This window comes from Dyadobacter sp. CY347 (genome assembly GCF_021502655.1).
Taxonomy (GTDB): Bacteria; Bacteroidota; Bacteroidia; order Cytophagales; family Spirosomataceae; genus Dyadobacter.
In genome coordinates this window covers 230,687-461,372 of the sequence record NZ_JAKFFT010000004.1, presented here as the reverse complement: position 1 = coordinate 461,372, position 230,686 = coordinate 230,687, and the positions used below count along the sequence as shown (strand labels likewise).

Annotated in this window: 191 protein-coding genes (2 of these 191 cut by a window edge); 87 read left to right on the top strand and 104 right to left on the bottom strand. The window is 45.4% G+C overall.

What is annotated here, in order from left to right:
• A protein-coding gene (locus L0659_RS10055) for a DUF5615 family PIN-like protein (protein ID WP_235125811.1) crosses the window boundary here: on the top strand, positions 1-3 show its end. It extends 354 nt beyond the left edge of the window; the window shows 3 of its 357 coding nt (coding positions 355-357); its start codon lies beyond the left edge, outside the window; its stop codon occupies positions 1-3.
• A 5-nt stretch (positions 4-8) separates the two neighbouring features.
• Here L0659_RS10055 and feoB read toward each other — a convergent pair whose 3' ends face one another.
• Complete coding sequence (feoB, locus tag L0659_RS10050; protein WP_235125810.1) at positions 9-2,144, bottom strand: ferrous iron transport protein B; 2,136 nt, start codon at positions 2,142-2,144, stop codon at positions 9-11.
• Positions 2,145-2,173: 29 nt separating this feature from the next.
• Complete coding sequence (locus L0659_RS10045) at positions 2,174-2,401, bottom strand: FeoA family protein (protein ID WP_026630930.1); 228 nt, start codon at positions 2,399-2,401, stop codon at positions 2,174-2,176.
• 171 nt (positions 2,402-2,572) lie between these two features.
• On the opposite strand from L0659_RS10045, the gene L0659_RS10040 reads away from it, so the two are divergent.
• From L0659_RS10040 to ccsA (L0659_RS10020), 5 genes are all read left to right on the top strand, one after another.
• Complete coding sequence (locus tag L0659_RS10040; RefSeq protein ID WP_233795774.1) at positions 2,573-3,250, top strand: heme exporter protein CcmB; 678 nt, start codon at positions 2,573-2,575, stop codon at positions 3,248-3,250.
• Between the two features lie 39 nt (positions 3,251-3,289).
• The gene (gene ccsA / locus L0659_RS10035) at positions 3,290-3,976 is read left to right on the top strand and encodes a cytochrome c biogenesis protein CcsA (protein WP_235125809.1); all 687 of its coding nucleotides are present in this window, start codon (positions 3,290-3,292) and stop codon (positions 3,974-3,976) included.
• A gap of 75 nt (positions 3,977-4,051) precedes the next feature.
• Complete coding sequence (locus L0659_RS10030; RefSeq protein ID WP_235125808.1) at positions 4,052-4,276, top strand: CcmD family protein; 225 nt, start codon at positions 4,052-4,054, stop codon at positions 4,274-4,276.
• 6 nt (positions 4,277-4,282) lie between these two features.
• Positions 4,283-4,717, top strand: a complete 435-nt coding sequence (locus L0659_RS10025) for a cytochrome c maturation protein CcmE (protein ID WP_026630926.1) — start codon at positions 4,283-4,285, stop codon at positions 4,715-4,717.
• Positions 4,714-7,308 carry a cytochrome c biogenesis protein CcsA gene (gene ccsA, locus L0659_RS10020; RefSeq protein WP_235125807.1) on the top strand — a complete coding sequence of 865 codons (2,595 nt, stop codon included), beginning with the start codon at positions 4,714-4,716 and terminating at the stop codon, positions 7,306-7,308. The genes L0659_RS10025 and ccsA (L0659_RS10020) overlap by 4 nt, the downstream gene beginning before the upstream one ends.
• A 94-nt stretch (positions 7,309-7,402) precedes the next feature.
• Here ccsA (L0659_RS10020) and L0659_RS10015 read toward each other — a convergent pair whose 3' ends face one another.
• Complete coding sequence (locus L0659_RS10015; RefSeq protein WP_235125806.1) at positions 7,403-9,955, bottom strand: TonB-dependent receptor; 2,553 nt, start codon at positions 9,953-9,955, stop codon at positions 7,403-7,405.
• 96 nt (positions 9,956-10,051) lie between these two features.
• On the opposite strand from L0659_RS10015, the gene L0659_RS10010 reads away from it, so the two are divergent.
• Both L0659_RS10010 and L0659_RS10005 read left to right on the top strand, forming a co-directional pair.
• Complete coding sequence (locus L0659_RS10010; RefSeq protein WP_235125805.1) at positions 10,052-10,351, top strand: DUF3817 domain-containing protein; 300 nt, start codon at positions 10,052-10,054, stop codon at positions 10,349-10,351.
• A gap of 44 nt (positions 10,352-10,395) precedes the next feature.
• Positions 10,396-12,573 (top strand): DUF5916 domain-containing protein, encoded by a 2,178-nt coding sequence (locus L0659_RS10005; RefSeq protein WP_235125804.1) that lies wholly within the window; start codon positions 10,396-10,398, stop codon positions 12,571-12,573.
• 1 nt (position 12,574) lies between these two features.
• Here L0659_RS10005 and L0659_RS10000 read toward each other — a convergent pair whose 3' ends face one another.
• Together L0659_RS10000 and L0659_RS09995 are read right to left on the bottom strand one after the other, a co-directional pair.
• Complete coding sequence (locus L0659_RS10000) at positions 12,575-13,948, bottom strand: leucine-rich repeat domain-containing protein (protein WP_235125803.1); 1,374 nt, start codon at positions 13,946-13,948, stop codon at positions 12,575-12,577.
• A gap of 117 nt (positions 13,949-14,065) precedes the next feature.
• Positions 14,066-15,040 carry a polyprenyl synthetase family protein gene (locus tag L0659_RS09995; RefSeq protein WP_235125802.1) on the bottom strand — a complete coding sequence of 325 codons (975 nt, stop codon included), beginning with the start codon at positions 15,038-15,040 and terminating at the stop codon, positions 14,066-14,068.
• A gap of 230 nt (positions 15,041-15,270) precedes the next feature.
• On the opposite strand from L0659_RS09995, the gene L0659_RS09990 reads away from it, so the two are divergent.
• Positions 15,271-16,182: a patatin-like phospholipase family protein gene (locus tag L0659_RS09990; RefSeq protein ID WP_235125801.1), complete on the top strand. Its 912-nt coding sequence runs from the start codon at positions 15,271-15,273 to the stop codon at positions 16,180-16,182.
• A gap of 88 nt (positions 16,183-16,270) precedes the next feature.
• On the opposite strand, the gene L0659_RS09985 is transcribed toward L0659_RS09990, so the two are convergent.
• Positions 16,271-19,621, bottom strand: coding sequence for a carboxypeptidase regulatory-like domain-containing protein (locus L0659_RS09985; RefSeq protein WP_235125800.1), 3,351 nt, complete (start codon positions 19,619-19,621; stop codon positions 16,271-16,273).
• A gap of 410 nt (positions 19,622-20,031) precedes the next feature.
• On the opposite strand from L0659_RS09985, the gene L0659_RS09980 reads away from it, so the two are divergent.
• Positions 20,032-20,808 (top strand): alpha/beta fold hydrolase, encoded by a 777-nt coding sequence (locus tag L0659_RS09980; RefSeq protein WP_235125799.1) that lies wholly within the window; start codon positions 20,032-20,034, stop codon positions 20,806-20,808.
• On the opposite strand, the gene L0659_RS09975 is transcribed toward L0659_RS09980, so the two are convergent.
• Positions 20,801-21,169 (bottom strand): hypothetical protein, encoded by a 369-nt coding sequence (locus tag L0659_RS09975; RefSeq protein ID WP_235125798.1) that lies wholly within the window; start codon positions 21,167-21,169, stop codon positions 20,801-20,803. The two genes, L0659_RS09980 and L0659_RS09975, sit on opposite strands and share 8 nt — an antisense overlap.
• A 143-nt stretch (positions 21,170-21,312) precedes the next feature.
• On the opposite strand from L0659_RS09975, the gene L0659_RS09970 reads away from it, so the two are divergent.
• The 5 genes from L0659_RS09970 to L0659_RS09950 all read left to right on the top strand — a co-directional run bounded on the left by L0659_RS09970 (position 21,313) and on the right by L0659_RS09950 (position 25,309).
• Positions 21,313-22,017, top strand: coding sequence for an SAM-dependent methyltransferase (locus L0659_RS09970; protein ID WP_235125797.1), 705 nt, complete (start codon positions 21,313-21,315; stop codon positions 22,015-22,017).
• Positions 22,018-22,112: 95 nt separating this feature from the next.
• Positions 22,113-22,814 carry a hypothetical protein gene (locus L0659_RS09965; protein ID WP_235125796.1) on the top strand — a complete coding sequence of 234 codons (702 nt, stop codon included), beginning with the start codon at positions 22,113-22,115 and terminating at the stop codon, positions 22,812-22,814.
• A 76-nt stretch (positions 22,815-22,890) separates the two neighbouring features.
• Positions 22,891-23,529: an MBL fold metallo-hydrolase gene (locus L0659_RS09960; protein ID WP_235125795.1), complete on the top strand. Its 639-nt coding sequence runs from the start codon at positions 22,891-22,893 to the stop codon at positions 23,527-23,529.
• A 3-nt stretch (positions 23,530-23,532) separates the two neighbouring features.
• Positions 23,533-24,252, top strand: a complete 720-nt coding sequence (pssA, locus tag L0659_RS09955; RefSeq protein WP_235125794.1) for a CDP-diacylglycerol--serine O-phosphatidyltransferase — start codon at positions 23,533-23,535, stop codon at positions 24,250-24,252.
• 55 nt (positions 24,253-24,307) lie between these two features.
• Entirely contained in the window at positions 24,308-25,309 is a 1,002-nt protein-coding gene (locus L0659_RS09950; RefSeq protein WP_235125793.1) for a 3-oxoacyl-ACP synthase III family protein, read from the top strand.
• A 5-nt stretch (positions 25,310-25,314) separates the two neighbouring features.
• Here the strand turns inward: L0659_RS09950 and L0659_RS09945 are convergent, their stop codons facing one another.
• Entirely contained in the window at positions 25,315-25,674 is a 360-nt protein-coding gene (locus tag L0659_RS09945) for a CoA-binding protein (RefSeq protein ID WP_235125791.1), read from the bottom strand.
• Positions 25,675-25,818: 144 nt separating this feature from the next.
• On the opposite strand from L0659_RS09945, the gene L0659_RS09940 reads away from it, so the two are divergent.
• Positions 25,819-26,391, top strand: a complete 573-nt coding sequence (locus L0659_RS09940; protein WP_235125790.1) for an NUMOD4 domain-containing protein — start codon at positions 25,819-25,821, stop codon at positions 26,389-26,391.
• 13 nt (positions 26,392-26,404) lie between these two features.
• Here L0659_RS09940 and L0659_RS09935 read toward each other — a convergent pair whose 3' ends face one another.
• Positions 26,405-26,701 (bottom strand): iron-sulfur cluster assembly accessory protein, encoded by a 297-nt coding sequence (locus tag L0659_RS09935; RefSeq protein ID WP_235125789.1) that lies wholly within the window; start codon positions 26,699-26,701, stop codon positions 26,405-26,407.
• A 145-nt stretch (positions 26,702-26,846) separates the two neighbouring features.
• Here L0659_RS09935 and L0659_RS09930 point away from each other — a divergent pair, with 145 nt between their 5' ends.
• Together L0659_RS09930 and L0659_RS09925 are read left to right on the top strand one after the other, a co-directional pair.
• Positions 26,847-27,365, top strand: coding sequence for a hypothetical protein (locus tag L0659_RS09930; protein ID WP_235125788.1), 519 nt, complete (start codon positions 26,847-26,849; stop codon positions 27,363-27,365).
• 53 nt (positions 27,366-27,418) lie between these two features.
• Complete coding sequence (locus L0659_RS09925) at positions 27,419-29,827, top strand: endonuclease MutS2 (protein WP_235125787.1); 2,409 nt, start codon at positions 27,419-27,421, stop codon at positions 29,825-29,827.
• 75 nt (positions 29,828-29,902) lie between these two features.
• Here L0659_RS09925 and L0659_RS09920 read toward each other — a convergent pair whose 3' ends face one another.
• On the bottom strand, positions 29,903-31,138 hold the full coding sequence (locus L0659_RS09920; RefSeq protein WP_235125786.1) for a sugar MFS transporter: 1,236 nt from the start codon (positions 31,136-31,138) through the stop codon (positions 29,903-29,905).
• A 243-nt stretch (positions 31,139-31,381) separates the two neighbouring features.
• On the opposite strand from L0659_RS09920, the gene L0659_RS09915 reads away from it, so the two are divergent.
• The 4 genes from L0659_RS09915 to L0659_RS09900 all read left to right on the top strand — a co-directional run bounded on the left by L0659_RS09915 (position 31,382) and on the right by L0659_RS09900 (position 38,264).
• On the top strand, positions 31,382-32,509 hold the full coding sequence (locus L0659_RS09915; protein WP_235126837.1) for a Gfo/Idh/MocA family protein: 1,128 nt from the start codon (positions 31,382-31,384) through the stop codon (positions 32,507-32,509).
• 39 nt (positions 32,510-32,548) lie between these two features.
• Complete coding sequence (locus L0659_RS09910) at positions 32,549-33,694, top strand: Gfo/Idh/MocA family protein (protein WP_235125784.1); 1,146 nt, start codon at positions 32,549-32,551, stop codon at positions 33,692-33,694.
• Between the two features lie 18 nt (positions 33,695-33,712).
• Positions 33,713-34,765, top strand: coding sequence for a sugar phosphate isomerase/epimerase (locus L0659_RS09905; RefSeq protein ID WP_235125783.1), 1,053 nt, complete (start codon positions 33,713-33,715; stop codon positions 34,763-34,765).
• A gap of 91 nt (positions 34,766-34,856) precedes the next feature.
• Positions 34,857-38,264, top strand: a complete 3,408-nt coding sequence (locus L0659_RS09900; RefSeq protein WP_235125781.1) for a ThuA domain-containing protein — start codon at positions 34,857-34,859, stop codon at positions 38,262-38,264.
• A gap of 71 nt (positions 38,265-38,335) precedes the next feature.
• Here L0659_RS09900 and L0659_RS09895 read toward each other — a convergent pair whose 3' ends face one another.
• From L0659_RS09895 to L0659_RS09880, 4 genes are read right to left on the bottom strand one after another with little or no spacing between them, the layout of a single operon-like run.
• Positions 38,336-39,139, bottom strand: a complete 804-nt coding sequence (locus L0659_RS09895; RefSeq protein ID WP_235125780.1) for a TIGR02757 family protein — start codon at positions 39,137-39,139, stop codon at positions 38,336-38,338.
• The gene (locus L0659_RS09890) at positions 39,126-39,338 is read right to left on the bottom strand and encodes a hypothetical protein (protein WP_035361453.1); all 213 of its coding nucleotides are present in this window, start codon (positions 39,336-39,338) and stop codon (positions 39,126-39,128) included. Before L0659_RS09890 ends, L0659_RS09895 begins: the two co-directional genes overlap by 14 nt.
• An 18-nt stretch (positions 39,339-39,356) precedes the next feature.
• Positions 39,357-40,403: a LysM peptidoglycan-binding domain-containing protein gene (locus L0659_RS09885; RefSeq protein WP_235125779.1), complete on the bottom strand. Its 1,047-nt coding sequence runs from the start codon at positions 40,401-40,403 to the stop codon at positions 39,357-39,359.
• 3 nt (positions 40,404-40,406) lie between these two features.
• Positions 40,407-41,195 carry a DUF4905 domain-containing protein gene (locus L0659_RS09880; RefSeq protein ID WP_235125778.1) on the bottom strand — a complete coding sequence of 263 codons (789 nt, stop codon included), beginning with the start codon at positions 41,193-41,195 and terminating at the stop codon, positions 40,407-40,409.
• 55 nt (positions 41,196-41,250) lie between these two features.
• Between L0659_RS09880 and kdsB the strand changes: the two genes are divergently transcribed.
• Positions 41,251-41,991 (top strand): 3-deoxy-manno-octulosonate cytidylyltransferase, encoded by a 741-nt coding sequence (gene kdsB / locus L0659_RS09875; protein WP_235125777.1) that lies wholly within the window; start codon positions 41,251-41,253, stop codon positions 41,989-41,991.
• Between the two features lie 157 nt (positions 41,992-42,148).
• Positions 42,149-43,717 carry a bifunctional response regulator/alkaline phosphatase family protein gene (locus tag L0659_RS09870; RefSeq protein WP_235125776.1) on the top strand — a complete coding sequence of 523 codons (1,569 nt, stop codon included), beginning with the start codon at positions 42,149-42,151 and terminating at the stop codon, positions 43,715-43,717.
• A 74-nt stretch (positions 43,718-43,791) separates the two neighbouring features.
• Here L0659_RS09870 and L0659_RS09865 read toward each other — a convergent pair whose 3' ends face one another.
• Positions 43,792-44,469 (bottom strand): cell division ATP-binding protein FtsE, encoded by a 678-nt coding sequence (locus tag L0659_RS09865; protein WP_235125775.1) that lies wholly within the window; start codon positions 44,467-44,469, stop codon positions 43,792-43,794.
• Positions 44,470-44,475: 6 nt separating this feature from the next.
• Entirely contained in the window at positions 44,476-45,138 is a 663-nt protein-coding gene (gene fsa, locus L0659_RS09860; RefSeq protein WP_235125773.1) for a fructose-6-phosphate aldolase, read from the bottom strand.
• A 282-nt stretch (positions 45,139-45,420) separates the two neighbouring features.
• On the opposite strand from fsa, the gene L0659_RS09855 reads away from it, so the two are divergent.
• Positions 45,421-46,122 (top strand): tetratricopeptide repeat protein, encoded by a 702-nt coding sequence (locus tag L0659_RS09855; protein ID WP_255727115.1) that lies wholly within the window; start codon positions 45,421-45,423, stop codon positions 46,120-46,122.
• Between the two features lie 24 nt (positions 46,123-46,146).
• Positions 46,147-46,476, top strand: coding sequence for a transmembrane 220 family protein (locus L0659_RS09850; RefSeq protein ID WP_235125768.1), 330 nt, complete (start codon positions 46,147-46,149; stop codon positions 46,474-46,476).
• Position 46,477: 1 nt separating this feature from the next.
• On the opposite strand, the gene L0659_RS09845 is transcribed toward L0659_RS09850, so the two are convergent.
• Positions 46,478-47,245 (bottom strand): biotin--[acetyl-CoA-carboxylase] ligase, encoded by a 768-nt coding sequence (locus tag L0659_RS09845; RefSeq protein ID WP_255727114.1) that lies wholly within the window; start codon positions 47,243-47,245, stop codon positions 46,478-46,480.
• A gap of 44 nt (positions 47,246-47,289) precedes the next feature.
• On the opposite strand from L0659_RS09845, the gene rsfS reads away from it, so the two are divergent.
• The 3 genes from rsfS (at position 47,290) to L0659_RS09830 (ending at position 50,845) form a co-directional block, all read left to right on the top strand.
• Positions 47,290-47,673, top strand: coding sequence for a ribosome silencing factor (rsfS, locus tag L0659_RS09840; protein ID WP_026630890.1), 384 nt, complete (start codon positions 47,290-47,292; stop codon positions 47,671-47,673).
• A 72-nt stretch (positions 47,674-47,745) separates the two neighbouring features.
• Positions 47,746-49,803 (top strand): ATP-dependent zinc metalloprotease FtsH, encoded by a 2,058-nt coding sequence (ftsH, locus tag L0659_RS09835; RefSeq protein WP_235125765.1) that lies wholly within the window; start codon positions 47,746-47,748, stop codon positions 49,801-49,803.
• 94 nt (positions 49,804-49,897) lie between these two features.
• On the top strand, positions 49,898-50,845 hold the full coding sequence (locus L0659_RS09830) for an aldose 1-epimerase (RefSeq protein WP_235125763.1): 948 nt from the start codon (positions 49,898-49,900) through the stop codon (positions 50,843-50,845).
• Here the strand turns inward: L0659_RS09830 and L0659_RS09825 are convergent.
• The 6 genes from L0659_RS09825 to L0659_RS09800 are packed head-to-tail and all read right to left on the bottom strand — an operon-like array spanning position 50,842 to position 56,308.
• On the bottom strand, positions 50,842-52,008 hold the full coding sequence (locus tag L0659_RS09825; protein WP_235125762.1) for a nucleotidyltransferase family protein: 1,167 nt from the start codon (positions 52,006-52,008) through the stop codon (positions 50,842-50,844). The two genes, L0659_RS09830 and L0659_RS09825, sit on opposite strands and share 4 nt — an antisense overlap.
• Positions 51,978-52,895 (bottom strand): serine kinase, encoded by a 918-nt coding sequence (locus L0659_RS09820; RefSeq protein ID WP_235125761.1) that lies wholly within the window; start codon positions 52,893-52,895, stop codon positions 51,978-51,980. The genes L0659_RS09825 and L0659_RS09820 overlap by 31 nt, the downstream gene beginning before the upstream one ends.
• 16 nt (positions 52,896-52,911) lie before the next feature.
• The gene (locus L0659_RS09815; protein ID WP_235125760.1) at positions 52,912-53,352 is read right to left on the bottom strand and encodes a lasso peptide biosynthesis B2 protein; all 441 of its coding nucleotides are present in this window, start codon (positions 53,350-53,352) and stop codon (positions 52,912-52,914) included.
• A gap of 6 nt (positions 53,353-53,358) precedes the next feature.
• Entirely contained in the window at positions 53,359-53,628 is a 270-nt protein-coding gene (locus L0659_RS09810) for a PqqD family protein (protein ID WP_235125759.1), read from the bottom strand.
• Positions 53,629-53,687: 59 nt separating this feature from the next.
• Complete coding sequence (locus L0659_RS09805) at positions 53,688-55,217, bottom strand: aldehyde dehydrogenase family protein (RefSeq protein WP_409019069.1); 1,530 nt, start codon at positions 55,215-55,217, stop codon at positions 53,688-53,690.
• Between the two features lie 38 nt (positions 55,218-55,255).
• Entirely contained in the window at positions 55,256-56,308 is a 1,053-nt protein-coding gene (locus L0659_RS09800) for a saccharopine dehydrogenase family protein (protein ID WP_235125757.1), read from the bottom strand.
• Between the two features lie 110 nt (positions 56,309-56,418).
• Here L0659_RS09800 and L0659_RS09795 point away from each other — a divergent pair, with 110 nt between their 5' ends.
• Complete coding sequence (locus L0659_RS09795) at positions 56,419-57,675, top strand: NAD(P)/FAD-dependent oxidoreductase (protein WP_235125756.1); 1,257 nt, start codon at positions 56,419-56,421, stop codon at positions 57,673-57,675.
• Here the strand turns inward: L0659_RS09795 and uvrC are convergent.
• The 4 genes from uvrC to L0659_RS09775 are packed head-to-tail and all read right to left on the bottom strand — an operon-like array spanning position 57,642 to position 65,188.
• A complete protein-coding gene (gene uvrC, locus L0659_RS09790; RefSeq protein WP_235125755.1) occupies positions 57,642-59,459 on the bottom strand; it encodes an excinuclease ABC subunit UvrC in 1,818 nt (605 codons plus the stop codon). The two genes, L0659_RS09795 and uvrC, sit on opposite strands and share 34 nt — an antisense overlap.
• Positions 59,460-59,485: 26 nt before the next feature.
• Complete coding sequence (locus L0659_RS09785) at positions 59,486-60,619, bottom strand: glycerate kinase (protein WP_235125752.1); 1,134 nt, start codon at positions 60,617-60,619, stop codon at positions 59,486-59,488.
• 18 nt (positions 60,620-60,637) lie between these two features.
• Complete coding sequence (locus L0659_RS09780) at positions 60,638-62,935, bottom strand: penicillin-binding protein 1A (protein WP_235125751.1); 2,298 nt, start codon at positions 62,933-62,935, stop codon at positions 60,638-60,640.
• A 51-nt stretch (positions 62,936-62,986) separates the two neighbouring features.
• On the bottom strand, positions 62,987-65,188 hold the full coding sequence (locus tag L0659_RS09775) for a tetratricopeptide repeat protein (protein ID WP_235125750.1): 2,202 nt from the start codon (positions 65,186-65,188) through the stop codon (positions 62,987-62,989).
• 133 nt (positions 65,189-65,321) lie between these two features.
• Here L0659_RS09775 and L0659_RS09770 point away from each other — a divergent pair, with 133 nt between their 5' ends.
• The 5 genes from L0659_RS09770 (at position 65,322) to atpH (ending at position 68,576) form a co-directional block, all read left to right on the top strand.
• Positions 65,322-65,570: an AtpZ/AtpI family protein gene (locus L0659_RS09770; RefSeq protein WP_235125749.1), complete on the top strand. Its 249-nt coding sequence runs from the start codon at positions 65,322-65,324 to the stop codon at positions 65,568-65,570.
• Positions 65,571-65,975: 405 nt separating this feature from the next.
• On the top strand, positions 65,976-67,070 hold the full coding sequence (atpB, locus tag L0659_RS09765) for a F0F1 ATP synthase subunit A (RefSeq protein ID WP_235125748.1): 1,095 nt from the start codon (positions 65,976-65,978) through the stop codon (positions 67,068-67,070).
• A 46-nt stretch (positions 67,071-67,116) separates the two neighbouring features.
• Entirely contained in the window at positions 67,117-67,380 is a 264-nt protein-coding gene (gene atpE, locus L0659_RS09760; RefSeq protein WP_234608106.1) for an ATP synthase F0 subunit C, read from the top strand.
• Positions 67,381-67,522: 142 nt separating this feature from the next.
• Entirely contained in the window at positions 67,523-68,017 is a 495-nt protein-coding gene (gene atpF / locus L0659_RS09755) for a F0F1 ATP synthase subunit B (RefSeq protein WP_235125747.1), read from the top strand.
• A gap of 22 nt (positions 68,018-68,039) precedes the next feature.
• A complete protein-coding gene (gene atpH, locus L0659_RS09750) occupies positions 68,040-68,576 on the top strand; it encodes an ATP synthase F1 subunit delta (RefSeq protein WP_235125746.1) in 537 nt (178 codons plus the stop codon).
• Positions 68,577-68,646: 70 nt separating this feature from the next.
• Here the strand turns inward: atpH and L0659_RS09745 are convergent, their stop codons facing one another.
• From L0659_RS09745 to L0659_RS09700, 10 genes are all read right to left on the bottom strand, one after another.
• A complete protein-coding gene (locus tag L0659_RS09745; RefSeq protein ID WP_235125744.1) occupies positions 68,647-69,531 on the bottom strand; it encodes a sugar phosphate isomerase/epimerase in 885 nt (294 codons plus the stop codon).
• Between the two features lie 33 nt (positions 69,532-69,564).
• On the bottom strand, positions 69,565-71,247 hold the full coding sequence (locus tag L0659_RS09740; RefSeq protein WP_235125743.1) for an alpha/beta hydrolase-fold protein: 1,683 nt from the start codon (positions 71,245-71,247) through the stop codon (positions 69,565-69,567).
• A 156-nt stretch (positions 71,248-71,403) separates the two neighbouring features.
• On the bottom strand, positions 71,404-73,944 hold the full coding sequence (locus tag L0659_RS09735; protein WP_026630868.1) for an ATP-dependent Clp protease ATP-binding subunit: 2,541 nt from the start codon (positions 73,942-73,944) through the stop codon (positions 71,404-71,406).
• 68 nt (positions 73,945-74,012) lie between these two features.
• Positions 74,013-74,669, bottom strand: coding sequence for a WbqC family protein (locus L0659_RS09730; RefSeq protein ID WP_235125741.1), 657 nt, complete (start codon positions 74,667-74,669; stop codon positions 74,013-74,015).
• 103 nt (positions 74,670-74,772) lie between these two features.
• Positions 74,773-75,399 (bottom strand): L-threonylcarbamoyladenylate synthase, encoded by a 627-nt coding sequence (locus L0659_RS09725; RefSeq protein ID WP_235125739.1) that lies wholly within the window; start codon positions 75,397-75,399, stop codon positions 74,773-74,775.
• Between the two features lie 30 nt (positions 75,400-75,429).
• A complete protein-coding gene (locus L0659_RS09720; protein WP_235125738.1) occupies positions 75,430-76,422 on the bottom strand; it encodes a glycosyltransferase in 993 nt (330 codons plus the stop codon).
• A gap of 118 nt (positions 76,423-76,540) precedes the next feature.
• Entirely contained in the window at positions 76,541-77,464 is a 924-nt protein-coding gene (locus L0659_RS09715; protein WP_235125737.1) for a YihY/virulence factor BrkB family protein, read from the bottom strand.
• Positions 77,465-77,475: 11 nt separating this feature from the next.
• Positions 77,476-77,889 (bottom strand): thioesterase family protein, encoded by a 414-nt coding sequence (locus L0659_RS09710; RefSeq protein WP_235125736.1) that lies wholly within the window; start codon positions 77,887-77,889, stop codon positions 77,476-77,478.
• Complete coding sequence (mltG, locus tag L0659_RS09705; protein WP_235125735.1) at positions 77,889-78,926, bottom strand: endolytic transglycosylase MltG; 1,038 nt, start codon at positions 78,924-78,926, stop codon at positions 77,889-77,891. The genes L0659_RS09710 and mltG overlap by 1 nt, the downstream gene beginning before the upstream one ends.
• A 55-nt stretch (positions 78,927-78,981) precedes the next feature.
• Positions 78,982-80,061 carry an Ldh family oxidoreductase gene (locus L0659_RS09700; protein WP_235125734.1) on the bottom strand — a complete coding sequence of 360 codons (1,080 nt, stop codon included), beginning with the start codon at positions 80,059-80,061 and terminating at the stop codon, positions 78,982-78,984.
• A 210-nt stretch (positions 80,062-80,271) separates the two neighbouring features.
• Between L0659_RS09700 and L0659_RS09695 the strand changes: the two genes are divergently transcribed.
• Genes L0659_RS09695 through L0659_RS09680 form a run of 4 tightly spaced genes read left to right on the top strand, consistent with a single transcriptional unit; the run spans position 80,272 to position 85,477 of the window.
• Positions 80,272-80,886, top strand: coding sequence for a hypothetical protein (locus tag L0659_RS09695; RefSeq protein WP_235125733.1), 615 nt, complete (start codon positions 80,272-80,274; stop codon positions 80,884-80,886).
• A gap of 59 nt (positions 80,887-80,945) precedes the next feature.
• Positions 80,946-82,181 (top strand): 3-phosphoshikimate 1-carboxyvinyltransferase, encoded by a 1,236-nt coding sequence (locus tag L0659_RS09690; protein WP_235125731.1) that lies wholly within the window; start codon positions 80,946-80,948, stop codon positions 82,179-82,181.
• Positions 82,182-82,208: 27 nt separating this feature from the next.
• The gene (locus tag L0659_RS09685) at positions 82,209-83,801 is read left to right on the top strand and encodes an FMN-binding glutamate synthase family protein (RefSeq protein WP_235125729.1); all 1,593 of its coding nucleotides are present in this window, start codon (positions 82,209-82,211) and stop codon (positions 83,799-83,801) included.
• A gap of 11 nt (positions 83,802-83,812) precedes the next feature.
• Entirely contained in the window at positions 83,813-85,477 is a 1,665-nt protein-coding gene (locus L0659_RS09680; protein WP_235125727.1) for a S8 family peptidase, read from the top strand.
• Here the strand turns inward: L0659_RS09680 and L0659_RS09675 are convergent.
• Positions 85,467-86,003: an NUDIX hydrolase gene (locus tag L0659_RS09675; protein WP_235125725.1), complete on the bottom strand. Its 537-nt coding sequence runs from the start codon at positions 86,001-86,003 to the stop codon at positions 85,467-85,469. The two genes, L0659_RS09680 and L0659_RS09675, sit on opposite strands and share 11 nt — an antisense overlap.
• A gap of 75 nt (positions 86,004-86,078) precedes the next feature.
• Here L0659_RS09675 and L0659_RS09670 point away from each other — a divergent pair, with 75 nt between their 5' ends.
• Entirely contained in the window at positions 86,079-86,993 is a 915-nt protein-coding gene (locus L0659_RS09670) for a DUF2911 domain-containing protein (RefSeq protein ID WP_235125723.1), read from the top strand.
• A 3-nt stretch (positions 86,994-86,996) separates the two neighbouring features.
• Here L0659_RS09670 and L0659_RS09665 read toward each other — a convergent pair whose 3' ends face one another.
• From L0659_RS09665 to L0659_RS09655, 3 genes are read right to left on the bottom strand one after another with little or no spacing between them, the layout of a single operon-like run.
• Positions 86,997-87,605 (bottom strand): trimeric intracellular cation channel family protein, encoded by a 609-nt coding sequence (locus tag L0659_RS09665; RefSeq protein ID WP_235125721.1) that lies wholly within the window; start codon positions 87,603-87,605, stop codon positions 86,997-86,999.
• 12 nt (positions 87,606-87,617) lie between these two features.
• Positions 87,618-88,439 (bottom strand): thymidylate synthase, encoded by an 822-nt coding sequence (locus L0659_RS09660; RefSeq protein WP_235125720.1) that lies wholly within the window; start codon positions 88,437-88,439, stop codon positions 87,618-87,620.
• A 41-nt stretch (positions 88,440-88,480) separates the two neighbouring features.
• Positions 88,481-88,909 carry an OsmC family protein gene (locus L0659_RS09655; RefSeq protein ID WP_235125719.1) on the bottom strand — a complete coding sequence of 143 codons (429 nt, stop codon included), beginning with the start codon at positions 88,907-88,909 and terminating at the stop codon, positions 88,481-88,483.
• Between the two features lie 262 nt (positions 88,910-89,171).
• Here L0659_RS09655 and L0659_RS09650 point away from each other — a divergent pair, with 262 nt between their 5' ends.
• From L0659_RS09650 to L0659_RS09625, 6 genes are read left to right on the top strand one after another with little or no spacing between them, the layout of a single operon-like run.
• Positions 89,172-89,417 (top strand): 4a-hydroxytetrahydrobiopterin dehydratase, encoded by a 246-nt coding sequence (locus L0659_RS09650; RefSeq protein WP_235125718.1) that lies wholly within the window; start codon positions 89,172-89,174, stop codon positions 89,415-89,417.
• 36 nt (positions 89,418-89,453) lie between these two features.
• Positions 89,454-90,155 carry a 16S rRNA (cytidine(1402)-2'-O)-methyltransferase gene (gene rsmI / locus L0659_RS09645; RefSeq protein ID WP_235125717.1) on the top strand — a complete coding sequence of 234 codons (702 nt, stop codon included), beginning with the start codon at positions 89,454-89,456 and terminating at the stop codon, positions 90,153-90,155.
• A complete protein-coding gene (locus L0659_RS09640; RefSeq protein WP_235125716.1) occupies positions 90,145-91,332 on the top strand; it encodes a DUF4105 domain-containing protein in 1,188 nt (395 codons plus the stop codon). The genes rsmI and L0659_RS09640 overlap by 11 nt, the downstream gene beginning before the upstream one ends.
• A gap of 7 nt (positions 91,333-91,339) precedes the next feature.
• Entirely contained in the window at positions 91,340-92,131 is a 792-nt protein-coding gene (locus tag L0659_RS09635; protein WP_235125715.1) for an inositol monophosphatase family protein, read from the top strand.
• A 23-nt stretch (positions 92,132-92,154) separates the two neighbouring features.
• On the top strand, positions 92,155-92,688 hold the full coding sequence (locus tag L0659_RS09630) for a YfiT family bacillithiol transferase (RefSeq protein ID WP_235125713.1): 534 nt from the start codon (positions 92,155-92,157) through the stop codon (positions 92,686-92,688).
• A gap of 20 nt (positions 92,689-92,708) precedes the next feature.
• Complete coding sequence (locus tag L0659_RS09625) at positions 92,709-92,864, top strand: FeoB-associated Cys-rich membrane protein (protein ID WP_235125711.1); 156 nt, start codon at positions 92,709-92,711, stop codon at positions 92,862-92,864.
• 75 nt (positions 92,865-92,939) lie between these two features.
• Here the strand turns inward: L0659_RS09625 and acs are convergent, their stop codons facing one another.
• The gene (gene acs / locus L0659_RS09620) at positions 92,940-94,829 is read right to left on the bottom strand and encodes an acetate--CoA ligase (protein WP_235125709.1); all 1,890 of its coding nucleotides are present in this window, start codon (positions 94,827-94,829) and stop codon (positions 92,940-92,942) included.
• Positions 94,830-95,066: 237 nt separating this feature from the next.
• Here acs and L0659_RS09615 point away from each other — a divergent pair, with 237 nt between their 5' ends.
• Entirely contained in the window at positions 95,067-96,290 is a 1,224-nt protein-coding gene (locus tag L0659_RS09615) for a THUMP-like domain-containing protein (RefSeq protein ID WP_235125708.1), read from the top strand.
• Here the strand turns inward: L0659_RS09615 and L0659_RS09610 are convergent.
• On the bottom strand, positions 96,287-96,640 hold the full coding sequence (locus L0659_RS09610) for an ArsC family reductase (protein WP_235125706.1): 354 nt from the start codon (positions 96,638-96,640) through the stop codon (positions 96,287-96,289). The two genes, L0659_RS09615 and L0659_RS09610, sit on opposite strands and share 4 nt — an antisense overlap.
• A 24-nt stretch (positions 96,641-96,664) precedes the next feature.
• A complete protein-coding gene (locus L0659_RS09605; protein WP_235125705.1) occupies positions 96,665-98,065 on the bottom strand; it encodes a dicarboxylate/amino acid:cation symporter in 1,401 nt (466 codons plus the stop codon).
• Between the two features lie 352 nt (positions 98,066-98,417).
• Here L0659_RS09605 and L0659_RS09600 point away from each other — a divergent pair, with 352 nt between their 5' ends.
• From L0659_RS09600 to L0659_RS09590, 3 genes are read left to right on the top strand one after another with little or no spacing between them, the layout of a single operon-like run.
• Positions 98,418-99,269, top strand: a complete 852-nt coding sequence (locus tag L0659_RS09600; RefSeq protein WP_235125703.1) for a universal stress protein — start codon at positions 98,418-98,420, stop codon at positions 99,267-99,269.
• Between the two features lie 6 nt (positions 99,270-99,275).
• A complete protein-coding gene (gene corA / locus L0659_RS09595) occupies positions 99,276-100,403 on the top strand; it encodes a magnesium/cobalt transporter CorA (RefSeq protein ID WP_235125702.1) in 1,128 nt (375 codons plus the stop codon).
• A gap of 36 nt (positions 100,404-100,439) precedes the next feature.
• Positions 100,440-102,914: a bifunctional UDP-N-acetylmuramoyl-tripeptide:D-alanyl-D-alanine ligase/alanine racemase gene (locus tag L0659_RS09590; protein WP_235125701.1), complete on the top strand. Its 2,475-nt coding sequence runs from the start codon at positions 100,440-100,442 to the stop codon at positions 102,912-102,914.
• Here L0659_RS09590 and ppk1 read toward each other — a convergent pair whose 3' ends face one another.
• The 16 genes from ppk1 to queG all read right to left on the bottom strand — a co-directional run bounded on the left by ppk1 (position 102,915) and on the right by queG (position 136,759).
• Positions 102,915-105,233, bottom strand: coding sequence for a polyphosphate kinase 1 (gene ppk1 / locus L0659_RS09585; protein ID WP_235125700.1), 2,319 nt, complete (start codon positions 105,231-105,233; stop codon positions 102,915-102,917).
• A 169-nt stretch (positions 105,234-105,402) separates the two neighbouring features.
• Positions 105,403-107,358, bottom strand: a complete 1,956-nt coding sequence (gene gyrB, locus L0659_RS09580; protein ID WP_235125699.1) for a DNA topoisomerase (ATP-hydrolyzing) subunit B — start codon at positions 107,356-107,358, stop codon at positions 105,403-105,405.
• Positions 107,359-107,475: 117 nt separating this feature from the next.
• Positions 107,476-109,176 (bottom strand): hypothetical protein, encoded by a 1,701-nt coding sequence (locus tag L0659_RS09575; RefSeq protein WP_235125698.1) that lies wholly within the window; start codon positions 109,174-109,176, stop codon positions 107,476-107,478.
• 204 nt (positions 109,177-109,380) lie between these two features.
• On the bottom strand, positions 109,381-111,933 hold the full coding sequence (locus L0659_RS09570; RefSeq protein ID WP_235125697.1) for a beta-galactosidase: 2,553 nt from the start codon (positions 111,931-111,933) through the stop codon (positions 109,381-109,383).
• Positions 111,934-112,144: 211 nt separating this feature from the next.
• Positions 112,145-115,318 carry a PVC-type heme-binding CxxCH protein gene (locus L0659_RS09565; protein WP_235125695.1) on the bottom strand — a complete coding sequence of 1,058 codons (3,174 nt, stop codon included), beginning with the start codon at positions 115,316-115,318 and terminating at the stop codon, positions 112,145-112,147.
• A gap of 45 nt (positions 115,319-115,363) precedes the next feature.
• Positions 115,364-116,239: a ThuA domain-containing protein gene (locus L0659_RS09560; RefSeq protein ID WP_235125693.1), complete on the bottom strand. Its 876-nt coding sequence runs from the start codon at positions 116,237-116,239 to the stop codon at positions 115,364-115,366.
• Between the two features lie 120 nt (positions 116,240-116,359).
• Entirely contained in the window at positions 116,360-117,031 is a 672-nt protein-coding gene (locus tag L0659_RS09555) for an outer membrane beta-barrel protein (RefSeq protein ID WP_235125691.1), read from the bottom strand.
• 80 nt (positions 117,032-117,111) lie between these two features.
• Positions 117,112-118,431 carry a vanadium-dependent haloperoxidase gene (locus L0659_RS09550; protein ID WP_310590695.1) on the bottom strand — a complete coding sequence of 440 codons (1,320 nt, stop codon included), beginning with the start codon at positions 118,429-118,431 and terminating at the stop codon, positions 117,112-117,114.
• Positions 118,428-121,742: a VCBS repeat-containing protein gene (locus tag L0659_RS09545; RefSeq protein WP_235125689.1), complete on the bottom strand. Its 3,315-nt coding sequence runs from the start codon at positions 121,740-121,742 to the stop codon at positions 118,428-118,430. The genes L0659_RS09550 and L0659_RS09545 overlap by 4 nt, the downstream gene beginning before the upstream one ends.
• A gap of 141 nt (positions 121,743-121,883) precedes the next feature.
• Positions 121,884-123,488 (bottom strand): SusD/RagB family nutrient-binding outer membrane lipoprotein, encoded by a 1,605-nt coding sequence (locus L0659_RS09540; RefSeq protein ID WP_235125688.1) that lies wholly within the window; start codon positions 123,486-123,488, stop codon positions 121,884-121,886.
• An 8-nt stretch (positions 123,489-123,496) separates the two neighbouring features.
• Positions 123,497-126,601 (bottom strand): SusC/RagA family TonB-linked outer membrane protein, encoded by a 3,105-nt coding sequence (locus L0659_RS09535; RefSeq protein WP_235125687.1) that lies wholly within the window; start codon positions 126,599-126,601, stop codon positions 123,497-123,499.
• Positions 126,602-126,841: 240 nt separating this feature from the next.
• On the bottom strand, positions 126,842-130,147 hold the full coding sequence (locus tag L0659_RS09530; protein ID WP_235125686.1) for a VCBS repeat-containing protein: 3,306 nt from the start codon (positions 130,145-130,147) through the stop codon (positions 126,842-126,844).
• 104 nt (positions 130,148-130,251) lie between these two features.
• Positions 130,252-131,823 carry a SusD/RagB family nutrient-binding outer membrane lipoprotein gene (locus L0659_RS09525; protein ID WP_235125685.1) on the bottom strand — a complete coding sequence of 524 codons (1,572 nt, stop codon included), beginning with the start codon at positions 131,821-131,823 and terminating at the stop codon, positions 130,252-130,254.
• A 26-nt stretch (positions 131,824-131,849) separates the two neighbouring features.
• Positions 131,850-134,912 (bottom strand): SusC/RagA family TonB-linked outer membrane protein, encoded by a 3,063-nt coding sequence (locus tag L0659_RS09520; protein ID WP_235125684.1) that lies wholly within the window; start codon positions 134,910-134,912, stop codon positions 131,850-131,852.
• A 381-nt stretch (positions 134,913-135,293) separates the two neighbouring features.
• A complete protein-coding gene (locus L0659_RS09515; RefSeq protein ID WP_235125683.1) occupies positions 135,294-135,707 on the bottom strand; it encodes a DUF1761 domain-containing protein in 414 nt (137 codons plus the stop codon).
• A 104-nt stretch (positions 135,708-135,811) separates the two neighbouring features.
• Positions 135,812-136,759 carry a tRNA epoxyqueuosine(34) reductase QueG gene (gene queG, locus L0659_RS09510; protein ID WP_235125682.1) on the bottom strand — a complete coding sequence of 316 codons (948 nt, stop codon included), beginning with the start codon at positions 136,757-136,759 and terminating at the stop codon, positions 135,812-135,814.
• Positions 136,760-136,871: 112 nt separating this feature from the next.
• Here queG and L0659_RS09505 point away from each other — a divergent pair, with 112 nt between their 5' ends.
• The 3 genes from L0659_RS09505 to L0659_RS09495 all read left to right on the top strand — a co-directional run bounded on the left by L0659_RS09505 (position 136,872) and on the right by L0659_RS09495 (position 140,037).
• Positions 136,872-137,522, top strand: coding sequence for a nucleotide exchange factor GrpE (locus L0659_RS09505; protein WP_235125681.1), 651 nt, complete (start codon positions 136,872-136,874; stop codon positions 137,520-137,522).
• Positions 137,523-137,538: 16 nt separating this feature from the next.
• Positions 137,539-138,702, top strand: coding sequence for a molecular chaperone DnaJ (gene dnaJ / locus L0659_RS09500; protein ID WP_235125680.1), 1,164 nt, complete (start codon positions 137,539-137,541; stop codon positions 138,700-138,702).
• Between the two features lie 156 nt (positions 138,703-138,858).
• Positions 138,859-140,037 carry an endonuclease/exonuclease/phosphatase family protein gene (locus tag L0659_RS09495; protein ID WP_235125679.1) on the top strand — a complete coding sequence of 393 codons (1,179 nt, stop codon included), beginning with the start codon at positions 138,859-138,861 and terminating at the stop codon, positions 140,035-140,037.
• A gap of 92 nt (positions 140,038-140,129) precedes the next feature.
• On the opposite strand, the gene L0659_RS09490 is transcribed toward L0659_RS09495, so the two are convergent.
• The 7 genes from L0659_RS09490 to tsaE form a co-directional block, all read right to left on the bottom strand.
• Positions 140,130-143,102 carry a DUF2723 domain-containing protein gene (locus L0659_RS09490; RefSeq protein ID WP_235125678.1) on the bottom strand — a complete coding sequence of 991 codons (2,973 nt, stop codon included), beginning with the start codon at positions 143,100-143,102 and terminating at the stop codon, positions 140,130-140,132.
• 156 nt (positions 143,103-143,258) lie between these two features.
• Positions 143,259-144,587: an ABC transporter permease gene (locus L0659_RS09485; RefSeq protein ID WP_235125676.1), complete on the bottom strand. Its 1,329-nt coding sequence runs from the start codon at positions 144,585-144,587 to the stop codon at positions 143,259-143,261.
• A 32-nt stretch (positions 144,588-144,619) separates the two neighbouring features.
• A complete protein-coding gene (locus L0659_RS09480) occupies positions 144,620-145,534 on the bottom strand; it encodes an ABC transporter ATP-binding protein (RefSeq protein WP_235125674.1) in 915 nt (304 codons plus the stop codon).
• Between the two features lie 174 nt (positions 145,535-145,708).
• Positions 145,709-146,143 (bottom strand): hypothetical protein, encoded by a 435-nt coding sequence (locus L0659_RS09475; protein WP_235125673.1) that lies wholly within the window; start codon positions 146,141-146,143, stop codon positions 145,709-145,711.
• Positions 146,144-146,273: 130 nt separating this feature from the next.
• On the bottom strand, positions 146,274-146,678 hold the full coding sequence (locus L0659_RS09470; RefSeq protein WP_235125672.1) for a hypothetical protein: 405 nt from the start codon (positions 146,676-146,678) through the stop codon (positions 146,274-146,276).
• 33 nt (positions 146,679-146,711) lie between these two features.
• Positions 146,712-147,938 carry an alanine dehydrogenase gene (locus tag L0659_RS09465; RefSeq protein ID WP_235125671.1) on the bottom strand — a complete coding sequence of 409 codons (1,227 nt, stop codon included), beginning with the start codon at positions 147,936-147,938 and terminating at the stop codon, positions 146,712-146,714.
• 37 nt (positions 147,939-147,975) lie between these two features.
• Complete coding sequence (gene tsaE / locus L0659_RS09460; protein ID WP_235125670.1) at positions 147,976-148,407, bottom strand: tRNA (adenosine(37)-N6)-threonylcarbamoyltransferase complex ATPase subunit type 1 TsaE; 432 nt, start codon at positions 148,405-148,407, stop codon at positions 147,976-147,978.
• Between the two features lie 172 nt (positions 148,408-148,579).
• Between tsaE and L0659_RS09455 the strand changes: the two genes are divergently transcribed.
• Both L0659_RS09455 and L0659_RS09450 read left to right on the top strand, forming a co-directional pair.
• Complete coding sequence (locus L0659_RS09455; protein WP_235125669.1) at positions 148,580-149,533, top strand: sugar phosphate isomerase/epimerase; 954 nt, start codon at positions 148,580-148,582, stop codon at positions 149,531-149,533.
• A gap of 62 nt (positions 149,534-149,595) precedes the next feature.
• Positions 149,596-150,633 (top strand): Gfo/Idh/MocA family oxidoreductase, encoded by a 1,038-nt coding sequence (locus tag L0659_RS09450; RefSeq protein ID WP_235125668.1) that lies wholly within the window; start codon positions 149,596-149,598, stop codon positions 150,631-150,633.
• Between the two features lie 76 nt (positions 150,634-150,709).
• Here the strand turns inward: L0659_RS09450 and L0659_RS09445 are convergent, their stop codons facing one another.
• Entirely contained in the window at positions 150,710-151,075 is a 366-nt protein-coding gene (locus L0659_RS09445) for a hypothetical protein (RefSeq protein ID WP_235125667.1), read from the bottom strand.
• 417 nt (positions 151,076-151,492) lie between these two features.
• Here L0659_RS09445 and L0659_RS09440 point away from each other — a divergent pair, with 417 nt between their 5' ends.
• From L0659_RS09440 to L0659_RS09420, 5 genes are all read left to right on the top strand, one after another.
• Positions 151,493-152,041 (top strand): RNA polymerase sigma factor, encoded by a 549-nt coding sequence (locus L0659_RS09440; RefSeq protein WP_235125666.1) that lies wholly within the window; start codon positions 151,493-151,495, stop codon positions 152,039-152,041.
• A gap of 11 nt (positions 152,042-152,052) precedes the next feature.
• On the top strand, positions 152,053-152,424 hold the full coding sequence (locus L0659_RS09435; RefSeq protein WP_235125665.1) for a poly-gamma-glutamate biosynthesis protein PgsC/CapC: 372 nt from the start codon (positions 152,053-152,055) through the stop codon (positions 152,422-152,424).
• 130 nt (positions 152,425-152,554) lie between these two features.
• Entirely contained in the window at positions 152,555-152,815 is a 261-nt protein-coding gene (locus L0659_RS09430) for a hypothetical protein (RefSeq protein WP_235125664.1), read from the top strand.
• A 3-nt stretch (positions 152,816-152,818) separates the two neighbouring features.
• A complete protein-coding gene (locus L0659_RS09425) occupies positions 152,819-153,028 on the top strand; it encodes a hypothetical protein (RefSeq protein WP_235125663.1) in 210 nt (69 codons plus the stop codon).
• Positions 153,018-153,422, top strand: a complete 405-nt coding sequence (locus tag L0659_RS09420) for an Hsp20/alpha crystallin family protein (protein WP_235125662.1) — start codon at positions 153,018-153,020, stop codon at positions 153,420-153,422. Before L0659_RS09425 ends, L0659_RS09420 begins: the two co-directional genes overlap by 11 nt.
• A gap of 57 nt (positions 153,423-153,479) precedes the next feature.
• On the opposite strand, the gene L0659_RS09415 is transcribed toward L0659_RS09420, so the two are convergent.
• From L0659_RS09415 to L0659_RS09405, 3 genes are all read right to left on the bottom strand, one after another.
• Positions 153,480-157,049, bottom strand: a complete 3,570-nt coding sequence (locus L0659_RS09415; RefSeq protein WP_235125661.1) for a VCBS repeat-containing protein — start codon at positions 157,047-157,049, stop codon at positions 153,480-153,482.
• A 92-nt stretch (positions 157,050-157,141) separates the two neighbouring features.
• Entirely contained in the window at positions 157,142-158,887 is a 1,746-nt protein-coding gene (locus L0659_RS09410) for a RagB/SusD family nutrient uptake outer membrane protein (RefSeq protein ID WP_235125660.1), read from the bottom strand.
• Positions 158,888-158,953: 66 nt separating this feature from the next.
• Entirely contained in the window at positions 158,954-162,199 is a 3,246-nt protein-coding gene (locus tag L0659_RS09405; protein ID WP_409018896.1) for a SusC/RagA family TonB-linked outer membrane protein, read from the bottom strand.
• Between the two features lie 234 nt (positions 162,200-162,433).
• On the opposite strand from L0659_RS09405, the gene L0659_RS09400 reads away from it, so the two are divergent.
• A complete protein-coding gene (locus L0659_RS09400; protein WP_235125659.1) occupies positions 162,434-163,987 on the top strand; it encodes a VCBS repeat-containing protein in 1,554 nt (517 codons plus the stop codon).
• A 1-nt stretch (position 163,988) separates the two neighbouring features.
• Here the strand turns inward: L0659_RS09400 and L0659_RS09395 are convergent, their stop codons facing one another.
• From L0659_RS09395 to L0659_RS09350, 10 genes are all read right to left on the bottom strand, one after another.
• Entirely contained in the window at positions 163,989-165,140 is a 1,152-nt protein-coding gene (locus tag L0659_RS09395) for a carboxypeptidase-like regulatory domain-containing protein (protein WP_235125658.1), read from the bottom strand.
• Between the two features lie 106 nt (positions 165,141-165,246).
• The gene (locus tag L0659_RS09390; protein ID WP_235125657.1) at positions 165,247-165,696 is read right to left on the bottom strand and encodes a hypothetical protein; all 450 of its coding nucleotides are present in this window, start codon (positions 165,694-165,696) and stop codon (positions 165,247-165,249) included.
• 65 nt (positions 165,697-165,761) lie between these two features.
• Positions 165,762-167,198, bottom strand: a complete 1,437-nt coding sequence (locus L0659_RS09385) for a SusD/RagB family nutrient-binding outer membrane lipoprotein (RefSeq protein ID WP_235125656.1) — start codon at positions 167,196-167,198, stop codon at positions 165,762-165,764.
• Between the two features lie 5 nt (positions 167,199-167,203).
• A complete protein-coding gene (locus tag L0659_RS09380) occupies positions 167,204-170,314 on the bottom strand; it encodes a SusC/RagA family TonB-linked outer membrane protein (RefSeq protein WP_235125655.1) in 3,111 nt (1,036 codons plus the stop codon).
• Between the two features lie 213 nt (positions 170,315-170,527).
• A complete protein-coding gene (locus L0659_RS09375) occupies positions 170,528-172,291 on the bottom strand; it encodes a phospho-sugar mutase (protein WP_235125654.1) in 1,764 nt (587 codons plus the stop codon).
• 51 nt (positions 172,292-172,342) lie between these two features.
• Positions 172,343-175,033 (bottom strand): MGH1-like glycoside hydrolase domain-containing protein, encoded by a 2,691-nt coding sequence (locus L0659_RS09370; RefSeq protein WP_235125652.1) that lies wholly within the window; start codon positions 175,031-175,033, stop codon positions 172,343-172,345.
• An 86-nt stretch (positions 175,034-175,119) separates the two neighbouring features.
• The gene (locus L0659_RS09365) at positions 175,120-176,829 is read right to left on the bottom strand and encodes a D-alanine--D-alanine ligase (protein ID WP_235125651.1); all 1,710 of its coding nucleotides are present in this window, start codon (positions 176,827-176,829) and stop codon (positions 175,120-175,122) included.
• 166 nt (positions 176,830-176,995) lie between these two features.
• A complete protein-coding gene (locus L0659_RS09360; RefSeq protein WP_026632669.1) occupies positions 176,996-177,253 on the bottom strand; it encodes a NifU family protein in 258 nt (85 codons plus the stop codon).
• A gap of 66 nt (positions 177,254-177,319) precedes the next feature.
• Positions 177,320-178,426, bottom strand: coding sequence for an Mrp/NBP35 family ATP-binding protein (locus L0659_RS09355; protein WP_235125649.1), 1,107 nt, complete (start codon positions 178,424-178,426; stop codon positions 177,320-177,322).
• A 108-nt stretch (positions 178,427-178,534) separates the two neighbouring features.
• A complete protein-coding gene (locus L0659_RS09350) occupies positions 178,535-179,539 on the bottom strand; it encodes a GSCFA domain-containing protein (RefSeq protein WP_235125647.1) in 1,005 nt (334 codons plus the stop codon).
• A 127-nt stretch (positions 179,540-179,666) separates the two neighbouring features.
• Between L0659_RS09350 and L0659_RS09345 the strand changes: the two genes are divergently transcribed.
• The 3 genes from L0659_RS09345 (at position 179,667) to L0659_RS09335 (ending at position 182,916) form a co-directional block, all read left to right on the top strand.
• Complete coding sequence (locus L0659_RS09345; protein WP_235125646.1) at positions 179,667-180,140, top strand: DUF6934 family protein; 474 nt, start codon at positions 179,667-179,669, stop codon at positions 180,138-180,140.
• Between the two features lie 116 nt (positions 180,141-180,256).
• On the top strand, positions 180,257-181,087 hold the full coding sequence (locus tag L0659_RS09340) for a family 16 glycosylhydrolase (protein WP_235125644.1): 831 nt from the start codon (positions 180,257-180,259) through the stop codon (positions 181,085-181,087).
• A gap of 35 nt (positions 181,088-181,122) precedes the next feature.
• Entirely contained in the window at positions 181,123-182,916 is a 1,794-nt protein-coding gene (locus L0659_RS09335; protein ID WP_235126834.1) for a DNA polymerase III subunit gamma/tau, read from the top strand.
• Here the strand turns inward: L0659_RS09335 and coaE are convergent.
• From coaE to nusB, 6 genes are all read right to left on the bottom strand, one after another.
• Positions 182,913-183,521 carry a dephospho-CoA kinase gene (gene coaE, locus L0659_RS09330; protein ID WP_235125642.1) on the bottom strand — a complete coding sequence of 203 codons (609 nt, stop codon included), beginning with the start codon at positions 183,519-183,521 and terminating at the stop codon, positions 182,913-182,915. The two genes, L0659_RS09335 and coaE, sit on opposite strands and share 4 nt — an antisense overlap.
• A gap of 27 nt (positions 183,522-183,548) precedes the next feature.
• Entirely contained in the window at positions 183,549-184,241 is a 693-nt protein-coding gene (locus tag L0659_RS09325; RefSeq protein WP_235125640.1) for a hypothetical protein, read from the bottom strand.
• A 9-nt stretch (positions 184,242-184,250) separates the two neighbouring features.
• On the bottom strand, positions 184,251-184,553 hold the full coding sequence (gene yajC, locus L0659_RS09320; protein ID WP_235125638.1) for a preprotein translocase subunit YajC: 303 nt from the start codon (positions 184,551-184,553) through the stop codon (positions 184,251-184,253).
• Between the two features lie 52 nt (positions 184,554-184,605).
• The gene (locus L0659_RS09315; RefSeq protein WP_310590694.1) at positions 184,606-184,944 is read right to left on the bottom strand and encodes a DUF1573 domain-containing protein; all 339 of its coding nucleotides are present in this window, start codon (positions 184,942-184,944) and stop codon (positions 184,606-184,608) included.
• A gap of 112 nt (positions 184,945-185,056) precedes the next feature.
• The gene (locus L0659_RS09310) at positions 185,057-185,359 is read right to left on the bottom strand and encodes a YtxH domain-containing protein (RefSeq protein WP_235125636.1); all 303 of its coding nucleotides are present in this window, start codon (positions 185,357-185,359) and stop codon (positions 185,057-185,059) included.
• A 36-nt stretch (positions 185,360-185,395) separates the two neighbouring features.
• Positions 185,396-186,562 (bottom strand): transcription antitermination factor NusB, encoded by a 1,167-nt coding sequence (nusB, locus tag L0659_RS09305; protein ID WP_235125635.1) that lies wholly within the window; start codon positions 186,560-186,562, stop codon positions 185,396-185,398.
• 243 nt (positions 186,563-186,805) lie between these two features.
• Between nusB and L0659_RS09300 the strand changes: the two genes are divergently transcribed.
• The 3 genes from L0659_RS09300 (at position 186,806) to L0659_RS26530 (ending at position 189,245) form a co-directional block, all read left to right on the top strand.
• Positions 186,806-188,587: an ABC transporter ATP-binding protein gene (locus tag L0659_RS09300; protein ID WP_235125634.1), complete on the top strand. Its 1,782-nt coding sequence runs from the start codon at positions 186,806-186,808 to the stop codon at positions 188,585-188,587.
• A gap of 62 nt (positions 188,588-188,649) precedes the next feature.
• The gene (locus L0659_RS09295) at positions 188,650-188,862 is read left to right on the top strand and encodes a hypothetical protein (protein WP_235125633.1); all 213 of its coding nucleotides are present in this window, start codon (positions 188,650-188,652) and stop codon (positions 188,860-188,862) included.
• On the top strand, positions 188,859-189,245 hold the full coding sequence (locus tag L0659_RS26530) for a type II toxin-antitoxin system VapC family toxin (RefSeq protein WP_409019067.1): 387 nt from the start codon (positions 188,859-188,861) through the stop codon (positions 189,243-189,245). Before L0659_RS09295 ends, L0659_RS26530 begins: the two co-directional genes overlap by 4 nt.
• Positions 189,246-189,254: 9 nt before the next feature.
• Here the strand turns inward: L0659_RS26530 and L0659_RS09290 are convergent, their stop codons facing one another.
• Positions 189,255-190,031 (bottom strand): LexA family transcriptional regulator, encoded by a 777-nt coding sequence (locus L0659_RS09290; RefSeq protein ID WP_235125632.1) that lies wholly within the window; start codon positions 190,029-190,031, stop codon positions 189,255-189,257.
• A 141-nt stretch (positions 190,032-190,172) separates the two neighbouring features.
• Between L0659_RS09290 and L0659_RS09285 the strand changes: the two genes are divergently transcribed.
• The 4 genes from L0659_RS09285 to L0659_RS09270 all read left to right on the top strand — a co-directional run bounded on the left by L0659_RS09285 (position 190,173) and on the right by L0659_RS09270 (position 197,869).
• Positions 190,173-191,402: a DNA polymerase IV gene (locus L0659_RS09285; protein ID WP_235125631.1), complete on the top strand. Its 1,230-nt coding sequence runs from the start codon at positions 190,173-190,175 to the stop codon at positions 191,400-191,402.
• A gap of 35 nt (positions 191,403-191,437) precedes the next feature.
• Positions 191,438-194,407, top strand: coding sequence for a DNA polymerase III subunit alpha (locus L0659_RS09280; protein WP_235125630.1), 2,970 nt, complete (start codon positions 191,438-191,440; stop codon positions 194,405-194,407).
• A 131-nt stretch (positions 194,408-194,538) separates the two neighbouring features.
• Positions 194,539-194,991, top strand: a complete 453-nt coding sequence (locus L0659_RS09275) for a hypothetical protein (protein WP_235125629.1) — start codon at positions 194,539-194,541, stop codon at positions 194,989-194,991.
• A gap of 67 nt (positions 194,992-195,058) precedes the next feature.
• Positions 195,059-197,869 carry a pitrilysin family protein gene (locus L0659_RS09270; protein WP_235125628.1) on the top strand — a complete coding sequence of 937 codons (2,811 nt, stop codon included), beginning with the start codon at positions 195,059-195,061 and terminating at the stop codon, positions 197,867-197,869.
• Between the two features lie 34 nt (positions 197,870-197,903).
• Here the strand turns inward: L0659_RS09270 and L0659_RS09265 are convergent, their stop codons facing one another.
• From L0659_RS09265 to L0659_RS09245, 5 genes are all read right to left on the bottom strand, one after another.
• Positions 197,904-198,137 (bottom strand): DUF3820 family protein, encoded by a 234-nt coding sequence (locus L0659_RS09265; protein ID WP_235125627.1) that lies wholly within the window; start codon positions 198,135-198,137, stop codon positions 197,904-197,906.
• Positions 198,138-198,149: 12 nt separating this feature from the next.
• Positions 198,150-199,619, bottom strand: coding sequence for a nicotinate phosphoribosyltransferase (locus tag L0659_RS09260; protein WP_235125626.1), 1,470 nt, complete (start codon positions 199,617-199,619; stop codon positions 198,150-198,152).
• Between the two features lie 39 nt (positions 199,620-199,658).
• Positions 199,659-201,923: a peptidase domain-containing ABC transporter gene (locus L0659_RS09255; RefSeq protein ID WP_235125625.1), complete on the bottom strand. Its 2,265-nt coding sequence runs from the start codon at positions 201,921-201,923 to the stop codon at positions 199,659-199,661.
• A 5-nt stretch (positions 201,924-201,928) separates the two neighbouring features.
• Positions 201,929-203,143, bottom strand: coding sequence for an HlyD family secretion protein (locus tag L0659_RS09250; protein WP_235125624.1), 1,215 nt, complete (start codon positions 203,141-203,143; stop codon positions 201,929-201,931).
• Positions 203,144-203,222: 79 nt separating this feature from the next.
• A complete protein-coding gene (locus tag L0659_RS09245; RefSeq protein ID WP_235125623.1) occupies positions 203,223-203,441 on the bottom strand; it encodes a hypothetical protein in 219 nt (72 codons plus the stop codon).
• Positions 203,442-204,088: 647 nt separating this feature from the next.
• On the opposite strand from L0659_RS09245, the gene L0659_RS09240 reads away from it, so the two are divergent.
• Positions 204,089-204,346, top strand: a complete 258-nt coding sequence (locus L0659_RS09240; protein WP_235125621.1) for a helix-turn-helix domain-containing protein — start codon at positions 204,089-204,091, stop codon at positions 204,344-204,346.
• Between the two features lie 67 nt (positions 204,347-204,413).
• Here L0659_RS09240 and L0659_RS09235 read toward each other — a convergent pair whose 3' ends face one another.
• Together L0659_RS09235 and L0659_RS09230 are read right to left on the bottom strand one after the other, a co-directional pair.
• Positions 204,414-205,898 (bottom strand): glycine--tRNA ligase, encoded by a 1,485-nt coding sequence (locus L0659_RS09235; RefSeq protein WP_235125619.1) that lies wholly within the window; start codon positions 205,896-205,898, stop codon positions 204,414-204,416.
• Positions 205,899-206,010: 112 nt separating this feature from the next.
• Positions 206,011-206,454: a hypothetical protein gene (locus L0659_RS09230; protein WP_235125617.1), complete on the bottom strand. Its 444-nt coding sequence runs from the start codon at positions 206,452-206,454 to the stop codon at positions 206,011-206,013.
• 327 nt (positions 206,455-206,781) lie between these two features.
• Here L0659_RS09230 and L0659_RS09225 point away from each other — a divergent pair, with 327 nt between their 5' ends.
• Together L0659_RS09225 and L0659_RS09220 are read left to right on the top strand one after the other, a co-directional pair.
• Positions 206,782-209,175, top strand: a complete 2,394-nt coding sequence (locus L0659_RS09225; protein ID WP_235125615.1) for an ABC transporter permease — start codon at positions 206,782-206,784, stop codon at positions 209,173-209,175.
• A gap of 94 nt (positions 209,176-209,269) precedes the next feature.
• On the top strand, positions 209,270-211,675 hold the full coding sequence (locus L0659_RS09220; protein ID WP_235125613.1) for an ABC transporter permease: 2,406 nt from the start codon (positions 209,270-209,272) through the stop codon (positions 211,673-211,675).
• A gap of 8 nt (positions 211,676-211,683) precedes the next feature.
• On the opposite strand, the gene L0659_RS09215 is transcribed toward L0659_RS09220, so the two are convergent.
• Genes L0659_RS09215 through L0659_RS09205 form a run of 3 tightly spaced genes read right to left on the bottom strand, consistent with a single transcriptional unit; the run spans position 211,684 to position 213,625 of the window.
• Positions 211,684-212,097, bottom strand: coding sequence for a putative toxin-antitoxin system toxin component, PIN family (locus L0659_RS09215; protein ID WP_235125610.1), 414 nt, complete (start codon positions 212,095-212,097; stop codon positions 211,684-211,686).
• Complete coding sequence (locus tag L0659_RS09210) at positions 212,094-212,333, bottom strand: hypothetical protein (RefSeq protein WP_235125608.1); 240 nt, start codon at positions 212,331-212,333, stop codon at positions 212,094-212,096. The genes L0659_RS09215 and L0659_RS09210 overlap by 4 nt, the downstream gene beginning before the upstream one ends.
• A 47-nt stretch (positions 212,334-212,380) precedes the next feature.
• Complete coding sequence (locus L0659_RS09205) at positions 212,381-213,625, bottom strand: MFS transporter (protein ID WP_235125606.1); 1,245 nt, start codon at positions 213,623-213,625, stop codon at positions 212,381-212,383.
• 260 nt (positions 213,626-213,885) lie between these two features.
• Here L0659_RS09205 and L0659_RS09200 point away from each other — a divergent pair, with 260 nt between their 5' ends.
• The 6 genes from L0659_RS09200 to L0659_RS09175 all read left to right on the top strand — a co-directional run bounded on the left by L0659_RS09200 (position 213,886) and on the right by L0659_RS09175 (position 219,640).
• Entirely contained in the window at positions 213,886-214,548 is a 663-nt protein-coding gene (locus L0659_RS09200) for an ABC transporter ATP-binding protein (protein ID WP_235125603.1), read from the top strand.
• A gap of 15 nt (positions 214,549-214,563) precedes the next feature.
• Positions 214,564-215,874 carry a TolC family protein gene (locus L0659_RS09195; RefSeq protein ID WP_235125601.1) on the top strand — a complete coding sequence of 437 codons (1,311 nt, stop codon included), beginning with the start codon at positions 214,564-214,566 and terminating at the stop codon, positions 215,872-215,874.
• A gap of 161 nt (positions 215,875-216,035) precedes the next feature.
• The gene (locus L0659_RS09190; protein ID WP_235125599.1) at positions 216,036-216,692 is read left to right on the top strand and encodes an outer membrane beta-barrel protein; all 657 of its coding nucleotides are present in this window, start codon (positions 216,036-216,038) and stop codon (positions 216,690-216,692) included.
• Between the two features lie 8 nt (positions 216,693-216,700).
• Positions 216,701-217,381 carry an outer membrane beta-barrel protein gene (locus L0659_RS09185; RefSeq protein ID WP_235125597.1) on the top strand — a complete coding sequence of 227 codons (681 nt, stop codon included), beginning with the start codon at positions 216,701-216,703 and terminating at the stop codon, positions 217,379-217,381.
• Between the two features lie 89 nt (positions 217,382-217,470).
• Complete coding sequence (locus L0659_RS09180; RefSeq protein ID WP_235125596.1) at positions 217,471-218,166, top strand: GDSL-type esterase/lipase family protein; 696 nt, start codon at positions 217,471-217,473, stop codon at positions 218,164-218,166.
• A 130-nt stretch (positions 218,167-218,296) separates the two neighbouring features.
• Positions 218,297-219,640, top strand: coding sequence for an FGGY-family carbohydrate kinase (locus L0659_RS09175; protein WP_235125594.1), 1,344 nt, complete (start codon positions 218,297-218,299; stop codon positions 219,638-219,640).
• A gap of 6 nt (positions 219,641-219,646) precedes the next feature.
• Here L0659_RS09175 and recG read toward each other — a convergent pair whose 3' ends face one another.
• Positions 219,647-221,767 carry an ATP-dependent DNA helicase RecG gene (gene recG, locus L0659_RS09170; protein WP_235125589.1) on the bottom strand — a complete coding sequence of 707 codons (2,121 nt, stop codon included), beginning with the start codon at positions 221,765-221,767 and terminating at the stop codon, positions 219,647-219,649.
• A gap of 179 nt (positions 221,768-221,946) precedes the next feature.
• Here recG and L0659_RS09165 point away from each other — a divergent pair, with 179 nt between their 5' ends.
• Entirely contained in the window at positions 221,947-222,447 is a 501-nt protein-coding gene (locus L0659_RS09165) for a DUF2911 domain-containing protein (RefSeq protein ID WP_235125587.1), read from the top strand.
• A 61-nt stretch (positions 222,448-222,508) separates the two neighbouring features.
• Here the strand turns inward: L0659_RS09165 and L0659_RS09160 are convergent, their stop codons facing one another.
• From L0659_RS09160 to L0659_RS09140, 5 genes are all read right to left on the bottom strand, one after another.
• On the bottom strand, positions 222,509-222,805 hold the full coding sequence (locus L0659_RS09160) for a transcriptional regulator (RefSeq protein WP_235125585.1): 297 nt from the start codon (positions 222,803-222,805) through the stop codon (positions 222,509-222,511).
• Between the two features lie 38 nt (positions 222,806-222,843).
• On the bottom strand, positions 222,844-223,956 hold the full coding sequence (locus L0659_RS26410; protein WP_310590693.1) for a hypothetical protein: 1,113 nt from the start codon (positions 223,954-223,956) through the stop codon (positions 222,844-222,846).
• 21 nt (positions 223,957-223,977) lie between these two features.
• On the bottom strand, positions 223,978-224,352 hold the full coding sequence (locus L0659_RS09150; protein ID WP_234611849.1) for a diacylglycerol kinase family protein: 375 nt from the start codon (positions 224,350-224,352) through the stop codon (positions 223,978-223,980).
• Between the two features lie 107 nt (positions 224,353-224,459).
• Positions 224,460-225,368: an SMP-30/gluconolactonase/LRE family protein gene (locus L0659_RS09145; RefSeq protein WP_235125583.1), complete on the bottom strand. Its 909-nt coding sequence runs from the start codon at positions 225,366-225,368 to the stop codon at positions 224,460-224,462.
• 19 nt (positions 225,369-225,387) lie between these two features.
• Positions 225,388-225,939: a thioredoxin family protein gene (locus L0659_RS09140; RefSeq protein WP_409019065.1), complete on the bottom strand. Its 552-nt coding sequence runs from the start codon at positions 225,937-225,939 to the stop codon at positions 225,388-225,390.
• A gap of 370 nt (positions 225,940-226,309) precedes the next feature.
• On the opposite strand from L0659_RS09140, the gene rplU reads away from it, so the two are divergent.
• From rplU to L0659_RS09110, 6 genes are all read left to right on the top strand, one after another.
• Positions 226,310-226,621, top strand: a complete 312-nt coding sequence (gene rplU / locus L0659_RS09135) for a 50S ribosomal protein L21 (RefSeq protein ID WP_026632321.1) — start codon at positions 226,310-226,312, stop codon at positions 226,619-226,621.
• 42 nt (positions 226,622-226,663) lie between these two features.
• A complete protein-coding gene (rpmA, locus tag L0659_RS09130; RefSeq protein ID WP_235125576.1) occupies positions 226,664-226,957 on the top strand; it encodes a 50S ribosomal protein L27 in 294 nt (97 codons plus the stop codon).
• A gap of 154 nt (positions 226,958-227,111) precedes the next feature.
• Positions 227,112-227,708, top strand: a complete 597-nt coding sequence (locus L0659_RS09125; RefSeq protein WP_235125571.1) for a NifU family protein — start codon at positions 227,112-227,114, stop codon at positions 227,706-227,708.
• Positions 227,709-227,790: 82 nt separating this feature from the next.
• On the top strand, positions 227,791-228,882 hold the full coding sequence (locus tag L0659_RS09120) for a hypothetical protein (protein WP_235125569.1): 1,092 nt from the start codon (positions 227,791-227,793) through the stop codon (positions 228,880-228,882).
• 30 nt (positions 228,883-228,912) lie between these two features.
• Entirely contained in the window at positions 228,913-229,959 is a 1,047-nt protein-coding gene (locus L0659_RS09115) for a ferredoxin--NADP reductase (protein ID WP_235125566.1), read from the top strand.
• A gap of 445 nt (positions 229,960-230,404) precedes the next feature.
• Positions 230,405-230,686, top strand: partial view of a LacI family DNA-binding transcriptional regulator gene (locus L0659_RS09110; protein WP_235125565.1) — the start only. It continues 780 nt past the right edge of the window; the window shows 282 of its 1,062 coding nt (coding positions 1-282); the start codon lies at positions 230,405-230,407; the stop codon falls past the right edge of the window.

The following is a 230,686-nucleotide window of genomic DNA, read 5'->3' as shown; positions in this document are numbered from 1 at the left end:
TAGATTTCTCAACTCATAACCTGATAAACCACAAACGCCGATACATACGCCAGCACCATTAAATAGGCGAGCTGGATTAAGGGCCATTTCCAGCCGTGGGTTTCGCGCTGGACTACGGCGATGGTGCTCATACACATCATTGCGAAAACGTAGAATATCAGGAGCGAGTAACATACTGCCGGCGTGAACATGGCTCCCCCGGTTTCCGGGTTCTTTTCCTTGATTAACCTTTCCTTAACCGTCGGGACGTCTTCAAAATCTCCGCTGATGCTGTAAATGGTGGCCATTGTTCCCACAAAAACCTCCCTGGCTGCAAAGGATGCGAGTAACGCAATGCCGATTTTCCAATCATAACCCAACGGTCTGATCGCCGGCTCGATGAAATGCCCGAAATGGCCTGCGTAAGAATTTTCAAGACGTGCAGATGAAATGGCAGCATTGACTTGTTCCTCCGAAGCTTGCGGCATGCTAGAAACAACTTCTGCTTCTGCTTTTTCCATCTTATCACCCGGCCCGTATGTTGATAAAACCCAGAGAATGATTGAAATCGCCATAATGACTTTCCCTGCTTCCAGCACAAACGATTTTACGCTGTCATACATGGTAAATGCTACATGGCCCCAGCGCGGCAGCTTGTAAGATGGCATTTCAAGCATGAAATAACCCGGTTCTTTTCTTGGCACAAACAATGATAAGATCCAGGCCGTCGCCAAAGCGCCTGCCAGTCCCAGGAAATACAATCCAAACAAAACCAGGCCCTGAATATTCAGGAAACCAAGCACTTTTGTCGGCGGCACAACCAAGGCGATGAGGATGGTGTAAATAGGCAAACGAGCTGAACAGCTCATTAATGGTGTTACCAAAATCGTCAATAAACGTTCGTAGCGGCTGCTGATGCTTCTTGTGGTCATGATCGCCGGCACTGCGCAGGCAACGCCCGAGATCAAAGGAACAACGCTACGCCCATTCAGGCCGAATTTTCGCATTAGTTTATCCATAATCACCATAACCCGCGCCATATAACCCGATTCTTCGAGAATAGAGACGAGTGCGAAGAGAATGGCAATCGGCGGAATAAATACCAGAATTCCGCCAAGTCCGGCCATAATGCCGTCGGTAAGGAGATCATTCAAAAACCCTTCGGGCAAAACTGCTTTTGTCCATTCAATAGTAGCCGCTATGCCTGCATCCAGCAAATCACTGGGATAGGTCGCCCACGAAAAAATGGCTTGAAATACAAGAATAAGAACGGCCGCAAAGGTGACATATCCCCAAAATGGATGCAAAAGAACGCTATCCAGCTTTCGGGTCCAGTAAGGTTGTTCGGTTACGCCCGCTGATTTGACCGATTTTGAAATAATCGGCTTTATTTTCTCATAACGTGCAACGGTTTCTGCTGCCAGGAAGCCATTTTCATCAAACTCATGCTTTTCAATCAGTTTGTCCAGGGCAACTTTTGCAGGTGTTTCAAGAAATGAGAAATTATCGTGCTGACAAACATATTGCAAGGCAACATAATCATTATCAAGCGCATATACGCGTTTTACGTCTGCAATGAGGTCGATCTCGTTGTCTTTCGGTTCGTAGAAATAGGCAAGCTCAGGTTTCTCAACCCGCTCGGCCATTTGCCGGATCGCGTCTTTCAAGCCATTTAAGCCCTCGCCCGTACGGGCATTGATCCGCACAACCGGCACATTCAATTTCATCGCAAGCTGCACCGCATTCACCGTTAGGTTCATACTTGTTGCAACATCAAGCATATTGAGTGCCAGGACGCAAGGCAGGCCAAGGTCACTGATTTCAGTAAATAACAGCAGGTTTCTTTGCAGGTTGGACGCATCGACCACGACTACAACAACATCCGGAAAATCAGGGTGTGAAGGGTTGGCAAGAATGTCCATGACAACAGTCTCATCCCTTGATTTTGGATAAATACTATATGTTCCGGGAAGATCTACAACAATGGCAGCAGCGTCGGGTTGGCCGGACTGTCCCGGGAGTTTGAATGTCCCGGATTTTTTTTCGACGGTGACGCCCGGAAAATTCCCGGTCTTTTGGCGTAAACCGGTTAATGCATTAAATAATGTAGACTTGCCGGCATTGGGGTTACCAACCAGCGCAACTTTTATATTCCCTTGTTTCAATGGAGAGGCTTATAATCGGAACGTATTGCTTATTCAAGCACAATCACGGCCGCCTCGTTCAATCTGAGCGAAAGGCAATAGGAACCGCCAACATTAATACAGATCGGATCACCAAACGGCGCAACTGCATCCAGGCGCACTTCACACCCGGGCAGACAACCCATTTCCAGTAATTTCAACGACATTGCCCGATCCGTAAAAGATTTTATGACCCCCTTTTCGCCCTTTCGAAGATGACTGACCGTACGAGCTGACATACACTCCTTATTTAGATTCATTTTATTTAAAGTGCAAATAAAGCACTATCACACCGTAATTCAAACATAACTTTTGCAATTGTGCCCACACCCATATAAATCATCGAAAATCATGACCGTTTTATTATTTCCCTCAGGCTTTATGTAGTACTTTTGCAGCGCAAAGAGTAAATGAGCAGCGGAATTTTGAACGAGATTAAAACCCTTATCTGGAAAGAAGTTACACTCGAATGGCGTCAAAAGTATGCGCTGAGCGGCATGTTACTTTACGTGATCAGCACCGTTTTCGTCTGCTATCTGAGCTTCAATCTCAGAAGAAATCAACTCACTCCTATTGTCTGGAACACACTATTCTGGATCATCATTCTGTTTACAGCGGTTAATGCGATTGCCAAAAGTTTCTCGCAAGAGCGCTATGGCCGGTTGCTATACTATTACAGCCTTTGCAGTCCGCAAGCGATTATTATTTCAAAAATAATTTACAACTCATTGATAATGTTGTTATTATCTGGGATGGGTTTTGTGTTTTATTCTTTTGTAATGGGCAATGCGATTGGTGATATGGGCCTTTTTATCCTGTGCCTTTTCCTTGCAGCGATCGGTTTCGCATCCGTGTTAACGCTTGTGGCAGGAATCGCCTCCAAAGCGGATAACAGCGCAACATTAATGGCTGTTTTGAGCTTCCCGATCATATTACCAATGCTGCTGATGACCATTAAGCTGGCCAAAAATGCGATGGATGGTTTGGACTGGTCGGTCAGCACGGACGAAATCAGCACACTGTTATCAATTGATCTCATAGTAATTACGCTTAGTTACCTGCTTTTTCCCTATCTGTGGAGAAGTTGATTTTGACTGGCGAGTAAGCATTAAAGTATAAGAGTAAAAATGAGAAAGTCCTGGTGGAAAATCCTCTGCATAGTAATCATATTCTATGTCATTTTTATGGGTCTGATGGGTCCGGTCCCGCGCCTTGCCATCATCAATGAGAGCATTCGTAACACTTATTTTCACGTAGCGCTCTGGCTTGCCATGACTACGCTGCTTTTTGCGTCCATGATTTTTTCAATCCGTTATTTGAACAAAGGACGAATAGGCGATGACGACATTGCGAGTGAGCTGGCCAAGTCTGCCATATTCTTCGGAATTTTGGGCTGCCTAACGGGCTCGGTTTGGGCCAATTACACCTGGGGCGATCCCTGGCCAAATGACCCAAAACTGAATGGTGCTGCGGTTGGCATCCTGATCTATCTTGCCTATTTATTGTTAAGAAGCTCATTTGAAGACGAGCAGCGCAGAGCCCGGATTTCTTCGGTTTACAACATTTTCGCATTCGCCGTTTTTATCCCGATCATTTACATCCTGCCCCGGCTGACAGATTCTTTGCACCCAGGCAGCGGCGGAAACAGCACATTCGGCTCTTACGATTTCAACAGCGACATCCGGAGAGTTTTCTATCCTGCTATCATTGGTTATATTCTGCTGGGTTTATGGCTGGCTGAGCTTCGGATCCGGATCAAAGTGATCAACCGGGTCAGGGATGAAGCATTGATCACTTCTGACAAAATATCCTGAAACATCCACTAATTTCTTTGATCACAAACATTTTAAATCAAATTTTCGTTAAGAATTCAGACCATTACTCATACAATGAAAAAAGTCTCCCTCTTACTACTCACCTTATTTTTGATTTCAGGAAACTTGTTTGCGCAAGCCGTTGATAATGGCGTGCCTATGGCCGACAAACTTCGCGAAGATGGTAAGATCTGGGTTGTTGTGGCTGTGATTGCTGTGGTTTTTGCAGGAATCGCAATTAATATGCTTCGGATTGATTCCAAAGTAAGCAAAATCGAAAAGGAATTAAATATCAAGTAAACTTTCATGAAAAAGATACAAATATTCGGTTTGATCATCATTGCTGTGGCCATTGGCATCATTGTCTCAACAGCCGGCGATGCAAGCACATATGTCGATTTTACAAAAGCCAAAGAAATGGCGCAGGACGGCGATGCAGAAAGCATTCACGTTGTCGGCACACTTAAAAAAGATGCATCAGGCCACATTATAGGCATGGAATATCAGCCTCAGGTTGATCCTAACTATTTCGCTTTCACATTGATCGACAATAACAAGGTAGAGCAAAGGGTCGTTTACAAAAACTCAAAACCACAGGACTTCGATAAATCTGAGCAAGTTGTGGTGGTGGGAAAAATGAAAGACGGCGCTTTTACCGCGGAAAAGATCCTGATGAAGTGCCCATCGAAATACGAGAACGGCAAAATGGAAACGACTGAACATACTGCAGAACAATCATGATTCACACCACCATTGGAAGTGCAGGTCACCTGCTTGTCATTATTGCTTTTGTAACCGCGCTCGTTGCCACATTCGCCTATTTCAAGGCAGGGATGTCGGGTATAGCCATTGAAGATGCCAAAATCTGGAAGAAATTCGGCCGCGCCGTTTTCTATTTCCACGTTGCGGCGGTTCTGGGTGTTGTTTTCTCCCTTTACTGGATCATTGGAAACCATTATTTTGAATATCATTACGCCTGGAAAAACTCTTCGTTGTCGCTGCCAACCGGTTACACGATTTCAAGTTTCTGGCAAGATCAGGAAGGAAGTTTTCTTTTATGGATCTTCTGGAATGTCGTCTTGGGCTGCGTACTTATCTTCACAAACCGTTCATGGGAAGCGCCGGTAATGACCGTTTTTGCATTGGTGCAGGCGTTTTTAACTTCTATGATTCTGGGCGTTGTCATTCCCGGGCTAGACCTGAAAATCGGTTCTACACCATTTTTGCTGCTTAAAGAAGTAATGCCGGACCTGCCTGTTTACCAGATGGACCCAAATTTCATCCCGAAAGACGGAAACGGCCTTAATCCCCTTTTGCAGAACTACTGGATGGTAATTCACCCTCCTACCCTGTTTTTGGGTTTTGCCACAACATTGATTCCATTCTCGTTTGCTATCGCAGGTTTGTGGACTAAAAAAATCCAGGAATGGATCCGTCCAGCATTGCCATGGGCACTGTTTTCGGCGATGATCCTTTGTATCGGAATTTTGATGGGCGCTTACTGGGCTTATGAAACGCTGAATTTTGGTGGTTACTGGAACTGGGACCCTGTCGAAAATTCATCCATCGTGCCCTGGCTGATCCTGGTTGCAGCGGTGCATACCATGATTATCGGACGTAAGAATGCAACAGCATTAAAAACATCGTTCATTCTTACCATTGCCACATTTATATTAATCCTATATTCCACATTCATGACCAGAAGTGGGGTTTTGGGTAATGCGTCGGTTCACTCATTTACGGATCTGGGACTTTCCGGACAGCTGCTGATTTACCTGCTGACCTTCACTGTTGTCGCTATCGGCTTGCTTATCTATCGTTGGAAAGATCTACCAAGCGACGAAGAGGAAGTTTCAACCTATTCGCAGGAATTCTGGATTTTCATTGGCGCAACATTGCTATGCTTATCAGGATTCCAGATTTTGGCAACCACTTCTATTCCGGTTTACAACAAGATCGCCGAAGCATTCGGGACGGTTTTAAACATGGCGCTTCCGGCAGATCAGATCGGACACTATAACAAATTCCAGCTTTGGTTCTTCTCGCTGATCGTCATTTTGACGGGTGTAGGGCAGTTTTTCTGGTGGAAAAGAGTGGGTCAAAACAGATTGCAGGCGCTTTATACGCCGTTACTTATCTCTCTGCTGATCAGCGCAGCCATTATTACGGTACAAGGCGTGAGAGAGATTCAATATATTGTTCTGCTGACGGCTGCTGTTTTCGCAATTGTTGCCAACGGGACCATTCTTTTGAACATCATACGCGGAAATTATAACCTGTCCGGCGGCGCGATCACGCACATTGGCGTTGCATTGATGCTGATCGGGATCTTGTTTTCGTCTGCTTATACCAAAGTCGTTTCGATCAACAACTCCGGCTTGATGATTTCAAGAAGCGAGGAATTTACGAATAACGACAATAAAGAAAACAAGGAGAATATTACGCTCTGGCTCAATAAGCCCGAGAAAATGGGCGACTACATGCTTACCTGGCGTGATGTGCGCGTAGAGCCGCGTAAGATCCCGGGATATATTCCAAAAAGCTGGGTTGATATAATCGAGGGTGATTTTCATGCCGTTGCTTTGAGAGACATTGTTGTGGATGGTAAAAAATACAATGTCAAAGGCGACACCATTGAGCTTTTCCCTGAAAACTTCTATTACGAGATCGAGTATAGGGAGCCTTCGGGCAGGATTTTCAGCCTTTTCCCAAGGGTGCAGATTAACCCAAGAATGGGTGGAATCGTATCGTCTCCTGACATTCAGAGGAAAGTTGACAAAGACCTTTATACCCACGTAAATATGGTGACCAACCCGACAGCAGAGCCGGTTTGGAGCCAGACGGAGAATTTCACGATCAGCATGCGCGATACATTCTTCGTGAATGACTATGTGGCGATCCTGGATAATGTCGTGCGTACAGAGCAGGTTGAAGGGGTTCAGTTGGGCGACGGCGATGCTGCGGTTAAGGCCGTGATCCGCGTGCTGGATAAAGACAAGGAATATGTCGTAACGCCTTCATTCGTGATCCGCGACCGCATGGTGGCGCGCAAGCCTGAGGTGAACAATGATCTGGGTATGCGTATTCAGTTTCAGGAAATCAACCCGCAAACTGGGCAGTTTTCGTTCGCGGTTAACACCACCCAGCGCGACTTTATCGTCATGAAAGCCATTGAAAAACCATTGATCAACATTCTCTGGCTGGGAACATTTGTGCTGGTAATCGGCTTCATTTTGGCCACGATCCGACGTTTCAAAGATTTCATCAAAATGCGGGATAAAGAAAATCAGTCCGCGGATAAGAAGCCGAAAATCAAGGTTCAGGCTGTATAAAAATTCAGGATCAATAAAAAGGGTGCATTGCTTCGGCAGTGCACCCTTTTTATTTACAGGCAAGATGGCAACTTAGGCTAATCTTCTATTTATATTAAAATCTGAAACCCAATCTAGTAAAGAAAAAGGCGCCGTTGGTTCCCATCTGGACTGGGTCCCAGCCTCCGCCTGATTCTGTCAGGTTCGGCAGTGACATATCCGGATACACATTCAGGATGTTGCTTCCGCCGATGGAAAGTGAAAAATTCTTGTTGAATTTGTAATTCACTGTCAGGTCGGTCTGCACTTTTGCTTTATACACATCCAGCTCATAATCCCAGTTTGCCAGCTTAACCTCGCCGAAACGGATGAGGCGCACCATAAAACTGAGTTTGTTAATGCCATAATCGAATGTTAGGTTAATTTTCGAAGGCGGAGCGGAAGCCAGCACGAAGCGGCGTTCTCTTTCATCAAAATAAAGATCTTCTTTTCCTTCCAATCTAGGCACCGTATTAATCGGCCCCAGGTCCATTTGATTGAAATTTGCAGCCAATGTCGTGCTTAATCTCCCGATCCCTAATGCTGTGGAATGCGCCACAACCAGGTCGATCCCTGTTGTCGTTGTGTAGGACAATGCATTTGTGAAAAACTGGGCTTTTCCAACTCGCAGCGCTTTCAATAAGCTGCCAATGTCCTCATCCTCATCACTGAATTGTCCTGTAAGCACCACGCGATCTTTGACCTTCACATAATATCCATCAACTGTTACCGACAAGCCGGGAGCCGGATTCAATGTCAGCCCGACACTTGCGTTTTGCGAAGTTTCCTGCTTCAATTTTGGAATGCCCAGCGCGCGCGTCACTTCACTATTGTTGTTGGCGAGCAAGACGTCCACAGCCTCGCCATTTACAAAATTGGTAAAAGTGGAATTGAAATATTTCTGAGCAAGTGAAGGCGCGCGGAAACCTGTGCTGACCGATCCGCGAAGTCCGATTGCGTTGGTAATTTTATATCGCAAGCCCACTTTACCATTGATTGTGGTTCCAAAATCGCTGTAACTCTCGAAACGCACGGCTGCATCGATCAGGAATTTTTTCGTCAAATCTGCTTCAATGTCCAGGTAAGCCCCCGCATTTGAGCGGCTTTTGTCCGTAACATCGGCCGGACTAAAACCTGGAAAACCTTGCGCTGCGCCGGGAAGCGTGGGATCATAATTGTAATATGAAGGACGGTCGCCAGCAAATATTTTGTAGCGCTCGGTCCTGAATTCTCCGCCGAATGCAATGTTAAGGCCTTGAAAAACAGTCTGATAGTAACGGGAAATATTCAGATTAGAGACATTTTGCGACAATTGAAAACCGCCTGCATCAAACTCCGTCGGCGAGCCCAGCCCCAGTGAAGTATTAATGGAATTCCGAACGTCAAAACGGAATTTATTGAAACCATATGTGTTGCTCAGATCAATGTTCCAGTTCCGCCAAACGCCCCGCACGCCACCGGTGACTGCCCTATCGTCGATAGCGCTTCCGATCACCGGGTCAAAACCATTGGGATACACTGCGGGCACATTGCGATCGTCGTCCGCAAACCTGGTCCATGCGTAAGCATCACCAATGCGCCGGTTAATCCCCCCGAAACTGTAAACCTGAATGTTTTGTCCGATCGGAATCTTTGCATTGTAATACAAGGCCGCATTATTGATTTTTGGATCGCCATACTGCCTTCTGGACAAATCGGCCTCATCTGAAACCGTGTTTGCACGATTGGTATGGTCGCGGAAATTATAGTCGGCCGTTACATTGACAAAGCCTTTTTCAGCCACTTTGAAGCCATAGTTCAAATTCACATTGTAATTGAGGCCGTCGAAAGTTCTGTTGTCAAAACGATATTTGGACTTATAAATCCCTGCATTTACATTGGCCGTAAGCTGGTTCACATTCTCCTTCAAAACAATGTTGATCACGCCTGCAATCGCGTCCGAACCGTATTGTGCGGCTGCGCCATCCCTCAAAATTTCGATGCGCTCAATGGCCGCGGCCGGAATCGCATTCAGATCCGTTCCCGTATTTCCACGCCCTCTTGATCCGAAAAGATTGACCAGCGCCGACTGGTGCCTGCGTTTTCCATTGATCAAAACCAATGTCTGGTCTGGCCCAAGGCCCCGCAGCGACGCAGGATCCACGTGGTCCGCGCCATCGGAACCGGTTTGCCTGTTGGAATTAAACGAAGGCGCAGCAAATTGCAGCAATTGATTGACATCAAGCTGGCCTTGTTTGGTAGTAATCTCCCGGATATCAATTACATCCACCGGCGACGGCGTGTCTGTGGACGAACGGTTTCCATTTCTCGAACCCACAATGGTTACCTGATTAAGAATGGACGCGTCGGTCATTGTGAAATCCAGATTAGCATTGGCCGAAACCGCGCGTTCAACAACATTATAACCGACAAATGTCGCAACAAGAATAGCATCCGACTTTCCTACCGACAGCGTATAGGCGCCGCTGCCGTTCGTACTGGTGCCATTATTGGTTCCTTTTTCCAGCACTGATGCGCCAACGAGCGGCTCTCCGCGCTCATCGCGCACATTTCCCGAAACTCTAATGCTTTGCGCCGTTGCATAAACTCCTGCAAGCGCAAGCAGACATGTAAAAATTGATTTTCTCACGAACGTTGGTGTTTGATTTTTGGTTATTCCTGCCTTCTAAATCTTCCTATTGCGTATCTTTACACTTAATAATCTTACGCTTACAGTTCTTTTTTTATGATCTCCACGCTTGTTAAATCTGCCCTTGGCCGTCTTCGCATCATTGCATTTCTTGAAGGCATTTCTTACCTCGTTTTGCTCGGCATTGCTATGCCATTGAAATATCTTGCCGGTCTTCCGCAGGCTGTCCGCATTGTTGGCATGGCACACGGCGTTTTGTTCGTGCTTTTTGTCGTGTTGCTAGTACAGGTTGCGACTGAACGAAGCTGGTCTTTTAAGAAATCACTTCTGGCTTTCATTTCTTCGCTCGTTCCTTTCGGGACTTTTTATGCGGATGCAAAGTGGTTCAGAAGTTAGAAAAGCAATAACCTTCATTGTCATATATTCCTACACCCGATCAAGTGCAAAAAACTTCTATCCTAAACCTTCTGTTTTTCTGTTTAATCATTTCAAAAAGCATTGCGCAGAAACCCAATGAAAAATATCAATACAATATTCATTCCGCAACGTCTTCCCTGAACATTGACGGTGTTGCAGATGACATTGCTTGGGAATCGGCTGAGGTTGCCAACAACTTTTTCATGATCACACCCATGGACACCAGTTTTTCCAGGGCGCTTACGGATGTGAAAATGTGTTACGATAAGGACAACCTTTACATTCTCGTCGTTAATTACAAGCCCATAAAAGGCTCTATTATTGTGGAATCATTGAAAAGGGATTTTTCTTTCGGGAAAAATGACAACTTTCTCCTTTTCATGGACACATTTGATGACAAAACCAATGGCTTTTCATTCGGTGCCAATGCGGCCGGTGCGCCGTGGGATGGCCAGCAGGGCGATGGCGGAACGGTTGATTTAAGTTGGGATAACAAATGGGTGAGCGCGGTCAAAAATGATGATGACAAATGGGTTTGGGAAGCCGCGATTCCTTTCAAAAGCATTCGCTATAAGCCCGGGATCACAAAATGGGGCATTAATTTCAGCCGCCAGGATCTGACTATTTCCGAAAAATCGGCCTGGGCACCCGTTCCCCGCCAGTTTCCATCGGCCTCGCTTGCCTATACGGGTGTGCTTGCCTGGGACGTTCCACCACCAAATCCCGGCCCGAACATTTCCATCATTCCCTACGCGGCCACACGTCTGACGAAAGATTACCAGAAAGACACGCCAAATAAATACAAACCAGCCGTCGGCGGTGACGTGAAAATCGGCCTCACTCCTTCCCTAAACCTCGACTTAACTGTTAACCCGGATTTCTCGCAAGTGGATGTGGATGTCCAGCAGACGAATCTGGATCGCTTTGAGTTGTTTTTTCCGGAGCGTCGTCAGTTTTTCCTCGAAAATGCTGACCTTTTTGCCAATTTCGGGTACGCTACCATTCGTCCGTTTTTCTCCCGGCGCATTGGTTTGGGCGTTCCGATCCAATTTGGTGCGCGGATGAGTGGGAAAATTAACAAGAACTGGCGGATCGGTGTCCTGGACGTGCAGACAGGCTCGTCTGACAGCCTGACGCCCAGAAATAATTACGCGGTTTTTGCACTTCAAAGGCAATTATTAGCCCGGTCCAATGTCCGTTTTATATTTGTAAATAAAGATGCGACGAATTACTCGCCGGAGCAGCATCAGGCCACAAACCGCTATAACCGGAACATTGGAGCTGAATTTAATCTCGCCAGTGCTAAAAATCTCTGGACAGGAAAAGTAATGGTGCTCAAATCCTTTACGCCCGGAAAATCCACGGACGATTTTACGCACGCGGCCGATCTGAAATTCAATAAAGCCAATTTCTTCTGGCAATGGCAGCACGAATATGTGGGTAAGAATTTCAATGCAGAAGTGGGTTACGTGCCTAACGCGGTCAGAATGGGTTATTACAAGATCAGTCCGAACATTGGTTACCTGTTTTTTGTAAAAAATCCAAGGATCATCAGTCACGGCCCCAAGCTGATCAGCAATGTATTTTGGGACAAAAAATTTGACCTCAGCGATCGTGAATTTATCCTTTCCTACAACCTTAATTTCATTAACCGCGCAACGGTTGCAGTATGGGGATCAAGCAATTACGTGCGTTTGCTAAGACCATTTGACCCAACAAATTTGGGCGTAGGAACACTGGTAACCGGCAGCGAACACAATTGGAAAGCCACCGGTTTTGACATTGTCTCCGGCCCTCAGAATCGCCTCACTTATGCCGCATCGGGGATTTTTGGCGGTTATTACCAAAACGGCCACCGCAACAATTTACGCGCCGAGCTCGGCTATCGTGTGCAGCCTTACGTAGCAATTACAATGGCCGGAAACTATAATGACATTCGCCTGCCTGAGCCTTGGAAAAGAACGCAATTGTGGCTTGTAGGCCCGCGGGTGGACTTTACATTTACCAACAACCTGTTCTTCACCACATTCATGCAGTATAACAATCAGGCGGATAACATTAACCTGAATGCGCGTCTGCAATGGCGTTATAAGCCCGCTTCGGATTTATTCATCGTTTACACGGATAACTATTTACCCGAAAATTTCAGGGTTAAGAACCGCGCCGTTGTCTTGAAATTTACGTATTGGTGGAATTTGTAAATCAATAAAACACTTCAATGTTCTTGCTTTTCAACTGGCCGAGCTGCCTGCTGTATTTGGTCTCCGCATCGTCCTTGACAAACGGATTACCACGGAGATAGAGCTTTTCCAGCTGTTTTATTTCCAAAAGCTGCTCCGGGAAATCCGGGAAGTTGTTTGACGAAAGGTCCAGCTCCTGTAATTTTACAAATGCGGTCAGTTCAGGTGGGAAATTTGTAAACCAGTTGAACCCCAGATCGAGGATTTTCAGGTTTTGCATTTTGGTAATGCTTGCCGGAAGTTTGCTCAGGCGGTTGTGATGCGCATATAATGTATGAATGCGGCCCAGCTTGTCAATCCGTTCAGGCAATGCTTTGATCTGGTTGTAGGAAACAGCCAGATGCGTCAGCTTTTTCAGTTTGGTGATAGAGGTTGGCAGCGTTTCAAGGTTATTGTAATACAAATCCAAAACTTCCAAGTTCTTCATTTTTTTAATTCCCCTGGGCAAAATGGCAATGTCCGATTTGTAAAAATTCAGGTCTTGCACTTGCTTCAATTTGCGGAAACTCCTATTCGATAATGCGGTAAGCTCATTGCCGCCCAGCCACAATATGGCCAGCCTTTTGGATTTACGGATTGTATTCGGAATGTCTGTAAACTTATTTTCTTTCAGGTTCAGTAATTTCAGCGACTTGTTTGCCGAAAGCTCAAAACCGTTATTACTCAATTGATTTTTCTGTAAATGCAGCTGGGTCAGTTTAGGAAGCCGCTTCATGTCAATGTTCAATGTTTGCAGCTCATTATCACCTGCATACAACTCTTCCAGATTTGGAAAACGATAAATGACATCCGGCAATGTCTTTAATTCCAACTGATTGAGATAGAGCCTTTTGATTTTTAATGTATCCTGGAAAACCAATGCTGTTTTTAAATCAACCACCGAACTATCCCCGCGCCTGACCTCCCGGATCACGGCTTGCTTTCCAATGGTTTTCAGCGCGACAACGGAGAATTTCTTCCCTGGTTTGGAAACTTTCCATCCGTCAAATCCGGTCAAAAAAGCATATCTGGCATGCGCGTCGAGCGAATCTTTGTTATAACCTTCCCCCGTGCTAATGTCAAAAATGACGTAATCCAGGCTACCGGATTCGTTGATGTACATTTGGGTAAATACGGAAATGCCTGGATCAGGATTTTCAGGAAATGCTGACGCGATGATGAGGCTTGTCTTATTCATGACCTCCGTGATAAAAGCACGTTCGCCGCCTTCGTAATCATTGGCCAACCTCATGTTGTCAATGCCTTCTTTTTCAACATTTTTTAAAGATACCACCTTCATTTGTGCATAGGCAGAGTGTATGCACAAGCAGATCAATGCAGAGAATATAGCTTTCATGACATAAAGGTTTTTATGGAAGTGCTAACATAACTAAAAGTTTAGTCATATTATTATAGTTACTTACATATTTTCCTTTAAAAGCTTCAAATTAATCCGCAGTTGGCAGATTACCAGCTACTTACTTCTTTCTATGGTATATTGAACGAGCTGTTCCAGGGAATGGCGGTATGGTGATTCGGCAAATTCATACAAAAGCGCCCTCGCTTCCTCGACGTAACGCTGCATCACTTCCTGCGCATAACCCAGGCCGCCGGAATCTTTTACGAACGCGATTACTTCACTTACTTTTTTAGGTTTGTGGCTTTCGTTGCGGATAATGTTGATGATTCTCCGTTTTTCAAGCCAGGTTGCCTTGTTAAGGGCATAAATAAGCGGAAGCGTCATTTTTTTCTCCTTAATGTCAATCCCAAGCGGTTTACCGATCTCATCTTCACCGTAATCAAAAAGGTCGTCTTTGATCTGGAAGGCCATTCCTACTTTTTCGCCAAACGCGTGCATACGCTTCACAATGTCGGCCGTTGCACCCACAGAACTGGCGCCTACTGCGCAGCAGGACGCAATGAGGGAAGCTGTTTTTTGTTTAATGATCTGATAGTAAACCTCTTCGTTAATGTCGAGCCTGCGTGCTTTTTCAATTTGAAGCAATTCCCCTTCACTCAACTCACGAACCGCAGTAGAAACGATTTTAAGGATATCAAATTCCCCGTGATCCACGGATAGCAAAAGTCCGCGTGAAAGCAGATAATCACCTACAAGGACGGCTATCTTATTCTTCCACAATGCATTAACAGAGAAAAATCCACGGCGGTAATTGGAATCGTCCACAACATCGTCGTGCACGAGCGTGGCCGTATGGAGCAGTTCGATCAATGCGCCGCCCCGGTAAGTAGACTCCGAGATTTGTCCGCAAACACCAGCGGAAAGAAACACGAACATAGGCCGGAGCTGCTTGCCTTTGCGGCGGACAATGTAATTCATGATCTGGTCCAGCAGCATTACGTCACTTTTCATAAACTGACGAAATTTGTGCTCAAAGGCCTTCATTTCATCTGCAATCGGGACCTGGATTTCCTTTATTGAAAGGGTCATATTAATGGACGAGGGCTTCAAAAATCCCTCCTGATATAATAGGCGCTGAAAAAACCGGGATTAGTTTTCAAGGTTTTTCCGCTCCTGAACTCTGATCTTCAAATTTGGAATAAAATCTTCTGTTTATATCAATTTTATTATGAAAATGTTTAGAATTGAAAAAATTAGGATAGGGATCTGTCGTTCTACCATTCAATCACTGCGCCGGCACCCCGGTCAAACAACATTACATGAAAGCATTAGTGCTGGGAGGAGGATCAATGAAAGGCGCCTTTCAGGTCGGCGTAATACAGGCTGTGCTGGAAAATGGGTTTGAGCCCGAAATGGTTTACGGCATTTCGGTAGGCGCGTTAAATGCAACATTCCTCGCCAACGAAGCTGGGAAGCAAATGCATGAGAAGAAAGCCGTTCAATGGCCGCTTGTCAGCAGGAAACTGCTCGAATTCTGGATCAAAAACATTACGCAGCCACAGGACATTTCCATGCTCCGCTCCCGGGTAATGCTGGGTATGGCCACGCTGATGAGCCGCTTTGACGGGATCGTGGACCCTATGCCATTGCATTCAATGATCCGGAAGCACGTGAACGATCAGTTTCTGCGCAACAACCCTGTTAAGCTAAAAGTAGGAGCAGTCAACATCGGCAGTGGGGAAATTAAATATGCCTCGCCGGAGAACCCGCACTTTCTGAGCTATGTATACGCCAGCTCGTCCATCCCGATGCTGATGCCTGCGGTTGAGATTGAGCAGCAGCTTTATCTGGATGGCGGTCTGCGCGAAGTGGCGCCTATTCGTCAGGCCATTGAAGACGGCGCAACGGAAATTGTGCTCATCTCCTGCCATTCACCGCTTTTGTACCAGCCGGAAGACATGAATTCCAGGAATCTCATCACATTAATTGAGCGCGTAAGGGACATTACGGTCAATCAGATCGTGAACAGCAACATTGCCTGGGCGGAGTCATTTGTTGACCGTTCCAACCTGCGGGGAAAACCCATGAAACTAACCGTAATCCGCCCCACCGCACCGCTTTTTCTCGACCTGCAACATTTCACATCCGAAGACATTTCCCGATTGATTGTAGAAGGTTACCGGGCTGGAATGGAGGTTGTTATGGCAGGTGCGGAGAAAGTTCAGAAATAATAAATCGGCATTATATAAGCAAAAAAAGAGTCTGTCCCATATCGGAACAGACTCTTTTTGTCATTCAACCAGTGGCCTCAGCCGGTTATTAGTTGAAAATGTAACGGATACCGATTTGGGCTTGCCAAACGTCGTTGATCGTACGACCTTTTACGAAAGCGTCGCGAACCAAAACCGTCTCACCGGCAATCACTTGTGTTCCCATTCTATATGAAGGAACGCCGTCGGCTGAAACGCTTGCGAAGTTCAGCGGGTTAGACTGTGTAGCGTTTGATGAAACCGTAACCTGGTTTCCTACACCCCATTTGTTGTTGATCATGTTTCCAATATTGAACACGTCAGCACGCAGACGGATAATGTTCTTTTTGTCTTTTGCGCCAACTTTCACGTAGAAATCCTGCTCAACTGTCAGGTCAAAACGTGTCAGCCAGGGATAAGCACCGCCGTTACGCTCGGTGTATTGTCCTTTTCTTTTTGACAAATAAGGATGGCTGTCGATGTAGCTTTGGAAGGCTTCTCTTTGCTGCTCAGGTGAAAACGTGTAAGTTTTTCCGTTTACAGTTGTCGTAGAAGTTACGAAATTGATTTCGGAAGCGCTTTTTGGCACATATAGCAAGTCATTGTTCTGACCGTCACCATTCATATCCGTTGAGCTGATGTAAGAAAGCTTCGTTCCGCTGTTGGAAACACCGCCTAATGTGATCATCGTTGCTCCACCGATTTTACCGCCATATTCTTTTCTATAAGAAACGTAACCTACAAAACGGTGACGCAAGTCGTTACCAGACCATGCCAGATCCAGGTTGTTCAAACCATTGATACCCGGCACGTTACCTTCAACTGTACTCGAAACGGATGCAATGTCTTTTGCCTGTCCGTAAGTATAACCCACCATTCCACCAAAGCCGCGGGTTGCCGCTTTTTCCAGTTTTCCTGTGATCGAGTAAGAGTAACCTTTGTTAGTGTTGGTCAACACATAAACATTGGAAATGTCTCCGTTGATCAAACGTGCCGTTGTTGCAGCTTGTCCGGATAGTCCGGATGCCGGGAAGCGGTCACGCGTGTCGCTGCCTACGAAGTCTGCACTTGCAGGTTTCAGGTTCACGTCAATGTAGCGCAATGCATTGTAGTTTTTATTGAAAATACCTTCTACGGTTGCAATTACACCCCAGCCCAGCTGCTGATCGATACCAATGTTGCTTTTCCAAACCTGTGGGAATTTCAGATCTTCATCTGAGGCATTAACCTGGTAACCAGTCAATTTCTTGGATTGTTGGGGATTGTATCTGGAAGGGTCCAGGGTGAAAGGAAAGTCCACAGTGTTGCTTCCTTGAACCGTTGCAGAGTTCACACCATTGTTACCCAGTTGGTTGGAGATCAATACATAAGGAATTCTAGATAAGAATAGCCCCGTTCCACCGCGAACCTGCGTGGTTCTGTTTCCTTTCACGTCCCAGTTGAAACCAAGGCGAGGCGAAAGATAAATCCGTGCTTTTGGAACATTACCTGTATTTACTTTATAATCAGCACCTTCATTATCTTTAAATGTTAATGCGGCTACATCTGGATTATAATATTGTTTCGAAGTGTTCGGGATGGTGATATAATCTCCGCGAAGACCGGCTGTAACCTTGAAGTTTGGCGCAACCTGATATTCGTCCTGAACATACAAACTAAACGTCTGTGTCTTGAATTCCTGCCAAGGTGCAGAACCGTCCGGAAGCAATGAATAACGATAGTTGAAACGAACCAATGTGTCCGGCGCAACCGTCAAATTTGGGTTAGCCAGATATGCATTGGCTGCATTTTTAAAATCCTGGATCGATTTGAACACGTAAACCCCGTTCGAAGTTGGGAAGAACAAGTTGTTCGATTTGAAATATTCGAAAGAAGCACCCGCTGTTAACGTGTGTTTTCCGGCGAAGTAAGTCAGGTTATCCGTAATGTTCAATGTGGAGTAATCCAGACGGTTATTAGGCGTAAAAGGATCGGAACCGATTGTCGTGTAAGTTGATCCGTCTTTCTGGATTTCCACGGTTGGGAAAATCGGCGCTTTGTACTTTCTATCCTCGATCTGCTTGTTGAATGTTCCGATCAGGTTGTTGGCGAATTTACCTCCGAAGTTGGAGTTCAGTTCCGCTACGAAAGAGCGCGTATTATCCTGGATGATGTAACCAGTATTCTGAGGAGAAATTGCGGATAGTGAGTTCGTACGGTTACCAAAACCTGCCGTGTTACTGCTATTGCTTTGGCTGATCAAAACGTCCGAATCAGAATCATGGTGCGAGTAACGCAATGTCAGTTTATGTGCGTCGCTGATGTTGTAGTCGATGCGCGCAAGGAATTTGTTACTCTTGTTCTCGTTGTTGAAACCATCGATAGCACCGATATCATATTTAAATTTATCCTTCATAAATGCGCCAAGATCTTCAAGATCAGCAGCCGTTGTGCGGGAAACATTGTCTCCCGACTGTCCGCGGTTCAGCACAAAATCCAATGCCGGGCTTGAACGTTTTACAAACTCACCATTAACGAAGAAAAAAAGTTTATTCTTGATGATCGGCCCGCCCAGACGGAAACCTGTCGTTTTCTCACTGAACTCGGTAACATTGATCTTGTTGCCATCGGCTTTGTCACCCGCAAGGCTTTTGTTTTTGAAAAAATGGAAAACCGAACCTGATAATTCGTTTGTTCCTGAGCGCGTCACGGCATTAATACCAGCTCCTGCAAAACCGGACTGGCGAATGTCGTAAGGGGCAATGTTGATCTGAACCTCTTCAATCGCATCCAGGGATATCGCCGAAGAACCTGTGCGGCCACCGGCTGCTGCCTCGTTACCCAATCCAAAACCGTTGTTAAAAACAGAACCGTCGATGGTAAAGTTGTTATAGCGGCTGTCCTGGCCTCCAAATGAGCGGCCATTGCCATATGCATTGTATTTTGTAATGTCGTTCAGTGTCCTTCCCAATGTTGGCAGGCTGGTCAGCAAGCCTTTATTGAATGTAGTTGCTGCTCCTGTGCGGTCTGAACTGAAAATGTCGCTTCCGGCGCCTGTTACAACCACTTCGCTGAGTTCGGTAGAACCGTCTTGCAGGTCGAAGTTAACATTGGCGGCAGTTCCGAGGTTAGCAAAAATGTTTTCCTGCGATTTGTCGCTGAACCCTACAAATGAAACCGTTACGGTGTAAGGACCTCCAACGCGGACAGCCGGAATCGTGTAAAGTCCCTGATCATTAGTCACGGAACCATACTTACTTCCTGATGGAACGTGAATGGCTACGACAGTCGCGCCCGGAAGCACCTCTCCTTTGCTGTCTGCCACACGGCCTGTAATTGCTGACGAAGTTACCTGCGCCCGGACTTCGGGACTGAACAGGGACATTAGGAAGACAACCAGGCCAAAGCCTGCTGCCCTGAAAAGTAAACTTTTCACGTTCATAAAATTAGTTGATTTGGTTTTTAATATTAGTAGCTTCATCGAAGGCGATGAGTAATATTTACCGTAAAATAAATTCTTTTTTATTTGAATAACAAAATCGCAAATCCTACTAAAATACAATACTAATCCGCGTAACTGCTTGATTTATTGAAATAATGCAGAATTCTGTAACAATTATTCAATATTAAAAACATTATCAAATTGTTAAGAAATCGGCCAGTGCGCTCCATTGCTTTTTAAAGCAATTATTGGCCTGCTAACCAGTTTTTTGGGCTAAAAAATAAATTTTTGCAACACCCGCAAAATGATCTTAGAAAATCAATGTTGAATTAAAGCTGGCCTGGTTTTGTCCTTCTTATAAATAGGCCGACTTTTGCATTTCGACCATTAAAAACATTGACATCAGCATAATGCAACTCAACTATAAACAGATCGGTGAGAGCGGAAGGCCCATGATTATTCTTCATGGCGTTTTCGGTTTCCTCGACAACTGGCTTACAATTGGCAAGACGATTTCCGAACACGGCTTCAAAGTCTATCTCGTGGACCAGCGCCACCACGGACGTTCCCCGCACGAGGGGCCTCTGGATTTCGCGACATTAGCAGCCGATCTGAAAGGTTTTTTAGAAGAACACCAAATTACTGATCCTATCCTGATCGGACATTCGATGGGGGGCAAGACGGTGATGGAATATGCCGTGACTTACCCGGAAAGCCTCAAACAGCTCGTGATCGTAGACATAGGCCCGAAAGCCTACCCGATCCATCACAAAAAGATATTGGAAGGGCTCAATGCAATTCCTGTCAGCGAGATAGAAAGCAGGAACCAGGCGGACGAAATACTCAGCGAATACGAGCCTATTTTACCGGTGCGTCAGTTTTTGCTTAAAAATTTATACAGAAAAGACGAAGGCGGTTTCGGATGGCGGTTCAATCTGCCCATTCTGACATCCGATATGGGCAAGGTAGGATCGGAGATTGTTTCCAAACAAAAAATTGAAGCCCCCACCCTTTTTATCAAGGGTGAGAACTCCAAATACATCGTTGATGAAGACTGGGAAGGGATACTGAAAATCTTTCCGAATGCCCGGCTTGAAAACATTGCCGATGCCGGACATTGGGTGCAGGCTGAGCAACCGAAAGCCTTTGTTGCCGCGCTGCTAAAATTCCTGGAAGAGACTACCTGACATATTTAAGCCGCTGATTATTGCAGGGCGTAACGATCATTTCGCTGCCAGACAGTTCTATTTCCCAACTGGGACAACTGATACAATTGACAACTGCGCATAATGGATTCGGCGGAAGTGCAACCTGCGGCTTGACCGGCATTACATTGCCATTGATAATGAGCGTTCCGGGGGCGCAGCAACGTGGTTTACCATCGGTGTCCAGGATCACACCGTCGGAACGGAAGATCAATGTATCCGCTTTGCCGGGTACGATGGCCTCCCAAACATTTTTGGTGCCATCAATCGCATTTTTCTCAACCGCTGTGAGAATCCATTTGCCCTGAACCGATACCAGGTCCGGAGAGTCCATGGCCTCCATTGTGTCTTTTTTACATGACAACAACAGGGCAATACAGAAGGGTATGTATAGTAACCGTTTCATTGTTTTTAACTTTGTTCTTTCATATATGATGCAAATCAGGTGAATAAGGTTGGAAGAGAATTTAAATTTCAGATTAACTTATGAATCAGGCCCATTTAAAGCTTTATCTTATTCCTACCGTCCTTGCAGATGATACTCAGCAGAAAGTGCTAAGTCCCCAGATTCTTAGTACGATCCAAAATCTGAATGTATTCTTTGTAGAGAATGTCCGGACCGCCAGGCGCTTTATCAGCAGCCTCAGGCTGGGTAAGGTAATTGACGAACTCACATTTATCGAGCTGCACAAGGATACGCCCGAGCACGTTACGCGGGAGCATTTGCGGGCGCTTGCCCAGGATGCAGGCGTGCTGTCGGAAGCGGGTTGCCCAGGCGTCGCTGACCCCGGCGCTGTGGCGGTGGGCCTGGCCCATATACTGGGCATTCAGGTGGTGCCGTTGGTAGGCCCTTCCTCTATTTTACTGGCGCTGATGGCTTCCGGGCTGAGTGGCCAGTCTTTTGCGTTTCACGGCTATTTGCCCATTGATAAACCCGAAAGAAAAAAAGCTTTGCAGCAGCTGGAACGCGACGCCAGACAATCCGGACAGACGCAGATTTTCATGGAAACACCATTTCGTAACAACACATTTTTAGAGGCGATCCTCGAATCATGCGCAACCGATACAATGCTTTGTATTGCTGCTAATGTGACGGGTGAGGATGAGTTTATTAAGACGATGTCTGTCAAAAACTGGAAGTCGGCCAAGCCGGATCTGCATAAGAAGCCGACGATCTTTTTGATTGGTTAAACATAAAAGTTATACAATCTTTCCAACCATATGCCCTGAGGACTGATCTTAATGGTAATTAAAGTCAATAACTCAACCACAAACTTTACTTCGCCATGAAAAAATGGATTTTATTTTCAGTCTTGTCACTGGCTGCATTCATGTTAGCCTGCAATGATGATGACTCACTTAATCCCGTTTTTATTTCTGACTCTGCATTCGAAACCGGCACGGACGGCTGGGCCGCTGAGTTTGCCGAATATGCTACAACCACTGATTCACTGACATTGCGCATGCTTGCGTTGCGGTCCCGGCTTCCAACCGGCCTGGATACCAGCAAATATGCTTATCTCGTAGAGGCTTCCAATGGCAGCGATGATATGTTTATGTATCTGAAAAAGAAGCTTACCGGCTTCAATGCAAACCAGGTTTATAACATTTCGTTTGAAGTGACCATAGGGACGAATTATCCCGAAGGCGGCATCGGCTCAGGAGGCGCCCCCGGCGGTGCAATGTTTCTGAAAGCGGGTGCATCAGGCTTTCAGCCAGGCAGGACGCTTGTGGATTCAGTTTACGAATTCAATCTCGATAAGGGAGTTCAGTCAGAAGAAGGTGTTGATGCTGTAATTATCGGAGATGCGACCAATGGCACGCCGCAGAGCACATTCAGGCTCGTTCAGAAGTCTAATGCAAAACCATTTGCCGTGAAAGCCAATGCGAACGGGGAAATCTGGCTTTTTGTCGGGGTGGATTCTGGTTATGAAGGCATTAACACCGTGTATTACGACCGGATCAAAGCATTGATCACTGCACAGTAAAAAGCCGGGCATAGACATTTTAAATGAAGTCTTTTGTAACTTCGTCCAAAACATTACAGCTCTTACATTTATAAAAATGACCGCAGTCCAGACTTTTACATTCAACCCGTTCCAGGAAAATAGTTATGTTCTTTACGACGAAACGGGCGAGGCTGTCATCATTGATCCGGGCTGTGTTGAGAAAGATGAATATCAGGAGTTGTATGATTTTATTGAAAAAAATGGCTTGAAGCCCGTCGAGATCATCAACACGCATGCACACATTGATCACGTTCTGGGCGTAGCCGCTGTAAAAAGGAAATACAACATTCCGTTTGCATTGCACCAGATCGATGAACCCTATCTGAGAGCTGTTAAAAGTTATGCTTCGAATTATGGCTTTAATCAGTTCGATGAGCCTGAAATTGACCGTTACCTGACCGATGGGGAAATCGTAAAATTTGGTAATTCTGAGCTGGAAGTCATTTTTGTCCCCGGCCATGCTCCCGGACACGTTGCATTTGTAAGCCATGCCGATCATTTTGTCGTGGGCGGCGATGTGCTGTTTCATATGAGCATTGGCCGCTCGGATCTGCCGGGTGGAAACCACGAAACGTTAATCGAAAGCATTCGTACCAAAATGTTTACATTGCCGGACGACTACAAAGTCTACGCAGGCCATATGCAACCAACGACCATTGGTTTCGAAAAGAAAAACAACCCTTTTTTCAGATAACCCATGATCCGCCGCAACATTCCCAACGCCCTAACCTGTGCCAACCTGCTATGCGGATGCATCGGGGTTGTAGAAGCGTTTCATAATAATCTGGTTATCTCGTGTATTTTAATAGGTGTAGCGCTTGTTTTCGACTTCTTTGACGGCTTTGTGGCCCGATTGCTGAAAGTGAGCTCTGCCATTGGAAAAGATCTCGATTCCCTGGCCGATATGGTTACGTTCGGATTGCTGCCGGCGATTATCGTTTATCAGCTCCTGATGCAGAGCATTCCGGATCTGTTCGGAATATGGAAAGCCTATCCTGCTTTTATCATCGCCATTTTCTCGGCAATAAGGTTGGCGAAGTTCAATCACGATCCGCGTCAAAGCGATTCCTTCATCGGCCTGCCGACACCAGCCAATGCCATGCTGATCGCTTCCTTGCCTATTATCCTGTTAACCGAAGCCCCTTTTTGGAAAGACATTATTGTCGACACCACCAATCTGCTCGTACTATCAGTTGTCATGTCGTTCCTGCTCGTCATGGAAATGCCATTGATTGCCTTAAAATTCAAGCATTTCGGCTGGAAGGGAAACGAATTCCGGTTTTTGCTCATTGGATTCACAGTGGTTCTGATTTTAACACTCAAGATCCTGGCTGTGCCGGCCATTATCATTCTTTACATCCTGCTTTCGGTCGTGGATAATGTCACGAAAAAGGATCGATCGATTGGTAACATTTAGTTTTTGTTGCAACTTTGTCCCGGGTGTTTTCAAGTAAAATCTTTGCAAAAAAAGTATGGCTTTCTCTAAAATAACCGGTCTTGGCTATTATGTTCCTGATAACATTATCACCAATAATGACCTGACCCAATGGATGGAGACTTCGGATGAATGGATCCAGGAACGGACCGGGATCCGCGAACGCCGCTATTTTGAGCACGGAAAAGACACCAATTACAGCATGGCAGCAGCAGCCTCCCGGCAAGCACTTGAGCGCGCCGGTTTGCAGCCTAACGATATAGATGTGATCGTTTATGCCACCATTACACCCGACTATTTCTTCCCCGGCTCCGCATTTTTAATGCAGCGTGAGCTCGGCATGGATGGGAAACCCGTGATCGATATCCGGCAGCAATGCTCCGGGTTTGTGTATGCATTGTCCATTGCGGACCAGTTTATCAGATCCGGCATGTACAAAACGGCGCTGGTAGTTGGCAGCGAGATCCAGTCGTCATGGATTGATAAGACCACGGCCGGCCGGAACACGGCTGTAATCTTCGGAGACGGCGCTGGGGCAGCGGTTCTGACCGCCACTGAAGATCCCCAACATTGTATATTATCTACACACCTTCACGCAGACGGGCGTTTTGCGGAAGATTTATATGTAAAAGAACCAGGCAGCAGCCGCCCCGGCCGGGCTGCCACAAAAGAAATGCTCGACGAAGGAGGTTTTAATGTTCATATGAACGGAAATGCTGTTTTCAAACATGCAATCGTTCGTTTTGGAGAAGTGATCAATGAGGCGCTTGAAGCGAATGGATATCAGCAAAGCGACCTCGACTTACTGGTCCCGCATCAGGCCAATATCCGTATCAGCGACTATGTCCGGCAGCAATTAGGGCTGTCTGAGGCACAAGTAGTTAATAATATTCAACGTTTCGGTAACACCACCGCAGCCTCGATCCCCATTGCCATGGCAGAAGCCTGGGAACATGGCCGGTTGAAAGATGGGAATCTGATTTGTCTGGCTGCCTTTGGAAGCGGGTTTACGTGGGCTTCTGCGCTGATCAGGTGGTAAATAGCCTAATATTGGCCAACTGAAAGCATTACAAGCGTGCATCCCTCTATTGGTATGATATTTTTATCTTCAAGGATGCTTTTAAATTCAGGATTCTCTGTACCGGGATTAAAGATGACGCGTTTAGGGTTTAAAGAAAGGATATAATCATAATATTCGGGCTGATGAGTTGGATTAATGTATAACGTCACTGTATCTACATCTTTCCAGTCTTTTTTGTCCAAATGAATTTCTTCACCTAATGCAGTTCCCTTTCTCCGGCCAAGGAGCAAAATCGGATGTCCGTAATTCCTGAGTTTTTGTGCGGCCAGATAAGCGTATCTGGAAGGATTTGAGGTTGCTCCTAGGATAAGCGTGCGCTTCATGCTTTTTGATTTAGTTAATGAAAAAGGAACCGTATTCCGATTACATTAACAGCGAAAGTATGCAAAATCGTTTCCAAGACAACAAGCCCGGTGAGGTAGGGACTTAAAAAAGCTTTAAAAACTAATTATATATCTTGTATCAAAATGAATGAGTCAAATGTAAGTCGGAGTTTCTGGAACGAAAAGTGGGCAAAAATTATATTCGACGAAATCGAGAACGCTCCTCATTACGAAGTATCAAATTATGGCAGGTTAAAGAGCTTTCAAAATAATCCAAAAGAAGGTGCGGTTATAAAAGGCTCTGTGATACAAGGTTACAGGTCGCTCAACATAAGGGTATCAGGTGGTAAAACCATTAACAGATACGTGCACAAGCTTGTAGCAGAGCATTTTGTTGATAAACCAAGCGATGAACACATTTTCGTGATCCACTCGGATTTTGAGAAACAAAACAATCATTTCGAGAATTTGAAATGGGTTACCAAGGCCGAAATGATCGAGCATAACCGTGAAAACCCGGCGTTTATCAATCGCGTAATTCCAAGAAGGACAAAGAATTATAAGCTAACGGAAAGCAAAGTAAGGATCATTAAGAAGCTGTTAAAGAACGATAATAACCGCCTAAAAATGATTGCAAAGCAGTTTGGGATCACGCATACGCAGCTTAACAGGATCCGTTCGGGAGAAAACTGGAAACATGTAACCATTGAAGATTAAAGCAAATACTTAATTACACTTTTTCCTCAGTGGAAACCGTATAACCAGTGCCGTTCGCTCCTTCCTCGAAATCGACAGACAAACCGATTACGTACATGAGGTGTCGCCTGTCTACAAAGATCTTAATATCATCCACCACATAAGTCTGGTCATGCTCGGTTGCGGTGTCGAAACCCAGCATAAATGAACCGCTGCAGGCGCCGCCTTTGAGTCCCACCCTTAACCCATAAGTATCTGGAATTTTATTGGCGGCTAATGTTGTTCTTATTTCTGATTTGGCCTTTTCTGTGAGCTGAACAGGGCTTTCCATTTGAAATCTGATGCAATGTTGTGTTAAGTATCTCCTTGAACACGAAAGATTGCCAATGCATTCGCTATTTCAAATAATTCTCTGCTTAATGCAGTTATTCCTTTAATTTTGCGGTTTATTGATCAAAATCAGCATTCTAAAAACGATGGAATATTATTCACTGCTTGTTATTTTCGTACTTGGCCTAGCCATAATCTTCGGCATATACTTAACCATTACGACCGTAGCAACCAAGTTGTCCGATAAGCAAAGATGGGAGATTCGCGGCAAGCATACCGACATCACACTTCCCCTGAGATTGCAGGCTTACGAACGCATGTGCCTTTTTCTAGAACGGATTGCCCCCAATAATTTGTTGTTAAGACTGGTTTCCTCCGCTATGAGCGCATTGGAATTACAACAAATCCTATTACATGAGATCCGCGAAGAATACAACCATAATGTTGCACAGCAAATGTACATCAGCAGCAATGCATGGGAGCAGGTTACAAATGCGATGAACGAAACGGTTGCGGTCATCAACCAGGCTTCTACCGAAGTATCAGGCGAAGCTCCGCCGGCGGACCTTGCCAAGAAGATATTTTCGCACGTGATCGAGAAAGAAGTACAACCTTCGTCGCATGCATTAAAAGTCCTGAAAGAGGAAATCAGGACATTATTTTAAATATTAAAAGAAAGAGCTGACGGCTAATAGCCCGAAGCAGACAGTCATAAAAAATGCTTTATCCCAATACATTAGAACAGAAATTAGGTTTTGACAAGCTGCGGGAGCGGCTGAAAGAGGCTTGTATAAGTCCGCTGGGCCAGAGTTATGTTGAGAAAATTAAGTTTTCAGAAAACTTTGGACTTGTTGAAAAGCTGGTAAGCCAAACCGCCGAAATGCAGAAGATCATGCAGATCGGCGAGAATTTTCCTTCTCAGAATTACATTGACGCCACTTCCTTCTTGAGGCGTGCCGCTATCGAAGGAATGCTGCTCACGCAGGCAGAATTTTCTGACATTAAAGTTTCACTGCTCACGATCAGACTTTGCCTTCGATTTTTCGAAAACGAAGAACCGGAAGCTTACCCTATTTTGGGTGAATATGCCAAAACCATTCGGGTGGACAAGGCCATTACCGACGCCATTGACCGCATTATCGATGACCGCGGCCAGATCCGGGATTCGGCTTCTTCTGAATTATCACGCATCCGGAAACGGCTTATATCCGAACAGGCAGGAATTCGTAAAAAGCTGGATACGATCCTGAAATCGGCACGCACCAACGGCTGGGTGGGTGACGATGTTTCGCTGACCATAAGAAATGGCCGGATGGTCATTCCCGTTGCCGCCGAGCACAAGCGCAAGCTGCGGGGATTCGTTCACGATGAGTCGGCCACAGGGCAAACCGTATTTATTGAACCGACTGACGTTTTTGAATCCAATAACGAGATCCGCGAACTGGAATATGAAGAGCGCCGTGAAATTAACCGCATCCTGCTCGAACTGACTGCCCAACTCCGGCCTTACGTCCCGGACCTGCAAAAGGCTTACGGCTTTTTAGGGTTAATGGATTTTCTGAGGGCGAAAGCGAAGCTGGCTGCGGAAATGAGCGCGATCAACCCACCATTTTTCAATAAACAGTTCATCAACTGGCGGGACGCCAGACATCCGTTATTACACCTTTCCTTCCAAAAACAAGGCAAGAAAGTGGTTCCCCTGAACATTGAATTGCAGGAAAAAGAGCGCATTCTCATTGTTTCCGGTCCTAATGCGGGTGGAAAATCTGTGTCACTGAAAACAGTCGGGCTGATCCAGTATATGTTCCAATGCGGCTTGCTGGTGCCGGTTGCAGAAGGTTCAACCATGGGATTTTTCCAAAACATTTTCATCGATATTGGTGATGAGCAGTCCCTTGAAAATGACCTGAGTACGTACAGTTCGCATTTGACCAACATGCGTCATTTCCTGGCCATGGCGAACAGGCGCACGCTGTTCCTGATCGACGAGTTCGGAACCGGAACAGAGCCTGGCTTAGGTGGAGCGATTGCAGAAGCAATCCTGGAAAATCTGACAAAATCAGGCGCATATGGTGTGATCAACACGCATTATACCAACCTGAAAGTGCTTGCCGACAAAACCGAAGGACTTGTAAATGGCGCGATGCGCTTTGATGGTGAACATTTGGAACCGCTTTACCAACTGGAAATCGGAAGGCCGGGCAGTTCGTTTGCATTTGAAATCGCATCTAAAATCGGGCTGCCGAATGCTGTGGTTGACCGGGCAAAGGAAAAGCTCGGAACACAGCAGGTGAATTTCGAAAAACTTTTGAAAGAGCTCGACATTGAGCGACGGGTTTTTGCAGAAAAGAACATTGAGGTCGGCATTAAGGAGCGCAAGCTGGCCAAACAACTCGCTGACTACACTGCGCTTAAAGAAAAGCTGGACAACAACGAGAAAAAGATCGTTAATGAAGCGAAGCAAAAAGCCAAAACCCTCATTTCAGATGCTAATCAACTGATCGAGAACACCATCCGTGAAATCAAGGAAAATAAAGCCGAGAAGGAAAAGACCAAAACGGTAAGAGTTGAACTTGAAAAATTTGGTAAGAAAAACCTTGAACTGGAACAGGTTACCGAAGCGGCGCCTGCGGAGGATATTTTTGAACCCGAAAGCGGCGACATTATCCCTGGAAGTTACGTCCGGATTGTTGGACAAACGGCTATTGGCGAGGTTATTGGACTAAGAGGAAAGGATGCCGAAGTGCGGATAGGAGATCTGAAATCCACCATCAAGCTGAGCAGACTCGAAAAGGTTTCCAACAAAACTTACAAGGCAGCCACCGGCGAGAAAAAGTTAAAAACCAGCGCGAAAGGTGTCGATTTGAATGAGCGGATGCTCAATTTCAGTTTTAACCTGGATATGCGCGGCAAACGCGGAGAAGAAGCATTAGGCCTTGTGGACCAGTTTATGGATAACGCCATTATGCTCGGCTATGACGAGCTGCGCATCGTGCATGGAAAAGGCGACGGAATCCTGAGAACATTGGTAAGGAACCATTTACGAGGCTATTCGCAAGTTTCCGGCATGCAGGACGAGCATCCGGACCGTGGCGGCGCGGGAGTTACCATTGTAAAATTGAAATAATTTTCATTTGGAAATGGCTGGAAACAAAAAATGGGTGCTCGAGGGCACCCATTTTTTGTTTGATATATGTTTGGCTCAATGCGCTGCTGCTGTGGAAGTTGTTGTCGCGCCACGGCCTTTCATCCAGAAGTAAAGAACTCCGAATGCAACGATCAGGATCGCGGGGAAAATGATCATCGTGCTAAGCGTCGCCTGACCGGCTGCCAGCTCCATTTCATCACCGGTTAACCCGGCTGCTATTTTTTCAGCTTTGGCATCATCCAGCCATTTACCGATAACAGGCTGCCAGATTGCTGTTGAGAACATCCCTACCCCACCAACGATGGACATCCCCAGAGCACCGCTAAGCGGCACATTCTGCGCAATAAATCCGATCATTGTAGGCCAGAAAAGCCCAACGCCCATTGCAAAGATAACTGCCGCTGCATAAGCTGCTGGTCCGGTTACCGTGCTGAACAGGTAAATTCCGACTGCCGCCAAAATGGACGATCCCCAAAGAATTCCGGTTGCGCCAAGGACTTTAACAATCGGAGATGCGAAGAAACGGATCAGAGCCATCAAGCCGGTTACAAGTGCAAGGATAAGCATTGGGCTTGCACCGCTTTTGCTCATGATCAGGCCCGTCCATTGCTGTGGTCCGAACTCTGAAATAGCTGTAAGGGCCATGCAAAGGAAGATAAATATAAACAAAGGCGACGCCATTGCTTTCAAGTTCTCGCCGATTGAAGTTACACCTGCAACGTGAGGCTTAGGAAACGCCTGGCCCCAGAATAAGAACGCATAAATCACAGTTGGAATCATAATCACCCAGATTTGCGCCTGCCATCCAAGGTTAGCATCGGTCATGAACTTTGAAATCAAACTACCGACAACAATCCCGCCCGGGAACCACATATGGAAGCGGTTCAGCATTTTATTCATTTTCAATCCTGAATAAGTATCTGCGATCATTGGGTTACAAGCAGCCTCAGTACATCCATTTCCAATTCCAATGAAAAATGTGGAAACAAGAAGCCCAACATATCCGCCTGCATAAATCGTCATCAAAATACCGATGATATGGCAAACAAGCGCGACCTGCATAATGATTCTTGGACCAACAGAATGATAAACAAGCCCTCCGATAATCATAGAAAGAGGAAAACCCAGGAAGAACATGGAGTTAATAAAGCCCAGCTGCTCCGCCGTAAGGTTAAATTCAACGCCCAGCTGTGGAAGGATACCCGCCCGGATACTAAAAGAAAAAGCGGTGGTAATAAGTGCAAAACAACTAGCATTAAAAAGCCTGTCGCTATTGATTGTTTGAGTCATGAGACTAAAAGGGTTTGTTATTTAAAATAGATGATTAACCTTATGGAGACTGCTGTTTTTATTTAAGAATTTCACAGAAAAAACAAATAAACGGTTTTTCTACTGCATTTAGTCATGCCCGGGAAGTGTTTTTTAAGTGTTAAAATTATATTTGTAAGAAGTAAGAGTCATCTATACTACTCTTTAACATGTTATAAATCTTTTCAAAACTTTAAACCAACTGGAATGTCAAGAAAGATTAGGATGGGTATGGTGGGCGGATCGCTTGATGCCTTTATAGGCGGGGTCCATCGCCGTGCTGCTATTATGGATGGAGAAATAGAGCTGGTTTGTGGTGTGTTCAGTTCAGATCCTTCCAAATCAAAGGAAACCGGCAGGGCGTTGTATTTGCCGGAGGACAGACTTTATAACGATTTCGAGGAGATGATCCTCAAAGAAAAAGAACTTCCCGAAGGAGAACGCATGGATTTCGTGGCTATCGTAACGCCCAATCACATGCACAAAGCGCCCACGAAACTGGCGCTCGAAAACGGTTTTCACGTCGTTTGCGACAAGCCTATCACATTAAATACAGAAGAAGCAGAGGAAATTACAGCATTAGTTGAAAAAACCGGGCTGATTTTCTGTCTTACCCACAATTATACAGGCTATCCGATGGTCAAGGAAGCGAAGCATATGATCGCTTCGGGCGCCATTGGTGAGATCAGGAAAGTGATCGTGGAATATCCGCAGGGCTGGCTGGCCACATTGGTGGAAGTGACTGGCAATAAGCAAGCTGCATGGCGCACAGACCCAAAACGCTCAGGCGCAGCGGGCGGATTAGGCGACATTGGAACACACGCAGAAAACCTGGCTGAATACATTACCGGATTGAAAATCACCCAAGTGTGCGCGGACCTCACCATATTCGTAGAAGGCCGCTTGCTGGACGATGATGCAAACGTATTATTGCGTTTCAATAACGGCGCAAAAGGAATTCTTCAAAACAGCCAGATTGCCAACGGCGAGGAAAATGACCTGAACATTCGTGTATATGGCGAAACCGGCGGCTTGCAGTGGAAGCAGCTTGACCCTAACACATTGATCCATAAAACCAACCAGGGTGCAAGGATCATCCGCACTGGCGTAGGTAACTTGTCCAAAGCGGCCCAGGTGCATACCCGCATTCCCGCAGGTCACCCGGAAGGTTATTTTGAAGCATTTGCAAACCTTTACCGCAATTTCGCGCTGCACGTAAGGGCTTATTGGGAAGGCGGCCAGGTTGATCCGGTTTATGATTTCCCGTCTGCACAGGATGGCCTTAGGGGTATGAAGTTCATTGATGCCGTCATTGCATCAAATGCTACGGATACCAAATGGACCAATTTCTGATCTAAATCTTTTTTCACCTTTTCATTCAATACCCGTTTTATGAACAAAATTAAAGTTGGCGTTGTCGGAACCGGCTTCATTGGGCCTGCACACATTGAAGCTTTGAGACGGCTTCCCAATGTAGAAGTTGCTGCACTTTGCGAAGTAACCGCCGAGCTTGCCAAAGAGAAAGCAGATGGACTCGGAATCGCCCGTTCCTATACATTTGATGAGTTGCTGAAACAAGATGACATTCAGGCTATTCACATTTGTACACCAAACTTTCTTCACTATTCCCAGTCAAAAGCCGCACTGCTTGCAGGGAAACATGTTATTTGTGAAAAACCACTTGCCAAAGACCTGCACGAAGCAGAAGAGCTCGTGAAACTGGCTGCTGAAACCGGCCTTGTCAATGCCGTTCACTTTAATTTACGTTACTATCCTTTGGCGCGCCAGATGAAATCAATGCGTGAAAAGGGCGAATTGGGCGAAATTTATTCGTTTATCGGTTCTTACCTGCAAGACTGGCTGTTTTACCAAACCGATTACAACTGGCGTCTGGAACCAGACAAATCAGGTGATTCCCGGGCGATTGCCGACATTGGCTCGCACTTAATGGATATTCTGGAATACATTACCGGATTGAAAACCGTTGCCGTGATGGCCGATTTCAACACCGTTCATAAAACACGTAAGAAGCCGCTTAAAGCCGTTGAAACCTATTCTGGTAAAATGTTGCAGCCGGAAGATTATGCCGATGTTCCTATTACAACGGAAGATCATGCGAACGTTTTGCTTCGGTTTGATAATGGGAACAAAGGGGTTATCACTGTTTCACAAGTTTCTGCTGGCCGCAAAAACCGCATGAGCCTGGAAATTTCTGGATCAAAGAAAACATTCAGCTGGTGCTCCGAGTCACCCAACGAAATGTGGATCGGGAACCGCGACAAAGCCAATGAAATCCTGATGCGCGACCCGTCTCTGGTGAATGAAAACGTTCGCTCCACCATCACATTCCCGGGCGGACACAACGAAGGCTTCCCGGACACTTCAAAACAAATGTTCAAAGAAGTGTACGCTGCCATCACAGCCGGAAAACAACCCGAAAACCCAACATTCCCAACCTTCGCCGACGGCTACCGTGAGTTGCTTATTTGCGAGAAGATTTTGGAAAGCAACAAAGCGCAGGCTTGGGTAACTATTTAATTTTGAATCATTTACATTATGAAAACAATAAAAGGACCTGGAATCTTCCTTGCCCAGTTTTTGGGTGACGAAGCTCCGTTTAATTCATTGGATGCTATTGCGGACTATATGGCTGGTTTGGGCTATAAGGGTTTGCAGCTTCCTACGTGGGACCCGCGCGTGATTGATGTGAAGCAGGCGGCAGAATCTCAGACTTATGCAGACGAACTGAAAGGTAAATTGGCTGACAAAGGTCTGGAAATCACTGAACTGGCGTCACACATTATCGGACAATTGGTTGCTTCGCATCCGGTTTACGATGAAATGTATGACGGTTTTGCAGTTCCGGAAGTAAGAAATAATCCAAAAGCGCGTGCTGAATGGGCGACACAGCATTTGAAATATGTTGCCAAAGCCAGCGCGAATCTTGGACTGAAAGCAAGCGCAACATTCTCAGGCGCATTGGCATGGCCATTCCTTTATCCATGGCCGCAACGCCCTGCTGGTTTGGTTGAAACTGCATTCAAAGAACTGGCTGCGCGCTGGAAACCCATTTTGGATGTCTACGACGAAAACGGCGTGGACGTATGTTACGAACTACACCCGGGTGAGGACTTGTTCGATGGCTCAACATTCGAAATGTTTGTTGATTATCTGGACGGTCACACGCGTGCGAACATTAATTATGACCCAAGCCATTTCGTTTTGCAGCAACTGGATTATCTGCAATTCATCGATCTTTACCACGACCGCATCAAAGCATTCCACGTAAAAGACGCTGAATTCAATCCGACTGGTAAGCAAGGCGTTTACAGCGGTTTTGCAGGCTGGGCTGATCGCGCAGGCCGTTTCCGTTCATTAGGCGATGGCCAGGTTGATTTTAACAGTATTTTCTCTAAACTATCTCAGTATGATTACGATAGCTGGGCGGTTTTGGAATGGGAATGCTGCATTAAGTCACCCGTTCAGGGAGCGGCGGAAGGTGCGCCGTTCATTGAGAGCCACATTATAGAAGTAACTACGAAAGCATTTGACGATTTTGCCGGAACTGGTGCAGATGAAGCATTCAACCGCAAGGTGTTAGGACTTTAATTGTCGAACTCACAAGTATATTGAAAACCTATTTTCCTTATGGAAGATAGGTTTTTTTGCTATATCAGTTAACCCAATTATGACTCTAAGAATGAGTAACTTTTTAAATCAAATTTTACCAAAACAGCTGCGGAAAGTTGGCATTGTGGCAATGGCCTGTTTTTGTGTAAATGCAATCGCACAAACCGTGACACCTGAAAAACGGGTGCTCGTTTTCTCTAAAACCGCAGGCTTCCGGCATTCATCCATCCCGGCCGGGCGAACCGCACTGATTAAGTTAGGCAAGGAAAAAGGCTTTTCCGTCGACACAACGGAGAATTCTTCTGTCTTTAACGAGAAAAATTTACAAAAATACAGCGCAGTCGTTTTTCTGAACACCACCGGAGATATACTGAATGATAAGCAGCAGGACGCATTTGAGCGCTACATTCAGGCTGGCGGCGGTTACCTCGGCATTCACGCGTCTACGGACACAGAATACGAATGGCCTTGGTATAACAAGCTGGCAGGCGCACAATTCCTGAGCCATCCGGGCAATCCGAATGTGCAGGAAGGTGAAGCTTACGTGGTGAATGACAAGCACGAATCGATGACCGATTTTCCTAAAAAATGGAAGATTAAGGATGAGTTTTATGACTTCAAAAATTTCAATCCGAAGGTGAATGTGCTGGTTAAGATTGATGAGAAATCTTACAAAGACGGCAAAATGGGCGATGATCACCCGATGTCCTGGTATCACGAATATGATGGCGGAAAGGCATTTTATACCAATTTTGGACATGAGGACGCAACATTCGTTAATCCGGTTTTTGTAAAACATTTGACTGGCGGCTTAAATTATGTTATGGCTTCCAAGCTGGATTATTCCAAATCACGTCCGGAAGAGAACCGCTTCACCAAGAAAGTGCTGGCAACAAAACTGGACGAGCCAACCGAGCTTGCTGTGCTGGACGATCAACGCGTTTTGTTAAGTGAGCGTAAAGGAAAACTTAAACTTTATAATCCTAAAACCGGTAAGATCAAGGTCGTTGCAGATGTTCCGGTATATATCAAACAGGAATATGGCTTAATGGGCCTGAACATTGACCCGAATTTCAAGGCCAACAAGCTGGTTTACCTTTATTATTCGCCGCCTTCGACAGAAAAAGACACCGCTCAGCATTTGTCCCGCTTCAAATATGATGATGTAAAAGACACATTGCTGCTTTCAACCGAGGAAGTTTTGCTGACGGTTCCGGTAAAAAGAACAGATTGCTGCCACACAGGCGGTTCGATTGCCTGGGATGCAAAAGGAAATTTGTATTTATCCACAGGGGACGATGTAAATCCTTTCCAGTCAAATGGTTACGGACCTATTGACGGGCGTCCGGGTCGTGAAGGCTGGGATGGCAGACATACATCTTCCAACACGAATTCCCTTCGCGGTAAAGTGTTGAGGATCAAGCCGAGATATGGAGATCGCCGTGCGAACATGCCGGGTGGCACCAACTTATATGACATTCCCGAAGGAAACTTGTTCCCTGCCGGAAACCCAAAAGCAAGGCCCGAAATTTACGTTATGGGAACGAGAAACCCTTACCGGATTTCGATCGATCAGCATACAGGCTATTTGTATTGGGGCGACGTAGGCCCGGATGCTTCTAATGATGATCCAAAACGCGGTCCGCGCGGATATGATGAGGTTAACCAGGCCAGAAAAGCGGGTTACTTCGGTTATCCCCTATTCATCGCCGACAACAAGCCTTACGTTGATTTCAATTTCGCAGACAGCACGTCGGGGAAACCATTTGATCCGGCTAAACCGATCAACAATTCCCCGCATAACACTGGTTTACAGGAACTTCCGCCTGCGCAGCCTGCATACATTTACTATCCATATGCCGATTCACGAGATTTCGGGGCCATTGTAGGCAAAGGCGGGCGTAATGCAATGGCAGGACCGGTTTATTATGCTGCTGATTTTCAGGACAGCAAGGCCAAATTTCCAGGATATTATAGCGGCAAATTCTTCGCTTACGATTGGATCCGGGATTACATTAACATTGTAACCATGAATGAGCAGGGCGATCTGCAAAATATCGAGCGCTTCCTGCCCAATACAAAGTTCAGTCACCCGATTGACATGCAATTTGCCAATGATGGGTCATTGTATACATTGGAATACGGCCCTAACTGGTTTGCACAAAATGACGAGGCAAGCTTGTCACATATTACTTATAATGCAGGAAATCGCGTTCCGGTTGCATTAGCCACTGCTACAAACACCGTGGGAGCAGTTCCTTTAAAAGTCAATTTCTCGTCAAAAGGCTCTATCGATCACGACGGCGATGCGGTGAAATATGAATGGACATTTGGTAAAGGACTCCCAAAAAGCACGGTTGCCAATCCAAGCTTCACTTATGCAAAACCAGGAGAATATGTTGCGATTTTGAAAGTGACAGACAGCGCAGGAAATTCCAACACTTCGGAAGTGACTGTAAAAGCGGGCAATGCTATCCCAAAAGTGGATGTGGCCATTAAGGGAAATAAGACATTCTATTGGAATGATAAACCTGTGAATTACGAAGTTTCCGTGGCAGACAAGGAAGATGGAAGTCTGGCCGACAAAAAGATCCCGGAGGACGAAGTAACGTTGACCATTAATTATCTGGAAGGTTTCGACAAAACGCAATTGGCGCAAGGCCATGTGGCAAATACAGGTTTCGAAACGGGTAAACGCCTGATCGAGCTGAGCGACTGCAAGGCTTGTCATTCCATTGATAAAAAGTCTATCGGACCGGCTTATATTGAAGTAGCGAAACGCTATGAAAAGGAACGTAATTCCGTGAAGACGCTGGCTGATAAAGTGATCCGTGGCGGTGGTGGTGTTTGGGGAGAGCAAGCTATGGCAGCGCATCCGCAGCACAAACCGGAAGAAGCGGAGGAAATGGTAAAATACATTCTGTCTCTTGCAAAGGAAAAAGTGGTGGATAAAAAGCCGCTGAAAAGCACATATGTAACTGAGGCAAAGAAAAAAGACGGTTCATATATTTTCACAGCCAGTTATACAGATAAGGGAAGTGCTGCCATGGGACCATTAACCGGTTCAAAAACCATCGCATTGCGCCCAGCAACCATTCTGGCCAACGCAGCGGACAGCACCAGCAATATTTTCAAATTTAAAAATGAAAAAGGCGGTGAAATGGTCATCGGCACCAAGAACGGCAGTTTCATCTCATTTGATGACATTGATCTGAGTGGAATTTCAAATCTGTCGGTTGCCGTAACTTCCGTTGCGGAAAGAACAGCGGGCGGAATACTGGAAATCCATCTGGACAGCGTTTCGGGACCCAAAGTCGGCGAAGGGAAGGTAGATAAGGCTGAGACGATCAACATCCCTATCAAGGCCCCGGCAGACAATAAGCTGCACAAACTATTTTTCATATTCAAAAACCCCTCAGCAGCCTCCAAACCACTCTTCGGAATCGAATGGATAAAGTTCGACAGCGCAGCAATGTAAAGTTTTAATGTTATTTAAATAGAAAATGCTGGCTTCGAGAGGGGCCAGCATTTTTTTATTGAACAAAAAAATCATTTCGCAAACCCTTCAATCCCTAACCCAAACAAAGCAAAGTCATACTTCACAGGATCTTCCGGGTTTAGTTGCTTTAATGAGGCGGTGAGTTCCTTGGCGGTTTGCCAGTCGGTGAGCGGGCGTTTGATGAGGCCCAGGAGGCGGGCGACGCGGTCTACGTGCACGTCGCAGGGGCATACGAGCTGGGACGGCTTAATGGTGTTCCATATGCCGAAATCTACGCCTTTATTGTCTTTTCTTACCATCCAGCGCAGGAACATGTTCAGGCGCTTGCAGGAGGATTTTCTTAATGGTGTGGCAATGTGTTTGGCCGTTCTTGCAGGGAAATGTTCTGAGTCGCGGAAGAGGTTGTGGAAACCGATCAGAGCACTTTCGATGGTTTCTTCGCCTGCCTGCATATGGCTGCTGAATGCGAATTCAAGCGAATTGTGTTGCCGGTAATATTGCTGGAGAAAATGCAGAAAATATAGCGTATCCGTCGCGTTGAAGGTGCGGTGCTTGAAATGCAGGAAAGGTTTTAAGTCGCTTTCTGTATGATTTAGCACAAAGTCGTAAGGCGCGCCATCCATTAATGAAGCCAGCTCGTGACATTTATTGATAATGGTCTTCCGTTGACCCCAGGCAAGCACGGCCGCCCAGAAACCCATGATCTCAATGTCCTGCTTTACAGAAAATGAATGTGGGATGCTGATTGGATCAACAGGAATGAATGCGGGCTGATTATATTGCTCGGCCTTTTCCTCCAGTAAATCCGTAACGAATGATGAAAATGTAGGAATGATAACCTCAGTGCCGTGCATGGCTTCCTCCGAACAGGTAAGCCAAAACTTTTGAAATACCTGAGAAAAACATAATAATGCCCGAAAACAAGAAAGTAAAAATGGCGATGAAGGGATAGAGTATCGTGAACATCACGCTCCATAATTTATAGCCAGTGGTGTTTTTCAGTGCTGCCCGCTCCTCTTCTCTTTTGGAACGGAATTGAGGTAAATGCTTCATAATGTTGATGTAGAATGCTTATTCAAGATAACTGACAACGGCCCGGAATCGTTTGCTGTTCGGCGAAACTTTTTCAAAAGCCCTTGAAGATAACTTGATTACAATGTCGTCGTTGATGCTCGTATCGGGAATGCGGCCAATAATGCGGACGATGATTTTTTCCTGATTGTATTCATTCAAAACCTCCACCAAGGCCCCTACCGGCGCCGTGCGGTGCAAGCCTAGGAATTTGCTTGTACTTTCGTCTGTCTCAATCACTTCCGCCAAGCCGGATTCCGATTTTTTCTTGCCTTTCACAACCTTAGGCGGCGCAACTTCTTCAACGGGCTTCACCACTTTCTCTGGAACAATGGCCTTTGCTTTCACAGAATCTTTCACGACCGTGGTTGTAGTAGTAACTTTTGGCGCAGGCGCAGCAACCGTTGGAGCTGGCTTTTCAGGTGCTTTCTCACTCACAATCAGTTCTTGTCCATCCTTCAAATTGTCGTCGGTAAGATTATTCCATTTCCGGAGATCAGCCATGAGAACACCATATTTTACTGCAACACGATAAAGGGTTTCGCCGGGCTCCACTTTGTGCAAGCCATTGGCTGGCGCGGGAACGGTTGCGCTTGCAGTTGGCGCAGAGGTTGTTGTCGGTGCCGGGGCGGTAGGCGCTGTTGCGGCTGGTGCTGTGGGAGCAGGTGTTGCAGGTGCGGGCGTAGTAACGGTCGGCTTTACTTCCTTCACCTCAGCCTTAGCAGCTTCTTTTCTATCTTCCTTTTTGTCTTCTTTCTTTGAATCTTTTTTGCTGGTTTTGGGAGTGTATGGCACCCTGATGGTCTGTCCCGACTGGATATTATCTGCCATCCCGGGATTGGCTTCCCGCAGCGCCTGAATGGATGTGCCGTACTGGCGCACCACCGCAAACATGGTTTGCCCCTGGTTTACCCTATGCAGAACGAATATTTTACCTCCCACTCTTTCAACCCCAACGGAGTCAACCTCATAATTCCCGTTTGCCCGGGCCTCAATCAAACCTGTAAACAAACCTAACAAAATGGTCAGGCAAAAAATGTATTTCATTTATTATGAAAGTGTTAGACTCGAAAACTCGTTGTTGTTTTTCAGATAAACCAATGTAGATGCTTTTAGCATCATCGTTGAGCGGCCCATTCCTTCGCGTCCTTCAGACAGCTGTTCATGTAAAATCAGCTGCCTTTGATCTGTCACAATGAGGAGGTATTGAACTGATTTATCCTGATCGTAAATATAATAAGAAAACATTATATAGGGTCTTTTCTCCAAATAATCAATAGTTACTGCATCGTGCCCATTCGTTATTTCATGGATAAATGATGCCAGTTTTTGGAAATAAACGCTGTCCTTCCTGTAACGAACCGGTTCTTGTAAAATTATTCTTTCAATTTGCGGCCCGTAATTTTCTTTCAGCGATGCGGTTTCACCCGTTTCAGCATTACATTGTTTATGAATAAACTGCTCTCCCGACTTGGTTGCAACTTCTATATGTCTGTTATCCAGCGGTTTTACCATCAAATGATTGGGTAACGCCCACAGAAACCGCCCATCCGTGGCCGAGAATGCCAGCAAATCGGTTGGTTCGGGAATTTCGGGATAGCGGTAATTGTGCAGGAAAATACTGTTGCAGGAAAACGCGGTCAGCGAGCTCCACCAATCGGCTTCTTCGGGAGAATGGTGCCACAGCTGTGTCATTTCACCAGTATCAATGACTGAAAATGATACTTTTTTCAATGTGGCGTCGCGAAGTTCTACAACCCAGAGATTGCTGTCAGGATCAGGGTCGGGCAAAATCCGCCAGATATTTTGTAAAAACCGTTGAGAAAAGACCTTTTGCAATTTTTTAGCTTTATTTTGAAACAAAATTCAACAGAAATATAGACCAACTGACCTCGTGCGAATATTAGGAATAATCCCTGCCCGCTACGCTTCCACCCGTTTTCCAGCCAAAGCATTGGTTGATATTGGCGGAAAAAGCATGATCCAGCGGGTTTACGAACAATCGTCCAAAGCTACACAACTCGATCAGGTAATTGTTGCCACCGATGACGAAAGAATCTTCAACCACGTCACAGACTTTGGCGGAAAAGCCATTATGACGAACACCGCGCACCAAAGCGGAACAGATCGCTGCTTTGAAGCGCTTTCCAAAACGGACGGCGTTTACGAATATGTGATCAACATTCAGGGTGACGAACCTTTTATAAGCCCCGAACCCATAGATAATCTGGCAGAAGCATTGAATGGTGAAGTCGAGCTGGCAACGCTTGTGAAAGTGATTGACAGCGATGAGATCCTTTTTAACCACAATGTGCCCAAAGCGGTTTTGAATAAGCGTAATGAGGTTTTGTATTTCAGCAGGCAAACGATCCCCTATCTGCGCAATCCGGAATCGGGCCAATGGCTTGGTGCTCATACTTTTTACAAACATATAGGCATCTACGCTTACCGGGCGGATGTGCTTGCGGAGATCACCAAATTACCCGTTTCTTCGCTTGAAAAAGCAGAAGCATTGGAGCAACTTCGCTGGCTGGAAAATGGTTATGCAATCAAAGCGGTGATTACTTCTGACGACTCTCATGGCGTGGATACCCCGGAAGACCTGATTCGGGTCAGCAGAAAGTTTTTACTCTGACATCGGCCAACTGGAACGCTATTTGTAACTTTTTTTGCAACACCCTTGCAGATTCCAGTCTCTTAAAAAACGTTAAAACGGGTATTTTTATACGACCTGTCTGAATTAGGGCGTTACCCTTGTAGTGATTTTATTAACCAATTGAAAAACCATACTTATGCAATATAACATTCTTTGGGCCGATGATGAAATAGATCTCCTCAAACCACATATCATGTTTTTGACCAATAAAGGTTACAGCGTGACGCCCGTGAACAGCGGTGCCGATGCATTGGACCGCATTGAAAACGACCGGTTTGACATTGTTTTTCTGGATGAAATGATGCCGGGTATGACCGGCCTCGAAACATTGGCACAAATAAAACAGCAACAGCCTAATTTGCCTGTTGTGATGATTACAAAGAGTGAGGAAGAGCATATCATGGAAGATGCCATCGGTTCCAAAATCGATGATTATCTGATCAAACCGTTGAATCCCAATCAGATTTTACTTTCTGTAAAAAAGATCCTGGATAACAAAAGGCTGGTTACAGAGAAAACGACATTGAGTTACCAGCAGGAATTCCGGAACCTGGCCATGCAATACCAGGACAGGATCGGACATGAAGAATGGGCTGATATTTATAAAAAACTGATATACTGGGAGTTGGAACTCGAAAATTCCGAAGATCAGGGAATGGCAGAGGTTTTCAGCATGCAAAAAAGCGAAGCCAATGCTAATTTTTGCAAATTCATTGAAGATGAATATGAAGAATGGCTGAACGATCCGCGCTCGGATAAGCCTATTTTATCACACCAGTTGATGAAACAAAAGGTTTTCCCGCATCTGAAAGGATCGGATGAGCCGTTATTCTTCCTGCTGATCGATAATTTCCGTTATGACCAATGGAAAATGATCCAGCCGATTTTACAGGAATATTTCAACATTGAGGAAGAATCATCATACTACTCAATTTTGCCTACGACCACGGGATATGCGCGTAATGCCATTTTCTCGGGCCTTATGCCGAGTGAAATGGAGCGTAAGCATCCGCAATGGTGGGTAAGTGATGAAAACACACCCGAAGGTGAAGAGGGATTGAACAACCATGAGCATGATTTCCTGCAAAAGCAGCTTGAAATGAATCACCTTACCAGTGTGAAAAGCTCTTATCACAAGATCCTGAATGCCAACCAGGGTAAAGCATTGATAGACAACTTCAATAACATGCTGAATAACCAGCTGAATGTGGTTGTATATAACTTTGTGGATATGCTTTCGCATGCCCGGACGGACGTTCAGATGATCAAGGAACTGGCGCCGGATGAAGCTGCTTACAGGTCCATTACGAAATCCTGGTTCCAGCATTCACCTCTTTTGGACTTCATCAAAAAGGTGGCTGAGAAGAAATGCAGACTTATTTTGACGACGGATCACGGTATGATCCGCGTTCAGAAACCGGTGAAAATCATTGGTTACCGTGAAACGAATACAAACCTCCGTTACAAACACGGAAAGAATTTGGGTTTCGATGATAAAAACCTAATGGTATGCCGCAAGCCTGAAAGAATTTTCCTGCCAAAACCACACGTTTCCACTTCTTACGTGTTCACCAAAGAGGATTATTTCTTTGCTTACCCGAACAATTACAATCAATACGTGAATTTATACAGGGATACATTCCAGCACGGAGGCGTCTCCCTGGAAGAAATGATCATTCCGATCATTGATCTGAAAGCGAAGTAATTCAGGTTCATATATAAAAAGGAAAGGATCCGATCGGTTGATCGGATCCTTTCCTTTTTATGCTTCAATTAAAATCAGCCTTCTGTAACACTTCCGTTCTCGCATTTCAAAACACGCGCCGGAAATTTCCGCAGAAACTCGTGGTTGTGGGTTGCCATCAAAATAGCGACGCCGGCATTGTTGATCGTCCTGAAAACCTGCATAATCTGCTCTCCTACTTCCGGATCCAGATTACCCGTGGGCTCATCGGCGATCAATATCCGCGGCTCGTTCAGCATGGCGCGGGCAATTACAACCCGCTGCTGCTCACCGCCCGAAAGCTGGTGAGGCATTCTCTTCTGCGCTGTTCCCAGTCCCACCTGCATCAAAACCTCAGCAATGCGCTTTGAGATTTTCCCCTTGTCATCCCAGCCGGTCGCTTTCAAAACAAACGACAGGTTATCCTCAACAGAACGGTCGGAAAGTAACTGAAAGTCCTGGAAAACAATGCCAATCTTGCGGCGCAGAAACGGGATATCGGATCGCTTAATGTTGTGCAGTTCATAACCAACCACTTTGGCAGATCCTGTGTGCAGCCACAAGTCCGCGTACAACGTCTTCAAAAGAGAACTTTTTCCGCTTCCGGTCCGTCCGATCATATACACGAACTCACCGTTTTTTATTTCGAAATGTACATCGTTTAAAACAGGCCGCTCACCCTGATAAATATCTGCCCGATCCAGTATGATAATTGGCTCTGTTGACTCCGTCATAAAAAATTAGGTATTTGGATTTCCCTTTTTGTAATCAGCAAGGAATTTTTCCAGACCGATATCCGTAAGCGGGTGTTTCAGCAATGCTTCCATCGCGCTCAAAGGACCAGTCATTACATCTGCACCAACTTCTGCGCATTGGATAATGTGCATTGGGTGACGAACAGATGCTGCTAAAACTTGTGTATCAAAACCGTAATTTCTGTAAATCAAAAGAATCTGCTCGATCAAAGCGATACCGTCTGTTGAAATGTCATCCAGGCGGCCGATGAACGGAGAAACGTAAGTTGCACCCGCTTTTGCAGCTAAAAGTGCCTGTCCTGCTGAAAAAATCAATGTACAGTTGGTACGAACACCTTTGCCAGAGAAATATTTCAAAGCTTTTACGCCTTCTTTGGTCATAGGTATTTTTACAACGATTTTATCATCAATTTCAATCAGCTCTTCACCTTCACGGATCATTCCTGCCAAATCGATTGAGATAACCTCTGCACTTACGTCACCTTCAACGATGTCGCAAATTGCTTTATAATGGCGCATGATGTTATCCTTGCCCGTAATCCCTTCCTTAGCCATTAACGATGGGTTGGTAGTAACGCCGTCCAAAACACCAAGTGCCTGTGCTTCCTGAATCTCTGCCAGGTTAGCAGTATCAATAAAAAATTTCATAACGGGAATTTATTGGTTAGAATATTCCACAAAAGTAGAAAACCCTGGTCAAAAGCAAAAAGAAAGAGGAGAATAGAACCGAAAGGACATAAAAAAAGGCAAACCGAGAATCTCACCGCATCGACCACCTACCCTTGCTTCCGTCAGGACCTGGGGGATTCGGAAGGAGCTGGTAGTTCCGATTTGCCAGCTGCAAAGATAAAGACATTTTATTGACAAAAAGAAAACATTCATTTCACGTTTGGGCTTACTTTTGTGCGAATCAATTAGAAATGAACAGTTATGCCGCGTTATTTTTTTTTATTTTTCCTCTATTTATGTGTTTCATGTGCCCAATCTTCTGATGCTTTTTTGCAAAAAGGGAAAGAATTAATGCAACAGGGCAAGACCCGCGAAGCCATTGAATTCATCAACAAAGCCATCGAAAAAGATGATGCGAATGCCGATGCATTTAATTTACGGGGCGTTGCTTATTATGAATTGAAAGAATATCCGAGCGCGCTCCTCGACTTTGGGCAGGCGATCAAAATAAAACCGAACTCTTACCGCCCCTATTTCAACCGTGCATTACTTTATACGGATGAAAACAGGTTGGATTCAGCATTTGCAGATTATAACAAGTCTGCCGAACTCGCGCCGGACACGGCCGACGTATTCCTTAACCGGGGCCAATTGTTGGTTTTGATGGAAAAACCAACAGAAGCCATCGCAGATTTTGAAAAAGCCACCAAACTGGATGACAATAACAAAATGGCTTGGTACAATCTCGGAAACACTTACTACCGCAACAAAGACTATAAAAAAGCCACATTAGCATTCCGCCAGACCGTGCGTTTGGATGCCGCCTATGGCAAAGCGTTCTACGGCCTTGGACTTGCGCAATGGAATGACGGTGAAAAAGATTTAGGTTGCACCAATCTGAAACAAGCCCTGAATGTCGGATATTCGGACGCCGCTAATGCACTGGCGCAGTTTTGTAAATAAAACCATTTAAAACCACACTTTCCTATGAGACTCTTTAAGATTGCTTCCGGAATTATTTTCATCCTTTTTGCCTATTTACAGCTCAATGACCCCGATTCGGGCTTATGGATCGCTGTTTACAGCTTTGCGGCGCTTGCCTGCTTTATGAGCATTCGCGAGCTGTGGCCGAGCTGGGTGTTTTATGCGCTTGGTGCAGGATATCTGGTAGCGGCTGTGCTGCAATGGCCGCCGGAATTTGAAGGGATATTCTTTGGAGAAACTGCCATGCGAAGCCTGAACATTGAGTTGGCAAGAGAGTCGCTGGGCCTGGGAATTTGTACCATTGTAATGGTCGTGATCGGCAAGTGGGGCTGATCTAATCTTTAAGCCATTCTATTTCTTTCAGTCCGACTTCCAAAGTGCCGCTTTCAGAAAGCAGCTTCATGACGAGCTTACCCTGCGGGGTAACATGGCTGACAGTGCCTTCAAAAACGCGCTCCTGATGCTTGAATAGCACTGAATGATTGTATCCGAACAGGTTAGTCAAGTAATCCTGGCGGATACGATCATGTAAGGTTTTAGATTTCAAATCGGCATAAAAACTGTCCAGGAAACGAAGCAGCTTGTTAAATTCTTCACTAAGCACAAATTGGCCGCCCGTTTCCTTGCCAATGGACGTTGCGTGTGCACTTGTAAATACTTTTTGATTAATGTTTACGCCAATGCCTATGACAGAGCTGGCTATCCTGCTTCCCTGAATTGAATTTTCGATCAGGACGCCGCTTACTTTTTTGCCATTCACATACACGTCATTCGGCCATTTGACTTTGGCATTATTTACATACCTGGCAGCGTAAGCGTGGATTCCCAACGCGACCGTCTGGCTTAATAAAAACTGGTCCGCAACCGGCAAAAAACCGGGTGTTAAAATGACTGAAAATGTTAGATTTTGCCCTGGATCAGCAACCCAATCCGTCCCTCTCTGGCCCCTGCCTTTTACTTGATTGTCTGTTATGACAATAGTCCCTTCATCGAACAACCCCGCGTGCACTATTTCAGCCGCTATGTCGTTTGTAGAGTGACAAGTTGGCAGATATATAACTTTTTTACCAATTATTAAGGTATCCTGTATAGAGTTGTACAATTTTTTTGTTTTACTTTAGGGTTTAGAAAAGGAATTAACTACGAATGAAAGAACGCAAAAATAAAGAACTATCCTCAAAAGATCTCTCTGAGCTGGTAGCAAAAGGAATGATAGAAAAGAAGGGCCTGGACATCGCAATACTTGACCTCAGAAATGTAAAAAATTCAATAACTGATTTTTTTGTAATTTGTTCGGGTAATTCCGACACGCAGATAGATGCTTTGGCCAACTCGGTTGAAGACGAAGTTTACAAAATGTCCAAAACAGAACCCTGGCAGAAGGAAGGAAAGGCGAATGGGGAATGGATCTTGATTGATTATGTAGATGTCGTGGCACACATATTCAACAAAGATCGCCGCAAGCATTATGATCTGGAAGAACTTTGGGGAGATGCAGAGGTAACATACCTGGAAGATTCCATGGTATAAATGACCGGCAGGTGAACATTAGCCTGGGCCGGAATGTTGTTTATTATATTTCCTCTTAATTAAAAACACAGAATGTCTGAAAACGATAACAAAAGAGGGCCTCTCAGTCCTAAAAGTCCCCAAAAAGGATATCAGGGCTGGATTATCGCTGCTCTGATTGCTACTATACTTGGAATAACATACCTCAACCGCACCTCAACCATTCGTGAAACGACGCAGAAACGTTTCGAAAAAATGATGGCTGACAAAGAAGTCGAAAGGGTTACGATTGTTAATGACAAGTCTGTTGAGGTTACACTGAAACCAGAGGCACTGAAACAAGATAAATATAAGGTTGTTGCAAAGGAAAATAATTACTTCGGAGGTGAAACGGTGTCGCATTACCAGTTTCAGGTAACGTCTGCTGAGACTTTCAAGAAGGATTTTGATAAAATGCAGGAAGGCATTCCCGACGATGATAAGGTGCCTTTTGTAGTAGATACCCGCAACGACTGGACCAGCTTCCTCGGAACCTGGGGCTTTTTCATTGTCATGATCCTGGTGATGTACTTTATTCTGGGCAGAATGTCCGGTGGCGTCGGACCGGGTGGTCAGATCTTCAACATTGGCCGCTCGCGTGCTACATTGTTTGATGCTGAAAACAAGGTTAAGATTACTTTTAATGATGTTGCCGGGCTAGACGAAGCAAAGGAAGAGATTAAAGAAATTGTTGAATATCTTCAAAGCCCTGACAAATTCAAGAAACTGGGTGCAAAAATTCCAAAAGGCGCTTTGCTTGTAGGACCTCCGGGAACGGGTAAAACATTGTTGGCCAAGGCTGTTGCCGGTGAAGCTGGCGTTCCATTTTTCTCCCTGTCTGGTTCCGACTTTGTTGAAATGTTCGTGGGTGTAGGTGCGGCACGTGTTCGTGACCTGTTCAAGCAAGCAAAAGAGAAAGCGCCTTGTATCATCTTTATTGATGAGATTGATGCAGTAGGCCGTTCACGTGGACGTGGCGCTATGCCGGGTTCAAATGACGAGCGTGAGAATACATTGAACTCACTTTTAGTTGAAATGGACGGTTTCGCAACCGACTCAGGTATTATCATCGTAGCTGCAACCAACCGTCCTGACGTTCTGGACCCTGCATTGTTACGTCCGGGTCGTTTTGATCGCCAGATTTCAGTGGATAAGCCAGACGTGATTGGCCGTGAAGCGATTTTCAAAGTGCATTTGAAACCTTTGAAATTGTCAACCGACGTAAACATTCAAAAGCTTTCTTCGCAAACACCAGGTTTTGCCGGTGCTGAAATTGCCAATGTTTGTAACGAAGCAGCATTGATCGCAGCACGTCGTAATCGTGATGAAGTTACCATGCAGGACTTCCAGGATGCAATGGACCGTGTAATCGGTGGTTTGGAAAAGAAAAACAAGCTTATCTCACCTGAGGAAAAAGAAATCGTTGCTTACCACGAGGCTGGTCACGCAGTAGCAGGCTGGTTCCTGGAACATGCCGATCCATTGGTTAAGGTATCAATCGTTCCCCGTGGTGTTGCAGCATTGGGTTATGCTCAATATTTACCGAGAGAACAGTATTTGTATCGCACAGAACAGTTGTTTGATGAAATGTGCATGACACTAGGCGGCCGTGCAGCTGAGGATGTGGTTTTCGGTAAAATTTCAACCGGTGCATTAAGTGATCTTGAACGCGTTACGAAAGTAGCTTACAGCATGGTAACGATGTACGGAATGAACGAACGTATTGGAAACATTTCTTACTACGATTCAAAACAAAGCGATTACGCATTTACGAAACCATATTCTGAATCAACGTCTCAGGCGATTGACGAAGAAGTAAGGAAGCTGATTGATCAGGCTTACCAGTTTGTTAAGAACCTGTTGAGCGAGAAGCGTGATAAATTGGAAGTGTTGGCGAAAGAGCTTTTGGAAAAAGAAATTTTGTTCCAAAGTGATCTTGAAAAACTGATCGGAAAACGTCCTTACGAGAAGGAAACCAGCTATCAGGCCTACATTAACCGCCGATCTAATGAAGAAGCAGCGATCCATGAGGAAGTTGTGAAACACACATTAGAAAAGGAAAACAAAGAAGAAGAATTAGCAGAGGCAGGTAAAGACGTATCAAACGAATAAGCTGCTGAACTTATAATAATATGCAATAGCCGGACAATCATGTTGTCCGGCTATTATTTTTGTAACAAACATCATTCACCCCAAACCCGTAACAATGTCTTTTGAAATATTCAAACAGCAATTTGGCGATCTGAGCGAACTTGTTATCCAGGAAACAGAAACAGGAAATCGCTGTGTCATTATTCCTGAATTAGGTGGAATTGTCCGCCAACTTTCGCTTCGCAAAGGAATTACCTTGTTCTCTCTGCTCAAAACGCCGCCTACGCCGGATAGTCTGCTTGCGGATACGAAGAGCGCGAGTGAGCTTCTTTTTCCCTTTGCCAGCAGGATACCCGATGGAAAATACAAGTTTCTGGGTAAACAATATCAGCTTGCCAAAAATGAAACCGGCAACCTGAATGCGATACACGGACTGGTTAGGAAACAACCATTCAATGTTGACGAGCAGGACATTCAGGCTGATCGTGCTTCTGTGAAGCTCTCCTACTCACTCAATAATCCGGAGGGTTATCCATTTTCAGTTGATTTCTCCGTATCCTATGCATTACATGCCGATGGTCGGTTTGTATTAACGTATGAAGCTGTGAATCAAGGCAGCGAGCCGGCACCCATGATGTTTGGATGGCATCCGTATTTCGTGCTTGGCAACGAGCAAGTTGATGCCTGGAAGATCAATATTCCTTCCAATGAGATTGTAGATTTTGATATTAATCAGATTCCGGTTGGCAGAAAGCCGTTCCTGGTAGAAAAGCCGACTAAATTATATCAGAAAGCATTTGACAATTGCTTCGTAGTGGATTCCGCATCTGATAGCGCGGTAACCGAACTGATCTCGGAGAACCAGGACATTACATTGCGAATTAAGCAGGAAACCGGCGAAGGAAAATTCAATTACCTAGTGGTGTACACGCCGCCCGCACGTGAATGTGTTGCTATTGAGCCACTGACAGCGAATGTGGATGCATTCAATTCAGGAGAAGGGCTTAATATTCTGGCGCACGGGAAAAGCATCTCCGGCTCCATCACGCTTACGCTTGTTTAAGAACGGTGTTTCTTGTACCAAAAGGCTTTATGCCAAAGTAACTTCCAATAAGTCAGATAGCGTAAATGGGCCGCAATAATTGAAATTTTGATGCTCAGATTATCCCTATGGCGCATGTTGTAAACGAATATGCGCCATGATTTTGATTTCAATACCGGACGCTCATTTTCCCAATGTTTGAGAATTTCCCTTTGAAAATCTTCGGAGGGAATGTATGAAACACCCTCGAATTGCGGGCTCAAAAATGTTTCACCAGTAAGCATATGCACCATGGCCAGCGATTCCCTGAGCAAGCGATTGAAACCTTTCTTTTTGGCTGTGTCCTGAATGTAAGCCCAATCCAGGCCATTCGCATGTTTGCGCAAAAGCCTTACAAAATCGGCCATGTATTTGAGTTTATCCCATTGCTCAATGCCGCCATGGTGAATCACCATTAAAAGCAGCTGGTTTTCCATGCGAGGAATGGGAATGGTTGACCCAGCCATTTGGACCTGAATCATATCTTTTGAAAGTTCCTCCCAAGTAAGGTCGTAGCAGTAACGGGGATAACTCGGCCTCCACTGCACTTCCAGTGACTGCAATGTATGTTCTTCAATGGGTTCCAAAGGAAGCTGGTAATCCGTAGCCAAATAGGCCTGTTTCAGCGCATCATTACCAAACAAATACCGACGATACGGATCTGGGGCAAAGCCACTTTTTTGTAGCGTGGCAAGACTTTCGGAAACATCTTCTTCTTTAATGAAAAAGTCAATGTCGCCAAATTCGCGCTGATTGGGTTTCTCATACAACAGCCAGGCCCAAAGTGCGCCTTTCATTAAAAAAGCTTTCACATGAGCTGTGTTAAGCTCCTGGTATAACCGCACAGAGATCCCGAGAAACGCCATATTTGTAATAGCCTGCCCCATCGCAAATGCTTTCAAGTCTGCTAAATGTTTGGCAGGAATGTCAGGCTGTTCCGCTCCACTTTGCAAATGGTCCAGCAATAATGGCCTCACCTGATGCCAGTTGGCCATCCGAGCCAATTTGGGCCAGACGATCTTGCTTTGATACAGATGAAATGGCGGTTTTGATTTCCCTCCAAGTGCAGCTTCAATCAGCAGGGCCAGCTCGGGGGAAATTATCATGTCTGGCATCATCCGGCTATCAGTTGTTCCGGCATGCATTCACTGACCCATTTTTCCAGGTTTTCGAATCCGTCCGGGCGTTTCTTTTTCCAGAGCCGGGCAGATTTGCTGCATTGAAAGCTCTGCAAAAAATGCCTTTTTAAAGCCTCCCTGGTAAGCAGCTGGCTGGGCAGCGGGAAGTTTTTTAATGTTTCGGTTGGGATTTCGGCAGCCGACAATGCTGATAACGGCTTCCTATTTCGCGCTTTATGTAAAAAAAACACTTCCTTTAAAGGCACCGGATCGTGGGAGAAATTCGATTTGGGTTCATAGGAAAACTTCTTAACCCCTTCGCTTACAGGATGTAAGTCAGATTGCTGGTAATGTAAACCAGCAACCGTTTTGTCCCAGATTTTGAGCTGCGGATAAGCTGGGATAATGTAGGCCGATCCATCGTCATTAAATCCGATGGCCGTCAAATCGTCGCTCAATAATTTGCAACCTGCCTTAATAAACGCAGCCGCAGTCGTGGATTTTCCAGCGCCCGGTGTGCCCATGAAACACCAGCCTTCGTTGCTAACCTGGACAGAGCTGGCATGCAAAAGAAACAGCCCACGCTGAAAAAGGATTAACCCGATAGCCTCGCTCACCGTGAACAGGCTGATTAAATCATTTTCATTTGTTAATGCATTCACATAAAGGCAATTGCCATTCGTAGCCTTGAATGATGCAACGTCAGCCCAATGCAAATACAAGTTTTCATCGGCGTCTTTTCCAAAAGACGCCCGCACTCCTCTTCGATATAATTGCGTTTTTTCCAGTGCAGGCAAGTCAAATACTCCTGACTTGATATATAAGTCGTGATCGGGACGAGCGTCTCCGTCACTCAATTCGGGAAGTCTAATTTCAGAAAGGATATTTAATCCGAAGGCTTTGTAATAATGCATGTATGTTATGGTAAAATCATTTCCAAACCCAAATTCGCTGATAAAGAACTGATTCCGGCCAGTTACCCATAATTACAGACCCATTTTTCTCAACCCATGCATGCGCCTCAAACTGCTTGGCCGGGTTCACCTCGATTCCGATCTCTAATGTTAACGCCGGCACCTTGCGCAACAAATATTTGGTTGCCAGCGCGCGAGGAAGGCATAGCAGCTCCAATGGCAGTAAATTCGCAGCTGTGTCAACAGCCCAAACAGTCAGATCAACGCTTTGCTGGGAAGTTTCACCTGTATATTTCGATTTGCAGAGCCAATGAAAGATTTTTCTGAATGTTGCGAATGGCAAAATCGTCAGACCTACTTTAATAAGCACCAGGCTAGCAGCCGCTTTCAGAAAAATGAGCTTTCCTTCCAGTGATAAACTATTCCATTTGGCAATATGGTGCTTGAAACGTCCCAACCGAATTTATTTAGTGATCTCAACCAGCTTTTCAGAAATGAGATCTTTGAGCAAAACATCAATGTCACTTTTGCAGGTTTCTGCATCGACTTCGTATTCACTAATCACCGCATCACAAAGAGCATCAATGGTTTGCGGTCCTTTTTCCAGGTTGTCCCACACAAGCATTCCTACTTCATTCAGTCCGTAATATGCACCTTTGCTATGGTTGAGTATGACTGTTTCGCCTGCTACTTTGGAGCTGATCTGTTCGGAAGTCAGTTGGTATTTTGTCATGAGGGGCTATTCTGATGTGATATAATGTGTTTTGATTTGTACAAAGTTAAAAATTTTAATTACTCAATCTCAAACTTTATTCCCTGCGCCAGCGGAAGCGCCGTTCCGTAATTGATCGTGTTGGTTTGCCTGCGCATATAAACTTTCCAGGCATCCGAACCAGATTCCCGACCTCCGCCTGTTTCTTTTTCCCCTCCAAATGCACCGCCAATCTCCGCGCCCGAAGTGCCTATGTTCACATTAGCAATCCCGCAATCAGATCCTGCGTGAGAAAGAAAAAGCTCTGATTCTCTGATGTTTAATGTAAAGATAGCCGAAGATAATCCCTGGGGGACGTCATTTTGAATGGCAATGGCCTCTTCCAGATCATTGTATTTGATCAGATAAAGAATTGGCGCAAAGGTTTCATGCTGCACAATTGGATATTTATTCAACACCTCTGCAATGCACGGCGCAACGAAACATCCCGACGAAAATTCATCTCCAAAAAGCACTTCCGGTTCAACAAGAAAACTGCCACCGGCGTCTATGACTTTTTCTACGGCAAGCTGATATTGGGAAACTGCCTCTTTATCGATCAACGGCCCAACGTGCATGTTGGCATCCAGTGGATTTCCAATGCGCAACTGGCCATATGCTTTCACCAATCGCTGCTTGACCTCTTCGTAAATTTCAGCCTGGACAATGATCCTTCTGGTAGAAGTGCATCGCTGGCCTGCCGTCCCTACCGCACCAAAAACGATGCCGGGAATAGCAACATTTAGATCTGCTGACGGCGTAACAATGATAGCATTGTTACCACCCAGTTCCAGCAAACTCTTACCAAGCCGCCTGGCAACAGCTTCGCCCACCGATTTTCCCATTCGTGTGCTGCCCGTTGCTGAAACCAACGCGATCCGCGGATCATTGGCTAGCCATTCCCCAACTTCCCGGCCGCCCGTTAAAATACAAGAAACACCTTCCGGCACATCGTTGTCTTCGAGCACTTTTTTTATAATGTTCTGTGATGCTAATGCTGTCAGCGGCGTTTTCTCAGATGGTTTCCAAATGCAAACATCGCCACAAACCCAAGCCAGCATGGCATTCCAGGACCAGACTGCAACCGGAAAGTTAAATGCAGAAATAATGCCCACGACACCGATCGGATGCCATTGCTCATACATGCGGTGCTGCGCTCGCTCGCTATGCATGCTCAATCCGTACAATTGGCGCGAAAGCCCAACGGCAAAATCGCAGATATCTATCATTTCCTGCACTTCTCCCAAACCCTCCTGCAAGCTCTTGCCCATTTCATAACTCACCAACGTGCCAAGCTCGGTTTTGAATTTCCTGAGCTGGTCGCCCATCTGGCGCACGATATCACCGCGTTTTGGCGCTGGGATTTGTTTCCATATCTTAAATGCTTCCACCGCTTTCTGCACCACGAAGTCATAATCTGAGCGATCTGCCTGATTTGCCTGGGCTATTCTTTTGCCATCGACCGGGGAGTAGGATTCGAGGATCCCGCCATTTCCGGCCTGATGAATTTTCCCGGTGCTGACACCATTATTAAGCTGCTGAATGCCAAGCGTATCGAGGACAGTTTGTATATTTTCCATTTACAATTCTTTGTGTGTAATGACCATTATTAATTAAAGAAAGCACCATTCTCCGTTTGCAGAAAGTCAGCGAGCAGAATGTCCTCTTGCCGGATAAATCCTCTGTCTGGCAAAACGCCGTTTGCTACCATTTCCACAACCGACGCAATGGAAGCGGCAGTGGTCCAGGAAATGGCCCGCCAATGCTTTCCATCTATTTCAATGGGATGGTATGCCCTGTAAAACTCTTCCCGTTCCAATCGGTTATCTTTCCAACCTTCCACAACGGCATACACATAAACAACATCCTGCTGCACAGGGGGTTTTGCTTCCGTTAATATCTGTTCGATCAGCTCACGCTTATCTTTTAAGCAAAGTTCATAAAGCATAAAACGCATCAAACTGCAATGTCCGGGATAGCGTATCGTCTTGTAATTCAGCGTATCGAGCTTTCCTTCCAGCGTTTCACACATTGTTCCCAGACCGCCGGAAGTGATGAATGCTTCGAATTCCTGCCCTTCTATATTGATCATTTCAACGCCTTCCAGGGAAGGAACCATCTTCCGGACGCCATTATGGATCACTTCCGCATCATTAATATACTCATTCACAACTCCCGCCGGAGACCAGGTGAAGGAATAGCCCATCAGGCCATTTGGATAGCGCGGTAAAGCGCCGACTCGGAGTTCAATATCGCGTAGTTTCGTGAAACGTTTGGCCAGATCCATTCCTACTATGCCAATAAAACCCGGCGCGAGGCCGCATTGCGGTGCAAGCACGCTGCGGCTGTCCCTGGCCATTTCCCGTATTGCGGCCGTAGTTGCAACGTCTTCGGTTAGATCAAAATAATGTATTCCTTGCTCGCAGGCTTTGCGCGCGATGGGTAAATTGAGATTATAGGGCATGCAGGAGACGACTGCGTCAAATCCGGCGAGCGTTTGTTCTAAGAATTCAGGGTTGCTAATGTCGCCCGAGATTACCGGAAATGGCAGTGAAACAGAAGGTTGTGTCTTATCAACCCCGGTAACATTAAATTTTTTGCTTAATAACGTCCCGACAAGTGACCCAACTTTTCCGAGACCAATAACGAGGATTTTTTGCATGTATAGTCAAACATTTAGATTGTAAATATTTTAGCTGTGGAGAAAGATATGAAAAGAAATTGCAGTTTTTAAAACTTACATGTCATTTTTGTATGATGAATAAAAGGGATATGCGAATTGCAATTGTGGGCGGAGGCGCTTCCGGATTTATGGCTGCTATAACAGCCGCAGAACAAAATCCGGACGCGAAAATCGTGATTTTGGAAAAGAATAAGACGGTGTTAAACAAAGTCCGGGTGTCGGGCGGCGGCCGCTGTAATGTGACGCATAACCCGTCCGATCTGCGTTTTTTTATCAAAAACTATCCCAGAGGTGAAAAGCTGCTGCGCAAATTGCTGCATCATTTTGACGCGAAGGCAACTGTAAACTGGTTTGAGAATAAAGGCGTAAAATTGAAGACCGAGCCGGATGGCAGAATGTTTCCGGTAACCGATTCATCGCAAACGATCATTGAATGTATGGTCAGGACGGCGCGTAACCTGAATATTGAGATCAGGACAAGCACATCTGTCCGGTCGTTTTCCAAAATAACCGGTGATAATCAGAATGGCTTTTCGATCCAGTTGGACGAAGATGAAAAAATTTATGCTGATAAATTGCTGATCGCGACCGGCGGATATCCCAAAGCAAGCGGGTTTGATTGGCTTGAAGCACATGACCACACGATCATTAACCCACTTCCATCTCTTTTTACATTCAACACGCCTGACAATTATTTGCTGCCGCTGGCCGGGGTTTCGGTTCAGGATGCGTTTGTAAAAATTTCGGGAACAAAACATGAATGGCAGGGGCCATTGCTGATCACGCATTGGGGTTTTAGTGGTCCGGCAGTTCTCAAACTTTCGGCCTGGGGCGCACGTGATCTTGCGGAAAAGGATTACAATTTTGTTTGCAAGATCAATTGGCTGCCGCAAATGAATGAGCAGCAGGTCAGGGAGTTTTTATTGGGTGAAAAAACAAAAACGCCGAAACAACAAATTGCCTCACATGCACGCCTCGGCATTCCGGCCCGGCTATGGAAAGCGTTTGTTTCAAAATCAGAAATCCCGGACGAATTACGCTGGTCTGACGCGACGAACAAGGCATTAAACCGGCTCACTGAGTTACTGACAAACAGTCAGTTTGACGTAAAAGGGAAAACCACTTTCAAGGAGGAGTTCGTAACCTGCGGCGGCATTTCCCTGACCGACATTGATCATGAAACATTAGAAAGCAAATCTGTCCCCGGATTGTATTTTGCCGGTGAAGTGCTTGACATTGACGGCATTACCGGAGGCTTTAATTTCCAAAACGCCTGGACAACCGGATACATTGCGGGAAAGAACATGGCCGCTTACTCCACATTATCTGCCATTGCATCAAAATAGGCCCTTACCTTCTTCGCCCGATCCAACCCGACGAGTCCGGCCAGTTCGGCCAAAGAACTCTCGCGGATACCACGAACGGAACCAAAGAACTTCAACAATTTCGCTGCTGTGATCTTCCCTACGCCGTCCACACCGTCCAATTCACTGATCAGGCTGGCCTTGCTTCTTTTGTCCCTGTGAAATGTGATTCCAAACCGGTGCGCTTCATCCCGGATCTGCTGAATGAGTTTTAGTGATTCGGATTTTTTATCAATGTAAAGGGGAAGTGAATCCTCAGGAAAATAGATTTCTTCTAGTCTTTTGGCGATGCCGATAATGGGCACCTGGCCGTAAATGCCCAGATTTTTCAATGCATCACAGGCTGCGCCGAGCTGGCCCTTTCCACCATCGACCACAATCAGATCCGGCAGCGGCTGCTCTTCCGCAATCAACCGCAGATAGCGCCTTCCTACCACCTCGTTCATGGAAGCAAAGTCGTTAGGGCCTATTACAGTCTTAATGTTGAAATGTCTGTAATCTTTTTTAGAAGGCTTTCCATCTTTGAAACAAACCATAGCCGCAACCGGATTTGTCCCCTGAATGTTGGAGTTATCGAAGCATTCAATGTGCCTAGGAAGCGTTTTTAATTGCAAATCGCTCTTTAACCGGATCAAAATCCGATCTTTTTTAGATGAAGTTGCGGATGCTTCCACTTCCCTGCGCTCCGCTTTGTCACGGCGGAAATACATCACATTTTTCATGGACATATCGAGCAGCTTCTTTTTATCACCGATCTGTGGAACAGTCAGTTCCAGGCGCATTTCCAGATCTGGCTTAATGTTAGAAATCAGCTCCTTGGCCTCAGCCCCGAACTTAGAGCGCATTTCAATAATCATTAATGCTAGTATTTCCGCATCACTTTCGTCAAGCTTTTTCTTCACCTCAATCGTCTGTGTAGCAACCATATATCCCTGTTTTATTTTCATAAAATTGAGATAAGCGGCTTCTTCGTCCGACACAATGGTCAGCACATCAATATTACCGATCTTAGGATTGGTGACGGTGGCTTTACTTTGAAAATTGGAAAGGCTTTCAATTTTGGTTTTCCAGGAATGTGCCTTTTCAAATTCCATTTGCTCGGCCGCTTTCAACATTTTTTCTTTAAAATATTGCTGCGGAAGCGAGAGATTACCTTTCAGAATATTGTGGACCTGCTCGATTTCGGCATTGTATTCCGCTTCGTCCTGCAAGCCCTCGCACGGGCCCTTGCAATTGCCAATGTGATATTCCAGGCAAACCTTAAATTTCCCGGCCTCAACATTGGCCCTGGTCAGCGGCAACTGGCACGAACGGATCGTGTAAAGCGATTTGAACATATCCAGCAGCGTATGCATGGTCCGCAAACTCGCAAAGGGTCCGTAGAATGTTCCTTTGGTCCTGTCCAGGTTGCGCGTCACATATACACGCGGGAAGCGCTCCTGCGTCACGCATATAAAAGGATAAGTTTTATCGTCTTTAAGTAGAATGTTAAATTTCGGCTGCAACTGCTTGATAAGCTGGTTTTCAAGCAATAATGCGTCCCATTCGCTGTGGACAATGGTGTATTCGATGCGACGGATCTGGCTTACGAGCCGCTTGGTTTTACGGTCGTGCTGGTTGGATTTCAAAAAATAGCTCGAAACCCGGCTTCTGAGGCTTTTCGCCTTACCCACATATATTACTTCCCCGGTTTCGTCGAAATAGCGATATACACCTGGGTCAAACGGAATTTTTGAAAGTTCTTCTTTATAATTGAATTCAGACATTGAATAATTCTTGACAGGCTGTGCCTTTATCTATTTGAAAAAAACAACCGCACAAGATGAAAAGTTGCGTCCTTAACCAACCCATACGCATCAGCCTGGGCCTGGTTGAGATCCATTGGCCGGTTCAAAACAGACACTGCATAAGTTATGCCAGCATCGCGGACTTGTTCGGGCGTAATCTGCAAAGTGCCGCAAACGACGGCCAGCGGAACCTTATAAATTTTGCAAAAATCTGCCAAACCTTTCACGACTTTGCCTGACAATGTCTGCTCGTCCACCTTACCCTCGCCTGTAATGACCAGATCTGCATCTTTGATGCGCTCTGCAATGCGTGTTTGCTCGATGACAATGCTGACGCCATCTTTCAAAACTGCGTTTAAAAACCAAAGACATCCTGCCCCTAACCCACCGGCCGCACCAGCTCCGGGATTTTCGCTGATGTCTTTTCCAAAAGTTTTGGAAGCAATGTGACTGAAATTTTTTAAACCATTATCCAGGAATTGAACCATTTCCGGATCCGCTCCTTTTTGCGGGCCGTAAATGTGCGCGGCGCCATTGAGCCCAAAAAGCGGGTTAGTAACATCGCATGCAACTGTAACAGAAACGGCATTCAGACGGCTGTCCTTTTCGATGCTATCAATGCACCGGATTTCATTCAATGATTCACCCTTTGCGGACAGCATCGCATTATTCTTGTCATAAAAACGATACCCTAATGCTTGCGCCATCCCAATTCCACCGTCGGTTGTAGCACTTCCGCCGATGCCTAATATGATTTGCGTAACACCTTTGTCTAGAGCGTCTTTAATAAGCTGGCCGGTTCCATATGTGCTGGTTAGCAACGGATTACGTTCTTCGGCAGCCAGCAACGCCAGCCCGGACGCAGCTGCCATTTCTATATAAGCCGTTTGCCGGTCAGCCGATAAGCCATACGATGCTGTGACAGGCCGCCCTAACGGATCGTTAACTTCAACGTCAATGGTTTCTCCTTGTGCATGTTGCGTCAGGATTTGCGCGGTTCCTTCACCGCCGTCTGCCAGCGGGATGGTTGTGACATTCGCATCGGGGTAGGCCAGTAAAATGCCATCTCTAATCGCCCGGCAAACGTCAATTGCTTCAAGAGAGCCACGAAATTTGTCTGGTGCAACGAGAATGTTCACAATCAGTGCATTAACCCATTAAAACAACACGCCTTCGTCATCGGAGCGGGAAGGTGGAACATATGTGTCAGTGCTGTCCGTAGACACGCCGCCGCATTCCTGAACGTAATTTTCAGGTTTTTTGAAAGGCTCTTTTCTGTATTGAACCAGCGTAGGATCCTTGTAAACTTTCTGCATGAACATTCCCCAGGCCGGCATCGCAATGCGACCACCCTGCCCGTAAGCAATGGTCCGGAAGTGGATGCTGCGATCCTCTCCTCCTACCCATATTCCTGAAACCAGATGCTGCGTCATACCCATGAACCAACCATCTGAATAATTGGAAGTTGTTCCGGTTTTGGCTGCGATTTCGTTGCCTTCGGTCACACCATATTGTCTCAACCGACCAGCCGTTCCGCCCGGATCCTCCACGGCGCCGCGCATTAAATACAGCATATTATAAGCCATATTTTCACTGATTTCCTGATTTTGCTTTTGGAAAAATTCCTGCAAAACATTGCCATAACGATCTTCAATGCGCAGGATGGTCATGGGCTCAGTTCTGTGACCGCCGTTAGCAAATGCACTGTAAGCGCCTACCATCTCAAAAACAGACACATCACTGATCCCTAAACAAAGTGAGGGCACTTCCTGTAACTTGCTGGTAATGCCCAGCTTATGCGCATACTCGGCAACAGTTTTGGCTTTCACCATTTTTATCAGATACGCACTCACGGTATTTACAGACTTACCTAATGCCTGACGCAATGACAAGGATTGGTAAGAGTATTTATTATTAGAATTTTTCGGAGACCAGCCGCCCGGCACACCGTCGGAAGGACCGAAGTAAATCGGCGCATCCGTCACGTGGTCACAAGGCGTTAAGAAGTTCTTATCCAATGCTGACACATAAACAAACGGCTTGAATGTAGAACCGGGCTGGCGCGAGCCTTGCTTCACGTGATCGTATTTGAAATATTTAAAATTTATCCCTCCTACCCAAGCCTTCACGTGGCCGTTTCTTGGATCCATCGACATCATGCCCGCCCTTAAAAACCGCTTATAATAAGCAATGGAATCGATTGGGCTCATCATGACTTCCTTCTCGCCATTCCATGAAAAAACCTTCATTTTGTAAGGCTTACGCATGATCTTCCACGCCTCTTCCTCACCCAGATCTCGCTTCAATGAGATAAAATGCGGTGATCTTCTCGCGGCTGTCGTCAGGAAACCAGGAATTTCTTTTCCGTTGTCGAACGACCATGGATTACGGCCTTTCCAATGTTCATCAAAAAGCTTTTGCTGCCCTTTCATGTGCTCGGTCAGCGCTTCTTCCTGGTAACGCTGCATTCTTGAATCAATGGTTGTATAAATGCGTAAACCGCTGGTATACAAGTCATAATTCATATCATGCTCTTCGTTATACATTTTCACCCAGCTTTTGAGATAACCCCGCATGGATTCCCTGAAATAAGGGGCTAGACCGGTGTTATGGCCTTCCACGGTGAAATCGATGCCCAGTGGCTTTTCTTTATATCGCTCGAAATCTTCTCTTGGAATGTAATCGTATTTGGTCATTTGCGCCAAAACCGTATTCCGGCGGTTCATTGCATTGGTAGGAAAGCGCAATGGGTTAAAAAGCGTTGGATTTTGCAGCATTCCAACCAGCAATGCAGCTTCCGTGACATTCAGATCCCAGGCTTCTTTATCGAAGTAAGTCTTTGCAGCAACCTTGATCCCGTAAGTGTTATTACCGAATGAAACTGTGTTGAGATACATTTGCATGATCTCCTGCTTGGTATACTTCCTTTCCAGGATCACAGACAAAATCCATTCTTTGGTCTTTGCAATCACAATTTTTACCAAAGGAATTTTGCCTAAAAGGCCCTCAAATTCCTCTGAGCGCGTATTAAAAAGATTTTTTGCAACCTGTTGCGTCAGCGTACTTCCTCCTCCCGAGCTCGAATTTCCTGAAACGACACCTTTGAACACACGTAACAAACTTCTTGGGTCAATCCCGGAGTGGTTTACAAAACGCGCATCTTCCGTTGCAACCAATGCATCGATCAGATTGGGAGATATCTGAGAAATGTCAATCTGCGTTCTGTTTTCGAAGAAATATTTACCTAATGACTTGCCATCTTCACTAATCAGCTCGGATGCAAGTTCACTTTTAGGGTTTTCCAGTGTTTTCAAATCGGGCATTCCGCCGAATAACCAGAAAAAGTTAAAGCTTACGGCAACAATGTAAAGTATAAACAGACCCAGTCCAATTCCGATAGTCCGCCAGAGACGGATTATGGTGCGGCGATACTTTCCGGGTTGGAATTCAAGCATATGAAACGGAGTTAATTAATTGTAAACAGACAAATATACAATTTCGGCCAATTATCTCTTTCCCATGGAAAGCGAATTCAGCTCTTGCATCTCTTTGAGCCTTGGGAGGTAAATGCTGGAAGGATATAATCTCATGAACTCAGCAATGGCTTGTGTATAAGCATCTTTGCCCCGCACTTTTCCAATCAGAAAAACGCGTAAAAGCGCAAATTTGTCCTCCATAACATGGCCTTTGTAAGCAGGAAGATTTTGTTCAATGTCGTCAAGTGCTTTGGAATAATCACCTTTTGAATAAAGCGCATAGGCAGCTTCATATTCCTTCACCGGGTTTCCTGAACCCGCCACATTATTGTCCGACGCTTTCCCGACAAGCCGGGCATATGTGGAAGTCGGATATTCGTCGAACAACTTGTTTTTCCAAGTATTCTTATCATTATCAGCTTCGTATGTCAGATAAAGCAGATAGTAAAGCTCTTCCTTATATTGTGTCTTAGGATATTCCGTCAGGACGCGCTGGAATGTGCTGATAGAACGTTGCGACTCCTGCAAATCGAATCTGTAAATTTTGCCCAGATTATATAGTGCGTCCTCTTTTTTCTTTTGAGAATCGCCCATCTGGCCTTCTGTGAGCGGGATATTTTGTTTTAAAGATGCATGCAAAGCGTCCCATTCAGGCGTTCCTTTTTTCAGGCTGTTGTCGGCGATCACCTCCGTTTGCGCGGCGAGCGAATCTGGTGCATCCGGATCATTGCCCGCCAGGGAGCGCATTTGTCTGCTGCTTCTCCGCCAGTCATCTTCCAGCCGACGGTTGCCCCAGGCCCTCTTGAACTCCGTGCGTCCCTGATTGATCAATGCCGGATCATAAAGCTCCCACCGGCGCTCTCCACCATTCATCAGCGGATTTTGAACACTCTGAACATTGGTATTTTGAGCGGCCAGCATTGCCTTCTTTTCCTTCGCCTCCTGCTCTTTACGCGCATTTTCCTGCGCTTCAATAATGTCATCTATCTTATTATCCAGCGCAGCAGGGTTCATTTGCGCCAATTTTTGCAGACTGTCTTCCGCATTTACGACACTATAATGCTTTACAAATTCATCCAGCGCCCTTTTTCTTTCAGACACGAGCTTATACTCAGGCGCCTGTTGGGGCAGAATGGTGAGCGCGCTGTCGTAATATGCTTTTGAAATTTCGAATTTTTCCAAAGACTCATAATTGATCCTGGCCAGTTGCAGATAACTGTATGCTTTCTGCTCCATATTCGCGCCTTTTGAGGCGGTAACGGCTTTTTGCAGATAACCAATCGCTTCCGGAATCTGCTTTCTGTGCTCAGCCAGCAAACCCATCGTGAAGTAGATTTTGTCATTCAGGTCTGCATTCTTGCGGTCGCGAAGCATTTTATCAAAACCAACATCATCCAGGTCCTTTTTCGGGTTCAGGACCACTTCGTTTTGAAGCGAATTCATAGAAGAATAAAAGCCCAGATCATAACCCGGACGATTTTTGCTCACACTTTTATAATGTTTGTTTGCCAATGCATACTGACCCAGACGATCATACATCTGCGCGGCCGCAAAATGAATGCGTGCGGTTTCTGTTGATTTTTTTAACAGTGGAAATACTTCTTCCAGGATTGCCACGGAAGTCAGATATTCTCCGTTTTGCTGATGCAGATAGGCTTTCGTCAGGTAAAACTCACGCGTTGAGGCTTTGCTAAGCGGTTGCTGGCTTAAATATTCGGCCACGCCCAATGCATTTGAAAAATCCTTTCTGATAATGTAGGCCCGCATAAGCAGGATCAGAGCATTGTTTTTATCGTTTTCGTCCTTGCCATTGGCATAAACATAACGCAGTGCTTCAAGCCCGTCTGCCCATTCTCCAAGATATAATCTGGATTTACCCAGGACAATGTAACTGTTATCGACCCACTTGCTGTTCTGATGCTTTTCTGCAACGATGGACGCTTTTTTAATGGCGTCCTGCAACTGCGGTTTTACGGGAAGAGAAAGCACCGAATCCATAGGCAACAGGATGGGCAGCAATTCATTATAGTTCTCTTTGTATGCCTTGTTCATCTGAAACTCAGCCTCTGCCAGACCTTGTTCAGCAATAAAATAGGCATTATAATGTGCGGAGAGATTGTGGAACCCAACTGCGGCAGGTTTTGTGCTGAACTGCGAACAAGCTGCCAGCAAACCGATTAAAGTGAGTGAAAGGGCTGTGCGGCAGATGTAGAGGGCAAAACGGTTGGTCACAAATATGAAGTTAGGGATGTCTTTGGTCTTCTTATAAGCAAATCTAAAACGGTAATTTAAATAATTACGTATCGAAGATAAGCGCAATTGTAAAATTTGGAGCAATTTTGCCTCAATATTATCCGGCGATTACATGGAAACAAACAATGATGACGCGGCGAAGGAAGAGCGAAAAAGGGCATTGCAAAAACAATCGTCCGGTTTCCTGAAATATTCCGGCATGGCCACCCAAATGCTCGGCACCATTCTGATCTTCACTTACGGAGGTTACAAGCTCGACGAGTGGCAGCAAAACGACGTCCCGGTTTGGACATTAGTGCTGTCGCTGCTCTCCATTGCGGGTTCATTATATATGTTGATCAGAGGTTTTACAAAAAAATAGATTGCACTTAAAGCGCCACGCATGTTACGGACAGTTGCTGCTACTATCATTATCGGAATTGCATTTTTCCTTGCTCAGCATTTTCACTTCGACCGGTTTTTGCATCCTTATATATGGTACATTTTAGTCTTCTTTTTCGGGCTGTCGTTTTTCGCGCACCGGCTGATGGAGATCGGGTTTCGAAACAACCGTGAAAAATTCGTCACTTTTTTCCTTATAGTATTAATAGGAAGATTCATTCTCAGCCTGATATTCATAGCCATATTTTTATACAAAGGACTAACTGATTCATTCTTATTTATCACCAACTTTTTTGCACTCTATTTATTTTATACAAGCTTTGAAATATATGGTTTGTATTGTAACTTGCGCCGCAATTGACAAAGCGTAGCATTTCAAGCATATATGTACACCCATTTGAGACTGTTTTTTACTACTGCCCTGGTTGCGGCAACCTGCCTTTTGAATGTTCCTGTAAAGGCAGACGAACCTACACAGCACGAGGCTGAAAAGGTTGTCGAAGGCATTAAAGACGAAGAGCATAAAATTGAACATAATCTTGAAGAGTCCGAAGCAAGCTTCGATATCGGCGCAATGATTATGCATCACATTGCCGATTCTCACGAATGGGAGATTACACATGGTGTAGTTATTCCACTTCCGGTAATTCTTTATTCAGCTGATCGTGGAATTGAAGTTTTCTCATCTGCTAACTTCCATAATGAGCATCACGAATACAAGGGTTATCACCTTGTTCATGGTGAATCGGAGACAATTGTTCCTGTTGATGAGTCTCGTACTATTTATGATTTCTCAATTACAAAGAACGTTGCTTCAATGCTTTTGAGCGCGGTTATCTTGATCGTTATTTTTACAAGCATTGCAGGATTCTATAAAAATAGCAAAGGGAAGGCTCCGAAAGGATTCCAGTCTGCAATGGAGGTTGTTATTTTATTCATCCGTGATGATGTTGTTAAACCTAACGTTGGTCCTAAATACGAAAAGTATCTTCCGTATCTGCTGACATTGTTCTTCTTTATTTTGGTGAATAACATTCTAGGCCTGCTTCCAGGGTCTGCTAATTTGACAGGAAACATTGCTGTTACAATGACTCTTGCTGTTTTGACATTCATTATTGTTCATTTGAATGCTAATGGCAACTACTACAAACACCTGGTAAAACCAACTGGCGTCCCAGCTCCCTTGTTGCTGATCATGATTCCAGTTGAAATTGTAGGTGTTTTTATGAAGCCATTTTCCTTGATGGTCAGGTTGTTCGCTAACATTACTGCGGGTCACATTATCTTATTAAGCCTTTTCGGTCTGATTTTCATTTTCCAAAGCTTTGTGATCGCTCCGGTTATTTCGCTTTTCGCCTTGTTCCTGAACTTTATCGAGATCATGGTGGCGTTTATCCAGGCATTTATCTTTACCCTTTTATCGTCCATGTATATCGGAAGTGCCATTGAAGAGCACAGCCATGCAGATCACGGACATTGATTGAATCTCTTTTTTATTAATTATATATTTTAAACAAAACACAATTATGTTGTTTCAAATCTTGCTTCAAGCTGCAGAACAAAGTGGTGCTGGTCTAGCTGTATTCGGTGCTGCAATTGGTGCTGGTCTTGCTGCTATCGGTGCCGGTCTTGGTATTGGTAAAATTGGTGCTAGCGCTGTTGAAGGTATCGCTCGTCAGCCAGAAGCTGCTGGTGCTATCCAGACTGCCATGCTTATTATCGCGGCTCTTATCGAGGCGGTTGCGCTTTTCGCAGCGGTTATCTGTCTGTTGATCTCGTTCAACTTGTAGTAAAAAACATTGGACTCGGGTCCTTACTTCTTTTGCATTAGGCATCGGAAGTAACATTGAAATTCTTCGTGGAAGCATTAGGCTTCCACGATTTTTTAAGAAATAAAAGAGAGCGGTTCTTACACTCAAAACTCATTATACTATGTCATTGCTTACTCCAAACCCAGGTCTTATTTTCTGGATGCTTGTGGTATTCTTGCTGGTTGTTTTCATTTTGGCCAAATTCGCCTGGAAACCAATCATTAAAGGCCTTAAAGACCGTGAAAACGAAATTCAGGGCGCGCTTGATCTTGCTGAAAGAACAAGAGCTGAGATGATTCAGCTTAAATCTGACAACGAAAAACTGATCGCAGAAGCAAATGCCGTTCGTGACCAGATCCTTCGTGATGCAAAAGACGCAGCTGACCGCACTATTCTCGAATCAAAGGATAAGGCAGCTGTTGAAGCGCAGAAAATGATTGAAAGTGCTCGCGAGGCGATCCGTAACGAGCAGCAGGTTGCTGTTACCAAGATCAGAAAAGAAGTTGCAACCCTTTCACTGGAAATCGCTGAGAAAGTTTTGCACCGTGAATTGAAAGACAAAGAAGCGCAGGAACAACTGATCGCAGAACTTGCTTCGTCTGCACGCCTTAATTAATAAGTCTACAAAATAATTTACGATGTCAGTAAGTATAGTTGCTTCCAGATACGCAAAATCGCTGATCGAGCTAGCCAAAGAACAAAATGTTCTGGAAGCGGTTTATCAGGATATGCTTTTATTTAAGGATACGGCTGATAAAAACAGGGGCTTAATGCTTGCATTGAAAAGCCCGGTTGTGCGTCACGAGAAGAAACTGAATATTTTGAAAGCGCTTTTCGAAGCCCGTGTCAATCCGGTTTCCTACGCGATCTTTACCATCATTACAAAGAAAAACAGGGAAGCGATCCTTGACGAAATAGCGAATGAGTTCGTGAAAGCTTATAACCTTTTCCAAGGCATTCAAAGAGCAACAGTGGCTACTACAACGCCATTGACTGATGAGCTTCGCAAGCAGTTTACTGAAATGGTTACTGCCGCAACAGGCCGTACCGTTCAATTAGCTGAAAAAATCGACCCGAATTTGATAGGTGGTTACGTGCTTACCATTGATGACCGCCAGATTGACGCGTCATTGAGAAGCCGCCTTAACGAGCTTAAATTACAGTTTGTAAACTGATATTTTTATCTGCATAATTTGGAAGACCCGGCTGCTATGCGGCCAGGTCTTTTTTTATGTCCAAATGTTGCTATACTTTCATCTTGGTAACATTCTTGAAGCTGATATCGATCGCTTCAATAGCCGGGCGCTTCGCTACATCCTGCTCCACGAAGAAATGCTTCAAACCAGCGATTTTACGTGCGTCAAAGATTTTCTTGAAATCAATAGAACCGGTTCCTACTTCTGCAAACGATTGATCACCTTTGTCCATATCCTTCACGTGCCATAATGGGAAACGGCCAGGATATTTTTTGAAAAGATCAACCGGGTCAAGTCCCGCTTTTACGATCCAATACAAATCCAGTTCAAGCTTAACCAGGTCAGGATCCGTGCTTGCGATCAAATCGTAAGGAAGCTGTCCGTCCATTTTCTTGAACTCAAAATCGTGGTTGTGGTAACCAAACTGCAACCCTGCTTTCTTGGCAACCTCTCCTGACTTATTAAACAGGTCGACATATTTCTTATAATCTTCAATTGATTTGCGCTCTCCGTCAGTCAGGTAAGCACAGTTCACATATTTCTGCCCGATAGCAGCTGCATCGTCTACCGCACGTTGCCAGTCGTTAGAAAGTGTGCCTTTCTGATCCTTCATCTGAACACCTGCGCCATAATGTCCGCTTACCGGATTGAGTCCAAGCCCGTCCAAAATAGCCTTAAATTCTTTTGGTGTTTTACCAAAGAACTTGCCGTCATTATATCCAAAAAGCTCAACTTCCTTATATCCGATCGCCGCTACTTTTTTCAATGTTCCTTCCAGATCCTTCGCAAGGTCCGTTCTCAGCGTGTAAAGCTGTAAACCGATGTTTGAAGAGGCATTTGCAGTCAAATCAAATTTTGAAAGCATGGGAGTTGCCAACATAAAAGCACTCGCTTTTATAAATGATTTCCGTGAAATCTTTTCGTTGTAATTCATCTGTTTTCTGTCGAAAATTGGGGTTGGTTATATTTATTTGGTAATCGTAATTGCGCCTGAACCGGTGAGCTTTGTTTTCATATCGTCCGTGACTTTCCAGTCGTCCGAAAAGCTGCCTTCGACGATAACATTGGTGGATGCATCTTTAAACAGCATGATATCTCTGAATTGCGGAAGTTTTCTGTGCATTGCAGACACAAACGGAAAACCTTTGTCCTCCGCCCCCGTCCACCAGGGCAAACCAGAATTAATGGCCACATAATGTTTATCAACCGGAAATATATAAAACAATCCGTGCGTCTTATCTGCCGGATTCAAATGCATGGGAAGTCTATCCGCATACTTTGCGATCATCGCATTTGTTTCTTTTGTCCCAAACAGAATGAGATTACTACTCTCCATGTCGCTGGGCCGAACTTGCTTGTCCGCTAATATTCTCGGAAAAAACATGATCCGATCTAAAAACTCTCCGCGGTAATCTGACCAGTTCGCTGCTTTCGTAGCAAGATCAACACGCTTTTTCAACTCTTCGGGTGAAGGATTGTCAGCAGTGCCATAGAAGTAAACATGCCGGCTGGAAAATGCCTCAAAAATAGGCCCTTCGGCTCCCTTTTTCTTTACCAGGCCTGTTGTGATAGGGTTTGATGCCACTGCCCATACATTGTTATTCTTAACAAATGAAACAGCGCTATCGGTTTTCGCCGAAAGCGCTTTTCCGTCAATGCTGAATGTTACATTGCTCGCAGCATTGAATTTCGGATGACCTTTCAGATTGACCGTAAATGCGGATAGATTTTTTGTCGTAATAGTAGCAGCATTCGGCTTATTCAGATTGGCGTCAATTTCTGCCAAAGCAGTCAAATCCATTTTATCAAACTGAACCCAAAAAGCCTTGTTGTATTTGTATTGTCTACTAATGAATTTCACTCGGTCCGGATAAGGGTTGCGCTCGGCATGTCCGAACCATTCGAAAATAAACCCATTATCATATGCGCTTACCCAACTGTCATGCTTCACATCCACAAACTCCTTATAACTCACTTCTACACCGATATCCTGTAAATGCTGCACCCATTTCCGCGTGTCGGCAACCGGAACAACCGGATCTGCGTCGCCATGGAAAAAGTGAACAGGAAAATTCAATGCATTGGCAGCTAGACCAAATGTTCCGTCCGGGGGCGCCGGGCAAACAGGCGCAATCGCTGCCCAAATATCCGGCCTCGTTAGTCCGAGCCAAAGCGTTCCTCCCCCACCCATAGAAAGGCCTGTGAGGTAAGTTTTATTTTCATCAATTTTGAAGCGCTTCTTCACATCGTCCAGCACGTCATAAACGTCCTCTTCGGGAATGCCCTGGTAACCTGCCGTTCCTCTTGCAAAGGGCGAAGCAACTATAAAATCGACATCATCAAATTGTGGAAAATAGCGGGTTGCCTCGTCATCGGTTTCACCCTCTGCATTACTTTTTCCAAAAACACGACGTAAATCCAGACGGTGATTGGAACCGGCACCATGCAGCATTATTACCAATGGATATTTTTTGTTTTCGTCGAAATTTTTAGGGAGATAAAGGCCATATGGCTGCTCGCTGTCATCGGCGTCGGAGAAGAAAGTCAGGACTTGCGGACCGGACGGAAGCTTTTGTGCCTGTAAATACCCGATGTTTAATATCAAGCCCAAAACGGTAAAAACCGCAGCATTCCAAAATTTGATTCTCATCTCGATATGATAATTTTCTTGGGCTAAATATAAACTAAATCATAACGACTATTTACTAAAATATGCATTTCATTCTTGCTAATGAATGTTAACAAAAAAAGAGGCGGATCAGATGACCCGCCTCTTCAAGCATTGTTACTTCAAAAGATCTGCCGATTAGTTGGCAAGCTCTTCTTCTTTTTTACGAACACTGATAACAAGTTGTTCACTGTTCTCTTCGTGATTGGCAACTAGCACATCGCCTTCGCGCAAATCGCCTTTCAATATTTCCTCTGCTACGGGATCTTCGAGATATTTCTGGATCGCCCGGTTTAAAGGACGCGCTCCGTATTGCGGATCGTAACCTTTTTCCGATAAGAAGTCCTTCGCAGGAATTGTTAATTCAATTTCGTAACCTAAACCTTTCACGCGGTTGAACAATTTGCCCAGTGAAATGTCAATGATTCTGTGCAGATCTTCACGTTGGAGCGAGTTAAACACGATTACATCATCCAAACGGTTCAGGAATTCAGGAGAGAACGCTTTCCGAAGAGCACTTTGAATGGTGCCTTTCATTATGTCGTCCTGATTCTCAGTTTTCGCTTTCGTAGAGAAACCGATTCCGGATCCGAAATCTTTCAAGTCACGTGCTCCAATGTTAGAAGTCATGATAATGATCGTATTTCTGAAATCCACTCTGCGGCCCAGACCGTCTGTCAGGATTCCATCGTCAAGCACTTGCAGCAGAATGTTGAACACATCCGGGTGCGCTTTTTCGATCTCATCCAAAAGGACTACGCTGTAAGGCTTACGTCTGATTTTCTCCGTCAGCTGACCACCTTCTTCATAACCCACATATCCCGGAGGCGCTCCAACCAAACGCGATACGCTGAATTTCTCCATGTACTCGCTCATATCGATCCGAACCAAAGAATCGTCTTTGTCGAACAGATAAGTGGAAAGCACTTTTGCAAGCTCGGTTTTACCAACACCTGTTGGCCCAAGGAAGATGAATGATCCGATCGGTTTCTTAGGATCTTTCAAACCTACCCTTGTGCGTTGAATCGCTTTTACCAGCTTTTCAATCGGCGGGTTCTGGCCGATAACTTTTGCTTTCAATTCATCCGCCATGTTCAGCAATTTCTTGCCTTCGTCCATGGAAACGTTCGTTACAGGAATTCCGGTCATCATCGCAACCACTTCGGCTACATTATGCTCGGTTACGGTGTAACGTTTTTGTTTTGTTTCTTCTTCCCAAGCCAGTTTCGCACGCTCCAATTGATCGATCAATTTCTTCTCACGATCTCTCAGTTGCGCTGCTTCTTCGTATTTCTGGCTCTTGACAACCCTGTTCTTTTCCTGCTTGATATTTTCAATCTGCTCTTCAAGAACAAGAATGTCTTCCGGAACTGTAATGTTGCTGATGTGAACTCTCGCTCCTACTTCATCCAAAACGTCAATCGCCTTATCCGGCAGGAAACGATCTGTAATGTATCTTTCAGACAGCTTAACCGCTGTGCTGATCGATTCAGGCGTATAGTTAACATGGTGGTGATCTTCGTATTTATCCTTAATATTTTCAAGGATCTGAATGGTTTCTTCAATAGAAGTTGCATCCACCATCACCATCTGGAAACGACGTGCTAATGCACCGTCTTTTTCAATATACTGGCGATATTCATCTAATGTCGTCGCACCGATACATTGAATTTCTCCGCGTGATAATGCAGGTTTGAACATGTTTGAAGCATCCAGAGAACCGGAAGCGCCACCTGCGCCCACGATCGTATGAAGCTCATCAATGAAAAGGATCACATCCGGAGATTTTTCCAATTCATTCATTACTGCTTTCATTCTCTCTTCAAACTGACCGCGGTATTTCGTTCCGGCAACAAGAGATGCCAGATCCAATGTAACAACGCGTTTGCCGAAAAGCACACGTGAAACTTTTTTCTGAACAATTCTTAATGCAAGACCTTCTGCAATCGCAGTTTTACCCACACCAGGCTCACCAATAAGGATTGGGTTATTCTTTTTACGACGGCTAAGGATCTGGGCTACACGTTCGATCTCTTTTTCACGTCCAACGATCGGATCCAATTTACCAACCTCGGCCATTTTGGTCAGGTCGCGTCCAAAGTTATCCAATACCGGAGTCCGTGATTTCTCTGCTCCTTTTGATTCTTTTCCAGATGCAGAGCCGCTTCCTCCTCCGAACATGCCTCCTCTTGCTTCATCATCTCCGTCTTCGGTCTCCGGCCCCATGTGCGGCTTGGATCCTGATGATTGATATTCTAACATTTCTTTGATGACTTCGTAGTTAACATTAAATTTATGAAGAATCTGGGTGCCAACATTGTCTTCATCACGCAAAATCGAAAGCAACAAATGCTCTGTTCCGATCAAATTACTCTTAAAAATTTTGGCTTCCAGATAGGTAATTTTCAAAACTTTTTCCGACTGTCTGGTCAGGGGTATATTTTGTAAATTCTTAACGTTATTGGTCGCTGCGCCTTTTGTTGCCTGCTCAATGGTTTGTCTGACATCGTCGAGAGAAACGCCAAGCTTCTTTAATAAGCCAATCGCCACTCCGTCTCCTTCACGAATCATTCCCAGCAACAAATGCTCTGCTCCAATGTAATCATGACCGAGGCGAAGCGCTTCTTCCCGGCTCATCGTGATTACTTCCTTCACTCTATTCGAAAATTTTGCTTCCATTATGCAGCAATAAAAAGTGTTTAATATTCTAAACGCTACTTGATCCTCGTTTGTTCAAAATAGCTTTACTAGAACTTACAGGATCTTAACAAAACACTTCTTGCTTCCGGCCCCATATTAAATAGTAAATCAATAATACTCAAGTTGCTTACAAAATCATTCCCAAATGTCTGATAATAAGGCTCCGGCTTGTAATATTCGGGAGGAAATGTGCTTTTCTTATTGTTAATGAGGGAAATAGCATTAAATACCTCACTTTCCCCGATTTCAGCACCTGACAAATTGTACTGTATATCCTTTTTAACTCCTACCAATCTAAGACAAATTGTCAATAATTCATAATTCAAATCGACCAGATAAGCTAATTTTTTGTCGTATATCTGCAAAAGCTCCGGGGCGTAAAACTCGTAAAACGGGGATTTTCCGTAAGCAGATTGCAAACAGCCTAAATGACGTCGGATCCAGTCCTGGCCATAATCAATCTTGATATCTTTTGTGGGGGTGGCTGCCTCGTACTTCTGAACCGGAACTGTCAGCTGATCTACTTTATTCGCAGTTAGTACACTGCATCTGTTTCGATAGGTCTGCTTCACATACCGCTCCTCAATATCGATGTAAATACGGTCGTACTTTAATAAACAGGTAAAATACGCTAAACAAGGCAAATACTGTAGTTCGATCCGTATTCCCGTACTTTCATCACTTTTACTCAAAATTTCTGACACTATCAAATATGGTAAAGCCTTATGATATTATCAAAAAATTTATAATAAATATTTTACCCAGGGAGCATTGTACCAAACGAACTTAAAACATTACAATTTTGACTTACGAAAACACACTAATGTCCCCAAGTCCTTCGCGGATGATTTCAAATCCGTCATTATCCGCTTTCACGATCGTCGAGGCAATGTTTCCGCCATATCCGCCGTCGATCACGATATCTACCTGATGTTGGAATTTTTCGTAAATCAATTCAGGATCAGTCGAGTACTCAATGATTTCGTCGTCATCTTTGATGGAGGTTGTAACAATCGGGTTACCGAGCTCTTTTACGATCAGGCGGGCAATGTTATTGTCAGGAACGCGGATTCCTACCGTTTTTTTATTGGTATTTAAAAGTTTGGGAACCGCAGTTGTGGCTTCCAGGATGAAGGTGTAAGGACCAGGCAAAACCCTTTTCATGATTTTGAACGCAGAATTATCAACACGCGCAAAATCTGAAATGTGGCTCAGATCGTAGCAAATGAAGGAAAAATCGTTTTTCTGAGGCTTGATCCCTTTGATGCGGGCGATCTTTTCAACAGCCCTGGAATTGTAAATATCGCATCCGAGTCCGTAAACGGTGTCGGTAGGATAAATCACCAGACCACCATTTCTAAGCACATCCACGACCTGACGGATTCTTCTTTCGTCAGGATTTTGCGGGTAAATTTTTATGAATTCAGCAGGCATAGGTAATAGTAACTTTTTAAAATAACAATCCTAAAAGCTAAAACCTTCCTGACTGAATGCTTTTTTTAAGTTTTTGATATAAAAACGATACGCAAAGTTGACAGGAAGATGAAGTCTGCACATGAACACAATGAGCTCGGTTTGCCATCCCGGATTTTCAATGTAGTTCAGTAAAACCCGAAAACGAACTGCCAGTTCATATTCTTGTGCATACCAGCATTTTCTGATAAATGTACGGATACGTGCGGCCAGAAGATCGAATTCCTGCTGATCGCGGTTCAGGTCGTAAGCTTTGTTGCAAACAGCGTAGTAGGACGCCAGCATGCCGCTTCCTTTTTTGTAAACTAATGATGAGAGCGACGAAGGAACAATGCGCTTTTTAGTGAGGACTTCGTCAAGATAAAAATATTTGTATTGAGCCGCGGAGCGAACCCAAAAATCAAAATCCTCGAAGGTGAGCGTTTCGTCATAGCCGCCGAGTTCGCGCATCGTGCTCGTACGCATCATCATGGTAGGCGTGCATATGAAGTATCTTTCCAGCACATTTTTATAAATATCACCCGAAGGAACTGGTCGCAATGCTTTGCCTTTTGAATCCACTGAATAATGATTTTCAAGCTCCTTACCCGCCGGACTAATGTATCTGGCATTGGTAAAAATAACCGCAAAATCATCTGAAAGCGACTCAAATGCTTCAACCTGTTTCTCAATGCGGTTGGGCATCAAAATGTCATCCCCCGAGAGATCGATCACATATTTTCCTTTTGCAATGGACAAGCCATAATTGAAAGCAGCGCACAAGCCTGAATTTCTTCTGTTTTTAATGAATAAAAAATTCCGGGATGGATTGACAAAAGCTTCAATGACAGCCAATGTATCGTCTGTGCTAGCATTGTCGATGACGATTAGTTCGAGGTTTGGGTAAGTTTGGTCAAAGACCGATGCGAGTGTTTCGCTAATGTAATCTTCCTGATTATAAGCTGTCAGGATAACAGTTACCAATGGATTCTCCTTTTCTTTCATTTCAACACGCCGTGCAATTCGGGCCCGTTAGCCCTCTTTTTAGTTTCTTCATGAAGCCGTTCGTGACAAAACTAGCAACATTAAGGCGATGTCAGAAAAGTAATTACTTTGCGGTAAGTCAGCGTTTGGAGATGGTTTTCGCCCTGGCCGCAGTGTTAATTCCGGCGTTGATTTCAAACCCGAGAATGATCACAAATGCCAGCAGATAAAGCCAGATCATGAGCGCGATCATCGTTCCTATGGAGCCGTAGAGTTTGTTATAAGAGCTAAACCTGGACAAATAATAGGAGAAACCGTAAGTCGCAAAGAGGATCAGAACAGAAGAAATCACCGCCCCCGCATTGATAAAACTGAACTGCCTTCCATGCGAAGGCGCAAACCTGTAAATCATTGAAATGGTCAGCATTAACGAACCAAAACTGATCAGATAACGGGTAATGTTCAGCAAACTGATCATCCACGTGTCCCGCAGAATGTTCCAGTCGCTCAGGATATTCATCACCGCATCACCCACGATCAGCAGGATTACAGAAAGAAAAAGCACCAGGATCAAAAGCAGTGTCAGTAATGTAGCAATGCCCCGCAGTTTCAGAAATCCCCGCGTTTCATTGTCATCATAAACCATATCGAATGAGCGCATTAACGACATCATGCCATTCGTAGACGCGATCATGGCGAAGATAAAACCGAAAGAAAGCACACCTTTCCGGGGCCTGCTGATAATGTCCATGATGGTCTGGTCTGCATCTTCGTAAATACCGCTGGGAATGTTCTCGCGCAGCAGTTCCATAATCTGCTGGTCCAAATGCTCAATTGGAATGTAAGGAATTAATGTAAAAAGGAAGATTATTGCCGGGAAAGCTGCCAAAGTGAGGCTGTAAGCAACGGCAGAAGCGCGCTGGTCAATGTCGTATTTCCGGTTGCTCCGGACGAGATTCACCAGAATTTCGTACAAAGAAACTGTCCCGCCCAGGAATACGGTTTGCTGTAACCAGACGATTAACCGTTTAATTTGGCGGCTCTTTAACAGTTTCTCAAGCATAGGCAATTACATTAAATTTCAAAATACGGTTTCAGCTTGTTCAGCAGCTTGTCGGGTGGCATGCAGAGTTTTCCAGTATCGCGCCGTTGAAAAACCAATGTTGTTTCGCCCGTATTGAGCAACACATTCAGCTGGTTACGGATCTCATAATGAAAAACAACCCTTATCCCCGGCATTTCCTGCAAAGTAACCCGGATACTCAGTTCATCATCATAGCGGGCGGGTTTAATATAACGAGAATGATTTTCGTAAACAGGCATCATCACACCCTCGTCCTCCATCACCTTATAATGAAAATCCAGGCTTCTTAAGGCTTCAACCCTTCCGATTTCATAATAGCGCGCATAATTTCCATAATACACATATCCCATCTGGTCCGTATCCGCATACCGGACACGTACGCCCTTAACTTCGTGAATGAACATTATTTCATGATTTTGAGTCGATTCAACTCGGCCTGGTACATCCGCGCGTTGTTCAGGTGGTCCGTATAATTGGTTGCAAATGCATGGTAACCCGAAAGGTCCGCCTTGGCGCACATGTATACATAATCGTGCTTTTCGTAATTCAGCACAGCATCCAGCGAATTGAAATCTGCAACGCGGATCGGGCCGGGCGGCAAGCCTACGTTTACATATGTATTGTAGGGTGATTTAATTAAAAGCTGCCCATTCAAAATCCGCTTGATCGCAAAGTCCTGCAAAGCAAATTTAATGGTTGGATCAGCTTGCAAAGGCATTTGCGCATTCAGACGGTTCATGTAAAGTCCTGCCACTTTGGCCCTTTCATCCACTTTCCGCGCCTGCTCTTCTTCCACAATCGAAGCGAGAATGGAAACCTGCACGGGCGTTAATCCGATGGCTTTTGCTTTTGCAGTTCTTTCGTCATTCCAATATTTTTTATACTCGCTATGCATCCTGTCGAGGAATTTTTCTGTGCCCGTTGTCCAGTAAATTTCATAGGTGTTGGGCAAAAACATGGAAACGATCGTCAGCGTATCGAGCCCATATTTGTTACAAACCGCGGGATCATTCAAAGCTTTTCTAAAACCGGCTTCTCCAAACTCAAAACGGCTGCCAATCCTCGTAATCAAATCCTCTTTCAGCCTGATGTTGTTGAAAGTCAGCTTTACAGCATCCTGGGTTCCTGCTGCAAGCTTTTTGACCACCGTATAGTTACTTGACTTCGGCTTAATGACATATCTTCCCGGCTTTACCTTGTCAGGATAGTTCAAAAGCTTCGCCAAAAACTGAAATGAAATGTGGTCATTAATAACGTCATGCTTATTCAGCGAGTCAAGGACGCCCTTATAGGTCCCGTTTTCGGGGATAAGCAATGCAAAGCTCGTTTCTTTATCCGCCTGCAGGTTTGGCGTTTTGAATATCTGCCAGAAATAAAATGTGAATGTTGTAGTTAGAATGGCAATTGTTACAAACAACCCAACTTTGAAATTACGCGACATAGTTTATACGGCTATCGGCTTTCGGCAAGCAGCCGTCGGCTTTTGTTTTTTAATGTTATAAATTGATTTCAAAGGGTATTCCAAATCGCTTCGCAAGCTCATCCAATGACAAAACGACCGGTTCCAGCAAATGAATGCCATTCACGCTGCGATCCGCATCACTTTCGCGCTCAGGATCACCGGGAATGAGCACTTTTTGACCATCCACAGCCCGAGCGCCGCGAAATGCCTGGATCCATTTGTCCATATCCTGCTTAAATTCCTCCGCCGGACGGAAGCCATCCACGCGCATAGCACCCAGGAAATGTCCCGTGCCTAATCCGACCCCTTGTTGCGCTGTCATAAATCCGGCGGTTGCGAATGGCGGAACCCAGGGGCCAAAGTTAGCGCCCGAAAGTACGCCGGAAAATATATCCACAATGGCTCCAAGCCCGTAACCTTTATGACTTCCATGCTCGCGGTCCGAGCCCAGCGGAAGCAATCCGCCGCCACTTTTCACTGCATTGGAATCCGTTGTAGCATTGCCTTCCGCATCCTGCGCCCAACCGAGCGGTGCAGGCAAACCTTTGCGCTGCAATATTTCAAATTTTCCATACGCAACGGCCGTTGAAGCAAAATCTGCCACGAATGCGGGTTCTGTCAAAGCAGGCACAGCAACGGCTATCGGATTGGTTCCCAATAATTTATCCAATGAAAAAGTAGGCGTTACCAATGGCGCAGCATTCGTCATTGTCCAGCCGATCATATCCTTTTCCAAAGCCAGCATCGCATGATATCCGGCAATGCCAAAATGGTTTGAATTCCGAACAGAAACCCAACCAGAACCCACTTTTTCGGCCTTTTCCATGGCAATTTCCATCGCTTTCGGCGCCACAACGAGGCCTAAGCCCCTGTCGCCGTCCACCACGGCGGTGCTGGGCGTTTCATAAACCACTTTCACATCCGGCGTAGGATTCAGCCTTCCGTGATCATAGAGACGCACATAACCGGCCAAACGGGCAATGCCGTGGGAATCCACACCACGCAAATCAGCGCTTACCAAGACCGTAGAAGCGAGTTTTGCCTCTTCCGGCGAGCATCCGATGGCGAGGAAAACCTCCTCCGTGAAATGTTTTAAATAACTGGCCTGATACATATACGTCTGATAAGTGAACTTCCTTTCCGGTCTGCAAATATCCTAATTCAATTCGCATCGTCCAATATTTCACAAAAAACTGTTCAACGGAGCATAGGACGAAAAAGCGGCTGGTGAAGATTAGTTTACGCTTAAAATATGAGCAACAATGCAACACTTTTGCCCGTTTAAAAGAATGATTCCCTATATTTGAAACATTCTTTTATTGCTATGAAACAGCTTTTCGTTACCGCTATCTTTCTACTCACAGGGAGTCTTCACGCATGGTCGCAAGACCATTATGATGCCAAAAAAGCACTTTCAAGCGAAGAACTTTTTCTCAAACAGGGCAATACAAGCCGGGTAATCGCAACACCCGGACAAAAATATCTGGTCCTGGATGCCTCCCCGATGATCGGCGGATTTCACAGATACCGCTTTTTCCCGGGCGACAACATCAAGTTCCGGATGCACAACGAGACCATCCGTTTCAACGAAACCATAGCCAGCGTTACCGATTCTTCTTTCAGCATTGCCATTATCAATGAGGCAGTTGGAAGAATGGATTACCAGGAAATCCTTTTAAAAGACATCCGTTTAATGAAGGTTTCACGCCGCATTCCGTTCATTTCTCAGCTGGCACCGCTACTGCCTCTTGCAGGCCTCCTTTATGTGGGTGCCGATTTTTTTAACAAAGGCGTTGACGACAAAAGATTCACAACCGATGCTTCTTCGCTTGTTGTAGGCGGCGCGTTCATTGCCGCAGGGTTTGTTTGCTACAAACTGACTTTCTCCTCGCTTAAAATTAATGGCAGGAACAAACTGAAAGTCCTTGAAACATATTAATACTTACCGAATTCCCGAAGGCCGATGCCTTCGATTTGTCCCTAATCTGATTCTTTACAGTGAAATCCATTCTAGTCCACCCACCCCAAAAATCCATACGCGCAGAAATACGGCTCGCTGCTTCCAAAAGTGAATGCAACCGTGCTTTGATCATTAATGCCCTGACCGGTTTTGAATGCGAGCTGACCAACATTTCAGAAGCACGCGATTCGCAAACCATGCTCAGACTGCTTAATTCCAATGATCCGATTGCCGATGTGATCGATGCGGGAACAACAATGCGTTTTTTGACAGCTTATTTTGCTGTAACCGGACAGAAGAAAGTCATGACCGGCACACCGCGGATGTGTGAAAGGCCCATTGGGATCTTGGTGGACGCATTAAGGATTTTAGGTGCAGACATTGAATATGAAAAAGAAACAGGTTACCCGCCGCTGAAACTGAACGGTTTCACTTATTCCGGCCAGAACGAAATTGTCATGCGTGGCGATGTAAGCAGCCAGTATATTTCAGCATTGCTTCTGATCGCGCCAGGATTACCGAGCGGACTGAAAATCAAGCTGGAAGGCGAAGTAGGCTCGAAGCCATACATTGAAATGACATTGAACCAAATGGCACATTTCGGCATCAATTACCATGCAGATTGGCATCCAAACACCATTATAATCCCTCCGTTCAAGTATCAGCCGCATCCCTACGCCATCGAATCAGACTGGTCGGGCGCGAGTTACTGGTATAGCATTGTGGCGCTTGCCGATGATGCCGAAGTGGAATTGTTGGGTCTCAAAAAAGATTCATTGCAGGGCGATAGCGCCATTGTCGACATTATGCGTCACTTGGGCGTAGACAGTGTTTTTACGGAAAGAGGCGTTCTGCTAACCAAAATAGCCCCTGCCGCGTCCATAGGTTGGGATTTTACAGCTTGTCCGGACCTGGCCCAAACCGTGGCGGTTTGTTGCGCAGTTAAAGGCATAACATTGTCTTTAACCGGCATCGAAAGCCTGAAAATTAAGGAAACAGACCGTGTTTTCGCTTTACAGCAGGAATTGCAAAAGCTGGGGGCCACATTAAAGGAAATAGAAAAAGACCACCTTTACGAAGTGGCGCAGATTCCGGGATTTGAGTCAAAAGGAACCCCATCTATTCATACGTATGACGATCACCGCATGGCCATGGCATTTGCGCCTGCCGGAATGGTGTCGCCCATTATTATCGAAGAACCGGGCGTTGTTGTCAAATCGTATCCTGGTTACTGGAAGGACCTCGCGGTGGTAACCACCTGGGAAGAAGTCTGACTTTCCGCTCATTAAATTCCCGAATTCATGGAAAACGTTGCTTCGTTCTTTGCTGCTGTCCCAATATGGGCTTACCTGATTTTGATCCCCATTATCATTGCCATCAGGGACATTTTACAGCGAAAGCACACGATCCAGCATAATTTCCCACTGGTAGGACATTTTCGTTACATGCTGGAAACGATCGGACCGGAATTGCGGCAGTATATCGTGGCCAACAACCGTGAAGAACTGCCTTTCAACCGCCGCCAGCGTTCGTGGATCTACGCTTCTTCCAAAAAAGAAAATAATTATCAGGGTTTTGGCACGGACCAGAATATGCAGGAGCCTGGATATGTGCTCATTAAGCCTGCTATGCTGCCGTTCCGGCTGGATACGACGCACAGTCATCATGTCAAAAATGGCAATGATCCCCATCATTATACCATTCCTTCGGCCAAAGTCATTGGTAAATCTCATAACCGGAAGCGTCCCTACCGTCCACGCTCGATCGTGAATGTGAGCGCAATGAGCTATGGTTCACTTTCCTCGCGCGCCATTGAGGCATTGAATAAAGGTTCGTACCAATTTGGCAATTACCATAATACCGGCGAAGGCGGCTTGTCACCCTACCATAAGTTTGGGGCGGACGTGGTTTTCAATATGGGGACTTCGTATTTCGGCGTCCGGGACGATGATGGTAATTTTGTGATGGAAAAGCTTGTGAAAATGACACAGCAGAACCCGTTCGTGCGGTTGATAGAGCTCAAACTTTCCCAGGGCGCAAAACCGGGAAAAGGCGGCGTGCTGCCTGCGAGTAAAATCACAGCAGAAATTGCAGAGATCCGCGGCGTGCCCATTGGCAAAGATGTAGTTTCCCCGCCTTATCACAGCGCGTTTTCGAATGTAAAGGAAATGGTCGATTTCATTGAAGCCATGGCTGACGCAACGGGCTTGCCGGTCGGGCTGAAATCGGCTGTCGGGAAAACCGATATGTGGGAAGAACTGGCGGATATCATGGCAGAAACCGGAAAGGGCCCCGACTTTATCGCCATCGATGGCGGCGAAGGAGGAACGGGCGCAGCGCCGCCGTCTTTTGCAGATCACGTTTCGTTACCGTTGGTTTTTGCTTTTAGCACCGTTTACAAAATATTTCAAAAGAGAAATCTTACAGACAAGATCACATTTATCGCATCGGGGAAGCTGGGACTTCCTGCCCAGGCAGTGATGGCGTTCTCGATGGGCGCGGACGTTATCAATGTGGCACGTGAGGCAATGATGTCGATTGGCTGCATTCAGGCACAGATCTGCCATACCAACCGCTGCCCTACCGGCATCGCCACCAACAACAAATGGCTCGAAGCCGGCATTGACCCTACTTTAAAAAGTGAGCGTTTCAACAGCTATATGAGTACGCTTGCCAAAGAGATCATCGAAATTACCCACGCGACCGGTTACGAGCATCCGTGCCAGTTTGGAATGAATGATGTAGATATTTCAATGGGTGATCTTAATAAAACCATTACTTTGGCAGACAATTACGGTTATTTAAAAACCATTGTCCCCTACTCCGGCATTCGTGAATTGCTCGATTGTCCTTATCTGGGAGGCAGAAAGATTCCTGGTGAAAAGATTGTTTAACTTTCAGAACCATGACAAGGACTATACAAACCACACTCATTGCCTCATTCCTTTGCCTGAACTTCTGTTTGGCACAAAGTAACCCGCGTTATTTTATTCTGTTCAAGGATAAAAATAATTCCACATTCTCGACGGACAAACCGGCAGAATATCTGTCTGCCCGCTCCATCGAAAGAAGGACGCGACAAAATATCCCGATCACCACACGTGATTTTCCCGTCAATCCGGGTTATACTTTTGCAATCAAACAATTGGGCGCATCGGTCATTTTCACATCCCGCTGGTTTAATGGCGCCGTGGTCGAAGCGAATGCTGCACAACTCGCAGACATTAAGAAATTACCATTTTACAAAAGCATTGAATTCGACCTGCCCGTCGCCAACATTAACGGACAATCTCCCGGCGTGGAGCGCGTAGGTGCGCTGAACCGTAAACTGGAAGCGGAGGAAGATCTGGATTATGGAAATATGAATGCGCAGCTCGCCTTAATGGACGTTCCGCAGCTGCATACCAAAGGTTTTCACGGAGAAAATATGTTGATCGCAATCCTGGATAATGGTTTTGCAAATGCGGATCAGGTTGGATTTCTGAAACCGCTCCGCGACGAAAACAGATTTGTGGACATGTATGATTTTATGGGCCGCGAACGCAATGTTTTTAATGACGGATCGCACGGTTTGAACGTGATGTCCACCATGGCCGCGAATCAACCGGGATCTATGATCGGCGCTGCATTTAAAGCAAGTTATGCCCTATATCGCACAGAGAATGACTTCTTAGAATCGCCCTATGAAGAAATTGCCTGGTTGATGGCAGCAGAACGTGCAGACAGCGTGGGTGCGGACGTGATCAATTCTTCCTTGGGTTACAGTCAGTTTGATGCGGAATTTAACAAACCTGAATACAATTACACTTACGAAGATCTTGACGGAAAGACCACCATTGTAAGCCGCGCCGCGCGATATGCAACCCGCACGGGTATGCTGGTGGTTTGTTCAGCTGGTAATGAGGGAAATAAGGCATGGCGCTACGTCACTGCTCCGGCGGATGTGGATTCGGTTTTAACCGTTGGTGCGACGAACTACGAGCGCGTTTATGCCGCATTGAGTTCTGTTGGGCCAAATGCAGCGGGCCAGCAAAAGCCGGACGTCGCGGCCGTGGGACTCGGCGCTGTGATCGGTAACACGTCAGGAAATGTTTCCAGCAGCAATGGAACATCTTTTTCATCGCCTTTGATTGCGGGTTTTTCCACGATTTTATGGCAGGCTTATCCTAATCTCACCGCGCAGCAACTCATTTATGTAATCAAAAAGTCTGGTCATCAAGCCAGTGCGCCGGACAATTTGCTTGGTTACGGCGTTCCCAGCACGGTGAAGGCGGAACAAATTATCCAGGATGAATTCAGGCCACTTGGCACAGAGGATGATTTGCTGAAAGCCATTGTGCTTTCACCCAACCCTGTTCAGGACAATGCAAGCCTTTCCATCCCGCAACACTTGATCGGCAAAAAAGCAACGCTTAGCATTTATGGATTGAACGGAGCAGCATTGAGTGTTTCAGAATCAAGGTTAAGCGGCGTGCAACCTATTGCGGCAAACCATTTATCAGCAGGGCTTTATCTGGTGAAGATCCGCGTCGATAATCAGGAAAAAGCATTGAAATTCATCAAGCAGTAATTTTCCGGATCATTCGCACCACCGACTCCGAATCATTGCGCTTTTGTACATCGTGCAAAGGAATCCACTGCACATCCAGCGATTCATCATTGACAATAATTTCCTGGCCGGGCGCCGCTTTAAACGCAAACCGGATGTCATAATGGTTATGAGCGGGAAGGCCTTTACGCTCGGGGATCAGGTGAATGTCCACATCAAAGATTCCTTGTTTGTACAAATCTAAATGCTGAATGCCTGTTTCTTCCCAAACCTCTTTACGGGCAACCTGTTCTGTATCAGGATCGCCATCGCAATGTCCACCCGGCTGTAACCACCGTCCCAGTTTCTGATGATGCATAAGCAAAACCGATTGCTCGTCCGGTGAAAGCACCAGCCCGGAAGCCGTTACATGGCCGATTTCCAGCGATCGCTCAAAGCAATCCGGGTGCGTTTTTACAAATGCAATCGTGTCCAGATACATTTCTTTTTCAATTCCATTTTCCGGCGTATAGGCATCTAGGAGGGCAAGCAAACTATTCCGCTTCATGTAGGCTATGTGATTTTTTCATTCTAATTTCACCACAAGTTTAATACTTCAAGAAATAAACCACCTTATTAAGAAATGAAAAAGTATTTATTATCGGTTTCCCTGGCCGCATTATTGGCCACCACGGCCATCGGTCAACGCACGCCACAAGCCAGTCCGGCCGCTACGGTAATGCAAAGCATCGGCGTAACCGATTTCACAGTAAAATATTCACGCCCAACCCTTAAAGGCAGAAAAGTGTTCGCCGACAGCTCAGTACTGGCCCCTTATAACCAGATTTGGCGCACAGGCGCAAATATGTCCACCACGTTAGAAGCAGGAACAGACTTTTCATTCGGAGGCAAAAAAGTGCCTGCCGGGAAATACGCATTGTTTTCCATCCCATCCGGCGCCGCCTGGACTGTCATTTTGAATAAAAACTTCAATCAAGGTGGAACACAGGATTATAAAGAGTCGGAAGATGTAGCCAGAGTAATGGTCGTTCCAACGTCGGCTGAATTCACCGAAAATTTCAAGATCAGCATTGAGCCTGTTTCAGACAGCACAGCTTATCTGAACATTGCGTGGTCGAGTGTTAATGTTCCCGTTCCGCTTGCCGTTAACACGGAGTCACTTACAATGGCTGCGTTGAATAAGGCTGTTGCAGAAAAGCCGGAAGATGTTGCAGCATTGCAAAGCACTGCGGGTTATTTACTGTCAAAGGGCAAAGACCTTCAAGTAGCGCTTTCGTTGGCTGACAAGGCGATCGGCCTGAAAGAATCCTATTCCAATTTGTGGCTCAAAGCACAGATTCTAAACAAATTAGGCAAGAATGCAGAAGCACTGCCCGTTGCGCAAAAAGCATTGACATTGGGAAGTGCTGCGAATGATGTCGCTTTTACAAGTTTCTATAAAGGACAAATCGAAAACGGCATCAAGCAAATCCAATCCAAAGTATCCGCTGCTCCCAAGCAAGCTGCTGCTTCTGCAAAAGGTAAAAAGAAGAAGTAATTATCAGCGAAAAAACCGCGGAACGCTCCATCCGTATTTTACAGCTAAAATGCGGATGGCTATAATGACCAGCGACGCAGAAATGAACGCAACATTACGGCCGGCGCCAAGGCTATCCAATAACAAATAGCTGCAAGCCCCTGTAAAACAAGCCGTTGCATATACTTCTTTTCGATAAATGATGGGAATTTCATTGGTCATCATGTCGCGGATCACGCCGCCCATGGTGGCTGTAAAGACGCCCATAATAACGGCTATTTCAGGCCTGATGCCCAAGTGCAAAGCTTTTTCTGTTCCCACAATGGTGAATAATGCAATCCCGAATGTATCGAACAGAAAAAGCGTTTTGCGTAGTTTTAAGAGGAATTTGTAAAATATAAAAGTGACCAGAATCCCCGCCATAATGGCATAAATGATCGTAATGTCACTGATCCAGACGAGCGGATAACTATCGATCAGAATGTCACGCAGTGTTCCTCCGCCGATGGACGAAATAAAAGCCGTGAAACTTGCTCCGAACCAGTCCTGGTGCTTCTGGTCTTTCACAGCCAGGGCGCCGGAAATAGCAAAAGCGAATGTGCCAATGATCTCTAAAATATATTGAATGCTCATCCGGCGAAATTGCTAAACCGCAACCGGCGCCTTAATGCCCGGCCAGGGACTGTAATCCTGCAATTCAAAATCTTCGAATTTGAAATCAAAAATACTTTTAACGTCCGGATTGATGACCATCTTTGGAAGTGCACGCGGTTCGCGGCTCAGTTGCAAGCCTACTTGTTCCAAATGGTTGAGATAAATGTGCGTGTCGCCGCCAGTCCAGATAAAATCACCCAGGTCCAGGTCGCATTCCTGCGCAATCATCATGGTAAGCAACGCGTAACTCGCAATGTTAAACGGAACACCAAGGAAAACATCCGCGCTGCGCTGGTAAAGCTGGCAGGATAATTTCCCACGCGTTTCTCCCGCATCTTCATCCGGCGGAGCCACATAAAACTGGAACAATGCGTGACAAGGCTGCAATTTCATTTCAGAAAGCTGCGACGGGTTCCAGGCCGAAACCATAATTCTCCGCGAATCAGGTGAGTTTTTCAACTGCTTCAAAACCTCCTGCAACTGATCCACTGTTTTGCCATTCGGGCCTTCCCAGCTTCTCCATTGCTTTCCATAAACCGGACCGAGATCGCCATTGTCGTCTGCCCATTCATCCCAGATGGAGACGCCGTTGTCTTTTAGATATTGAATGTTGGTATCGCCTTTCAAAAACCACAAAAGCTCATGAATGATCGATTTCGTATGCACTTTCTTGGTAGTAACCAACGGAAAACCGTCTTTCAGGTTGAAGCGCATCTGATAACCAAAAACACTGACCGTTCCGGTGCCGGTGCGGTCGGTTTTACGAACTCCGTGTTTGAGAACATGGCGTAACAAATCCTGATATTGCTGCATTGCGTCTTAATTAATGCGTTTTTAAAGAAGATAAGGTTGATTTAAACAGTCGCGATCTCAACGCCGTACGTAATTTCGGCGAGCGCTTCCAGCTGGGCCGTAGCCGAGCAATATTTTTCCATAGACAGGCCAATCGCCCGTTGTATCTTACTCTCATCGAGGTTATTACCAGCGAACTTAAATGTCAGATGGATCTTGGTGAACGGCTTCCGTTGTGTATCTGCTTCCTGTGTACGGTCGCCGTCGGCAGTAACACGAAAGTCGGTGATATCCTGGCGTTGCTTTTTAAGGATCAGCACAACATCAATGGCGCTGCAGCTGGCGAGTCCCATTAACAATAATTCCATGGGCCGCACACCCTGGTTGCTTCCGCCAATTTCCGGGGAGCCGTCGGTATGCACTTTCACTTCTGAGGAACCACTGCCTTCAAAATGAAAGGCATCATCAACACGAACGAGTTCTACTTTCATAATACTTACTCCTGATTTTTCAGCGGAGTCGGGTTAAATGTAAATGTTCAAAAGGCCGGTCTGAGCGACTTTTGCAAGGCATATGCAATGTGCAGCAGGCCGTGACACTTTAATAAGGATATGAACCGGATCAAAGTTCAAATATACTTCATCAAACCCGATTCGGCTATTTAACCGAATAATTTAAAAAGATACATAAACCTCGTATATTCGTTTTATTATGCCGTTTTAAAGGATTTTGATAAAATAAACGCGAAACGATATGTGGAAAGAGGACGATAACAAGCTCAAAAAGAGCTTCACTTTCAAGGACTTCAAGGAGGCATTTGCTTTCATGACAGAGGTTGCGAAAACGGTTGATGAAATGGACCACCATCCGTTCTGGACCAACACATATAATAAAGTAACATTTGAACTAAACACACACGACGCAGGTGACGTGGTTACAGAAAAAGACCAAAAACTCGCTGCCGCTATTGATACGATTTTTGAAAAAAATAAAAAATAATTGCGTGACCGGCCTATTCGTGCCTATTTGCATTCAATGAAACTTTACATAGTCCCCACGCCCATCGGCAACCTGGAAGATATTACACTTCGCGCCATCAATGTTTTAAAAAGTGTGGACGTCGTTCTGGCAGAAGACACCCGCACATCCGGATCGCTGCTGAAACACCTGGGCATTTCCAAGCCAATGCACAGTTACCATATTCATAATGAGCACCAAACGGTGACGCGGGTGGTGGAACGCATCCTGAAAGGCGAAAGCATGGCGCTCGTTTCGGATGCCGGGACGCCTGCTGTGTCTGATCCTGGTTTCTTGCTGGTTAGGGAATGCATTAAACAGGGCATTCAGGTCGAATGTCTGCCCGGGCCAACGGCCTTTGTTCCTGCGTTGGTCAATTCGGGCTTGCCTAGCGACAGGTTTACTTTCGAAGGTTTTTTGCCTCATAAAAAAGGCCGTCAAACGCGCCTTCAAAATCTTACTTCGGAAGAAAGAACGATGATATTTTATGAATCGCCGCATCGCCTGATCAAAGCATTGCAGCAATTTGCAGAGTATTTCGGAGCAGACAGACAGGTTTCAGTGGCCCGCGAGTTGACCAAAATCTATGAAGAAAACGTCCGTGGAACGATGGAAGAAGTGATCGCTTACTTTTCAGAAAAAACCATAAAAGGAGAAATTGTGATCATCCTGGCGGGCAAAGCAGAAGAAAAAAAGAAATCAGATAAATATGAGGATTAGCATTTATAGGTTCGTTGCGATTTTAACCATTTTTTTACTGGCAAAAACCGTCGCAACTGCCCAGTTTGCCACATTAAGCCCCGAAGCAAAGGTTAGTCTGGTCACATTTGGGCCTGGGGACGAATTGTACTCGGGTTTTGGGCATAGCGTGCTCTGGGTTTATGATCCGGTGCTGAACATCGACAATGCTTACAGTTACGGGACATTCAGTTTTGACCAGGGTAATTTTTATATCAATTTCATGCGCGGCTATCTGCCTTACAGCATTTCGGTTCACCCGCTCGGGCCTCAGCTGGAATATTACCGCGCAGAAAACCGCTCCATTTCCGAGCAGGTCCTGAACCTGAGCATTGCGCAAAAACAAAAGCTTTATAATTACCTGGAAAACAATTACCTGCCTCAAAACCGGGTTTACGCATATAAATTTTTCTACGACAACTGCGCGAGCCGGCTCGCCGTTGCACTGAAAGAAGCTTGTGGCGACAGCCTGGTCTACAAGGGTTATACACATGAAAAACTGAGTTTCAGGCAATGGATCGACCGTTATGCATACAAGCAAAATCCCTGGGCGGATTTTGGTATGGACCTTGCCCTGGGAACACCTGCCGACGAAATTGCCACACCCGAACAAGCGACTTTTTTACCAGATAACCTGGCCATTGCATTTACTGATGCGAGAGTAAAAACCGCTTCCGGATTGGTGCCGCTGGTGAAGAGCACAAATGAATATTTCAAAGCCGAGCCGCGCAATTACACAGGAATTTTCACGCCAATGATCGTGTTCTGGACCCTTGCGGTGCTCACATTAGGCATTACTTACTGGCAGATCAAAAAGGAGAAGTTGAATTTTCTTTTAGACAAAATACTTTTCTCCATTGTAGGACTTGCAGGCTGGCTGCTCACCTTACTTTGGTTTGCTACCGAGCATAATGACACTAAATGGAATTACGACATTCTGTGGGCGTTTCCGCTCTGGATGCCGCTGATTTTTCAGATTTCGGCAAAGAAGAAACCATCGTGGTTCTCGTTCTTGTTGATATTTTACGGATTTCTCTTACTTTGCGCAACAGGTAACCTGTTAAAACATAATTATGTCGTGATCCCCATCATTCTGACATTGGTCATCCGGGTTTACTACATGAATAATTCACTCTCTAAAATTCCTGAGAAAGGATAGTATAGTAATGAATCTCGAACAGCTCACGCAACAAACGATAGAAATCGTAAGACAAGCCTCCTCCTTCATTCAGCAGGAAGCGGCCTTGTTTTCACGGGACAAAATTGAATACAAAGACTTGAACAACCTGGTTTCCTATGTCGATAAGGAAGCTGAAAAGCTGCTGGTAGCCAAATTAAGCACCTTACTTCCGGAAGCAAGTTTCATCACCGAAGAAGGCACAACAGGCCAGGAACCCGATCCGACCGCATTGAACTGGATCATTGACCCGCTGGACGGAACGACCAATTTTATCCATGGAATCCCTGTTTACTGCGTCAGCGTAGGACTGGCGAGAGGAAAGGAACTGCTTGTCGGCGTAATCCACGAGCCCAGCCTGAATGAAATGTTTTACGCGTGGCAAGGCGGTGGCGCATGGTGCAACGGCAAGCCTATGAAGGTTTCCAATGTTGAATCGCTGGCCGACAGCCTGATCGCGACGGGCTTTCCTTATTACAAATTCGAGAAGCAAAAGCGTTATATGTACATTCTGGAACTGCTCATGCAAAGAACGCACGGCATCCGCAGAATGGGCGCGGCAGCAGTGGACCTTGCTTACGTAGCAGCAGGAAGATTTGACGGTTTTTACGAATACAACCTCAATTCCTGGGACATGGCAGCGGGTGTATTAATGATAAAAGAAGCAGGCGGAACCGTCACCGACTTCAACGGAGGCGACAATTACCTCTTCGGAGGCGACATCATAGCCGCCGCAGGCGGACACAAGGAACTTGTGGAAGTGATCAGAGAAAATTTTTGACAACTAGTTTCATTACATAAGCCATGGACATAGAGCAGCTTAAATACCCGATTGGCAAATTTCAGTTTCAGGACTTTTACACGCCCGCAGAGGTTAAGTCAAACATTCAGATCATCAGTGCATTACCATCAAAATTTATCAACCTTCTCGGAGGTTGGGATGATGATAAATATAATACGCCTTACCGCCCAGATGGCTGGACGGTAAGACAGCTCGTTCACCACGTTGCAGACAGCCATATGAATGCTTACGTGCGTTGCAGGCTTGCCATGACCGAGGATAATCCTGTCATAAAGCCTTATGAAGAGCAACTCTGGGCTGAGCTTCCTGACGCAAAAATGGCGCAGGTTGAATTGTCCATTCAGCTGCTTCGTTACATTCATTTGCGCTGGGTGCTTTTGCTGAATTCAATGGATGAAAATGACCTGGCCAGAACTTATACGCATCCCGCAACCGGCCGCGTTTTCCGCCTCGACGAAGTAATCGCGAATTATGCATGGCATAGCGAACACCATTATCAGCATGCATTTCAGCTCGCTGCCAGGAACAATTGGTAAAAACCGGCTGTTATTAAAACATGGGACAACAGATCATCATATTTATCCTTTTCCTCGTGGCAGTTGGTTTCATGGGCTGGCGCGTCTGGAAAGCATTCGACAACCGCAATGGCGGCGGATGTGCAAAAGGATGTGGTTGCGCGACGGATAAGGCGATGGCTGCCAAAAATCTTTGACATACATTAGCAGGACATAATAAAACGGGAAGCCCCTTTTGGAGCTTCCCGTTTTATTTTATCAGCAACATTATTTTACAACGCTCCCTTCTTAATATCCTCAACAACCGCCGGGTCCAGCAATGTGGACGTGTCGCCAAGGTTGTTCACATCACCTTCTGATATTTTTCTCAAAATTCTTCTCATGATTTTTCCTGAGCGCGTCTTTGGCAATCCGGTAACGAACTGAACTTTGTCGGGTTTGGCAATAGGGCCAATGATCCGGGAAACGGTGGCTGCAATGTCTTTTTTGAACATTTCGGGATCGTCGGGCTCGCTTTCAGCGATTACATAAGCGTAAATACCCTGTCCTTTAATGTCATGCGCATAACCCACCACCGCCGATTCAACCACGCCTAAATGCATATTAATGGCATTTTCAACTTCTGCTGTGCCAATCCTGTGCCCCGAAACATTCAATACATCATCAACGCGGCCAGTAATCCGGTAATAACCATCTTCATCGCGCAAACATCCGTCTCCCGTGAAATACATGCCCGGATAGGCTGAAAAATAGGTTTGTTTCGCACGTTCGTGGTCGCCGTATGTGGTTCGGACAATGCCCGGCCATGGGAATTTGACACACAAATTGCCGCTAACCCCATTTCCTTCCAATTCCTTGCCATTTTCATCCACCAAAACCGGCTGAATGCCCGGTAGAGGCAATGTTGCAAAGGTTGGTTTTTCAGGCGTGATGCCGGCCAGCGGGGAAATCATGATACCGCCTGTTTCCGTCTGCCACCAGGTGTCTACCAACGGACAGTGGTCATGGCCAATGTTGGTTTTAAACCAATGCCACGCCTCTTCATTGATCGGCTCCCCTACTGAGCCCAATTTAGTTAAAGAAGAAAGATCGTGCTTTTTAACAAAATCCAAACCAAAACTCATCAGCGAACGGATCGCCGTTGGTGCTGTATAAAGAATGTTAACCTTATGCTTTGCAACAATTTCCCAGAAACGGCCTGCATCCGGATAAGTCGGAACGCCTTCGAAGATCACCGAAGTGGCCCCATAGCAAAGCGGACCGTAAACAATGTAACTATGACCTGTGATCCAGCCAATGTCTGCCGTACAGAAATGGATCTCGCCCGGCTCATATTGGAACACGTTGGCAAAAGTATAGGTCGTATAAACCATGTAACCACCGCAGGTGTGCACAACTCCCTTTGGCTTACCCGTGGAACCCGAAGTGTAAAGGATAAACAATGTGTCCTCTGCATCCATAGGCTCGGCAGGGCATACCGAATCCACGTGTTTCACTTCCTCTTCCCACCATAAATCCCTGCCTTTCAGCATGGAAACCGGTGTCCGCGTGCGCGTCATCACGATCACGTGCTTCACAGTATGACATTGATCCAATGCGGCATCAACCGTTTCTTTCATCGGGATCACCTTCGATCCGCGGAAAGCGCCGTCGGAAGTGATGACCATATTACACTCGGCATCATTGATGCGGTCGGCAATAGATTTGGCTGAAAAACCGCCGAAAACAACCGAATGGATCGCTCCTATGCGTGCGCAAGCCAGCACGGCCACGGTCAGCTCGGGCACCATGGGCAGATATATGCATACACGGTCGCCCTTTTTCACGCCATGCTTTTTCAGGACATTGGCAAACCGGCAAACACGGTCGTATAGAACACGGTAAGTAATGGTTACGGATTTATCTTCCGGGTCATTTGATTCCCAGATAATGGCTGGCTGATCGCCGCGCTCGGCCAGATGCCTGTCCAGTGCATTCTCGGTAATGTTGAGCTCTCCGCCTTCAAACCACTTTATATTCGCTTCATTAAAGTCCCAGCTCAGGACTTTTTTCCATGGTTTGCGCCATTGAAACTGTTGGGCTACTTCTGCCCAGAAACCTTCGGGATCTTCTACACTTTGTTTGTAGGCAGCCTGATACGCTTCAAAGGTCTTAATTCTCATGATAAATAAAGGTTAGACTTAGGATTAAGGGATATAGGGGGACAATTTATAATTTTCATTTGGTTAGTCCTACTGATTATCATGCAGAAAAAATAGCCCGGAATATGCATCACGCTGATAATCAATGCCCAGCCGGTGAATGTAGACAAGCAGGTTTTTCAAGATTCTGCAATGCTTGTGACAGACGTTCAAAAAGACGTATTTTCGAGACACTAAAATATAAACGATCACATACACATGAATAAAATCACATCACGAGGCATTGCAGATGAAACCGTTTTCACAGAAGCAGAAATTGAATTCATACAGGCACATATGCGGGATGATGTGAGCCAGCTCATGCTGCGGGCAAAACATTTCAAAGACATTGATATCAAGAAATTAGGCACGCAAATCCAATCCAGGCAAAAGGCCTTGAAGAAATTGCCCGAATGGTCTGCAAACCCCAAATTGATCTTCCCTCCCGCCCTGTCGGTTGAACAATGCTCATCAGAAGCAACGGCGCGGTACAAGGCAACATTAATGTCTGGTGAAGATCTCATCGACGTTACGGGCGGAATGGGTGTGGATTGCTATTATATGCACCAAAATTTCGACTATGTGCAGTATTTTGAGGAGCAGCCCAATGTTGCCGAGACAGCCAAATTTAATTTCAAGCAACTCGGGGCTTCCAACATTAGAGTATATGCACAGGATTCCATAGAAAAGCTTAAACACGAGCCTGCCTGTGCCGACTGGATCTATGCCGATCCGGCCAGACGCAATGCCAAACAGGAAAAAGTTGTGCTGCTTTCGGATTGCACACCGGACATTGTCGAAAATCTGCCGGTATTATTCGAAAGTTCGCCCAATATTTTGCTTAAAACTTCCCCGCTCCTTGACATTGACCTCGCTGCCAAAACACTTGTTAACCTCAAAGAAGTGCACGTCATCGGTTATGAAGGCGAATGCAAAGAATTACTTTTTGTGCTGACAAAAGACTGGATATCCGACCTGTTTGACATTAAGGTGCGCATTATAAAGGCCTCGGGTGAAGTGATCAGCAAGTTGGATCTGACCCGTGAGTCTGAGCGGTTAACCAGCGTTGAGTATGCCCGACCATTGAAATATTTATACGAACCGCATGCTGCTATTCTCAAAGCAGGCGCATTCCGCACAGTATGCCATGCTTATTCCTTGTCTAAATTATCCATACACAGTCAATTGTATACGTCGCAGGAACTTAGGACCGATTTTCCGGGCCGCACTTTTGAAGTGATCGCGATTTGCAAGCCGGACATTCGTGAAATCTCGCAGTACATTGAAGGGGATAAGGCCCACCTGACCGTTCGTAACTTCCCTGCCAAAAGTGAAGAATTAAGGAAGAAGTGGAAGCTGAAAGATGGTGGCAAATATTATCTCTTCGCCACCACATTCTCTAATAAAATCAAGGGGATCATTGTTACCGTAAAACCGGATTAAAGGAATTTCTCTTCATATTCCTTTTCCGAAAACCCAATCGCCACTGCCTTGCCCGACTCGTCTTCGATCAGCGGTCTTTTGATGACCGATGTGTGGGCCATCATCAGTTTTGCGGCTGATTTTTCGTTGGTAATCAATGTTTTTTCTTCGTCTGAAAGCCCTTTCCAGGTTGTGCTGGCCTTATTCACCACTTTTTCCCAGGGAAGCGTTTTGAACCAGACCTTGATCTTGTCATTGCTGATGCCTTCTGTTTTGTAATTGTGAAAAACATATTCAATGTGGTGTTTTTCAAGCCAGGTGCGCGTTTTTTTAACTGTATCGCAATTAGGGATTCCGTAAACCGTCAACATAAAAATGAATTAACCAATATAAATCTAAACCTCTGTAATGACCGGCTCGTCCGTAATGAGATCGGAATTGTGCATTTTCTGATCATCCAATTCTCCTTCCCAGCGTGCTATAACAGCAGTGGCCAGGCAGTTTCCTGTCACATTCACCGAAGTCCGCGCCATATCCATCAGCTCGTCAATGCCCATGATCAGCAGCACGGGCCATTCCGGCATGCCAAAGTTGGCAATTGCTCCAAGGAGGATCACCAATGTCGCCCTTGGAATTCCGGCAACGCCCTTGCTGGTCAGCATCAGTAATAAAACCATTGTAAGCTGCTGTCCGATAGACATTTCCGTTCCGGTAGCCTGGGCTACAAAAACCGTCGCCAATGCCAAATACAATGTTGAACCATCGAGATTGAAACTATAACCGGTGGGCATGACGAACGAAACGATCTGCCGCGGAACACCGAATTTCTCCATTTTCTCCATCGCCTTCGGCAATGCGGACTCCGAGCTTGTGGTTGCAAATGCAATAGAAACCGGCTCAAAAATAGCTTTGGCGAATTTGATAACAGGAATTCTTGCGATCAATGCAATTGGAATAAAAACAATCAGAACAAAGACGATCAATGCGCAGTATAGTGTTGCAAGCAGCAACGCCAGATTCCTCAGCACGTCAATTCCCATGTGCCCTACGGTTTCAGCAATAGCAGCACCCACCCCGATCGGCGCGAAAAGCATGATGATCTTCGTAAGCTTGAACATGACCTCGGCAAGCAATTCCACGCCGTGAACGAATTTCTCTTTTTTAACAGTAGGCAGCAAAGCAAGGCTTATCCCGAACAAAACGCTGAAAACAACGATTTGAAGCACTTCCCCGTGATAAATGGACTTGGCAATGTTCTCAGGAAATGAATGTAAAACAATGTCCTGCCAGGTTTGTTCAGCCACTTTCGGCAATGTTGCATTCAATGTTTCGGGTGGAATAATGCCCACGCCGGGCTTGAACCAGTTGGCAAAAAACAGCCCGATAAGCAATGCGAATGTGGTTACAACCTCAAAGTAAAGCAATGATTTCCAGCCCATTCTGCCGACTTGTTTCAAATCGGAATGTCCTGCAATCCCTGTTACCAGCGTGGCAAAAAGCAAAGGTGCGATCACTGTTTTGATCATTTGCAGAAAGATCTGCCGCAAGAAATGCAGCTCCGTGCCCATTTTAGGAAAATCATAACCGATCTCCGTTCCAACGAGCATGGAGATCAGGATGGAAGTCGTCAGGTTCTTTTTTAATATGGCAAATATGATCAGCCCGGCGAGAGCAGCCCAGCGCAGGCTTAGTAAAACAGTGGCAGATAAGGAGATGATATCGTATGCATCCAGCACGGTGGCTATTGCAGCAATGGTAACAAGGACAATGTTGATGATGGTAATTTTGCTCTTCATACGGGAAATTGGAATGAGGAATTCTTTTCGACGGTAAACATATAAAAAATCAATTTAAGCCCAACTATCTCAACAGTCGCATTTAATGCTTTGTACGAAATAAAAAATATGTATTGGACAATATTATTTAATGATTGTACTAAACAAGACTCACTTTCTGAAATAATTGTTGGTTTGGGAGATTTTTGAAACAGTCAGGAAAATTTGAAATGCCATGTCTGCGTGCCGGAAACAATTGCACATTGGCCCATAGATTATCTTTGTTTTAAAAGCAGCGTAATTCCTTGGTTTGAGTCAGTAAATTTGATATGTTCGGAAATTACATCATTACAATTTAAAACAGGCCCTGACAATGAACAAGATCCTTATCCCGATTGACTTTTCTGAAAATGCGGAGCATGCATTGGCTGCGGCAAAAATCATTGCTGAAAAAGAAGTGACAAAATTGCTGGTCCTGCACGCCTACCAGCCTTATATAGCGGACGTTAACATTACCCCGGGCAATGTGCTTCCCGGCATCGATGGCTCCGATTTCCTTTCGTTAAGCAGCGAGCTGGAAGTGGAATTTCAGAAAAAGCTCGAAAAATACGTGGATGATGTGATTGCCGAAGGTTATCAGGCCGAGGCTATCTGGGCGATTGGCAGCGTTCAGTCTTCTGTTGAGGAAGCCATTGAAGCCCATAACCCCAATCTCGTCGTGATAGGAAGGACTGGCACAGGCGGGTTTCTGGACAAGCTGATCGGCAGCTCGGCCACGAGCATTGGTTTAAATTCCAACTGCCCGGTGCTCGTGATACCGCCGCAAAGCACACCTAAAAAATTCCAGAAGGTTGTGTATGCCACTCAGTTTGAATATGATGAGACGGATATTTTGCGTGAAGTTTATGTATTAATGAACCATCTTGGCGCGAACCTCACATTATTAAAAATTCAATCGGATTCACAGCCGAACATTCAGGCAGACAGCCAGTATATCGACGAAATTAAATCCAACTTCACCATTGCAGAGGACGCGATCGTGTTCCGCGAAGCCCGGCATGTCCTGGACGGCATTGAGGATTATTGCGATGAAGTGGGTGCAGATCTGCTCATTATGTCTGCGCGGGAGCGGTCTTTTATTGAAGAGTTTTTGATCAACCCGAGCGTGACCCGCAAGCTGATCATCGATACACACGTGCCGTTGCTCGTTTTTCACCTCAAATAAACAACATTGGAAAAGGCAGAGAATATTAGGGGGTTTCAGCCTGCAAACCTGGTTTCACGCGACAGGAAGGCAAAGCGGTATAAGAAAAATCTGCTTACCTCGCCCGGCACGCTCACTTACATTGGCCCTGATGTTGAGTTAAAGACCAAGATCAGGAAAATTGTATATAATGATCAGGTTTTCAGGGATGAGCAAGTAAAATCCCTGCTGGAATGCAGCCCGGAAACAACCAATGAAAAAGCGGTTACCTGGCTCGACGTGGACGGCATTCACGAAACTGCATTGATCGCCAAGCTTGGCAAGCTATATAAGCTGCACCCGCTCCTGCTGGAAGATGTGGTGAACACGGAACACAAGCCTAAACTCGAAATATACGACAGCGGCCATTTGTTCCTGACATTGAAAATGCTGCATATAGACTCGGAATCGCCTATTTGTATATCTTCGGAACATGTCAGTTTCGTATTGGGGGAAAATTACCTGGTGTCTTTTCAGGAAGAACTGAGCAATGACATTTTTTCTCCTGTGCTGGACAGATTGCAGGCTTCCGTAGGTAAAACGCGCAGGAACGGCGCTGATTATCTGATGTTTGCATTGATGGACATTGTGATTGACAACTATTTCATCGTGCTGGAAAAGCTGGGCGACAGCCTGGATACGGTGGAAGACCAGGTAATCCGGGGCACGGACGAGTTGTCGCTTAAAGACCTTTACTCGCTCAAACGGGAGCTCACAATGGCCAGAAGGGTCATATGGCCGTTGCGCGATATGATCAACCAACTGATACGCGAAGACAACCCGCTGATCAGCAAAGACACAATTCCTTACTTGCGGGACCTTTACGACCATGTCATGCAGGTTTTGGACACCATTGATTCCTACCGCGAACTCGTCGCCAGCCTTGCAGACGTGCATTTATCCACGATCAGCAACCGGATGAATTCGGTAATGAAAACATTGACTATCTTCTCTGCCGTGTTTATGCCGCTGACATTTATAGTGGGTGTTTACGGCATGAACTTCGAAAATATGCCCGAACTGAGGGCGCATAACGGTTATTATTATGTTTGGGGCGTGATGATCGCGGTCACCACCGGGCTGATATTTTATTTCAAATCCAAGAAATGGATGTAAGGTTTGATACCTTTGTGGCCTGAAAATCGCATTGGAATGAACATTACCGCAAACAGCTTTCAAACAATCACCACCGACGCCGCCTACCTGCTCACGGACAGTCGCCAGATCTCATTTCCCGGCCAAAGCATATTTTTCGCGATCAAAGGCGACCGCCACGACGGTCACCAGTTTTTGCCGGCGTTGTATGCGAGCGGTGTGCGGGAATTTGTGGTGGAAGAAGCTGCGTATTCGGAATCATTGCGGTGGGAAACGGCGGTTTGGAATGATGCCACAATTTGGATCGTGCCATCAAGCATTCGCGCGTTGCAGTCGCTGGTGGCGGAAAAAAGGCGAAATTTCAATCTTCCTGTTGTGGGCATAGCAGGCAGTAACGGCAAAACCATTGTAAAGGAATGGCTCGTACAGCTCGCTTCTCCGCAGGCGACCATTGTGGCAAGTCCGAAAAGTTATAACTCACAGATCGGCGTTCCGTTATCCGTTTGGAACATTGAAAAACAACATACGCTGGGCATTTTCGAAGCGGGCATTTCACGTGCGCACGAAATGGAATATCTGCAACCGGTCATGCAGCCAACGATCGGCATTTTTACCAATATCGGGCCTGCTCATGATGATGGGTTTAAAAGCCGAAAGCAAAAGATTACCGAAAAGCTCCGCCTTTTTACGAAAGTCAAAAAACTCATTTACCGCAAAGACTATACGGAGCTTGACGAGGAGATCAACCTTATATTAAAACCTGTCAATTCATTTTTACAGACCATAAGCTGGGGTAAACCTTCATCCGGGGCAGATATCACAATTTCGTATCAAAAAGAAAAGCTTAAAACGGCCATTTCGCTATCCGGAAAATTTGGTAACCACAAATTTGAAACCACATTCACAGATGAAGCATCTCTGGAAAATCTCACGCATTGCATTGTCTTTTTGCTTGATTTTGGGTTTTCAAATGCCACAATCCAGGAAGGCATCCGGCTGCTGAAACCAGTTTCCATGCGTTTGGAACTGAAAGAAGGCATTAATCACAATTACATTATTGATGATGCCTATAACAATGATTTACAGGGACTTTCTATGGCGCTCAACTTTCTTGCACAACAGGAACAGCGTCAGAAGAAAACCGTCATTCTTTCGGACGTTTTACAGACCGGACAAACGCCCGTTGAGCTTTATAAAACAGTTGCCAAGCTCCTTAAAGAAAAGGCAATCGACCAGCTCATCGGCATAGGACCAGAAATTGAAAGCCAGGCAGCATTATTTGATATGAAGGTGACCAATTTCTTCACCGACACCACAACATTCCTGCATGAATTTCCATTCAACTCTTTGTCTGACAGCCTTGTACTGATCAAAGGAGCCAGGCCGTTCTCATTTGAAAAGATCGTTCAGCGGTTGCAGCAAAAAGCGCACGGGACGGTTTTAGAGATCAATCTGGATGCATTATCCCATAATTTGAATTTTTACAGATCAAAAGTCGGGGCGCAGACAAAGATCATGGCGATGGTGAAGGCATTTGCGTATGGAACCGGCAGTTCCGAAGTGGCTTCGCTCCTGCAATTTCACCGCGTGGATTACCTGGGCGTTGCCTATGCCGACGAAGGTGTGGCATTAAGGCAAAGCGGCATTACGTTGCCGATTATGGTCATGAATGCAACTTCACAAGCATTTGATCTGCTTCTGCAATACAGGCTCGAACCTGAAATTTACAGCCAGCGCATCTTTACCGAGTGGATCGCATTTGTAAATAAAAACAAATTCACTGCGGAAATTCCGGCTATGCATTTAAAGCTTGACACAGGCATGCATCGATTGGGCTTTGTTAAAGATGATCTGGAATGGCTGATTGAAATGTTAAAGGCCAATCCGCACATGAAAGTCGCCTCTATTTTTTCACATCTTGTCGGCGCTGATGAAGGTGTTCACAATGCTTTTTCAAAACAACAGTTCGAGCTTTTCCTGGAAGGCGCACAGCAAATTGAAGCCGCACTGGGATATAACGCCATTAAGCACATTCTGAATTCTGCGGGAATTGTTCGTTTTCCGGATTATAAGCTGGATATGGTGCGTTTGGGCATCGGGCTTTATGGCGTAGAGGCAACCGGGCAGGAGCAGCAGGCATTACAGTCCGTAGGCACATTGAAAACGGTGGTTTCGCAAATCAAATATCTATCCGCAGGTGAAACGGTCGGTTACAGCCGGCGCGGGCATCTGGATCACGACGCCGCCATTGCGACGCTGGCCATTGGCTATGCGGATGGTTATGACCGTGGACTTGGAAATGGCGCCGGTAAAGTGTGGGTAAATGGCACGCTATGCCCTACAATCGGCAACATTTGCATGGATATGACAATGATCGACGTCACAGGAGCGACCGTAAATGAAGGCGATGAAGTAATTATTTTCGGAAGAGAAATGCCGATTTTTGAACTCTCTAAACAAATAAACACGATCCCGTATGAAATCCTGACAGGAATCGGGGACCGTGTTAAAAGAGTTTTTTATAAAGAATAACTAAACCTGCGTTTCGTCCGGGGTTTCGGTTAACTCCTCGGATGATAATGCTTCGGAAATTTCCGGGCTGGCTGGGCGAACAGGCTCATCTTCAAACAGATGTGTGGCCATAACCTGGTCAAGCGTGACCGTATAGAATGCTTCATGCACGTTCAAAGGCTCGGTTCCTTCGGCTATTTCGCATTTGATATAATTGCCGTCTTCCTGCATTTCATAAGCATTCACATTGTCGTGCAAACTATAATACAAAATGTGGATCGCTTCCTGGCGCACGCGCGGGTCCACGAGTTTGAAAAGGGATTCAATGCGTTTGTCAAAACTCCGCACCATAGCATCCGCGCTTCCGCCGTAAACCACCGGATCGCCATTCTGATGGAAGTAAAATATCCTTGAATGTTCCAAAAAGTCGCCTACTAAGGATCTTACCGTGATATTTTCACTCAATCCAACCCTTTGCGGACGTAAGCAGCACATTCCACGCACGATGAGCTTGATCGGAACGCCTGCTTCGGACGCCTTGTAAAGTTCAAGAATGGTTGTCCTGTCTTCCAGTGAATTGATTTTAATACAAATGCCGCTTTTCAAACCTGCCTGCGCATTCTTAGCCTCCTGCTGGATCAGCTCTACCAATTTATCACGCATATAACGCGGCGCAGTAATCAGATTTTGATATTCTGATGGAATAGAATGCCCGGTAATGACATTGAAAAATTCAGAAATATCTTCCGTGTATTTCTCATTGGAGGTCAATAAACCTGTATCCGTGTAAAGCCGGGACGTGTCCTCATTGTAATTCCCGCTCGACAAATGCGCGTAACGCAATACGCGATTTCCCTCATTACGAACGATTAACAGCAGTTTTGTATGGGTTTTGAGTAAACCAATGCCATAAATGACAAAGCAACCCGCTTTCTGCAATCGTTGCGCTTCCCGAATGTTATTCTCTTCATCAAACCGCGCCTTAACCTCAAACAAAACGGCAACGTGCTTGCCATTTTCCGCCGCGTGCAACAATGCTTCTGTAACCCTTGAATTTTTGGCTAATCTGTAAATAGTCAGCTTGATAGACAAAACTTTGGGATCCTCAGCAGCCTGTTCTAAAAGTTGCAAAACGGGCTCAAAGTTGTTGTAAGGATGGTGCAGCAGGATATCGCGCTCCCGCATTACTTCGAAAATATCCGGAATACGCTCTCTGTCAAGCCCCAGCGGCGGCACAGGCGGATGGATCGCCGGGATCTGGTCCTTGAATTCAGGATGCTTGATTATGCCCCAGAATGATGTGTAATCGATAAATCCGTCGATCGGGAAAATGTTGTAATCATCAATTTCCCAGCGTTTTTTGAACAAATTCAACAAATCAGGATTGGTATCGTGCTCAATGGAAACCTGCACAACGCGACCCAAACGCCGGCTTTTTATTTTTTGCTTGATCTCATCAATAAAATCCGACTCTACATCATCACTTTCTTCCAGAGAAAAATCGCCGTTGCGGATAATCCGGAAAAGATTGGTGGAAACGATGTCCACATTCCGGTAAAGCTTGTGAATGTATTCTCTCACAATGTCCTCAATCGGCAAAAACAGCAGCTCGTCCTCGCGATCGATGACATAAAAACGAGGAAGGTTTAGCGGCAACTGCACAAATGAAAGCTTTCTATCTTCCTCGGAAACGGTCCCTTTCACTTGCGTAATAACACCCAGAATAAGCACTTTCGCGAGCAAAACCGGGAATGCGTGGGTATAATCAAAAAGCATCGGCGTCAACATCGGATAAACCGTCCGCTCGAAATATTCTTCAACAGCAGCTTTCTCATCGTCATGGACCTGGTCCAGTTTGATGATCTTGAAACCATGTTTCTCAAAAAGCGGTAAGAGCTGATTTTTATAACAATCGTTCTGCTTTCTGACAAATTCGTGCGCCTCGCGCATCAGCACTTTCCGGAACGGGATTTCCCGCAGCCCGGAATAGTCAAGCCGCTCTTTTCCAAAATCCAGATAATTGTACAAGCTCCCGACGCGAATCGTGAAAAACTCGTCCAGATTGGAAGATGTAATCGCCAGAAATTTCAGCCGGTCAAAAAGGTTACGTTCTTCGTTGGTTGCCTGGTCGAGTACGCGGTCATTAAATTTCAGCCAGCTCAGATCCCGGCTGATCAGGTCACTTTGCTGAACCAGCGTATTGGTCTTTTCTGTGGGCGGGCTGATGATTTTCTGGTCTTCGGGCAGGGCCGAGCCTTTGGTACTTTTAAAAAAAGCGAACAGATTATTCAATCTGCCTTTTTTTCCATTGCTATATATGGGATCGGTTGAGCCGGACATATTTGAATTCTTTAAGGGTTGTGTTTGAAATGGCAATTAAAAATTCAACGAATCTAAGAATCTAATGTTTCTCGCTACATGAACTTTCTGTTAAATTTTAGTCCAAAAAACAGAAACGGATGGCTGCGATTGACAGCCATCCGTTTCCAAAACTTATCGGGGTCAAAAGCTACACGTCTACGCGTGCATATTTGGCATTTTTCTCAATAAAATCACGCCTAGGAGCTACTTCATCGCCCATCAGCATGGAAAATAAATGGTCTGCTTCTGCGGCTGACTCGATGGAAACCTGTTTAAGGCTTCTTTTATCGGGATTCATGGTTGTTTCCCACAACTGTTCCGCATTCATTTCTCCTAAACCTTTGTAACGCTGCACGTTAACAGATTCTTCACGGCCTGCGCCAATCTCGCGGATGGCAGCTTCCCTTTGTGCCTCAGTCCAGCAATAACGCTCTTCACGTCCTTTTTTCACCAGATAAAGCGGCGGCTGCGCAATGTAAATGTAGCCGTGGTCGATCAGGATCTTCATATAACGGAAGAAGAAGGTCAGGATCAATGTACGAATGTGGCTACCGTCAATATCCGCATCCGTCATGATCACGATCTTGTGGTAACGCAGCTTATCAATGTTCAGAGCCCTTTCGTCACCGTCTTTTCCGATCTGCACACCCATTGCGGTGAACATATTCTTGATCTCTTCGTTTTCGTAAATGCGATACTCCTGCGCTTTTTCCACGTTCAGGATCTTACCACGAAGCGGAAGAATCGCTTGGTATGCGCGGTTACGGCCTTGTTTGGCAGTTCCACCCGCAGAGTCCCCTTCGACGAGATACAATTCGCAAACGTTCGGATCGGTTTCGGAACAGTCGGACAGCTTACCCGGTAAGCCGGTTCCTGTCAGGATGTTTTTCCGCTGCACCATTTCACGCGCTTTTTTGGCGGCAATACGTGCTTTGGCGGCAAGGATAACTTTATCAATGATAACCCTGGCTTCTTTCGGGTGCTCGTCCAGATACGTGTCAAGCATTTCCGAAACAACCTGGCTTACTACGCCGGTTACCTCAGAGTTTCCAAGCTTTGTTTTAGTCTGGCCCTCGAACTGAGGCTCCTGAACTTTGATCGAGATCACGGCTGTTAAGCCTTCCCGGAAGTCGTCCCCACTGATCTCAATTTTTTCTTTGGCAAGAACCCCTGATTTCTCAGCGTAATTTTTCAATGTTCTTGTCAGCGCCGCCCTGAAACCGGAAACGTGCGTTCCTCCTTCAATGGTATTAATGTTGTTTACATAAGAAAATACATTCTCGCTGTAAGACGTGTTGTACATCATTGCAACTTCCACCGGAACAGTTCCTTTCAGGGTTTCCATGTGGATTGGCGCAGGGATCAAGGGCTGACGGGTTGCATCCAGATACGTTACAAATTCGTTCAGACCGATTTCGGAATAGAACTCTTCGCCTCTGAATTTGCCTTCTTCATCTTCCTCACGTTTGTCTTCCAGTGTAATCCGGATTCTTTTGTTCAAATAGGATAATTCCCGGAGACGCGTCGCCACGGTTTCATACTTGAATTCTGTCACTGTGAAAATGGTCGCATCAGGCAGGAAATGAATAAATGTCCCTGTTTTATCAGAGTCACCGATCACCCTTACCGGATAAAGCGGCTTGCCTTCGCTGTACTCTTGCTCAAATATTTTTCCTTCGCGGTGGATCTCTGCTCTCAAATGAATAGAAAGTGCATTTACGCAGGAAACCCCTACACCGTGCAAACCACCGGAAACCTTGTATGTATCTTTGTCAAACTTACCACCGGCGTGAAGAACCGTCAATACGACCTCCAATGCGGATCTTTTCTCTTTTGTATGCATTCCTGTTGGAATACCACGGCCATTATCCTGAACAGTAATGGAATTATTTTTTTCAATCGTCACATTGATGGTATCGCAATAGCCAGCCATCGCTTCATCAATGGAGTTGTCGACAACCTCCCAAATCAAATGGTGAACCCCCTTAAAACCAGTGTCACCAATATACATGGCCGGACGCTTACGAACGGCCTCTAAACCTTCAAGAACCTGGATGTTTTCGGCTGAATAACTATTTACTTCAATCACTGCTTCGTTTGACATATAGTTTGTTTTACACTTGGATAAAAAGAACCGTTTTCAGGCTTTTTAAGCCCGTAAAGATACGATTTTTTTACCGTCTAACCTAGTAGAAAAAACATTGGGAGCACATCAGAAATACTATTTCAGGCTATATGCGGAGCCAGATGCAAAAAGGGATTTATCTAATTTGTAAAACACCTTTTCACCATTGTTGCTAACATCCAGAATCCCCATATCGTAGGTTCCGGGGACAAGGTCGTCCTCCCTCAGGAAAGTGTTGAAACCCGCTTTGTAATAATGCATTTTGGTAACAATCTCCTTTCGGGCGTCAATTTTCGGGTTTGCGCTCAGCAGGTGTATGACTCCTGTTTTCTGGTCTCTTAAAACCAAAAAGCGGTCGCCGGCAAGTCCTTTTCTTTCGGGAAGCGCATTGCTTGCCACGAAGTAGGCAGTAAGGTGTTCGACGCCGTCCCGGATAACCCTTTCAATGTCCCAGTCCTCCACGTAAAGCGCGTAATTTCGTGCAGCCGTAGCATTGGCATTGAACATGGAATCCAGCTGATCGCGCTCGACGATGGGTTTTGGTAAATGAAAAAATCCTTTTTCGTAGCCCGGGATCAGATAGAAGCTGCCGTTTCTAATGATGGTCTTTTCAACCGAAAACATGTTGCGGTTTGTTTTCCAGTTGTACACATCTGCCAGATAGGTTGTCCTTTTTACGGCAACCGTGCCTGTGAATTTATAATAGGAATAAACGCAGTAAAAGATACTGAATGCCGTAATGCTGTAAAAAACCGCTTTCCTCCGAAAGAATGAGCTGTAATCCAGCAGCAGAATGTAAAACATCACGGTTGATAGCGACGCATAGATCTGGAACCGGCTCGCAATCGTGCTGCCCGCCCACGATCGGAAAAGCGCAATCACCAGACTCGTTATAAAAATGAATGCGAACAATGCGAGCAACTCCGCCGTACCGGGTTTAATGTTGACCGGTTTATTGAAATATATCGCGGCAACCCGCCAAACAATGTATACCATAAACGCAACAATAACAGCGCCCCAAATCGCCGAAAGTAATTCGGGAAACGCCCACAGTGACATAGCAGAGCCAATAAATCCGAAAAGGGACGAGAAAAACACACCCAGGTCCTTGGGCAAGCTAACAGCCTGACCAGATTCATAACCTGCAAGATAAATCACCAGGCATAGGACCATAAACCCGCCCGTAATGATAGCCCGCTTGAAGTCTTTGAAACACAGGAAGTAAAATATGATTGCAGGAAATGACAGAATGCCGTTCCCGTGCGTAAAAGTGGCAAGGAAACAACAGATCATCGCGCCGTAAAGCGACATATTGGTGCGGCGGGAAGCCAGTATAATGGCGCTGACAGTGAATGCGGTCAAAAATGAATGCTGCATTCCGTTCAGCGCCCAGCCTGAGACATCGTAATAAAGTGGCTGGAAATAAAGAAAAGCGGCAGGAATGAAATAGTAAAGCGGCAGCCTGGTCTTCTTGTATTGGAGATAAATGAAATAGAAAATGAATGTTACATTAATCGAAACAAGGGCTATATAAAAGCGGAAGTTAAGCTGGCCCGTCATGGTGTATTCAATGAGGGCAATCAGCCTCGGCACCACCGCTTTATGGTCGTTGAATGTGCGGAAAAGCTCTGTGATCAGTCCGGAAAAACCAAGCCCTCCCTGGGAAACAACCTCAATAAACTGGATTAGTAGAAAATCGTCCTGGTAGGGAAAGTTGACGGAGTAATAAAAATTGTAAAATAAGTATACAAGAATAACCAAGCATATAACGACACCCGAGAGAAATCGTGACTTCATAATAACCGGAAAGTGAATTGAATTGTGTAGCCCTGATTTTTTTTAAACCCCGGCATTTATCAATTCAAAACTAAGCCATTAAAACCGGATTCGTAAATTTCATCTGCTTTTTTACCGGCAGGCGAATGTCGCAATCGGTTGAGCGGAGCACAAAAAAGAGCGGGCATGTTGCCCGCTCCTAATGATTTCAAATGGTTCCTGTTATCAATTCACAACCACTTTATACCGGACTTGCCTGGTGCCGTAATCCGCACTCAGAATGTACAAACCAGGCATTAACCGGGTTTTTGCCTGCACATTCAACTGGACGGGGCTGGTTTTTTCGGTGGTTACCGGAACAGCCCTTCCGGTAATATCAGTGAGTGTGACTGTGGGCGCAGTGCCCGAATATTGCAGGAAAATGGTGCCCGAAGTGACAGGATTCGGATAAAGCATTAGTTTCTCAGCATTGTCAAATCCAGCGGAAATGATCCGGGAATAGGCAAATGTGTTATCCTGATCCACCATTTTCAGACGATACAGGTTTTCGCCGTTCGACGGATATGAATGGGTAAAATTGTAATCTTTCAAAATCTTGCTTTCTGCCGACGCGTCCACTTCTCCGATTTTTGTCCACTGCTTACCGTCCAGACCGTGCTCGATCTCGAAATGATCGCTGTTGGTTTCCTCGGAAGTCTGCCAGTGAAGCGAAACCGCATTTTCCGCTCTTTTCCCACTGAAATTCACAAGCGTTACCGGCAATGGGGCCGCATTATGTGCAGAGATGTAGAATGTTGAAAAGCCGTCTACATTAAATCTGATCCTCCAAAGGTTAAGTGTTGCATCCCATTGAATGTCATCGTCGTTCGGATCAATGGTAACATCCGGGTCGCCGGGTTTCATGTCGCCATGCCATTGCAGGATCCTGAGATTCGCCCGGAATCTGTCGGAATCTGTTGTGTTCCGTGGCAGCTTCACCGTACTCACTGCATTGAAAGCACTAAGTTCTTCCTGGCTGACATACAATGTAATGTTGGCATTGGTAGGGTTCGTACCGCCCGGAGTCAGTTTGAAATGGCGCTGTACGTAAGGCTGCCCATCATGTGAATTCACTTGCGCGTCAATGTCGACTTTCGCCGTAAAGTTGGTGCTTCCGCCAGAGCCTTTAACGGTGGAGATCAGCTTGCAATTTGCGTCTGTTAAGTGGACAAATTTCCCATCCGGAATGATTGAGGCGGACTGCTGCCCGTTGTCGGCGAGTGATAAATCTTTATAAAAGCAGCCCGGCTTCACCACATCATTTTGCATGGTGAAGTTAATAGGACGTCCCCCGCCATTGTCAAAGGTGCTTCTCCATCTGATGTAAGCCTCGCAATCGTTCCAATAAGTGTCGCGTACGGTACGGCAACCGTCACTGTCGATCATGCTGGACAATGTGAATGTGTTTGAATTGCTGGGTGCAGGACTGATCACAGTCTTGTTCGTTACCCAATTGGAAGCGAGCGTTTTCAATGCAGTAACCGCACTGGGGGACTTCAAGGCATTTTCGAGATAAAACATGGTTACCACATGAGCGCCGTGTGTAAAGCTTTCCGTTGTAATGCTTTCTACCGATTCCATTCCCGTCACATATGCCGCTTCGTTCACGTAGAGTTTCCCCGGCAGGTTTGACCGCACCAGATCTATTGCGAATCGGTGGTCGTAATACACTTCATCATTAATCTTGATACCATCCAGGTCCGCACCGATTTCATTGAACTGAAGTGTGCCCCGCGACCGGGAAATTTTGTCGTAAACCGACCCGTGGTGTGTGATCACTTTTGTGCCTGGACTTACGCCCTTAACCGCATTTTTAAACAAATTGTTGGCCTCCTTCAAAACCAGCGTCCGGAATGCAAACCAGTCTGTTCCGTCCGGGCCGGTGAATGTGGACCCGGAAGGCCTTTTCGGTGAAACGTTATCAAATGACGAATGATTGGTCCCCCAGGCAGCATTCAGATATTCGATGTGTCCATATTTCCCTTTCAGCCAGTTTCTGTATGCGTTGGTCATGGGCTGCGAGTAATCCGTCAGCGCGTTAACCATATCCAGCTGCTGCTCATAATGATATTTCGTAGAGCCCATATCAAACTCGCCTTCACCCTGTCGTGAATATATCAGATTCACGTACAACAAGTTACCCTGGTCCTGCAAATATTTATAACGCTGCATAACCTTTGTTGCAAATCCAGAAATGCGGTCACGCGTGGATTGTGCAGCCAGCGAGGTCATCACAAATTGCAGGTTAATATTCGGCCGTATAGGGCCACCTTGTTTTTGAAAAACGGCTTCCTGTCCATCATAATTGACCACCAGCATCCGCTCCTCTTTTTTCCAGCCATCACCTGTATCCACACCATAACGGTCGGAAATGCTGTTGGTGACATCATCACCGGTGCTGACCGCAATGTTGAGCGCTATCTTCATCCCCAGACTTGTGGCCAGCGAAATCTGGTCGTCATACTGTTGCCACACATTGTAATTAGCCCCGTTCTCAGCTTTCAGGATTCTTGCAATCTTTCCCTCAATTGTTCCCCATTGCACGGTTAGCGCCACAGCATTAAAGCCAATGTCCCTGGCCGCCTGGATGGTCGGCAAAGATGCATTGTCATTTTCATTGACCATGGAAACCGCGAAATAGCGGGGCTGCTGTGCTGACGAATCAAGCGGGGAGATAAAAAGGGAGAAGGAAAAGAAAAGCGTACTAATCTGCCATTTTACGAATACACGTTTTTTCATTTTTTTCAAATCACTACCAGTTACAAATTATTTGAATTTTAAATATAAAGAATTCTACAAAATAGCACCTGTCTTTTATCCTTTTTTTAATATTAAAAATGAAATAATACTATAAAGATTAGCCCGCGAATGAGCGGTGTAGAGACTAGTGCATAAAAAAAGGCTATTCCCCATTTCTGGAAAATAGCCTCTCAGTATCGTTAAATGCCACTTACATCTTTTCAAGCGGATGCTCTTTGAGCAATTGTTCGGGAGAATAGAAATCCTTTTTGCTTTCCGTTGCCGCCCTCACCTGCTTTACTTTTTCAGGCATGATTGCGGGGCCCTTGTTTCCAAATGAATTCCGGACATAAGTAAGCACCGCCGCCATCTCATCATCATTCAGCAAGCCGGCGAACGGGGTCATCGGCACCTGCCCTGGATATTTCTGTCCGTTGACCTCAATCGGTCCGAGTAATCCCTTCAAAACCAGCTTGATAAGGCGTTCGTCACTGCCGAGCACCCAGTTGTTGCCTGTTAAAGGCGGGAATCCGGAAGCCGTAAGCCCTTTTCCGTCAGGCTGGTGGCAGGTTGAGCAATATCCTTCTTTTGCATAAATGGTTTTTCCCAATGTATACAATTCGAGCGCTTTGCCTTTCAGTGCCGATTGCGTGACTTCCTGTTTTTCCTGTTTCATATTCACGCCATTTAAATGCGCCAAAGCGCCTTCGTAAGCGTGGATCGTCCAGTCATCGAGTGGTAACTTTTTCGCCTCTGCAAGCACAGCAAGGCCTTTTTCTTTGGGAATCCAGGAAGCAGCCACGATCGCAACCAGCCTTACCCGGCTGTTTTCGTCCCGTGCGGCCTGCATCAGCAGTTCTGCCTGATCGGGAACCTGATGCCCTGTGTAACGCACCACTTGTACAGCTGCGGCACGCGCGTGGTAATCTTTTGCTTTCAAAACCTGCTTCAACAACTTTTGGTCCACTTTATTCAGTCCCCAGGTTACCCAAAGCGCCTCTAACAAATGATGCTCATATCCTGGGTCATTTTTGTCGAGTCCTGCAACCCATTTAGTGATTTTCGGCAGCACTTCCGAAGCATTGCGGCCTCTCAATTCGCGTCTGGTCCTGTAACGCGTGCGGTATTCAGGTAATTTCAGGTTTTCCAAGAGCACATCAATGCTTGCCCCGTCCACTTTTGCAGGCGTTACCAATGGCCGCGAAGGATACGTAACACGATAAACGCGGCCGTGCGAGTGATCGCGCAAGGGATCGCGGGCGTTGTGCTGCATGTGACCGATCAGGATATTGTGCCAGTCGATCAGATAAAGAGAGCCGTCTGGCGCAAATTCCATGTCCACAGGCCGGAAGTTGCGGTCTTCGCTCACAATGAGGTCCATCCGGTGCGTGCTTTTGTAGCCTGTGCCGTCATCCTTTAATGTATGCTCTTTTGTTCCAAGAAAACCAATAGTGTTGTTGATGAGGAAGTCGCCCTGCAACTCGTCCGGGAAGTGGCGGCTGGAAACGAATTCTAGTCCGGAAGTAGGCCTTACCCTGTGTTTTTCTTCGATCAGCTGAACCGATTTATGATTGGCTTCTCCATAGCGGGGCAAAATAGAGCCCGGCATCATCCAGCGCACGTCCGGACTGGACGTTTCAGCAAAAAATGGCTGTCCCCAGTCATCAAATGCAATTCCCCAGGGGTTAGGGATCGAAAGCTGCGCAGTTCGTTCCAGTTTCCTGAGTTGTGGTGCGTATCTGTAAAACCCACCATTCGTTGCCCTCACCGGCCCGTAAGAAGTTTCAACATTGGTATGCAAAAACACGCCTTCGCCTGAATAAATAGCGCCCGAAGGGTCCACCGTGAATGCGTGGCTGTTGTGGTGCGTGTCGTGGTCGTCGAATCCGCTCAGCAGGATTTCGCTTTTATCTGCTTTGTCATCACCATTCGTATCTGTGAATAATTTCAAGTTCGTTCCCTGCGAAACGTAAACGCCTTCGGGAGCGATTTCGAATCCGAGTGGTAAATGCAGCTTATCCGCGAAAACGGTTTGCTTATCCGCCTTTCCGTCACCATTGGTATCTTCCAGGATAATGATCTTGTCGTTCGGTTTGGAATCTCCCGGCTTATAATGCGGGTAACTCGGCATGGTTGCGATCCACAGGCGGCCTTTGTTGTCAAATGACATTTGCATAGGCTTTGCGAGATCGGGGAATTCCTCTTCCGAAGCAAAAAGCTCGATTTTATAACCTTCCGGCACTTTCAGCTTGGCCAGCGCATCCTTTCCATACAAATATTCAAGGCTTCCGTTCTTTTCAGGGTTGAAATTCGTCTTGACGGGAGGCAGTGGTTTTGTGTTTTTATCTGCCGCTGCAAGGTCCGTTTTCTGGCCTTTTGACGCCGCCATCCAAATGGCTTTATCCCGAATATCGGTCATTTCGCGGATTTTCTCGATTTCAGCAGGATAATTATCAGGACCGAAAGGATTGTAACGACGGCCATAAACGTGAACGCCGTTGGGGATTTTGAAGTCGTTGTGCCACATCCAGTTTTTTTCGTCCACAGCATCCTTAACCAGCTTCCGGTTTGTTTCTGCTTTTGGTGGGGCTTTGCCAAAAACCTGGTCTGCAAGCAGAACGCCCAGCTTTTTATAACCGGCCTCATTCAATTGCGAGCCGTCAATGGTTAAATCTTCTTTACTATCGGCATACCATTGTTTTGAAGGATTAAATGCGTCCACAAAAAGCACATTGTTTTTTGCCGCAATCTCTTTCATGCCATTTGCATACAGCGCCAGGTTTTCATTTTCCTTTTTACCATTGGGAAGGTCAAATTTGGCGGAAAGATCTTCGAAGGCGATGGGCGAAACGATAGCCAGTTGTGGCGCCGCGGCTCCGTTGTATTTTTGGCTTAATGTATGTTTGATAAATGCGTCCAGTTCGGCCTTGTAATTTTCAAGCCCTTCCTTTCCCTGAAACGACTCATTATAACCAAAGAATGCAATGATCACATCCGTTTTCAGGCGCGTCAGCCACTGGTCCGGCGTGTCGAGGTGTCCTTCACTTTGCGAAGGGTTGGCCAGTTCAGTCTGGAATTTCTCAGCTCCCGGAAACGCCCACGGCAGGTTACGGCTTGCATGCGGCCTGAAACCAGGGGTGTCGCCGCCGTCGCACATGTTGCGGATGTAAAGCATCTCCTCGGGATAGCGCACCTGCAATTCGGTTTCGAAGTTGTCGTAATTCATCATCCGCGAACCCAAATTGTTCCCCAGCAGCACGATGCGGGAGCCTTTTTTGATGGTTAATGATGCGGATCGATTGAATTTGAAAGCACTGAATGCGATAATGATCAGTCCGAACACAATGAGCGATGTGTAGATACTGATTTTTTTGGGTTTAGACATTTCGGTTGATAAACTTTAAGTGGGGATTTAGGATCTTTTATTCAATTATTTTGCTTCTCTATACTGCACATTGATGTCCATTTTGCCTTTCCATTTCGGAATCTTCAAACCCAATTCCCAATGTATCGCATTGATTACCAGCCTTTGGAACGATTCAATCTTAAAATCGTCGGGATGTCCCAATGTGGTCATGAAGATTTTTGCGCCGAATGAATTGGTTCCGGTCCACGCCACTGGGTTTTCAACGGCTTCTTTATCCGGATCAACAGATTTGCCCATTAAAAGCAATGTTGAACCTTTGGTAGGATAATCAGGAAGCACTCGGTACAACCACGATCTTGCATGAAACGGCGTGGTAACACCCGTTAGAATCGGGTTTTTAGCCTGATCTGGAATGACTGTCACATCCGTGCTGCTTTTGTGCCCGTAATGGGTGTGCTTGGCAGCTCCGCCCCAGCCCGGAGGCGAATTCAGCGCAAATTCCCCGAATGCATTCCACTTTTCGTTTTCATTTCCTTTGGGATAATTGAATGCATGCGTGGTTGTCCGGAAGCCCATTAATGGCTTTTTTGATTTGAGATAGGCATCAATGTGCGCCAGTTGTTCTTTGGGAAGCTGCCGCCAGCGAAGATAGAAAACGGCAAGATCGGCATCCTTCAACGCTTCCAGACCTGGAATGTCATTCTCACTGTTGGGACCGGGATAGGCTTTCAGGACAATGGTTTTCATTCCATAATTCTTTTCCAGTTCGGCGGCAATGATCGGCAATGTTTCCTCGCCGCTGTATTCATGGTCACCCGTTACAAAAACGACAACGGGCTTTTTATTTTTGTCGGCAGATTGGGCAAATGTTGTGTTAACATGCAGAAAAACGCCAAACAACAAAGCGTACAAAACAAGGCAGCGCTTACTTACATTCATGGTGAAGAAATTTAGGATCAAAGCCGGACAGCAAGGATATAACGTAAAATACGGAAGAAACTACTGTCTTTCTAATGAAGACTGTTTCATCCAATTTTTCCCTTACTTTTTCATAGAACTTTAAAAAAAGCTGAATCCGACGGAAAGCGAGAATCTGGAAAGATCAACACTGTCGTCCTTTGACAAGTGCAGCGTTTGGGTGCTCAGGTCCGTTTTGCGCTGCAACCGGTAAACGGCGCCCATCATCGCAGAGCCGGTGAAATTAAGCGCAAATTTCTGGCTCAAACGATGTTCAACGCCTACACTCACGCCCCAGCCCATCGTTTTGCCGCTGAATGTAAATGCATTCTCTCCTACTTGCGTATGGTTGCGATAAGGCTGATAACCAAGCAATAGCGACGTCAGGATTGCATTCTTGGGGTTTTTCATGATGGCCTTATGAATGACTTCGCCGCCCAGGAACTGGACTGCAACATCTTCGGTCATCACATTTTCAAGCGTGGCTTTGCTCTGATAACGGTCGTATTTTACACCAAAACCAACTTTTTTCCAGGGAAAGTAAGCGACTTCGCCGCCATAAGAAATGCCGGATTTGAAATCTTTGAAATAACGTTTCTGCGTGTTGGTTACAATATTCCGCGACCTGAAAACGCGTTGTCCATAACCACCATTAACACCGAACTTCCATTTGCTATCGGCCGTTTGCGATCCATTTCTCACCGTTTCCTGCGCGTGCAGGGACATGCAGGGTAAGCAAGAGAGCAGCAGCAAAATGATCGTTATGTTCTTCATTACGTGAGTTGACCTGAAAGCACAGTCCCCAAAACTACTGATTTAGCGGGAAAGTCGGGAGGTCAGGATTCTGATATTTGTCAAATGGCTGGTTTTATGCCGTTTGCTTTTAATTTGTCAACAATAAAATCGCCTATCGCTTTGCCCTGACTTTGTCCGTTTTCAATGGCATCGCGATAATGTATGCCGCCATACAACCTCGAAATCGCCGCTTCCTCGGCTGCCTGCCTGAACGATTTGAAATCGCGCGTAGGCAAGTCGAAAATCACTTCTGTATCGTCTCGGAAAGAAAAATTATCTCCAAGCAGATAGGTCAATGTCTCGGCTACCGCTGTGGAAATGACGCTGTGGCCGCTTGTGTATTCGGGAAAAGGTGGCGTTTGCAGCAGCGGCTGCCACTTCTGGTCAATGTAGCGGGTGATCACGGTTTCGGGTCGGACGCGGCTGCTCCTGTATTTTTCGTCCCAGCAGCTGATGAAGGAATCCAGCAGCGTCGCTGCTGTCAATGCATGCACCATAATGCCCTTATCCAGATCCAGACCAGCTTTCGTAGTGGCAATGCTGGTAATGTTCATCCAGTGACCGCCGGGGCTTATTTTTTTAAAACCAATGGACATATGGCCGGAAGTGTTGATCGCGAAAGGGTTACAGTCCCAGTAAGAAGCAATAAACCGCTTCTTTGGCGTCATATTCCTGCCAACGTCGTAGACTTCTTTCGAAAGCCGGTAAAATTCGCTGGTGCTGTCTTTGCTGAATTCAACCGGCGGTTTTGGTATAAACTGATTGCAGGAATCGATCATCACCGTCCGGATGGTTTTCCAATGCGGCTCGATGCCTTCCATATATCCCGGTGGCGTAGGATACCAGTATGCCTCGCCTTTTTTGGGCCGGTAACGCAGCCTGGTGCTTAATTTCAGGTAACCGTCGGTATTCGCATTGGCAACGGTTTGCTTGGCCACTTCCTGGGCAACGGCAATGGCATCATCAATGGTCTTTTGTGAATGGCCTTCCCTGAGCAATGCACTGATCAGCTTTTTCTGGTCCTCTTCCAGCATATAACCCGAAGGAAGAATGAGCCTGCCCGTTTCCAGAATGCAATAAAGTGCCGCGAGCTGGTAATTATAGCCGGGTGCAGCGGTAATGGCCACGGGCTGGATGCCTGGGATAAATTTGGTAGGAGAAACTATTTGCTTGTTATGCTGCGCCACAATTTCGTAAGCGCCCATCAGGCAATAAGTGTAAAATCGGCTCGCCGCCGGTGGGTTAACCACGTCGTGGATCATGACCATTGTGATCGAAAAAACAGCAGGCTGCAAATGGGTCCGCAGCTCTGCCTTTGTTTTTTGTCCCACCGAGGCCTGGCTCACCAGCAGCGCCAATATGAAAAATACCCGGATCACTTTGCTCTTTTGTAAAATTGTAATGACTCGTTAAATGGACCTATAACCAGGCATGGCTCATTGTTAATTTTAATCTGAACGCAGGATTTCACATCGCCTGCGACCGATAATCCCGAAAGCGGCTGTGGAATGTAAGCAAAACCACCTTTTCCGTCTCCCGCCAGCACGCAGCCGTAATTGGCATCCATACTCCCGATTTTCAACCGGTTATCTGTTTTGTTTCCCATTAGAAGCAGGTCCGCTTTTCCATCGTGGTTGTAGTCGCCGGATGCGATCATGGTTACGGGTGCAAACTGCGCCTGCACGGGCAAAGGTTGTTTTTCAAATGTTCCGTTTTTACTTAAAAAACAAATGGAGCGCATTTCTGTTACTTCCAATTTGGTTGCATTGCTGAGCTCTTCGGCCGAGAACATATTGGTGATGGAAACATTTGCATAATCCTTATAGTAAGGAAATTTTTTGCGCATGGGATAGATCTGATCATTCAGTTCATCGCGGCTTACAAAAGGATAGGATTTTCCCTGAACATAAAAGCTGAAAAAGGGATCAATGGAGCCGTTTTTGTCAAAATCTGCATAATAGAGTTCCGCCGGTTCCTTTTCAGAAGCTTTGATCTGCGTGTTAAGGCCCATGTTCCCAGCCACAATGTCCGGCTTTCCGTCTTGGTTTAGATCGCCGATGAATAGCGATGACCAGAACCCGGATTCTTCTCGCTTGAAGAACTTTAATGTATTGTCGGTGAAATCATTATTGCTGAAAGAAAAGACTTTTATCGGCATCATTTCACCGCAAATGATGAGCTCTACATTTCCATCCGCGTCCAGATCCGCCCATTGCGCATCGGTTACCATACCGATTTTGAAGAAAGGAGAGTCTTTGACTTTATAATTCCCTCTTCCATCATTGATCAGCAAGTAAGAAACCGGCGTTTCGGGATAACGGCCCGGAATAATGCGCCCGCCGATGAAGAGATCCTGGTCGCCGTCTTTATCAAAATCAAATGCACGAACGCAGGATTTACTGCTGGATTTTAGATTGGGCAGAGACAAAACGGACAGGTTCAGCTTGCCTTTTCCGTCGTTGAGATACATTTCATCCTGCAACGAGATCGTATTAGGCTCAAACATGGAGTAACCGCCTTTGGCCACATACAGATCATCAAATCCATCGCCATTCGCATCGAAGAAAATGGCGGAAGTTGCTGCGGAAATATTCTCGTCGCCCACGGCAAAATCAGGCATTTCCTTGAATGTTCCGTCTTTCTGCTGCAACCAGATTTTTGCTTGCTTGTTCTGGTCGCCGCTCACGAAAACATCTTCCAGACCATCCCTATTCACATCCCCTTTTGCCACAATCGGGCCGGTTTGTGAATACATGGACAACATTAAAGGTTGGCGTTTGAAATCGTTTTCATTGAAACCTTCATGCTGATAAGCAATGCTGCTGTTTTGTTTTTGAAAAATAGGCGCATCGGTTTTTGCAGTGAACGGCTTTTTATCCGCTTTCCCTGATTTTTGAAGGACCAGTAACTGATTCGCTTTTACATCTTTCAACAACTCGCCCGTCCCGTCCGGCCAGATCACTTTTACAGAATCAATGCTCGTCGCTGTTTCCAATCCGAAATGCAGCCTCGTGGGTGTGCACGACAAATAACCGCGGTTGGGATTTACTTCCTGATATTGTTGTGTGCCTTTTGCATAAATATAAACCTTCGCTCCGACCGCATTTTTATTGGCAACATTGTCTTTAAGCTTAATCTGAAACCACGCATTAACCGCTTGTTCCCGGCTCATGTTTTGGTATACAAATGCGGGATCATTAATGTTGTTCACAACCAGGTCGAGATCTCCATCATTATCGAGATCGGCATAAACTGCACCGCTGGAAACCGCAGGCTGCGCCATTCCCCAGGGTTCCTGCATTTTGGTGAATGTCAGGTCTTTATTATTTTTAAAAACATAGCTGGCCAGCTTCGTCGAAGGCATCGCCCTGATGAGGTCCATTAATAAAAATGGCTCTTTATCCACCGCCCTTCTGATCTTATAATCGCCCCAGTATTTCAGAAAATCCTTGTTGGTATAGTCCCTTAAATAACCATTGGAAACGAAAAGGTCTTTATAACCATCATTATCGAAATCTGCCAGGAGCGGGCTCCAACTCCAATCTGTATTGGAAACGCCAGAAAACTGCGCGATCTCGCTGAATGTGCCGTCCCCGTTGTTGAGCTGCAACATGTTGCGCATATATTGCTTGTGCAGCTTCTGGTTCATCATGAGCTCAAATGCCTCGTAATTTTCCTGCAACTGCAATAGTTTCTGGCGCTGGTTGTCTTCCGGAAGCATATCCAGCGACATCACATCAGGCAAGCCGTCATTATTGAAATCCGCAATGTCAATGCCCATCGAGAATTGCGCTAAATGCCTGAAATACTGCTGGGTAACATCACTGAATGTGCCGTTTTTGTTATTGATATACAAATAATCCGACTCGTTGTAATCGTTGGTTACGTAAATGTCCTGCCAGCCGTCCTGGTTAATGTCCGCTATGGCCATACCCAGCCCGAATGTAAGCGGATACTGGTGAATGCCAGCAGTTTGCGTAACTTCTTTAAATTGGTTTTTCTGATTTTCAAATAACTTATTGCCTGCGAGCATGTCAGTCTCCTGCTTGGCTTTTGCAAGCTCCATATTGTCGATCTTCTTGACGCTATGGTTCAAAAGCATCATATCCAGGTCGCCATCGTTGTCGTAGTCAAAAAATGCGGCTTGTGTGCTGTAACTGATATTATCCAGGCCATATTGAGCGGCCTGTTCCAAAAATTTAAGATTTCCCTGATTGATGAAGAGCTGATTTTTTCGTTTTTCATCGGCCACTTTACCTGAGTAGCAAATGTAAATGTCCAGCAGGCCGTCGCCATTCACATCAGCCATGGTAACGCCCGTTTTCCAGCCATCTTTACGGCCTTCCAAACCTTTGCCTGCTGCATTGGTAATGTCCTTGAATTTTAAAGCCTGCCCTTTCGTCGCGCCCAGATTGAGGTAAAGCTTATTCGCCCCCATGTTTGAGGTAAAGAAAAGGTCTTCGAAACCATCGTTATTAATGTCGCCGACTGCCACGCCGCCGCCGTTGTAAAAATATTCGTAGGACATTACATTCTGTCCTTCATCCTCGGTAATGGTATTGACGAAATTAATGCCGGTTTGTTTGGCGGGAAGCAATTGGAACAAAGGCTGCTGCGCTCTGACCGCAGCAAAATGAACAGTCAGAAACAATACAAAAACCAGGTAACGATGGGGCTTTTTTGTATGCATTAAGCGATTGTGCCTGTTTAAGGAGGAAGATATTTTGTAAAATAAAAAACTTCAACGAAAGGTTGAAGTTAAAACTTAGTGCAATCAATTTTTTGAAAGCGGTAAGAAAATTTACATTTCTTACCGCTTTAATTTTATTTTCTATTTATCCCACCAAATGCGCGAAACCCAGTTGTCTCCGCTCGAAAGTCTGCCTACTGCTTCGCCATAGTTGGCTCCGTTCTGAGCAGCCTCAGTCGTTGGGTAAGGTTGTCTTCTTGGAATTGCGCCTCCTGAGAAATTCCCTACATAGTTTACAGGCTTCAACTCAGGGAAACCGGAACGCTTCCAGTTGTTCCAGGATTCTGTAAAGTTGAACAAAATACCAGTCGTAGCCCAGATCTGCTCATTGATTTGTTTCAAAGCATTCGCAGGCACAAGCGGATTTGCCGTTGCGTAAGCGTCTGCTACCGCAGGCGTGATCGCAGCACCTGCGCCATATTTGCCAAGTGACTGAATACCAGCAGAAACACCATTCTTGTAATGCGCCGCTGCCGTTCCGCCAACTGCATAGCCTCTTGTTACGGCTTCTGCAAGCAGCAATTCCGTTTCAGCATAAGTAAGCACGAAAAGCGGTGCGCTTCTTAACCGATAAATTGACGTAGGGCGTGAATAACGGCCGATAGGCGTCACGTTCGCTCCTGTTCCTGTGCCGCCAGGATAACCCGCGCTTTTGGAAATGTCCGTTGCGCCGCCATTCAGGTCAAAGCCATTTGGAAGGCCAATCTGAACTTCGGGTGCGCTGCTGCCAGAGGAAGCCAGAGCCTGGTTAGCTGTCAATCCAGCCGCAGGAACTTCTGCAATCCTGCTCAAACGAGGATCGTTTGTCGCTTTCAGATAATCGATCATCGTCTTGCTCCATCTTACCTGATAAATATCAGCTGGTGTAGACAATGCTGCTCCGTTACCATTGTTATAGCCATTTGCTTCGTCCAAAATGATATAAGCATCGTCTGCAACGCTTGCGAACGTGCCGCCGGCAGCTGCTTTCTCTGCGTAAGCCTTAGCGGTTGCAGGATCTGCCTTGGTCAAACGCATTGCCAGTTTCAGCATCAGTGAGTAACCATATTTTTTCCATTTCGCGATGCTTCCGTCGTAACCTTCAAATGAATCGTTGGTTGGGATTGCTGCATCTGCATTCAGCGCGCCTACGGCTGCATCCAGTCTGGTCAGCAATGATTTGTAAACCGCTTCCTGCGTATCATATGCTGGCAATGTAATGCCCGTTTTTGCTTGCAGCGCCTCTGTGTAAGGCACATCGCCGTAAGTATCCGAGATGGTTGCAATGCTCTGCACCTGCATGATGATCGCAATGTTCGTCAGGTTTACAAGTGCTGGCTTGTCTTTCGCAAGCTGCTCCATCTCGTAGGCAAGGCTGGCTGCGCGGAAACCGGTGTTCCATGTGCTGGCCAGGTAGGAGTTCGTGTTGCTCGAAATCCCGTACTTGTCACCATTGGAATAATAATTGGCTGCACCCGAAGTGGTTGATGCCAAAACCTGCACCCACATGCTCTGGAACAGTATCCCGCCATTATAACCTGCCGTGGCATTCACATAATTATACTGAACGGATGGCAATAGCAAGTTGGCATCAAATGTTTCGCCGGTTGCTTTTGTCGGGTCGGTGTTCAGTTCGTCAAAACTATCTGTACAGGACAATGGAAGCAGCCCTGCCAGAATGATCATATTTATAAGACTCTTTTTCATGTTGTTTTTCATTTAAACTTGAAGTTTACGTTCACACCATAATTGCGCGTTGCAGGTAAACTGGTCCCTTCGATACCCGCGTATCTCAGGTTAGCACCGAAAGTAGCTTCCGGATCGATATTCTTGGTTTCTCTTGCGAAGTACAACAAGTTACGTCCAACCAGGGAAATGTTCACAGCACGGATCAAAGGCCATTTTTCTACCATTCTGGATGGCAGGTTGTAGCCCAATGTAAGCTGGCGAAGTTTGATAAAATCACCATCCACCACACTGATTTCCGTAACATTGTTTGCAAGAGCCGTATAATACGCTTTCGCAGTGGCAGTAACCGTGTTGGGAGCTCCTGATTCGGTAACCCCTGTTGTCACACCGCCTTCGCGGCCTACCAACGTTGCTTTGTTCAGACCGTTTCTGTACGTGTAGTTTTCAGTTGCAGAAAGGATTTTGTTGCCGTAGTTGTAATCAACCAAAACACCAAAGTTGAAATCGCCCAATCTGATATCATTGTTAAGACCACCATACAATGTTGGCAACACCGATCCGTAGCTGGTCAGTTTGTCGTTGCGAACTGGTAAGCCCGACGCATCTACGATGATCTGGCCATTTGCGTGATATTTGTAATCATACGCACGGATCTGAGGACCAGCCTCTCCTACTACGAACGCCGTTACTGCATTACCCAACGTGGCACGGTTTGAACCCAGGTTAATGTCCAGGTTGTCCTGATCTGTGCTCAGGATCTTGTTTTTAACCGATGTCAGGTTGAAAGACACATTCCAGTCGAATTTCGAAGTTCTTACCGGTGAGCCTGTAAGCATAACTTCCAGACCTCTGTTCTGAACAGAACCTGTTCCTACCACACCTCTAACGTAACCCGTTGCGCTGCTGTATGTTGCAGGCATGATTTCGTTTTTCGTTTTCTGATTGTAGTAAGAAACATCCAGTCCAAGACGGCTGCCGAAGAATTTCAATTCAAGTCCTACTTCAACTTCGCTTTTTGTAAATGGTTTCAGGAACAAGTTTGGAAGCTCGTCGCTGAAATTTCCTGTCGGAACGCCATTGAAGGAATTTCCTACACCATAATAAATAGCTGTTCCATAAGGCGTGGCAGGCTCTCCGCTTGTACGGGCATAAGACGCACGTACTTTTCCGAAGCTAAGTGTAGATGAGTTCAAAAGATCTGTAAAGATGAAAGAACCTGTTACAGAAGGTGTGAAAATGCTTCTTGCACTGTTTGGCAGCGTAGAATATGAATCGTAACGGCCGGTTGTGCTCAAATTCAGGATGCCTTTGTATCCCAGATCAACACTATAATAGGCTGACTGCACTTCGCTGTTCTGCACTTCGTAGTTCCTGTTGAAATTCACAACGTTGTTCCAGCTGTACAAATAAGGAAGTACAAAAGGCCCGCCGCCGATCTGCACTTTTTCATACTGGTTTTTCCGAAGGTTAGCACCCAGGATCGCATCCACGGTGAAATCTTCGCCGAAGCTTTTGGTAACACCCAACAAACCATCCACATTGATCTCTGTACGCTGTGCATTGGAAAGTTCATCCAGCGCGCCTTTGCCATTCTGAGAAAATCCTGTTCCCCAAGGAGTTACTTTGAAAATACGGTCGTTCGCATTGTCATAACCCACTCTCGCCTGTGCATAGATCCAGTCAGCGAACTGATATTTCACTGCAACAGCAGAGATCAAACGCTTTCTTTTTACATCGTTAACAAATTGATTAACAACAAAATAAGGGTTGGTAACATATTCATCATCGCTGAAAACGATCTCTTTTCCAGTCTCAGGATTGAAACCCGGCGCCAGAATGCGCTGATCGATGTTCGGAGCTAGGAAAATACCGTTGTTGGCATTCATAGGACCATCGCTCAAAACAGGCTTGCCTTTTATTTTTTCGTCAATGTAATTGGCCATTACATTGATGCTCAGCCTTTTGGTAATGTTCTGATCAGCAGTAAGGTTGATCGTTTTTCTGCCCAATCCACTGTTTTCAATGATCGATTTAGTATCAAGGTTCGCAAGGGATAACCTGAATGATCCGTTATCGCCGCCTTTGGTCACAGCCACACTGTTTGTGAAGTTGGAACCCATGCGATAGAAATTCTTGATATTGTCTTTCTGAGCAGAGTAAGCGTAGTTTTTACCATCGAACTGGATCACTTGTGAACCGTCCAATCTTGCTCCCCAGGCCTGGCGGGCAGTTTGTTGTGCAGCCACAGCTGTCGTTGGTTTCAAGCCGCCATCTCCCTGACCGAATTCATATTGGAAATCGGTCATGTTGCGAGGCTCATCCATGGAATAGTTTAAGTTGTAATCCACGGAAAAATCGCCTTTTTTACCTGCTTTTGTCTTTACCAGAATAACACCATTGGATGCACGTGCACCAAACAGGGCCGATGCAGCCTGACCTTTCAAAACGGTCATCGATTCGATATCGTCCGGGTTAAGGTTACCAATTCCGTCTCCGCCATCGGCTCCACCCCATTCTCCTGCACTTCCGCGCTGTGTGTTATCCATAGGAACGCCGTTGATCACGATCAATGGTGAACCTCCCGAGTTCATACTCGGCATACCACGCATTAAAATCTTGGCTGTTCCACCAGGACCGCCGCTGGTTCCTTTTACATTCAAACCGGCTACACGTCCGGCCAGTGAGTTGGCTACGTTGGTTTCGCGGGCTCTTGTCATCACTTCGCCACCGATCGTTGTCACCGAGTAACCCAGCTTTCTGGATTCTTTGGAAATACCCAAAGCCGTAACGACCACTTCTTCCAGGTTCGCCACGTCAGGCGTCATTTTCGCATCCACTACGGATTTGTTACCAATGCTGATCTCCTGTTTCAAAAAACCGATTGAGCTGAAAACCAGCACATCTGTGTCCTGCACCCCTGAGATCGAAAAATTTCCTTCCGCATCCGAATTAGTCCCTCTGGTAGAACCTTTTACGGTTACAGATGCCCCCGGAAGCCCGCCATCTTTCTCGTCTGTTACCTTGCCCGTTACCGTCCTTCCCTGAGCGAAGGCCGATAATGAAGCAAAAAGTAGAAAAACGACAAGTGGAATAAATCCCCTTGAACAACTTTTTAATAGCTTTTCTTTCATAGTTAGGATAAATTAGTAGACTAAAATTAGGTTAAAACTGGTATCTGCCGAATATTTCACTTTCGGTCAACTTATTCAGCAAATATCCTAAGTTCTCTGCTAATTAAATAATTTTAATAAAGCATTAACAGATTTTTATTTTTTTAACATTCTTCTAATGTTAAAAAAATTCCTTTTAATAACGGATTTGTAATAATTACACTTGCAGGAAATTGTTGATATTGAAGAATTTAGAAAATGCTATTTGGTAGATGTCGTTTTATTGAGTTTGTAGGTAATCAGCTTTGCATTGTTCATAGCGCCCAGCAATTGTGTCTCCTTACCGGCAGTAATAACCGCGAGATCGCGCACTTCACCTTTGGCATAAAAGCCGCTTTTGGCTTGGGGAACATATTGAAAATCAAGGTTTCCATGATTTAGGAACACCTGGATAAGACTGGCGTCACTCCGTCCGACCCGGACGCGCGTTTGTTTGAGATTACCGCCTAGGATAATGTCCTTCTTGCCATCCGCATTCATATCAAAAAGCGAGATCGCGTACACGGGCGCAAATTGTGCTTCGATAGGCAGCGGACGGAAAACAAGTTTTCCGTTTTTGTTTTCGAGAATTCCGCTTTTGTAGATCTTCGCCGTCAGCTTTTGCGCATTTTTCAGCTTCTCTGCTGGCAGAATGTCTGAGAGCTTGGCTTTGGAATAGGAAACGTAGTCCGTGTATTTCTTTTTCAGTGACGGAATTTGATCCAATAACTCATCCCGGCTCGCATAAGGTGCTTCTACTCCTCCTTCTGTAACGCTTATGACCGGCACAATTCGTTGCAAATTGTCGTAATCGGCTGCGTATAAAGAGAGGCTGTCGGGTGAAGTGAGGTTCCATTGCCAGTTTGTCCCCATATTGCCAACCACAAAATCCATATCACCGTCATTGTCCAGGTCCGCTGGCTTGATCGCGTTCCAGCAACCGTTTGTACCAGCGGTTCCGTACATTGTGCTGGCGTCAGTTAACCGGCCGGCTTTGTTACTAAAAACCTGAATGGGCTTCCAGTCGGCGGTGAGAATCAGCTCGGGATAGCCATCTTTGTTCAGATCTTCAAAAACAGCATCAGTTACCATGCCCGCTTTCACAAGCTGAGGCGCCAGAAGCTCTGTTTGATCCGTGAAATAGCCTTTTCCATTGTTCGTATAAAGGAAACCACCTGCACTTTCAGGAAACCTTCCGGGCGTAACGCGGACGCCCAGGAAAACATCCAGATCGCCATCCCGATCAATATCCGAAACGGCTATCGTCCCGGCATTACCTGCGAGGTTTGGAAAATAAGTTCTTACAAATGTGCCGTTTACATTGGTATACAAGCGCGGCATAGCCAGTCTATCTTCCCGATTAAGTTCATAACCTGCACTCACAACCAACAAATCCTCATCTCCATCCCTGTCAGCGTCCAAAAATACGGCCTCGGCATCCTCATATCCTTCCCTGCCTGCAAATTCGGGCTGTGGCGACTGGACGAATTTTCCATTTTTACTGATGAACAAAGATCCGCCCTGCCCTCTTGCGCCGCCAATGTACAAATCGTCTGTCCCGTCGCCGTTAATGTCCTTTTGCGCAATTTTCGGGCCCTGGTAACTAAGCATATTGGGTAGCAAAGTCTGGATCCGGAAATCATTTCTGGCGTCTTCAATGTGTGTGAAGTCCACCCCTGCGGTTGGCTCCCAGTAAGTAAATGGTTTGACAAATGGCGCTTCCGGCTGCTTTTTAGCGTCGCTGTATTTCACAATCAAAGACTTGTTAGCGGCTGGATTTTTCAATAACTGCTGACTTCCATCTGCCCATGTTATGCGCAGGGAATCGATTTTACTGTCCTTACCCAAACCAAAATGCACCTGATCCCACTGCGCAGACTGGAAGCCGCGGACCGGCATGAAATGTTGCGTTTGTGTAAGTGAATCGGAATATAGCGTCAATTTTGTTCCAGCCAGGAAGGCATATTTGGGTGATTCCAGCTTAACTTTCAAATAGTTGGCTTTCAGCTTGGTCTCTGCATTATTTTTGTAGACAAATGCTTTTTGGTTCACATTGTTCGTGACAATGTCGAGGTCGCCATCATTATCCAGGTCCGCGTAAATTGCGCCGTTTGATTGGTTGGCCTTTTCAAAGCCCCATTCGGTGATTTTTTTAGTAAATGTGAGTCCTTTCTGGTTTTGGAAAATGTAATCGGGTTCGTTAATGGGCGGCATTTCGGCGATAATTTCCATTTGCGTCGGCGCCTTTCCGCCTTGTCCTGTTTTTAACTGAACGTCTGTTGAGTATTTCAAAAACTCCATATTGGTATAATCGCGGGCATAGCCATTGGAAACGAAAATGTCTTTCCAACCATCATTATCAAAATCGCCCATGAGCGCGGCCCAGCTCCAATCGGTGTTGGAAACGCCCGCCAGCTGGCCAATTTCGCTGAAAACAGGAACACCATCGGCATTAACACCATTATTTAGTTGCAGCATGTTCCGCATGGTCTGTTCATGAAAACCGGCGCGAAGCAACTGCTGATATTTATCATAATTATCATCCCCGGCCGTGAGCTTAATGCGCTCATTGGAAGCGGGAAGCATGTCCAGAGTCAGAATATCAACAAGCCCGTCGTTGTTCAAATCTGCCGCGTCGGTTCCCATTGAATAGAGAGAAACGTGGCCGGTTGCTTCCCGGATCACTTCTTTAAACCTGCCGTCTTTTTGATTTAGATAGAGATAATCATTCTCGTTATAATCATTGGAAATGTAAATGTCCTGCCAGCCATCATCATTGAAATCACTGACATTAATGCCTAACCCAAAGCTCAATACGTTTGAGACAATGCCCGACGAGTCTGTTACATTCACATATTTCCCACCATCATTCCTGAGCAGTTTATTGCCGTAAGTATCATTGCGCTGCTCACGGTAACTGCCGAGCAAGTTGCTAAACCCGGCATATTTCTGAACGGAATGATTAAGCAGGAAACAATCTGTGTCTCCATCGCGGTCGTAATCAAAGAAAACAGATTGCGTGGTGTACGATTTATCGTCGAGTCCGTATTCAGCCGATTTCTCAGTGAATGTTGGAATGCCGTCTGCGGTTTTACCATTGTTAACATATAAAAGCATGCTTCTCAGACGCGGATCTTGTGCGCCAGCCCGGCAAACGTAGATATCAATCCAGCCATCATCATTAATATCGACAACGGAAACGCCCGTTTTCCAGCCCTGATTTAATGCCGTTCCTGATTTTTCAGAAACGTCTTCGAATTCAAAATCGCCTTTGTTGAGATAGAGCTTGTTAGCAACCATATTTCCTGTAAAATACAAGTCAACAAGTCCGTCATTATTAAAATCAGCCGCTGCTACGCCGCCGCCGTTGTAGAAATAACCATATTCAAGGACATTGTTCTCGGCGTCCTCGTCAATGAAGTTATTAAAGTCAATGCCCGTTTCATTGGCACTGAGGGATGTGTAAAGTGTATCTTTTGAGTGGCATGAAGCCAGCAGCAATAGGAAAAGGGCGCAGCTATTTTTCATTATCAATTCGTACTGATTGTATTACAAAAGAAAGGAATACTTCCTATAACAAAAAGGCAGGCATAGCGCCCGCCTTTTTGCTCATTCTTAGCACATTTGCCTGTTTAGTTTTTATCCCACCAAAGTGGCGTTGCAGCGTTATCAGGTCCGCCCAATAATTTGACAGCTTCGTCGACGGCTGCTCCGTTTGTTTCTTTTTCTGAAAGAATGAATGGGATCCGTCTTAAAACTCTTCCTGCCGGCACAGCCGCGTTATCAGAGTTTACTACCGGATAAAGCTTTGGAATACGTGTTCTCCTGTATTCCGCCCAGGCTTCCATACCGTCAGGATATAGCGCCAGCCATTTTTGCGTACCGATCTTCTCGCGTTTCTGCGCCTCTGTCGCACCTTCCTCCCACTTAATGGATACGTCAGACAATGCGGGTGAGTTCTGCTGATCGCCGGGAGCAACGGGCTTTGCTGAACTGTTAATGTATGTAGTTACCGCCGCGCCCGTCAGACCCCATTGTGCCATAGATGCTGTGATCCCTTTTTCATACAGATCCTTTGCAGTACCACCCATACTCCAACCGTTCAAGGCACCTTCTGCACGCAGGAAATAAGCTTCGGCTGTATGCATGATATCCTGTGGTGTTTCAAAGTTGGTATTCCACGCAGCTCCCGATCCGGTTACCCAGCGCGTTCCAACATTTGAGTTGTCATCACTTGAATTCTTAGCCAGACCCAATTGTGTAGGATTAAGTCCGTTACGCAAACCGTCGAAAGTTTTGGTATTTGTTGCCGGCTGATAGTAAATCCCGATCCGCGGATCCTGAAAACCTTTTAAGACAGACTCCATAGAAGCACTCATACGGAACTCATTCCAGACTGCGATCCGCGCTAATCCGTTTCCATCATCACCGACAAGTTTTTTAACCATATAGGCATCGTCTGTAACTTCCGTCATCACACCACCTGCAACAGCAGCCTCAGCCTGTTTTTTAGCCTCGGCAGGATCTACTTTTGAGATACGTAATGCAAGACGCAGACGCAATGTGTTGGTAAACTTGATCCATTTGTTAACATCACCGGCATAGATCAAATCAAAAGTACCATAAGGCTTTGCAGTTGCATTAGCCTTTAAAACGGCACTGGCTGCATCCAGCCGAACAAAAAAGTCGCGGTAGATGGATTCCTGAGAATCATATTTCACGCTGATAGCCGGAATACCTGCATCAGAATACGGAACAGGACCATAGTAATCCGTTAACCGGTGAAATGCATAAACCCACATCACATTAGCGAGCGCGTTTTCGGCGGTGTTCGCTTCAGTTTGTTCAAGAATTGTTTTTAACTGAGGCACAACCTGTGTATAAATCGGGTTCCAGTGATTACTCAACCAGTCGTCACGCATAAAAAAGCGGTCTGTAGGAAAGTATGCAACCGAAGTCGCAAAATACTGGGCGTAAAGGTCGGCAAAAAGATTTTGCGCCACCTGGTAAGTTCCGCTTTGGTACGATGCCTGCTGCTGAGCGCGGGAAAAGAGGAACGGTAACTCGGCAGCTGTAAGCGTGGTGAGCTTTGTCTTGCTCGTGTTCATCTCCTCGAAATCACCGGTGCAAGCCTGCATAAGACCCGCTGAGCCGAGTACCATACCTGCTAAGGCAAATTTTCTATATTTATTTAAAATGCTCATTTTGTTATCGAAAGAAGTGGTTTTTACTAAAATCCTAGTTTAAGATTCAATCCAACTGTCCTTGTAGAAGGAAGGTTTCCATATTCAATCCCCTGGAAGTTACCTGCGCCCAAATTCACATCCGGGTCAAACGGCAGCTTGCGCTTTTTCTCGCCTGGAATGTCAAGCGTCGACGAACCTCTGTAAAGGAAGAACAGGTTACGTGCGATTAAAGACAATCTTGCCGATTTAATGAAAAAGCCTTCTCCCGTAGGAATCTCGAAACCTACGCTCAATTCTCTCAAACGAACATTTGTTGCTGAGTAAGTAAAGAACTCACCCCATGAATAACGTCCGCCCGACACTGTTGTCCAGAACGTTTCAGCATTGATTGGCGTAGTGTTAGCCTCTCCATTGGCAGTTACACCTGGCAGAATCCAGCCGCCTTCGCGGTGATCCGTAGTGAAATCGCCCGTTCCGTCAAATGCAAGGTTGGCAGCTGTTCCGGAAGTCATGACGCCGCCAAAACGGCCATCGATCAGGAAGCTTGCTGTGAAGCGTTTGTAAGAGAACGAGTTGTTCAAACCTGCCGTAAACTTAGGGTTGAAGTTTCCAATGTGTTCAAATTCCTTGCTTACCACAGGCTTTCCACCATTGTTGCCCAATGAATCCGGTGCCGTAACTACAAATCTTCCCTGATCATCTCTCATCCAGCGCTGCGCGATCATATCACCGTAAGAACCGCCTTCCTCTACAATCGGCGTTGCTGTACGACCAAATCCGCCGCCCAGGAAGGCGCGTTTTACGTTAGGGTCAAGTCTTACAATCGTGTTTTTGTTTCTGGCCAGATTCAACGTCACGTCCCAGCTGAAATTGTCAGTTTTAGCAGCCTTAGCAGTAACAGAAAGCTCAAATCCTTTATTGTTGATTTTTCCTGCATTAATAAACTGCTGAGAGAAACCGGAAGCGGGTGCCAGTGAAAGTGAAAGTAGCTGGTTTACAGTGTTCGAGTTGTAGTAAGTAAGGTCAAGTCCAAGCTTGCCGCCGAACATACGAAGGTCAAGGCCGAATTCCGTAGAAGAAGAAATCTCCGGTTTCAGATTGGTAGCAGGCTGAGTTGGGTCGCGATAAACATAACCTCCTGTACCGCCCTGGGTGAATGTGTACGTTTGCGACAACAGATAAGGATCAGTATCATTACCCACCTGCGCCCACGACCCGCGGATTTTGGCAAAACTGATGAAATTCGGCAATTGGAATGCCTCGGTAAGGATCAGGTTAGCACCGAATGAAGGATAAAAGAACGAGTAAGGCTTTGGCAAGGTAGACGACCAGTCATTTCTTGCAGCTGCATCCACTGTGAAGAAATCCTTGTATGAGAATGAAGCAGTTCCGAACACATAATGCAGCTCCTTCTCATTGAAGTTGGCAATCTGCGACAAACTTGCTGCAAAAGAAAGGTCAAACTTGTTAGGAACCAGCAAACCATTTGCATTGGCACCCACCTGTGAATAACGCTTGTAGGTTTGTCCCGCTCCGAAGTTGTAGGTCAACGCAAAGTTCTCGCCGATTTTGTTATTACCTGAAACGATTACGTCAAGGTTTTTTTCAAGAATCGCAACGGAGAAATCCTGATAAGATCCACCGGGGCCGGCGAAAAGCAATGTACGGTTAGCCCAGCTTCTGTTTACACGGTCATCGTAACGGTCGTAGCTGATGCGGCCTTGAACATTAAGCCAGTCTGTCAGATTGTATTTTGCAGAACCAAGCGCAGTGATCCGGTTACGTTTTTCGTCATCCGAAGTTTTGTTCATGGTCCAGTAAGGATTCATGTAGATGGAAGAGGAAGTCCAGTAAACAGGCTCTCCTGCTTCATTCTCATAGGTCTTGTAAGTGTCCAGATCAACACTTCTCGGAACCTTATATACGTTCATTACGAGACCACTTTCCTCACCCGATTTAGGCTTGTTTTTAATATCCTGATTTACATAAGTGATTTTTGCATCTGTTGAAAAACGTTTGGTCAGCTGAGTACCGATGCGCACATTGAATGTGTGGCGCTGCAAGCTGTTATTCGGAATAATACCCTGTACAGCATTGTAAGCATAAGAGGTGTAAGTCTGAACTTTGTCAGTCCCGGCAGATATACCGAAAGAGTTGTTGGTGGACACACCTGTACGGAAGAAATTCTTCACATTATCAGGAAAAGTGGTCGTAGCAGGGCCCCAGCTACCATAAGCGGTAGAAGTAGCGCCACCTGCGCCTTGTCCATAGGTATTTTGGAACTCAGGTAGAAGAAAAGGATTTTCAACCACAACACCTGAGTTAATGTTTGCTGTTACTGCGCCAGCTTTACCTTTTTTAGTAGTGATCATTACCACACCATTGGCAGCACGGCTACCGTAAAGGGCAGATGCTGCCGCTCCTTTCAACACGTTCATCGATTCGATATCGTCCGGGTTAATGTTGGACGCACCGTCACTGCCGTTTGTTCCGCCAAAATCATTGCCAACCTGGCCCTGCACCGTGTTGTCGATAGGCACACCGTCTACCACAAACAATGCATTATTATTTCCGCTGATGGAACGGTTACCGCGAAGCACTACACGCGTTGCAGAACCAGGACCGCTGGAACCCTGAGTAACCACAATACCAGCGACTTTACCGGATAATGTGTTTACAAAGTTGGCATCACGGACGTCGGTAAGCTGCTTCCCGTCAATTTGCTGCGTTGCATATGTCAGCGACTTCGCGCTTCTTTCGATCCCGAGGGCTGTTACCACCACCTCGCCGAGATTTTTCACGTCCGGTTCCAGGTTCACCTGCAAAGTCGTCATGGCCGATGTTACACTCACTTCTTTCGGCGTGTAGCCTACGGACGAGATGATAAGCGTGGTTCCTGACGGTGAAACTGAAATTGTAAAACCTCCGTCTGCATCAGACGTGGTGCCCCGTGTCGTCCCCTTAATGAGAACATTGGCGCCAGGCAATCCTGCGCCATTTTCATCACTGACCTTACCGGTAATCTGCCGGTCCTGGGCGTAGGATGGTAAAATAAAAGATGCCACAACAAGGAACATGAGCAGCATTCGAAGTACACTTCTTTTCATAGGTCAAAATTGGGTTTCTGAGAATTTTTATGAAATGTATCATTAATAAAGAACACAAGCAATTTATTTGGCAAAATTTAATTGCACTAAACTAATATTCGGCCATTTTGGATAACCTAAGTGGTATAAGCGACAAAATCAACCCAATGAGAAATATTATTTGTCGCGTTAACATTTATCAGATTCTGCGTGTATTTTTTGCGTGCTCGAAACACAACGCAGCAGAGGGGGTTTTTGAAAATTTGTAAAATCCAAACTTTCGGAAGCGAATTGCACGGAATAGAATGAGCATTTGTAACAAGCGGATAGCGTGTTCGCTATTCCGGTGCAAATTGGAACTAGTATTATAGCAAGAAGGATTATGCTGTTGTCGGGAAGGAATCAGTCGTACTTGCGCCAGGCTCCGAGAATGGATCCGGTTATTGCGTACACGAGCACACGCACGCCGCCATCGATCAGTGAAAGTGCCAGTGGCCGCATGGAAAACATGTCTTTGACAATGGTTTCAAAAAGCACGAACACCACTCCGAAAAGCAAGCCTGTGAATAATCCGGTGGGCAACGATTTGACCGGGATCTTGGTAAATACCCACGCTATGGTGTAAGCTATAAATGAAGAAGAAACAATGCTTGCAAGGTAGGGAATGGGACTTGTGCTCCCTTTGATCTGTTCCGCAGTAAAACCGTTCAAAGCCATCCAACGTTCTGAAAAAGCGGCATACCACAAGGCTGGTATAATTTGACCTAACACCACACATACAAGCACGGCCCAAAGATTGACAGATTGTTTTCTCATTTTTTTGAGTCTTTTATTCAGTCACTGGGTTTCCCCCCGGGGCGGGAACTCCTGGGCAGCCCCCCGATTTCAAATATAGGATGTTTCGGAATTAGTTGTGCTTTTTATTTAGATGATAGAACAAAATCGATATTCCGCTTCAAACCATCGAATTTCGTGCGCTTGATGGGCGACCGACGGAAGAGCTCGCGGAAAACTTCTTCCGTAATTTCCTGCCAATCGTTATTTGTAAAGCCTGCCAGACTTTCAGGCAATGTGAATTCTTTGGTCGTATGCGGCTTCGAAAAGCGGTTCCAGGGGCATACATCCTGGCAGATATCACAACCAAACATCCAGTTATCAAACTTACCCTGAGCCTCTTGCGGAATTGCTTCCTTTAATTCAATGGTATAATAGCTGATGCATTTACTGCCGTCCACAACAAACGGCTCGGTGATCGCATCCGTCGGACAAGCATCAAGGCATCTTGTGCACGTTCCGCAATAATCCTGAACGGCTCCGTCGTAGGCCAGGTCGAGATCGCAGATAATTTCTCCGATAAAGAAAAAACTGCCCATATCCCGGTTTAGCAAGTTGGAATGCTTCCCTACCCAGCCCAAACCGCTTTTTGCTGCCCAGACTTTATCCATAACCGGTGCAGAATCCACAAATATCCGCCCGCTCACCTCCCCGATCTCTTCCTGAATGGATTGCAAAAGCGCGCCCAGCTTTTCTTTTAATACATAATGATAATCCGTTCCGTAAGCATACTTGGAAATTTTAAGATCCTCCGGGCCTTCGGGCAGCTTTTGTTCGGGATAGTAATTGAGGAGAACGGAAATGACGCTTTTCGCGCCGTCAACTAATTTTCGCGGATCCAGGCGTTTGTCGAAATGGTTGGCCATATAGCCCATTGCGCCATGATGGTTGTTGTTCAGCCAGTTTTCCAGGCGGGGCGCTTCTTCTTCCAGAAAATCCGCTTTGGAAATACCACAGAAATCAAAGCCATTTTCCAATGCTCTGGCTTTAATAAATTCACTCCGCTGCTGCCTTACAAGATCTTCTGCCGTCATACTGCAAAGTTACGAATTGATTGTAAAATGCCATCTTGTCAGTATTTTAGGCCTGGCAAAATAATTTAGATAAATAAAGGTTGATTAAAACGTCACAATATCATTTAGAATTATGCCTGAAAATACCGAATCCAACATAGATCAAGACAAAAATTACGAGATGAACGAGGAACAAGCGCCACTAGGAGCTGACAAGTTAGACAACGACGAGACGATTGCAACGAATTCAGTGCCGTTGGACAATGCTGGTAAGGAAATTTCAAATGATGCGCCTGCTGAGGGAGCAACATTGAATGAAGCATCCGGCGATAAAGATCCGGTGGAGGAAGCCAGGATTGAGATCGCGGAGCTGAAAGATAAATACATCCGTCTTTATGCTGATTTTGAAAACTTTCGCAGACGCACAGCGAAGGAAAAACTGGAAATGATTTCTGGTGCAAGCGCCGATATGTTGAAAGCAATTCTGCCGATCGTAGATGATTTCGAGCGCGCAAAAGTGTCATTTGAATCAACTACTGAAATCGATGCCCTGAAAGAAGGCGTAGATTTGATATACACCAAACTTTTTAAAACATTGGAAGCCAAAGGATTGAAACCAATGGAGTCCAAAGGTGAAACATTTGATGCAGAGCTTCACGAATCGATTGCGCAGTTCCCTGCTCCCTCGGAAGATCTTAAAGGTAAAGTGATCGATGAGATCGAAAAAGGGTATTTTCTTAACGACAAAGTGATACGTTACGCGAAAGTAATCGTAGGAGCTTAATTTCAGCAACATATAAATGGCAAAGAAAAGAGATTTCTACGAAGTCCTTGGCGTAGACCGCGGTGCTGCCGCAGATGACATTAAAAAGGCTTATCGCAAGCTGGCAATCAAGTTTCACCCGGACAAAAACCCCGACGACCCTACTGCCGAAGATAAATTTAAGGAAGCTGCCGAAGCTTACAGCATTCTGAGTGATGAGAACAAACGCGCGCGTTACGATCAGTATGGTCACGCAGGTGTTGGCGGCGCGGGTGCCGGCGCAGGCGGGTTCAGCGGCGGCGGATTCTCCATGGACGATATTTTCTCGCAGTTCGGCGATATTTTCGGTGATAGCAGCCCATTTGGCGATATTTTCGGCCGCGCTGGTGGCGGCGGCGGTCGCAGGGTGCGGAAGGGATCGGATCTGCGGATTAAGCTTAAACTAAACCTGGAAGAAGTTGCGAATGGTGTTGAGAAAAAAATTAAGGTAAAAAGACATGTGACCTGCAATACCTGCGGTGGCAATGGTGCGAAAAACGGAACTTCACTGACCAACTGTAATTCTTGTAACGGAACAGGCCAGGTCAGGAAAGTGGTCAGCACGATGCTGGGCCAGATGGTTTCTACCAGCACTTGCCCGACCTGTAATGGTGATGGCAAGATCATCAGCGAGCGCTGTGATTCCTGCGCAGGCGAAGGAAGATTGTTGCAGGATGACCTGATCACATTGAACATTCCGGGCGGTGTGGCGGAAGGCATGCAGCTTTCCATGTCAGGCAAAGGCAATGTGCCTACGCGTGGCGGCGTGGCGGGCGATCTGCTGATCGTGATTGAGGAAGAGGAAGATGCCAATCTGAAACGGGATGGTAACAACATTGTGTTCGATATGCATTTGAGCTTTATCGACGCAACATTGGGAACATCAGTCGAAATCCCGACCATTGACGGCAAAGCCAGGATCAACATTGAATCGGGCACGCAGGCCGGCAAAATCCTTCGCTTGAAAGGCAAAGGAATTAAAGACCTGAATGGTTATGGCAAAGGTGATCAGCTGGTTCATATTAATGTATGGACGCCACAGCAGCTTTCTTCTGACGAGCGCGAAACATTGGAATCGCTTCGTCATTCTCCCAACTTCCAACCCAAGCCGGGCAAGAATGAAAAGGGTTTCTTTGATAAAATGAAGGATTTCTTTCACTGAGAAGCTTTATTAAATCATTAAATATAGAACAAGCCGTTTCAGCAATGAGGCGGCTTGTTTACTTTGAACCGGAATCCGGTTATTCTTGTCTTCGATGTGACCAAGCGTTGCGGGGAAGCGAATCCGGTCCCGTCCTATCATTCATTTAATTCAACTATGAAACATTTAGTTATTACCATTGCCTTATTCTTGCCGACAATGCTTTTTGCCCAAAATAACACCCCTTCCGAACTCACTTTTGCGACCTATAACGTAAGTATGGAAGCCGAGAATTATGTTCCGAAAGGCACCAAAGACATTTCCGAACAAGTGCTGATCAAAGAGCTGGCCAGCGGGACAAACCCCCAGATCCGCAACATTGCACGGATTATTAAGACTGTAAGGCCGGACGTAATCTTGCTGAATGAGTTTGACTATATCGCCGATCCCAAGCAGGGTGTTTTACAATTTGTGAAAGCTTATCTGAATGTCGATTCGGACGGCGCAAAAGCCATTGATTATCCTTATTACTATTATTCTACTTCAAACACCGGCCAGCCGAGCCCGTATGATCTGGATAACAATGGCAAAGCGGAACGTTTTGGGGCTGATGCATGGGGATTCGGACTGTATCCCGGCCAGTATGCCATGGTGCTTTTGTCCAAATATCCGATAGCAACGGATCAGGTGCGCACATTCCAGCATTTCAAATGGAAGGATATGCCGGGAGCATTGCAAACGAAAAAGCCTGATAACAGCGATTGGTATGCACCGGAGGCATGGCAGCAATTTCCGCTTTCTTCCAAGTCGCACTGGGATGTTCCGGTAAAAGTGGGAGCGAAAACGATCCATTTTTTAGCCAGTCACCCAACGCCCCCCAGCTTTGACGGTGCTGAGGACCGGAATGGCAAGCGCAACCATGACGAGATCCGTTTCTGGAAAGACTACATCAGCGGCGAGCAAGGTGCTTATATTTACGATGATAAGGGAACACGCGGTTCATTGGCAACAGACGCCAGTTTCGTAATACTAGGGGATCAGAATGCTTCTCCGGATGAAGGAAATGCAATCGGGGAAGGAATAAAATCACTGCTGGCGCACGCCAAAATCAATAACGATGCAGCGCCTGCGAGCAAAGGCGGCGTGGAACATTCCAGCAGCAACCCATTTGCCAAAAACCACACAGCAGTATGGCGCATGCGCGCGGACTACGTGTTGCCTTCACGGGCTGGATTTAAAGTTGTGGACAGCGGTGTCTTTTGGCCAGCCAAAGGCGAGCCGCTGGCTGAGTTGGTAGAGAAACGGGAGTCTAGCTCGGACCATCGGCTGGTTTGGGTGAGGGTTAGGTTGGATTAGCTCCCCTGTCACCCTGAGCGGAGCCGAAGGGGGCGTTACCACCTAGGTGATAACGCCCCCTTAATTACTCCCTCACGTCATTACAACGGCCGTTACTGCCCGCCGTACATGTTAAACGCTGCCAAATGCTTCTGGAATATGGCTTCGTATTTCTTTGCTATGGCTTCTTGTTTGGCTTCGCGGCATTCCTGGACGATGATCTGCATGATGTAGAGATAAACGTTGGTGTCGCGGCGTTTTGTAGTGCCGTTGTCTTTGGCCCAGGTTAACACTTCGTCGGCGCGGGTTGCCATTGTTTCTGCAATTTCCAATGCTTTCTTGGTTTCTCCCAAATCAAACAATGGCCCGATGAAGTTTGCTGAGAACTGATCGTATGGAATGCTTTTGTCGGGCATTGTGGCCAATGACTTTTCAATCGCTTTTTTGGCTTCGTCCTTCCGGCCATCTGCGATTAACTGACCAGTTAATCTGAGGAACGCGATACGGGCTGTGGCAACCGGTGAACCCAGGTATGTGTTATCATAATAGGTGTTGGGGTTATCCAGCTCGCGCCAGAACATCTTGGTCATCAAGTTGTTGTACATGACATCCGTATTCACATAACCGTCGCTGGCTCCCGGGACTTTTACTGGAAGCAGGCGGTAGGCGTATCCTTCCAGCTGCATGTATTCTTTCAGATTCAGGTAACTCGATCCGCCCAATGTTGAGGAGAAGTAAATCGGCCTGTTCCAGTCATTTGTGGCAATAATGTCAAGCATGATCAGGTCTGATTTGTACAGATCGCCTTTACCAATGGTCCAGCTGATCGAATCGCTCACGAATGGGATCAGGTCGCTTTTGATAATGTTCATTTTCTTAACCGCTTCTGCGTTCACAGGCAGGAAAAGAACGGATGACGGCAAAATAGATGTCATATCGCCACTGGTGAGCGGCACTTGAATGGCTTTATTTTCCTGTTTTACTAATCCGAGATATTCCTTCAAATTAATTCCTCCTTTTACGCTCGGAATTTCATAGAACGGAACAATGTCATTTTTACCAAATGCGTAATTGTTTTTATCCAAAGAAATCGGAAGTGCCTCTGAAAGATACGTTTTACGCTTCATCTGATCGATATACCAGTCGGTTCCCAGCAAGCTGAGATTACACACGCGCACGTCTGTACGGAAACCTTCCACTTCCTGAACATACCATAATGGGAATGTATCGTTATCCCCGCCAGTGAACAGGATTGCATTCGGTGCGCAGGAATTCAAAAGGTTTTTCGCAAAATCAACGGAGTGGAACCTGTTGTCCCGGTTGTGGTTATCCCAGCCTTTTACACCCATAATAACGGGAACGACCAAGCAAACTGCCGTCGCGGCTCCTGCTCTTGTGGTGGCGCTTTTCACGAATTTGGTTAGCGCATCGGCAACAGAAATAACGCCAAAACCGATCCAGATACAGAAAATATAGAATGACCCAACATAAATGTAGTCACGCTCACGCGGCTCAGTCGGCGGCGAATTCAGGTAAACAACGAGTGCGACGCCCGTTAAGATAAATAATAGTCCCAGGACAAGCAGATCGCGTTTTTGTCTGAAATAAACAATCACAACCCCCAGTAAGCCCAGTATAAATGGCAGCATGAAATAATTGTCGTGCGCTTTGTTATTGGCAATGGGCGCAGGGTATTTTTTGCCGGCATCCCACGGAAGCATGTTTCCGGCTCCTTCTTCATCACTTTCACGTCCTACAAAATTCCATAAGAAATAACGCCAGTACATATGCCCGATCTGATACGAGAACATGAAAGACAGGTTATTGCCCATGGTCGGTTTTTGCCCTTCCGCCAAACCGGTCATTTGCTGATAAAGCTGCGGGTGACCCGACTGCGTGCTGTACATACGAGGCAACAGCATGCTACTTCCCGGTTCGTACTCATACTCAGGACGATAGTCGTAAATTGCGTATTTACCATCCTGCTTGCGATACATCGGCGCACCGCGTTTCTGGCTTACCGGACGTGACACAAAAGATGGTCCGTACAGCAAAGGACGACTGCCATACTGCTCTCTTTTCAAATAAGAAACGAAGCTCAGAACGTCATTAGGATTGTTTTCATTGATTGGCGGATTGTACTCTGCGCGCACCAGCACCATCAGGTAACTTGCGTATCCAATAAGCACAAAAGCAAGTGAAAGCAAGCTTGTATTTAGCAGCACATTGCCTTTCTTGTGGGAATAACGGATCCCCCAAATGATGGCGCCAATGAAGATAATGATGAAGAATATAACGCCGGATTTATAAGGAAGTCCAAGCGAGTTTACAAAGAAGATCTCAAATTTACCCGCAACACTTGGCAAACCCGGGATGATTCCGGAGTTGATTATGGCCAGGATCACAAGCCCGCCAACGAATGCCAGAATGCCTCCAAAAACGCTGACCTTGGGATATTTTTTGAAATAATAAACCAATGCCAATGCTGGAATAGTCACCAAATTCAGCAAATGGACGCCTATTGAAAGCCCAACCAGATAAGCAATAAAGATCAGCCAACGGTTTTCAGCAGCAGGATCGTCGACGCGTTCCCATTTGAAAACGGCCCAGATTACGATAGCTGTGAAGAACGACGACATTCCGTAAACCTCCGCTTCAACCGCTGAGAACCAGAATGAATCGGACCATGTGTAAGCGAGGGCACCAACAATCCCGGAACCCATTAACAGGATAATGTCGCCTGAGCTAAGGTCAGCATCGTTTTTGGCGATCAGCTTACGTGCAAGCAATGTAATGGTCCAGAAAAGAAACAGGATCGTAAACGCGCTGCTGAGTACGGAAACCATGTTGATCCAGTAAGCAACATTGCTGAGGTCACCGAATGCAAATAGAGAGAAAATCCGGCCTATTAACAGAAAAAAAGGTGCTCCCGGAGGGTGTGGCACCTGTAATTTGAAAGCGCAAGCGATAAATTCTCCGCAATCCCAAAAACTGGCAGTTCGTTCAACTGTAAGCGTATATGTGATTAATGCAATTGCGAAAACAATCCAACCCGTAAGGTTGTTGGAACGGTTGAAACGGGTCATTTGATAGACGGTAAATTTAAAAATGTTATGGGCAAAATGCGCAAAGACGGTGACTTGCTATGAGCAGTTTTATCAATGGTCGGCCAAAATTAGCAAAATTACCTCAACAGCAAGATTTTCCTTCTCTTAAAAAGTGTTAAAGAACCGAAAACGCTTTCACTTGTAAAAGATCCATTTAGCCAGCTCTTTGTAACTTACTTTTTTTCCGTACATCAGGATTCCCACACGATAAATTCGGGCTGCCAGCCAGGTTGTGCCCATAAAACCGAGCACGAGCAGCACCATGGAAAGCGCGATTTCCCAGGCCGGAACGCCAAACGGGATCCGCACCATCATAATGATCGGGGATGTGAATGGAATGATGGATGTCCAGAAAGCCAGTGTTCCATCGGGATCACGGAGGACGAATTGGGCAAAAACAAAGGAGAAAATGATGGGTAATGTAATGGGCAGCATGAATTGCTGGGTGTCTGCATCATTGTCCACCGCAGCGCCTACGGCTCCGAAAAGCGCGCTATAAAGCAGGTAGCCTCCTAAATAATAGAATAGAAAACAGCCCAGAATCAATGGAATATTCAAGCTGTTAATGGCTCCCAGAACTTCTGCAACAGGATTTTCGACATTGCCGCCAGGCATACCGGATGGTCCTGGCATGCCTTTCTGAACCTTTTCCATTTCCTGAGCCATTTCAGGGGATTCTTTTGACATTTTATTGCTTAAAACCGCTGACGTGGCGCTCGTTAGTGCAGTTGTAAGCAAAATCCAAAGCACAAACTGCGTCAGCCCGACCAATGCAACGCCTATAATTTTACCTAACATCAACTGGAACGGCTTCACGGAAGAGATGATCACTTCGACGATCCGGCTCGTTTTTTCCTCTGTTATGCCGCGCATTACCTGCGTGCCGTAAATGAAAACGGACATATAAATAAGGAATGCACAAATGCCGCCGATCACCGTTGCAGCGCCGGAACTGCTCGTTTTTTCGCCTTCATCGCTCAGACTAATGGTTTCAGAACTTACATTCACACGCGAATCTTCCAGAATTTTGTGCGTTATGCCGGCTTCTTCAAGCTTAATGTCTTCTATTTCCTTTTCAATAACCTTTTCAATTTCCGATTTCAGATCCATGCTCACATTCTTTGCAGCATAAATACGGACACTTTTCGGTTCCTTGATGACGTTTTTTGGAATGTATACCAATGCATTTGCCTCGCTGCCTTTGAATTTGGCTTTGGCAGAATCTATTGAAGAATCCAGATAAGCGAATTTTAATGTTTCATTATCCTTGAACTCATTTTTAAATAAACCGCTTTCATCCAGTACCTGAACCGTTTTTGTATCAACCGAACCAATGGCAACCCAAATCACGATACCGTAAAAAGCGACGAACAGCAACGGCCCGAGCAGCGTCATGATCAGAAATGACTTTTTCTTAACCCTTACCAGGTATTCCCTTCTGATTACCAAAAATATATTGCGCATTGTGGAAAGTTTTAAATGTAGGACGGCTTGAACTATGCTTCGGGAACTTCATTGACAGACCGCATGAAAATGTCGCTCATACTAGGAATGTTCTCTCCGAAAGACCGGATTTCTGCTCTCGGAAGCAAATCCCTGAGCAGATCATTTGGACTTGCTGTTTCGCCCAGGTGAATGTTGGTGCGCCTGTAACCGTTTTCGAGTTCTTTTTCGGGGGTTAGTGTGTAAATGTCTTCCAACCCGCTCAGATCTCCTTTATATTCAACAAAATAAGTGTGGGTTTTAAATTGTTCCTTGATCAGTTTTTTAGGCCCGTCGAGTACTTTTTTGGCTTTGTGAATCAATGCAATGTTGTCACAAAGCTCTTCCACGGTTTCCATTCTGTGCGTTGAAAAAATGATCGTGCTTCCTTTTTGTTTTAATTCCAAAATCTCATCGCGGATCAGGTTCGCATTGATCGGGTCAAAGCCGGAAAATGGCTCGTCGAGAATGATCAGATCGGGTTCGTGGAGCACAGTGGAAACGAATTGCACCTTTTGCTGCATTCCTTTGGACAGATCCGAAACGCTCTTGTCCCACCAGGTTTTAATGTCGAATTTGATAAACCAGGATTTCAGCTTTTCCATCGCCTGTTTCTGCGACAAACCCTTCAATTGGGCCAGATAGAGCAGCTGTTCTCCTACCTTCATCTTTTTATACAGTCCGCGTTCTTCCGGCAAATAACCGATCCGTGAAATGTGGCTTTGGTTTAAATGTTGCCCGTCAAAGAGAATTTCGCCTTTATCCGGCCCGGTAATCTGGTTAATAATCCGGATCAGCGACGTTTTTCCAGCGCCATTCGGCCCCAGCAAGCCAAAAATGCATCCTTTTGGGATATTGATACTTACATCGTCCAATGCAATGTGATTGGAATACTCCTTGGTAACATTCCTAACTTCTATGATATTCATATCTATGTAATCGGCTGTGACATGAGCTGCGTACTTGCCCGGTGTAAAATGCAAAGTAATCAGCGGCCGGATTAAAGTTACATTATGGGCGTCTAAAATCGAGTGATTAGTGGTAAAATAAAAAAGCGGGCGGACCACCGCTCGCTTCGATTTTGACATATTCCGAAAAACTGCTCAGATATATTTTTCGCGGATCTGGAATAAAACCCAAAACCCGATAACGCCGCTGATCAGCGCGCCGAGAATGCTAAGCTGGATGAGGTTGCTTACCAAACCAATCAGCAATGCATAATAAAGCAGGTTCCAGCCCTGGCGTTTGCGGGCACGCAATGGTGAAAATGCCATCACGTACATAATAAGCGTGATCACCCCCAGGGCAATGCTTAAATAAAAGTTAAACCCGATCCCGACTGACACTGCGCCCAACCCAAGTGCGGCGCCGCCGATCCCTAATGCTGTCAGCAAGCCCAAAATCCCGATAATGGACAAAACCAGGATAAAATACGGCCCGTAATGCACCAAAAACTCCTTTACAGATTCAGAAAATGGGGGGAATTTTTGTAAAAAGATAGGCTCTAATTCTTTCTCCAAAGGTAAGTTTGATTGCATAAAGAGGTACGTTTAGCTGAATATCAATTAATTAATCACTAAAACTAGAAAGAAAACTTTACAACCCTTCTAACCTGATTCGCAACCTCACGCAATGTTTATTAATCGGTTTTAAGCGTTTAGCTGCACATTAGTCCTCCGGATAAGGCACAAAAACAAAACCCGAAAAATCGCCGATCAATGCAAAAAGGCAGCAAAATTCGTCCGGGTTTTTATAATTCTCGGTAAACATCAAAACAGACTCCTCGCCGATCAGCTTGCGGTCTACAAATTCCTGCATAAAACTTGCGCGGTATGCATAATTGTTTGTCAATTCAGTCCTATCGATCAGCAATGCGCCCAGTTCCAGCTCGCTGTTGGTCACTATAAAAACCGGATAGTCGGAAAAACCGCGTTTTCGGATCTGGTAAGATGCTTCTTTGAGCTGATCTGCCACTTTTATAAAATCCTGAGATATATAACCCATTAATTTCTGGTTCAACTCGGGCGAGTTGGCGTCATCCATCAGGGCATTTTCATTACTGTTATTGATCATGATTATTTTAAATTAAAAAAACAGGCTACTGCCTCACATCCTGGCCGCGAGCAACAATGTCAAATCTTTATAACGCATATTGAAACTTCTGGCAATGTGCGAATTCGTCAATGTTCCTTTGTGGCAATACACTCCTTTCATAAACCAACGATTGGCATAAATCATTTCCTCGATCCCGCCAATTGTGCCTGTTTGCAATAAAAACGGCAAAAATACATTGCTCAATGCCGTGCTGGCCGTGTGCGCCACCCGGGAGGGAATGTTGGGCACGCAGTAATGGATCACGTCATTATACTTGAACGTCGGATGCTTGTGCGTGGTCATGCGCGAAGTTTCAAAAGACCCGCCCTGATCAATGCTGACGTCAATAATGACCGAACCCGGCTTCATTTGGGAAACCATTTCTTTGGTCACCACCAACGGACTGATCCCATTTTCCGCGCGCATAGTGCCAATGACAACGTCGGCCCTGGCAATGGCCTCGGCTAATGTATCCGAATCAATGATAGATGTGTAAAGATTTTGGCCTATTGCGTATTTTAACCTTTGTAACCTGTATATATGTTTGTCAAAAACCTTGATATCCGCCCCAACGCTAATGGCTGCACGCGTGGCATATTCCGCAACCGTTCCTGCGCCTAAAATTACGATCTTGGTTGGCGGAACGCCCGTTATGCCGCCCAGAATAATGCCTCTCCCACCATTAGGCGTTGACAAATATTCCGCTGCGATCAGTAAAACCGTGCTTCCCGCAATCTCGCCCATTGCCCTGATAATGGGTTTCCCTCCTATTTTATCCTCAATAAGCTCGTAACCGATGCCCGTGATCTTCAATTCATTCAGTTTTTCGAAATATTTCTTTTGAAGCGTTGGTAAATTCATGGCGGAAATCAATGTTGTTCCCGCTTTGATATAGCGAAATTCTTCTTCCACCAATGGCTCCACTTTCAGGATTACATTGGCCTGATACACTTCCTTGGCACTTTGAACAATCACTGCACCGGCTTCGCTATACTCGTGATCAGACAGGTTCCCGCCCTTTCCCGCATCTTTTTCAACCCAAACCTCATGACCATTGCGAACGAGGATTTTTACTGCGTCCGGTGTAAGTGCGATCCGGTTTTCCTGCAAAGAAACTTCGCGGGGCAAGCCAATATGCAGCGAATTTTGATCCTTCCGGACGGCCATCAGGGATTCCTGGGGATACAACGCCGACTGCTTGGCAAGCTCTTCGAAACCGGTAATCTGAGGTTGTGCCATTGAAAAAAATGAAAGTGAAACGAATTGATTATGACCTCTATACCCTTTTTACTTCTAATGTTCTCACTCCATTTTCGTCTGCCTCCATATGGATCAGCAGATAATTCAACGGCCACAAGGATTCAATTTTCCCCGGCCATTCGACGAAGCAGAAATCTCCGGAATCGAAATATTCTTCCACGCCCATATCGAGCGCTTCGGTTTCATCCTTAATCCTGTAAAAATCAAAATGATAGACCAACTTATCACCGGCGTCATATTCGTTGACCAGTGAAAATGTGGGGCTTTGAACGTGTGAGCGAACGCCCAGCTTTTTGCAGAGCGCTTTGATGAGAGTTGTTTTGCCGGCACCCATATGACCTTCAAACAGCCAAACCGGAATGTCCTTTCCCAAGTGCAGCAGATGAGCAGAGACTGTATCCAGTTCTTCTAATTCACTAAAATGCATGACGGCAGACTCTCCAAACATGCTACAAAAATACACATTTTGGAAAAACTCATGACATTAAATAATGGACAAATTCCCGTCGATTTTAATTGACGGGAAATACTCCAAACAGAAACCCGTAACTGTTTAGTAAAAAACCAATGTTTGAAACTTATCATCATTAAGTTTCAATTGAGAATCAAATCCTAACCCTATGTCCCAAAATATATCCCGACGCGATTTTTTAATCAATAGCGCACTGGCAGGTGCGATAGCTCCTGTGATCACGGATAATGCCTTCGCTTCGAGCACGCAGCAAGCAGCTGACGTTCCTAAAATCAACATTTTCTCCAAACACCTTCATTTCCTGAATTACACGGATATGGCGGATGCAGCCAAAGAACTCGGTTTCGACGGCATTGACCTTACCGTGCGTCCAAAAGGCCACGTGTTGCCCGAAAATGTTGAAACGGATCTGCCCAAAGCTGCGGAAGCAATGAAAAAAGCTGGTTTTACACCGTTAATGTTCTGTACAGCAGTGGAAGATGCGGCCAATCCGATTGATAAAAAGCTGCTGGAAACGGCCTCTAAGCTTGGCTTCAAATATTACCGCATGAATTGGTATAAATACAATGAGCAGCAAACCATTCCGCAGCTTCTCGATCAATACAAGGATAAAATGGCGGGATTAAGCCACTTAAATAACCAACTCGGACTGACCGGCTGCTACCAAAACCACGCGGGAAGACTGGTGGGCGCAAGCATGTTTGAAATCTGGCAAATCTTGCAAAAAGCCGATCCCAAAAGCATGGGCGCACAATATGACATCCGCCACGCCACACTCGAAGGCGGCCTTTCGTGGCAAACAGGCTTCAACCTCATACGGCCGAGCATTAAGACCATTGTTTTAAAGGATTTTATGTGGGAAAAAACCAACGGCAAATGGGGCCCAAAAAGCGTCCCGCTGGGTGAAGGAATGGTAGATTTCAAAACGTATTTTAAATTACTGAAAGACAATAAAGTAGACGTCCCGATCTGCCTACATCTGGAATACCCGCTAGGCGGCGCCGATCAAGGCGCTGATAAGATCACCGTAGACAAAAAAGTGGTTTTCGACGCCATGCGCCGGGATCTGAAAAGGGCGAAGGAGTTATGGCAGGAAGCTTGATAACAATCTTGCCCGTTTCCCCTCAAAAGTTACCTTTGTTATTATTGTCTAAAAATAAAATTATGGCTTCACGAATTCTTAATGTTGGGTTGATTGGCTTTGGGTTGTCCGGGCGTTACTTTCATTCCCCATTTCTTAGCACTAATCCGGGATTTAAGATCAAGACCGTTGTTGAAAGAAGTAAAAATGAAGCGCAGGAATTTGATCCGAACATTGGGAATGCGCGATCCGTTGAAGAGCTTTTGAGCGACGAATCGATTGATCTCGTTTTTATATGCACACCGAATGAAACGCATTTTCCTTACGCAATGGATGCGCTGGAAAATGGGAAACATGTTGTCATCGAAAAACCATTTTCGGCAACGGAAGAAGAAGCGCGCCAACTCGTTGCAGTCGCCAAAGAAAAAGGACTGATCCTGACAGCCTACCAAAACCGCCGCTGGGATTCTGACTTTTTAACCATTAAAAAACTTATTGCCGAAGATAAATTAGGAGACATTGTTGAATATGAATGCCGTTACGACCGTTTCCGGCCAGTGGTCCCGACAGAATCCTGGAAAGAAAAGAGCGTTCCGGTGGGTGGTAACCTTTACAATCTGGGACCACATTTGATCGACCAGGCGTTGGTCCTTTTCGGCGAGCCTCTGACTGTTACGGCTGAAATCCGTTCGGTAAGGCCGAATAGTGAAATTGACGATTATTTTGACGTGCGCCTGGGTTATGCGGATAAGCTGGTGATTGTGAAGTCGAGCCTGATGGTTTATGAGAATTTTCTTCGCTACAACCTGCACGGGACTAAGGGTTCATTCATCAAAGGCGGCCTGGATCCGCAGGAAGAGACATTGCGGAAGAATGTTCTGCCAACCGAAAAACCCTGGGGCGTTGAACCGGAAAATCGTTGGGGAAAATTACATAGCGAAGATTTCACAGGCATCATTGAAAGCGAAGCGGGCGATTATGCACCATTTTACCAGAATGTGTATGACGCAATCGTAGACGGGGCCGAGCTGGCTGTGAAGCCGGAAGAAATCCTGCGCACAACGCGCGTGATCGACCTGGCTATCCGAAGCAGCCGCGAAAAGCAGGTGACGACTTACTGAATTTTTGAGTGTTGGATAAAAAACAAAAGGGCTGTCACGATCGTGACAGCCCTTTTTGCAGGAAGGTCCGTTGATATTATTTAACAACTGCTGTAACCAGACGTTTTGTTTGCGTAGCGATCACAAATGGTTTTGCAGAAGTTTCGCCGCCATTGTTCACAATGAAGCTGTAATTTCCATCAGCAAGGTTGGATAGATCGTAGATTTTTGAGTAGTTCTCAGATTTTGGAAGCGCTGTGCTGTAAACGATGTCTCCGTTGAAATCTTTGATAACCAATGAAGATCTTTCTTTAACTGAATCAAGCGTCAGTTTGAACTTCAATTCGCTGTTTGAAACCAGTTCAATAGAAGCGTTATTTTCTTTATTCTTGTCTGCGGCGATAGTAAGATTAGCAGCTGATACTCCCAACAGAACTGCGATTGTCAAAATTGTCTTTTTCATGTTTCTAATGTTAATGTTTTGATTGAGTTTACTTTTTGTACTTTTCAGATATTAAACTAACTCGATATTCCTAATCAATCTCAAACTTGTACTGCACTCATGTTCTGTGCTGTTTGATGATGTAAATGTAGATAACATTATGAATAGAATGCAACAAGCAAATATTCAGTTGGTTAAAGTTCTTTTCGTTGTTATCTAATCTTATTAGAATAATCCTATGTTTATAGCAAAAGTGCAACAAGTAGTTTAAAATTTGACACGTCAAATTCTAACCGACATTAACATACCATTTGCACTTTTCTAATAATAACCATTCATAAAGGATTGCTGTTAACATACACATAATATACTGGTCGATTTAAAGTATTTTCGTTTGATATCCGTCTGCCCTATTAATACCAATTTTCAACCTTCACTTTGTCGGAAAAAAGGCCAAATATCATTCAAACCGTTGCGTCTTATAGTAAGCAGCTCATGGGGTTTATCCGGCAACGGGTGAATACGGATGAGGATGCTGAGGATATTTTGCAGGATGTTTGGTTTCAGCTGAGCAGTGTGCCCGAAATTGAGGCCATTGAGCAGATCGGCAGCTGGTTATACCGGGTGGCGCGTAACCGCATCATTGACAAATACCGGAAACAAAAACCGGATTCGCTGGAAGATTACGGGTATGAAGACGAGGAAGGCGAGTTTTATTTCAAAGACATCCTGCTAGCCGATGACGGAAACCCTGAAACCGTTTATATGAGAGAGCTTTTCTGGGAGCAATTGGGCATCGCATTGGCCGAGCTGCCCGAAAATCAGCGGCAGGTGTTCGTTTGGAATGAATTGGAAGACCAGACTTTCCAGGAAATTTCGGATCGAACGGGAGAAAATATCAAAACATTGATTTCAAGGAAACGTTATGCTGTCCAGCATTTGCGACGAAGATTGGAAAGCGTATATCAGGAATTTGTAAATTATTAAATTTGTCTATCATGAATCAGCGACATACATATAAGAAGCGCTTTTGGATGTTTCCCGTTTTCGGGTTTGCAGCTGCGCTCCTGCTGGGCGCGATTGTGCGTTGGTTATGGAATGCCATTTTGCCAGAGCTTTTGAACACCAACCCGATATCCTACTGGCAGGCGGTCGGATTGATCGTATTATGCAGGATTCTTTTTGGGAATTTTGGCGGCGGTCCGGGCCGCTGGCGTAAGCCCGGTTTTGGTGGAAACTTCCCCGGCGAAGGCGGACCTGGCTTCGGCGCAGCATGGAGAAATAAGTGGATGGACATGAGTGACGAAGACCGCAAGAAGTTCAAGCAGGAATGGCGGCGACGTTGCGGAAAACCGCCGGAAAATGAATAAATACTTCGAACCCAGCCCACAAAGCTGGGTTTTTTATTTTTTTCAAAATCTTTAAAGTAATTGTTCAGATCAGCCGTCTGCGATGATGTACACCATTTGTGTGCATTTCACTTATATAAATCTAAAAGCCATGTTTAGTCAAATTCTCAAAACAATCGCCGGCGGCATCCTGGGAGGGATCGCCCTTTTCCTGATCCCGTTCCTGCTTTTCAAAGCGCTCTTCTTCTTCCTTTTCATCGGTCTGATCTTCCGGCTCTTTGCAGGAAGACGCCGCGGATATCACAGGTGGAGACATTACGACCCGTATTTCAGCGGCCCGGAAAACCCGCGATTTTATGAAGGAAAAGAAGGATTAAGGGACCCATTTTATCAAAATCCAAAAAATATATAAGCCATGAAAAGAGGAACAAGAATGCTGCTAGGGATTAGCGTAGCGCTGATCACCGCAGCAAGTTTACACTTCACAGTAGGAGACCGTTTCCAAGATCGGCACGGATGGGGCCGCCACGGATGGGGCCGACCCGGATGGGGACATTACGGGCATAGGGACTGCGGCGATAGTCATTTTCAATCACCTAAAAATCAACAAGACAATGTGCAATAACAGATTTGGACACCGTGGGCATGCAATGCGCCATGAATATTCGGGAAAGCAGTTTGGCGGGAGCCATAATTATCGGGTTCCGGTTAACATAGTCAAAAATGACACCAACTATGAACTGATGGTCTTTGCCCCTGACCGGGCGAAGGAGGATTTTAAAATCAGCATTAAAGGTCATGAGCTGACCATTGCTTATACATCAATCCATGAAAAAGAAGACAACCGGAACTGGATCCGCCATGAATTCAGCAAGGCTTCGTTCGAGCGCTCGTTTGTCATTGATGAGACTGTGGACTCAGACAACATTTTGGCTGAGTACAACAACGGAATTCTCCATTTGAACCTGCCAATCATTCCGGGATCTGAAAAACCGGCGCAGGAGATCAGGATCAGCTGATCAATCGCTGTTTAGCAAAAGGCCTCTGCATTTCCGGCAGAGGCTTTTTTTATGCCCTTATTTCAATGTTCGTTTATTTCCCTTAGAGTCTATTGCCGTTGCCTGTTCGGCATAGGCGGGCAGGAATAAGTTGTGGGAAGATTGAGATAGGAATGACGAACCGTATCCCGGCTCTTCCCGTCTGGTCTTTCCGCCTTTCAGTTTTAACAATACCGTTGTTTCGGTCGGAGTTAGGGTGATCTTTGCCGTTTCCTTACGGATCTGGTGGAATCGAATGGAGTCGCGATTCTGTGAGGTGGCAGTGATCCAGTTATTGCCTGATGATGCCAGTTTAACCAGCCCCTTGGCATTACCCATGGACGCATAACCACTTTCCGCCAAGCTTGTAGGCTTGAAGGATCCGTTACCGTTGCCTTTTAAGATAAGCCCATAAAACGCGTCGTACCGTCCCACCGAAACCTCCGATCCGTAATCATTTCCCGTGAGCAGCACATCGAGGTTTCCATCCTGATCAAAATCATCCGCGATCATTCCGAAAATCGGTGCCACTTGTGCCTGGACCGGGAGCTCACGTATCGCGAATTTACCATTGCCCAGGTTTTCAATGTAACTGCTTTTCATCCAGGTCGCGCTCACGTGCAAGGCATCTTTGAGCTCTTCGGGTTTTAAAATTTCGGGTAAGCTCACCTGCGCAAATTTGTTGTATTCCTGAAAACGCTGGCGCACCTGAATGATCTGCTTGCCCATATCGTCGCGCGTGTTGTATGGGAATTCTTTATACGTTTTATCGTCTGCGCGATAGTAAACGGTTGGTATAGCGTCAAAATAACCGTCGTTGTTAAAATCTTTGGCATACATGCTTACAGGCTGCTTTTCGGAAGCGCGCGCGAGCGAATTGATCCCCAAATTTCCGGCTATGTAATCCATATCCCCGTCATTGTCGAAATCGCCGGCTGTGAGGCTTCCCCACCAGCCCTTCTTATCATCCAATCCTGACGCCGCTTTTGCAAATTTTCCTTTATTATTCTTGAAAAAAGTAACTGGCATCCATTCTCCTGCAACAAGCAAATCAACCCAGCCATCATTGTCATAATCAGTCCATAAGGCGTCGCATACCAGGCCAATGTTGACAAGATCAGGGATGACAGCCTTGGTTACATCTGAAAATTTCACAGTGCTGCTTTGTGTATCATTCCGGAGAATGTGACTGGAAACGGGCTTTGGATATGCCCCCGACTCCACCCTGCCGCCAATAAACAGATCCAGGTCGCCGTCTTTGTCATAATCCACTGCCTTTATGCACGAACCATTCACCAGGAACTGGGGCAATGCGGCCGTATCCAGGCTGAATTTCCCTTTTCCATCATTGGTATAAAGCAATGTTTTGAGCCCCGGCGCGCCTGCGCGTATTTCATAACTGCCGCTAACCACGCACAGGTCCAGATCTTTATCATTATCGACATCGAATAACAAGACACCCATGTCCTCGGTGTCCTTGGTAATGCCTTCCAGGCCAGGAAGCAAGTCCGTAACCTGGAACTTACCACTGGCTTGCTGCAAAAGGAACCGGCCTTTGAAGTGCATTGGGCCGCCAATGAAAATATCGTCCAACCCATCCCCATTCACATCACCAGCTGCCATAGCCGGGCCAAACTGTGACATTTTATGCGGAAGCAATTTTTGTATATTAAAATCAATAACGTCCGTTTCCTGATGCCTGTATGGCAGGTTTATTTTGGATGAAATGTCTGTAAACAGGGAAGTTTCTGAATTTTCGTTCTGATGCGATTCAATGGTATTTTTCGCGTCGGCTTCGTTGAATGTAAGCACCTGGTTCGCTCTTACATCTTTCATAATCTGCGACTTACCGCCTGGCCATGTTACTTTTACATGATCTATCTTCCTGGTTTTGCCAAGACCAAAGTGTACATATGGCTCAATGGTTGAAAGATAACCGCGGTAAGGCGAGTTCTCGGAAATCTGTCTCACCGTGTCAGCATAAATAATCTCCGCAATCGCCCCGATGCCCGCCTTATTATAACGCGCTCCTTTGAATGCTATACGTAAATAATTACTCTCCTCCGGCTTGATCTGAATGCTGTTGTTACGGTAAACAAATGCTGAATCGTTAATGTTGTTTACCACAAAATCGAGGTCGCCGTCATTATCCAGATCGGCATATGCCGCCCCGTTGGAGAAACTGGCTGTTTCAAGGCCCCATTGTTCGGAGACATCTTCAAAACGAAGGTTTCCTTTATTTTTGAATGCAAAATTGGAAATCTTAATGGTTGGAATGTAGTCCAGCATCATCATAGGCTCCATCACGCTCGACACTTCGTTCCGGTAAGCAATGAAATCGAGGTCGGTGATGTCTTTGGGAAAACCATTGGTGATGATCATGTCCCGCATGCCGTCGTTGTCAAAATCCGTGACCATAGGCGTCCAGCTCCAATCCGTTTCCGCTATGCCGCTCAGCAAACCAATTTCACTGAAAACCGGGCTTTTACTCTTGCCATCCACCGAGCCTAAATTAAGTTGCAATGTGTTCCTGGCAACCTGATATTGGTAACCAAAAAGCTCATTGTTCTGGTAAGTAACATAGCTGTTCGCCGGCGTCATCATTTTCTTTCTGCGGTTCGTGGCCGGCATCATGTCTACCGCTATTACATCCACAAGACCATCATTGTTAATGTCGGCAACATCATTGCCCATTGCAGAATGCGAAGTGTGCTTGAATGAGGACGGTGCCTTATCAGTGAATGTTCCGTTTCCGTTATTAATGTAAAGCAGGTCATTGGTCAGGTAATCATTGGTAACATAAATGTCTTTATAACCATCCTGATTAATGTCCGTTACATTCAACCCCAGGCCGTAACCTTCAATGAGGATCCCGGCTTCTTTTGATACATTGGTGAAAACGGGGTGCTTCAATTTTTCATCCCAATCATTGCGGTATAACCGGTCTGTTCTTTTTGATGAACCGTCTACGATCTTCTTGTGATATTTATTAGGGAAAGTGTTGTCGTCCATTTCGTTGACGAGCAGAAAGAGATCCAGATCGCCGTCATTGTCATAATCCAGAAAAGCGGCGTTGGTTGTGTGCGTAGTGTCTGCAACTCCATATTCCTTGCCCATTTCCTTGAAAATGGGAACCTTATTTTCATCAAGCCCCTGATTTACATAAAGCAAATTTTCACGTTCCTTCGCGACCTTGCGAACGGAAGCGCACACGTAAATATCCAGCAGATTATCGCCATTAATGTCAATCAGTGCAACGCCGGTTGACCATTTATCTTTGGCAGCCACACCGGCTTTTTTGGTCACGTCATCAAATTTGAAATCGCCTTTATTAAGATACAATTTGTTTTCAACCGAGTTTCCTGTAAAATAAACATCGGGCAGGCTGTCATTATTGAAATCGCCCAGCGCCACGCCTCCGCCATTGTACACATACTCGAACGCCAGAATGTTCATGGTGTCATTTTCCGCGATGCGATTGGCAAATTGAATGCCCGTTTCATCGCTGTCGAGCTGGGTAAATGTTTTCAGTTTTTTGTTGCAGGACGCCAGCAGGGTTGCAACCAGGAGTGCAGCTAAAAGATACTTTGGGGGTAAAATTGACTTCATTTGAAAACAACAAAAGTGGGGAACATCTCAAAATTAAGAAAAGGAGATGGTAAACGAATACCACCTCCTTTTTTTAAGCAATTCTTAAAGTATTAATAACCTGGGTTTTGCACTAAAATGTCTTTACCCAGCAAGTCAATCTGCTCCTGAGGAACTGGCAGGAATTCGTTTTTCTTCACTGTAAATTTCGTTCCGCCCAAAGCTCCGCTCAGCTTTTTGCCTTCGTAAGAAAGGTAAGCGTTGATAGCCGAATCAGCGATTTCCCAACGTACCAGGTCAAAGAAGCGATGGCCTTCGCCTGAGAGTTCAAGTTTTCTTTCGAAACGAACCGCGGAGCGGGCTGCATCTTTGCTTGCAAAAGCCGTTTTATAAGTGTTGATCACATAGTTAGCAGCAACTTGTCCGTCTTTGCGTTTTACAAAGCTTTCAGGATTTGCAGCACGTGTCCGAACCAGATTGACATACTCCCTGGCTTTTTCCAATGATCCTACCTCGATCTCTGCTTCCGCAGCCATCAAAAGCACATCGGCAAAACGGATAATGTTCACGTTGATCGCTGTGTAACCAGGCGTCCATGAGCTGTTATCCTGTAAAGAACCAATGTCAGATTTGTAATACGCATATTTCTTAGGCGTATAAGGACCTGCATTAGGCTGGTTACGGATCCAGTCATTACCCGGGTGATCGATCCAGTCAAGGAATGGAAGACCGCGACGACCGATAGAGTGGTCAAGACGTGGATCAACAGGACCTGCATCCGGCGTGAAAGCGTCAGAAGATTTCAAGCCCATATCAGTTTTCAATTCTTTTCCGGCTGTGTTGTATGAGCCGTCCAGGTAAGGAAGTCCATTTGCATCTGTACGGAAAGAGTTGCCCAACTCAAAGCTTGGCTGGAAGAAAGAACAGCAGTTCCCAGGACCGTTAGGACCCGTGTTGTAAGGCCAGTTAAGGTCAAATTCAGGGTTTGCATTGTTCACACTTCCTGTGTTAGCAGCAGCCTGGATCGCGAAAACTGATTCTGAGTTGTTGTCGTTGGAAGCTTTAAATGCGTCCTGGAATTTTGGAACCAGACCGTATTTTTTACCATTCGTTGTCTTACCGTTCGCAATGATCAGGTCATAAAGTCCTTTTGCTTCAGTATACTTCTTCTGATACATGTAGATTTTCGCAAGATATGCAGCAGCAGCCCATTTGTTGGCCCTACCCGCAGCTCCTTGTGTTTCCGGCAGGTTTTCATAAGCAAACTTCATGTCTGCTTCGATCAATGGCCAGATTTCCACTGTGTTAGGAACTGATTCAATGCCTGTTCCATAATCCTTCGTCTCGTCAACGAAAGGAACATTGTTGAATCCTCTTTTCAGTTCAAAATAGTAGTGACTTCTCAGGAAGCGCGCTTCTCCGCCGATCCTTTTCTTGTCATCTTCTGTAACGTCCTCTTGGGCAACGCCTAACAGTTTGATAACCAGGTTAGCACGCGCCACACCTTCGTAGTTTCCTTTCCATTTATCCAAAATTACACCCTGGGTGGTCTGATACTCAAAGCGTTGGATTGGGTTGATATCACTGAAATCCCCTGGATCGGTTCCTTTGTTGGCGTCACCTCCGCGGATACTGCCCCACACCCAGTTACTGGCGCTGGCCATCCTGTTTGCACGTCCGTTAAGCTGGCCATACACTGATACAAGCACACCTTCAATCCCTTTTTTGGTTGAAAGCTGCCCTTCATCCAGCTGTCCTGTTGCTGGAATCGTCAGGAAACTTTCTTTACAGGAGTATCCGACCAGCATGATCACTAACAACAGTGCTAATCCCCCTTTTTTTGAAATATTGTTTTTCATTTTATTCATTTTTATCAAAATCTGTCTAAACCGATGTTGTGAAATAAGACTTTTGTTTCTTCGATTTTAGAAACCTAAATTGATACCCAATGTGTAGCTTCTTGTGATCGGGTAGTTACCTACATCGATACCAAAGTTTGTATCTGCATTACCACCTACACCCGGATCAAGTCCTTTGTATTTGGTAGCTGTGAACAAGTTATTGGTAGAAGCAAATACGCGCACTTTGGACATTCTAACTTTGCTGAGAATGTTTCCTGGCAATGTGTAACCCAATGTAATGTTTTGCATACGGAAGAATGTTCCGTCCTCAACATAGAATGAGTTTGCCTGCGTGTTGGTACTGAAATTGGAAGTGCTTTCGAAGATCGGCGTATCCGTGTTCGTGTTTGTTGGCAACCAGGAGTTTTTCACACGGTCACTAACAGCAGCTCCTGTAAATGATGGATAGAAATCTGTGAACCATTTAGATAGGTTAAAGATTTTGTTTCCGATCGAAGTGTACATGTAAGTTTCAACATCAAATCCTTTGTAAGTGAATTTTAGGTTGATACCGCCTGTGAACTTCGGAACAGGGCTTCCAAGGTAAGTTCTGTCGTCTGCATTGATTACGCCGTCGTCGTTGATATCTTCATAACGGAAGCGGCCAGGGCCTTTTCCATCCTGCGCTGGTGCAGCGTCAACTTCCGCTTTGTCCTTGAACAGACCCATTACTTTGTATCCGTAGAAAGATGAGATTGCATAACCGATCTGGTTTCTGATTGGCTTAATACCGCGGAAATCAGGGTTAACAGTCAGGTAGTTGATGCCTGGTGCAAGCGATTCGATCTTGTTTTTAAGAATACCGGCAGTGAAGTTCACTTCATAACCAAGGTCATTGGTGATACGGCCGCGGTTGATGATCTGCAAGTCAATTCCTTTGTTTGACATTTTACCAACGTTAACAGAAGGAGCAGCAGCATCGTAACCAGCAGTTGCAGTGATCGGCACCTGGAACAAAAGGTCCTTGGTGTCTTTTTGCCAAAGGTCAATGATGATGTCCAGCCTGCCTTTCATGAATGTTCCGTCAATACCAATGTTTTTGGTGATACTGGTTTCCCATTTCGCGCTTTTGTTACCAATACGCGTTCTGTAATAACCTTCCAACGCACTTGAATTCGTTCCGTTCAAGTCATAAGATGACTGACCCAGGCTTGCTCCGTATAAGCTGTATTGGTTGTTTGGATCTACGTTATTAGAGTTACCCATCAAACCATAACCACCCCTAAGTTTAAGCTCTGTAACGAAAGGAATGCTTTTCATGAAGTTTTCCGAAGAAATTCTCCATGCTGCGGAGAATGCCGGGAACACCCCGTAACGATTGTTTTCTCCAAAACGTGAAGAACCATCGCGACGAACAACCCCTGTCAGAATGTAGCGGTCATTGAATGTGTAGTTGGCACGGGCAAACAGTGAGTAGAAGTTAACTCCTTTGTAGTAATCACTGAAAACTTGCTTGGAACCAACATTATTCATATTAATGTAGTTGATATCCGTCGAGAATGGGTTCAAACCAGATGAATTCTGATTTTTACCAACGCCCGTGTTCAATGCTTCCTGACCAATGATCACGTCCAGATTATGCAATCCGAAAGTTTTCTTGAAGTTGGCCGTGTTGGTTAATGTCCAGCTAAAACGGTGTCCCGAGCTTTCGTTGTAACCAAATGCCGAGTTGTTTTCAGAGTTTTCATATTGTAACCTGCTGAAACCTCTTGATGCGCTGTTGCTGTACTGCGCACCAACGCTGGAACGCAATGTCAAACCAGGGAGAACGTCCAGTTCAATGTAGAAATTACCGAATCCGTTTCCTGCGAAACCCGCGTTGTTAGCGAGACCGTCCCTGCGTGCAACCGGGTTTTGCGGATTATTAAATCCTTTTGAAGATGTTCCTGCATATCCGCCGAATTCATCATAAACCGGAATGATCGAAGGCATACGGAATGCAAACAGGATGTCGTTTTCGTTCGCTGCAACCCCTTGTCCGCCTGATCCACCATCCTGGCCTAGCACTTGCAGATAAGTAAATTGTGCATTCTGACCGATTCTCAGGTTTTTCAATACATCAAATTCAGTATTCACACGGAAAGCATAACGCTTGAAACCATTGTTGATCATGATCCCTTTTTGATCCTGAACACTGAAACCCGCGTAAAAACGGTTGTTATCACCACCGCCTGAAAATCCAAGCGAGTGTCTCTGCAAAGGCGCATTGCGCGTAATTGCATCATACCAGTCTGTTCCTTGCTTGTTAGCTTTAACCACCTGATAGATAGAACCACGGTTTGGATCTACATTGTATTTCAATTTTTCAGCTGCAAGGTCAACTTCGCCAATTACACCTGTCTTACCGCCCACGTTAATGTAGTCTGGCAAAACCGGCTTATCGCCTGAGCCATACTGTCCGCTTGCAATGTTCGTGAATTTTGGAAGTGAGTCACCCTGGAATGCATCATTCCGGATTGCCTGCCATGTCCAGTCCGCCTGTTCTTGCGGATTAAGCATTGTCTGGCCTTTACCAGGCGTCGTTACACCGAAAAGACCGTCATAAGTAACGCTCAGTTTTTTGGCTTTTTTCGTTCCTTTTTTAGTTGTGTAAACAATTACACCGTTCGCTGCACGCGCTCCATATATAGAAGCGGCCGCTGCATCTTTCAAAACGGTTGTTGTTTCGATGTCATCCGGATTAAGGAAATCCGTTGATCCTGTTGGCACCCCGTCAACTACATACAATGGCTCGTTACCACCAAAAGCACCAAAACCCCTTACGCGGATCTGGCTGGTTGTTCCAGGCTGACCGTTTGTAATTACAGTCACACCCGCAACGCGGCCCTGTAACTGCTGTTCAACGTTACCGGATGGTGTTGCTGTCAAATCTTTTGATTTAACTGTTGAAACCGCACCTGTTGTTTCTCTTCTGCTATCGATGGTGTAACCCGTTACGATAACCTCCTCCAGCGCCGAAATGTCATCGTCCATCTGGATGTTGATGACACTCTGGTTGCCCACCTGAACTTCTTTTGTTTTGTAACCAACAAAGCTGATTACCAAAGTGCTGCCATTCCCCACGTTGATCGTGAAGTCGCCATCAGTGTTCGTGTTAGTTCCTGATTGCGTTCCTTTCACAACGACCGTAGCTCCGGGGATGCCTGTTCCGGCGAGGTCTGTGATCTTTCCTGTTACCTTACGTTCTTGTGCGATTGCAACAATTGCTGCGAAACTTAACATGAGGGAGAAGAAGATACCCCTACCGGAGATCTTGTAGATTCTTTTCATAATACTCGGTTAGGTTAATAATTATTAAGCGCTCAAATCTATGATTATTTCCACAAATTATTGGTTGTTTCTGGTTAATATTTTCCTGCAATGAAATAATAGTATTATAAAAGGATAAAATAATGTCATACATAACCGATTTTAGGGTGTTTATTTACACGACTGCATATAAATCGTCTGGCCGCTTATTGTACAATCTTAGTATTTTCGACGTCTCAACCCACTTTCACCCAGATGCTAAGGAACTGCCCACGGCTTCAATATTACTTTTTCCAGATTTCCGCTTTTCTATGCCTTTGTAATCTTTCCTGCAGAACAAATGGCTCCGAGGAGTCGCTTGCCGAAGGGAAAGCACTGGCTGAAAAATACTGCTCAAACTGCCACCAGCTCCCGGATCCAGCCCTTTTGGACAAAAATACCTGGACAAACGGCGTGTTACCGGCTATGGCGGAGCAGCTCGGCATTGAAGTGTTGGAAGGAAATATTTATTTGCATCACCAGCAGTCCGCGCTCTCGTCTGCCGACTGGACCAAGCTTATACATTATTATCAAACCCTTGCACCGGACACTTTACAAGTTCCTAACGGTTACAAACAAACGCGTGATTGGGCCGGTTTTGAATTAAAGCAGCCCAAAGTCGAATTGTCTGCCGTCAGCAGTACATTATTGGTTGCAATTGACTCCTCCAAACAACGCATTTACACCAGCGATCTCGAAAATCCTGGGTTGTATATTTCTGACCAGTTGAAAACGCGAAAACTGATTACCACACTTCCATCCTCAGCCATCAACATTTGTTTTCCTACGCCGAAAAATCCTGAAATGGCGATCACATGCATGGGCGGCATGCGTGCGCTCGACATTACGAAAGGACAGATATTTACAATGAACAACAAAGCCGGCGCGAAGGCTGAGATGATATCGCATGACCTCATCCGCCCTATCCAAAGCCTGCCTATTGACTATAATAGAGATGGGTTACAGGATTACCTGGTCTGTGCATTCGGGCATAACCGTGGCGGATTATATATCCTGAAACAGCTTCCCGGCAAGCAAGCAGCTGAAAGCAAGTTTGAAAAGGTCGTGGTAAGGGAAATGCCGGGGGCAACGCAAAGCTATATACGTGACCTGAATGCGGATGGCTGGCCCGACATTATGACGCTTTTTGCGCACGCAGATGAAGGAATCTGGGTTTTTATCAATGATCAGAAAGGTGGTTTTACTGAAAAGAATGTGCTTCGGTTTCCTTCTGTGTATGGTTCAAGCAGCTTTCAATTTGTTGATGTTACGCAGGACGGGAAGCCCGACATTGTTTACACAGCGGGCGACAATAGCGATTTTTCGCGGATTTTGAAACCTTACCACGGCCTTTATATTTTTGAACAAACAGAAAATCTGACATTCAGGCAAAGCTATTTTTATCCTATCAATGGCTGTACAAAAGCCATGGCTGCCGATTTTGATAAAGACGGCGACATGGATATTGCTACCATCGCCTTTTTTGCAGATTTTCAGAAAAAGCCGGAAGAAGGTTTTTTATATTTTGAACAAACAGGCGCAACGCCTAAGCAAAAGCCCAACTTCGAACCTCACGCCGTGCCAGTTGACAAAAACGGCCGATGGATTTGTATGGATGTGGAAGACTATGACGGCGATGGTGATGACGACATTGTTTTGGGTAATTTTTCAAAAGGTTTTCTGAACCAGGAAAGTTTAAAACCAACCTGGGATGTGCATGTGCCCTATGTGGTGCTTGAAAACAAAACACTGCCTGGAACGCCGCAATAACTTAATCGTCCCTTTTCCAGTCGGCTGGCAGCAGTGATGAAAAACGGTCATTGCCCAGATCGCCCGCAATCTCAAACCCCATTGGAATAGACACCCAACCCGAAGGCGTAATCACCATATATCCTTGTGGCAGCGTGATTTGCGTATAAGCATAGGGCATATCTGAATACGGTGACCTTCCCTTTTTATTTAGATAAAATACTTCCAGCTGCGTGCCCGACACCACCAGCCGCTCGGTAACCAGCTCGCCCGGGCGGATCAGCCGCATGCCGCGGATCTGCTCAATGCGGTTGTGCAAATGATTGGCAATGGTGTTGTAACCGTTTTGCGTGCGCACCGTATTGAACCTGCGCATGGAATCGGGAATTACTTGATATACTTTAAAACCCTGCTCCTGCAAACTGTCTGATACCATGCTCGACAGCAAATGCTTTACAGATCCCTGGTAAGCGATCTTCTGGTTGGCCCGCCATTGTTTTTTTTGCAAACTATCCTTTGGCACAAGCAGTTCAAATCTGGTGCTGCCGCCGTAAAAGAGCTTTCCGTTGAAATAATCAAAATCATCCAGATCCTGGTGGATGCGGTAACCCAATGCGAGGTTTTCAATGATCAGCGGCTTGGTTGTTTGTGCAGTTAAATGTTTGTCGTCATCCTCCGAAATCCGCAAAACCTGGGGGTTAATGATTTTGCATTGCTTGCTAAACCGGCTGTTGCCAAGCAATTCCCGTGTGATGATCTTTAAATTCCGCTCGCGTTTTTTGTTCTTTTTCGCGTAAACGGTCACGCCTTCGAGCTCCATCCCTTCTCTCAACTTGAAAAGCACTGTTTTTACGCCTGGCTGCTCAAACCGCAATGTCTGCTTCACAGTTTCGTACCCCAAAAATGACACGGCCATTTCAAGGTTACCAATCGACAAATTCGTCAGCTTGTAATTACCATTCTCATCCGCATTCGTTCCGATGGTTGAATTGTTGATAAAAACATTGGCAAACGGAAGTGGCTTGCCTGTTTTTTCATCGGTGACTTTTCCTGTAAGCGTCACCATTCCGCCTTGCTGGGCGTGCGATTGGGCAAGGCAGCAAAGAAGAATAACAACCGTCAACCGAAGGGAACGGAAAGCATTAGGTTTAAGCAAATTATCAATCAAGTGCATTGTAGAATCCGGCGCTTTTCAGCTCAAATATAAAACGACGGACGCATACAGGCGCCCTGTTTGCTGAAAAAGACTGAAATAACTGCAAACAGGGCGCTTAGCTGCATTATGGTTTTGTTTTTAATGTGACATTCTTTTGCCCAGATGCCAGACCGTTTTCAGCAATCACTTCTGTGAAGATCACAACCGTTGCATTCTTCGCCTTTGGCGCCTTAACCGGAATTCTGACCACATAATTGCGCAATTCCGAATCATATTTCTCCGAACCGGCAGGCGTTGTCGAAACGAGCGTTTGTGCGCCGGTTGTTGTCTCTGCCGTGTAAATCCGGAATTCTTTGATCCCGATTTCGGAAGTAAATTCAATGTTGACATTCACATTGCTCAATGAATCCACCGTGATGCCGGGCTGCAAAACGCCCGCGGCAGAAAACACCTTCGTATCCCCAAGCCAGATGACCGCAATTTGCGCCACCTTTCCATTGCTCGTCAACAGATCATCGAATAGATCCGGTTCTTTGTAGCAGCCAGTAAGCGCAAACATGGCGGCGAACAGCATTAAAATTGATTTTATATATTTCATAATCGATTACAAAAGAGGTTGTTAACAACACATCCACACATTTATTTGACAAAAATCCACATCGGAGTTTCCGGATCCTTCTGGTTCGCAAGCACTGCTTTTGAGTTCCTGGTGATTTCCGTATCCGGGTATTTCATGCGCTGGATCCTGTTTCCCTGCAAGTCGGGATTTACATTGGTTGGCATTGGAAAATTCAGATAATTGTACTCGCGAATGTCCGTCCAGATCTCACCATTCAGCAGCAGGGATTTGAATTTCTCAATGATAATGTGACTGACTTTCAGCTTCGTAACGCCTACATTCACTGCGGGTGATTTGAGGTAAGTCTGGATATCTGCAGGTTCCACGCCCACCTTTTCCATATTTGCGGCAATCATATCCTGGAACGCCTTGTAACCTTCTGCCGTGGTGCCGGTAGAAGTTGCGGTGCCCCCATTCAGCAAGAATCTGGCTTCTGCTTCGATGGCTTTAACTTCCGAATATGTCATAAAAACCAAGGGCGAATTGATGTTGGAATGCCATGAGTTCGCCGTCAGGTCCACTGTCGAGCCACTTCCGGAACCTGGAATAACGCCGGTGTAAACGGTCTGGCTGCCTTTTAAGGAAATCACCTTGGGAAGCCGCGGGTCAACGATTCCTTGCACCGTCCCGTTCATCAGGTCCACAAATGTGTTGGTAAAAGTCACGGAAAGATTGCTCGTAGTATTCGGAATGGCCACACGGCTATACCACGGACTTAGATTTTTAGAATTGTATTGAAGCTGAAAGTCATCCTCATTGGCCTTCATCCCGTTTTGTAATGCAGTAATGGCAGTTTGTGCGGCTTGTTGGGGATTTTTTTGTGCCAAATGCATGGCATAACGTGCTTTCAATGAGTACGCAAGCTTTGTCCATTTGGCAGCATCTCCTTTGTAGATCAGGTCGTCGGCTGCCGGTTTGATCCCGCTGTTTTTGGCCAGTTCAATGATCGCTTCGTCCAGTAAGGTTTGTATTGCGTTGTAAACCTGCTCCTGCGAATCGTAGGCGGGCAAAAAGTTCTTTTTATCTGCTTCCGAATAAGGCACATTCTCCCAGCTCGTGGTTGCGATACCCAGGTTATATGCCATTAAAACTTTCCCTATACCCACATAAACCGGCGCATTTTCGGCCTGGCCCTTGGTAATAACCGCATTCAGCTGCGGAACGACGGAGAGATAAAAATTCGTCCAGCCCAATGTGTTATCAGCCTCCGCATAAGTGTCAATCCCGTTCGCACCAATGGCATTCCCGATCTGCTGAGCGTACTGACAAGCCACGAATGCCTGCTGATAACTGGCTTCGCCTGTGTAAAACTGGGCGGTTGGCAACAATTCCTGCAAGGTCGCGTCACCCTTTAATGTGGGGTCCACATTCACGTCCAGAAACTTATTGCAGCCTGACAACACCATCAGAAAACCAATGATGGTCAGAGAGATTATATGATTGATCTTTTTCATCATTTCAATTAAAAGTTAACATTAACGGCCAACTGAAAACTCCGGGTTGCCGGATTGTTCCTTCCTACAAATCCAATCAGGTTTGTTCCCGAGCCGAATGTAAGTGCCTCAGGATCATAACCACGGAATGGTGTGTTCAGGAACAAATTAGTCCCGGTAAGGCTAAACCTTACCCCACCCTTGAATGCCGATTTCGCGATAATGCTTTTTGGTAAAACATAACTAAGGTTAACTGTACGGAGCCTGAACCAGGAACCGTCCTGAATGTTGAACTCCGCAGAATTTCCCATATAGCGCGCTGTGGAAGGGTTATAAAACGCATCGTCCAGGATCACCGCTTTCGTATTAGGCACGTAGCTGATGTTACCATCAGCTGATTTTTGTTCCGTAACACCCTTAAAAACAACCTGTTCATAGCGTCGCTCCGTTACTTTAATGGACCCTGCACGAAATGCATTCCTTTCACCCAAATCCACCACATCGCCGCCCTGCCGCCATTCAAGCAGGAACGAAAGACCCAGTCCTTTGTAGCTGAAAGTGTTGGTAAGACCGGCTGTAAAATCCGGCAGCGCATTGCCGTATGGCGTCGTAACCAGGCTTGTCAGCGGAAAACCGTTGGCCTGGATCAGCATCTGGCCGTCCGGTGCACGGAGATAATCAAGTCCCCACAGATCGCCGATTTTGCTTCCCTCCTGCACTTTCAATACGCCACGGCTGCCATTATCATAGTAAGAAATCTCTTCGAGTTCGTCGGGCATATCGATAACGCGCCCCGACATCTTGGTGAAATTCAGGGACATATCCCAATTGAAATTGTTTGTCTGAACCGGTTTAAGCGAAACCAGCAACTCGACGCCCTTATTTCGGATCAGGCCAATGTTGGTATAATAAAACGAGTAACCCGACACATTAGAAACCGGCGCGCGGACGATCTGATCCTTGCTATCCATTGTGAAGTACGTTGCATCCACCATTAACCTGTTTCTCAAAAACCGCAATTCTGTGCCGAATTCAATGGAAGTAGTTCGCTCCGGCCGGAGATTATCAGCCGCCGTTGTCGACCGCCGGACGTAGCCAGGAACTGTATTTCCGTACGGAAAATTGTCGGCGAGCTCATAGTAAGCGCCAATGACGTAAGGATCAGTGCCTTTTCCCACCTGCGCCCACGAAGCTCTAAGCTTTCCATAGGTCAGTACATTGTTTTTGGGAAGGTTTTCGGTAAAAACATAACCGGCACTGAATGATGGGTAAAAGAATGAATTATTCGCCGTGGGTAATGTGGAAACAATGTCATTTCGGCCCGTAACATTCAGATACAGAATGTCTTTGTAACTCAACTTTGCATCTCCAAAGAAACTGACGATGCGATTTTCCAGGGGTGAATAAAAGCGCTTTTGCTGGTTGCGGTAACTGGTAATGTCATCCGTAAAAGGCGCTGTCCACCCTTCGCCACGCTCGTAGTAACTGTCGGGTCGCTTTGAATCCACAATGGAGTTTCCCAGCATTAGTGACCCGCTCCAATTTTCGTTAAATTGCTTGTTAGCAGTCACATACAAATTAGAATTGATCTCCCGATAATTGATAAATTCTTTGATCAAAAACCCTTTCACTGCCGTTCCTACATCAAATGTGCTATCCACCTGCCGGTTGCGGCGCTCGTTGAAAGCGTCCATTGTGATCTGATATTTCGCATTGAGCCAACTGGCAATGTTGTAGTTCAGCGTAATGTCGGCGATGTAGCGATTGATCTGATCGATCCGCGGACTTTTTTCGACCAGATAGCGCGGGTTATCCGTGAATCCGGGAAGCAGATTTTTATAGGATCCGTCTGCATTGAGATAATCATTTACATCATAAGTATTTGGCCAATAAGACAATGCGCTGAAAATGGATTTATCGCCAGCCGGCGGCCGCTTGCCTCCCGACCGAATGTAGTTGAACGATCCAGATGCAGAAAATTTCTTTGATAGGTTGTAAGTGCCTGCTATCTTGCCTGAAACCCTCGAAAAGTCAGTTGTAGGCACGATTCCCTGCTGGTAATTCTGGCCTAGCGAAAAGTAAATGTTCCCTTTTTCGCTTCCTTTTGTAATGGTGACATTGTTGTTTGTGCGGAAAGCAGTCTGGTAAAAACCTCGGAAATTATCGTAAATCCGGTCCGTATTATTGTTCATGATAGAAGGGCCAAATGACTGATATGGAGTCCGTTGCCTAACTTCCGTAGGCGAAATAAACTCCCCGAACCGGCCCTGGATAAAACGCTCCTGAATGTCGGGCGATTTCCCAAGCACATCCATTCCACCTGACGCTGAAACGGACACATTAAGCTTGCCCGATTTGCCCCTTTTGGTGGTCATGATGATGGCTCCGTTCGAAGCCCTTAACCCGTAAAGCGCTGTTGCAGCGGGACCTTTCAGTACGGAAATGCTTTCGATATCATCGGGATTAATGTCCGCCGCGCGGTTTGTATTTGCAAATTGCTCAGACGCTCCGGGAGACGCTGACCCGGCACTCGGCAACGGGTTCCCGGCCGTTGTAGCATTGCTGATAATGATGCCGTCAATGACAAAAAGCGGCTGGTTATCAGCACTTCCGCTTAACGATGTGATGCCTCTAAGGATAATGTTCACCCCCGCACCCGGCGCCCCGCCCGAGCCTGTGATCACGGCTCCCGCAACTTTTCCCTGCAATGCGCCGACGACATTCGGATCGCCCGAATTTTTGATTTCATCGGACTTAATGGACTGCACCGAGTAACCAATCGCCCGCTTTTCCTGCGTTTGTCCCAGCGCGGTCACCACGACTTCATTCAAAACCGAAACATCCGGTTGCAATGTTACATTAATGATTTTGCGATTGCCAACCGCAATTTCCTGTCTCTTAAAACCAATGAAACTAAAAACCAATGTGCCGCCTTCCGCGACGGCAATGCTGTAATCGCCGCTTTCATTCGTGGACGTTCCCTGCGAAGTGCCCTTGACGCTCACGCTGACACCGGGCACACCCGATCCGTCCGGATCGGTGACTTTACCTGAAATACTTTGGGCCAGGACACTTCCCGAACAGGTCAGGAAGACCAGCAACATGACCCAGAAGTTGTTGTGAAGTAGTTTGTTCATCATAAATTAGCTAGTGTATATATGAAATTAATTGCGGTGAATTTGCAACATTATCTTTAAAAAGTAATAAATAATGTTTATTTTAAATGAACTTCCGGTAACTTGAAGAAGCTATTTTACCTAAAATACAGCGTCGTAAGTTGATGTCAGACCATTAGGCACAAAAAAAGGCTGTCCAGTTTGAACAGCCTTTGGTTCATTTTATGAATATGCGTTTTATTTCAATCCAAGCTCTTCGCCGATTGCGCTCACTTTTTCTTTTAGGCTCGCATATACATTGTCGAAATCTTCATTTTTCTCCAACGCGGCCCGAACACCTACGTAGAATTTAATTTTAGGCTCTGTTCCGGATGGGCGGCAAGTGAACTTTGTTCCGTCTTCCGTGAAGAATTGAAGCACATTAGATGGCTCAATGCCCATTTCACCCGATGGGATCGAATGCGTGGTCCCGCTGGTAAAGTCAATTGTGCTTAGTGCTTTGTAATCATCCATTCTGATTACAGGCGAACCTGCCAATGTTTTAGGCGGATTAGCGCGGAAATCAGCCATCATTTGCTGAATTTCGTCGGCTCCCGTTTTCCCCTTTTTAGTTAAAGAAATAAGTCCTTCGTAATAGAAACCGAACTGCTTGTAGATTTCCATTAACATATCAAACAGACTTAATCCTTTATCCTTCGCATAAGCCGTCAACTCCGCGATCATAGCGCAGGAAGCAATCGCATCCTTGTCGCGAACGGCGTCACCGATCAGGTAACCATAGCTTTCCTCTCCCCCACCGATGAACTGCTCAATGCCCTCTTTTTCACGGATAACCTGCGCAATATATTTGAAACCGGTCAGCGTGTTGTAGCATTTCACGTCGTAAGCCGCCGCCATTTTGTCAATTAAATCGGTGGTAACGATGGTTTTACAAACAAACTGGCTGCCTGTAAGCTTACCTGCATCTTTCCATGCATTCAAAAGATAATAGATCAGCACGCTGGCTGTCTGGTTACCATTCAAAAGCTGGATCTCGCCGTGATGGTTTTTCACCGCAATTCCCACGCGGTCTGCATCAGGATCTGTTCCTAAGACAAGGTCTGCGTCAATTTCCTTTGCTTTCTCAACGGCTTTGGACATCGCTTCACTTTCCTCAGGATTCGGATAAACCACCGTTGGAAACTGGCCATTTCCTTTCGGCTCCGCCTGCTCTTCGATTACGGTTACCGCCTCAAAACCCATTTTGGCCAGAAGCGCAGGGACCAATGTTACGCCCGTTCCATGTAAGGGCGTATAAACAATTTTCAAGCCTTTCTGACGCTCCAAAGCACCTTTTGAAATGGAAAGCGACAGAATGTGGTCCATATATTTTTCATCAACCTCAGCACCGATCTTAATGATTTTCGACGCGTCACCATCAAATTTTACGTCATCAATCGATGTGATCGCATTCACCTCATTGATAATGTTGGTATCATGCGGTGCAACAACCTGGGAACCGTCATCCCAATAGGCCTTATAGCCGTTGTATTCTTTCGGGTTATGTGAAGCAGTTACAACCACACCACTTTTGCAACCCAGCAAACGGATCGCAAACGAAAGCTCAGGAGTAGGACGAAGCGCTTCGAAAAGATAAACGGTGATGCCGTTTGCGGAGAAAATATCGGCGATAATTTTAGCAAATTCGTCCGATTTAATGCGGCTGTCATAAGCAATCGCCACTTTTATTTCTTCATTTGGAAATGCCTGGTTCAGATAATTCGCCAAACCTTGCGTTGCCGTGCCTACAGTGTAGCGGTTCATGCGGTTGGAACCTATGCCGATAAGACCTCTCAGCCCGCCCGTTCCGAATTCCAGGTCTTTATAAAATGCATCTGTCAGTTCAGTATCGTTTCCTTCATCGATTAATTGCTGAATGGATTGTTTGGTATCGATATCATAATCACCGTTGAGCCAGCTGCTCACTTTGGTCATTACACTAGGTTCCAATTTTGCAGTCATAAATTTGATTGGATGGAATTAATTGAAAAATATACGTTATGATTTGTTGAGTTACTTACTGATTTCCAGCTCTTCTTTTTCCGGTTGCTTCACAGTTTCCTTAGCAGTTTTGTGGATCAGCTCTGCTACCAGCCCAGTCCAGCCCGTTTGATGGCTCGCGCCGCAGCCCCGACCATTATCTCCATGGAAATATTCGTAAAAAAGAATGTGTTCATTGAAATTCGGGTCTTTCTGCATTTTCTGATCCACTCCGTATACTGCCCTGTTCCCGTCTGCATCCTTTTTGAAAATATCAATCAACCGACATGCAATGGCCACGGCAGCTTCCTTAATGGTCGCTAAGTTGCCCGAATTTGTTGGATATTCTACCATAAAATCCTCGCCATAATAAGCGTGGAATTTCATAAGCGAGTCAAATATGAGATAATTTAATGGAAACCAGATTGGCCCGCGCCAATTGGAATTTCCACCCATAATATCCGTAAGTGCCTCAGCCGGAGTATAATCCACTTGCAGCACTTCACCATTGATATAAAATTTATAGGGGTTTTCCTCGTGATATTTTGACAAAGCCCTAACGCCATAGTCCGAAAGGAATTCATTTTCATCCAGCATCCGCTTCATGATCATCTTCATCCGGTGACCACGCAGAATGGACAGCAACCGGTTTTCCCCTTTGCCGGACTCAAACCAGCGTGATATCAACCTTGCCAGATCCGGCCTGTTTGCCAAAACCCATTCCACGCGCCGTTTGAAAACAGGCATCTTATCAAGATTTTGCGGATCAAGGATTTCAACTGCAAAAAGCGGAATAAGTCCGACTATCGACCTCACTTTCAGCAGGATACTTTGTCCATTCGGAATGTGGATCACGTCATAATAGAACTGATCTTCCTCATCCCAAAGGCTTATCGACGAATTTTTACCTCCGATAGACTCCATAGCGCCCGCAATGTGCAGGAAGTGCTCGAAGAATTTGGAAGCCATATCCTGGTAAACCGGGTGTACAAGCGCAATTTCAACCGAAATGCGCAACATATTCAATGTGTACATGGCCATCCAGCCCGTTGCATCAGCTTGTTGTAGCTTTCCACCAAACGGCATTGGCGTAGACCGGTCAAAAACCCCGATATTATCCAAACCCAGGAAACCGCCGCTAAAAATGTTGTTGCCTGTATCATCCTTTTGATTCACCCACCAGGTAAAGTTCAGGAGCAGTTTATGGAATATTTTTTCGAGAAATTCAATGTCCCCTACCCCGTTATTCTGCTCACGGTCAATCTCATACACTTTCCAGGTTGCCCAGCCGTGAACCGGCGGGTTTACGTCAGAGAAATTCCATTCATAAGCCGGAATTTGTCCGTTAGGGTGCATGTAATACTCGCGAAGGAGGATTTCAAGCTGTCTTTTGGCAAAATCCGCATCTACGCGTGCCAGCGGAACACAGTGAAAAGCAAGGTCCCAGGCCGCAAACCATGGATATTCCCATTTATCCGGCATTGAGATAATGTTGGCCGCATACAAATGCTTCCAGCCTGAGTTTCGTCCCCATTTACGCCCTTGGTTCGGCCCTGGCTGCGCCGGATCGCCCTTTAACCATTCGTAAACATTGTAATAATAAAACTGCTTGCTCCACAACATGCCCGCATAAGCCTGCCGCTGGATAGAGCGCAGATCAGCATCCGCCACATCACGCTGCAAATCATCATAAAACTCATCCGCTTCCCTGATCCTTTTTGCAAAAAGATCTTCAAAGCCGCCGAAAGGTTCTGAAATGGTATGATTTACAAATCTTAATCTGAATGTTGTGCTCTCTCCTGCCTTAATGGTACGGGTGAAACGGGCCGCTGCCTTTGTTCCGATGTTGTTTGGATTGACAGTCGAAGTCTTTTTGTTGCTGACAATGTAGTCGTTGATCCCGTCTTTCGGGTAGGCTGTGTTGTTGGCCGTTCCGTATAGTTTTTTGAAGTTGGTCTCATTTTCGCAGAACAGCAGTTCGTCCGCGCCGTCCAGGTACAGGTTGTATTTTCCGTGCTTGCGGTGCGTAACCTCTATCAAACGGTTAGAAATTCCGTTCATGATCGGCTTATAATTGAAAGCCTCATATCCCCATGACCACGTATTTCTGAACATGATGGTTGGCAAAACGGTGATCGGAGCATCTTTGTCGCCACGGTTGAACACCGTCACCTTCATCATAATGTCCTCCTCATCCGCCTTGGCATGCTCGATGAAAATATCGAAATACTCATCATTCTCGAACACGCCCGTGTCCATGATCTCATATTCCTGATCTTCCTTCCCGCGTCGGCCATTTTCCTGACGTAATTTTTCGTAAGGAAATGCATTCTGCGGGTATTTATACAGCATTTTTGTATAGGAATGTGTGGGTGTGCTATCCAGGTAATAGTACATTTCCTTCACATCCTCCCCGTGGTTCGACTCCCGGTTTGTTAACCCGAAAATCCTCTCTTTCAGGATTTTATCTTTATGATTCCAAAATCCGAATGAGAAGCATATGTGCTGTTTATTATCTGAAAATCCACCAATTCCGTCTTCACCCCAGCGATAGGCTTTTGAAAGCGCCATTTCGTGGGTGATATAATTCCAGGCATCACCATTGCCACTGTAATCCTCACGAACCGTTCCCCACTGGCGTTCAGACAAATAAGGTCCCCACTTCTTCCACCCTGTGTTCTCCTTTTGCAGGCTTAGTCTTACTTTTTCAGCGCCGTTTGCCATTAATCTATATTTTTCTAATAGGAATGAATCTCTGTGTAAAACTAAAAACTTAATCGGCAAATCATCGGCGATCAGCAAATTTCGCCTTAAACTTCGAGCGATTCCAACTGATTGTAGACGCTTACCTCGAAGTTCACTTTGCCCGCATAAAAGGTCGTCGTCTCGACCGCTTTTTGCGAAGTTTCGGTCAGTAACGGATGCCTTTCCGTATGCAGTAACGCTTCCACATCAGCTACATATTCCTTGAACATCAGTGGGTTAGTCAACACATAATATTTACCGTCCGATGCGTGCAAGACTGGAATGGGCTTCGCTTCTCCTTCTGCATTCATCTTCCCGTATTTTAGGCGCGCCGCTACATATTCCTCATCCATTGAAGCAAATACGATAAATTTCGAAGGCTTGCTTTTGGCATTCTCTGCCGTGATTTTTTCGTCAAGACTATCCAGCAACGCTCTCAATTGCCAAGTATTTTTCCCGGAGCGAATCCTTTCCCGGATCGACTGCCTCACCAAATAGGTAAGCGCCTGAGTAACATTCAAACCAATTTCAGCCATTTGCTTGAAAATGAACGATGTAGGCGACATTCCGGGGATTGTGTTCGGGTCGTGGAGTACAATGGTGCCGTCGGGCGTAAGAAATCCGTCGATGCGGACGCAGACATTGATGCCCAGTTGCTCGAAAACAGTCGCTATAACTTTTTGAATTTCCTGATTTAATTCAAGTGTTGTGTCAACCGGAATGCGTTTTCGGCTTGCGCCAGGTTTATATTTTGCATTAAAATCAAAAACTTGGACCATTTTAATCACCTCGCTAGGCGGTAAGGCTAATGGTTTGCCGTTGTCCAGCTGAATGCAGCCGCACGAAAATTCCTGACCGTTGATAAATTCCTCTATCAAAACCTGGTCTTCCCCATTGGAGCTGCTGAGCAATGCATGCTCATTTCCTTGCGAGAAATAGCTGTCCAGCACATGGATCAATTCCGCCGGATGATAAATTGCTTTATTGTTTAACACAACCGGAAAACCAATTCCTTCATCAAGATTGGCCATTTTTTGCGCCCAGGCTTGCTTTTCCGACACGTCCAGCGCACTCCAGGTTTCGCCATTTAACTCAACCTGAAAGAAGCACTGGTTAACCGCCGAGATAAATTCTTCCAAAGATTCATCCTTCACAATAGCAACGCCGATAGACGAGCCCTGATGTGGCGCTTTAATCACTAACGGAAGTCCTAAATGCTTTTTAAGCACCTGAAACAGAATCGGATACTCACGCGGAATCCACTGATCATAGCGCAATGTCCAGCTCTTTTTCTGCTGACCATTCACCAATGCGATCATATCATTTTGAAGAATTTTATCTATTCCAACAGCAGAACCCATTAAACCGGGGCCGCTGTAAGGGATTTTATACCATTCCAATAAACCCTGGATCGCACCGTCCTCACAGTCAGGCCCGTGCATGGCCAGGAATACGAAATCGAAATGTTGTTTGAATTGTTCAGGAGATAATAATGTCCCGATTTCGGAAGGCACCGGCTCGCTGGCAAGCTCAGGATGCGACTCAATATAAGTTTTATAAACAGTTTGATCGGCGCTTCGGGGAGGATAAAATTCCCGGATCTCACTGGCATACATGAAGGCTTTTTCAAGCAGGATAAAACGTCCGAAACTATCTACAAAGACCGGAACTGGCTCAAAAAGTGACTTATCCAGGTATTCAAAAGCAGTTTTTCCACCAGCAAATGAAATTTCCCTTTCGCGGGAAGGTCCTCCGAAAAATATTCCGATACGCATATTTAAATGTCCAGGTAAAATCTTCTAAATCTTACGCGCAATATAACTTACTAATCGGGACGAATCAATTTCTCACTGAAATGCAGTAGAATTTTAAATGAAAAAGCAGCTTCCCGTTTGGAAAAGCTGCCTTTACTTGAAATACAGTTATAAAAACCAACCCGTTTCAGGCCAGTTCAGGTACATTCACAGATACAACTTTGCTGACATATGGAACAGCTTTGCGAATGGATTCTTCCAGACCGGCGCGGAATGTCATTGCACTCATCGGGCAGCTTTGGCAAGAGCCCTGCAATTCCAATTTAACGACCAGATCATCAGTCAATTCCACAAATTTCACATCTCCACCATCTGCATGCAAATAAGGTCGTACCGTATCGAGTGCCTGCTCGATGAGCTCTATTATTTTTTCTTTTGAATCCATTGTTAAAAAATCTGTTTGCTAAGGTGCAAGAATATATTCAAAAAATCAAATCATTAACATTTCAGACTAAACCTGAATTTCAACAGCCTGCGTCTTTTCCTTCGTCGCATTTCTGATCGCAACCTGCTGCGCCAGGGACTCTGCGGCGTCACGGAATGCATCATTCACAATCGGGTTTATATCCATTACAGCCGGACGTCCCTCGTCACCAGCTTCCCTAATGCCTTGTACAAGTGGAATTTGACCTAATAAAGGAACATCGAATTTATCAGCTAGTAACTGACCTCCGCCCTTTCCGAAGATATGGTATTGATGATCAGGCATTTCTTCCGGCGTAAACCAGGCCATGTTTTCAATCACACCCAGGATCGGAACATTGATCTGTGGCTGTCGGAACATTTGCGAACCTTTAATAGCGTCTGCCAGCGCCACTTTTTGAGGCGTTGTCACAATGACTGCCCCGGTAACCGGCACGGTTTGTACCAATGTTAAATGTATATCGCTGGTGCCGGGAGGAAGGTCGATCAAAAGATAATCCAGATCTCCCCAATCTGTATCTGCAAAAAACTGCTTCAAAGCCTGGCTTGCCATCGGGCCACGCCACACAACCGCACTGTCGGGCGGCGTAAGGAAGCCGATGGAGATCATCTTAATCCCGTATTGGCGGATCGGGTTAATGTAGTTTTTACCGTCTTTCGGCGTAATCGTTGGCTGCATATTTTCAGCGCCAAACATGACCGGGATCGAAGGTCCGGAAATGTCCGCATCGATAATGCCGACCGAAGCACCCGAACGGTGCAGCGCCATCGCAAGATTCGCAGTAACGGTTGACTTGCCCACGCCGCCCTTTCCGGAAGAAATAGCAATCACATTCTTCACGCCCGGAATGATCGGCCCGGATTGACGTGTTGAAGTTACGTTGGCTGTAAGTTTAATAATAACCTCAACATCAGGACTTAAATGTTCGTGGATTGCAGCTTCGCAATTCCTGCGGATCAGCTCTTTCAAAGGACATGCAGGCGTTGTCAAAACAACCGTAAACCTTACCTGATTTACTCCGATCTCAATGTCCTGGATCATACCCAGCGTTACCAGGTCCTTTTTCAGGTCCGGTTCTTCAACAGTGCTGAGCGCCTGTAAAACTTTCTCCTTATTAATTGTAAATTCTCCCATTATACTGGTTAAGACCTCGCGATTGTTACACGTTGCGAAGCCCCGGAAACTTGAAAATATCTAACTCTTCACTCTAATATCATGCAACACGAATTATTCCCAATGAGTTTATCTCAAATGTGAAAATTCATGGATTTTGTCTTCCGTTTCGGCAATTTCTCTGGCAACATCGACTTGTGGGGAAAGCGCCCTTAATTTCGCCAGCACATTTTTCAGCAGTTTCCGGTGACTTTCGGTAACACCATGCAAAGGCCTGTGCAGCACCATTTGACGAATGGCATCCCATTCTTTCATGAAATTCTGGGCTCTGCTATCAATGTAAGTTTTGGCAAATTCGTTGAAAATGTATTCTTCGGCAACCTTGCTTGGATGAATCATATCTTCTTCATAAAACCGATAATCACGCAGCTCGTCCACAATGATCTCATACGAAGGGAAATACTCGACATGCTTGTATTTTTCGGATAGCCGGTGACAAACCAGCCGTAATGTAGACTTGCTGACCTGGTTCAGCGGTAATGTGTCGCGTGTATGCCGAACCGGGCTTACCGTCAATATGATTTTTAAATTCCTTTGGAACGATTGCAACTTCTGAACCAAATGATCATATGCGATCATAATCTGGTCGGGATGAAGCAGTTCTTTCAGGAAGCGGTCGGCTGGGAGCTTATGGCAATTGCCAACGATAAGGTTTGTCTGCTTATGCCGGTACGCAAATGCGGTGCCGAAGGTAATTACCAAAACATCTGCACTTTGCAGAAACGCTTTTGCAATCATCAATTTATCTGTCAGCTGCGCTTGCAAACCCTCCTTATCATGTCCATAAAGCGATGAATGGAAATCATGATGAAGCCAGATCTTATCAGAATTCTCTAAAAACAATGCTGGATTAGGCTGCTTATTTTCCAGCGTGCTATCCAGGATTTTGGCAATAGCCAGCGGATTAAATGCAGTGCCAAAATCATTATTTAGAACAGAAAACTTATAACCATCAAGCTGATTTCCAAGCACATCTGCAAAACAAGAACCAATTGTCGCAATCCTGGAATGATGGCCTATTTTCCAATCCGATGGGGCGATTCCAACCTCCGTAGTAAGCTTAATTTCCTTCATTCATCAATTAAATGTATCAACCGTAAAATTACAAGTATTTGCTCAGTTTCGGGCAATTAAATGTGCTTTCATAAATTGGAGAAAAGGATTATGTTTGGCAAATATTACACACTATACATTTTATTGAATGCAAGAGGCCTTCTATCCATTTACCCTACAAGACCGCGAAGTTCGTTACGAATTCATCAGCAGAAGCCCTGAGAAAGAGGTCACGAAAGTCGTTTTGTTAACCGCAACAGACAACGTTCAAGTCTATAACCTAGCTTTATTAGATCTTTTGAAAGACGGAAGCCTCTGCGACATCGTGGAGACAAAAAATAAAGATTTTAAAATCGTATTGGCTACCGTATTTAGAATAATAATACACTTTCTCGAAGCGAAACCTTCTCATTATGTTGTATTTTCGGGTAGCGATCCCCGCAGGCACAGACTCTACCGGATGGTGCTTTCAAGAGAGTTGGCAGGAATTTCAAAGACTTTCAGAGTTTTGGGAATTTCCGATGGCATTTTCGAAGAATTTCGATTAAACACAAACTATAGATATTATTTGATAGGAAATTATGAAAGAGAAAAACAAACAGGTAATTACAAATCTTCATGAACATCCAATTGTTCAACGGAAGCTTGCGGAAGTAAATGAAATGCTACGAACAACTGATTTATCGCCACTATTTGATAGAAGGAAACAGAAGGCTAATACTGAAAAATCGTGAATGTATGAGCTTGTTTCAACTTATAATCCTGTCAAATTTATTTCTAGGGTGCGAATATCCGCGTGATTCAACGGTAATTAATAGTTCGTACCAATTCGCCTCCACCCCTTCCTGGCAGGATGAATTCGATTATTCCGGTAAGCCTGATCCTAAAAAATGGAGTTATGATTTGGGTGATCATGGCTGGGGGAATAACGAGTTGGAAAATTACACGGATAAGCTAGAAAATGCCAAGGTCGAGAACGGGCATCTGATCATTGAGGCGATCAAGGAAAAGTCTGGGAAAGCTGATTACAGCTCGGCGAGGCTGGTTTCCAAGGGTAAGGGAGATTTTACGTATGGCAAATTCGAAATACGTGCGAAACTTCCGAAAGGACGCGGCACTTGGCCGGCGATCTGGATGCTGGCGAGCGGAAATGGCTATGGAAATAAAGGCTGGCCGGATAATGGTGAGATCGATATCATGGAACACGTCGGTTTTGACCAGAATAAAATTCATGGTAATGTGCATACCAAGGCATTTAACCATTCCATCGGCACAAATAAGGGCAATAACGTGGTGATTGAAACCGTCTCGGACGAATTCCACATTTACGCCTGCGAATGGACTCCTGAAAGCGTGAAGATCCTTTTGGATGGGAAAGACTACTTTACTTTTACCAAGGAACAAGGCTACGACTGGGCCCAATGGCCTTTTGATAAACCTTTTCATTTAATTTTAAATGTTGCAGTCGGAGGCAACTGGGGCGGACAGAAAGGCGTGGATGACAGCATTTTCCCGCAAAAAATGGAGGTCGATTATGTCCGCGTTTACCCGCTTGTTGAGAAAAAGTAGCTTTGAAATTCGAGCGCATGGAAGTATCTTGCGCTATGGATAATTTCGTTGTCTCGGCCAGAAAGTATCGTCCGGTCACTTTCGATTCGGTGGTTGGCCAGTCACACATCACTACAACTTTAAAAAACGCAATCCGCACCAATCACCTGGCGCAGGCCTTCCTTTTTTGTGGGCCAAGAGGGGTTGGAAAAACAACTTGCGCAAGGATTTTGGCCAAAACAATAAACTGCCAGAACCTTGGCGACGATGTGGAAGCCTGCGGAGAATGCGAATCCTGTGTAAGCTTTCAAAACAACGCATCATTCAACATTCACGAGCTGGATGCTGCTTCCAATAACTCTGTTGAAGACATCCGCAACCTGATCGATCAGGTTCGCTATCCGCCTCAGACGGGGAAATATAAGATCTACATCATTGATGAGGTTCATATGCTGTCGCAGGCGGCTTTCAATGCGTTTTTGAAAACATTGGAAGAGCCGCCGGGTTATGCCATTTTTATCTTAGCCACGACGGAAAAGCACAAAATTCTGCCGACCATTCTTTCGCGTTGCCAGATCTTTGATTTCAACCGCATTCAGCCGAAAGATATCGCCTATCACCTGGCTGATATCGCCCAGAAAGAAGGCATTGAAACAGAAAAAGAAGCATTGGAACTGATCGGTCAAAAGGCGGATGGCGGTCTTCGTGATGCGCTTTCCATGTTTGACCTGAATGTTACTTTTTCGACGGACAACAAGCTGACTTACGAGGCTGTGCTGGAAAATCTGCACATTCTGGATTATGATTATTATTTCAAAATCACAGATGCGCTCACTTCCGGCAGCATTGCGCGCTCACTTGTTTTGTTTGATGAGATTCTGAGAAAAGGCTTTGACGGTCATTTGTTCGTGGTTGGCCTTTTGGAACATTTCCGCAATCTTTTGGTTTGCAAAGACCCACAAACCGTCACGCTTTTGCAGGTTTCGGAATCAGCGGAGCGGAAATATCAGCAGCAATCTGCACTGGCTGATATGAGCTTTTTGTTGTCGGCGCTGAGCATTGCCAGCCAATGTGATATCAATTACAAATCGGCAAAGAACCAGCGGTTGCATGTGGAGCTTTGTTTGATGAAGCTCGCCAATCTGCCCCATGTTCTTCAACTTTCTTCTGTTGCCGCCGTTGATGAAACGGCAAAAAAAAAAGTTGAGCCTGAGCTAAAACCATTAAATCCAGCTGCGGCGACGCCCGTGGAGCCGCAAACCAACGGAATCCCAAGTAACGGAATCCCTACGAATGGATTTGCTCCCAACGGAAATTATACGGATATTCCAGCACGTCCCGCCCAACCTGCACAAGCTTCGTCCAGGTTAAAAAACACCATTGCACTAGCCCCAACTGCGCCTAATGCGGACCTCGCCGTAAAGGAAGCAACGAAAGGACAAAGTGAAGATATCACGGCACCAGCTCCTAACAATGCCAGAAAAGAAGCACTAACATTCGAAACATTGCAAACGCATTGGTACGAGTTTGCAGAAAAAAGAAGGATTGCAGGCAATTCGACTACTGAGGAAATCAGTTTAAATAAAGAGTTTAAGCTGGAAGGCACGAGCATTGAGATTGCCTTGGACAACACACACCAGTTGGAAGCAATGGCCAATGTGCGTTATGAATTGCTGACCTATCTCAAAAGCCGCATTGATGCACCCAGACTGGAAATTAACCCGCGTGTGGCACCTCAGGAAGTAAACCGTCTTCCTTACACACCGGTAGAGAAATTCAATTATATGGCGGAGAAAAACCCATATTTACTGGAATTGAAACAGGCTTTGGGATTGGATGTAGACTTTTAGTTTTGTTTATTGTGCATCAAGAAAATTTGATGAAGTTGCATAACCTGTGGGATTAAGGCTGATTTTTCATCATTATTAATAAAAAAATCGCCGACCTTTTTCCGTTCATCGTCTGAAACCTGCCTTTTCACAATAGCCCTGATCTGCTCTTCGCTCCGCTTATCCCTCTGCAAAATCCGGGTAATGCGTAATTCAAGCGGCGCTTCGACAACCACAACATAATCCAGCGAATTCCGATCCCCGGCTTTGTTCATTATGGCCGCTTCCTTCACAACATACGGGGCCGCTGCATGGCTTTCGACCCAGTCGGCAGTGTCCAGCATGACGACGGGATGAATGATCGCATTCAGCTTTTTAAGTAAATCATCATTGTTGAAAACCAGCGAGCTGACGTAAGCTGTGTTATAATGTCCTTCTTTCGTATAAGACTCATCTCCCAAAAGAGCAACAACACTTTCAATGATTTGCGGATCGTGATTGGTCAGCCATTTGGCGCGACTGTCGGCATTATAAACGGGAATTCCGAGGCAGGAAAATAATTTACAAACAACGCTTTTCCCGGAACCGATTCCGCCGGTAATTCCAACTTGAAGGGGAAGTGACATGACGGAAGAATGACGTGAAGGATGGATTTAGGGCGTAATTACATTAAGATACTGTGCCACTTCAAAACTAATGTAAACATCCCTGTGGCTCACTTCCACCAAAGGCGAAACCGGAAGCGGAATCGGCAGGCTTTCGTCAAAATTGTTTTGGATCTTTGGCGTGGGAACACCGATCCGGATTGTATCCGGGTAAGTTTTAATTAAGGAAACTGGCCCATCCACAGAAATAAGGGACGGCGAAACATTGATAATGCTTGAAATCACATACCCATCGCGAATGTTAATCGCCGCGCTGTCCACCCGGATAGGGATAATTTTTCGGATCTTTCGCTCAAAATTAAGCTCGAATGTGTCTGCAATAACATAATTCACATGCAGGTTCGGGAAGAGTTCTGTGATCTGGTCCGTTAATGTGGTTGAATTGATAAAACTCGCCTCATTTGGGTTGTTGACCTTGTAAACCACCGGGTTAGCATTGAAATTCAGCCACGATTTTTGCAGCAATGTCCAGCCATCGCCTGAGACATTCACGGAAATCCGTTTCGGTAATGGCTGCATAGGAACAAAAGCCGAATAATCGTATTCGATGTCAAGCGGATAATTGAGCTTAATCGAATAATTATCCTTGTTCAGTACATTCATTAACCAAAAAAACGAGGCTGCCAGAATGCACACAAAAAACGTCTTGACTTTATTCTGGCCTGATGGTGCGTTACTCATAACATGACTTTACCCTGCAATAGTACGCGCAACCGCCGACTTATCCACTGTAAGCTTAACTCCTTTATCCAATTCAAGCGTGACAATGGCGTCCTCAACGGTGTAAACCCGCGCATGGATTCCTCCTATTGTAACGACCTGGTCTCCCTTTTTAAGATTGCCAAGAAGCTCTTTTTGCTCTTTTTGTTTCTTTTGCTGCGGACGGATCATGAAAAAATAAAATACACCAATGATACCAACCCACATAATAACCTGGTAAATCATGGCTTCTGAACCGCCGGATGCTGCTTGTGCTAAAATGGAAAACTTCATTGTAATAGATGGATTAGTAAGTTGTTAACCTTTCGGTTTGTGATAGGGAAAGCTAGTTGAGTGTATCAGGCTTAGGCGCTGCGTTGACAATTCCTTTTAACCTGAGCTCCGTGTAAGCCGGCTCGGTGTTGGCATAAACCGTTATGGTTTTTACCTGCGGGCCGGTTTTATTTTTGCTGTCAAAACGCACTTTAATGCTTGCAGTCTGCTTCGGACCAATGGGGTCTTTGGGCCATTCCGGCGTAGTGCAGCCGCAAGATGATGTAATGTTATTGAGGATCAGCGGGTATTCACCATCATTCCGGAATTTGAAATCATGTTCGACAACCGCGCCCTCCTGAATTGTTCCAAATTCGTACGTTGAACTATCGCTCAAAGTAAAAACAGGCATCTTTGAGTCTGCCTGTTTTGAATCTTCTTTATTATCGCTTTTGGAACAACTGGAAAGTGTTATTGCAACTCCCAATAAAAAAACAAACGATCGCATTTTCATAGGAAATAAATCAACTGGCCTGACCTTTGATTTGCGCCATCAGACGATCTACGTCTTCAAGTAATTTTTCTGCCTTTTCGCGTGCATCATTCACAACACGCTCACCTTCCGTTTTTGTGAAATTATCTGGCCGGTCTTTCTTTTCAACCAGATCTTCAATAACGTCCTTTAATTTTTCTCTGTATTTAGACAATCTATATGTCAGTTGTGTTCGCAGAACCTCCCCTTTATCAGGTGCATAAAGGATTCCGAGCGCAGCGCCTGTGACACAACCGGTTAAAAATGCGATTAAACTATTGCTGGTTTTACTCATGACATTTGGTTTTTAGCTGTAATTATAGTGCTCAGCCTATTTGTTATCTATCAGTCCGCGTCCGCTTTTTCTGATCACGCCTTCTTTGGACAGTTTTACAGAAAGCACGTCAAGGACACCATTTACAAACTTACCGCTTTTTGGCGTACTGTACCTTTTTGCAATTTCAATAAACTCGTTGATGGTTACTTTAACCGGAATCCCGGGGAAGTGGATTAGTTCAGCAAGTGCTGTTTTCAGGATGATCAGATCAACCAATGCGATCCGGTCGAGTTCCCAGTTTTTAAGGTGTTCATCCAAATAAACATCATACTGGTCGCTTTCCTCAACAACGATCCTGCAAAGTTCCTCGACAAAAAACCGGTCTTCTTCCCAATCTTTTGTCAACGGAGAAATCTCGAAAGTTTCGCTGTCATCTGCCGACCTCAATGTTTTAATAGCAAGACTTCTGATCAACTCGCTGTGATCGACCCAGTAAAGATCGCGCTGTTCCAGGTAGTCCAGGGGCACCTCATGCTTCAATATAACTTGTCTCAAAACATGCTGTACAATGGCCTGATCTTCTTTCGGCGTATGTGATGCATTTTTGCAGTAAGCTTCATATTCCGCATCCTTCCGCAATGCTTCGCGATAGATTTTCCGGATGAGGTTCATTTCATTACTCCAACTGATCCCATTCCTGATAATCTCCTCTTCAAGGGTTTTATCAGCGATCAAAACCTTGATAACCCGGTTGGTATCCAATCCGGCATCCTTTGGAAAAGGCGCCTCGGGATCGTCATATCTTCTTTCACGATCGATTTTAGCCTGATGTGAAAGCTCGATCAACATGGATAAAACTCGGACAAAATCCACGTAAATAGATTCCGTTTCATTCAAAACCCGGCGAACCATTTTCTCGCCATCGGAAATTGTTTGTCTGCTATATGCTTCAAAAGTGCTCCGCGCCACCCTGATTACTTGCTCCGGAAGTTCCTCATCTTCGTTAGGCTTTCCATGTTTGATCAACTCGTCGAGGGTCATCGCCGCAAGCTTCCTCATTTCCGCCAGTTTGGTCCTGTTTTGAGGCTCCATTGAATTGAGATCCGGTTGAAATGCCGCTTCAATGTGGTCTAAGGCCAGTAACCGATTGGCATCTCTTGTAAGCTGACGGGCATAAAGCGCCTGAACCGCCTTAGTTCTTAATAATCTTCTATTCAGCATAAGCCGGAACACTAATTGGATAAAAGGTACAGTAAATCAAAGAACGTATCTGCATTTGGCAAGGTCGTTTGAATACTTTCCCTTGCATTTTTCGTTTAAAATTGACCGCAAAAATAGACTATTTTGTTTAGAATCGAAAAAATGAAATGCCGTCTTTTAAATTTGCAACGTTTTGAAACGATAGGATGTTGGTTAGTTATCGCCCGTCCGGCATGGGAAAATCCGCAGTTAAAATAAGATATAGTGAAAGCATTAAAGTACCTCAACCAGTACTTATGGAAATACAAATGGTATCTGATCCTTGGAACCATTTTTACAATTATTTCTAACCTTTTTGGAATAATCCCCGCCCAATTGGTGCGCTATGCATTGGATTTGGTGGTGGAGACGCTGGACATTTATTATCTGTTCAATGGCGCCGCTTTGCAGACAGAGATGTATGACATTTTTGCTTTCAGCATTCTGTTATATGGCTTGCTGATTCTTGCTATGGCGCTTTTGAAAGGGATTTTCCTGTTCCTTGTCAGGCAAACGATCATAGTCATGTCTCGGCATATTGAGTTTGAACTCAAAAACGACATTTACCAGCATTACCAGACTTTACCGGCCAGCTTTTTCCGCCGCCACAGCACAGGCGACCTCATGGCCCGGATTTCCGAGGATGTGAGCAATGTGCGGATGTATGTAGGACCGGCATTAATGTATGGCATCAACCTGATCGTCCTTTTCTTCCTGGTTATTTCTTATATGCTGTCCGTGAGCACGAAGCTTACACTATATGTTTTGCTTCCGCTTCCGGTGCTTTCGATCAGCGTTTATATTGTCAACAGCATGATCATGAAGCGGTCGCAGGCAATCCAGAAGCAACTTTCGGGCCTTTCTACGTATGTTCAGGAAGCTTTTTCGGGGATTAGGGTTATCAAATCATTTGTTCAGGAAAAACATTCATTTACGAATTTTCAGAAAGAGGCAGAAGATTTTAAAACAAAGTCATTGAGCCTGACGAAGGTTGATGCGTTCTTCTATCCGGTGATCCTGTTGCTCATCGGATTGAGTAACATTCTGATCATTTTTGTGGGTGGTCAGGAGATTATCAATGGAAACCTTACGCCCGGGAACATTACTGAGTTTATTTTATATGTAAATATGCTTACCTGGCCTGTAATGGCGCTTGGCTGGACAACCAGCCAGATTCAAAGGGCAGCTTCTTCGCAAACGCGTATCAATGAGTTTTTGAATGAAAAAACAACATTGGTTTCGGTCAAGAATATTGAAAAACCGCTGGAAGGCGCGATTACATTCAAACATGTCGGCTTTACCTATCCTGATTCTGGGATCAAAGCGCTGCACGATTTTGATTTGGACGTAAAACCGGGGGAAAGCGTTGCGATTTTAGGCACTACGGGTTCTGGGAAAAGTACGCTGGCGCATCTATTAGGCCGCCTTTACGATCCTACCGAAGGCGAGATTCTGATCGACAACATTCCTATGAAGGATTACGACGTGCATGCTTATCGCAGGCAAATCGGCTATGTGCCTCAGGATGTGTTCCTTTTCTCTGATTCTATTGAGAACAATGTGCGTTTTGGAACAACGGATATGCCTTTTGAACGGATAGAGCAAGCAGTTAAGGACGCCGATCTGTATAACAACATTAAAGACTTCCCTCAGGGCTATCAAACATTACTCGGCGAGCGTGGCATAACGCTTTCAGGAGGCCAGAAACAACGTTTATCCATTGCAAGGGCCATTGCACGGGATCCAAAGATCCTAGTTCTGGACGACTGTCTCTCCGCCGTCGACACCAACACCGAAAACATTATCCTCAACAACATGAAGCGCATCATGGATCAGCGCACCTCCGTGATCATCTCCCATCGCGTCTCCTCCGCTAAGCTCGCCGACCGGATCGTCGTGCTGGACGAAGGAAAAATCATCGAACAGGGAACCCACACCGAGCTCATGGCGCTTAATAAGGCTTATAAGGAGCTGTATGAGAAGCAGTTGGTTGCGGAAGAGGCGTGATGAGCGGTTTGTGAGAATATTGTTGGATGTTTGTATCTTTAAAGCGTTTTCCCTGCAAGAATATGAGACAGACCATAACCGTTGATATCATTAATGAAAAAGCACTTAACCTCCTAATGGACATGGAGCGCCTGGAATTAATCAGTTTGAGAAGAGAATGGGATGATTCTCAAACAAACAAAGTACAGTTTGCTAAATATAAGGGAGGAATGTCGAAGCAACCCATTCAACTGGTCGATGAGCAACTAGATCAACTCCGGGGAGGAAGGGAATAAAATATCTTTGGGACACAAACACTGCTATCTACTTTCTTCAACAGCAATTTCCCGCAGATTCTGAAATTTTCATCGATGAAATAGTCAAGAATTATAAAGTAATTATTTCGGCGATAACAGAAATCGAATTGTATTGCTGGAAGGCCGCTTCCGAAGATGATTTAAAGGTTTTACACGCGTTTATAGAAGATTCGACCGTTATCGAATTAGAAAAGGAGATAAAGATCAAAACCGCAGAAATTCGGAAAAAACACAGCCTGAAACTTCCGGATGCTATTATTGCTGCAACAGCAATAACTTATGATTTGATTTTGATAACGCGAAATACCAGGGATTTTGCCAATATAGCCGAGTTAAATCTGATAAATCCTTACGATTTATAAATCGATTTTTTACCTGGATCCAGCGTCTTTCGCCAGCTTCCTCATCTCCTCCTTCAACTCCTTCATCTCCGTATGCAAGCTCAGTAGACTAACCTGCTGATTATCTGCTTCGAGATCGAATGTGAGTTTGCTATTAACGATCCAAATTTCTTTGATCTCGCTCCGATCGATGCGTATGGGACCGTATTCGGTGTTTGATGAAATCAGGTTGATGAATGTTGATTGACTTTCCTGCTGGATTTTTTTTACCAGAATGCTATCCACCGTGACCACGACATAGATCTGCTTCGGATTAATGCTTTCCCAATCATCCAGCGCCTTCCCAACGATCCATTCGCCCGAATGCAGCACCGGCAACATGCTATCGCCTTCTACCTGAAAGCCCCGGAATGTAGCATTCCGATACTCGGGGAGCGGGATGGAAAAGGCCGGTAATGTTTCAAACCATTGTGCATCACCAATGTTGTTGGGATAACCGGCTGCCGCTTTGGCACTTACCAGCACAATGTTGTCTTTTCCCGAATTATCCACTGTCACAACCTTGGGGCTCATCAGCAATTTTTCTGCCTGCAAATATTTCTGCTTGCTATCGCCAAAAAGCCACAATGGATTAATGTTATATTTCCTCAATAACTCCTTCACAACCTGCCCGGGAATGCGCGTGCGCCCGCGTTCAATATCAGCAGTCGTGGCGCTGATGCCCAACTCATCCGCAAACGCTGACTGGGTCAAATTCAACTCTTCCCTTATTTGTTTAAAACGCTTAAACTCCTCGTCGATCTGCATAGCCGAATGATCAGGTCAAAAAATCTGTAACTCCTTATCAATAGCAAAGATACATATTTTTTGGAATATTTCCTCTTAATTTTTGGATATGCTCCATATATTTGGAAATAATCCATATTTTTGTAAAAATTCCAAACGCAAATGGACCGTACGATACTACATCTGGATCTTGACACATTTTTTGTGTCGGTGGAACGTAAGCATGACAGCCGTCTTAACAACCGTCCGGTGCTCGTTGGCGGCACCGGGGACCGTGGTGTTGTGGCCGCATGCAGTTATGAAACGCGACCGTTTGGCGTCCATTCAGGAATGTCTATGAAAATGGCGCGGATGCTTTGTCCGGAGGCGACGATCATTCGCGGCGAGGCGGGCATTTATTCTAAGGAGTCTAAGCTTGTATCGGAGATTATTGCGGACACGGTGCCTGTTTTTGAGAAAGCCAGTATTGATGAATTTTATGCGGACCTGTCCGGAATGGACAAGTTCTTTGGCACTTATCAGCTTGCTACCAATCTTAGGGAACGCATTAAGCACGAGAGCGGCCTGCCTATTTCATGCGGACTTTCCACGAGCAAAGTCGTTTCCAAGGTCGCAACCGGTGAGGCGAAACCTGATAATCACAAGAAAATAGAGGCAGGAACTGAAAAAAGCTTTCTGGCGCCTATGCATGTGCAAAAGATCCCGATGGTTGGGGACAAGACCAACAAGATCCTGTATGATATGGGCGTCAAGTATGTGAAGACGATACAGGAAATGCCGGTGGAAATGATGGGCGAAATATTGGGCAAAAATGGCATTCTCTTATGGAATCGGGCAAATGGGCTCGACAACTCCCCTATCGTTCCGTTTCATGAGCGTAAATCCATTTCCAATGAACGCACATTTGGGAAAGACACCGGTGACGTCAAACGAATGCGGGAAATGCTGCGGGCCATGGGTGAAAATCTGGCCTACCAGCTGCGGAATGGCAATAAACTCACCTCCTGTATTTCTGTAAAGATCCGGTATTCCGACTTTAATACGGTTTCAAAACAAGTCAAGATTCCATACACGTCTGCCGATCATACATTGATCCCGCAGATTGAAAGGCTGTTCGATTTGCTGCATAACCGGAGAATGATGGTGCGGCTTGTGGGTGTAAATTTCAGCGATCTGGTCTCAGGAAGCCACCAGATCAATATGTTCGATGACTCGGAAGAGAAGTTAAACCTCTATCAGGCCATGGATTATATCCGAAACAGATACGGCACCGATAAGCGGGGAAATGCAATCCTGAGCTGGGGCACCACCATTGGCATCCCCAATATTTCCAGCATGGGAAACCCCTTCAACGGCGCCCCACCCATCATCCCCGCGCATCGGAATGCTTGAATCTACTCGACGAATAAGTTTATTTCCCAATTACCATGCTACTCAACTGTCACTCTTATTTCAGCCTTCGTTTTGGGACTATTCCGGAACAGGAATTGCTTCAAATAAGCAGGGAAAACGGTTATGGCTGCATTGCACTGACCGATATCAACAACACGTCGGGCTGCCTGAACTTTATCAGGATGGCGCCGAAGTATGACATTAAACCGATTGTAGGAATTGATTTTCGAAATGGGATGCAGCAACAATACGTAGGGTTAGCCAAAAATAATGCCGGTTTTCAGGAGCTGAATGCGTTTTTATCACGACATTCTCTGTTGAAGGAGGCATTTCCAAATGAAGCACCGGAGCTGGAAAATGCAGTGTTCATTTATCCTTTTGATCAAAAGTCCGCAGCAAAAAAGGATGCATTACTGCCTCATGAATATATCGGCATCTCGCAAAAAGACCTGAACAGGATACGCTTTTCACCATTGTTTAAGCATAAAGAAAAGCTTGTGGTGATGCAGCCATTGAGTTTTCGCAACAAGCGCGACTTTAACATGCACCGGCTACTGCGGTCGATCGATGGAAATACATTATTAAGCAAACTTTCTCCGACAGAAACAGCGGAAGAATCCGAGCAAATCATGCCTTTGAAGGTTTTAGAATATCATTTCAAAGAAAAAGATCTTGATTTCATCATCCATAACACGGAAAAACTGATGGAGGAATGCAGCATTCATTTCAATTTCGGAGATGACCGCGAACATCAGAATCTGCGTATTTATGGAGAAAGTGCAAAAGACGATTACCAGAAACTTACGTCGCTGAGCTATCAGGCATTGGGATATCGATACGGCGCGCATGTGACGGACGAGATCTTCGACCGGATCGCGATGGAACTGGACCTGATCCAGAAGCAGAGTTTTGTCCCGTTTTTCCTGGTTAACCATGACATTGTGAGTTATGCGCGCCGGAAAGGCTATTATTATGTCGGTCGCGGAAGCGGCGCTAACAGCATTGTGGCCTATCTGCTGAACATTACCAATGTTGACCCGATAGAACTCGACCTTTATTTTGAACGCTTCATTAACCTGCACCGCAAAAATCCGCCTGATTTCGACATTGACTTTTCATGGCGTGACCGCGAAGATGTGACGCAGTATATTTTTGACACTTTCGGTAAAAATGGCCAGGCATCGCTGCTTGCGACTTACAGCACATTTCAACATAGTGCCGCCGTGCGGGAATTAGGCAAGGTTTTCGGTTTGCCCGCCTACGAGATCGATGCGCTGAGCAATGGAAAGTTTGACCCCAGAAAACTCGATCAGATCTCCGGGCTTGTGATCAAATATGCGGGTTATCTGCAGGACAATAATCAACCGAACCATTTGAGCATTCACGCTGGCGGGATCCTCATTTCTGAAAGGCCTATACATTATTTCACTGCAACAGACGTCCCGCCCAAAGGCTTTCCCACCACGCAATTTGACATGGTGATCGCGGAAGATGTGGGACTGAATAAGTATGACATTCTCGCGCAGCGCGGGTTGGCAAAAATCAAGGAAACCCTGGAAGTGATTCGTTATAATCGCCCTGAGGAGAAGCCGATCGACATTGATGATGTTAAAAAATTCAAAACCGACCCGAAGATCAATGAACTGATTAAACAAGCGCAGTGCATTGGTTGCTTTTATGTGGAGTCTCCCGCTATGCGCATGCTGTTGCGCAAACTGGAAGTGGATAATTATCTGGGCTTGGTGGCTGCCAGCTCTATTATCAGGCCCGGTGTAGCGAAAAGCGGCATGATGCGCGAGTATATCCTAAGGCATCAGAACCCGGAAAAAATCCAGGACGCACATCCGGAATTATTGAAATTAATGCCTGAAACGTACGGCATTATGGTTTACCAGGAAGACGTGATCAAGGTTGCGCATTATTTTGCCAAGCTCACATTGGGCGAAGCGGATGTGATCAGGCGCGGAATGAGCGGCAAATTCAGAGGCCGCGATGAGTTTGAGCGCGTTAAGAAAAAGTATTTCAAAAACTGCTCCGACATGGGTTATGAACCGCAGACGACACAGGAAATCTGGAATCAGATCGCCAGTTTCGCGGGTTATGCATTCGCCAAAGGGCATTCGGCATCCTATGCAGTGGAAAGTTACCAGACTCTTTTCCTGAAAGCCTATTATCCGTTGGAATATATGGTCGCCGTGCTGAATAATGGCGGAGGTTTTTATGCGCCCGAGTTATATCTGCACGAGGCCCGAATGATGGGCGCGACGATCATGGCACCTTGTGTGAACAATAGCAATGCCCAAGCCGTGATCAAAGGCAAGGACATTTATCTGGGGTTGCAATTTTTAAATGAAATTGAAGAAAAAACGATCCTTAAACTCGTGGCAGCGCGTGAGCAGGATGGCGATTTCACGTCATTGAACGATTTCATCGACCGCGTCGCGATTTCGATCGAGCAATTGACGATCCTGATCCGCATCGATGCATTTAGGTTCACGGGGATTAATAAGAAGACATTGCTTTGGAAAGCGCATTTCAGGCTGAGCAAAACGCCGTCAAAAGTGCCGCAAAAGCAGTTATTTCATACGGAAGTTAAAGATTATCAGCTCCCGACATTCCATTCTTCACCGATTGACGATGCATACGATCAGATTGAATTGCTGGGTTTTGCGCTTTGCAGCCCTTTTGATCTCTTGAAAAATACGCTTCCCAAAAGCGTTATGAGCAAAGATCTGTATGTGCATGTGAATCGGGAAGTGGTGCAATATGGTTACCTGGTAGCGGTTAAAAATACGCGGACGGCGAGAGGTGAAACAATGCAATTCGGGACTTTCCTGGATCAGGAAGGTCAATTTATTGATACAGTGCATTTTCCGCAGGTTGCAGCGAAGTTCAATTTCTCGGTAAAAGGTGTTTATAAAATCCGTGGTGTTGTGACCGAAGAATTTGGTTTTTTGACCATTGAAGTGATCGAGATCACAAGAATGGACTCTGCAACCCGCTAGCATTATGAGAAGAAACCAGAGTTGAATATTGGGGCTTAATAATTCAGAACGATTATTTGCGTTTTTATCCAGCTTTCAATGGTTGAAAGCATTATCTTGATTCAACTCAACAGTCTCTCAACACCACGAATATGAAAAAGCAACTTCATCTCATCATTGCGCTTACCTGCATTTTTGCTTCTTGCACAAAAAAGGAATCAGAAACCACCTCAACGAACGAAACTGCTGCTCAACCCAGCTCCGAATGTTACGCTTATGCAACTGGGAAGGACTCCGCGTTCCTGCATGTTGATGTCACTTCTGACAGCATTGTGACCGGAGAACTGGAATATACTCTGTTTGAAAAAGATAAGAACCAAGGAAAAATTGAGGGTAAAATCAATGGTGACACATTGCTGGCCAGCTATAAATTCATGTCGGAAGGCGTTGAATCGACGCGGGAAGTTGTGTTTTTGAAAAAGGATGGCGATTGGGTGGAAGGATTTGGACCTGTGGAAGAAAAAGACGGCAGCGTAATGTTCAGTGACAGGTCCAAACTGGATTTCACAAAAGGCCTGACATTTAAAAACGCCGGATGCCCTTGATTTTGAGAAAGTCGTAAGTTTTTAAATATCTTTCGCCCTGCTGCGTGCATTAATTAAAATAAAAACAATGAAAAAGGCGCTGATCGCTTTATATATCGCGGGATTTGGAATGGGCCCGCTGACTATTTCTTTTGCCCAAGATCTTTCTACTCAAAAAGTCCCGCTCGATCCGGGCGTGCGGACTGGCAAACTTAAAAACGGCCTGACTTACTATATCAGAAAGAATGCTGAGCCTAAAAATCGGGCTGAACTGCGTCTTGCCGTGAAAGCAGGATCGGTCTTAGAAACGGATGCACAACAGGGACTGGCGCATTTCATGGAGCATATGAACTTCAATGGAACGACCAATTTCCCTAAAAATGAGCTGGTTAACTTCCTTCAAAAAACCGGTGTACGCTTCGGGGCGGACTTGAATGCTTACACGGGTTTTGACGAAACGGTGTATATGTTGCCCATTCCTACCGATTCCGCCGGATTGCTCGACAAGGGCCTTCAAGTGCTGGAAGACTGGGCACATGGTGCTTTGCTGGATCCTGCGGAAATTGAAAAAGAACGGGGCGTGGTGCTGGAAGAATCCAGAATGGGACGTGGTGCGCAGCAGCGGATGCGGGACAAATTCCTGAAAGTGATCCTGAACAATTCGCGCTACGCGGAGCGGCTTCCGATTGGGAAAGACAGCATTCTTAAAAGTTTCAAACCTGAAACGATTAAAGCATTTTACCAGGATTGGTATCGTCCTGACCTGATGGCGGTGATAGCGGTCGGCGATTTTGACGTGGACAAGGTTGAGGCTACGATCAAGCAGAAATTCAGTTCAATGTCTGTGCCTGCCAATGCAAAAAAGCGCACAAAATATGCAATTCCGCTCGATGGATCGACACAAGTTGCTATTGTTACGGATCCCGAATATCCCCAAAACCTGATCCAGCTCATTTACAAGCAGCCTAACAGCAAAGAGAAAACATTGAAAAATGTGCGGGATAACTTTGCGCAGGGATTGTATAATTCAATGATGGCGCAGCGCATGCAGGAGCTTACGCAAAAAGCAAATCCGCCATTTTTGTATGGAGACAGCCAGTATGGAGACTTTTTGGGTGACCTGGATTCTTACACTTCCATTGCATTGGCCAAAGATGCGGCTTCCATGAAAACTGCTTTAACAGCCTTGCTTGAAGAAAATGCGCGTGTACAAAAGTTTGGCTTTACACAGCCGGAACTGGACCGGGCGAAAAAGGACTTTTACAACTCCATTGAGCAATATTATAAGGAAAGAGATAAGACGAAATCTGCAAACCATGTTCAGGAATATCTCGATCATTTTCTGCACGAAGAGCCTTATATGAGTGCTGAGGCTTATTTCGAATTTGTGAAAAAACATTTGGACGGTGTCTCATTGGCGGAAATCAATGCGCTTGCCAAAAAATACATTACCGATAAAAACAGGGCTGTGGTTGTAATGGGGCCTGAAAAGAGCAAAGAAGAGCTGCCTAAGGAAGCCGAAATCCGGAAATTGTTGGTTGAAGCAGGAAAAGATGTGACAGCCTATGTGGACGACGTGGTTGATTCTCCTCTTTTGCCTACCGAGCCGAAACCAGGAAAAGTGACCGGCGAAAAGAATCTGGAAAAACTGGGCGTAACCGAGCTTACGTTGTCAAATGGTGTGAAGGTTTTGCTGAAACCAACAGATTTCAAAAATGACGAAATCCTCATTAAAGCAACAGCAAAAGGAGGTTATTCGCTGTTCCCTGATGAACGTGAAACGGGAATTTTTGCGAGTTACTTAGTTCAATCGGGTGGTGTGGGGCCATATAACCAGACACAGCTGCAAAAATTTCTGGCCGGAAAAACCGCCAGCGCGGGCCCGTACCTTAGCGAACTCACCGAAGGAATGGGTGGTAGCACCAATCCAAAAGATCTGGAAACAACATTGCAGCTGATATATGCCTATTTCACGGCGCCGAGAAAAGATGCGGACGTGGTAACCGGCATTCTTGCAAACCAAAAAGCATATCTGGAAAACATGCAGAAAACGCTTACGCCAGAGAAAGTCTATTCCGACTCCCTCAACGGCGTGCTGACGAGCTATAACCCAAAGCGCAAACCGTTGAAACCGGAAAGCATTGATAAAGTGAGCCTTGACAGGGCCGTGGAAATGTACAAAGACCGGTTCTCCGATGCATCCGATTTCGTATTCACCTTTGTAGGCGCATTCAAGCCGGAAGAAATCAAGCCGTTGCTTGAAAAATACATTGGTAGTTTGCCTTCAACGGACCGGGACGATACATTTAAACATCCTGACATTTTCCCGCCAAAAGGGACCGTTGAAAAGACCATTTACAAAGGTTTGGAGCCAAAGAGCCGGGTTACGCTGATTTCAAGCGGAGAATTCGAATACAATCCTGAAAACAATATGCAGATTGAAGCATTACAGGAAGTGCTGCAAATCAAACTGATAGAAGCTTTGCGTGAGGAAGAAAGCGGCGTGTACGGCGTGAGTGTTTCCGAAAGCACTGATAAATTCCCATCAGGACATTACCGGTTTAGCATTGGTTTTGGCTGTGCACCTGAGAATGTGGACAAACTAGTGAAACGGGCGAGGGAGGAAGTGAACAAAGTGAAGCAAAACGGTGCGGATCCCAAGGATATTGAAAAATTCGTGGCCGAAACGCAGCGAAAAACTGAAACCGCGCTGAAAACAAACAACTTCTGGCTGGATTACCTGGATGATAACACATTCCTGGGTGATGATCTTAACGAAATATTCTTGCAGGATAAGTTGCTGAAATCCATCACAGTTGCCAGCACCAAGGCCGCGGCTGAAAAGTATTTCAATGATGACAACTTTATCAAAGTCGTGTTAATGCCGGAGAAGAAATAAATCATCAAACTGACATTAAGGAAGATGCAGAACTTTACTGCATCTTCCTTAATCGGTGAAGCAACTCTCCCAGCCCGTTTATCTGGATTTCATACATGGTACTGAGCAGCATTCCGAGCTTGCCGGCCGGGAAGCCTTGCCGCTGGAACCATTCGAGGTAAGAAACCGGCAAATCTGCAATGAACCTATCTTTATATTTCCCAAAAGGCATTTTGTAATGAAGCAGTTCTTTCAGGATCGCTGGGTCGGGGACGGGGATTTCTTGCATTCTTCATTGTATTTAAGATTCGTTTGCTGCCCGGAGTTTCAGTATAAGGTTTGTTTTCATATCAAAAAGACCCTTTTCTAAACCAACCGGATAAGTATGCGGATTCACGAAGCGTTTAATGCCTTTGTGAAAATGAGAAAGTTGCTCCTGAACGCGCTTTTTTGTTTCATGAACAGAAGGCAAGCTATATATCAAATGCCCTTTCGCAAAAACTGGCACCAATAGATCCTCGAATGTCGTGTCTTCGGGAAATGACCTGTTCCGGGTGAAATCGTAAGGATCGACCATAGTGGCCTTGTCGGTCAAAGGCGTTTCAATGTTGAAAATCATGTCTGACAAAAAGCCCTTCGCATCCTTGAACCTGCGGACCTGCTGGATTCCAGGCGTTGAAACTTTAATAGCCTGTTCGGATAATTTAAGTTTATAATCCCACTCACCTGATTCCGAGCGGATTGCAGCTAGTTTATAAACACCGCCCAATGCGGGCTGGTCATAGGCAGTTACTAGCTTGGTCCCTATTCCCCAGACATTGATCCTGGCTCCCTGGATTTTTAAACTATCCATAATATGCTCATCCAGATCATTGCTTGCAACAATGTTGGTTTTCTCAAAACCTGCCTCGTCCAGCAATTTTCTGGCTTCAATGCTCAGATAAGCCAAATCACCGGAATCCAGACGGATCCCATTCAGATCATAACCACGTTCCCGAAGCTGAATGCCGGTTTTGATCGCATGCCTGACACCATTCAACGAATCATACGTATCTACAAGCAATGTCACATTATTGGGCATATACTGCGCGTATGTTTCAAATGATTCCAATTCGCTGTCAAAAGACATGACCCAGCTGTGCGCGTGCGTGCCCTTCACGGGAATGTCATAAATCTTGCCAGCAATTACATTTGAAGTTGCGTCGAAGCCGCCAATATATGCCGCCCGACTTGCCGTAATGCCGCCATCCGGGCCTTGCGCACGCCGTAGACCAAATTCCAGCAAGGCATCATCCTTGGCGACAAGCCGCATTCTGGCCGCTTTTGTGGCAATGAGTGATTGGAAATTGATGAGATTTAATAAAGGTGTTTCCAGCAACTGGCATTGTAATATAGGCCCCTGAATGCGAAGAAGCGGCTCATTAGGAAACACGGCCGTTCCTTCCGGAATCGCGTCAATGCTGCATGCGAATTCCAGGTTTTTAAGATATTCCAGAAAACCAGGTTCGAACAATTTCTTGCCATCATTTCCGGTAATGGAGCCTACATATGCCAGATCATCTTCGCTGAATCGATAATCATTCAAATATTCTATCACACTGCCCAGGCCGCAGGCAATTGTAAAACCGCCATGAAACGGATGTTTTCTGAAATAAAGATTAAAAACCGCTTCCTGCTCCGCTTTCCCAGCTTTCCAGTACCCGTAGGCCATTGTAAGCTGGTATAAATCAGTAAGTAAGCTTAGTGATGTGTTATATAATTGATTAATCATCCCGCATTTTGATACATTATGAGGGGCTAATTAATAAAATTAATTGACACTTTCTTCCAGCGCAGGAAATTGCTGCTTCCACATTTCGTAGTATTTTCCTTTTTTGCTTAGCAGTTTTTTATGACTTCCTTCCTCGATTAATGTGCCTTTTTCGAGCACTACAATCTTTTCCGCACTCATTACCGTGCTGAGCCTGTGGGCAATGATAATAATGGTTTTATTTTTTTTGCGAAGCGATTGCACCGCCAACTGAATGTGCTGTTCGGACTTGGAATCCAATGATGAAGTGGCCTCATCCAGAATGAGAATTTCTGGATCTCGGTAAAGTGCCCGGGCTATCGCTAAACGCTGCCGCTGCCCACCTGATAAGCTCGTGCCATTTTCTCCGATATAAGTATTAAAGCCATTGGGCAGATTTTCGATAAATTTCATAATGTCGAGCTCCTGACAAATGGATACGATTTTTTTCATATCCGGCTCAAATTCCCCAACCGCAATGTTGTTAATCACATTACCAGCGAACAAATGTACGTCCTGCGGCACCGCACTCACCATTTGCCGGAGGCTATCATTCGTCAGATATTTTATATCAAATCCGCCCAGCTGAATGTTGCCGTTCTCAATCGGATAAATGTTTTGAAGCAACGAAAGCAATGTCGTTTTTCCCGAGCCGCTTTCCCCAACTACCGCCGTAATCTTACCTTTTGGGATCATTAAGTTTAATCCCTCAAAAACAGTCACGCGCGTTCCGTAACGGAAATGTACATTGCGGAAATGAATGTCTCCGATCATATCGGGCGTCAGCACGGCCTTATTTTCAACCGATTCCCGTTCTATATCCATGATTTCAAAAAGCCGGTCTGCGGCAATGCTGGCGTCCTGAATGGTTTTGTTCATGCCGATCAGACTGGAAACCGGGCCCGTGAAATAGCCGATTATAGCGTAGAAAGAAAGCAGCTCACCCGGCGTAATGATGTTGTTTAATACAAATAACGACCCGGCCCATAGCAGAATAATCGTGAACGCACTCGAAACAAAACCGCTGAAATCGCCGATCCAAAGTGAGTTTGTATTGGACTCATAGACCGAACGCAACATGCCGACAAAGCGCGTTTCGGTGCGCATATTGGTAAAATCTTCGAGTCCAAAACGTTTGATCGTGCTTACTGCATGAATCGATTCGACCAGCTGCGATTCCAGTTCGGCTGAACTTTCCATCAGTTTCCGCTGGGTGGACCGGTTCATTTTGTTGGAGAAATAATAAATGATCGCGTAAAGCGGTACCACGCCCATCATGATGAGCGCCAGTTTCCAATAATACGTGAACATTAGCACGAAGGAAAAGACCAGAATGAACATATTGACCGCGAAACCGATCAGCACGTCATTGACAAAAACCCGGATCTTCACCGCATCATTCATCCTGGAAATGATCTCTCCAACACGCATGTTATCAAAAAATTGCTGCGGCAGGCGGAGTAAATGTTTGTAATAACCCAAAATCAGCCTCGCATCGATCTGCTGGCCGGTCTTAATGGTTAGCAAGCTTTTCGCATGATTGATCACAACTCTGAAAAGCAGAATTCCAATCATGACAACGCCCATCAGATTCAGCAGGTTACGATTTCCTTCGGGCAGCACATTATCTACAATTTTTTGTAAAAATATAGATGTCGAAAGTCCCAGAACCGTATAAATGATCGCTCCCATAAGGACTTGCAGCAGGATCGACTTGTGCGGTTTGAGCAAATACCAGAAGCGCTTTTTAACCGAAATCTTCTCATTTCCGTCAATGAATGTGTCACCCGGCTGCACTAGAATCAAGACGCCCGTCCAGATCCTCTTGAACTCATCATAACCCATCGTCATCAGCTCTCCGCGCGCAGGGTCCATTATCTCAACCGTAGTATCGGTAACATGGTAAACCACAACATAATGATGTAAAACCTGCTTAATGATCACGTGGGCAATTACTGGAACAGGCACATGCGGAAGCTGTTCAAAATCCGCTTTCACGCCCTTTGCATTAAATCCAAGTTTAGTAGCGGCCTCAATCAATCCGAGTACATTTGTTCCTTTCTTGTCCGTAGAAGCATATTGCCTGATCCTGGCAACAGGAATTGTGAGGTTATAATATGCCGAAATCGACGCAATGCAAGTTGCGCCGCAGTCCGTTAGGTCGTGTTGCTTAATGATCGCGTTTTTCAGCCTGCTGCGCGAGTTGAAGAATGGAATAAACTGAACCAGACGGTTAAACGAATTTTTAACCTTTGTATATATACGATTGAAAGGGCGCTCGTTCATGGGAATCAATTGAGAGGTGGGGTGGCCGTGGTAGCAACCAGATTTGGGTTCAGCCAGTCATCGGCTTTATCATACATTAACTGGAATAATGTGCGCTCCGTGACCAAAAAACGCGCTTGAAGCGTCATTCCTTTTTTCAGTTTACCAACATATCCATTGCGTAGCCGAAGCGAATTCTGATCGAGCTTACACCTGACTTTGAAAAATGGCGTCTCTTTTCCGTTCGTATACACATCATTCGAAATGGAAGTTACTTTCCCGGTTACCAGGCCCCATTGATTATAATTATAGGCATCCACTTGCAAACGGCTTGTCGTTCCAGGTTGTATCAAACCAATGTCTTTGGGCAGCACGTACATTTCGGCAACCATTTGCTCATCGGGTGAAATTTCTGCCAGAAACTCGTTCGCAGCTACAATGCTGCCGGGCTGCAGTCCTTTTAATTGCTGAATCGTGCCGCTAATAGGCGCTTTAACGACGTAATAGTCTTTTTCGCGTAAATATTGTTTGTTCTGAGAATTGAGCTCGCGGCTTTTCATCTGCAACTGTGTAAGCTCCGATTCCCACCGCGCCTCCTCCTCTTCCATTATGGTTTTGATCTTATTCGTGGCTGTGCTATGCAGTAAAAGCGCTTTATCAAACTCGGCTTCGGAAATCGCCTTCACTTCGTACAGCTTTTTGTTTCTGACAAAATCCTTTTCAACCGTTAGTAATGTCGTTTTTGCATCTGTAATTTTTTGCCAGAACAATGCGAAATCCTGCTTGTATAAACCACTCGACAACCCGGGTTTTTTGCTCCAATTATTCGTCCGGCTCAGATGCAGCAGCACGTTCAAATCCTTAATTTGGTTACCAAAATCTTCTTTTTGTGCCCTGACAAGCTGATTCTGTTCTTTCAGGATTTCCGCCTCAATCTTTAATAAGGTCTGTCCCTTGACAACGCGCTGGTTTTCCGAAACGAAAATGGAATCCAAACGCCCGCTGACAAGCGCTTTGATCTCATTCCGGTCGTCAGAGGAACGAATAATGCCTGTACTTTTCACGCTGACGTCCACAGAGATCAGGAACAGCGAAAAAAATGCAACGATCATAATGAGCATGAGCAACTGATAAACCAGATGCGAGCGTGTGTTGTGTTGATGGAAATGATAATCCGAGGTAAATTCCAGGATTTCGGGAGGAAATATCTTGTTAGAGGCAGTATTGTTTTTCGATTCCATAATAATGCGTGTTTTTCATTATTGCAAAAAACAGGGGCAGCCTAAGCCACCCCTGCCGATACTAGTTAATTCCACGTCCTTATTGCGTTATAGAATTAAAGATTCCACCCAAATCCAAACCTAATCCGAAATTCGTTTTTTCGGATGAACCATCATCATCCACCGTCTCGTTGCTGAACGCAATGCCCAACGATCCGAAAAGGCCGCCTGATGAAGCAGAATCGCTGCTATTACCAAGACCTAAAAGGCCACCATTGATTTCTTTCATTTCTGCGAGATTCAATTCTTGAAATTTCATAATACAAATAGTTAGTTAAAAATAGCTTACTCTTTTTCAGGTTTTCTGCTACCCCTGTTGAACATCGTGTTCGCCATGGATATTTAAACATCCATGCCATAATCCAGGCAAGTAGTTGATTATCAAACAACTAATAAGAATAAAGTACAACCAAAACGAATGATGTCACCGATCTAAACTTAATTCTCTATCGTATCACACGCGGGTTTCCTTATATAGATTACCGGTAATGTGCAGAAAGATTAAGAAGCATTATTTGCCTGCATATTCCTGAAAGTGCCTTGATTACACCTGCTGGTTGTGGCTATTGAGGTCTCCTGTGCGCGAGCCCTTCAATCAGCATTTTCAGTGACCCATTTTTCTACAATCGGAGAAATGAGTTCAGCACTCTATTATCCAAATAGACTTTGTTGCTGTTTTTGAAAAAAAATGAAATTTAGATTAGATAGGTGATCTAAATGCTTACAAATCCTCTTTTCCTTGAAATTCAAGCATTTATACTCATTGCTTAAGTTATCAAAATTTGTGATTTCGATAGAATATGAAAAAATCAAAAACTTGTATTCTGTGGAAAATGATCTTTTGCCTATCTAAAAATCGTATGTATTTCATTAAATGGAGTTTCTTGTTCACTAAAAGGACGTTTCATGAACGAATCGATAGACACGAGGATCAGGGCTGTTGCATTGAATATCAGAAAGATCAGAGAATACCGGAATTATACACAGGAATATCTGGCCATGAAGCTGGGCATTTCACAAAATGCATATAGTAAGATCGAATTAGGCTACACACGCATTACGCTGGAACGCCTGATCCAGATTTCGCAAATCCTGGGCGTGGATTCAGTTGATCTGCTGAGTGCTAACGCAGAGAATATGGTCAGGTTACACACTACAAAGTGACCTCATTACAATAGAAAAAGGCTGTCTCCTACTTGGAAACAGCCTTTTTCTATTTTATAGCAGTATATCAAATTGCTTCCAGGATGCGCTCGATAGCAACCTGATAGCCAATTTTTTCTTTCAAATCACTGATTGCAACGCGCTCCTGCTCCATGGTATCTCTATGGCGGATCGTAACGGTGTCATCTTCCATAGTCTGATAATCAACCGCAACGCAAAACGGCGTTCCGATCAGGTCCTGGCGGGTATAACGCTTTCCAATCGCAGCTCCGTCATCATAAGTAGTCCGGAAGGACGATTTCAACGAATTCGCAATGGCTTGCGCTTTCTCTGCCAAACCATCCTTTTTAACCAATGGAAGCACGGCAACTTTAAACGGAGCCAGCGCCGGATGCAACTTTAAGTAAGTTCTTTCCTTCACATTATCACCTTCTCCAACCGTTTCAACTGTATAAGCATTGCAGAAAGTAGCCAGGAACAACCTGTCCGCTCCTACCGAAGTCTCGACAACATACGGAATGTAATTTCCATAAGGCTTGCCGTTCTCGTCCAGGTCAGAGTCAAAATATTGTTGCTTTTTCTTCGACAATTCCTGGTGGTTTCGCAGGTCAAAATCGGTTCTTGAGTGAATGCCTTCCATTTCCCTGAAACCAAACGGAAACTGATATTCAATGTCCACAGCAGCGTTTGCATAATGCGCGAGCTTTTCATGATCGTGGAATTTCAGTTTTTCAGCAGGCAGTCCAATCGCTTTATGGAACTTCATGCGTGCTTCTTTCCAGCTTTCATACCAAGCCATTTCAGTGCCGGGGCGGATGAAAAATTGCATTTCCATCTGTTCAAATTCCCGCATACGGAACGTAAACTGGCGCGCAACGATCTCATTTCTAAATGCTTTACCAATTTGCGCAATCCCGAAAGGAATCTTCATCCGGCCGCTTTTCTGCACATTAAGGAAATTAACAAAAATCCCCTGCGCAGTTTCCGGACGCAAATAAATCAGGTTCGACTCCTCAGCCACCGAACCAACTTGTGTGCTGAACATGAGGTTAAACTGACGAACCTCCGTCCAGTTAGCAGTTCCTGAAACAGGACATTTGATATTCTCTGCGATAATCAGTTCACGAACGCCGGTCAAATCTTCCGCACTCAGCAAACGGCCCATTTCAGCCAGCAGCGCTTTGCCTTTTTCTTCCTGGCCCTCCGCTTCATATTGTTCGGCTTTTCCTTCCAGCAACTGATCCGCACGATAACGCTTTTTGGAATCTTTGTTATCGATCATCGGATCATTAAAACCATCGACGTGACCGGACGCCTTCCAGGTCAGCGGATGCATAAATATAGCCGCATCAATGCCGACAATGTTGTCGTGCAATTGAGTCATGGCCTTCCACCAGGCCGCTTTAAGGTTATTTTTTAATTCAACACCATTCTGACCGTAGTCGTAAACAGCTTGCAGGCCGTCATATATTTCAGAAGAGGGAAACACAAAACCGTATTCTTTGGCATGCCCAACAATGTCTTGTAAAGAAGTAGCAGGTGCTTGGTTCATTCTATTTGGTTAAAAATCAACAAAAAACAACAATTGAATCCACTAAAATCACTAATTGGGCAAAATTAGCGAATTTGCTGTCAATGCGGCAGGAAGCTTGGAAAATTTAGGATCAAAGAGAAGGGCTTCCATTTGTCCTGACACGATAAATAGGCGATTTGGAAATCAGTAAGCTATCTAATTTGCTGTCAAGTGGCTCAACCCCGTCAAGCTGGTCAAATGTGACGCCTTCGTCGACGAGCATTTTGAGCACATCCTCGTCAACATTCGCATACTGCCTCGACCACCCGCTTCCAGGGTCTCCCGACAATGTCAGAAGACTTAAACCCGGAACATAATTGAGAATAAACCTGCCATTCTTTTTCGCAATGACTTCGTAGGCTTCCCTATCCTTTGCACTTTGCTGGTAATGTGCGTAAAGTTTAGGAATTGCCTGCTCCCTTTGCGCTACTCTATCCCCTTCTGTAAGGTAAATCGTCGATATTATAGGGTCAATTTTGTCGCCACATGCCCATAGCAGCATAACCATTAATGGAAGTACGAGTCGAAATTTCATATTCTTTTAATATAGATAAATACCGTCCCGCCCTTCCGACGCCAATCTGGGGGCGGGACTTTCTGCTGCAAGATATTCGACATTTATTAGGAAATAGCTCGGAATGTCCGCTCAGTTACCTGGCGGCAGGTGCGAGTGTCCTATCGGTATTGCGAGTGCAAGAAAATATTTTCCAAAATCAAAGCAACATTGTCCGAAACTGAACAAGTTTACGCCTGGAAAATTAGGTAACATATTGATTTTGAATTAGTAACAAGTATGGCATATTAGTTTTATAAGATACAATCATATTGCTTTCCAAATCCTGACTAATAACAACTTCATATCATGTTCCTCAACTACTTCAAAATAGCGTTTCGAAATTTTCGCAATCAACGGCTGTTTAGCAGTCTGAATATATTTGGCCTTGCGATTGGCATGGCGGCGGTGTGGCTGATGGTTTTGTATGTGGCGGACGAGCTGAGTTTCGATCGTTTTCATGAGAAGGCCAATCGCATTTACAGGGTTACGCACGAGGAAGAATGGCCGACCGGAAGCTTTAAATTAGCCCCAACTTCGGCCCCTTATGCTGCTGCCATGCAAAATGAATATCCCGAAATTGAAAAAACCGTCAGGATCAGCACGGAAGGTGGCGGGACGATCACATTTGCCGAGAAGAAGATTGAGGCCGGCAGTATTTTCTTCACCGATCCTTCCATTTTTGAAGTCTTTACATACCCGATGCTTTACGGCGATCCCAAAACAGCATTGCAGGGTTCTCAGAAAATAGTGCTTACCAAAACGCTGGCTGAAAAACTGTTCAGTAAGGCTTCGGATGCTGTGGGAAAGACAGTCCTTTTTTCCAATAATTTCCCAAATACAGTAACAGGCGTGATCGCAGACCTGCCCGCAAATTCGCACATGAATTTCGAAGCTTTACGCTCTCTACCGGATAATTACACTTCCGGCTGGCAGCAGTCTGACCTGTACACTTATATCTTGTTAAAAAATGGCGTCGACGCTGCCAAATTTGAACAAAAACTCCCTGGCTTTTTTGAAAAATATCTCAAAAAGGAGATGGGAAATATGCAGTATAAAATGACTTTACAGCCACTGACCTCCATTCACTTACATTCGGATCTCGAATTCGAGATCGGTGCGAACGGAAACATCAACACGATTTATATATTTTCTGTTGTTGCGGCGCTTATCCTCATCATTGCCTGCATTAACTATATCAATCTTTATACGGCGCGTTCCATGAAGCGGGTGCGTGAAGTGGGCGTGCGGAAAGCAGTGGGCTCAAAGCGCTCCCAGCTGGTTGCCCAGTTCCTTACTGAATCATTTTTGATGACCATACTGGCAGGCATAATCGGCGTGTTGCTGGTCAAGATCGCATTGCCGTTCTTTAATGAATTGTCGAATAAATCATTGACTATCAGTTATCATAATGGCTGGTCAACCATGTTGGCGGCACTGGCATTTGTAGTGATTATCGGCTTGGTGAGTGGCGTGTATCCTGCTTTGATGTTATCCGGATTTCGTCCCGTTATAGCATTGAAAGGCCAGCTAGGCAGCCAAATCGGCGGTGCGCAATTCCGAAAATCGCTTGTGGTTTTCCAGTTCGCCGTGACCGTCATTATGATCGCCTGCTCGGGCATTGTGTACCGGCAATTGTACTACGTCAATCATAAAGACCTGGGATTCAATAAGGATCAGGTCTTAACATTCCACATTGATAAATTCGAACCCAGGAATCAGATCAACGCAATCAAACAGAAACTAAACCAAAGCCCCCTCATTGAAAGTGTCTCGGCTGCAAGCAATCCACTAGGTAACAATAACTTAGGTTCCGGGGGTTTGTTCATTGAAACCGAATCAGGTGAAATGCCCAGTTCAACACAGGTTGTTAAGCGTTTTTCTGCTGATGGGGATTTTGTCAAAACATTGGAAATAAAACTTTCTCAAGGCAGAAGTTTCCAGAACGACTCCCCGGCTGACCTGACCGATGCGCTGCTGGTAAATGAGGCGATGGTAAAAAAACAGGGCTGGAATGATCCTGTGGGCAAAAGAATCCGGTATTTTATTGATGAAAAAGGCACAACAAGAGAAGCAAAAGTCATTGGCGTAGTTGCAGATTTTCACATTTATTCCTTACAGCATAAAATTGAGCCGCTGGTGATCCAGCTTCCGGCGCCATCGGACAAAGACAATGTGTACGTGCGTATCCAACGTGGAAAAACGCAGGAAGCGCTGGCATATATAGGCAATGCTTATAAACCTTTTGATCCCGAAGCAAAGCTTGATTTTCATTTTATTGATGAAAATTTTTCCAGGCAATATCAGGCAGAACAGAAGCAGGGAAGCGTTTTGTTATCATTTGCGATTCTGGCCGTTATCATTGCCTGCCTGGGCTTATTTGGGCTCGCCGCGTTTGCCGCAGAGGCCCGGACGAAGGAAATTGGCGTAAGGAAAGTCTTGGGTGCCAGTGTTCAAAATGTGGTGATGCTGCTATCGGGCGACTTCTTGAAACTGGTCGTGATCGCCATTGTCATCAGCATTCCTGTGGCAGTGTACGCGATGAAAGAATGGCTCAAAAACTTTGAATATCAGACAGGTTTATCATGGTGGGTGTTCGCGTCGGCCGGTTTTATTGCATTGGTCATTGCGCTGGCGACGGTGAGTTTCCAGGCGCTCAGGGCTGCGCTCGTTAATCCGGTAGAATCGCTGAAAAGCGAATAAGGTCTAGAAATTAACACTAAGCGGCAAATCGTTAAAAATAGTTAAACGGCAGGTCAGCGGAAATCAGCCTACTGTATTTTGCCTAGTTTTGGGAATGATCCGGAACTACTTCAAAATCGCATGGCGTAACCTGCTCAAACGCAAGTTTTATTCGCTGGTAATGATCATTGGCCTGTCGGTCGGGATGACATTTACATTCCTCATCATGAGCTTCGTATGGGGTGAATTGAAGGTCAATAGTGATTTGCGTAATGCTGATAACCAGTACATTGTCCGCAGCAAGTGGAAGAATCCGGATATGGGCATCGATATGGCAACGCTCGGTCCGCTTGGAGCAACATTAAAAGCCGATTACCCCAACCTCGTCGCGAATTTTTACCGTTATGACGGCATTACCGTTGCCGTTTCCAAAGGTGATAAGCATTTCCGCGAGGAAGTTCAGACGGGTGACTCCACATTGCTTGCCATGTATGGATTTCCTCTGTTGCATGGGAATGCGATAACCGCATTGAAACAGGCCAATTCGGTGGCCATAACCGAAGAAAGAGCTTTAAAATATTTTGGCAGAACCGATGTGTTAGGCGAAACAATAACCTTGCATAATTTCATCGGCGGCAAGCAGGAATTCCAGGTTACTGCCGTTTTGAAAACGCTTCCCAACAATTCTGTCAATAATCTGTTGCCGAAACCTGCCGAAGTTTTTATTCCGATAAGCAGTCTGGACGGCAGAAAGGGAGCGCAAGACAACTGGGATTTCCCTTACATGATCACCTACATTGAGCTCCAAAACGGCGTAACACCGAAAGATCTAGAAAAGCCTATTGCGCAAACACTTGCAACGCACGGATCAGCGAACACGAAGACCAATCTGGGAGTTTACCTTACGCCGTTAAAAGAATATTATTTGCAAGCAAATAATGGATTGGTCCGTAAGATGATCTACACGCTGTCCGGTGTGACGCTGTTCATTCTGCTCATGGCCATTGTCAATTTTGTAAACATCTCCATTGGAAAATCTTCCTCTCGTTTAAAAGAAATTGGTGTCCGAAAGGTGCTTGGGAGCCATAAAATTCAGCTGATTGGGCAGTTCCTTGCAGAATCCATCATTCTTGCATTATTGGCCATGCTGTTTTCTATTTTGTTATACGAAGTTTCGCGCGGTGCATTTGCTGATATTTTAGGAAAACCACTGCCCTCATCATGGGCTTTATTTCCCTATTCGCTGGTTATGCCATTATTTTGTGCACTAATAATTGGTTCATTGGCAGGCATTTATCCGGCCTTTGTTCTCTCAGGCATTTCTTCCATCGACTCCATGAAAGGCAAACTCAAATCGATCAAGGAAAATGTAATGTTACGGCGCGTGCTTATTGCTTCTCAGTTTGTGATTGCTTTGTTTGTGTTTGCGGGCGCAATGGTCATCTCCCGGCAGGTCAATTATTTTTTCAACAAAAACCTCGGCTACAACAAAGAATCGCTTGTTTCCATCGCCGTTCCCCGCGATTGGACTCCGGAAGGATTATCTAAAATGGAGGCGATCCGGGACCAGCTTTCGCAATTGAAGGAAGTAAGTAATGTGAGCTTATCCTACGAAATCCCGAATGGAAACAATGGCGGGCATGCCGGACTTTACAAGTCCGGCCAGGATTCAACGCTGGCCATTCACACGCAATTCGTGAGCACGGACGAAAAATATGCCGACACTTATCAGATCAAAATCCTGGCTGGAAAGTTCTTTAATGCAAAGCAGGGCACATTTCAGGCCAATCGCATTGTGCTGAACCAGGCTGCGACGAAAGCGTTGGGATATCCGAATCCGGAAGATGCTGTTGGCCAGCAAGTAAGAGTTCATGACGTGCCTGGGGTGCTTACCGTGGATGGTGTCTCAGCAGATTTCAACTTTGCATCTATGCATCAGGCTATTAAGCCATTGAGATTTTTTCATATAAAAGAAGGGAACGCCTTTCGATTCCTTACATTCCGCCTGAACCCAGCCAATTTAGGAGAATCAATGGCCGTTATTGAAAACAAATGGAGGGAATTAATGCCCGGTGCGCCATTCGAATATTCTTTCATGGATGACACGCTTCAGAAATTGTATCAATCCGAAATGCAGTTGAAAAAAGCTTCGCAGATTGCCACTATTTTATCTGTTTTGATCGTCTTACTAGGCGTACTCGGCATGGTTTCCCTCAATGTCGCACGCCGGACGCGCGAACTGGGCATCCGCAAGGTCCTCGGCGCCACGGAAATAGGCATCATCATGCTTTTCCTGAAAGAATTCGTGCTCGTAATGGCCGTGGCGATGCTCATTTCCTTTCCACTCGCATTCCTCACCATGAAACGCTGGCTGGAAACCTACGCCTACCGCATCCAGGTCGGCTGGGAACCGTTCGCACTCGTCGGGCTGGGATTCGGCTTAATTATCATCCTGCTAGTATGCCTGCAAACAACAAAAGCAGCATTGATGAATCCGGTTAAGAACTTGCGGAGCGAGTGAAGTAAGTCTTAAGATGCTGCTAGCAAGCGAAGAAACGACTGTAAGTCTATGACCAGTAATTTTGGAAACAGGATGTTTTTGAATACATCAAAGTCCCGATCATTACTCACAAGATAATCGCAATTTGAACTGATTGCCAGGTCTGAAAATTTGTTATCATCAGGATCACTCGCCACTAAGTTCCACTTGAAAGCCGGCTCCGAAAAAACGACATTATGAGCAACTGCTAGCTGATGCAGGATGAACTGAGCAGTTTTTTGAGAATAGGTTTCAGTGAGGATTTCATCGTACTCCATTAATATCTCATTGCTGACATACCATTCAAATTTGCCAGATTTAAAATCGATATATAGTTGATAATATGGGCTTTTGGGAGGAATTGAAGCCCTTAGACAATTGGTATCTATAACGGCTTTAATCATTTACTCCTAAAATTATCATCTGACAGCATCTTATGATAATCCTGAGTTGAGTATTTTTTCTTATCTAGAACTTCTTCCAATTCTTTTTGCAATCCATCATCAAAGTAGTCCATCAGCATTTTTCGAACTTTAAGTTCATCCGTTTCGCTAATGCCTTGCTCAAAAAGCCGTAATATGCTAATCTGCATATCGTTAAGCCTGCCGTTCCCACGAAATCTCTCTGATGTTGACACCATTTTCTTCCTGATTTACCTATGCAATTTAATAAAATTACCAATTCATACTAACTCAACCTCACCGAAAACAGGTCTTTCGATCGCAGGTAAATGTAGGTGACGACGATGATGGTGAGGATGCCGCCGGCCATGACAGAGGGGACTGCCCCAAAGGCTTTGGCCATAACACCGGATTCGAAGGCGCCCAGTTCGTTGGAGGAACTTACGAAAATGCCATTCACAGCAGCAACGCGTCCGCGCATTTCGTCGGGAGGATAAATGAGCAGGATTGTTTGTCTTACAATTACACTTACACTATCAAAAACACCGGTGGCGAACAGCGCCGCACAGGACAGCAGAAAATTGGTGGATAACGAAAAAATAATAGTGCAAACCCCAAAACCTGCCACCGCAATGAGCATATTCCGCCATGCATTGTGCGTGGGCGGATAATAAGCCATGGCAAACATTGTAAGCAGCGAGCCAATCGATGGAGCCGCCCGTAGCAATCCCAGACCTTGTGGTCCTACTTTCAAAATATCTTCTGCAAAAACGGGTAAAATAGCCACCACACCGCCAAAAAGCACCGAAAAGAGGTCCAGCGAAATGGCATATAACACGATCCTGGTGCGGAAAACAAACCGAAAACCCTCTTTCAGGCTTTCCATAATGGGCGTAACGATCTTGGGAAACTCAGGACGCGTTTTGATCATGCCCAATAAAATCCAGCAGATCACGAAATTGGCAATAACGATCAGTAATGTGTTAGTAAGGCCCATGTAAGCATAAAGGAAACCAGCAATGGCCGGGCCGGTTATGGAACCTGCCTGCGAAAAAGAGCTGCTCCAAGTTGATGAATTGTGATAGATCACCCTGGGAACCAGAAACGGTTTTAACGAGCTGGAAGCGGGTGAGTAAAAGCCTTTTGCAAAACCTATTAAGGCAAAAACAGAATAGATGACAATCAAATGCTGCGCCTCCGAAAGTGCATTATAAATGAATGGCTGAAATGCCATATAAAGGATCACCGAACCAAGCAAGATCACCACCAGGCTAATGTGCATGATCGTAATCTTGTTCTTCTGATCAGCCACATAACCGCCGAAAATGGATGTGATCACGAACGGGATCACCTGTGCAAGCCCGATCAGTCCAAGTGCCAGCGGATCATGCGTGAGCTTGTAAAGTTCGTATGCAACAATCACTTCCTGAATAAGGATAGATGCCGAAAAGAGAAACGAATTGGAAATAAAAAACCGGAAATCAGAATACCGGAGGGCGGCGTAAGGATCTTGGGAAGATACTGTTTTCAATGCAGTTGAAATGGTGTTCTGTCTGGTAACATCTTTCTTATCTGATAATGTTCATTTTGCATCGTCCGATACCGTACACATTTGTACGAATTCGGACGATTGGGCTTTTTAAACAAAAGTCAAATATATCATAATCAACGGCTTACCCTTTTGGCAAGCCTTTTTTTGGTACGACCTGTATAAGAGACGACGGTATATGCATTTGCTTTTCAAATCGCTTGTCTGTAATTATACCCGAAATCTCAAACTCAAAAATTTATATGATTAAGTTAGAAAAGATATCCAAATATTACCCGGCAGGTTTTGGCAAAACTTATGTGTTGCGCCACATTGATTTACACATTAAAGAAGGCGAGTTTGTTTCGATCATGGGACCTTCCGGTTCAGGTAAATCGACATTGCTGCATATTTTGGGATTGCTGGAAGAACCTTCCGAAGGCGAATATCTTTTTCTGGATGAACCCGTTCAAAAATTGTCTGAAAAAAAACGCACAGAGCTGCACCGTCACCACATTGGGTTTGTGTTCCAGGCTTATCACCTCATCGACGAACTAACTGTTTATGAGAACATTGAAACACCGTTACTTTACAAAGGGACACCTGGTTCCGAGCGCAAAAGCCGGGTTGCTGAATTGCTCGACCGGTTCAATATGGTTGCAAAAAAAGACCTTTTCCCACACCAGCTTTCCGGCGGTCAGCAGCAATTGGTGGGCGTTGCGCGTGCCATTGTGCACAACCCGAAAGTGATTTTCGCGGATGAACCGACCGGAAACCTGCATTCGGAGCAATCGATCGAGATTATGGAATTATTTCAAAAACTTAACCAGGAAGATAAAGTCACCATCGTCCAGGTAACCCACTCGGAAATCAATGCCGGTTACGGAAACCGGATTGTACGCCTGAAAGACGGGTGGTTAGCCTAGCATCATTTATTAGCCATGAAACATTTAATTTTACTTTTTTGCCTTTTACCGGTTTTCGGGAAAGCGCAATCTACGCTCAGCCTAGCTGAATGTGTGGACCTGCTCGTCAAGAATAATCTTTTCTATCAGCAAGGAAGCCTTCAAGCTGAGGCTGCACAGGCACAATTGAGACAAACCAAGTCACAAGTTTTGCCACAACTTTCATTCGGGTCAACGCAGACGCTCAATGCCGGTCGCAGTATAGACCAGTCTACCAATACGTATATAGATGAGGTTTTCGGTAATAATTCGCTCGGAATTAATTTTCAGATGCCCGTTTTCCAAGGTTTCAAAGTACAGAACCAGATCAGGCAAGGTGTTTTGCTAAAAGAATCTGCCGATGAAAATCGTACCGCTGTTTTAAACACGCAAACGGTGTTACTGATGCAAGGATACGTAAATGTATTGGCCACAAAAGCACTTTACGAATCATGGACCGAGCAAGTTTTATCCTCCGAAACGCAGGTTGACAGAATTTCAAAACAAGTTAATGCCGGTACGCTGGGCGTCAACTTACTATATGAAATCAAAGCGCAGCTGGCCAATGATAAATTCAGCCAGGTGACGGCATTGAGCGATTACCGAACCGCCAGACTGGCTCTTTTTCAGCGGATGAATGTCACGCCCGACGACAAGGTCGAATTCGAACCACTTGCTCCAAAAGACACAACAATTACCGCTGCCAACGCGATCGACATTTATGAAGATGCTCAAAAAAGTTTCCCGGAAATACGCAGCGCAGAATTGTATCGTCAAAGCTTCTCCTATCAGGTAAAATCAATTAAAGCGCTCAATTATCCTTCGTTGGGACTACAAGGCGGATTTGGAGCCGTATATGCAACCAGTAACAAGAACCTGGACTATTTTAACCAATTAAATTCGACTCGTAACGGCTACCTGCAACTGAACCTTAATATTCCGATTATGGGCCGGTGGCTTACCAAGCCGAGGGTTGAGCTGGCTAAAGTGCAGGAACGCCAGGCGCAAAATACGTTGGATGTAACCAACCAGGTCCTGAGACAAGCCATTGAACTGGCCGTATTGAACTTGCAAACCATGGCAGACAGACAGGCCTCTGCGGAAGGTCAGGTGGAATCGCTTACAGCAGCATTTGCTGTGATTGAAAGTAAAATAAACGCTGGAATTGCCAATTCGTACGAATATTCCCTCGCAAAAGCCAACCTTGCAAAAGCACAGGCAAATGCCATACAGGCAAAATATGATTATCTCATGCAGCAAAGATTATTGCAGTACTATCGCCAGGGAAACTGGTCGGGCGTATTTTAAGACATTAAAGAATGTTAGGTTAAATTTGGTATCGGTAATCTTTAAGAGGCAGTGACATTATCACTGCCTCTTTTTTTGTACTTTTTTGCTAAAAAAAGTTAAAGTTCTCATTGGTTACATAAAGATCATTATCTTGCTTTCAGTAACTAAAAACATCAGCTATGAGAAAACTTATCCTCTTCTCGTCCCTCGGCATTTTATGTCTGGTTGGCGAGGTTCAGGCACAGCTTGCGAAGGGCACACGATACTGGGGCGCAACCATTACGTCCAATGGGCAAATTAATGATGAGGACTATGAATCGCCTTACAAATCCACAAACAACTTTGTAAACATTTATCCCTCACTCAGAACTGGCTGGTTTTTCAAGGATAACACCATGTTCGGCCTTGACCTGAGCCCCTCCATCAGCTTTTCCAGATCAAAATACAATTTGTCAGGAGATGACTCTGAATACAAATACAACGGACTTACTGTGAACCTGACGCCATATATAAGGAAATACAAATCACTGAGCCCTAAGTGGTTGCTATATGTTCACTCGGGAGCTACGCTGAGTTACGTCCGGACCAAAAATACCAATACGAATGAGTCTGACTTTAAAAATGGCTACGGTGCCGGACTCAACATTGTGCCAGGCGTTGCCTATCGGCTGACGCCCCGTTTCTGGCTTGAATCGGACGTCAGCGTTTTTAATCTCAATCTCTCCTACGTCAATTTTAACAACACCAACAGCGTCAATTTTCGGACCGGGTTGACATCTCAAATTCAGCAGTATTTCACATTGAGAGCTGCCTGGTACATTCAAAAATCTAACTGAACGGCGACATGAAAAAACCGATATTACTCATACTATTATTGCAAATCTGCCTGGCAACCACAGTGATGGCCCAACTCGAAGGAAGGCGATTCCTTTCGGGTGGCATAGGCATAGATTTCTCAAATACTAACCCGGATTTGGTTGAGGCAACGAACGATTACAGCGGAAATATCAACATTGGCGTAGGGAAATTTACTACGCAGAACAAAGCAGTTGGCTGGAACCTGAGTGGTTATCTGGGAGGACAAAAAACCCTGCGCTACGTCAACGGGCAATATGAGCCTAAGAGCGGAATCAATCAATATGGCGTTGGTGTAGGGCGGTTTTGGCAATTTTATAAACATTTTAATGAAAAAATTGGCATCTACGCCGGCCCGGACGTAAACCTGAGCTTTAATTACAAAAAGGAAAGGCTTACCGATCAGGAAGACGTTAATGAAAGAAAAACGTATTCCACAGCGCTGTCATTGGGCGTAGGTGCAGGCATATATTACAGGCTTTCGGAAAGATGGTGGCTGGATGCCAGCCTTGGATTTGCCACTCCTTTTTCTGTGGGTTATTCAAAAGTTGATAACGATTTTATTGGCTCCAATACAAGCTCGAAAGCCAATCAGTTCAGTTATAACCTGTCGCCATCATTTACCTTTCCAAGCGTCGGCTTAGGACTTCGTTATTTTTTGGCTGATTAAAAAAGCGGCTTGATTTCTAAATTTTCAGACTTTTTACATTAAAAACCATGTGGATATGCCTTCTTTGGTATATCCACTTTTTTGTCTTAATGAAAAATTATTTCCTGTTTCTTGCTGTCTTATGGCTGAGCGCTTGTCACAAACCCAACACTGCCAATCTCGCAGAACCCTGGCAGCCCGATTATGACGTAAAAAGGTCAGAGTCGTCGATTGTGGCGTTCGAGAAAAAGGATGCAGAAAAGATGCCTGCGCCGGGCGGGATCGTTTTCACGGGAAGTTCATCATTTACCAAATGGCAGCATGCAGCCGAAGACCTTGCCCCACTGCCGATTATCAACCGCGGCTTTGGCGGCTCCACATTCCCCGAAGTGATCTATTACGCGCCCCGTAATGTATTGAAATACAATCCCAAAACCATTGTCACCTATTGCGAAAACGATATGTTCGGCAAGAAGTCCAAGACGCCTGAACAGGTTCGGGATGAGTATGTTACGTTCGTAAAAATGGTTCGCAATAAACTTCCGGATGTTCAGCTATATTTTGTTTCACTAAAACCTTCGCCTTCCCGATGGGCGAAAAAGGAGGATGTGATCAAGGTCAACCAGCTGGTCCAGGATTACATTAAGAAAGACAAAAATCATCATTATATAGATGTATGGCCAGTGATGTTGAAAAACGGCAGGCCTGATCCCAGCATATTTGTGAGCGACAGCCTCCATATGAATGATGAAGGTTACCGCCGCTGGACGAAGGTTTTTGAGCCGATTCTGGAAAAGGCATTGTAGAAAAAAGGTTGACCGAAGGGTCAAATCCAAAGATTTTAAAAGAACAGTAAGGGTATTGGTTTTAACGTAAAGTCACTATATTAACCGAAAAATACATTTCCGGATAAAAAAGTGATATCGCATTCGAATAATGAAAGTAACAGCGGTTTTTGACATTGGCAGGACCAATAAGAAGTATGTACTTTTTGATGAAAAGTATCAGATTATAGATGAATTTTCAGAATCACTTCCGGAAACAACGGACGAGGATGGGTTTCCAACCGAGGATATAGAACTGCTGACCAAGTGGGTGCAGGATCGCTGGACAGCATTGCTGGAAGATCCAAAATATGACATTAAGGCGGTAAACGTGGCCGCGTACGGCGCAAGTCTGGTTCATCTGGATGCTTCCAACAAACCGCTTACACCATTATATTCGTATTTAAAACCCTTTCCGGAGGAGCTTTTACGGCAATTTTACAGCACTTACGGCGACCCTACCCGGCTTTCCCTGCAAACAGGCTCTCCGGCTATGGGGATGCTGAATTCAGGCATGCAGCTTTACTGGCTTAAATACACTTACCCCGACATTTACAAACAGATTGCTTCAACATTACATTTACCCCAATACATTCTCTATCTGCTAACTGGCAGAAAAGTAAGCGATTACACTTCACTAGGCTGTCATACAGCACTTTGGAGTTTTGAAATGTGGGATTATCATGAGTGGGTTAAGGAGGAAGGAATTCACAAAAAACTTGCGCCGGTTCTTGCGTCTTCTTCATTTATATACAGGCATAACGACAAAGGCATTCAGTCCGGATTTGGCCTGCATGACAGTTCATCAGCATTGATTCCTTACCGGATGGCCGTTAAGAAACCATTTGTGCTGCTTTCAACCGGAACGTGGTGTATCAACTTTAATTCCTTCGCTTCCAAGCCGATGACTTCCTATCAGCTGGAACGCGATTGCATGAATTACCTGACGCCCGAGGGCAGCGGTGTTACAGCTTCCCGCTTATTTCTGGGCAGGGAACACGATTATCAGGTCGCGCGCATTGCCGAATATTTCCGCGCAGAGCCGGATTTTTATAAGGGTGTTGCGTTTGATGAAGAGATATTAAAACAGGATACGCCGCCTTTCTATACCGCTTGTATGGTCGGAAACGGCCCTTCCCCCGAACCTAGTCCACAGGAATGGCAGATCAGCGCATTTGCATCTGCTGAAAGCGCCTACCATCATTTGATCAAAGGACTTACGGAATTACTGTTCTTATCACTCGATTTGATCGGCATCAATGATGTACAGGCGATTTACATTGATGGCGGTTTTGCAAGAAACGAGATCTTCGCAAAACTCATCGCACGTCATTATCCGAATCACACGGTATACGCGACGGATCTGCCATACGCGACTTCCCTGGGCGCAGCATTGCACGTGACGAGGCCGCAAACCTTCGATTTTTCAAAAGAGATTTACGAAATACAGGCATAAATCAGCTTAACTGATCCTGCTCCAATTGGTCGCTTCCTTGCCCATATGCTCAATGTGGGCGCGAATGGGATGGTTTACAGGTTGGAGCAGGTCGGGATCTGCATTCAGTATTTCCTCTGCGGATTGTCTGGCAGCTTTCAAGATCTCCCCATCCTGCGCCAGGTTGGCAACCAAAAGATCCAGAAGCCCGCTCTGCTGTGTTCCCGACAAGTCACCCGGACCGCGCAATTGAAGATCCACTTCTGCAATCTCAAAACCATCATTTGTCCTGCACATGGTTTCAATGCGGAGCTTGGTTTCCTTGCTGATTTTATAATCGGTGATCAGAATGCAATAGGATTGTTCTGCACCCCGTCCTACCCTGCCGCGCAACTGATGTAATTGAGATAAACCAAACCTTTCCGCATTTTCAATGACCATTACGGATGCATTGGGCACATTCACTCCAACCTCGATAACCGTAGTAGCGACCATAATTTTTGTCTCGCCGCGCACAAACCGGGCCATTTCGTAATCTTTATCCGCCGATTTCATTTTACCGTGCAAAATGCTGAGCGGCACGTCGGGAAATGCCCTTGAAACACTCTCATAGCCATCCATCAGGTCTTTCAGATCCATTTTTTCGGATTCTTCAATCAGAGGGTATACCATGTAAATTTGCCTTCCCTTTGCGATTTCATCTTTTAAAAAACCAAAAACAGACAACCGGTGCGCGTCATAACGGTGAACGGTCTTAATCGGTTTTCGCCCTGCCGGGAGTTCGTTAATGGCCGAAATGTCGAGGTCACCATATAATGTCATGGCTAATGTCCGCGGAATGGGAGTTGCAGTCATTACCAGCATATGTGGGTTAATGCGGCTGTTTTTGGCCCACAACTTAGCACGTTGCGCCACGCCAAAACGATGCTGTTCGTCTATAATGCATAGTCCCAGATTCTTGAATTGCACAATGTCTTCAATAAGCGCATGCGTGCCCACGATAATGTGCATGGAACCGTCCAGCAATTGATTATGGATCAATTCGCGATCTTTCTTTTTGGTTGAGCCGGTGAGTTTGCAAATGTTAACACCCAGCGCATCGGCGAATTTCTTTAAGCCCTGGTAATGCTGATCTGCCAGAATTTCCGTTGGGGCCATCAGGCAAGCCTGGGCATCATTATCCAGCGCAAAAAGCATGGAAATAAATGCGACAATAGTCTTTCCCGAACCTACATCGCCCTGCAAAAGGCGGTTCATTTGTCGGCCGGTTTTCAGGTCCTCATGAATTTCTGCCAGAACCCGGATCTGAGCATTCGTTAATGTAAAAGGCAAATGATTTTCATAAAACTGCTTAACCAGGCTGGTATGGCTAAAAATCATCCCGGGATATTCCGTTTTATGCAGCAGCTTATTTTTAATCAGCCTGAACTGATTGTAAAAAAGCTCTTCGAATTTTAATCTTCTTTGGGCCTGATGCAGCCATTGCGAGCTTTGCGGCAGGTGAAAATTCCAGAGCGCATCCGCTTTGGAAACCAATCTGTATTTCTGAACGAGCGTTTCGGGAAGCGTTTCCCGGATGTGTGGCCTGGAAACTTCCAGCAGCGATTTCATCATCCGGCTTATCACACGGCTGTCGACAAATTTTCTGCGAAGCTTTTCGGTAAGCGGATAAATGGGTTGCCAGAAACCCCCGTTTTCGTTTTCCGGCGTAATCAGGTCCAGCTCCGGATGGGTAATGCTCCATCTGCCGCCGAACGCAACGGGTTTTCCAAAAACAATGTACTCAGTGTTCGGTCGAAGATTCTTTTCATACCAGGCAATGCTCTGAAACCAAACAAGTTCCAATATGCCCGTACCATCTGTGAAGTATGCCACAAGCCGCTTCTTATTTCCCTCGCCTGTAAGGGTCCATTCGCGGAGCCTGCCCTTGATCTGAGCGGCCGGAAGCTGGTCGTTCAGGTTCTTGATCTGATGAAAAACGGTCCTGTCTTCGTGCCGGAAAGGATAATGTTGGATAAGGTCACCAAACGTGAAAATGCCAAGTTCCTGATTCAGGAGCGCCGCTTTTTGTGGGCCAACACCTTTCAAAAACTCGATTTTTGTATCAAAGAAGCGTGTTCTTACTGTTTGGTTTGCATCAGAAGTCATTATTCAAATATAGCGCGAATTCATAAAAAACAAAGATTAGCAGCGTCCGATATGTTAACCAACGTTAATGTCACCACTTATTCGCGCTTTTAGAACTAAACGGCTTGATTAACAACTTTTGAATTGCGTATTTCGTTAAAATTTAAATTTTTTATACCTAAAAATCAATTTCAATCTTTATGAAAACCACATTTTTAACGCTTTTTCTGACATTAGTTTCATTGACATGGGCAGCTGCACAAAGCCCGAGAGTAACAACCGACGGCCCTAATGTTAGCATTTCTTATGGCCAGCCTTCGAAAAAAGGACGGGTTCTTTTTGGTAAAGAAGGAAGCGAAAGTTTGGAAAAGTATGACAAAATATGGAGAACCGGTGCAAATGCTTCTACTGAAATTACTTTCAAAAAAGACGGCATGTTTGCTGGCAAAGCGGTGAAAGCGGGCACTTATAGTCTATTCACGATTCCCGGAGAAAAAGAATGGTCTGTAATCCTGAACAGCGTTTTGGGCCAGTCTGGCGCTTACGACTATGAAAAAAATAAAGGCAAAGACGTTTTAAAAGTAACGGTGCCAGCCAAAACATATCCTACATCAGAAGAAAAACTTACGTTCAAAGTAAGCGCCACTTCGCTTGATTTTCAATGGGATAAGTCAGGTTTTTCGGTTCCTTTGAAGTTTTAATATTTATAAGGCAAAAAAGAGCGGGCAACTTTCCATTGAAAGTTGCCCGCTCTTTTTTGCCTTATAAATTCTCACGAATCATATTTTCCAGCACTTGCAGATGATCGGTAAATGCTTTCTGCCCTGCGTCTGTCGCCTTGTAGGTTGTGAGGGGCTTTCTGCCTAGGAACTGTTTCTGGAATTCAATGTATTTTGTTTCTTCCAATGCCTTTAAATGGGAGGCCAGATTACCGTCGGTGAGCTGCAAAAGTTCTTTTAGTTCATTAAAACTGAGCGAATCGTTCACCACAAGCACAGACATCAGCCCAAGCCTAATTTTACTCTCAAAAACTTTATTAAACTTCTCTAACCACTCCATTCGTTACGGACCATAGGCCCCGTTCTTGGCGACAAATTTTATCTATTAAGCTCCATAAACAGCATTGCATCCCTGTTTCGAAGCCAGACTGCCTGGTCACGCTGATTGTTAGCACGGGTAGTTAGCAGTGTCGACACAAACCCGGTGCCGAGGGATACCCAGAAGAAAGTCTTCACACTGTTTCTATTGCCCGAAACCAACGAATTAACCGAGCCAATTACGCCTGCCATGGACAAAACAAATGCAACATTCCGCGTCCGCCGGGAGCTTTTGTAAAGTTGAAGTCCACCTGGTGATATGATAAATTCCTGTTTCAGCGCCTTCTGACCTCTGTACAGCATATTGTTTTTCACAAAACTATTTCCGCTTTGCAAATAAATAGTCTCTTTATCATACCATTTCTTAGCCATCACCACGGCGCTGTCCGAAACAGATTGACCATTGCTGACGAAGGAAAATAACAGCAATGCAATGCACATGAGGCCTTTTGCAACAGTTTTATTGCTCAATTTTTCCCGTTCATAACGGTTATACATGGCCAGTCCATAAACGATGTGGAGCACGCCGAATCCCAGCGACCAGAATAACAGGGAATAGTTTGTAATGAAAAGCGCCAGGCTGCCGAGCGCGATTTCGCAGATGCCCATGTAAAAGAGCTCCGGGTACGTGAATTTGCTCGCGTTGACCAATGCAATGCCATAAAAAATCAATGTTGCCGGAAATACGATCCATATCATGCGATGGTAAAGCAGCATAGCCAGACAAAAGATCCCGCCCGTCAAAAGCGGAACAAGCATGCCGACCAGCAATCTTTTTGAACTTCCATTCCAAACCGTAAGCCCTCGTTTTCTTCCTTTGCGGACGGTCAGGATCATGCCGGCAGCCAGCGAAAGGACCAGGACACAGAGGCCATCTGCGATTAAAAACCGCGCAACATCCTGTTGATTAGCATTGCCGTAAGGTGAAACCGGCGACGAGATTTCCGCAAGCCAGCCGGTTTTGAATTTAACATAAGCCACGCCAGCGCCTATCAAAGCGAAAATGCCGATAAAAACACCGCTTAACCCGCTTAATGACAGAAATTTAGAAGACCGCTCCATCAGGCTGCGGATCTCGTTCAATGTATGCAGAGAGTCCTCATTTGAATTCATAAAACGAAGGGAAATGTTGGATCAAAAAAGGAGCAAAAATTTAGGGACAAAAATAATAAGCCCTACCAGCACCGCAGAAATCGCCAGGAGAAGCACAGCCGCAGCAGCAGTGTCTTTTACAACCTTAATCACGGGATGATAGTCAGGCATAACCAGGTCGGCGAGCTTTTCAATGGACGTATTGAATGCCTCAGCCGCGAGTACCAACGCTATCTGGATTATAATAATGGTCCATTCAACGCTTGAAATATCGAAAAACACACCGGCCATTAAAACCAGGATGCAAGCCATTAAATGGATCCTTGCGTTGTTTTCGTAGCGAAATAGATTGTAAATCCCCACCCCCGCAAAGCGAAAACTGCGCGCGGCTTTAAGAAAATCTATGGGTCCGTTCATTTTGTTTGAGTTCTGCGAAAATATGGAACGCAAAGTACAACAACATCAGCACGAACGAAAACGTCCATGTGTGTTTTATGGAAGCCTGCAACTGAGAATGGGAAGGATTATTTTTTGTTAACCTCTGCAAAAGCCTTCATCATGGCCCATTCCCTTCCGGCCGTAGGAGCCTTAAAAGTTTCCAGGCAGCCGCGGTCTTGTAGAGTAATGTAACAGGTTTTGCCATTTTTGCCGCCGAAACAAATGTTTGAAACCTTTTTGCCAATGGTGGTAATGGTCTGGATTACTTTGCCTTCCGGCGACAGCACAGCCACTTCGCCTTTTCCATGCCGGGCAATGTAAAGATTGCCTTCAACGTCGCAGCGCATGCCGTCCATTCCGCCGTCTTCAAATTTATGCAGGAGCTTTTTGTTGGATAAAGAACCATCAGGCGCCAGGTCGAAAACCCACACGTTTCTTTGCACGCTTTCGTTGACATACAATTTCTTCTCGTCCGGGCTTACGTCTATTCCGTTGGTAGTGCCCATATTTTCGGCCACCAACCGCGTTTTGCCTTCGGGTGAAACGTGCCAGATCTGCCCGGTGCCTTCTTTCCAGTTGGGGTCTGAACAGAAGATGTGGCCTTTTGCCGTGATAGCCAGGTCGTTAGGCTGGTTCATTTTCGGTTCGTTCGCAAAAACGGAAATATCCTTTGTGATCAGGTTTACTTTCAGGACATTATGCCCGGTAAAATCTGCTACAAAGAATGTGTTTTTGTCGGCAAACCGGATTCCGTTGCCCGTGCTGCCTTTGGGAAGGGTTATGAAAAAGCTTGCGCTGCCTTTCCTGTTCATGATCGCAACCGTGCCGTCGCGCGCGAAATTCACTGCATATACGTTTCCTTCGCTGTCAACCGCGGGACCTTCACAATTGCTTGTGAATTCGCCTTCGTTGGAGAATTTTTTGCTTTTCGTTTGTGCAAAGGATAGTTGTGCAAAAACGGTGCAGGAAATGAGGAGGAGCAAAAATTTATTCATGATCAAGAATTTCAAGGCACTAATTTTTCCATTTGATCGCGCAACCAACCGGCTTGGTAATGGTTGTAACGACGGGTTTTCCGGTCAAAAGATTGCTAACGGCTTCATCTGCATATAGTTTAGTAACACCGCCCGGGTCCTGCGGATTATCGTCGATCATACCAATGTAACGAACCGTGAATTTGGCTCCGTTTTTTTGCAAAATATAAACCTGCGGCGTTCGGCCCGCACCAAATGCTTTCGCAACCTGCTGTGATTCGTCTACCAAATACGGATAACCATATCCTTTTGATGCGGCACGTTCTTTCATTTTCTCAAATGTATCATCCTGGTGCGTTCCCGGGTCACTTGGGTTAATAGCAATAACGGGAAAGCCTTGCGCAGCAAACTTATTATTCAAAGCAATGATCCGGTCTTCATAGGCTTTGGCAAAAGGGCAATGGTTGCTTGTAAAAATCACAATAACGCCTTTCGCATTATTGAAATCATTTAAGGAAACCATGTTACCATCCGTGTTTTTCAGCCGGAAACCTGCCGCTGCATCACCAACCTGATAACCTCCCGTCTGCATTATTTCAGTCAATAACAACCTCAAATCAGTCGCATACGACTGCCTACACAATCCTACTCCTGCAACCATTAAAATCCATAAACAAATTTTCATTTTTTTGCTTTTTAAACGCATTCTTATGGTTAGACGTAAATTTTGGAATAAAGTAACAGTTGAGATTGTTAAGTTTTGTTAATGCTATAATGGAACGCTGCGACAGCTGGTAATCTTATAAAGGTAATGTTTTGAGCAAGTTTAACTATAAGGCAGCAAATAATTATACGTCACGCTTCGAACTTGTTGAAGATTTGCGTTAAAGCATTGTAATTCTGTATGCAAGTGTCTATCTTTGCACCTCATTTTAGAAATCAGTTTTACATAATTTATTAACATGTACGCAATCGTAGAAATCGCAGGTCAGCAATTTAAGGTTGAAAAGGGTCTCGAAATCTTCACGCATAGGCTTGAAGGTGACGTGAACGCTGCTCTTGTGTTTGACAAAGTCCTTCTGGTTGATACCGCAGGCACAGTACAGGTAGGTCTTCCAACAGTTGCAGGCGCTTCTGTTAAAGCAACTGTCCTTGAACACCTTAAAGGTGAAAAAGTGATCGTCTTCAAAAAGAAAAGACGTAAAGGTTACAAAGTTAAAAATGGTCACCGTCAGTATCTGACGAAGATCAGCATTGACGAGATTGTAGCTTAATCAGTTTTAAATAAAGAAATTATAATTAATAGTTAAGATATCATGGCACATAAGAAAGGTGTAGGTAGCTCGAGAAACGGACGTGAATCGGAAAGCAAGCGTCTGGGCGTAAAATTATTCGGTGGCCAGGTTGCCAAAGCAGGAAATATCCTGGTTCGTCAGCGCGGAACCAAGCACAATCCTGGTAACAATGTAGGCATCGGCCGTGACCATACTTTATTTGCATTGGTTGAAGGCAATGTAGTTTTCCGTAAGACTCGTCAGAACAAGTCATACGTTCACATTGAACCGCTTGCAGTTGTAGCAACTGAGGCTCCTGTTACAGCAGAAGCATAGTCAGCAAAGGTCAAGATTTGACAATAATGAACCCGAAGGATTTACAGTCCTTTGGGTTTTTTTATGTTTCAGGGTGGGCATCAAACCAAAACCCCGATTTGCTTGTTTACCCTACACAAAGTCATTTACCCGTTTAAAACATACTTACCAAGAAATGCTAACACGCCCAGTTTTTGTATATACTGAATTAAGTCCGAACCCTAACTCGATGAAGTTTGTGCTCAACTTTGAGCTGGTGCCAGACGGACTATCATTTGACTATCCTTCTCTGCAAGCAGCTTTGGAAGAAGGAAAAGCTTCACCGCTTGCTTCGGACCTGTTTCAGTTCCCGCATGTAAAAAGGGTTTTCATTGCCAGCAATTTTGTTACGATCACAAAAGACGATACCATTGCCTGGGAAGAGGTTTTACGTGATACAAAACAATTTATTAAAATATATTTTGAAGAAAACCATCCCGTTTTTGAACAGCAAACGATTGATAAAAATACATTGATCGTCGATTCGAGGGATTCAGATACAGTTCAGCAGATTAAGGCAGCATTGGATCAATATGTGCGTCCGGCTGTTGAATCGGACGGAGGCGCTATTAATTTCCATTCGTTTAATGAGGATTCGGGTGTCGTAAAGGTGCTGTTACAAGGATCATGTAGCGGCTGCCCTTCTTCTACCCTGACATTGAAAGCGGGCATCGAAAATCTGCTTACGCGTATGGTGCCGAATGTGAAAGAAGTGGTTGCGGAAGGCGTTTAAAGTTTTCAGACATATTGATATCGAAACCCTGTCAATCACCGGCAGGGTTTCTTTTTTTGTGCCGTTTCACTAGTTTCGAGCTATGAAGCAACCGCTGCAATTTTTTTTGGATCAAATTGAAAGTCTGCAATCCAATGGAACTCGTTATTTTCCCGAAGGGATCTTTCCGGCACACAGGGAAAATAAATTGATCGGTTACCACCGGCCGGATACGACCATCTTCTTTTCCGCAATCACGTGCTTCACATTGCAATCCATTGCCAGATATGCAGACGATGAACAGCAAAAAACCATTGAACGGATCTGTAATGATGTGATCAAAAATTACCCGGATTTTCAGAACAAAGACGGGCTGAAAACCTATAATTTTTGGAAAACCAGGCCGTCACGACATTTCCCGAACGGGCACATCTTCCACCGTTTCGAACATTTCCGCATTCCCGACGATGTGGATGATACTGCATTCATTTACCTGACAACCAAACCTGATAATCAGGAACTGGTCTGGCTGAAAGAGAAACTTAAACTCCACGCAAACGGGACGAAGCTGAGCGTCCGCAACACGTTCAAAGAATATAAAAACCTTAAAGCTTACTCCACCTGGTTTGGCAAAAACATGTATGTGGAGTTTGATGTTTGCGTCCTGAGTAATTTAATGTACTGCATCTTTCAATACGATCTACCTCTGAATGAGCATGATGCGGATAGTTTGCAATACATCCGGTCGGTGATTGAAACGGATCGATACATTACAATGCCCTTCCGATGTGCACATCAATATCCGCGGACGCCACTCATTATTTACCACGTTGCACGCTTGATAGCGGCTTTCGACCCACCTGCTTTGCAACCCGTTAAGGACAAACTGATTGCTGATGCACAGCGTATCCTGAAAACAACAGATAATGCAATGGACCAGGTGATCCTTTCCTCTTCGCTGATCCGGCTGGGCGTAAAGACCAGGCGCATTGACATTGAAAATTTTACCGAAAAGGATTTTGAGGGATTCTTTTTCTTCATTGCCGGCCTGCTTACGGCTTACGAAAACCCGATACTTTACAAGCTCGCTATCAACCCGTTATTTCACATGCACTGGATCTGTGAAGCGCATTGCTGGACACTTTTGGCAGAATATGAGACGCTTTGGAACAACGCAGCGCAGAATATGCGTTAAACTTTCATTCGATAACCGACCATGAGCGCAATGTCCGAAGCCACAATTTCTTTGCAGGTAAAGCACATTATCCAGGAGGCAACTGATGCGAAGACATTTGTTTTTGAAAGAACGAACAAACAACCATTCACTTACAAAGCCGGACAGTTCCTCACTTTCCTGATTCCCATGCACGGGCACGAAACCCGGCGATCATATTCCATGAGCTCTGCTCCGAATGTGGATGAAGATCCGGCCATAACAGTCAAACGCGTTCCTAATGGTGAAGTTTCTCGCTTTTGGATTGATACAGTTAAGGTTGGCGATCAGTTTGATGTGCTGCCGGCATCGGGCAGGTTTGTATTAGAAGAATCTTTCGGTAGGCCTCGCGACATTGTGTTGATTGCCGCCGGAAGTGGCATAACCCCGCTTTTTTCGATTTTAAAAGAAACCCTGATCCAGGAAAAGGAAAGCAACATTACGCTGCTCTACGCCAGCAGGAACGTGCGGCATGCCTTGTTTCATGACCAGATCCGCCAATGGCAGGAGCGATTCGCAGACAGACTGAACGTCATCCACATTCACAGTCAGCCGCTTGACGACTGGAATGGCATGCGTGGGCGCATCAACAACACCCGGCTCGAACAACTCGTCAACAAATCATTGCGATTTCAGCCTAGAAACGCCCGTTTTTTTATTTGCGGACCTTACGAGCTAATGCGGTCCGTGGAGATTACATTGCATTTCATGGGCTTCACTTCCTTACAGATCAGGAAGGAGAACTTTATCATCCCGGCTGCGCCACCGCCACCGCCTGTCTCCTATCCGCATGTGATCAAGCTTAACTTCCGGGATCAGGCGTACGATTTATTCGTTCCTGCGCACACGACTGTGCTCGATGCAGCGCTTGCGGCGGGCATTAAGCTGCCTTACAGCTGCAAAGGCGGAAGATGTTCGACTTGTGCAGGCATATGCAGGACCGGAAAGTTGCATATGATTGTAAATGAGGTGCTTACCGACCGCGACTTGGCGGATGGATGGATCCTGACATGCTCGGCTTACGTAGACTCTGCGGATGTTTCAATTGATATCATTTAAGCTATTTCAAACAAAAAGCGTATGAATGTTACTTCGTACGCTTTATTATGGATTTAGGATTAGCAGAAAAAGGGGAGTAATTCTGGAAAAGGTTAAAGGTTAGGTTCTTTCAGGTGTTAAGGACGAGGAATGTAGAATTATATTTTATTTAGGATCTTCCTGACAAAATTAATTGTAAAAATGGTTAATCCAATCAAAATTCAAAAAAGTGTTCGAGCACACACGTAAATGAGCTCCTCGGGATCGTACCCGAAGACGTGTATGTCAATGTAATTGCGTAACGTAAAACTAAACTCATTTGGGGAGAATCTCAAATTTATTATAAATAAAATTTGAAAAGTATTGTCTTGAAGACATTAGTTTTTTCGAAACTATTTATCCTTCAAATAAAAATTTGATATTCGTCCTGGCAACCAAATATGATGGATACAGACACCGCAAGAAAGTGAAAAAGAGAATCGTCAGAATAAAAGATATAGCAGAAAAGGCCCAGACGTCGAAAGGAACCGTTGACCGTGTATTGCACAATCGTGGCAGGGTTGCCGACGATGTGCGAGAACGGATTTTAAGCATTATTAAGGAGCTTAATTATGAGCCAAACTTCATTGCACAATCACTAAAATCCCAGAGAACCTATAACCTGGCCGTCCTTATCCCCGATCCTGACGCAGATTCCTATTGGGAAGCGCCGAAAATCGGACTTGAAAAAGCAGAAAAAGAGTTACGG

Excerpts from the sequence above, each read along its gene's own strand:
- L0659_RS10045 (WP_026630930.1), bottom strand. The coding sequence starts at position 2,401 with ATGTCAGCTCGTACGGTCAGTCATCTTCGAAAGGGCGAAAAGGGGGTC.
- L0659_RS10040 (WP_233795774.1), top strand. The coding sequence starts at position 2,573 with ATGAGCAGCGGAATTTTGAACGAGATTAAAACCCTTATCTGGAAAGAA.
- ccsA (WP_235125809.1), top strand. The coding sequence starts at position 3,290 with ATGAGAAAGTCCTGGTGGAAAATCCTCTGCATAGTAATCATATTCTAT.
- L0659_RS10030 (WP_235125808.1), top strand. The coding sequence starts at position 4,052 with ATGAAAAAAGTCTCCCTCTTACTACTCACCTTATTTTTGATTTCAGGA.
- L0659_RS10025 (WP_026630926.1), top strand. The coding sequence starts at position 4,283 with ATGAAAAAGATACAAATATTCGGTTTGATCATCATTGCTGTGGCCATT.
- ccsA (WP_235125807.1), top strand. The coding sequence starts at position 4,714 with ATGATTCACACCACCATTGGAAGTGCAGGTCACCTGCTTGTCATTATT.
- L0659_RS10010 (WP_235125805.1), top strand. The coding sequence starts at position 10,052 with ATGATCTCCACGCTTGTTAAATCTGCCCTTGGCCGTCTTCGCATCATT.
- L0659_RS10000 (WP_235125803.1), bottom strand. The coding sequence starts at position 13,948 with ATGAAAGCTATATTCTCTGCATTGATCTGCTTGTGCATACACTCTGCC.
- L0659_RS09995 (WP_235125802.1), bottom strand. The coding sequence starts at position 15,040 with ATGACCCTTTCAATAAAGGAAATCCAGGTCCCGATTGCAGATGAAATG.
- L0659_RS09990 (WP_235125801.1), top strand. The coding sequence starts at position 15,271 with ATGAAAGCATTAGTGCTGGGAGGAGGATCAATGAAAGGCGCCTTTCAG.
- L0659_RS09985 (WP_235125800.1), bottom strand. The coding sequence starts at position 19,621 with ATGAACGTGAAAAGTTTACTTTTCAGGGCAGCAGGCTTTGGCCTGGTT.
- L0659_RS09980 (WP_235125799.1), top strand. The coding sequence starts at position 20,032 with ATGCAACTCAACTATAAACAGATCGGTGAGAGCGGAAGGCCCATGATT.
- L0659_RS09975 (WP_235125798.1), bottom strand. The coding sequence starts at position 21,169 with ATGGAGGCCATGGACTCTCCGGACCTGGTATCGGTTCAGGGCAAATGG.
- L0659_RS09970 (WP_235125797.1), top strand. The coding sequence starts at position 21,313 with ATGAATCAGGCCCATTTAAAGCTTTATCTTATTCCTACCGTCCTTGCA.
- L0659_RS09965 (WP_235125796.1), top strand. The coding sequence starts at position 22,113 with ATGAAAAAATGGATTTTATTTTCAGTCTTGTCACTGGCTGCATTCATG.
- L0659_RS09960 (WP_235125795.1), top strand. The coding sequence starts at position 22,891 with ATGACCGCAGTCCAGACTTTTACATTCAACCCGTTCCAGGAAAATAGT.
- pssA (WP_235125794.1), top strand. The coding sequence starts at position 23,533 with ATGATCCGCCGCAACATTCCCAACGCCCTAACCTGTGCCAACCTGCTA.
- L0659_RS09950 (WP_235125793.1), top strand. The coding sequence starts at position 24,308 with ATGGCTTTCTCTAAAATAACCGGTCTTGGCTATTATGTTCCTGATAAC.
- L0659_RS09945 (WP_235125791.1), bottom strand. The coding sequence starts at position 25,674 with ATGAAGCGCACGCTTATCCTAGGAGCAACCTCAAATCCTTCCAGATAC.
- L0659_RS09940 (WP_235125790.1), top strand. The coding sequence starts at position 25,819 with ATGAATGAGTCAAATGTAAGTCGGAGTTTCTGGAACGAAAAGTGGGCA.
- L0659_RS09935 (WP_235125789.1), bottom strand. The coding sequence starts at position 26,701 with ATGGAAAGCCCTGTTCAGCTCACAGAAAAGGCCAAATCAGAAATAAGA.
- L0659_RS09930 (WP_235125788.1), top strand. The coding sequence starts at position 26,847 with ATGGAATATTATTCACTGCTTGTTATTTTCGTACTTGGCCTAGCCATA.
- L0659_RS09925 (WP_235125787.1), top strand. The coding sequence starts at position 27,419 with ATGCTTTATCCCAATACATTAGAACAGAAATTAGGTTTTGACAAGCTG.
- L0659_RS09920 (WP_235125786.1), bottom strand. The coding sequence starts at position 31,138 with ATGACTCAAACAATCAATAGCGACAGGCTTTTTAATGCTAGTTGTTTT.
- L0659_RS09915 (WP_235126837.1), top strand. The coding sequence starts at position 31,382 with ATGGGTATGGTGGGCGGATCGCTTGATGCCTTTATAGGCGGGGTCCAT.
- L0659_RS09910 (WP_235125784.1), top strand. The coding sequence starts at position 32,549 with ATGAACAAAATTAAAGTTGGCGTTGTCGGAACCGGCTTCATTGGGCCT.
- L0659_RS09905 (WP_235125783.1), top strand. The coding sequence starts at position 33,713 with ATGAAAACAATAAAAGGACCTGGAATCTTCCTTGCCCAGTTTTTGGGT.
- L0659_RS09900 (WP_235125781.1), top strand. The coding sequence starts at position 34,857 with ATGAGTAACTTTTTAAATCAAATTTTACCAAAACAGCTGCGGAAAGTT.
- L0659_RS09895 (WP_235125780.1), bottom strand. The coding sequence starts at position 39,139 with ATGCACGGCACTGAGGTTATCATTCCTACATTTTCATCATTCGTTACG.
- L0659_RS09890 (WP_035361453.1), bottom strand. The coding sequence starts at position 39,338 with ATGAAGCATTTACCTCAATTCCGTTCCAAAAGAGAAGAGGAGCGGGCA.
- L0659_RS09885 (WP_235125779.1), bottom strand. The coding sequence starts at position 40,403 with ATGAAATACATTTTTTGCCTGACCATTTTGTTAGGTTTGTTTACAGGT.
- L0659_RS09870 (WP_235125776.1), top strand. The coding sequence starts at position 42,149 with ATGCAATATAACATTCTTTGGGCCGATGATGAAATAGATCTCCTCAAA.
- L0659_RS09865 (WP_235125775.1), bottom strand. The coding sequence starts at position 44,469 with ATGACGGAGTCAACAGAGCCAATTATCATACTGGATCGGGCAGATATT.
- fsa (WP_235125773.1), bottom strand. The coding sequence starts at position 45,138 with ATGAAATTTTTTATTGATACTGCTAACCTGGCAGAGATTCAGGAAGCA.
- L0659_RS09855 (WP_255727115.1), top strand. The coding sequence starts at position 45,421 with ATGCCGCGTTATTTTTTTTTATTTTTCCTCTATTTATGTGTTTCATGT.
- L0659_RS09850 (WP_235125768.1), top strand. The coding sequence starts at position 46,147 with ATGAGACTCTTTAAGATTGCTTCCGGAATTATTTTCATCCTTTTTGCC.
- rsfS (WP_026630890.1), top strand. The coding sequence starts at position 47,290 with ATGAAAGAACGCAAAAATAAAGAACTATCCTCAAAAGATCTCTCTGAG.
- ftsH (WP_235125765.1), top strand. The coding sequence starts at position 47,746 with ATGTCTGAAAACGATAACAAAAGAGGGCCTCTCAGTCCTAAAAGTCCC.
- L0659_RS09830 (WP_235125763.1), top strand. The coding sequence starts at position 49,898 with ATGTCTTTTGAAATATTCAAACAGCAATTTGGCGATCTGAGCGAACTT.
- L0659_RS09825 (WP_235125762.1), bottom strand. The coding sequence starts at position 52,008 with ATGCATGCCGGAACAACTGATAGCCGGATGATGCCAGACATGATAATT.
- L0659_RS09820 (WP_235125761.1), bottom strand. The coding sequence starts at position 52,895 with ATGCATTATTACAAAGCCTTCGGATTAAATATCCTTTCTGAAATTAGA.
- L0659_RS09810 (WP_235125759.1), bottom strand. The coding sequence starts at position 53,628 with ATGACAAAATACCAACTGACTTCCGAACAGATCAGCTCCAAAGTAGCA.
- L0659_RS09800 (WP_235125757.1), bottom strand. The coding sequence starts at position 56,308 with ATGCAAAAAATCCTCGTTATTGGTCTCGGAAAAGTTGGGTCACTTGTC.
- L0659_RS09795 (WP_235125756.1), top strand. The coding sequence starts at position 56,419 with ATGCGAATTGCAATTGTGGGCGGAGGCGCTTCCGGATTTATGGCTGCT.
- uvrC (WP_235125755.1), bottom strand. The coding sequence starts at position 59,459 with ATGTCTGAATTCAATTATAAAGAAGAACTTTCAAAAATTCCGTTTGAC.
- L0659_RS09780 (WP_235125751.1), bottom strand. The coding sequence starts at position 62,935 with ATGCTTGAATTCCAACCCGGAAAGTATCGCCGCACCATAATCCGTCTC.
- L0659_RS09770 (WP_235125749.1), top strand. The coding sequence starts at position 65,322 with ATGGAAACAAACAATGATGACGCGGCGAAGGAAGAGCGAAAAAGGGCA.
- atpB (WP_235125748.1), top strand. The coding sequence starts at position 65,976 with ATGTACACCCATTTGAGACTGTTTTTTACTACTGCCCTGGTTGCGGCA.
- atpE (WP_234608106.1), top strand. The coding sequence starts at position 67,117 with ATGTTGTTTCAAATCTTGCTTCAAGCTGCAGAACAAAGTGGTGCTGGT.
- atpF (WP_235125747.1), top strand. The coding sequence starts at position 67,523 with ATGTCATTGCTTACTCCAAACCCAGGTCTTATTTTCTGGATGCTTGTG.
- atpH (WP_235125746.1), top strand. The coding sequence starts at position 68,040 with ATGTCAGTAAGTATAGTTGCTTCCAGATACGCAAAATCGCTGATCGAG.
- L0659_RS09745 (WP_235125744.1), bottom strand. The coding sequence starts at position 69,531 with ATGAATTACAACGAAAAGATTTCACGGAAATCATTTATAAAAGCGAGT.
- L0659_RS09740 (WP_235125743.1), bottom strand. The coding sequence starts at position 71,247 with ATGAGAATCAAATTTTGGAATGCTGCGGTTTTTACCGTTTTGGGCTTG.
- L0659_RS09735 (WP_026630868.1), bottom strand. The coding sequence starts at position 73,944 with ATGGAAGCAAAATTTTCGAATAGAGTGAAGGAAGTAATCACGATGAGC.
- L0659_RS09725 (WP_235125739.1), bottom strand. The coding sequence starts at position 75,399 with ATGCCTGCTGAATTCATAAAAATTTACCCGCAAAATCCTGACGAAAGA.
- L0659_RS09720 (WP_235125738.1), bottom strand. The coding sequence starts at position 76,422 with ATGAAAGAAAAGGAGAATCCATTGGTAACTGTTATCCTGACAGCTTAT.
- L0659_RS09715 (WP_235125737.1), bottom strand. The coding sequence starts at position 77,464 with ATGCTTGAGAAACTGTTAAAGAGCCGCCAAATTAAACGGTTAATCGTC.
- L0659_RS09710 (WP_235125736.1), bottom strand. The coding sequence starts at position 77,889 with ATGTTCATTCACGAAGTTAAGGGCGTACGTGTCCGGTATGCGGATACG.
- mltG (WP_235125735.1), bottom strand. The coding sequence starts at position 78,926 with ATGTCGCGTAATTTCAAAGTTGGGTTGTTTGTAACAATTGCCATTCTA.
- L0659_RS09700 (WP_235125734.1), bottom strand. The coding sequence starts at position 80,061 with ATGTATCAGGCCAGTTATTTAAAACATTTCACGGAGGAGGTTTTCCTC.
- L0659_RS09695 (WP_235125733.1), top strand. The coding sequence starts at position 80,272 with ATGAAACAGCTTTTCGTTACCGCTATCTTTCTACTCACAGGGAGTCTT.
- L0659_RS09685 (WP_235125729.1), top strand. The coding sequence starts at position 82,209 with ATGGAAAACGTTGCTTCGTTCTTTGCTGCTGTCCCAATATGGGCTTAC.
- L0659_RS09680 (WP_235125727.1), top strand. The coding sequence starts at position 83,813 with ATGACAAGGACTATACAAACCACACTCATTGCCTCATTCCTTTGCCTG.
- L0659_RS09675 (WP_235125725.1), bottom strand. The coding sequence starts at position 86,003 with ATGAAGCGGAATAGTTTGCTTGCCCTCCTAGATGCCTATACGCCGGAA.
- L0659_RS09670 (WP_235125723.1), top strand. The coding sequence starts at position 86,079 with ATGAAAAAGTATTTATTATCGGTTTCCCTGGCCGCATTATTGGCCACC.
- L0659_RS09665 (WP_235125721.1), bottom strand. The coding sequence starts at position 87,605 with ATGAGCATTCAATATATTTTAGAGATCATTGGCACATTCGCTTTTGCT.
- L0659_RS09660 (WP_235125720.1), bottom strand. The coding sequence starts at position 88,439 with ATGCAGCAATATCAGGATTTGTTACGCCATGTTCTCAAACACGGAGTT.
- L0659_RS09655 (WP_235125719.1), bottom strand. The coding sequence starts at position 88,909 with ATGAAAGTAGAACTCGTTCGTGTTGATGATGCCTTTCATTTTGAAGGC.
- L0659_RS09650 (WP_235125718.1), top strand. The coding sequence starts at position 89,172 with ATGTGGAAAGAGGACGATAACAAGCTCAAAAAGAGCTTCACTTTCAAG.
- rsmI (WP_235125717.1), top strand. The coding sequence starts at position 89,454 with ATGAAACTTTACATAGTCCCCACGCCCATCGGCAACCTGGAAGATATT.
- L0659_RS09640 (WP_235125716.1), top strand. The coding sequence starts at position 90,145 with ATGAGGATTAGCATTTATAGGTTCGTTGCGATTTTAACCATTTTTTTA.
- L0659_RS09635 (WP_235125715.1), top strand. The coding sequence starts at position 91,340 with ATGAATCTCGAACAGCTCACGCAACAAACGATAGAAATCGTAAGACAA.
- L0659_RS09630 (WP_235125713.1), top strand. The coding sequence starts at position 92,155 with ATGGACATAGAGCAGCTTAAATACCCGATTGGCAAATTTCAGTTTCAG.
- L0659_RS09625 (WP_235125711.1), top strand. The coding sequence starts at position 92,709 with ATGGGACAACAGATCATCATATTTATCCTTTTCCTCGTGGCAGTTGGT.
- acs (WP_235125709.1), bottom strand. The coding sequence starts at position 94,829 with ATGAGAATTAAGACCTTTGAAGCGTATCAGGCTGCCTACAAACAAAGT.
- L0659_RS09615 (WP_235125708.1), top strand. The coding sequence starts at position 95,067 with ATGAATAAAATCACATCACGAGGCATTGCAGATGAAACCGTTTTCACA.
- L0659_RS09610 (WP_235125706.1), bottom strand. The coding sequence starts at position 96,640 with ATGTTGACGGTTTACGGAATCCCTAATTGCGATACAGTTAAAAAAACG.
- L0659_RS09605 (WP_235125705.1), bottom strand. The coding sequence starts at position 98,065 with ATGAAGAGCAAAATTACCATCATCAACATTGTCCTTGTTACCATTGCT.
- L0659_RS09600 (WP_235125703.1), top strand. The coding sequence starts at position 98,418 with ATGAACAAGATCCTTATCCCGATTGACTTTTCTGAAAATGCGGAGCAT.
- L0659_RS09590 (WP_235125701.1), top strand. The coding sequence starts at position 100,440 with ATGAACATTACCGCAAACAGCTTTCAAACAATCACCACCGACGCCGCC.
- ppk1 (WP_235125700.1), bottom strand. The coding sequence starts at position 105,233 with ATGTCCGGCTCAACCGATCCCATATATAGCAATGGAAAAAAAGGCAGA.
- gyrB (WP_235125699.1), bottom strand. The coding sequence starts at position 107,358 with ATGTCAAACGAAGCAGTGATTGAAGTAAATAGTTATTCAGCCGAAAAC.
- L0659_RS09575 (WP_235125698.1), bottom strand. The coding sequence starts at position 109,176 with ATGAAGTCACGATTTCTCTCGGGTGTCGTTATATGCTTGGTTATTCTT.
- L0659_RS09570 (WP_235125697.1), bottom strand. The coding sequence starts at position 111,933 with ATGAAAAAACGTGTATTCGTAAAATGGCAGATTAGTACGCTTTTCTTT.
- L0659_RS09565 (WP_235125695.1), bottom strand. The coding sequence starts at position 115,318 with ATGTCTAAACCCAAAAAAATCAGTATCTACACATCGCTCATTGTGTTC.
- L0659_RS09560 (WP_235125693.1), bottom strand. The coding sequence starts at position 116,239 with ATGAATGTAAGTAAGCGCTGCCTTGTTTTGTACGCTTTGTTGTTTGGC.
- L0659_RS09555 (WP_235125691.1), bottom strand. The coding sequence starts at position 117,031 with ATGAAGAACATAACGATCATTTTGCTGCTGCTCTCTTGCTTACCCTGC.
- L0659_RS09545 (WP_235125689.1), bottom strand. The coding sequence starts at position 121,742 with ATGCATACAAAAAAGCCCCATCGTTACCTGGTTTTTGTATTGTTTCTG.
- L0659_RS09540 (WP_235125688.1), bottom strand. The coding sequence starts at position 123,488 with ATGAAAAAGAGTCTTATAAATATGATCATTCTGGCAGGGCTGCTTCCA.
- L0659_RS09535 (WP_235125687.1), bottom strand. The coding sequence starts at position 126,601 with ATGAAAGAAAAGCTATTAAAAAGTTGTTCAAGGGGATTTATTCCACTT.
- L0659_RS09530 (WP_235125686.1), bottom strand. The coding sequence starts at position 130,147 with ATGAAAAATAGCTGCGCCCTTTTCCTATTGCTGCTGGCTTCATGCCAC.
- L0659_RS09525 (WP_235125685.1), bottom strand. The coding sequence starts at position 131,823 with ATGAGCATTTTAAATAAATATAGAAAATTTGCCTTAGCAGGTATGGTA.
- L0659_RS09520 (WP_235125684.1), bottom strand. The coding sequence starts at position 134,912 with ATGAAAAGAAGTGTACTTCGAATGCTGCTCATGTTCCTTGTTGTGGCA.
- L0659_RS09515 (WP_235125683.1), bottom strand. The coding sequence starts at position 135,707 with ATGAGAAAACAATCTGTCAATCTTTGGGCCGTGCTTGTATGTGTGGTG.
- queG (WP_235125682.1), bottom strand. The coding sequence starts at position 136,759 with ATGACGGCAGAAGATCTTGTAAGGCAGCAGCGGAGTGAATTTATTAAA.
- L0659_RS09505 (WP_235125681.1), top strand. The coding sequence starts at position 136,872 with ATGCCTGAAAATACCGAATCCAACATAGATCAAGACAAAAATTACGAG.
- dnaJ (WP_235125680.1), top strand. The coding sequence starts at position 137,539 with ATGGCAAAGAAAAGAGATTTCTACGAAGTCCTTGGCGTAGACCGCGGT.
- L0659_RS09495 (WP_235125679.1), top strand. The coding sequence starts at position 138,859 with ATGAAACATTTAGTTATTACCATTGCCTTATTCTTGCCGACAATGCTT.
- L0659_RS09490 (WP_235125678.1), bottom strand. The coding sequence starts at position 143,102 with ATGACCCGTTTCAACCGTTCCAACAACCTTACGGGTTGGATTGTTTTC.
- L0659_RS09485 (WP_235125676.1), bottom strand. The coding sequence starts at position 144,587 with ATGCGCAATATATTTTTGGTAATCAGAAGGGAATACCTGGTAAGGGTT.
- L0659_RS09480 (WP_235125674.1), bottom strand. The coding sequence starts at position 145,534 with ATGAATATCATAGAAGTTAGGAATGTTACCAAGGAGTATTCCAATCAC.
- L0659_RS09475 (WP_235125673.1), bottom strand. The coding sequence starts at position 146,143 with ATGCAATCAAACTTACCTTTGGAGAAAGAATTAGAGCCTATCTTTTTA.
- L0659_RS09470 (WP_235125672.1), bottom strand. The coding sequence starts at position 146,678 with ATGATCAATAACAGTAATGAAAATGCCCTGATGGATGACGCCAACTCG.
- L0659_RS09465 (WP_235125671.1), bottom strand. The coding sequence starts at position 147,938 with ATGGCACAACCTCAGATTACCGGTTTCGAAGAGCTTGCCAAGCAGTCG.
- tsaE (WP_235125670.1), bottom strand. The coding sequence starts at position 148,407 with ATGTTTGGAGAGTCTGCCGTCATGCATTTTAGTGAATTAGAAGAACTG.
- L0659_RS09455 (WP_235125669.1), top strand. The coding sequence starts at position 148,580 with ATGTCCCAAAATATATCCCGACGCGATTTTTTAATCAATAGCGCACTG.
- L0659_RS09450 (WP_235125668.1), top strand. The coding sequence starts at position 149,596 with ATGGCTTCACGAATTCTTAATGTTGGGTTGATTGGCTTTGGGTTGTCC.
- L0659_RS09445 (WP_235125667.1), bottom strand. The coding sequence starts at position 151,075 with ATGAAAAAGACAATTTTGACAATCGCAGTTCTGTTGGGAGTATCAGCT.
- L0659_RS09435 (WP_235125665.1), top strand. The coding sequence starts at position 152,053 with ATGAATCAGCGACATACATATAAGAAGCGCTTTTGGATGTTTCCCGTT.
- L0659_RS09430 (WP_235125664.1), top strand. The coding sequence starts at position 152,555 with ATGTTTAGTCAAATTCTCAAAACAATCGCCGGCGGCATCCTGGGAGGG.
- L0659_RS09425 (WP_235125663.1), top strand. The coding sequence starts at position 152,819 with ATGAAAAGAGGAACAAGAATGCTGCTAGGGATTAGCGTAGCGCTGATC.
- L0659_RS09420 (WP_235125662.1), top strand. The coding sequence starts at position 153,018 with ATGTGCAATAACAGATTTGGACACCGTGGGCATGCAATGCGCCATGAA.
- L0659_RS09415 (WP_235125661.1), bottom strand. The coding sequence starts at position 157,049 with ATGAAGTCAATTTTACCCCCAAAGTATCTTTTAGCTGCACTCCTGGTT.
- L0659_RS09410 (WP_235125660.1), bottom strand. The coding sequence starts at position 158,887 with ATGAAAAACAATATTTCAAAAAAAGGGGGATTAGCACTGTTGTTAGTG.
- L0659_RS09405 (WP_409018896.1), bottom strand. The coding sequence starts at position 162,199 with ATGAAAAGAATCTACAAGATCTCCGGTAGGGGTATCTTCTTCTCCCTC.
- L0659_RS09400 (WP_235125659.1), top strand. The coding sequence starts at position 162,434 with ATGCTAAGGAACTGCCCACGGCTTCAATATTACTTTTTCCAGATTTCC.
- L0659_RS09395 (WP_235125658.1), bottom strand. The coding sequence starts at position 165,140 with ATGCACTTGATTGATAATTTGCTTAAACCTAATGCTTTCCGTTCCCTT.
- L0659_RS09390 (WP_235125657.1), bottom strand. The coding sequence starts at position 165,696 with ATGCTGTTCGCCGCCATGTTTGCGCTTACTGGCTGCTACAAAGAACCG.
- L0659_RS09385 (WP_235125656.1), bottom strand. The coding sequence starts at position 167,198 with ATGATGAAAAAGATCAATCATATAATCTCTCTGACCATCATTGGTTTT.
- L0659_RS09380 (WP_235125655.1), bottom strand. The coding sequence starts at position 170,314 with ATGATGAACAAACTACTTCACAACAACTTCTGGGTCATGTTGCTGGTC.
- L0659_RS09375 (WP_235125654.1), bottom strand. The coding sequence starts at position 172,291 with ATGACTGCAAAATTGGAACCTAGTGTAATGACCAAAGTGAGCAGCTGG.
- L0659_RS09370 (WP_235125652.1), bottom strand. The coding sequence starts at position 175,033 with ATGGCAAACGGCGCTGAAAAAGTAAGACTAAGCCTGCAAAAGGAGAAC.
- L0659_RS09365 (WP_235125651.1), bottom strand. The coding sequence starts at position 176,829 with ATGCGTATCGGAATATTTTTCGGAGGACCTTCCCGCGAAAGGGAAATT.
- L0659_RS09360 (WP_026632669.1), bottom strand. The coding sequence starts at position 177,253 with ATGGATTCAAAAGAAAAAATAATAGAGCTCATCGAGCAGGCACTCGAT.
- L0659_RS09355 (WP_235125649.1), bottom strand. The coding sequence starts at position 178,426 with ATGGGAGAATTTACAATTAATAAGGAGAAAGTTTTACAGGCGCTCAGC.
- L0659_RS09350 (WP_235125647.1), bottom strand. The coding sequence starts at position 179,539 with ATGAAGGAAATTAAGCTTACTACGGAGGTTGGAATCGCCCCATCGGAT.
- L0659_RS09345 (WP_235125646.1), top strand. The coding sequence starts at position 179,667 with ATGCAAGAGGCCTTCTATCCATTTACCCTACAAGACCGCGAAGTTCGT.
- L0659_RS09340 (WP_235125644.1), top strand. The coding sequence starts at position 180,257 with ATGAGCTTGTTTCAACTTATAATCCTGTCAAATTTATTTCTAGGGTGC.
- L0659_RS09335 (WP_235126834.1), top strand. The coding sequence starts at position 181,123 with ATGGATAATTTCGTTGTCTCGGCCAGAAAGTATCGTCCGGTCACTTTC.
- coaE (WP_235125642.1), bottom strand. The coding sequence starts at position 183,521 with ATGTCACTTCCCCTTCAAGTTGGAATTACCGGCGGAATCGGTTCCGGG.
- L0659_RS09325 (WP_235125640.1), bottom strand. The coding sequence starts at position 184,241 with ATGAGTAACGCACCATCAGGCCAGAATAAAGTCAAGACGTTTTTTGTG.
- yajC (WP_235125638.1), bottom strand. The coding sequence starts at position 184,553 with ATGAAGTTTTCCATTTTAGCACAAGCAGCATCCGGCGGTTCAGAAGCC.
- L0659_RS09315 (WP_310590694.1), bottom strand. The coding sequence starts at position 184,944 with ATGCCTGTTTTTACTTTGAGCGATAGTTCAACGTACGAATTTGGAACA.
- L0659_RS09310 (WP_235125636.1), bottom strand. The coding sequence starts at position 185,359 with ATGAGTAAAACCAGCAATAGTTTAATCGCATTTTTAACCGGTTGTGTC.
- nusB (WP_235125635.1), bottom strand. The coding sequence starts at position 186,562 with ATGCTGAATAGAAGATTATTAAGAACTAAGGCGGTTCAGGCGCTTTAT.
- L0659_RS09295 (WP_235125633.1), top strand. The coding sequence starts at position 188,650 with ATGAGACAGACCATAACCGTTGATATCATTAATGAAAAAGCACTTAAC.
- L0659_RS09290 (WP_235125632.1), bottom strand. The coding sequence starts at position 190,031 with ATGCAGATCGACGAGGAGTTTAAGCGTTTTAAACAAATAAGGGAAGAG.
- L0659_RS09285 (WP_235125631.1), top strand. The coding sequence starts at position 190,173 with ATGGACCGTACGATACTACATCTGGATCTTGACACATTTTTTGTGTCG.
- L0659_RS09280 (WP_235125630.1), top strand. The coding sequence starts at position 191,438 with ATGCTACTCAACTGTCACTCTTATTTCAGCCTTCGTTTTGGGACTATT.
- L0659_RS09275 (WP_235125629.1), top strand. The coding sequence starts at position 194,539 with ATGAAAAAGCAACTTCATCTCATCATTGCGCTTACCTGCATTTTTGCT.
- L0659_RS09270 (WP_235125628.1), top strand. The coding sequence starts at position 195,059 with ATGAAAAAGGCGCTGATCGCTTTATATATCGCGGGATTTGGAATGGGC.
- L0659_RS09265 (WP_235125627.1), bottom strand. The coding sequence starts at position 198,137 with ATGCAAGAAATCCCCGTCCCCGACCCAGCGATCCTGAAAGAACTGCTT.
- L0659_RS09260 (WP_235125626.1), bottom strand. The coding sequence starts at position 199,619 with ATGATTAATCAATTATATAACACATCACTAAGCTTACTTACTGATTTA.
- L0659_RS09255 (WP_235125625.1), bottom strand. The coding sequence starts at position 201,923 with ATGAACGAGCGCCCTTTCAATCGTATATATACAAAGGTTAAAAATTCG.
- L0659_RS09250 (WP_235125624.1), bottom strand. The coding sequence starts at position 203,143 with ATGGAATCGAAAAACAATACTGCCTCTAACAAGATATTTCCTCCCGAA.
- L0659_RS09245 (WP_235125623.1), bottom strand. The coding sequence starts at position 203,441 with ATGAAATTTCAAGAATTGAATCTCGCAGAAATGAAAGAAATCAATGGT.
- L0659_RS09240 (WP_235125621.1), top strand. The coding sequence starts at position 204,089 with ATGAACGAATCGATAGACACGAGGATCAGGGCTGTTGCATTGAATATC.
- L0659_RS09235 (WP_235125619.1), bottom strand. The coding sequence starts at position 205,898 with ATGAACCAAGCACCTGCTACTTCTTTACAAGACATTGTTGGGCATGCC.
- L0659_RS09230 (WP_235125617.1), bottom strand. The coding sequence starts at position 206,454 with ATGAAATTTCGACTCGTACTTCCATTAATGGTTATGCTGCTATGGGCA.
- L0659_RS09225 (WP_235125615.1), top strand. The coding sequence starts at position 206,782 with ATGTTCCTCAACTACTTCAAAATAGCGTTTCGAAATTTTCGCAATCAA.
- L0659_RS09220 (WP_235125613.1), top strand. The coding sequence starts at position 209,270 with ATGATCCGGAACTACTTCAAAATCGCATGGCGTAACCTGCTCAAACGC.
- L0659_RS09215 (WP_235125610.1), bottom strand. The coding sequence starts at position 212,097 with ATGATTAAAGCCGTTATAGATACCAATTGTCTAAGGGCTTCAATTCCT.
- L0659_RS09210 (WP_235125608.1), bottom strand. The coding sequence starts at position 212,333 with ATGGTGTCAACATCAGAGAGATTTCGTGGGAACGGCAGGCTTAACGAT.
- L0659_RS09200 (WP_235125603.1), top strand. The coding sequence starts at position 213,886 with ATGATTAAGTTAGAAAAGATATCCAAATATTACCCGGCAGGTTTTGGC.
- L0659_RS09195 (WP_235125601.1), top strand. The coding sequence starts at position 214,564 with ATGAAACATTTAATTTTACTTTTTTGCCTTTTACCGGTTTTCGGGAAA.
- L0659_RS09190 (WP_235125599.1), top strand. The coding sequence starts at position 216,036 with ATGAGAAAACTTATCCTCTTCTCGTCCCTCGGCATTTTATGTCTGGTT.
- L0659_RS09185 (WP_235125597.1), top strand. The coding sequence starts at position 216,701 with ATGAAAAAACCGATATTACTCATACTATTATTGCAAATCTGCCTGGCA.
- L0659_RS09180 (WP_235125596.1), top strand. The coding sequence starts at position 217,471 with ATGAAAAATTATTTCCTGTTTCTTGCTGTCTTATGGCTGAGCGCTTGT.
- L0659_RS09175 (WP_235125594.1), top strand. The coding sequence starts at position 218,297 with ATGAAAGTAACAGCGGTTTTTGACATTGGCAGGACCAATAAGAAGTAT.
- recG (WP_235125589.1), bottom strand. The coding sequence starts at position 221,767 with ATGACTTCTGATGCAAACCAAACAGTAAGAACACGCTTCTTTGATACA.
- L0659_RS09165 (WP_235125587.1), top strand. The coding sequence starts at position 221,947 with ATGAAAACCACATTTTTAACGCTTTTTCTGACATTAGTTTCATTGACA.
- L0659_RS09160 (WP_235125585.1), bottom strand. The coding sequence starts at position 222,805 with ATGGAGTGGTTAGAGAAGTTTAATAAAGTTTTTGAGAGTAAAATTAGG.
- L0659_RS26410 (WP_310590693.1), bottom strand. The coding sequence starts at position 223,956 with ATGAATTCAAATGAGGACTCTCTGCATACATTGAACGAGATCCGCAGC.
- L0659_RS09150 (WP_234611849.1), bottom strand. The coding sequence starts at position 224,352 with ATGAACGGACCCATAGATTTTCTTAAAGCCGCGCGCAGTTTTCGCTTT.
- L0659_RS09145 (WP_235125583.1), bottom strand. The coding sequence starts at position 225,368 with ATGAATAAATTTTTGCTCCTCCTCATTTCCTGCACCGTTTTTGCACAA.
- L0659_RS09140 (WP_409019065.1), bottom strand. The coding sequence starts at position 225,939 with ATGCAGACGGGAGGTTATCAGGTTGGTGATGCAGCGGCAGGTTTCCGG.
- rplU (WP_026632321.1), top strand. The coding sequence starts at position 226,310 with ATGTACGCAATCGTAGAAATCGCAGGTCAGCAATTTAAGGTTGAAAAG.
- rpmA (WP_235125576.1), top strand. The coding sequence starts at position 226,664 with ATGGCACATAAGAAAGGTGTAGGTAGCTCGAGAAACGGACGTGAATCG.
- L0659_RS09125 (WP_235125571.1), top strand. The coding sequence starts at position 227,112 with ATGCTAACACGCCCAGTTTTTGTATATACTGAATTAAGTCCGAACCCT.
- L0659_RS09120 (WP_235125569.1), top strand. The coding sequence starts at position 227,791 with ATGAAGCAACCGCTGCAATTTTTTTTGGATCAAATTGAAAGTCTGCAA.
- L0659_RS09115 (WP_235125566.1), top strand. The coding sequence starts at position 228,913 with ATGTCCGAAGCCACAATTTCTTTGCAGGTAAAGCACATTATCCAGGAG.